Raw genomic sequence first — 230,686 nt, 5'->3', positions numbered from 1 at the left:
TAATGCTTTAATTAACTCATTACTTTCAATTCCTATTGATTTAAGTTTAACACTGTTTGGCAAAAAACCATTTTCTGTATCAATCTCATCATTTTTAAAACCAGCTTTAATTTTAGAACTTACTTCGATTTGTAGTCCAACAATTTTGTTTTTGTATAATCCTTTCACAATATATATGTGTGAATTATCTGTTTTTTTATCTTCGATTATTTTAAGAAAAATGTCGGCCCAACCTTCTTCGATGTCTAACCTTGAAGTGATTTCTTCAAGTTCATAATTATTAGTATTATTTTCGTTGTTGTTTTTGCAACCAAAAAAGAATGAAAAAAGACTCATAAAAATTATTATTGATAATTGTTTTGTCATGTTTTATATATTGTATTCTCTGCGGTTTCCAAGAGTTGATACTAACTTGTAAATAGTCGCATGTTTCGATTGTAAATTCTTACAAGTATTTATAATTGCTTTTAATTAATTGTAAATATAAATAAAAAGCATAAAAATAATCCAAAAGAAATAACATTTGGATTATTAATCACTTCTTACTTAAACATTACTACAAACGACCTTCATACAAAGTATTTATATAAAGAAATCAATAATTTCCATTATATAAGATTCATCTTTTTCGGGTTCATTGTTGCTGACAACATATTTTAATTTTTCTTTCAGTTTTGGTTTATTTAGATATTTACTAAATGATTTAAAATCTTTAACTAAGATTATTAGCCTGATAGAACTAGTAGACGTTTTTATTTCTAATTCTCCACGATGAACAATTTTAGTAACATAAATACCAAATTTTTTAACTCTTATTTGAACTTTGAATGCAGTTAAGTTTAATTCTTCAATTTCATCTAATCTCAAACCGAAACATTTTATTTTTTGATTCAAGTTTATTCTTAAAAGTAAGCCATTTTTCAGCAATTCTAAATTAATAAATATGAAATCGTTTCCTTTTGAAGTAATAGAATTTTCAATTTCTGAAATTCCATTTTTATAGATAAGTTTTGTTGAGCCAGTTCCATTAATTTTTAGACTTTCAGTAAAACTATATTTACCACCATAATATTCTAAATCATTTGAGAATAGTTCGTTGTTATTGGTTAGGTTTAGTTTTTTCATATTGTGCAAATTGTTAGACTATTTGTGGTAGTTGCAAAAATTTATAACAAAAAATACAAGTACAAAACTTCTTTTAGAATTTTCGGAGAAAATTCCTAACACAAGCCAAGCCTAGCAATTGCTACAAATGGCTGTTTTGTATAGTTTTTTTGTTTTTTTTATGAGCTAAATTAATTTCTTTATAAAGTTCTTCAACATCACAATTTAATATTGCACTCGATATTATTATACTTTTCTTATAATTCCAATTACTCATAAAAAGAAGATACTTTCTAAACATGTCAATTTTCCTGTCTTTAAAAACAGGTTCATTTAAAAATATTTCAATGCTATATTTCTTAATTCTTTGGGTTTTTGAAATGTTATTCCATTCAATTTTTCCAAATGATTCATATTTAGAATTATCAATCAAATATTCATCAGTAATTCGTATGGCATATTTTCTTGGTAAGATTTTTAATGATGAGAATATTAAAGATGAAAAAAGAATAATTCCCATAATTCCGAGAATTTGATTTGTTTCTTTTCTCGTAAAAATATTTCTAATAAATTTTTCGGGTTCCAACAAGAAATAAAATGAAAAAATAAGCATTAAAAGCAAAAAAACGATGCCTAATAAAATTCTTTCTTTATTAAATTTATATTCTTTAATCATAAAATTTTATTTCTTTAATCTTTTTCTCAAAATTACGCACAACGTTCCCATGCTTGACATCAGTTGCGAGCTTCGGAAACAATTATCTTCTTTCAAATATAAAAATTCTTGCGAAACGTAAACGTGAATTTTATACAAATTTCGCAATTGTGCCAAACGTGTTTTAGCTGTTGTTTGTTTTTTCTAATTGTAAAATTTCATTTATGTGTTTTTTTGTAGCAAATCTATTAATAATACATTGTCTATATTCAGACATTAGTAAAAAACAAACTTTATTATTTTGAGTGTCAATTACATTACATTCTTTAGGTATTTTAAATTCTGTACTTATATCTGGATTTATATTTTGTGTTTTTTCGTTAATTTTTAAAAATCTATTTTCAATTTCTTGGTTTTTCAAAGGAAATGTTAAGTATTCCCATCCTTCCATTTCTGCGATATATTTATATTTATTAAGTTCAAAATCAAAAATAATCATATTAATTCCACCATTGGAATGTAAATTACCTAAAATAATACCTCCATTAAATGCATCAAATATTAAACCTAATTTATTTAAATATTCAAAGTCATTATGAGAAAAATAAATATTAAATCCATTTTCAGAAAATATAAACTCACCTATAGAATGTTCTTTTATAAATTCATAAAGAAGAATTTTTCCGTCCATATTAAGTCTTATATAAAAGGTGGTGTTACTAATGGTAAAGTACCGAGATTTCTAAATAACAGCTAACTTGTTAATAGTCGCTTGTAATTAATTGTAAATATAAATAAAAAGCATAAAAAAAATCCAAAAGAATTAACTTTTGGATTTTTAATCACTTCGTACTTAAAACTTCGTACTTCGTACTTTAAAACTATTCTTTACTCAAATTTTTCATTTCTTTTTCAATCATGTCATAAAACTGATCGATTTTTGGTAAAATGATAATTTTTGTTCTTCTATTTTTTTGTCTGTTTGCAGGTGAATCATTATCTACTAATGGTACATAAAAACTTCTACCAGCAGGAATTAACTGTTTTGGATCAACTCCTAAGTCATTTTGTAACACTCTAACAATTGATGTTGAACGTTTTACTGATAAATCCCAGTTGTCTAATAAAACACTTGATTTAAATGGAACGTTGTCTGTGTGACCTTCAACCATACATTCAAAGTCTGGTTTACTATTAATTACTTTAGCAACTTTAGCTAAAACATCTTTTGCACCTGAACTTACTTCATAACTTCCTGATTTGAATAATAAGTTATCAGCAATTGAAATGAAAACAACTCCTTTTTCTACGTTAATTTTAATGTCTGGATCGTTGATTCCAACTTCTCTTTTTAAACTAGTTACTAAAGCTAAAGTAACACTATCTTTCTTAGTTAGAGCATCTTGCAAACGGTTGATTTTTAAGTCTTTTTCTTTTAAACTTTCTAAAGACTTTTCAAGATTTGTAGCTCCTTTTGAAGTCAAAACTGTTAATTCTTTTGAACTGTTAATCAAATCTGTATTGTTTTTCTTTAAATACTCAATTTGATCAGCAAAAGCTTTTTTCTCTGTCAAACAGTTGTTCAACTTAATTGTTGCCGAATTTAATAAATCTTGCGTTTCTTTGTTTTTAGCTTCAAGTGCAGCTATTTTTTTCTTCGTTCCACAAGAAGTCATTGTGAAACCAATTACTAATAGGGATAAAATTACTTTCTTCATAATGTTTAATTTTTTAACAAATGTATATAGAATTTGATAAATTTTGTAACAAAATAAGATAAAATATTGTTAAAATAATTCTAAGAAAACCTTGTGTTTACTTATAAAATAAGAAAAAACTATTGATTTAATTTTGAAGTAATTGGTTTTCAAATTTGTTTTTCTTTTTTTAAAAAACATTCCAAATTTTATGTAAAAATGAAAGTGAGCTTTTCCAACAGCTAAAAAATGCTTGAATTTGCCTTGAAGTAAAAATTTAAATGCAGCAATTCCATCTAAAATCATTCTAAAAAATAATATTTGTATTAACTTTTTGGAAGGTAGATTTTTTACCAGCATAAAAAGTGAATTTCTAAAATTCAAATATGTTTTATGGGGATTGGCAACATCTAATGTAGCACCACCAACATGATAAACCACTGATTTTGAAGTATATTTAGTTTTGTAACCTAAATTAAAAGCTCTCCAGCATAAATCAATTTCTTCTTGATGGGCAAAGAAATCAATATCAAATCCTTTTAATTCATGGAAAACTTCTTTGCGAATGAAAAAACAAGCACCAGTTGCCCAAAATATTTCGGTTTCATCTTCAAATTGACTTTTGTCTTCTTCAATAGTTTCAAATATTCGACCTCTACAAAATGGATAACCATATTTATCAATGAATCCACCAGCAGCACCAGCATATTCAAAATGTGTTTTCTTTTTATAATCTAATAATTTGGGTTGGATTATAGCAGTTTCTATATCTTTTTCAAATAGTGAAATAATAGGTTGTAACCAATTTGCCGTCACTTCAATATCTGAGTTTATTAAAGCATAATAAGGTTCTTCTACAAATTGAAGTGCTTCATTATAACCTTGAGCAAAACCATAATTTTCTTTGTTTTGAATAATTTTCACAGAAGGGAATTCACTTTTCAAAACTTCAATAGAGGTATCAGTAGAAGCATTATCAGCCACATATATTGTTGCGTTTTCAGAATACTGAATAACTGAAGGTAAAAATTGTTGTAACAATTTTTCTCCATTCCAATTTAATATGACAACAGCTATTTTCAAAGTTAGAATTTTGAATTTAGAATTTTGAAAGTTGGAAGTTCTTTTAAAAATGAATATTGTTCTTTCTCAAAATCCATTTCGCAAAAGTAATGATTTAGGCCATTACTTACCATTAAATAATTAGCATTTAAAATCATATTGTAACGAGCAATTTGGTCAAAAGTCTTTTGGTCAATGGTAATTTCAGGAGCTTTGCATTCAATTAATAAAAAAATAGAACCATCTTTATTAAAAACTACAATATCATAACGTTTATTCATTCCATTTACTTTCACAACTTTCTCAACGTTTATATAAGATTTTGGATAATTTTTTTCCTCAATCAAAAAACGAACAACATGTTGACGAACCCATTCTTCTGGAGTTAAAAGAATAAATTTTTTTCTGATTTCATCAAAAATAGACACTTTATTTTCACTATTTTTGAATCGGAAAGTATAATTTGGAAAATTTAATGGTTGCAAAATTTGTAGTTGATAGTTTATTGTTAATAGTTTATGGCAAAAATAGATAAATTTGAAGATATAGAAATTTGGAATAAATCTAGAGAAATTTGTTCAGACATTGAATATTTATTTGAAAATACAAATTTAGGAAAAAGATTCTCCATGAAAGACCAAATGGATAGAAGTTCTGGTTCTATTATGGATAATATTGCAGAAGGTTTTGAAAGAAATGGAAATAGAGAGTTTATTAATTTTTTAAGTTATTCAAAAGGTTCTTGTGGCGAATTAAAATCACAATTATACAGAGCATTGGATAAAAAACTAATTTCTCAAATTCAATTTGATGAAGTTTCTGTAAAAATTGAATTAGTCAAAAATAAAATAGGAGCTTTTATGAAATATTTGAATAATTCAGAAATTAAAGGTTTAAAGTTTGGTAACAATAAACAATAAACTAAAAACAATTAACAACAGATATGGACGAAGTCATTCAAATTACAAAAGATATAAAATCAGGAAATATAAAGCCTATTTACTTTTTCATGGGTGAAGAGCCTTATTATATCGATAAGTTAACCGAATTTATTGAAGAAAATGTATTGCAAGAACACGAACGCGATTTTAATCAAAGTGTTATTTATGGAAGAGATGCAACGATTGAAGATATAGTTTCCAGTGCAAAACGTTTTCCAATGATGGCTGATAGACAAGTAATAATTGTCAAAGAGGCACAAGAATTATCTAGACATATTGATAAGCTAGAAAGTTATTTAGAAAATCCACAACAAACAACAGTTTTAGTTTTTGCTTATAAATACAAAACATTAGATAAACGTAAAAAAGTAACCAAATTATTAGCAAAAGCAGGAATTGTTTATGAAAGTAAAAAGCTATACGAAAATCAAGTTGGAACTTGGATTTCTAAAGTTTTAAAAGGACAAGGTTATGCCATTGAACCTAAAGCAACTTTGATGTTAGTGGAATTTTTGGGTACAGATTTATCAAAAATCAGCAATGAATTAGATAAACTAAAAATTGTTTTACCAAAAGGACATACTATTTCAGCAAAAGATATTGAAGACAATATCGGAATTAGTAAAGACTACAATAATTTTGAGTTGCGAAAAGCTATTGGAGAAAAAGATCAATTGAAAGCCTATAAAATAATTGATTATTTTGCTCAAAACCCAAAGGATAATCCGATTGTAGTTACTACAAGTTTGGTCTTTAGTTTCTTTTCTCAATTGTTACAATATCACGGAACTAAAGATAAAAATCCAAATAATTTGGCAAAAGTATTGAAGGTAAACCCTTATTTTTTAAAGGATTATGATGTAGCTTTTAGAAATTATCCAATGAAAAAAGTAAGTCAAATAGTTGCAACTTTAAGAGATATTGATGTAAAAAGCAAAGGTGTTGGAGCCAATGCTTTACCACAAAGTGATTTGCTGAAGGAAATGCTGATACATATTTTTAGGTAATGGGTTCTAGGTAATTAGGAAATAGGAAAAAAGAGAATAGATTTGTTATTTGCTTTTGAATTTGACCTTGACATTGCTATTGATTTAGAACTTGCAATTGAACTTGAAAATGGTATCTTTGTTATTATAGATTAAAATATAAAATATAAAAATGGGAATGAATAAAAACACCGTATTGGCTTGGGCTACCTTCATAATGATTTTAATGGGAATTATAATTATTGGTCTAGGAATATACAGATATGATGATGTAGCTGGTTGGGGATTTGCAGCCGTAGGAATAGGTTTTTTCGCAATCGCTTGGGTTTTCAATGCACTAAAAGGAAGAGTATAATTAACTCATTGCCGTTCGGCTTTAGCCAACGGAAAACAAAACAATTCAACAAATAAACAGTTTAACAATTCAACAAATATATAATGTCAGACGATAAGAAAGTAATATTTTCAATGTCTAAAGTAAACAAGATTTACTCTAGTACTAACAAACAAGTTTTAAAAGATATTTATTTAAGTTTCTTCTATGGAGCGAAAATTGGTATTTTAGGTTTAAATGGTTCAGGAAAATCTTCTTTATTAAAGATTATTGCTGGTTTAGATAAAAATTTTCAAGGTGATTTGGTTTTTGCACCAGGTTACAAAGTGGGTTATTTAGAGCAAGAACCACAATTAGACGAAACAAAAACAGTTATTGAAATCGTTCGTGAAGGAGCAGCAGAAATCTATGGTTTATTAGACGAATTCAATAAAATTAATGACGATTTTGGTTTGCCTGAAGTCTATGAAGATGCAGATAAAATGCAAAAACTAATGGACAGACAAGCTGATTTACAAGATAAAATTGATGCAGCTGGAGCTTGGGAAATTGATAACAAATTAGAAGTTGCGATGGATGCTCTTCGAACTCCAGAAGGTGATACTCCAATTAGTGTACTTTCTGGTGGAGAAAGAAGACGTGTAGCTTTATGTCGCTTATTATTACAACAACCTGATGTTTTATTATTGGATGAGCCTACCAATCACTTGGATGCTGAATCTGTACTTTGGTTAGAACAACATTTACAACAATATCCAGGAACTGTTATTGCTGTAACGCACGATAGGTATTTCTTAGATAATGTTGCTGGTTGGATTTTAGAGCTAGATAGAGGAGAAGGTATTCCTTGGAAAGGAAATTATTCTTCTTGGTTAGACCAAAAAACAAAACGTATGGAGCAAGAAGAAAAATCAGCTTCAAAACGTAGAAAAACATTAGAACGTGAGTTGGATTGGGTTCGTCAAGGAGCCAAAGGAAGACAAACTAAACAAAAAGCACGTTTACAGAATTATGATAAGTTATTAAATGAAGATCAAAAAGCCTTAGACGAAAAATTAGAAATTTATATTCCAAATGGTCCAAGATTAGGAACAAATGTTATTGAAGCTAAAAATGTGGCTAAAGCTTTTGGAGATAAATTACTATATGACAATCTAAACTTCACTCTTCCTCAAGCTGGAATTGTTGGAATTATTGGTCCAAATGGAGCTGGTAAATCAACAATTTTCAGAATGATTATGAAAGAACAACAACCAGATGCAGGTTCTTTTGAAATTGGAGATACTGTAAAAATAGCTTATGTAGATCAATCACACTCCAATATTGACCCAGAAAAATCAATTTGGGAAAACTTCTGTGATGGTCAAGAATTGGTTATGATGGGTGGAAGACAAGTTAATTCAAGAGCTTATTTATCTCGTTTTAACTTTGGTGGAAGCGAACAAAACAAAAAAGTATCAACACTTTCTGGTGGAGAACGAAATAGGTTGCATTTGGCAATGACATTGAAAGAAGAAGGAAACGTTTTACTTTTAGATGAGCCAACCAATGATTTAGATATCAATACATTAAGAGCATTGGAAGAAGGTTTAGAAAACTTTGCAGGTTGTGCGGTGATTATTTCGCATGACAGATGGTTTTTGGATAGAGTTTGTACTCATATCTTAGCTTTTGAAGGAGATTCAGAAGTATATTATTTTGAAGGAAGTTTCTCTGAATACGAAGAAAATAAACGTAAAAGATTAGGTAAAGAAGTAACACCAACCCGAATCAAATACAAAAAATTAATTAGATAACTTTAACTTATTTTATTAAGAATTAGACACATATTAACCCTTTTTCTATTAATTACTTCCTTTTCTGTCTGCTCACAATCGAGTTTGTCAAAAAAGGAGGTGCTAGCTATGTTAAATCAATCGGGAGACTACTTTAATGATTTAGAAAATGAAAAATCGTTGAGTGTTGCAAAAACCGCTTTGGGTTATTCTGTTGAATTAAATGATGATGAATTAATTGCCAAATCTTATAACCTTATAGGATTAAATTTTGATGAATATTCAAATACAAAAAAAGCGATTGAATATTATGAAAAAGGATTAAATCATGCCAATTTAACAGAGAATGATTCGGTTAAACAATGGCTTTATAATAATTTAGGAAATGTATATGCTTATAGTTTAGTCGATATAACAAAAAGTATAATCTATTATAAAAAAGCACTAAATTTTGCCATTAAAATAAAGGATGAAGTTGAAATAAATTACATCAAACAAAATATTGCAAGTGCTTATTTTGCAGAAAATAAATACAACATAGGTAAGATTTATTTGGATGAAATTTCAAATTATGTTTTAACAAAAGGTCAAGTTGAAGCACGAATGACTTACTATTCTCTTCTTGGAGAATATTATAATAATTTAGAAAATGACATCCTTACTGAGAAGTATTATACAAAAGCGCTAGAGATTTCTAAAAAGAATCAAAGTGAACTTATTGAAAGTAATATTGCTGATTTATATCTAAAAGTTTCTTCTTTTTATGCTAAAAAACAAGATTATACAAAAGCATACTTTTATTTAAATGAAAGTGAAATACTCAAAGAAAAAATATACAGCGAAGATAAAATTGCTACTATAAAAGACACTGAATCTTCCATTGAATTAGATGAGTATAAAAGACAAATTGATAAAATAGAAGAAGAAAATAAAGTTTATATTAAAAGTTTAAGCATCAATAAAACAATTAATATTTTATTATTTACACTCTATATAATTATTGGAATTTTATTTGTTTTGTTATTCAGAAATCAAAAAATAAGAAAAGATTTAAATACCACGCTTGAAATTCAAAACTCAGAACTTGAAATCGCAAAACTTGAAGCTGAAGAAAATGCAAATCTAAAAAGTCAATTTGTATCAACTGTTACTCATGAAATTCGAACACCTTTGTACGGTATTATTGGATTAATTGATTTATTAGTTGAAGAGAATAAAGAATTCAAAAATAACCAGAAAATAAAATCATTAAATTTTTCGGCAAATTACTTGCTCATGCTGATTAATGATGTTTTGCAGACAAATAAATTAGAAAGTAAGAACGTAATTTTAGATTCTAATAAATTTTCTGTAACACAAGTTTTTAGAAAAATTATTAATTCGTTACAGTATTTAGCGAAACAAAATCAAAACAAAATTGAGTTCAGGATTGATGATAATTTTCCTAAATATGTTTATGGTGATAAGACAAAATTTGTTCAGATAATTATGAACTTAATTACCAATGCTTTAAAATTCACCAATAAAGGTTTGATAAAGGTAGAAGTTAAAGTAATAAATGCTACAGATAAATCAGTTGATATTCAGGTAAATGTTTGTGATAACGGAATTGGAATTAATGAAAATGAGCAAAAACTAATATTTAATAAGTTCATACAATTAAACCGAAAACAAACCGATTATCAAGGTACAGGTTTAGGGTTGTATATAGTAAAAAGTTTAGTTGATATCTTAAATGGTACTATTACTTTAGAAAGTAAAGAGAATAAAGGAACCACCATTCATTTAAATTTAACTTTTAGTTTAATAAATGAAGGACTTCCAAAGATTTCTAAAACAACCATGAAAAAAATTAAAAACTCAGTTAGAGTTCTTGTTGTGGAAGACAATAAGATAAATCAAATGGTGACGAAAAGAATCTTAGACAAAAATAATTTCATAACTAAAGTAGTAGAAAATGGATTTGATGCAATTAAAAATATTGAAGAAGATAAGTTTGATATTATTTTGATGGATATTAATATGCCCGAAATTAATGGTTTTGAAACAGCAATTAGAATAAGAAATATAAAACCTAAAATACCGATAATAGCATTAACAGCAACAGATGCCAACGAAATTAAAAATAAAATTACTCAATCAGAAATGGATGAAGTAATTGTAAAACCATTTGATGAAAAAGACTTGGTTGAAATGATTTATAAACTTTTGAAGAAATATAAAAAGAAGAAGAAAGCCTAATTTAATTAATATTAAAACCTATGAAAAATACTTTTTTGATTTTTGCTTTGTTTTTAATTTTATCATCTTGCCAAGATGATTCTAAATTAGAAACCATAACTGTCAATAATAAATATACGTTAGATGTGTTTTCAAATATGTCTAAAACTAAAGAATTAAATGATGAAGCTTCTTTACAATATCAAAATATATTCAAAGAATTGTATGTGATAGTAATCGATGAAAGTGCCGAACAATTTGAAAATGTAATTATTGACAATGGTCTTCAAGAATTATATCAACCAGATTTAGATGGTTACACAAGTTTGATTGTTGATGGATTTGAATCTGAAGAAGGAGTTGGAGATATTTCAGAAGCAAAAGATACTATAATTAATGGATTAGAAGCAAAAGTATTTGACCTCGAAGGAAAGGTTGAAGAATATGATGTATATTATAAATTAGCTTTTCTAAAATCTCAAAAATCCTATTATCAAATTATGACTTGGACATTATTGGATAAAAAAGAAGATTTTGAAGAAAAAATGGATAAAATGATATATTCTTTTAAAGAAATTAGGAATAAAACAGTTGCAAAATAAAATAAAAAAGAAGCTAAACTTAGCTTCTTTTTTATTAATTAGTTAATACCATCGTTTCTTATTCTTCTTCGAAGCTTCAGATTTTCTGGAATTTGTATTTTTGTTTTTATTTCTTAAATCAGGTTTTTTATCTGGATTTTCAGATACAGCATTTACATCTAAAACATAAGGATGATCTTCAACAACCTTAATTTTTAATCGAATTAATTTCTCAATATCTTTTAAATATACTTTTTCATCTTTATCACAAAATGAAATAGCTAATCCACTTTTTCCAGCTCTACCAGTTCTACCAATTCTATGAACATAAGTTTCAGAAATATTTGGAATATCAAAGTTAATCACAAAAGATAAATCATCGATATCAATTCCTCTTGCTGCAATATCTGTAGCCACTAAAACAGTAATATTTTGATCTTTAAAATCATTTAAAGCTCTTTGCCTTGCATTTTGAGATTTGTTTCCATGAATTGCAGCAGCTTTTACACCATTTTTATCCAAAGCTTTTACCACATTATCTGCTCCATGTTTAGTTCTTGTGAAAACTAAGATATTTTTTAAATCATCATTTCTAATTAAATGATATAGTAATTTTCGTTTATCACCTTTGTCTACAAAATATACTTTTTGAGAAACTTTTTCTGCTGTACTCGAAATGGGATCTACAGAAATATATTTTGGACTAGTTAAAAATTTATCAGCTAATTCTCTAATAGCAACAGGCATAGTTGCAGAGAATAATAAGGTTTGACGATTATCTGGAGTTAGTTTAACAATTTTCTTTACATCGTTGATAAAACCCATATCAAGCATTTGATCAGCTTCATCTAAAACCAAGTGATGCAAATGATTTAAATCAATATAACCTTGTTTATTTAAGTCTAAAAGTCTACCTGGAGTAGCAATTAAAACATCAACTCCTTTTCGCAATTGATCTACTTGTGATACTTGACTAACACCTCCAAAAATCACTAAAGACCTAATATTGGTATATTTTCCATAAGCATCAAAATTTTCTTGAATTTGGATAGCTAATTCACGTGTTGGTGTAACTACAAGTGTTCTTATATGTTTTACTTTTTTATTTGAACCAACAATTCTATGAATTAAATTGATGATTGGAATGGCAAAAGCACCTGTTTTCCCTGTTCCTGTTTGAGCACAAGCTACTAGGTCTAAACCTTCTAAAACTGCTGGAATAGCTTGTTCTTGAATAGGAGTAGGGTTTTCATAACCTATCTCTTGAACTGCTTGTTGTATGTTGGGAATTAAATTTAATTCTTTAAAAGTCATTTGTATTATTTTCGACAAAGGTAATCATTATAAAATAAGAAATTCTAAAAAGGAAAATTCCAAATTCCAAAATTATTTTTTTATCCGAAAATCTATTGTCTGAAAATCTAAAAATCTTTTTAAAGAGTCTTACTTTTCATAAAATCTGTAATCAAATAAGCTATTAATTTACCAGTAAGATGATTGTTGTTGGAATGATCTAAATCTGGAGCACCTTCACATATATGTAAATAAGAAGCATTTTTGTGTTTTCCAAAGTGATGAACAAATTGTCGTGCTTTGTCAACTCCAAAACCTGAATTGGTCATAGCACTAGAATAAACTCCTGGTATTGCATCTAAATCCAATTCAATGCCAAAAGGTTCATTTTTAATATAATCTAAAGCTACATTTAATTCAGTATCAAAATCTTTTTCTTTTCGCACCTCAATTTCTTCATATGTATTGTAGTTAATAGTCTCAGGAATTGATTTTATGGTATTAAAAACACTTTTTGAAACAAAACCTTCATGAAGCCCAAAAACAAAGTATTTTTTCAAAAAATGTTCTTCAAAAGCATACGTAAAACCATTTCCAGAATGTCTTCCTTCCATAATACGAAAGTCTGTATGAGCATCAAAATTTACAGCATTAACCATTTTTCCTTTGCCTAATGCTAAACCTTTTATGTTTCCATAAGCATTGTTATGTCCACCACCAATAATAATAGGGATTTTTCCAAGTTTAACAATAGCACAAACTAAATGAGAAACTTCCTTATCAATTTGTTCAACAAGCTTAAAAAGTTCTTTTCTATCTTCTTTATCATTTGCCATTAATAAAGAAGCTTTTTTCATTTGTTTCTCAACATCCAAATGACCTAAAAGTATAATTTTACTTCCTTTACAAAATTTATTATGTTGAATATTTGCAAGACTTTTAATAGCACTAAAATAAGCTGAAGCTGTACCAACTCTACCAAAGTTAGCTTTTACACCAACATCTTCGGGAATTCCAAAAAGTACAAAAGGAGCATCAGATTTTGATATAAAATCTAATGCAGGTGTATCGTTGGGAATCGTTATAATTCGTTCACCAAATTTAACCTCACCACTTCGGTGGTTTGTAATTGCTGCTAAATCTGAAACACTAAACTGTATAAAGTTATCCATGAATGAAAAAAATATGAATTCAAAAATACTATAATCTTATATATTTTCGTTATTAAATCTAAAGAATGTACATTTGTACTTTAAAAAATTATTATTAAAAATGGAAAGTAATCAAAACAATTCAAAATTAAAGGCCATAATTCTTATTCTATCTCTCTTATTATTAGGTAGTATGGCTTACATGTTTAAAATGAGCGCTGACTCAAAAAAAGAAATTGAAGTAAGTGAAGGAAAGTATGATAAAATACTTTCAGAAAAAGAATTAGTCTTAAATGATTTAGAGGAAATGAAAGCAATGTATGATAAAGAAATTGCAAGTAATACATCTTTAAAAGAAGAATTAGAAGCAGAAAGATCTAAAGTTGAAGCTTTAATGGTTAGAGTAAAAAACGGAGAATCTGCAGCTCATTATAAAAATGATTACATTCGTTTAAAAAGAGAAATGGATAGTTTAGTGGCCGAAAACACCAAACTGAAAGAAGAAAATTTATTGTTAAGTAAAAATTTAGATAGTACAAATGTGGTTTTAGAAGAGTCTAGAACATACAATGATACTTTACTTAGTCAAAACGATAAGCTATATAAAACAGTTGAAAAAGGACAAAAATTAGTAATTGTAAATTTAAAAACAATTGCAGTTAAAGAAAGAAGTTCTGGAAAACAGATTGAAACTGAAAAAGCGAGTAGAGCTGATAAACTAAAAATTAGTTTCACAATCGCTGAAAATTCTTTAGCAAAATCAGGTGAAAGAGAATATTATGTACAAGTTATTGATGCAGCTAACAATGTTTTAGGTGATAAAAAATCAGTTATGTTTAATGAAAAACTATTGACTTATAGTTTTATTTCAAAAGTAAAATATGATAATAATACTGTAGATGTATATGAAGAGTTATCAGGTAAAGACTTTGAAAAAGGAACATATTACATCAATATTTTTAACAAAGGAGATTTAGTTGCAAATTCAACTTTTGAGTTGAGATAAATAAAAGACATAAATTAAAAAAAGCATCATTTTTAAATGATGCTTTTTTTTATGATATAAATTCTCCTTCAATCATTACTTTATCAATCAAATTACTTGTAAACTCATAAGGTAATTGATAAAACGAGGTTAAAGGTTTTGTAATAATTATGTTTGCTTTTTTACCTTTTGTTATGCTTCCATGAGTTTTAGAAATTCCCATAGCATAAGCTCCATTTATTGTAGCAGCATTCACTGCTTCTTCTGGAGTCATTTTCATTTTTATACAAGCAGCAGCAACTACAAAATTCATATTTCCTGATGGAGTTGTACCAGGATTAAAATCTGTTGCAACAGCAAAAGGCAAACCAGCATCAATCATTTTCCGAGCTGGAGTATAAGGAATTGTAATAAAATAAGAACAACTTGGTAAAGCTACAGGTATAGTTTTACTATTTTTGAGTACAGCAATATCTTCATCAGTTACAACTTCTAAATGATCAACAGATAATGCATTATTTTCTACACAAGCTTTAATTCCATCAATGGCAGTAAATTGATTGACATGTATTTTGGCTTGCAAACCATATTTCTTTCCAGCTTCCATTATTTTTATAGTTTCTTCAACAGAAAAATAACCAGTTTCTAAAAAAGCATCAATATAATCAGCTAAATTTTCTTCAGCAATTTTGGGAAGCATTTCATTAATAATCAAATCAATATAACCAGCATGATTTTCTTTAAATTCCTTAGGAAAAGCATGTGCTCCTAAAAAGGTAGCTTTTATTTCAATTGGATAGTTTTCTTTTAACTTTTTAATCACTCGAAGCATTTTCAATTCTCCTTCAACTGTTAAACCATAACCAGATTTAATTTCAACTGCTCCAGTTCCTTGTTGCATAACTTCTTCTAAACGAAGTTTTGATTGCTCATAAATTTCATTTTCTGAAGTTTCGTTTAGTTTTTTAGCAGAATTTAAAATTCCACCACCACGATTAGCAATTTCTTCATAAGAAAGACCATTTATTCTATCCACAAATTCTTGAACACGATTTCCTGCATAAACAATATGTGTATGACTATCTACCCAAGTTGGTAAAACAATTTTTCCAGTTGCATCAATGATTTTTGCATCACTAATTGTTGGACAATCATCCATCTTTCCAAATTCAGCTATGACATTATTTTCAATCAATAAAAAAGCGTCATTTATTAGTGGTAAAACATTCATTTCTTTTCCAGACACCATTTCTATTGAGTTTTCTCTAACTTGAAGCAATTCTTTGATGTTAATAAGTAGTGTTTTCATTGTTTGTAATAATTTTTGTAAAAGTAAACTTGATTTTTAAAAAGTCCTATCTTTGATAGAGTAAATTTTACTATTTTGAGAAAAATTAAATACAAAAAAGGCAGAAAAGTTCAACCAAGTCAAATTGAATATACTGGAATTTATACAGATAAAGAAACAGAATTGCAATTATTTGTTTATGATGAAAAAGATGTGGTTGAATTTCAAGAAGTTTCTGTAGAAAACTTTTTTAAAACCAAAAGTAATACCCAAAATAATTGGCTGAATATTCATGGTTTGACCAATGTAGATTTAATTAAGAATTTGACTGAAGGTCTAAATTTAAATAGTTTAATAGTTTCAGATATTGTAAATATTTCAAGAGGAACAAGTTTAGACGAACTAGATGATACTTTGTTTTTTAGCATAAAATCTATTTTGCCTAGTGAAAATAATGAAACAATAACCATTGAACAAATTAGTTTTCTATTACAAGAGGGTTTGATTGTGTCTTTTCAAGAAAAAAGAGGAGATTTTTTTACACATATTAGAGAAAGACTAAGAACAAATACAGGAATTGTTAGAAAAAAGAAAGTTGATTATTTATTATACCTTTTGTTAGATGCAATAATTGAAAATTTTTACATCACTATTGATTCTAAAGAAGATAAAATTGAAGAATTACTAGCTTCTTCAAAAACTTCAGATAGTCCAATGATTATGCAAGATATTGAAAAAGCTAGAGAAGTATTTCAAATGTTGAAACGAGCTTTAATCCCATTGAAAGACGCTTTGTTTACCATAAAAACCATTAAAGATGATGACGAACTAGATTGTATTGAACCTTCAAATTTTGTTTTTTTTGGAAGATTACATCAAAAAACATTAGAACTTTTAGAGCAAATTGAATATGATATGAATTCCTTAGAAAGTGCAAGCAACTTTTTTTACACAGCACAAGGACATAGAATGAATGAAGTTATGAAAATATTGACTGTGATTTCGTCTATTTTTATGCCATTGACATTTATTGCCGGAATTTATGGGATGAATTTTGACAATTTACCAGAATTACATTGGAAATACAGCTATTTTTTTGTTTTAGGTTTAATGTTTTTAATTGTTTTGTCGATGATTTATTATTTTAAGAAGAAAAAGTGGTTCTAAGTTTAATATTTATTGAAAAGTAATTTTTAAAACCCAAATAAAGAATTAATTTTGCCAAATGCAACACAACGTACTTATTTTAGATTTCGGTTCACAATATACACAGCTTATAGCTAGGCGTGTTCGTGAACTTAATATATTTTGCGAAATATATCCTTACAACAATCCACCAAAGGATTTGTCAACTTTTAAAGCCGTAATTTTATCAGGAAGTCCATATTCTGTTAGAGCAGAAGATGCACCACATCCAGATTTGTCAGAAATTAGAGGTAAATTGCCACTTTTAGCAGTTTGCTATGGTGCACAATACTTAGCTCATTTTTCGGGTGGAGAAGTAGCTCCTTCTAATATTAGAGAATATGGAAGAGCAAATTTATCTTACATTAAAGAAGATGAACCATTTTTCAAAAATGTAGGTAAAGATAGTCAAGTTTGGATGAGTCATTCAGACACTATTAAATCATTGCCAGCAAATGCAGTTAAGATTGCAAGCACCAAAGATGTTGAAAATGCAGCGTACAAAATAGAAGGTGAAACTACTTATGCTATTCAATATCATCCTGAGGTTTATCACTCAACTGATGGTAAACAAATGCTGGAGAATTTTTTAGTAACTATTGCTGAAGTTCCTCAAAATTTTACACCAAATGCTTTCGTTGAAGAAATAGTAAGTGAACTACAAGAAAAAATCAAAGATGACAAAGTAGTTTTAGGACTTTCTGGTGGAGTTGATTCAACTGTAGCAGCAGTTTTATTACATAAAGCTATCGGGAAAAACTTATATTGTATATTTGTTAACAACGGCTTATTGCGTAAGAATGAGTTCGATAGCGTTTTAGACCAGTATAAAGATATGGGCTTGAATGTAAAAGGAGTTGATGCTTCGGCACGCTTTTTGAAAGCTCTAGCTAATGTTGAAGATCCTGAAGCAAAAAGAAAAGCTATTGGTAATGCTTTTATCGAAGTTTTTGACGATGAAGCTCACCAGTTGACAGATGTAGTTTGGTTAGCTCAAGGAACTATTTATCCAGATGTTATTGAATCGATATCTGTTAACGGTCCTTCTGCAACAATTAAATCACATCACAATGTTGGAGGTTTACCTGATTTTATGAAATTAAAAATTGTTGAACCTTTACGAATGTTGTTTAAAGATGAAGTAAGAAGAGTTGGAAAAACATTAGGTATTGATCCAGAATTGTTAGGTAGACATCCATTTCCTGGTCCTGGTTTAGCGATTAGAATTTTAGGTGATATTACCAAAGAAAAAGTGGATATTTTACAAGAAGTTGACGCTATTTTTATCAATGGTTTAAAAGAACATGGTTTGTATGATAAAGTATGGCAAGCTGGTGCAATTTTATTACCAGTAAACAGTGTTGGAGTAATGGGAGATGAACGAACCTATGAAAAAGTTGTAGCATTAAGAGCAGTAGAATCTACTGATGGAATGACTGCAGACTGGGTTCATTTGCCATATGAGTTTTTAATGAAAATCTCAAATGAGATAATAAATAAAGTTAAAGGTGTGAATAGAGTTGTTTATGATATCAGCTCAAAACCACCAGCAACTATTGAGTGGGAATAATTTAATTTTGTTCTCTCTTTTCAAATAATTGAAGTATAATCCTAATCTTAAATTATGAATTTTAAAGTTTACAAAAACAAGAACACAAAATTGAAATTAATAAGCAAAAAATTAGTTTTAATTTTAGTTTTGTTACTGTCGTTTCAAAATGCATTTTGTCAAGATGAAGAAATTGAAATTATTTCACACAAAGTTGCTTTAGGTGAAACGATGCTAACCATTTCAAAGAAGTATTTAGTTTCTCCTACTGAAATTTATAGATTGAATAAAAAAGCAATTGATGGTATAAGTGAAGGAATGATTTTATATATTCCGCAACCTGTAAAAAGTCAAGAAATAATTGCTGAAAGAAAAGAGAAAAGAGAAAAAGAAAAATTAGCTCTTCTTGAACGTAAAAAAGAAAGAGAAGAGAGAGAACAAAAGGAATTAGAAGAAGTTAAACAAGCTGAAGCAAAAAATACAGAAGTTTTAGTTGTGGATGATAAAAACCCTGAATACGGTAGAAGAGAAGCTATTTCAAAATTAAATATTTCTGATAAAAAGCATTTTATTGATCATGAAGTTGCTTCTGGAGAAACTTTAAATAGTTTATCAAAAAGATATGGTGTTTCTGTAGAAGAAATTGAAGCAGAAAACCAAAAAGTACTAAAAAAAGGTCTTCAAGCTGGTACAACTTTAAAAATGCCTGTAGCTAAAAATTTATTTATCAATAATGAGCCTGATGAAGTTGTTTCAACAATTTCTAGTGAAAACAAAAATTCTGAAAAAACAGAAATAACGCATAAAGTTACTTCTGGGGAAACACTTTATAGTATCTCAAGAAAATATGATGTTACCCTTGATGAAATAAAAAATGAAAATGTAAGTGTTCTAAAGAATGGGTTACAAACTGGAGAATTTTTAAAAATAAAAACTAGCAAAGCAGTAACAATTAATGAATACAATAATGACAATGAAGTTGTTACTGATAATGCAAGTTTAAATGAGTTTTCAGTTATAAAACACCATGTTGAACCAAAAGAAACATTGTATAGTATTTCAAGAAAGTATAATGTTAGTGTAGAAGAGATTAAACAACAAAATGAAGCTGTTTTGTCAAAAGGACTTCAATCAGGTCAAGATATACTTATTAAAGTAAAAAAATAATTTCTAAGAGTTAATTTCAATTATATGAATCAGATCAAAAAGATAGTACTCTTATTAGTATTAGTTTCTTTTAATTCTTTTGCTCAGCCCAATAAGGATTATATTAAACATACTGTTTTAGCGGGTGAAACTGTAACACAAATTGCTAAAAAGTATAAAATAAGTCCTTATGATATTTACAAATTAAATCCAGAAGCAAAAAACGGAATTAATGAAAATCAAGTTTTATTGATTAGTCAAAAAAACTATGATGTAAAAAAAGTTTCTGAAAAAGAAAGAAAAGATGATTCAAATGATCTTGAAACCTACATTGTTCAGCCAAAAGACACAAAATATAGCTTAGCCAAAAGATTCAAAATAACTATTGATGATTTAGATAATTGGAACAAAGTTATTGTAAGAGATGGTTTGCAAGAAGGACAAGTTATTATTGTAAAAAAACCTTTAGATCCAAGCCTTATTCTTCCTTCAACGGTTAAAGATTCAATATTAGATACTGGAAAATATATCATTCAACCTGAAGATACTAAATACGGAATTGCTAAAAAATTCGGACTTACTATTGAAGAATTAGAAGAACTTAATCCTGAGATAACCGATGGTTTTCCTGTAGGAATGGCTATTGCAGTCACCAAAAAAGGAAAACGTGCCATTTCAAAAGATAAATCAGAGTATCAACAATATACCATTAAACCTAAAGAAACACTTTATGGAGTTTCTAAAAAGTTTAATGTATCTCAAATGGAAATATTAAAATTAAATCCTGTATTAAGTGAAGGATTTAAAGAAGGATTGGTTATCAATATTCCAAACAACAATTTAACTGATATTGAAGCATCTGATAAAACTAAATTAATCGCTCAGAAAAGTAATGTGGAGAAAACGTTAGTTTTATTATTACCTTTTAATATTTCTTTGATTGAAAATGATACAGTTAGAAGTAAATCTGAATTTTTAAATTCAAAACATGGAAGATTAACTACAATTGCATTAGATTATTATGCAGGTGCTTTGATAGCAATTGATTCTGCTAAATCAATGGGATATAGTAATTTAAAAGTTAAAGTATTGGATTTTGAATCAACTAAAACTTCAAATAATTTAAATTCAATTCTTCAAAGAAATGATTTTTCAAAAGTAAACGCTGTTGTTGGTCCATTTATTAATTCACAAGTAGAACAAACAGCAATTGCTTTAGAAAAATATAATATTCCAGTTATATCTCCATTGTCTTCTTCAAACGGAAAGCCTTATGCTAATATCTATTATGCAATGCCTCCAGAAGAGTTAAAGCGTGAAATGCTATTTAATCACTTCAAGAAAAACAATGGTAATGTGATAGCTATTTTTAGCAACAAAAAAGCTGAAAATAAAGAAACTTTATTAGCACAATTTCCAGATTTGAAAATAGTTGAAAATACCGAAAAAGGAGGAGTAACATCACAAGGTATTGTTTCATTATTAGATCCAAATAGAAAAAATTACGTGATTTTAGATGCTGAAAAAACAGGTATGATTTTAAATGCTACTTCAATTTTAGGAAATTTAAAATCAAAATATGATATACAATTAGTAGTTTTTGAATTGTATGAAACATTAGATTTTGAAGAAATTCCAATGAAACGATATACAGATTTAAAAATGATGTATCCATCTGTAACACGAACAAATAAAAGTGGTTATTACGAATCATTTCAAGAAAAATTTAAAAAAGTAAATAATATTAATCCAAATCAATATGCAACTAGAGGTTTTGATTTAACATTAGACACAATTTTAAGAATGTATCAAGAAGAGGGTTTTGTAAATTCAACAGAAAATTTAATTTCTGAGCAACTAGAAAGTAAATTTAATTACCAAAAAATTGAAGCTGGAAATTATAACACAGGAATTTACTTAATGCAATATACGGATGATTTAACGATAGAAGAAGCAAAATAATGCCAACATCAAAAGTAACTTATTTAGGAGATTTAAGAACATCTTCAATTCATATAAACTCAGGTTCAGAAATAATTTCAGATGCTCCATTAGACAATAACGGAAAAGGGGAAGCTTTTTCTCCAACAGATACTGTGGCTAATGGCTTAGCAACTTGCATGTTTACCGTTATGGGAATAAAAGCTCGAGATATGGAAGTTGATTTGTCTAATTCTACTGCAGAAGTGACAAAAATAATGGCAGCTGATCCAAGAAGAATTTCAGAAATTCATATTATTTTCAACTTAAATGTATCTGTTGACGAAAAAACAAAAACTATTTTAGAAAGAACAGCTAATACTTGTCCAGTTCATTATAGTTTACATCCAGATATCAAAAGAGAAATTACTTTTAATTGGAAGTAATTTGACAAATCAAGAACAATTAGTCAAGCTCGCTCACGCAAAAATGCCATTTGGCAAATATGAAGGTAAATATTTAATCGATTTGCCAGAATATTATGTGGTTTGGTATCATAACAAAGGTTTTCCAAAAGGTCAATTGGGAGAGCAACTAAAACTTGTCTATGAACTTAAGCTAAACGGTTTGGAAGAACTGATTAGAAATATTCGAAAAAAATTCCCAAAAAGATAATAAATTGTTAATATATAGTGTTAATAAGTTTATTATAGTAAATATAAATTAAAATATTGTTTTATTATTTTTGAATAATTAACATTTTAACAGATTAAATTATGCAAAAAGCAGAACAAGATTACAATATTTTAGATTGGTTCAAAAAAGTAGTTTTAAATAATTATGCTAATTTCGAGGGAAGGGCAAGAAGAAAAGAATACTGGAGCTATCTCTTGGTGTATTTTTTAATTTTTTTACCTATTTACGTTTTAACTATCGGTTCAATAGTATCTGAAAGTGCAGTTTTTGGTTCTTTAGGAGGAATATTAATGGTAATATTTGCATTAGGTATGTTTATACCAAATCTTGCAGTTTCGGTTAGAAGGCTGCATGATGTAAATAAAAGTGGGTGGACTTTATTATTAGGTTTAATACCATTTGTTAGTTTATATCTTTTGTATTTATATTTTTCTGAAGGTACAAATGGACCAAATGACTATGGGAATGATCCAAAACGTTCTACTCATGAAATTAATGAAATAGGAGCTTCACAAGAATAAAAAATATATTTTTAACATAAAAAGCCATTTGTATTTTCAAATGGCTTTTTTGTTTTTAATTGAACTAAAATTTCTGATTTCTAATTTCAAAAATCTAATTATATAAACTATCTTTGCACGTTTTAAACAACAACACAACAAACAACAACTACAAAATGAATCAAACAAAATATATCTTTGTTACTGGTGGTGTGACTTCTTCTTTGGGAAAAGGAATTATCGCTGCATCTTTGGCAAAATTATTACAAGCAAGAGGTTATAGGGCAACCATTCAAAAGTTCGACCCATATATCAATGTTGATCCAGGAACTTTAAATCCGTATGAGCATGGAGAATGTTATGTAACTGATGATGGTGCTGAAACAGATTTAGATTTAGGTCACTACGAGCGTTTCTTAAATGTTCCAACTTCTCAAGCTAATAATGTTACAACTGGAAGAGTTTATCTTTCTGTTATTGAAAAAGAACGTAGAGGTGAATTTCTTGGGAAAACAGTTCAAGTTGTTCCTCATATTACCAACGAAATTAAAGAACGTATGCAATTGCTTGGTAAATCAGGTGATTTTGACATCGTAATTACAGAAATTGGTGGAACGGTTGGTGATATTGAATCATTACCATATATTGAATCAGTTAGGCAATTATTATGGGAATTAGGTGAAGAAAATGCAATTTGTATTCATTTAACTTTAGTACCTTATTTAGCTGCTGCTGGTGAATTAAAAACAAAACCAACTCAACACTCTGTTAAAACTTTAATGGAAAGTGGAATTAAAGCTGATATTTTAGTTTGTAGAACAGAACATGAATTATCTGATGAATTACGTCAAAAACTAGCTTTATTCTGTAATGTAAAGAAAGAAGCAGTTATTCAATCTATTGATGCTTCAACAATTTATGATGTTCCAAACTTAATGTTAGAAGAAGGATTAGATACTGTTACGCTTAAAAAATTAGGATTACCAGAAAAAAATACCCCAGATTTAAAAAATTGGAACGAATTTTTGCAAAAACATAAAAACCCTAAACATGAAATCAACATTGGTTTAGTTGGTAAATATGTTGAATTGCAAGATTCTTACAAGTCTATTTTAGAAGCTTTTATTCATGCTGGTGCAACAAATGAAACAAAAGTAAATGTCATTTCTGTTCATTCAGAATATTTAGATGCCAAAACGGCAGAAAAACAATTAAAAGGTTTAGATGGCATATTAGTTGCTCCAGGTTTTGGTAATCGTGGTATTGAAGGTAAAATTGATACAGTTCGTTATGCAAGAGAAAATAAAATTCCATTTTTAGGTATCTGTTTAGGAATGCAAATGGCTGTTATTGAGTTTGCACGAAATGTTTTAGGTTATGCCGATGCTAATTCTTCTGAAATGAATGAAAACACAGAACATCCTGTGATTAACTTAATGGAAGAACAAAAAAACATTGAAAACAAAGGAGGAACAATGCGTTTGGGTGCTTGGAAATGTTCAATTAAAGAAGGAACATTAGCACATAAAATCTATGGTTCTTCTGAAATTTCAGAACGCCACCGTCACAGATATGAATACAACGGAAAATATTTAAACGAATTGCAAAATGCAGGTCTAATAGCTTCAGGAATTAATCCAGATACAAATTTGGTAGAGATTGTTGAAATTAAAGATCATCCATTTTTTGTAGGAGTTCAATATCATCCAGAATATAAAAGTACAGTTGCAAATCCTCATCCATTATTTGTGAGTTTTGTAAATGCAATTGTTAAGAATAAAACGAACAGACTTAAAAGTCAAACAGTTTAACTAAATTAATTTCTTTTAAGTTAAAACTTACAGGAACAAAAACAAAAGATGGAAGAAAAAAAATTAGATTTAAATTCAATTATTGGATTTGTATTAATTTCAGGAATTTTAATGTGGATGCTTTATTCAAATTCTCCAACACCTGAAGAACAAGAAGCTAAAGCAAAAAAAGAACAAGTAGAAAAACAAAAAGAAGCAGCAAAAACAGAGTCAACTAAAGAGGTTACTCCTGTTGTAACGAATGATTCTCTACAAAACGAACAAGCTAAAGCTAAATTAGGTTCATTTGCTTATTCTTCATCACTTCCATCTGCAAAAGAAGATGTTACAACTATTGAAAATGAAGTTCTTGTTTTAAAAATTGCAAACAAAGGAGGTTATATTGTTGATGCAACAGTTAAAGGTATTGAACAATTTGAGAGAGATTCTAAAAAAGAAGTTCAAATTATCAAAGAAAACAATGCTGATTTAAACATAACTTTAAACACCAAAGACAATCGTGTTTTAAATACCAAAGAAATGTTTTTTGAACCAACTTTATCAAAAGAAGGGGAAAATCAAGTTCTTTTAATGCGATTAAAAGCAGGTGAAAATCAATTTTTAGAATATCGTTATGTGTTGAAGCCTAACGATTATATGTTAGATTTTGGAATTAAAACACAAGGCTTAACGGATGTAATTAACACTTCAAAATCGTTAGATTTAGAATGGCAATTAAAAGCTTTCAGAAACGAAAAAAGTATTTCTTATGAAAATCGTTATACTGAAATGGTTTATGAATATGAAGATGGAAAAGATGATTATTTGAGTGCAGCAAAAGATGATGATGATATTGTTAAAGACGTAACTTACATTGCCTTCAAACAACATTTCTTTACTTCAATTTTATTGACTGATACACCTTTTAAATCTGCAGAATTAAAATCTGAAAATTTAGTTCACGATGAAGAAATCGATACTGTTTACACAAAAAACTTTATTGCAAAAGTTCCTTTAGATTTTAAAAATGGTGAACTTAATTATGCCATGAATTGGTATTATGGTCCAGCTAAATATAAAATTCTTAACGATTATGAAAGAAATTTAGACGAAATCATGCCATTAGGTTGGGGAATTTTCGGATGGATTAACCGTTATGTCTTTATTCCAGTTTTTGGTTTCATCAGTGGATTTATGCCTTATGGTTTTGCTATTATATTCTTTACAATTTTAGTAAGATTAGCAATGTCACCAGTCACATACAAGTCATATCTTTCTCAAGCAAAAATGAAAGTATTGCGTCCAGAAATCAATGAATTAAACGCAAAATACAAAGACAATGCAATGAAGAAGCAACAAGAAACCATGAAGTTGTATTCTAAAGCAGGAGTGAACCCTATGGCAGGATGTTTACCAGCTGTAATGCAAATTCCAGTTTTCTATGCCTTGTTTCAGTTTTTTCCATCTATGTTTGATTTGAGACAAAAAAGTTTCCTTTGGGCAGATGATTTGTCTTCTTATGATAGCATTTATCATTTACCATTTAGAATTCCATTTTATGGAGATCACGTAAGTTTGTTTCCTATTTTAGCTTCTATTGCTATTTTCTTTTACATGAGAATGACAACTGGTGATCAACAAATGAGTGCTCCTACACAAGAAGGTATGCCAGATATGGGAAAAATCATGAAAATTATGATTTATATTTCTCCATTGATGATGTTAATTTTCTTTAATAATTATGCTTCTGGATTATCATTATACTATTTCATATCTAATTTAATTACAATCGGAATTATGTTAGTGATTAAGAAATATATAGTGAATGACGAAAAGATCCATGCAAAAATTCAAGAGAATAAAACAAAAGAAAAGAAAGAAAGCAAATTCCAGAAAAAAATGAGAGAAATGATGGAACAAGCTGAAGAAGCTAAAGCTCAAAAGAAAAAATAAAAACAAAAGTATTTAATAATAAAAAAGCCATTCAATTTCGAATGGCTTTTTCGTTCATAGCAATATGTAAATTAAAGAGTAGGTAATAAAACGTTGTCTATTACATGAATTACTCCGTTAGAACATTGTACATCAACTGCAACAATATTAGTATTTCTCATTTGCTCATCTGTAATTACAGTTCCAGCAATTGTAAAGGTTCCCGTTTCTAAAGTTGTTATAGGAGTTGTAGGGATTCCTGTTGATAAAACATTAGCACCTGCTACAACATGATAAGTCAATACTGAATTAACTTGTGCAGAAGTTAAACTAGCTAGAGTTCCTGGATTTTGTGTTTCAAAAGTTGTAAAAGCACCATTTGTAGGAGCAAAAACTGTAAAAGGAGAACTCGTTGTTCCATCTAAAGTAGTTACTAAACCTTGACCATCTAAAAGACCTACCAAAGTTGTAAAATTAGAATTGGCTGAAGCATGAGTTACAACAGTAGGTAAACCAATAACAGAACTCACCTTGTGAATTACTCCATTAGATGCAATAATGTCAGCTTGAGTTACGTTAGATACTCCATTAAGACTTACTCCATTGGCAGTATTGATGTACATACTTAAGGTATTTGTTGAAGATGCAGCACCTTTACCTAATGTTTTAACATAGCCTGTTGTTAAGTTTGTTGAGAGATTTGTTCCAGTTAAAACATGGTTAAGAAGAATTTCTTTTAAAGCAGGAGTAGGAACAGCATCCAAGTTTGCATAACCATTTGCGGACAAAAATGCTGAAAATGCTGCATTGTCTGGTGCAAAAACTGTGTATGAACCATCTTGGCTTAATGTTTGTACTAAATCTGCTTTAGTTAAAGCAGCTACTAGAGAAGAAAACTCTGGAGTTCGTGAAGCAATTCCAGCTATACTGTTGTCTTGTGGAACTGGAACTGAATTGTCATCATCGTTAGAACACGAAAACATCATCACACTAGTAGTGATGATTAAAGTTAATTTGATTAATTTTGCAATGTTTTTCATAGTGATTAAATTTTTTGTTTAATCAAATCTATAAAAGATTAAACATTATTGAAAATTAAATTGACTAAATTTTCATTAAAATGCTGATTTTTAACTTTATATAAATAATTGTTTAAACAATAGCACTTAAATCGACAAAAAAGAAGAACATAATAAAACAAATGTTAAAATATGAAAAAAATACTAGTATTACTTACTCTATTAATTAGTTTTTTTAACTATTCTCAGGATAAGATAAATCAATTAGACGATAAAGGTGAACGTCATGGTTTATGGAAAGGAATCTATGAAGAATCAAAAAGACCTAGATATGAAGGTGTATTTGAACATGGAAAAGAGACAGGTGTTTTTAAATATTTTGATGATACAAAAGCTGGAAAAGTAATAGCTACCAGAGATTTTTCGAGAGGAAACGGTTACTGCTATGTAACTATGTTTGACAGAAAAGACAATATTGTTAGTGAAGGTTTATTAATAAACAAAGAATATGAAGGTGAGTGGAAAATTTACCACAAAGAATCTAAAGTTGTAATGACTTCTGAAAACTATAAAAAGGGAAAACTTAATGGTGTTAAAAAAATCTTTTATGATGATGGTTCTGTTGCTGAAATCTTAAATTATGTTGATGGTAAAAGAGAAGGCAATTATAAAAGATATGGAGTTAATGAAAAAATCCTCGAAGATTTAAATTATAAAGGAAATGAACTTCATGGTTTAGCTACATTTTATGATGGTTTAGGGAATATTATTTTGCAAGGTCAATACACAAACGGTGTAAAATCTGGAATTTGGAAAACATATGAAAACGGAAAAGTTGTAAAAGAGGAAACAGCACGAAAATTTAGTTCTAAAAATTTTGAATACACTATCAATGCAAAAGGAGAAAAAGTGCCTGGTGAAATGAAAGATAGGGAAGTTAAAGACACAAAAAATAATAAAAAAGCAAAGAAATAATAGAATGAAAAGAGTCGTAGTAGGACTTTCTGGTGGAGTTGATTCAAGTGTTGCTGCTTATTTGTTGCAAAAACAAGGCTATGAAGTGATTGGTCTTTTTATGAAAAATTGGCATGATGACACGGTTACCATTTCAAATGAATGTCCATGGTTAGAAGATAGTAATGATGCTCTTTTGGTAGCTGAAAAATTAGGAATTCCATTTCAAACGGTAGATTTATCAGAAGAATACAAAGAAAAAATTGTGGATTATATGTTCCATGAATACGAGCAAGGAAGAACTCCAAATCCAGATGTACTTTGTAATAGAGAAATTAAATTTGATGTATTCATGAAAATTGCTTTGTCTCTTGGTGCAGATTATGTGGCAACAGGTCATTATTGCAGAAAATCTAGTATTGAAAAAGATGGTAAAGAAATATTTCAATTATTAGCAGGAAAAGACGACAACAAAGATCAATCGTATTTTTTATGTCAATTGTCACAAGATCAATTGGCAAAAGCTTTATTTCCAATAGGTGAGTTAACAAAGCCTCAAGTAAGAGAAATTGCCGCTGAAATGGATTTAATTACTGCTGATAAAAAGGATTCACAAGGATTATGTTTTATTGGAAAAGTTCGTTTACCCGAATTTTTACAGCAAAAATTACAACCAAAAGAAGGTATAATCGTAGAAGTTGATGCCAATGATGAAGTATTTACTGACAATACTTCAGAGTTTGTCAACGATGAAGATGCTTTTGCTTATCAATCTAAAAAGTTAGATTTTTCAAAGGCACAAGTTAAAGTTGTAGGAAAGCATCAAGGAGCTCATTATTTTACTAATGGACAACGAAAAGGTTTAAATGTTGGTGGTACAAAAGAACCCTTATTCATCATTCAAACAGATGTTGATAAAAATATAATTTACACTGGTCAAGGAACAAATCACCCAGGTTTGTATAAAAAAGCCTTATTTGTTAAATCTTCAGAGGTACATTGGATACGAGAAGATTTACGTTTACAACCAAATGAAGAAAGACAAGTAATGGCTAGAATTCGTTATCGTCAACCTTTAGAAAAAGCAACTTTACACCAATTTGAATCTGGAATGTATGTTACTTTTGAAAACCCTCAATCAGCAATTACTGAAGGACAATTTGTGGCTTGGTATGATGGAGAAGAATTGTTAGGTAGTGGTGTAATTTCTTAAAAACAATAAATGGATTTTCTTTACATAATTGCTGGTTTAATATTATTGGTCGTTGGTGGAAATTGGTTATTAAAATCTGCAGTTGGACTTTCTTTTCGATTAAATATTTCAAAAATTATTGTTGGATTAACAGTAGTTTCTTTTGCAACATCTTTACCAGAACTTATCGTAAGTGTTCAAGCAGCTTTGGACGGTTATCCTGATATAGCTGTTGGAAATGTTATTGGTTCAAATATTGGTAATATTGGTTTAGTTTTAGGAGTTGTACTTTTGATAAATGCCATACAAGTTGATAAAAGTTTTTTTGCTACAGATTGGCCAACAAAAATGATTGCTTCAGCTTTGTTATTTGTTTTTTTAATTTTAGATGGAAAGTTGAGTAGGACAGAAGGCTTTATTTTTATAGCTTTTTTAATCTTATTTCTAATTTATCTAATCAAACAAAACAAAAAAGTGGTGATTGATATTGATGAAATTAAAGAAGAAGGAATGCCTTATTTACATATTTTCGGATTATTAATTTTGGGAGGATTTGCGCTTTGGTTAGGTTCAGAATTATTGGTAAAAGGAGCAGTAAATTTAGCAGATAGTTTAGGAGTCAGTAAAAGAGTTATTGCTGTAACTGTTGTTTCAATTGGGACAAGTATTCCAGAATTAGCTTCTTCTGTAATTGCAAGTATTAAAAAAGAAAATGATATTTCAATAGGAAATATTATTGGTTCAAACATATTTAACATCTTAAGTGTATTAGGAATCACAGCTGTTATTAGTCCAATAAAAAATATAGATTTACATATTATTGATCAAGATATTTATTGGATGTTAGGTTTTGGATTAATCTTAATGCCTTTGGTTTTATTGCCAAAACGAGGGAGTTTAAGTTTTAAAGAAGGAATACTTCTACTAGTAGCATATGCAACATTCATTTATTTTACAATTGTATAAAAGCTTCCTTAAGAATTTTATATATTTGATGTAAAATAAAAAAAAATGAAAAAGCTACTACTATTACTTGTTTTATTTGTTTCATTTAACTCAATTGCACAAGAAGATGCTTGGGTTTATTTTACAAATAAGCCAAATGCTTCAACTTTTTTGGCAAATCCATTAACTATGCTTTCTCAAAGAGCATTAGATAGAAGAACTGCTCAAAACATTTCTTTAGATATTACAGATGTTCCTGTACATCAACCTTATATTGATCAAGTTTCAACTTCAACAGGAATAACAGTTATGGCTCAATCAAAATGGTTAAATTCAGTTCATGTTAGGGGAACACAAGCAGATATTCAAGCTTTAACGAGTTTATCTTTCGTAGATTCAATTGATTTTGCCAATAGTGCTTTGAATACAAGACAAGTTCAGCCTAAAGATTTTAAAATCAAAAAAGTAAATAAAGAACTTGAAGAACTTGTTACCTATAATTATGGTGGGTCTGATAATCAAGTTCAAATGTTAAATGGTCATTTATTACACCAACAAGATTATACAGGTCAAGGTAAAATTATATCGGTTTTAGATTCAGGTTTTATTGGAGTTGATACTGCAGCACCTTTTCAAAATTTAATTACTAATAATCAGATTCTTGGAGGATATAATTTTCCAGATAGAAACACTAATTATTTTTCACGTCACAATCATGGAACTTCAGTTTTATCATGTATGGGTGGATTTGTTGATGGTCAATTAATTGGAACAGCACCAAACGCACAATATTATTTATTTATAACTGAAGATGTAAACTCAGAAAACCCAGTTGAGGAATCATATTGGGTTGAAGCAGCTGAAGTTGCAGATTCATTAGGTGTAGATGTTATAAATAGTTCTTTAGGTTATTTTGAATATGATAATCCAGCCTATAGTTATTCGTATAGTGATATGAATGGAACTACAGCATTTGCTTCAAGAGGAGCTGATATAGCTTTTACAAAAGGAATGATGGTAGTTATAAGTGCAGGAAATTCAGGTAATAGTTCAAATCCTCATATTGGTGTTCCTGCAGAAGCTACAAATGTTTTAGCAATTGGAGCCGTTGATAGTAATGAAAATTATGCAAGTTTTAGCTCAATTGGACCTTCATTTGATGGAAGAGTCAAGCCAGATGTTTGTGCAAAAGGACAACAAACAACTGTGAGTACAACTTCAGGAAGCATTGTAACAGGTAGTGGAACTTCTTATGCAAGTCCAGTTTTGGCTGGTATGGTAGCGACATTTTGGTCTGCTGTTCCAAGTTTAACTAATGTTCAGGTAAGGCAGTTTATAAAAGAATCAGCTGATTTGTTTGCTAATCCAACAGTTCAAAAAGGCTATGGTGTTCCTGATTTTCAATTGGCTTTAACAAATGCTTTAAATGCTACTGATTTTACTATTGAAAGCCCAATTTTATACCCAAACCCAGCTACAAGTCAAATTATTTTAGCTAGTGAAATTAAAAACGGGAGTTTTTTACTTTTCAATAATTTAGGTCAATTGGTCAAAGAAGAAATAATTACTAAAAAAGTTCAAAATTTTAATGTTGAGAATTTACAATCAGGAATATATTATTACCAAATAACTTCTCCAACTACAAATTTAAAAGGTAAAATTATCAAACAATAATTAATGAATAGAATTACAAGTCTTTTTGGAATTAAATACCCAATTATACAAGGAGGAATGATTTGGAACAGCGGTTACAAATTGGCAAGTGCAGTTAGTAATGCTGGTGGTTTAGGTCTAATTGGAGCTGGTTCAATGTACCCTGAAGTGTTGAGAGAACATATTCAAAAATGTCAAAAAGCAACTAATAAACCTTTTGGTGTTAATGTTCCAATGCTATATCCAGACATTGAAGCAATAATGAAAATCATTGTAGAAGAAGGAGTAAAGATTGTTTTTACTTCTGCAGGAAATCCTAAAACTTGGACACAACATTTAAAAGATAATGACATAAAAGTTGTTCATGTTGTAAGTAGTGCTAAATTTGCCATGAAAGCACAAGATGCTGGAGTTGATGCTGTGGTAGCTGAAGGTTTTGAAGCTGGAGGACACAATGGAAGAGACGAAACTACAACCTTAACTTTAATTCCTATTGTAAGAGAAAAAATAGATATTCCATTAATTGCAGCTGGTGGAATTGCTACTGGAAAAGGGATGATGGCAGCAATGATTCTTGGAGCTGATGGTGTTCAAATGGGAACACGTTTTGTAGCTTCATTAGAATCTAGTGCTCACATAGATTTTAAAACAACAGTAGTCAATGCAAATGAAGGTGATACTCATTTAACTTTAAAAGAATTAGCACCAGTTCGATTGGTGAAGAATAAGTTTTATAATGATGTTCAAGAGTTATATACTAAATGTCCTTCTAAAGAAGATTTAGAAGCTCTATTAGGCAAACGCAGAGCAAAAAGAGGTATGTTTGAAGGAGATTTAGTCGAGGGGGAATTAGAAATCGGACAAATTTCAGGTTTAATACATGATATACTACCCGTTGAAACTATAATTAATAACGTGATGAATGAATTTCATCAAGCACAAAAAGAAACACAACAATTTCAATTTTAATACAAATGAGCAAAAAGTTCGCATTAGTTTTATTCGTTTTATGTGTAGGTTTTACATCCTATAGCCAACAATTCTTGTTTAAAGCAACTAGCTTTTCAGTCACTGAAAAAAATGCTAAAGGGAAATGGTCAGATTGGACAAAACCTGTAAAATCTGAATTAATCATAAAAATTGATGGTGTAAGTCATAGAGTAGTGGTATATTCTGAAGAAATCCAATTATTCAATATTATCAAATACAATGAGGTTAAAAAGACAGAAACAGATATAGTTTCTTCTTATAATTGTGTGGATAATAATGGAATTGAATGTGTAGTTTCTGTTTTTACAAGAAAAAATCAAAATAACAGAAAGCAATTATACATAACCTATGAAGATTTTATTATTGAATATAATATAGAATTTGACAAGCAATGATAACTTTTTTTAACTTATTTGTATTTTTTTATTATCTATATAATACGATAAAACTAATAAAAAGATTAGAAATATGTTTTTAATCGAACTTTATTAATATTTAATCTTTTTTTGTTGATAACTTTTGGTCAAGTGAATTTATTATCGTTACATTGCGATTTATAATTCAAACTTAATCAAAATGGGACTAACTAAACGTATTGGTTTTAAGGAAGATATAAATAATATAGCAGAGGTTTTTAAAGCTTTAGGACATCCAGCTCGAATTCAAATTATGAATATTTTATTGAGTAAGGAATCTTGTTCTTGTGGCAATATTGTTGAGATTCTACCTTTAGCACAATCTACAGTATCCAATCATTTATTAGAGTTAAAGAAAGCAAATTTAGTTAATATCACATTTTCAGGTAAAAGTTCAATCTATTCAGTAGAAAAGGATAAATTGAATGTTTTAAATCAGTTTATAAGTGATTACATTGATAACCTAGGTCCTGAAACATTTACCAAAAAGAAGACTACTCATAAATCTAAGACAATTTCAATTTCAGAGAAAATGGAAGATATTAAACCAGCAATTTCTAAAAAGAAGAAGTCAAGCACTAACTTAAAACAGTATAATTACGAATTTACTCATAAGAAGTAATTAAATAAAAAATCCTATTGTAAAATAGGATTTTTTATTTAAAATAGATTTGGCGATACTATTTTAAGATTTTCATCACATTCAAATCATATCTAATCCTTATTTTTGTAGTTCAAAATCTTTTAAATGAAAAAAATATTTATTGTATTTACTATACTATCATCATTGTTTTCAAGTGCTCAGGAAAAACCAAAATTAGTGGTAGGAATTGTAGTTGACCAAATGAAAATGGAGTATTTATATAGGTTCTCAAGCGATTTTTCTGAAAATGGTTTTAAACGTTTGATGAAGGATGGTTATACTTTTCATAACACGCATTATAATTATATGCCAACTTACACAGCTCCTGGACATGCATCTATTTACACAGGAACAACTCCAACAACTCACGGAATTGTAGGAAATGATTGGTTCAATAAAGCCACAGGAAAAGATATGTATTGTGCAGATGATGAATCAGTGTCAACAGTTGGAAATGGAACTGTTAGTGAAGGAAAAATGTCTCCAAAAAATCTGCAAAGCACTACTATTACTGACGAATTAAAATTAGCAACTAATTTCAAAGGAAAAGTAATTGGCATGAGTTTGAAGGATAGAGGTGCTATTTTACCAGCTGGTCATTTTGCAGATTGGGCTTTTTGGTATAGTTCAACGGGTGCTTTTATTTCAAGTACTTTTTATGGTGAAAATTTGCCAAATTGGGTAACTGACTTCAATAATGAAAAGAATTACGAAAAATACCTTAATAAAGGTTGGGAATTATCTAGACCTAAAGAAGTTTACAATGAAAGTCTAACCGATAATAATCCATACGAAGGAAAATTATACAAGAAAACACCTTTTTTTCCATATAACTTGAAAGATATGTATGATAATAATGATGCTGGTGTTTTGCGTTCAACTCCATATGGGAATAACTTATTAGCTGATTTTGCCAAAATTTCCATTGAAAAAGAACAATTAGGAAAAGATGAAATCACTGATTTTTTAACAGTAAGTTTTTCTTCAACAGATTATATTGGTCATATTTTAGGTCCACGTTCCATAGAATTACAAGATACTTATTTACGTTTGGATGAAACTATAGCTGATTTTCTAAATTATTTAGATAAAACAGTTGGTAGAGGAAATTATTTAGTTTTCTTAACAGCTGATCATGCTGGTGCTGAAAATGTTACTTACATGAAAGATAATAAATACGATATAAATAACATTAATTATCAATCAATTAAAAATGATTTAGTAGAGTTTTCTAAAGTTACTTATGGAGAAAACCTATTATTAGATTATTCAAACTTCAATGTTTTCTTAAACAAGGAATTAATTAAGAAAAAAGGATTAGAAATTTCAAAAGTAAAAGAAGAATTTACTACTTATTTATACAAACAAAAATTTGTAAAAAAAGTCTATTCTGAAGAGCAAATTCTAACAGCTTCAGGAAATGATTTTTACTTAAATTTTATTGCAAATGGTTATGATCCAAGTCAAAATGGTGAGTTAGTAATTACTTTAAAACCAGGTTACGTAGAATATTCTACCACAGGAACAACTCACGGAAGTCCTTATACATATGATACTCATGTTCCATTACTTTTTTATGGCTGGCATATCAAAAAAGGAGAATCATTTGATAGAAAAGAAATTACTCAAATTGCTCCAACAATATCACAATTGTTAAAAATTACTTTTCCTAATGGAACAAAAGCTGAACTATTGCAAGAAGTTTTAGAAAAGTAATAATATTAAAATAAAAAAATCACCTATTCGAGGTGATTTTTTAATTAGTGCGATTTATAAAATAATTAATTTAATTCTTTAAAACTTTAATGATTTTAGTTTCGTTTTGAGAAGTTATTTTAACTAAGTATATACCATTATTAAAACCAGAAAAATCTAAATTTACATCTTTCGAATCATAACTTTTAGTTATCATTTGTTGTCCTAAAACAGTATAAACTTCAATTTGTGAATTTCCTTCCAAATTTGACACTGTAAAAACACCTTTTACTGGATTAGGAAAGTAACTTAATTTTGAGAAAACAGTAGTTTCGTTATTCAAAGTAGTCACAGCAGTGACAGCTAAAAGGGGACTTTCACATCCATTTAAAGTTTGAGAAACATAATAAGTTGTTCCATCGACAAGAACAGTATTTGTTGGAATTTGAGTTGTTCCAGTAGCATCTGAATACCATGTTAAAGCTGTCCCTGTTACAGTTAAATCAGCTATAGTTTGACCTAATGTAAAGAGTTGTTGTGCATCTCCAGTTGGTTGATTGGTTGTGTTGACAGTTACTACTGTTTCTTGTCTTGTAGAAACGCAATTTACAACAGGTGTATAGTTCCAATTATAAAAGAAATAATAAACACCTGGATTAGAAGTTAGAGAATTGTTAATGGTTCCTTGAGTAACACTACCAACAGTTCCAATTGCAAATGGAAAAGAATTTGATCCAAGATCACGAATCATAGATGGACTACTAACAGCTAAAAGACGATATCCATTTCCTACCGGAATTGTATAATTTAAAGGAACAGTAAATTGTACTGGATTAGAACCTGTTCCACCAGCTGGTGTACTAATTGTCCATGTCTGTAACACAGTTTGATTGCTGTCTTTTAAATCAATAACTAAAGTTCCTGGTGAACTCGAAGATAAAAAAACATCTACTGAATTTAATATAAAACTTTGAGAAGCATTAAAAACTAAACCCCAAGGAGCAGTTCCTGCGTTAACAGTTGTTCCTGAGGTAGTAGTTTTTGTTAATTTACCTCCTCCAGAAGTAGTTGTTCCAAGAATTTGTTTTCTTGATTCAGCCCAAAAGGAAGTAGTTGTATTTAATGATGTTGTTTGGTAAGGATTTCCTGTATAAAGTAAGGTGCCATTTGTTGCTGCATCATACCAATATACGTCATCACCATCGTGAGTTGCTGTTAATGTAGTGTTTGTTCCACCACAAATTGTTGTTGTTCCAGATACATTTGTTATTGAAGTTGTGCAGGTTTGTGCAAACGACAAAGAATTAATAAAAAGAACAAATAATAAAGCATTGATTTTTAAGTAATTGTTTTTCATATTTTATGCATTTTAGTTTTTATAATACTAAATTACATAAAATATGAATACAAAAATAAAATAGTTAACTCACTGTTTCTTCGTAATTTAATTTACTTGTTTCTAGGTCGATAACGATTTGATTTTTTAATAAATCTTCAAAATTTTCACGCTCACGTATTAAGTGACCTTTTCCGTTAAACCACAAAACTTCAGCAGGTTTGAATCTTGAATTATAGTTGGAAGCCATTGAATAACAATAAGCACCAGCGTTTCTAAAACAAAGAATATCTCCTTCAGTTATTTCAGGAATTCTTCTGTTATTGGCAAATGTATCAGTTTCGCAAATATAACCTACAACAGAGTAGAAGCGTTCTTTTCCTTTTGGATTAGAAATATTATCAATATGATGTTGAGAACCATATAACATTGGACGAATCAAATGATTAAAACCTGAATCGATTCCAGCAAAAACAGTTGAAGTTGTTTGCTTTACCACGTTTACTTTTGCTAAAAATACACCAGCTTCACTAACTAAAAATTTTCCTGGCTCAAATGCTAATGTTAATTCACGGCCATATTCTTTTTCGAAAGCTAAAAATCTTTTAGTTAATTTTTTTCCAAATTCTTCCACATCAGTTTCAATATCATCAGCTTTGTAAGGTACTTTAAAACCACTTCCAAAATCAATAAAATCAAGTTCTTTGAAATGTTTAGCAGTGTCAAATAAAATTTCTGCTGCATATAAAAACACACCAACATCTAAGATATCTGAACCAGTATGCATGTGGATTCCGTTGATATGCATTTTTGTGTTTTCCACAATTCGCAATAAATGAGGTAGTTGATGAATAGAAATTCCGAATTTACTATCAATATGTCCTACAGAGATATTTGCATTTCCACCAGCCATAACGTGAGGATTTATACGAATACAAACTGGAGTCTTTGGATGTTTTGTTCCAAATTGCTCTAAAATTGAAAGGTTATCAATATTAATTTGAACTCCTAAAGTAGCTACTTTTTCAATCTCTTCCATTGAAACTCCATTTGGAGTGTATATGATTTGAGAAGGTTCAAAACCAGCATGAAGACCTAATTTTACTTCTTGTATAGAAACAGTATCTAAACATGAACCTAAACTCTTTAAATATTTTAAAATAGAAATATTGGATAAAGCTTTTACAGCATAATGTACTCTAAAGCGTTCAACTTTATTAAAAGCATTTGTTAATCTTTTGTATTGTGATTCTATTTTTGAAGCATCATAAACATATAAAGGGCTGTCAAATTCATTTACTAACTGAAGTAATTCTTGTGTTTTCATTTTTTTCAATTTTATATTGGCAAATGTATAAGTAAAATTATTATAAATTTATTTTTTAACCAAAAATAACAAAAAACAACATTTTGTTATATTAATATAATAAATAATGCTTTTTTGTTATGAAAATAATCTTCAATTAAAGAATATATACTCTTAATAAAAAAAAAGAAAATAGTTAGCGAGTTACAGAATAGTTTGTTATTTTTGTGGCACTTTTTAAACAAGATAAACGCATCACAATTATGAATTTACACGAATATCAAGGTAAAGAAATATTAGCGAGTCACGGTGTTCGCATCCAAAGAGGTTACATAGCTAACAATCCTGAAGAAGCAGTAGCTAAAGCTAAACAATTAACAGCAGAAACAGGTACAGGATGGCACGTAATTAAAGCTCAAATCCATGCTGGAGGAAGAGGAAAAGGTGGAGGAGTTAAATTAGCTAAAAATTTAGATCAAGTTGCTGAATTAGCAGGTCAAATTATTGGTATGGATTTAATTACACCACAAACACCACCAACAGGGAAAAGAGTACATAAAGTTTTAGTAGCTGAAGATGTATATTATCCTGGTGAAAGTGAAACATCTGAATTTTATATGTCAGTTCTTTTAAATAGAGGAACGGGAAGAAATATGATTATGTATTCTACTGAAGGTGGAATGGATATTGAAGAAGTGGCAGAACACACACCACATTTAATTTTTACAGAAGAAATTGATCCTGCTGTAGGATTACAAGCTTTCCAAGCAAGAAGAATTGCTTTCAACTTAGGTTTAAGTGGAAATGCATTCAAAGAAATGACAAAATTTGTTGCTTCATTATACAATGCTTATGTTGGTTCTGATGCTTCTATGTTTGAAATCAATCCAGTATTGAAAACTTCAGACAACAAAATCATGGCAGTTGATGCTAAAGTAAATATTGATGATAATGCATTATACAGACAAGCAAAAATTGCTGAAATGCGTGACATTAGAGAAGAAAACCCTATTGAAGTTGAAGCAAAAGAAGTTGGGTTAAACTATGTTGACCTTGACGGAACAGTTGGATGTATGGTAAACGGAGCTGGATTAGCAATGGCTACTATGGATTTAATTAAATATGCAGGTTTTGAACCAGCTAACTTCTTAGACGTTGGTGGAACAGCAGATGCAAAACGTGTGGAAACTGCTTTTAGAATTATCTTAAAAGATCCAAACGTAAAAGCAATTTTAATCAACATCTTTGGTGGAATTGTTCGTTGCGATAGAGTAGCACAAGGAGTTGTAGATGCTTACAAAAACATGGGTGACGCTATTAAAGTGCCAATCATTGTAAGATTACAAGGAACAAATGCTGAAATTGCAAAAGAATTAATTGATAATTCTGGAATGCCAATTTTATCAGCAGTTCAATTTCAGGAAGCAGCTGACCAAGTAAAGAAAGCACTTTCTTAAGTAGAAATAAAAGTTTTATATATAGAAAATCCCAAGTTTAGGCTTGGGATTTTTTTTTGTTTTGATATAAATCAATGTTTATAAAAAATAGAGTCATGGAATTTAATAAATATGAACAAATAATAAATCAATCCTAATAAATTATAGATAAAAAATGTTTTTTTGGATTTTCTTTTAGAAAATAAAAAGATAAAAACTGGTACTAAAAACAAATGAATTGACAATAAAAGAATAAGTGTTAATAAACCATAACCCATTGGTTCAAAAGAATCTTTGAAAATATTAAAAGTGATTGGTATGAAAATAAAAACATTACAAATAATAATTACAGTTGAAAAAAAATAATTTAAAATCAATAACTTGTTTTTCATTTACAATCCTTCAATAATACATATTTCAGTATTTGGTTTAATTTTTTGATTCAAGGGATGCATATAAATGATTTTTCCTGTTACGAAGCTTTCTAATTCCATGACAACTTTATCATTTTCTATTTCACAAATAACGTCTCCATATTCGATAATTTCATCTGTTTTTTTTAACCAATTTGTTATTATTACGTCTTTATTTTTGCCTAAATCAGGTGCAGTTATAGAAAATTTTTCACCTCTGTTTAGTGTTTTTTCATAATTGGTATTTTTTGAATTACTACTCATTTCTACATTGCTTTTAAAATATGGATTTTTTTTGAGTTCATTAGTTAGTTCTTGTTTCCTTTTACTAAATAGTATATCAAATATTTTTTTTAACATTCACTTTGTTTTAATAAGTAAATATATAAAATTTCAAATTGGTTTCAAGCTAAAAACAATTTTGTATATTGAATTATATAATTTTATCTTCGCATCCGCGTTATAAACGTTGACTCAACATTTGCTATGTTAAAGAATTGCCTTATTATGTGTTTTATTTTCCTTTCGACCTTATCTTTTGGTCAAATTGGAGGTAAATATGTATACCAATTTTTAAATCTAGCACAATCTCCAAGACAAGCTGCTTTAGGTGGAAAAACCGTTACAGTGGTTGATTATGATGTAAACCAAGCTTTTTATAATCCAGCGACAATTAATCCAGAAATGGATAATCGTTTGTCTGCTAATTATGGAAACTATTTTGGGGAAGTTACTTACGGAACAGCTGCTTATGCTTATACCTATGACAGACATGTGCAAACTTTTCATGCTGGTGTAAATTATATCAATTACGGAAACTTTGAAGGAAGAGACGAATTAGGGAACATCACAGGTGAGTTTACAGGAAGTGAAATTGCTCTTTCTTTTGGATATGCTCAAAATATTCCTTGGACTGATTTTTATGTGGGTGCTAATGTCAAAATGATATCATCTAGTTTGGAAAGTTATAGTTCATTTGGTGTTGCAGCTGATTTAGGAGTTTTGTATATAGATGAACCTAACGATATTAATTATGGTTTAGCCATTCGAAACGTGGGTTACCAAATCAAACCTTATGCTGATACTAATGAAAAATTACCTTTAGCTATAGATTTTGGAGTTTCTCAATTGATGGAAAATGTACCTATTCGTTGGCATTTTACACTAGAAAATTTACAACAATGGCAAATTGCTTTTTCAAATCCAAATAGGGCAGAAGGTTCCTTAGATGGTTCAGTTCAAGAAGAAAAAGTTTCATTTTTCAATAATGCTTTGCGTCACGTAATAGCAGGAGCAGAGCTGTTTCCAGATAAAGGATTTAGTATTCGTTTAGGGTATAACTTTAGAAGAGCTGAAGAATTGCGAATTGTAGATCAAAGAAATTTTTCTGGAATTTCAGCAGGTTTTGGAATTCGTTTTGGAAAAGTTCGATTTGACTATTCGTATTCAAGATATACTGTTGCAGCAAATACCAGTTTATTTGGAATGATGATTAATTTGCAATAAGTTAACAGTTAACAGTTAACAGTTAATGGTTGTTGGTTGAATAAATATTCTCTATTTTTGAAAATCATTCCAACAATAAACTATTAACAATAAACCACAAACATAAAAGAGTTTGAAAAAAATTACAATTGCCATAGACGGATTTTCGTCCACCGGAAAAAGTACGTTAGCGAAACAATTGGCTAAACATTTAGGTTATGTATATGTAGACACTGGTGCAATGTATCGTGCAGTAACTTTTTATGCGATGCAGAATGGTTACGTTTCCGAAGAGCATTTGAATAAAGAAGCACTTATAAACGATTTACCAAATATAAATTTACAATTTCAGTTTAATGACAATTTAGGGTTTGCTGAAATGTATGTCAATGGTAAAAATGTTGAAAAAGAAATCAGAACGCTTGATGTTTCGCGTTGTGTGAGTCAAGTGGCTGAGATTTCTGAAGTGCGAAGTAAATTAGTAGCTTCTCAACAAGAAATGGGCAAAAATAAAGCCATTGTAATGGACGGAAGAGACATAGGAACCGTAGTTTTTCCTGAGGCTGAATTAAAAATTTTCATGAACTCAAGTGCACAAACACGTGCAGAAAGACGTTTCAACGAATTAATAGAAAAAGGACAACACGTTACTTACGAAGAAGTCTTACAAAACGTACAAGAACGCGATTATATCGACACACACCGAGAAGATTCTCCTTTGGTAAAAGCTGATGATGCTATTGAAATTGACAATTCTGCTATGAGCAAACAAGAACAATTTGATTTGGTGATGGATTTGGTGGGTGAGAGGGTTTGAATTTTTTTAATATTAAATAAATTTTAAAATAGAACCCTATATTAACTGAGTTATTTAATATTTAGATTCCTTTTTTACAAATTTTTTTGTTTCTTCGTTTAGAATGTAAATTTCAGGTTTACAATATATACAATCATTATAATAGTAATTTTCTTCTTCCGGTGGATTAATAATTAGCATTCTACTATCTTTTCTGAATTCTGAACCAACTGATGATTCTGGTGCGTCATAAATTTTACCATTCCTTCTGTCAATAAGTACATTCATTTGACAAGGACTACCACAGCCCCATTTCGCAAAAGTATAATGACCTGCAAAAAGCGATTCGGGATTGTCGTAATCATTTCTAATGGCAGTTCTAAATTTTTTCCCTAATTCATGAGAGTTTAAATCCAATTTTGCTTTAACATTTTCAATCTCTACTTTAAAATCTTGAAAAGATATATAAGGCTCAAATTTCAATAAAACTTTAGTAATTTGATTTTTTTGAATAGAAGTGTCCCCATAGATTTTTATGTTTCCTTCGGATAATATAAGATCAGAAAAAATATTATCTTTTTTTGCTTTAGAATTAGATTTTATTGAATCAATTTCATTTTTTGGTTCACTCATTTTTTTATTTTTATCAGTACAAGATAAAATCAGTTGTAATAATATCAAAATGAAAAATATGTTTTTCATAATCACTTAGCTTTTTAATATTCTTAATTTTATAAATAAAATTAATAGTTTAAGAATTTTTAATTATTTATTTGCAATTAATGGTAAATAGATAAATTTATGACAAAAGATTACAAGACAAAACTCCTTGTTGAATTTTCGGAGAAAATTCAGAACACTAAGCCGAGCCTAGCAAGTTCTACAAACGGTGGTTAATAGCAGGCTTTATTTAATTTTATTAATAAAGTATATATCTTTTATTAGAAAACTTAATGAGTCTTTGTATTTATTTGCAATACTATCTTGACCGAAAATTTTATAATATTCATTTGTTTTTGAATATCTAAAACCTTTATTTTTATAATTAAAACCTATTAATTCAGCATAGTTTGATTCTATCTCTTCAGGATTCAATTCATTCATTAAATTTATAAAAACCTTATACTTAATAAATAAAAAATTTGGAAATCTTGAAAATTCTATGGGAATTTCTTTATAAACTTCGTAGGCTTCAATATTATATCCTTCTTTATATAGTTTTATACATTTTTCTAGTTTATTGTTTGCAAAATTAAAACTTGGTTCATTTGTTTTAAAAATAGCATAATTTATGTAGTTACTCCTCATGTCAAGACTAGTTGTATAAGAGTAAAAATTATCTATCTTAATTATCTCATTTTTATTTATTAAAACTATTTCTGTTACTTCAACATTGTTTTTTAATTCTGTACAGATTATAAAATGAAATTTGTCTTTGGATTTAAAATGATTAGTGATTTCGATTTTTCCATTTAAATTCTTAGAAAGATTCTTAAAATATTCTGCACATTTTTTTTCGTAATTAAATTTAGAATTAAAAATTTTTCTATCTACTTTGTTTGTATAACCCAATGAGTCAGAAATTTTATCTATTTCTTTAATAACATCTGTAACATTAAATAAATTATCGTAATTCTGATTTTTATTTTCTTTTACTTTAGAAATTAATTTTTTGGTAAATTCTAAATAATCTTTTTCTGTAACTTCATTTTTAGAACAAGAAATTAATAATAAAATGATAAATGTGTTTATGACGTATTTCATTGTGCTTAATGTTAACTTGTATATATGCCTTTCACCGTGCAAACATTTACAATTATATATAATCGTTTTGTAATTGATTGTAAATATAAAAATTTAAAACATTTCTTAACTCATTAATTTTCCCTACAAACCTATTGCTATTTCAGAAATAATTATTAATTTTGCAAACCTTTTGGTAGAGATGAGTTTCCATTGGGTATCAATAATTTACAAAAATCACTTCTGTTGTTTTTAACTACATAAGAAACTCAATAAAAACACAGAATACAAATTTTATTATCAGCATGTCTGAAACAACAAAAACACAAGAACAGTTTTTAGCAGATTTTAACTGGCATAACTATGCAGAAGGTATAGATGTCGTTGACGAAAAAAACTTACAAGAATTCGAAGATTTAGTAACTAAAACATTCATCGACACTAAAGATGATGAAGTAGTTGAAGGTACTGTAGTTAGAATCACTGATAGAGACGCTATCGTTGATATCAATGCTAAATCAGAAGGTGTTATTTCATTAAACGAATTTCGTTACAACCCAAACTTAAAAGTTGGGGACAAAGTAGAAGTATTAATTGACATCCGTGAGGACAAAACAGGTCAGTTAGTATTATCACACAGAAAAGCAAGAACTATCAAAGCTTGGGATAGAGTTATCGCAGCTAATGAAACTGGAGAAATCGTTAACGGTTTTGTTAAATGTAGAACTAAAGGTGGTATGATTGTAGATGTTTTCGGAATTGAAGCATTCTTACCAGGATCTCAAATTGATGTGAAGCCAATCCGTGACTACGATCAATATGTAAACAAAACTATGGAATTTAAAGTTGTGAAAATTAATCACGAATTTAAAAACGTAGTAGTATCTCACAAAGCTCTTATTGAAGCTGATATTGAGATTCAGAAAAAAGAAATCATCGGTCAATTAGAAAAAGGACAAGTATTAGAAGGTGTTGTTAAAAACATTACTTCTTATGGTGTGTTCATTGACTTAGGTGGAGTTGATGGTTTAATTCACATTACTGACTTATCTTGGTCTAGAATCAATCACCCAAGTGAAGTATTAGAATTAGATCAAAAATTAAACGTTGTAATCCTTGATTTCGATGATGAGAAAACAAGAATTCAATTAGGTTTAAAACAATTAAACGCTCATCCTTGGGATGCTTTAGGTGCTGACTTAGCTGTTGGAGATAAAGTAAAAGGTAAAGTAGTTGTTATTGCTGATTATGGTGCATTTGTTGAAGTAGCTGAAGGAGTTGAAGGACTTATTCACGTTTCTGAAATGTCTTGGTCAACACACTTACGTTCAGCACAAGATTTCATGAAAATCGGTGATGAAGTAGAAGCAGTTGTTTTAACTTTAGATAGAGATGACCGTAAAATGTCATTAGGTATCAAACAAATGACTCAAGATCCATGGACAGATATTACATCTAAATTCCCAGTTGGTTCAACACACACAGGTATCGTAAGAAACTTTACAAACTTTGGTGTATTTGTTGAATTAGAAGAAGGAATTGACGGTTTAGTTTATATTTCTGACTTATCTTGGACTAAGAAAATCAAACATCCATCAGAATTTGTAAATGTTGGTGATAACTTAGAAGTAGTAGTATTAGAATTAGATGTTGAAGGACGTAAATTATCTTTAGGTCACAAACAAACTACTGCTAATCCATGGGATAAATATGAAGATGCTTTCGCTGTAGGAACTATCCACAATGGTGAAATTTCAGAAATCGTTGACAAAGGTGCAACTGTTGAATTTGGTGATGATATCGTTGCTTTTATTCCAACAAGACACTTAGAAAAAGAAGACGGTAAAAAATTGAAAAAAGGAGAAACTGCTGATTTCAAAGTTATCGAATTCAATAAAGAATTTAAAAGAGTAGTTGCTTCACATACTGCAATTTTCCGTGAGGAAGAAGAAAAGAATGTAAAAGCTGCTGTTGAAACTAATTCTTCAAACAACAATTCTGAAAAATCTACATTAGGAGATATCGATGCATTAGCTGATTTAAAAGCTGCAATGGAGAAAAAAGAGAAAAAATAATTTTTCTTTTTCTTACTATATCAAAAGCCCTAATTTTTTAGGGCTTTTGTTTTTTTAAATGTATTTTTGCAAAAAAAATAAACAATGAGTTTACGTTATAGAATGGCATTTTACCTGTTTGGCTTAATGGTCGGAATTATATTTGTATATTTCTTTATGACCAAAAAAGCTGAAGCTAGTGGTGTAACATTTTGTTATTTACCAAATTGTCGAGTTTTAAAAGATATTCGTTCAAAACCTCTTAAAATTGATGATGAAGCTAACAAGAAATTTGACGAAAAATGGGTTACTTTAGAGGATATAAAAATGAGTTTAGAACATGGTGATGTAGATTTTTCTAAAAGTAACAAACCTTTTGAAAATGGGAAGTTATATGTCATTGAAGGAAAAACTGCTGCAAATCAAGATATTATAATTGAGATGGTTAATTATAATGATAAAGTAGTTTTAAAAGATATTCAAAAAGAATAAATTTTATTAAAAAACACTTGTAAATAGCAAATTCTAGTGTATATTTGCACTCGCAATGCAGAACAAGTATTGCAAAATTGAAATAGGGCGATTAGCTCAGCTGGTTCAGAGCACCTCGTTTACACCGAGGGGGTCGGGGGTTCGAACCCCTCATCGCCCACACATTTAAAAACAAATGGTCACAAAAGCCGATAAATCTTAAGATTTATCGGCTTTTTGCTTTGGGATATATACCAAATTATTCATTCAATCTTAATGCGAAAGGGACAAAATCGAGACCCTAAAAATTTCTACAATTTTGGGTCTCGCTAAATGCTCTTAAGCACTGTAAACACTGTACTAACAACCAGTTTAATACTGGTTCAAAAAGTGTACATCTTGTTTGCTAAAAGTTTAAAAATTAAATTGAATACTAATTAAAAGGTCACCACCATGAAAGCAAAAATCACTGTGCACATTTATGCAAAAACTTCAAAAGTTAACAAAAACGGTCAATTGCCAATTTATTTCAGGCTAACTGTAAACGGAGAACGTTTTGAATTCAGCACCAAAAAATTCATTGAAAAATCTAAATGGTCCTCGGAACAATCAAAAATGAAGGGCAACTCAGATGAAGCTAGGTCATTAAATAATTATCTAGATTTAATCAAATCAAAGGTTTTTGACATTCAGATGGAATTACTTCACAAGAACGAAGAACTATCAATAGAAAATTTTAAATCAAGACTGACCGGAACACATGAACGTGAGCGAATGATCATTCCAATTTATCAAAGCCATAATGATAAAATTAAAGATTTGATTGGAAACGGTTATGCTTATGGAACTCTAGAACGATTTAAAATTTCTTTAAAGCATCTTCAAGAGTTTATCCTTTGGAAATACAACGTGAGTGATATAAGCATCAATAAAATTGACTATGCTTTTGTAACGGAATTCGAATTCTATTTGAGAAGCATAAAAAAATGTAATAACAATACAGCTGTTAAATATGTTAGAAACTTCAGAAAAATAATCAAGATATGTCTTGATAATGATGGTTGGATAAAGACCCAACTACTCGATATGAAGGCAAAATGAAAGAAGTAGAAAGAGACTTTTTAACCGAAGAGGAATTATTGAAAATCTATAATAAGAAAATTTCATCTGAAAGACTACAATTAGTTAGAGATATTTTCATTTTCTCATGCTACACAGGTTTAGCCTACGTTGATGTGAAAGGATTGAAAAAAGACCATATTGGTATCGGAATAGACGGCGAAAAATGGATTTTCAAAAACCGTCAAAAAACAGAAACAAAATCTAAAATTCCAATTCTTCCAATAGCTGAAGAAATTATTGAAAAATACAGCAATCACCCAAAGTGTTTGAATGAAAATAGTATTCTGCCAATTCTAACAAACCAAAAAATGAATGCCTATTTAAAGGAAATTGGAGATTTATGCGATATTCCAAAAGAGATAACCTTTCACATGGCCAGACATACGTTTGCTACTTCTGTTACATTGACTAATGGTGTTCCTATTGAAACCGTTAGCAAAATGCTAGGCCATAAAAATCTCCATACTACCCAACACTACGCAAAAGTATTAGATAGAAAAGTTAGTGAGGATATGAAGGTTTTGAAGGATAAATTTTCAATATATAATAATTCATCAAATAAGAAATCAAGTTAGAACTTGGTTTCTTATAAATGATTGTCAATTTTGGTTAAAGTATATTATAATTTTGGTAATACTTTTCTATGCATTAAATTATTCACTTTAAGTCCTCAGATTGATTATGTTATTGGTATTTTTATATTCTTAAATAAAATAATAAACAACCTAGTCATCAATTAAAAGAATGCCTAAATTCAATAGGACTAACCCCACTTTTACTTTTAAATAATCGGCTAAAGCTTTGAGGATGCTCAAATCCTAATTGATAGGCAATTTCAGCAACAGATAAATTTGTTGTAGATAATATTTCTTTTGCTTTTTCAACGAGTCTGTTGTGAATATGTTGTTGAGCGTTTTGTCCGGTAAGACTTCGTAACATATCACTCAAATAACTAGGCGAAATATTGAGGTTGTCAGCTAGCCATTGTACTGTTGGAATTCCTTCTATTACTGATTTATCCTCATTAAAGTAATCATCTAAAATTTCTTCCAACTTTATTAATACATCATTATTTACCGACTTTCGGGTTATAAATTGACGCTTGTAAAAGCGATTACAGTAATTCAATAGTAATTCAACTTGAGCCACCATCACATCTTGACTAAAATCATCTATCCTACTATTTAATTCATCATCAATACTATTGAAAAGAGCTAAAATTGTTTCCTTTTCCTTATCGGATAAGTGTAGTGCTTCATTGGCAGTATAAGAGAAAAAACCATATTCCTTAATTTTCTTTGCTAAAGGATATGACAAAAGAAAATCGGGATGAATTAACAGTAAACTACCACTTGTATGATGATTACTTGGACTCTCAAAAATTTGATTAGGTGAGGTAAATACAAGACCACCTTCTCCAAAGTCATAATATTTTTGTCCGTATTTTGCCTGACCGCAAATTCCTGTTTTATATGAAATCTTGTAAAAATTCATAACCATTGATTTTGGAAAATCATTTGGTAGTTTTTGAAGTTGTTGAATATCAACAAAACTAATCATCGGGTGTAAGGGCTTTTCAAGCCCAAACACTAGATGAAAGTCTGTTAATGACTCAAATTTATAAAGCGAATTTTCTTCTTTTTTCATTTCCCAAATTTACAAAATTTACTTCTTTTTTACCATGGACATTCTCCTGTTTCTGGATTGTGTTCTTCACTGATAAACTTACCTGTTGGACCATCATCACCAATCATTGCATATTTTGAGATACGAGTACCTGCCTCTTGTACAGTTCCAGTTCCTCTATGTCCATTGAAATCAGTCGCTACAAATCCAGGACAAACAGCATTTACTTTAAATGGAGTATCTCGCAATTCATAAGCCAAATTGATGGTGTACATATTCAAAGCAGCTTTTGATGCAGGATAAACTGCTGCTTTGTGAGTATAGTATTTCCAAGAAGGATCGCAATGTAATGTAAGTGAGCAGCCACTTGAAGATACATTTACAATTCTGGGCTGTTCCGATTTTTTCAATAAATCAATAAATGCTTGAGTTACTCTTGCTACACCATATACATTAGTATCAAATACTTGTTTGAATTGGTCAATGCTAGCTTCTAATGCTGCTTGTGGCCAACCTCCATTAATACCTGCATTATTGATAAGTACATCTAAAACTTCCGTCTTTTTGCCAATTTCAATTCTAGCTAATTTTACTGATTCGTCATTAGTAACATCTAGTTGAATGACTTCAACATGTGTTAGACCTTCTGCTTTCAGTTTTTCCACTGCTTTCAGCCCATTTTCTAAATTACGACTTCCTAAATAAACGTAATAGCCATTTTGCAATAGTTGCCTTGTTGTTTCGTAGCCAATACTTTTGTTGGCACCTGTTATTAATACTTTCTTCATCTGTACTGTTTTAATTATTATATGCCAAAGCAAACTCTTTAGCAAACTCTGTGAATTTTACTTTTCCAAAAATGGGTTTGTTGCGATAAAAGTCTTCAAATAGTGAACCATTTCGTTGACTTGCCTGCATCTCTACCATACCTTTGGCTATTGTTGGATTTACACCCATAGATAACATTCCTTCAAGCATTTCTTCGTCTGAAATTTGAATCCATTTTAAATTAGGATTACCAATAGCTTTACCTAAAATTTTTACTAATTCATTTGGTGATACTTCATCACTAGCTATATAACGAACATTTCTTCCCTCAAAAGGTAATTCCATTTCCTCTGCAATGACTTCAGCAATATCTAACGGTGATACCCATGGTTCTTTTTTGTCTCCACCATAATTAGAAATAATGGCTCCTTTTTCTTTTATCGACTGCATCGATCGATACAAATTCGTATAGAAGCCTGTTGGACGCATAAACTTAATGGCAACCTCATCTGGTAATTCTTTCAGAATATTCTCTACATCATGATGAGCTGAAAGCGACCCATAGCCAGTAGCACTATGAGCACCCACACTACTTAAATGCACAATTTTTTTTACACCCGAAGCTATTATCGCTTTTTTATAATTGTTGCCAATAAGATGAAATCCTGCTAAGAAGTCAACGTTTTTGTCAAAAATATTGCCAATACCTTCCCAAGCTTCCATTAGGTAAACGATATCTGCACCGCTGAAAGTTTTAGTTAAAAAATCGATATCTTTCATAGAACCAATAGCCGCTTTTGCACCTAAAGCTTCTATATTTTTTTGTCTGTCTGCTTTACTTGAAATTACGGTCACCTTATGACCTTTTTGCACCAAAATTGGAGTAAGTGATTTTCCTATGTTCCCTAAAGAACCTGTAAGTACTATGTTCATAATTCTGTTTTTATTTGTTGAAGCAAAGTTCAGCTAGAAGTTAAAAACAGATGTAACTGAATTGGGGAAATAGATAACTGAAATGAAGATTCATTCCGTTAGCTCAAGATAGAAAAATAAAAGCCTTTGTTTTTATTCAAAGGCTTTCGATTCAAGAAATACGATTAGTCAATCACTATGCTTTCAATACCTTTTTGCAAGGCAGTATCTTGTATCAAAGGCACATGAAGTCCTTCTGCCCTAAACACAGTAACATCAGTCATTCCTAAAAAGCCTAAAAAAGATTGCAAATAAGGTGCTACAAAATCATGGGCTTTTCCCTGTTCATCGGTATATACACCTCCAGAACTCATAGCTACATACACCTTTTTACCCAATACAAAACCAGTAGGAAAACCTTCTTCTGTATAACCAAACGTAATTCCACGACGTGTAATGTGATCAATCCAAGATTTTAATGAACTGTGAATTGTACGATTTATAAGTGGTGCACCAATTACAATAATATCAGCATCTAATAGCTGTTTCACTAACTTATCAGACAAGGCAAGCTTTTGTTTTATTTCATCTGTTTGATGTTCAGCATGTGTAAACATCGCATTTAACGTTTCCGGAGATAAGTGAGGTATATTGCTTTCCACCAAATCCAATTGTTCTACTGTACTATTAGGATATTTTTCTTGAATTTTATCAACAATAGCATTTCCTAACTTTCTACTGTATGATTGTTCACCCATGATACTAGAGTTGAGTTGCAATATGCGTTTTGAAGTCATTTTTACATTTTTAAAATTACTAGACAAAAGTAAATACTAGAACTATACAATTGTTAGTAGTTACCCAAAGGAAAGCGGTTACTTTTAGGAAAGTTATTACCTTTGTCTACATGAAAATTACAGAAGAAAAAACACTTCCTACCAAAGAAGAATGCTCAGGGTCACTCAAAAATGTTTTTGATGCTATGTTTGTTTTAAATGGTAAATGGAAATTGCCAATAGTACTTTGCTTGATGCATTCGTCTAAGCGGTTTAATGAACTTCAGAAGGAAATCAAAGGGATATCTCCAAAAGTATTAGCTAATGAATTGAAGGATTTAGAATTAAATTTTCTCATTAAACGAAACGTATATCCAACCACTCCAGTAAGTATTATTTATGAAGCAACCGAGTACAGTCATTCACTAAAAAATGTTTTGACTGAATTAAGTGCTTGGGGCGAAAATCACAGAAATAAAGTAAAAGGAAAAATTATGTAGGCATTTTTGAATTGGCATTTTGTTTAAACCCACCGGCCCATTCTGACATGTGATCCAAAACAGGTTTTAAAGTCAATCCTTCTTCCGTTAAACTATATTCAACAGTAATGGGAACCGTATTAAAAGTCTGACGGTTTACAATGCCAAGAGCTTCTAAATCTTTTAATTCCTTGATTAGCATTTTGGGAGAAATTCCCAATACGTCTCTTTCTAATTCTTTAAATCGTTTTTTGCCAAAATACAGACTTGTGAGTATATAAAGTTTCCACTTTCCACCCAAAACTTGCAATGCAAACTGCAAATCAGATAAATCAAACACACAATCTTCATTATTTTCCATTTATTTTTCGCTTTTATGGTACGTTAATAAAAACACTAACCTTTTGTTAACTAATATACTTAGTTGTAACTACTTGCAAAAGTATAGTATTGCAATTACATTTGCAATTCAAATTAAAAAAAAATCTAAAATGGCTAAAAGAATTCTAATCATTAATGGTCATCCAAATAAAGACACTTTAAACTTTGGACTTGCAGCTGCGTATAAAAAAGGAGCTTTAGAAAGTAATGCGGAAGTAGAAGAATTAATAATTCATGAATTAAAGTTTAATCCTAACCTAGAATTTGGTTATTTAAAAAGAACCGAATTGGAGCCAGATTTATTAAATGCATGGGAAAAAATCAAATGGGCAGACCATTTGGTTTGGGTTCATCCTGTTTGGTGGGCAGGAATGCCTGCAATTCTAAAAGGTTTTATAGATCGTCTTTTTTTACCTGGCATGGCATTTAAACCTAGAGAAAATTCTGTTTGGTGGGATAAGTTGCTTAAAGGTAAAACGGCTCGTATCATCACAACGCTTGACGCTCCAACTTGGTATTATTGGCTTGTATTAGGGAAACCAAGTATCAATCAACTTAAAAAAGCAACTTTAGAATATTGTGGAATCAAACCAGTGAAAGTTACTTATTTTGATTCTGTAAAAAAATCGACTCCTGAATTAAGAAAAAAGTGGTTAGACAAAGTGGAAGCATTAGGGCGAAAAAACAAATAAAGCAGAATAAAAATAAAAGTATATGAAACAGAGTAATAATACAGTACTAATTACTGGTGGTGGCACAGGAATTGGCTTGGCTATGGCAACTACTTTTTTAAAAGAAGGTAATGAAGTTATTATTTGTGGAAGAACAAAGACAACACTTGATGAAGCAAAAAAACAGTTTCCCAGACTGAAAACTATTGTAGCAGACATTGCTACTACAGAAGGACGAGAAAATTTAAAATCTGAGATTGCCAATCGTTTCCCTAAACTGAATATCTTAGTCAATAATGCAGGAATTTATAGTATTACCGACATTTTTGATACAAATTACATTCCTACTTTAGAAAAAGAATTAACAACAAATTTGGTTGCACCTATAGCTTTAATTCAGCAATTAATGCCAATTTTAGAAAAGAATAGCAATGCAACTATTGTAAACGTAACTACAGGATATGTGTTTATTCCATCCGCACAATCATCGTCCTATAGTGCGAGTAAAAGTGGTTTGAGAGCCATTACACAAGGGCTACGATTCAATCTTCGTCATACACCCATTCGTGTAGTGGAAGTTATACCACCTGCTGTGGATACTCAAATGAATAAAGGAAAAGAAATATCTTTGATGAGTACTGAGCTTTTTGCCAAAAAGGTGTTTGAAGGATTGGTAAAAAATCAGGACGAAATTGTAATTGGAGTCTCAAAACTAGGTAAACTTTTATCTCGATTAGCACCTAAATTTGGATTCAATAAAATGAATACAGATGAAGAAAAGCAAAACAAATACTCTAAACTTTAATAAACAATTCAAATAAACAAAATGAAAAGACAATTCATACTTTTTCTGAATGCAATAGGAGAAGCTGTAATTGTAATTTCTATAGTTAATGCTATAAGTCTTGTAATTGAGTTACTTAAAACAAATGAAATTATTTATGATTTTACTTTTAAAAGTGGGTATCTAGCAATAAATCAAAAAACTATAGGAATACATTTAGCTTCCAATTTAATAGCGTTAGCGATTTTGAGTGTTTATATCTTTTTTAATGAAAAAATAAAAATGAACTATTATAAATATTCCTAATATAGAAACTATTGATTTGGTTAAAATCAATAATGAATGCTACCTAAATACTTATTAATAAAAATGCTCATTTAGAAATGAGCATTTTTTAATTTATCAATATGCTATAAAATTTACATCACTTTGAATTCAAAAATAACCCTTCTGCTTTCAAATCTAAATGAACAGATTAGCTTCATCGATTTAGAAATTGATGACACAATTCATAAATGCGAAAAAGCAATTGAAATAATTCTCATTTCTAATAATACTTTAAAAAAAATTATAACCAAAAATAATTTTAAATCAGAACAAGAAGAAATTCTTTTTTTCAAAGAAATCAAACCCCAGTTCACTTCAAAGCTTATTTATTATAACATGATATATAAGATTGAAATGAAAAAGCCAAATGGCGGTCATCGCATACTTAAAAAATATTATAACAATGAATTAATAAAACTAAAAGCCTTTTTTGACAACGAGTTAGAATTTTACAAGTATTATCGTTCAGGCAGTATATACCTTGATTATAAGTATTTTTTAAGAGGAAAATTTGATATAAAAATGTCTTTAGATAGTTATTATTTTGAAACAGACAGAAATTTTTCCACTTCACATGATTTCAAAGTAGCTAAAATATTGGCAAATGACCTAATTCAATTGTATTTAGAAAACCAGTTATTAATAATAGATAATAAAGATACTTCCGAAAAATCACAACACAAACCGAACATAAAAATGACATGGACAGGTTCAAAAGTAGCACTCATTGAGTTAATGTATGCGTTACATTCAGAAGGTGTTTTCAATAATGGAGCATCAGATTTAAAAGATATTGCAGAATATTTCGAGCATATTTTTGAAATAGATTTAGGGCAATACCGTCGAGCATTCCTTGAAATTAGAGCACGTAAAAGCGAAAGAACAAAATTCATTACTGCTTTAAATGATACGCTAACCAAAAGAATGGACAATTCAGATGAGGTCATTTAACTAAAAATCGTTCACAACATGAACCCCGTTGTGAAAGAAAATAAATCAAACTCCACAAATTTGTACCATAACAATCTAAAACATACGTTATGGCAATTGAAACCGACAGGTTCGCGAACTCCGCTAACAACAATAGAATGTATCGTGAGCAAATTATCACACGCGAAGACTTAAACGAATTCAGAAGTCTTCTTTTGAATGATATAAAAGAAATCATTCAATCCAAACCACAACAAACAAAACAGTGGCTAAAATCCAATGAAGTCCGTAAACTGTTAAACATCTCACCAGGTACTTTACAAAACCTCCGCATCAACGGAACTCTAACCTATACCAAAGTTGGAGGCATCATGTATTATGACAATTCTGATATTGATAAGTTATTAAATGGAAACAAGGTAAATGCTTTGCCTACGCTTTTCAAATAGTAAGCTAATTGTCAGTTCGAGTGTTTTTCTAAAATGCGACAGCTTTTTAGAAAAATGTATCGAGAACCTTGTAAACCATAATTTTCAAATCTTAATTCAACATGAACTATATCAAACACCTTACCGGTTTCTTCGAAAAAGTAGCCATTGATAAAACGCTAAATCCAACACACGTTAGTTTATATATTGCTTTATTTCAATTTTGGAACTGCAACCGCTTTAAAAATCCAATAAGTATCAATCGAGATGAGGTAATGCGAATAAGCAAAATCAGTTCCAAAGCAACCTATCACAAATGCCTGAAGAACTTGCATAGTTTGGGTTATATCAACTACGAACCATCATACAATCCATTCAAAGGAAGCCACGTCATTTTATTCAACTTTTCAGAAGATTTAAAACCAGCACCAAAATCCGAAAGAAAACCAAAAATGAACCACTTATTAAACCTGTTTCAGAACAAGCTTTAAACAAGTCTTGTACTAGTAGTGAGACAGGCACTGAACAAGCAGTAGTACCTTCTATAAACTATATAAACAATACAAACATTTTAAACGAAAAAAACGTTTCAAACTTGGAAAATCACACAAAAAATTTTGAAGAAAGAAATAAATAATTCTTCAGATAAGATTGTCACATCGAGCGAAGTCGAGATGCTAGAGAAAGAAAAAAAGTTGCGCGAAAAAAGAAAAAGAAGAATTTATTGTCAATTCGAGCGCAGTCGAGAAGCCAACAATCGGAGAAGTTAAAACCTATTTCCAAGAAAACAACTTTCCAGAACAAGAAGCTCAAAAATTTTACAATTACTTTAAAAGTGTCGGTTGGTTAGTCGGTGGCAAAATCCCAATGGTCGATTGGCAAGCAGCAGCACAAAATTGGATATTAAACAGCATTAATTTTAAAGACAACACCACTAATTCACCACCTAATCGTGCAAAACACCTCAACACAGCAACCGACAAAGACTATTCAGAACCGCTATAGCATTCTTGTCATGCTGAACTTGTTTCAGCATCTCATCCTTCGCGAACCTAGCTTTGTCACACTGAGCCTGTCGAATTGCTTTATGCCTTTGCAGTTAATATTCACACAATCTTGTCATCCTGACGAAGGAAGGAACTCACAAAAGACTAAACTATTCCCTTATCCCTTATCCCTTAAAGTCAAACTATGCAAAACGAAATAAAATCCAACTACAGCTACACCGAAGTAATCAATTGGCTCGAAGCTAAAGGCATTGAACTATACGGCAATCATTTCAAAATTCAAGAAACAGATTACCTAATCGTTTACAAACTCATTGCCTACTTCCTTAGAGACGAACCAACATGCTTTCAATACAATATCAACCTCAACAAAGGATTACTACTCTCTGGACCAATAGGCTGCGGAAAAACATCACTAATGAACCTAATGAAATACCTAACAGCAACCGAACACAAATTCTATGTAAAACCATGTCGTGACATCAGCTTTGAATTCATCCAAGACGGCTACCAAATAATCCACAAATACAGCAATGGGAAACTCTACCAATCAGAACCAAGAACCTATTGCTTTGACGATTTAGGAACAGAAAACAATCTAAAGTACTTCGGTAACGAATGCAATGTAATGGCAGAAATTCTATTAAGCCGATACGATCTATTCATTTCAAAAAAACTTCAAACCCACATAACCACAAACCTATCAGCCACAGAAATAGAAAAACATTACGGCAATCGAGTTCGCTCAAGACTAAGAGAATTATGCAATTTAATAGCATTCGACAATGTCGCTAAAGACAAACGTAAATAAATTGCATAATCACGAACACAAAAAAAAACAATAAAAAAGCGTGAGTAAATGGTCAATTTAATTGCATATGATAAATCAACACCCGATAAACGATAATAACATTATACCGTCAGTTCGAGTGTTTTTTGTGCAATGAAATGGAACAAAAAATGTATCGAGAACCTTTCAAATAAACGAATAGCCAAATGAACACAATAACCAACTTCTGGAACCACTTCCAACAAAACAACTTCGTCTTCCTTCTTCTAACAGAAGTTCCAAAAGAAGAACTAAAAACCCATTTCGACAAATTAATCGAAATACTCCATCAATACAACAAAAACCTGGACATCATCATCAAAAACAAAACAAACAGGGCAGAATTAATCATCACCTCAAACGGAAACCCTTACCTATTCAAAGAAGTAGAATTACTAGTCCATCATGCACCAGTTGTAGAGCGTTGGAAAATAACCGCATTCCTTCAACCCGAAACCAACCTTACCAAATACGAAAACGGAACTGACAAACCACTAGAATATTACGGCATCACTTTACGAATAAGTGAAATGTATTTCATCCCATTAGAGAACCCAAACAAACCAACCGATCTAGGAATAAAAGTGTTGCTCAAAAACTACATCGTCCACAAAGACAACCCAAGACTTCGAGAAGCAGTCTACGTTCACATTGAGCATCTAATCGGTGAAAAATCCTTTGCTAATGATATTGCTTTTATTGAGATTGGACAATTAGAAGGAGATAATGAAAACCAAATTGAATTGTATGATTTAAAATCCTATATCGACATCGTAATAAAAAGTTAATTTTTGGCAATAAACCCAATTTACTGCCAAAGCTTAACTAATATTCTATTTGCAAAACGCTACACATTATGTAATAAATCGCAAATGAGATATAAAAATGATATTTCGTAGTAAAATAATCAGGTTTATCCTGACAATGCTACTATAAAGAATAAATTTAAAACAAATGATACAACCTATAATTATATTTTGTATCATTGTAGTCAGGTTAATCCTGACAATAAGACTATGAAGCATAAATACATCTCAACACAGTCAAACGAACTTTTATCATACTTCAATGATAAAGGAAAAGTGTGTTTTGATTCTAAAACAGCTTTAAAAGCGTTTCCTAATGCCAAAGAAAGTACCGTTAGAGAATTATTAAGCGACATGACAAAAAGAGGCTTACTAATGCGAATAAAAGACGGTGTGTATTACATTATTCCTTACGAAGAAGATCCTGAAAACTTCATGCCCGATTGGCATATATTGGTAAAGTATTTAGTAAAAGATGCCAAGCATTACATAGGGTATTCTTGAGTTTTGTAAAAGGTAATATCTCCGATAGTACCTTTCAATTTAATTATGCCTTTCTGTCTAGCCATAACTTCAAAATTTAATTCAACATTTGGTTTGCTTTCACAAACCTCTCACGACTCCATCATTCTAAATTTTGTTGCAACAGTTTCAAATGATCATAACAAAGATTACAACACATTTTGCCAAAGAAAAAACTGGTAGTGTACCATATGTCCAAAATCGACACAAGTGTCCGGAATGAGCACAAAAACACACTCAAACAGTTTAAAAAATTATGATTAAATTGCAGAAGATTTTCTGCAAGTCAGAAGCTAGTCAAAGCCTAATCAAAGGCATGGATAAAGTATGAAAGCGATACCGAAAAGAATATGCATCTATCCAAAAGACATTGAACGAATAACAGGCAAGAGTTACAGACAAAGCACCAGGATATTAAAAGCAATCAAGAAAAGTAACAACAAACTTGATAATGAATTAGTAACTATTGAAGAGTTCTGTCGATACACAGGTTTGAAAATTGAACAAGTAGAACCGCTTATTTTTGGATAAGATTTAGAAATAATAAACTAGAATAACTATTCTTAAAAAACTCTCGAATAAAATTAAAACTAGTTCATTTTTTGGTTTAGATTAATTTGCTAAATACCTCATTATTTACTAGCTTTACACTATTAAGATTTAGTGATAATTGTATTCCAAAAAAGGAGCATTATCGAGACCAAGTAGTTTTTAAAGTTTATATTTTGTTATATAGCAATGTATTGCGGAAAAGGTTTTGAACCCTCATCGCCCACAAAATAAAAAAGCAACTCAAAAACGAGTTGCTTTTTTTATATCTTTATTTTCAGTTTTATATTTCTATTATTCTACACAATGTAAATAGTCAACAAAATAATTTGAAGGTGAAGTTTTAGTTTTCAATAATTCTGAATCTAAATTGCTTTTTAAAACAATATCCTTTGATTCTCCAACAAATTTTATTCGCATTAATGAAATTGGTGACTTTTTAAGTTCTTCGTAGTTATCTTTTAGAAACAAAAAGTAATTAGTTATTACCTTAATGTTGCTTTTTGTTTCGGTATCAAAGCTAAACGAACTACAGTTCTCTTGATTTGAATTGATTAAAGAAATTATTTTTCCATTTTCTAATTGAAAAATAACCTTAGAATTTTTATCAAAACATAAAACTGGTATAAAATCAGTGCTTTTTTGAATTTGCTGCAAGCCTAACATTGGAACTCCATCTGAGTTTAAAAGCGAAAAGAAAATCATTTCTTTACTGTTTCCAAAGACTTTTTCATGAATTAAAATATCTGCTGTTTTTTTAATGTAGGTTGAATCTGTTTTTTCTTCAAAATCTAGTAAACAATCTTTTTTTTGCGCAAATGATAAAGTAATAGTAAATAAAAACAGAGTTAATATGTAATTCTTCATGGTTATAATTTTGTACAAATAAGTACAATTTTTTCGTTATTGATATTTGTGGTAAAGAAAGCAAATATAGTACCACCATCTTTAATTTTAAACTTTTTTTTGATTTCTTCCACACTCAATGGAAAATTTCGTGTAGTACAATTCATTTTTTGATTTTGAAAAGGCTTCATGAATTCTTTTTGAAATGGAACTACTTCATTAATTTGAAAACTTCTACCTTGAAAATCTACTATTTTATCTGAAGTAAATAAATGTGAATGTTGTTGTAATTTATCTATTGAATAAAATTCAGAGACAGCATCCATATTTCCTGATTTCATAATAGAACTGTTGGGTTCGTACAAATATTTTTTAGGCAAAGAATAAGTAGTCAAATATTCTTTTCTGTAAATTGTTTCGTGATGGTTTATAGTTTCATTTTCAATATTTACTGAAGAAATAAAAATATCTTTTGTATATCCTTTTTCTATTTCCCAAAGCAACTCTTTGATTTCATTTTTCACAGCTACAATATGGATTTTTTTAACGAATTGTAATTCATTTAAACCAGAAGTTAAATCTAAAATAGGAGCTGTTTTGATCAGTATGTTATTTGAAAACTTAAAATAGTCATTTAATAACTCAGGAACATTTGGCAAACAATCTTTTAATAAAAAAACCTTTCCTTTTGCATCACTTCTTCTTGATGGATCAATATAAATCCAATCAAATTTAGTGTTTAGTTGCTTTAAAATAGTAAAACTATCACCGTGTAAGCAATTGATGTTATTTTGGTATAAAACACTAAAGTTATGCGAAACAATGCTAGATAATTCTTCGTTCATCTCACAATGATAGACTTCTTTGAAATTTTGAGCAAAAAAATAGTCATCAATTCCAAAACCACCCGTCAAATCAATTAATTTTTCTCCTTTTAATAATGAAGCTTTGTATTTTGCTGTTATTTCAGAGGAAGTTTGTTCTATTGAAATTTTGGCAGGATAAATAATGTTTTTAGTTGAAAACCAAGTGGGTAATTTGTCTTTAGCTTTCTTTTTAGCAATAATTTGATTCATCAATTCTGGATAATCAATCGATGGAAAAGGATTCTTTTTTAAAGCTAATTCCATATGATTTACATCCAAATTCTTTTGAATAAAATCTTGAACTTTATCATTTAATAGGGTATTGAATTCCAAAGTTTATTGAGTTTTAGTAAGAAGTTTTACAAAAGTATTGTTTGGAAAAAACTCTTTAGCAATTACTTTTAAAACAGTGTACAATGGAACCGCTATAATCATTCCTGTTATTCCAAAAAGATATCCTGCAATTAATATGACTAAAAATATTTGCAAAGGATGAGAATCTGTACTTTTTGAAAAAATAATAGGTTGACTGAAATTATTGTCAATAAATTGGACTAAGAAAAACCCAATAACTACATAAATGGTTGTAGGAATAATTTCGGTTGAAAAATCTCCTTGAATATTGCTAATCATTGTTAATAATGCTGCTAAAACGGTACTGATTATTGGTCCAACATAGGGTATGATATTTAAAATAGCACATAAAAGGGCAATTATCAAAGCATTATCTACTCCAAAAATCAATAAAACGATTAGATATAATATAAAAACAATCAACAATTGAAGCATTAAACCAATAAAATAACGCGATAATAAATCGTTACTTTGTCTAACAGAATGTACTATTTTATCTTTATTTGCATTAGGTAAAAGACTTTTAAAACTTCTAAAATAATAGGTTTTATCTTTTAATAAAAAGAAAGTGATGAATATTACAGAAACCAATCCAACACTAAAATTTCCTAAGGTATTTATGATTCCATTTACAAGGTTTGGAACAAAATTAAAATCAATTTTCTTTATCATCGATTCGCTGTCTAATGTTTTAGAAAGATCGATATTGTACCTTGAAAAATAGTCTGTCAATTGATTTATAACAGTTGTATAATTCTGTTTTAAAGAATCAATATCTAATAAAGATAATTTATCAACTTGATTAATAAGTAATGGAACAAATAATAAAATAAAACCAATTAATAATAAAATGAAGAAAAGTAGAGTAGTGACCACAGCAAAAGTATTATTGAATTTTAACTTTCTCTTTAAGAACTTAACAATTGGACTTGCAATAAGTACTAAAATGATAGAAACTATCAAATAGACTATAACAGTTGAAATTTGATGAAGTATAAAAAGACTTAATGCAATGAGAACTAAAATTCCAATAGCTCTCAAAATACCGTTTGCCAATGTTTTTGCAGTCATGATGCTAAAATATAAAAAAAACTCGTTAGTTATAACGAGTTTTTAAATTAAATTATTTTTTAGAATATTATGGTTGAGCAAATGAATTTCTTGCACCACCAGATGAAAATAAAGCCAACATTCTGCTTTTTTGTCCATTTGAAAACATATACATACAAGAATCGTTAGTGTAGTCCATATAATTCATAGTCATTTCAATTGGACTTCCTGAACAAGTAGAGTAATGAGGGAAAGATGGACACCCATAATTTGCAGTGTTGTGCGTAGGAGTATCGCTTACCAAATCACTTCCACAAGAAGCATCTCCCCAAATATGACGTAAATTTAACCAATGTCCTATTTCGTGAGTTGCTGTTCTTCCTAAGTTGAAAGGAGCAGAAGCAGAACCCGTTGTTCCCATTGCATTATTATCAATTACAACACCGTCAGTAGCTGATGGTCCTCCAGGAAATTGTGCATATCCTAAAATTCCACCGCTTAAATTACAAACCCATAAGTTTAATTTTGTAGTTGGACTAGTTGGATTAATCCCTCCTTTATTTGACTTCTTCATTGAATCATCAGTCCTCCAAGAAGATTTTTTTGTACTTTTTCTAACAACTGCATCCAAAACAAATGATATGTCAATATCTGCTTTTACACCTGAAAAAACAGAAGGAACACTATTATATTCAATATTTGTTGCATTAAAGTCAGCATTTAATACATCAATTTGAGATTGAATTTGGGCTAGTGAAATATTCTCAGCAGAAGTTTTATAAAGAACATTTACAACTACTGGAATTACAATTTTTCCATTCACTAGTTTACCTTCCTGAATAGCTTTTTCAGTAAAAGATTCTATTTCACTCATTCTTTGAGCTAATTTTGGATTTTCACTTAACTTCTCTAAAAGTACATCATGTGATGCACAACCTCTGTGAGCGATTTCTGAAGTAGCTGATACGCTTTCAGTAGTTTCATTTTCTCCACAAGAAAACAAAAGCATCAAAACAGATGTCGATAGAATTAATTTTTTCATAAATAGAATAATTTTGGTTTGTTAAAGTGTTACAATTTTAATTAAAAATATAACACAATTTCAAACAAATGTTAAATTATTTGAAAATAACTCAAAATATGCGGTTAAACCGTAAAAAATTCTAAATCAAAAAATTAATTTTTAAAAACGTAGTTTATAATGTTAGCTCCCATTTTTAAAGCCTTTTCTCTAACACTATCAGGGTCATTATGTACTTCTTTGTCTTCCCATCCATCTCCTAAATCACACTCAAAAGTATAAAGTAAAACTAATTTGTTTTCAATAAAAATTCCTAATGCTTGTGGTCTTCCATTTTCATGTTCGTGAATTTTGGGCAATCCATTTGGAAATAAATTTGGTCCTTGAAAAATTTCATGATTGGAAGGAATTTCTTTTAAGTCATTAGTAGGAAATATTTTTTTAATTTCTTTTCTAATGTATTCATCCATTCCATAGTTGTCATCTATATGTAAAAAACCACCAGAAGTTAAGTAATTTCTAAGATTTTCAACATCATTAGGACTAAAAACAACATTTCCGTGTCCAGTCATGTGAATAAATGGATAAGAGAATATTTCTACACTTCCTACTTCAACAGTTGCTACTTTTGGACTAATTTTAGTATTAATGGTTTGATTGCAATATTTTACCAAATTGGGCAAAGAAGTAGGGTTTGCATACCAATCACCACCACCAGCATATTTTGCTAATGCTATTTCTTGTGAAAAACCCAAATTCCAAAAAAATAAAATTCCAAAAAAAACTAATTTCTTCATACTATTCATTTATCAAAGCTACTGTATGACAAGCAACAACTCCAGCTGTTTCTGTTCGTAACCTAGTGTTTCCCAAAGATACAGGAATAAAATTATTTTTCAAGGCTAATGCAATTTCTTTCGGAGAAAAGTCTCCTTCAGGTCCAATTAAAATCAAAATATCTTGGTTGGCTTGAAAACTATCTTTGAATAAATATTTCTTATCTTCTTCGCAATGAGCAATAAATTTTAAACAATTTGACTCATTTTTAAGAAAATCTGAAAAAGCAATGGGTTGATTTATTTTTGGTAAATAAAACTGATTAGATTGTTTCATGGCTGCTTGAATGATTTTTTCTGCTCGGTCAGTTTTAAAAATTTTTCTTTCGGAATGATCACAAATTATAGGTGTAATTTCATCAATACCAATTTCGGTTGCTTTCTCCAAAAACCATTCTAATCTATCATTCATTTTAGTTGGAGCAATAGCTATATGTAAGTGATATTTTTTTGAATCAAAAGAGTCGATTTTTACAATCTTAACTTCGCATTTTTTTTCTGATTCCAAAGTAATTTCAGAATGAAATAAATTTCCTTTTCCATTAGTAATGAATATAATATCACCACCTTTCTTTCTTAACACTTTAACAATATGTTTACTTTCTTCTTTATCAAATTGAAAGAAAGTATCAGTAGATTTAATATCTGGATTATAGAATAATTGCATGGTGAAAATTTAAAATTCAATTCGAGCTTTAGAAACAATTGAAGCGTCACTAAAATTGTTTTCTAAATAGTTATAATAGCCCACAATTCCTATCATGGCTGCGTTATCAGTTGTGTATTCAAATTTTGGGATATAAGTTTTCCAACCGTATTTTGATTCAGCCTCTTTCAATGTTTTTCTGATTCCAGAATTCGCTGAAACTCCACCACCAATAGTAATTTGTTTGATTCCAGTTTCTGAAACAGCCATTTTGAGCTTATCCATTAATATGTTAATAATAGTTTGTTGGATTGAGGCACAAATATCAGCTTTATTTTCTTCAATGAAATTAGGATTTTCAGCTACATTTTTTTGAATGAAATATAAAATTTGTGTTTTTAAACCACTAAAACTAAAATTCAAACCATCAACTTTTGGTTTGGTAAATTGATAAGCTTTTGGATTACCTTCTTTGGCAAATTTATCGATTAATGGTCCACCAGGATAGGGAAAGCCCAATACTTTTGCACTTTTATCAAAAGCTTCTCCAACAGCATCATCAGTAGTTTCTCCAATTATTTCCATGTCAAAAAAACTAGTAACCTTTACAATTTGTGTATGTCCACCGCTAATTGTTAAAGCAATAAAAGGAAAAGTTGGTTTATCATAACCTTCTTCATCAATAAAATGTGCTAAAATGTGCGCTTTCATATGATTAACAGCAATCAAAGGAATTTGTAAAGCAGAACTCATTGATTTTGCAAAAGAACCACCAACTAATAATGAACCCATTAAACCTGGACCTTGTGTAAAAGCTATACAGTTTAAGTCTTCTTTTGAAATTCCGGCTTTTTTTAAAGCAACATCAACAACAGGTACAATATTTTGCTGATGTGCTCTAGAAGCTAATTCCGGAACAACACCACCAAATTCTTCATGAATAGGCTGACCAGCTACAACATTTGATAAAACTTTATCGTTAATAAGTATAGCAGCTGATGTATCATCACAAGAACTTTCAATAGCTAATGTATATATTGATTTTTTTGTCATAAAAGAGGCATGAAATTTGTTAATTAGTAAGAATATCTTTCAAAAATAGTTATTTTTGTTTCAGAAAGAATAGTGTTGGTTTCAAAGCACAAATTTAAAACATTTTTTTCGTATCAAAACATTTAAAAAAATAGTACTTCGTTCCCTGTTGGGTTTGCTAATTTTGTTGCTCGTTTCGGGTGTGCTTTTGTCATTGCCATTTGTGCAAACAAAAATAGGTCAACATGTTACGAATACTTTAAATGAAGATTTTGGTACAAATTTATCTATTGAAAAAATAGCAATTAGTCCTTTTGGAAATGTAAAACTTAAAAACATTGTAGCAAAGGACAAAAAAAACAATAATCTTTTTCAGATTGATAAACTTCAGACTTCAATTTTAGAAGTTGGAAAATTAATAAATAATGGACATCCATACTTAAAAAACCTCATAGCTGATGGATTACATTTTAATATAATCACATACAAAGGAGATAAAGAAACTAATCTAGATGAGTTTGTGGCCTCCTTTGACGATGGAAATCCAAGTTCTGGAAAATTTAGAATGTTTGTGAATAACATGAAAATAAGTAATAGTTTATTTTCATACACAGATTATAATTTAGAAAATCCTAAAGTTTTATATTTCACAGATTTGAATGGTGAATTAAATCAGTTTGCAATTAAAGGAAGTGATGTTACTACGGCTATAAAAACATTATCTTTAAAAGACCATAGAGGTTTAATTGTTGAGAATTTGTCTTCTAATTTTACCTATACAAAACAAAATATAATCTTAGATTCTTTAGCTTTACAATCTGCAAATTCTAACTTTGAAGGAAATGTAAAACTATTGTACAATAGAGAAGACTTTAAAGATTTTAACAATAAGGTAGTTTTTGATGTTCAAATAGATAAAGCAACTATTTCAACTAATGATTTAAATTACTTTTATGATGAATTTGGAGCAAATAACACCTTTTATGTAGATACTTATTTAAAAGGAACACTAAATAATTTTACAACTAAAAATTTAAGCCTAATTGATAAATATGGTTCAGAAATTAAAGGTAATGTTACGTTCAAAAACTTGTTATCAAAAGGGATAAATGATTTTGAAATTTCTGGTGATTTTAACCGAATTTATTCAAGGTATGATGATTTAAAAATTTTGATGCCAAGAGTTTTAGGAGAAAGATTACCTTCTTCCTTAGATTATTTAGGAAGTTTTGATATCAATGGAACAGTTGATTTGACTTTTAATGATATTGATGCAGATGTAACTATGCTTTCTGAATTAGGTTATTTAAAATCTAAACTATACATCAATAGCCTTGATAATATTGACAAAGCTGAATACAATGGAAATATCATTTTAAAACGATTTGATGTTGGTACTTTAATTGGTGAAAAAAGTATCGGAAAAACTACACTTAATCTTGATGTAGATGGAAAAGGATTTACCAAAAAGTATTTAGATACAAAAGTAGCTGGTTTTGTAGAATCATTAAATTACGATGGCTATGCTTATCAAAATATTGAAGTAGATGGAAAGCTAAAAATGCCTTATTTTCAAGGGTACTTCAATAGTAATGACAAAAATCTAAAAATGGATTTTGATGGACTTGTTGATTTAAGTTCTAAGTCAAAAAGCTATAATTTTAAAGCCAATATTGATTATGCCAATTTAAAAGCATTGAAACTTTATACAAAAGATAGTATTTCAGTTATTAAAGGATTGGTAGATATAAATGCCACAGGAAATTCTATTGATGAAATATATGGAACAGTAAATCTGAAAAATTTATATTACCAAAATAACAAAGATTTCTACTTTTTTGATGATTTTAAATTAGAATCGAGTTTTGATGAAAAGAATGAAAGAACTATAATTGTTGAATCTCCAGATATTGTTAGTGGAAAAGTTGTAGGAAAATTTAAATTTGACCAATTACAAAAACTTCTTGAAAATGCTGTAGGAAGTTTATATGCTAATTATTCTCCGAATAAGTTGTTGCCTAATCAATACATGACTTTTGATATTACTATTTATAATAAAGTTGTGGGTGCAATCTTGCCAAATGTTGAAGTAGGAGAAAATACAAGAGTAAAAGGACGAATTGTTTCAGACGAAGAATTATTTACACTTGATTTTAAATCTCCTTCAATTGCTATTGATAAAAACAAATTTAGTGGCATTACCATTGATATTGATAATAAAAACCCTTTATACAATGCTTATATTTCATTAGACAGCTTGCATACTAATTTTTATGATATATCAGAGTTTAATTTAATCAACATTACTCAAAATGATACATTGTTCTTTAGAACAGAGTTTAAAGGTGGAAAAAATAAGGAAGACAAATACGATTTGAACTTGTATCATACCATAAATCCTGAAAAAAATTCGGTTATTGGGTTTAAAAATTCTGAAGTGAATTTTAAGAACAGTCTTTGGTATATCAATGAAGATGAAGATTCAGCCAATAAAATTGTTTTTGATAAAAAGCTTGAAAATTTTGATTTCGAAAAATTATTGTTTTCAAACAAAGATGAATCTTTCTCTTTTGAAGGAGTTATAAAAGGAAAAGATTACAAAGATTTAAACCTCAAGTTTAACAATGTTGATTTAAATAAAGTCACACCAGCTTTGAACAATCTTACGTTTGCAGGAAGAATGAACGGGATGATTGATTTTAAACAAGACAAAGATATTTATAAACCAGTTTCAGATGTTAGAATTGATAGTTTAGAAGTCAATGATTTTGATGTAGGTGATTTGAAACTTCAAGTTACCAGCGATGAATATTTTAGAAAATTCAATGTAAATTCTTCGATTGTTAGGGATGGTTTTGAAAGTTTTTATACTAGAGGAAATATTGAAATCATAAACAAAGAAGCCATTTTATCTTTAGATACAAAATTTGAAGATTTTGACATCAAACCACTTGGACCCTTGTTGAGTTCAGTGTTTTCAGACATGAGAGGTTTAGCAACCGGAAGAGCTAATATTGTTGGAAAAGCCAATGACCCTGAAATTGACGGAATCATCTATTTAGATAATGCAGGAATGAATGTACCTTATTTAAACGTAGATTTTAATTTAGAAGACAGATCAAGAATTGATGTAACAGAAAGTCAGTTTTTATTCAGAAGTTTTGAAATTACAGACACAAAATACAATACAAAAGGAGTTATTTCTGGAAATATTAAACATAAGAAACTAGACAATTGGGTTTTAGATTTAAATTTATCTTCGAGAAATATTTTAGCATTAGATACTAAAGAAACAGAAGATGAATACTACTACGGAACAGCATTTTTAAATGGAAATGCCTCTATAAACGGACCAGTTGAAGCATTAAAAATAAATGTTTCAGGAAAATCAGAAAGAGGTACAACGATAAAAATCCCTGTAAAAGACACCGAAAATTATGGAGATGTTTCTTATATAAATATTATAAAAGTTGGAGAAGAAAAAATCATTAAAGAAAACATTCAGGATTTAGGAGGATTAGATTTAGTATTAGATTTTGATATTACACCTGATGCTGAAATTGAAGTAATTTTAAATAAAGAAACTGGTCATGCTATGAAAGGCAGAGGAGCTGGTGGAATGTATTTGCATATCAACACAAAAGGAACTTTTGAAATGTATGGTGACTACACTATATATGAAGGAGAATATAATTTTAAATACGGTGGAATTATTTCTAAAAAATTAGCAGTTAAAAAATACGGAACAATTGTTTGGGAAGGTGATCCAATGGCAGCAACTTTAAACTTAGAAGCAGTTTATAATACACAAACAAATCCTTCAGTACTTTTAGAATCTTCTTCTATTTCAAATAGAAAAGTAGATACTGATGTTATCATCAAAATCACAGGAAACCTTGAAAATCCAGAAACTGAATTCTCCTTGGAATATCCAAATGTAAGTTCTGTTTACAAATCTGAAATTTTATATAAATTATCGGATAAAGATACACGTCAACAACAAGCACTTTCTGTTTTAGCTGGAGGAACTTATTTTGCACAAGGAGCTGTTGCTAGTGATTATTACTCCAATGCTTTGAGTGAAACAGCTAGTAGTTTATTAGAAGATATTATTTCCAATGAAGATGATAAAATTAAAGTAGGTTTAGGATATACAACAGGTTCTAGAATTAATAATATTTCCGACCAAGTAGGTGTTAACTTAAGTACTCAAATCAACGATAAGATTTCTATAAATGGAAAAGTTGGTGTACCTGTTGGAGGAATTAGTCAATCTGGAGTTGTAGGTAATGTGGAGTTGCAATATCAATTAAATGAGGACAATACGTTGCGTGCAAGAGCTTTCAATAAAGAAAACGATATTAGTTATATTGGACAAGGAATTGGATATACACAAGGAATTGGTTTATCTTACAATGTAGATTTTGATAACATTTCAGAATTATGGAGAAAAGTTTTTGCTCCAAAAACATTAAAAAAGAATGATGAGAAGAATCCTTATGATGAAATTCCACCTGATTCAGATTTAGATCCTCAATATATTAATATTACTACTCAAGATAAAAATAAAAAGAAGACACAGGAAAACGAAGAAAACGTTCCTGAAATTGAATAATTCTCATTATTCGCTATTTATTTTTAAAATTCCCTATTTATTTCAATCGTTTTAGTAAAAAAACTTAAAAAACTTATCAACGAAAACGTTTGAAAATTTGAGTATTTGTTATATTTTTTCTAAAAAGATTGAATAAAAATTATAAATCATCTAATTTTACGATAAAATATAAAAAATATGTCATTGAATATTAAAAAAATAGGAGTACTAACATCTGGAGGAGATTCACCAGGAATGAATGCAGCTATTCGTTCAGTTGTGCGTACATGTGCTTTTCATAATATAGAATGTATTGGAATTTATAGAGGATATCAAGGAATGATTGAAGGTGACTTCAAAGAAATGGGACCTCGTTCTGTAAATAATATTGTCAATAAAGGAGGAACAATACTTAAGTCTGCACGTTCTGTTGAATTTAGAACGGCTGAAGGAAGAAAAAAAGCCTATGAAAAACTAACACAAGCAGGAATTGATGCTTTTGTGGTTATTGGTGGTGATGGTTCTTTTACTGGAGCCGAAATTTTTAATAAAGAATATAAATTTCCTGTAATGGGAATTCCTGGAACTATAGATAATGATATCTATGGAACAACACATACATTAGGATATGATACTGCATTAAACACAGTTGTAGAAGTAATTGATAAAATTAGAGATACAGCAAGTTCTCACAACCGATTATTCTTTGTTGAAGTGATGGGTCGTGATGCGGGTCATATTGCTTTAAATGCAGGAATTGGAGCAGGAGCAGAGGAAATTCTTATTCCTGAAGAAGATTTAGGTTTAGAACGTTTGTTGGAATCCTTACGCAAAAGTAAAGCTTCTGGAAAATCATCTAGTATTGTTGTCGTTTCTGAAGGTGATAAAATAGGAAAAAGTGTTTTTGAATTAAAAGATTATGTTGAAGAACATATGCCAGAATATGATGTAAGAGTATCTGTTTTAGGTCATATGCAACGTGGTGGTTCACCTTCTTGTTTTGACCGAGTATTAGCTTCAAGATTAGGAGTTAAAGCTGTTGAATCAATTTTAGAGGGTAAATCAAATTATATGGTTGGAATTATAAATGACAAAATAGCTCTAACACCACTAGAACAAGCTATAAAAGGAGAAACAGAAATAGATTTAGAATTATTACGCGTGTCAGATATTATGACAACTTAAAATATTAATAAAATAAAATAACATAAAAAAAATGTCAAAAGTAAAATTAGGAATAAACGGTTTTGGTAGAATAGGAAGAATTGTCTTCAGAGAAACATTCAATAGAGATAATGTAGAAGTAGTAGCAATCAATGATTTATTAGATGTAGATCATTTAGCTTACTTGTTAAAATACGATTCAGTTCACGGTCGTTTTGCTGGAAAAGTAGAAGTAAAAGACGGAAAATTATACGTAAACGATAAATACATCAGAGTTACAGCAGAAAGAGATCCTAAATTAATTAAATGGGATGATGCAACTGTTGATGTAGATGTAGTGGCAGAATGTACAGGTATTTTCACAACTTTAGAATCTGCTCATTATCACATTGATGGTGGTGCTAAAAAAGTAGTTATTTCTGCTCCTTCAGCTGATGCTCCTATGTTTGTAATGGGGGTAAATCATGAAACTGCTAAAGCTTCTGATATTATTGTTTCAAATGCTTCTTGTACAACAAACTGTTTGGCTCCATTGGCTAAAGTTTTAAATGATAATTTCGGAATTGTGGAAGCATTGATGACAACTGTTCATGCTACAACATCAACGCAAATGACTGCTGATGGACCATCTAAAAAAGATTGGAGAGGTGGAAGAGCAGCAAGTGTAAACATTATTCCTTCTTCAACTGGAGCTGCAAAAGCTGTTGGAAAAGTTATTCCTGAATTAAATGGAAAATTGACTGGAATGGCTTTCCGTGTACCAACTATCGATGTTTCTGTGGTTGATATGACCGTTAAATTAGCCAAAGAAACTACCTATGAAGAAATCATGAAAGTAATCAAAGAAACTTCTGAAACTAGTATGAAAGGAATTCTTGGTTATACTGAAGATGATGTAGTTTCACAGGATTTTATTTCAGATAAGAGAACTTCAATTGTTGATGCTAAAGCTGGAATTGGATTAAATTCTACGTTCTTTAAAATTGTGTCTTGGTATGATAATGAATATGGTTATTCAAGTAAATTGATTGACTTAGCCGTTCATGTAGCAAAATTATAATATATTTGGGTTGAATTTATAGTCTAAATTCATATATCTAAATTCTAACTTCAAATTATGAAATTACTAGTTGATAGCGGTTCAACAAAAGCCGATTGGATGGCCATTGATGATAACGGTAAAGTTTTATTTACTACACAATCATTAGGTTTAAATCCAGAAGTTTTAACCAAAGAAGAAATTATTCAACGATTAGAGGATAAATTCGATATTTCTCACAATAAAAAAAGTGCTACTGAATTGTTTTTTTATGGAGCAGGTTGTGGAACAGATAGAATGAAAAACTTTTTAAGAGAAATTTTTCAAGAATATTTTACTAATGCAAAAATTACGGTAGAAGAAGACACTTATGCTGCAGTTTATGCTACTACACCAAAAAATGAAAAAGCGATAGTTTGTATTTTAGGTACAGGTTCCAATTGTAGTTTTTATGATGGTACTATTCTTCATCAAAAAGTACAATCATTAGGTTATATTGCCATGGATGATGGTTCAGGTAATCGTTTTGGACGTCATTTGATAAGAGGATATTATTTTAATAAAATGCCAGCATCATTAGCTAATGACTTTGAAAAAGAGTTCAATGTTGATCCTGATTTTATCAAAAACAAATTATATAAAGAACCTAACCCAAATGCTTATTTGGCTACGTTTGCCAAATTTTTGATAAAGAACAAAGACCACGAGTTTTGTAAAAAAATCATCAAAAAGGAATTAAAATCGTTTGTTAAAAATTACGTCATGCAATTTGAAGAACACAAAAATGTTCCTGTAAATTTTGTAGGTTCTATTGCTTTTTATTTAAAAGACGAACTGAAAGTAGTTTTAGAAAAATATGGTTACAAGATGGGAAATGCACTGAGAAGACCAGCTGATGGTTTAATTGAGTTTCACACAAACTAAATAATAAGAATCCTGATGTTTTTGTCAGGATTTTTTATTTTTACACAAATATATTCAGCATGTAAAGATGCTACAGTAAATTCAACATAAAATGGAAATAGCAATAATTGCTCACGATGGAAAAAAAGCCGATATGGTTCAATTCATCAATAAAAATAAAGACATTTTAATTAAAGAAAACATAAAACTAATTGCAACTGGAACGACAGGAGGAAAAGTAGCTTCTGTGGGTTTAAAAGTAAAGAAAATGCTTTCTGGACCATTAGGAGGTGATGCCCAAATTGCCGCTAGAGTAGCAGAAGGTAAAACAAAAATGGTTTTATTTTTTAAAGATCCCAACTCAAGTCATCCACACGAACCGGATATTTCTATGTTGATTCGTATTTGTGATGTGCATAATGTTCCTTTAGCTACTAATGAAGCCTCTGCACAAATGTTGTTGAATGCTTTGACTATGGATTAGGGAACAAGTATTTCAATATTTTTTAATTTAGTTTTCTAAATTACTTTTTGTTGGTTCAATATTTCTAAATGAACTTGCGATATTTCTAAATGCAGGAGGTATATTTCTAAATGTAGGAGGTATATTTCTAAATGCAGGAGCTCTATTTCTAAATGCAGGAGGTATATTTCTAAATGCAGGAGGTATATTTCTAAATGAACATGCAATATTTCTAAATGCGGGAGCTTTATTTCTTTTTTACATTTACTTTTATTTAAGACTGAATACAAAAAATATTTTTAAAATTTCAACTCATAAAGATTTTATGGAAGGAATAACTAAGACTAAACCGTTGTGTAAAACTGTTTTTGGCTATAGTTTTTTATTTAAAATAATAATTTTCAATTAAGAGTCCAACAACAAGCAATGCAAAAGGTATCAATATTTGCCACCAAAATTTTGAGAGAAATCCGAGAAATTTATTTTCTCCATTTTTTTCAAAATTTTTGGTTATGCTTTCGTCATTATTTTTATTAGATGAATTATCGATTTCTATCTTGGAATTTATTATTGAACCATTGAAAATATTGTTAATTTGAGATTGATTTTGCTGTAATTCTTTTTCTTTTTTCAAACTATAATATTTTTTAAATCCACCACTTTGAATAAAACGGTCAGTTAAATAATTGCATTCAATTTTTGCATAACTTTTTCCACGATCTACAACATTTCCTATTGAAAATTCGTTTAATGAAAATTCTACAATTTTGTCATATAAAAAATTAAATTGATGTAATGAAACTTCAAACTTTTCTGCTAAGAAATAATTTTCGTAACCATAGCCTTTATTACTATTTAGAAATATTAAAATTTCATCTAACTTATATATTTCTTTATTATTTAATTCAGTCATCTTTTTGAAGTTAAAATTATTTCACAACGTTCCCAGGCTTTGCGAGGTTGCGGACTAAAGAAGCCGAAACTTTCGGTTAAACACTGAACTTAAAGATACAAAACAAACTTTAAATTCAGTCCAAAACCCGCAATCTTGCAAAACCTGTGTTGTAGGCTGTTTTTTTATTCCCACCAATATTCGTATTTCCAATTTCTTACACCGTTATGATGTGAACAAGTTCCAGAACCAGTCGAATATGAGGAAGTTCCATCTCTGCAAGTTGCACCAATTCTTTTACGAGAACCACAAGTGTATAAAGAAAGTAGAACAATAACAATTAAAATGAAACAGCCAGAATTCGATTTATTTTCCTTTTCATTCATAAAATCTTATTCTTCGTAAAACTTTTTTACTTCATTTACTGGAACACCGAAGCTAAAACTTTGGCTATTTGTGATTTTTGCAAAATTAACTCCAACTAAATTTCCCCATTTGTCAACAATCGGACTTCCACTTGAACCTTCTAATGTTGGAATTGTATATAAAATTCTTTCACCATCATTTTCTTGACTGATTTTTCCGCTTGTAAATTGTGATTTAATTCCTTGTTTTGTGTTTGCCAAAGAAAAACCACGATTAAAACCAATCATGAAAACGTCTTCGTTTATTTTGATTGGATTTTTTATGTTTCGTTCTTTATTTTTTTCTGGGTTTTCTTTTAAGTTCGGATTATTGTCCTCAAAATTAAAAATGAATTTTGGTTTAGTATTGAATGATTTGTTTTTGGTTTGAATAAGAGCTAAATCAATTTTTTCGTTTTCTGAAGTTTTTATAACTACACATTCTTGCAAATCATCAAATTCAGTTACGTGGGTGTCATTATATGCAATACCCAATTTGTGAATTATTAATTTGGAAGTTGCGTTTGATAAATCAATGTCTTCAATTCTTTCATATAAGTCAACCAAAAAGTTTTTTTTATCTACAACAAAGGCGTAACGGTTTTCAAATTTCTGCTTTTCGTAATAATCCATCTGGTCAGAATATTGATAATAAGTTGATTTTATCTGGTCAATTGTATCGTTATACATTCTAACTTCATACAAAATACTTGATTTTGCTTTTTCGTAAAAATTAACTAATTCTATTTTATAATTTTCATCTTTATTATTTACAACGTGATTATTTGTAATAATTTCTCCATTTTCAGAAATAACAAATCCTGTTCCTGTAGAAAAGGATAAATTATTAAGAACTTCTTCCTTTGAAAAAAAGAGTTTTTTTTCTGAATTAGGAGAATAGTAATAAGTAGAATTACCTGAATAAACTTCGTAATAATATTGGCTTGCAATTAGAACTACACTACTTTTATATTTTTCAAATATTTTTTCAGGTGTTTCAGGTTCAATGTCTTTTTTATTACAAGAAAAAAACATTAATATAAACAAAAAAGAAGTTATTATTCTCATAAAATTATTTATTTAGGTTGAATAATTACACCGTCAAGTAACATTAATGCATTGATTTCTTTACAATATTTGTTGTAAGTATCACGTGAAATATCTTTATAATAGTAATTATAAGTATCATAATTATCAATCTTTTTGTAATCACAATAATACCAACTACTTATATTTAATTGCTTAAGCATTGGAGTATCAGCTTCAACCATATTAAAATATTGATTTAATTCTTGTTGGTTTAAACCTGATAAACCTTTAATTGGTTTAAATTGAATTATTGAATAAACTTTCTTTAAGTCATAAGTCGAGAACTCGCTATTTTGTGCGAAAGAAAATGAACAAAGAAATAAAGTAAATAAAAGCATGACGTTTTTCATAATAAAGAGCTATTTGTTACTGAATGTAATTGTTGTATTATCTCTAAAAACCAAACTAAAAGCTGAAGTGTAATTATCAGGTGTGATGCCTAAACGTAAGATACCTCCATTATCAAGAACAAAAAAATAAGTCCCCGAACCATCTGAATAGTTCACTCTATAATTTCTTTCAACAAAATATACATGTTTTGAAGTATAATAGAGGATTATTCTTCCTTTACCATTTTCATCTAGATCAAAAATTACTGAAGTATTGTGATAATTTTGAAATTCCCATCTATTTATATCTAAATCAACTTTGTATACCGAAGTATATTTTAATGTTTGGTAATAATTTTTCAAACCATTATCTTGAGAATAAATACTGGCTGTTGTCAGAAAAATAAATAAAATTATTATTTTTTTCATTTTGTTAATAGTTTTAAAAATATTATCGTATTAAATATTTGTTTAGTATTATAATTCTGCAAATTTTGGAAAAATAAATTTAATTTATTTACGGAAAACCTCATTTATAGTTTTTTTTGTCAAATTGTGACTAACTTGTTTATAGTCGCATTTTTATGAGTACTAATAAATAGTTATAATCGTTTGTAAGTAATTGTAAATATATAAAAAATCCCATCAGATAATTCTGATAGGATTAAATATTTTATAGAAAAGCTACTTATTTTTTCTTTGGTTTTCCGTTGTTAAATTTAACTTTCTCAACTACTTGTACCTTTTTTGGTTTTGCATCTCTAGATTTTGAGTTAGAAGCTGGTTTCTTTTTAGCATCCGTTTTTGGTTTGTCGTCAAATTTCTTTTTTGGAAACTCTTTTGCAAATGGTTTTTTGGCCACAGGTTTCTTTGCTGCTGGTTTTTCTCCAGTGGATAAATCTATTTTAGAATTGGCTATTTTAGTTAATTCTTCGCTAGCGTTTTTAGGATTTTCTTTTGTACCACGAAGTTTAATTACCAAACCATTCAAAAAATTACGTAGCAATTGATCACCACATTCCATATAACTAGGATGGTCTTCTTTTCTGAAAATATTTCCCAATTCACCTTTTGAAACTCTAAAATCTACTAATTCTAAAATCTCCACTATTTGGTCGTCTCTTAATTGTAAGGCAACACGTAGTTTTTTAAATATATCGTTGTTTGTCATATGTATGTTTGTTGTTAATGGTTTGTTGTTTATAGTTTTTGTACAATGAACCATAAACTATAAACACTTAACAGTTAGAAAAGCCAAAGATACGCTTTTGCAAATTCCTTTGCCCATAAATTTTCATTATGTTTTCCGTCTTTGACTACTTTCATTTTTGTAAGGTGTAAGCAATCGCAACGTTTTTCTCTAATTAGGTTTTCCATTTTTTCCATTTCGGCAACCAAATTTTCGCTTTCGCTATCACCACACATAAAGTAAATTTTGGTGTTGATTTTTTTAGTGTTTTCCATCAATGTATAAATTTCGTCTGAAAACCAAAAAGAAGGTGAGAAGCAACCTACTTTTCCAAATACTTTTGGATATTTTAATCCTGCATAAAAAGAAACTAATCCACCCAACGAACTTCCCATGATGGCTGTGTTGCTTTTATTGGATTTTGTTCGATAGGTTTTATCTACATAAGGTTTTAAATTTGAAACTATAAAATCTAAATATACATCGGCTTTTCCACCACCAAATTTTTCGTTTTTGTAAGGAGTAAGTTCTTCTAATCGTTTGTTATTTCCATGTTCAATACCAATTACAATGACATTTGCTTTTAAACTGTCTAGCGTTTCGTCAACGTGCCATTCTCCAGCGTAAGATGTTTTGGCATCAAACAAATTTTGGGCATCGTGCATATAAATAACGGGATATTTTTTGCTGGAAGTTTCATAACCAAAAGGTAGATAGACATAAATTTTTTTAATGGTATCTAATTGTGGTGCTTTGATTTCAAATGTGGTATAGCGATTTTGCGCTGAAATTTGGGTTAAACCCCAAAAAAATGTTAAAATAAATAGAACGCTGTTTTTCATTTTTTGTTTATATTTGAATTTGAAATCTTTAATAAAAGTAGCATTTTGATGGAAACTTACCAAGAGAAAATTAGTTTATTGCAAGAAATGATTGCCTTTGCATTGGTTGATGGACAATTACACGATAGAGAATATGACTTCATAGAAATGATCGCACAGGAGCTAGAAATTGATAAGGAAACGATGCTTAAATTATATGACAAAAAACCCACAAAAGTCATTATTAAAGATGAGTTTAGCCGAATTTGTCAGTTTTATAAATTAGCTTTATTAATGCACGTCGATGGTGTTTTACATGAAAATGAACACAAAAAAATCAACGAAATTGGTATCAACATGGGTTTAAATCCATATGCCATGAAACGTGTTCTGCATTTAATGAAAGAATCTCCCACAAGAATGATTGATGGAGATGTTTTGATAGCTGCTTTTCATGAGCAGTACAACTAAAAAAGGCCTAAAAAAATCTTTAGACCTCTTAAAAAAAACTAACTCAAATTTATTAATTTACTTTAAATCTTTTAAGGATTATCTTTTCTCCATTTGACAAACAATGTGGCTACTGGTGAACTTAAACTACCAGGAACGCCATCATTGACACAATATAAACTTAAATAATCACCTGAATTAAAATCTATATTCACATTATTATTGTTGTAAGTTATTCCTGTTAAGGTAAATGTATGAATAACATCTACAGTTGATATTTGAGTAAAATTTCTCCTTATTTCAATGTTTTTATTGGATGCATTACTATTGTAAAATTGCTGAAAAGTAATGGCTACAATGGTTCCATCATAGGGTAATTTTATTCCAACATTGATACTGTTTGTTGTTGTTATGTAGCCGTAACTGTAGGAAGAATTTCCGGTTTGGAAATAATTTGTAAATGTCAACGGAATAGTCTCTAAACTCAACCATTTATTTTTTGCAACACTATATAAGAATAACATACTATCAATAACAGCCATTTGACCATCTGAAGTTCCAGTTGGTGTTGTACTTCTCGATTCAATTTCAAAAGGAGGCATTGTTTCGGTGTCTGATGTTGCAATTTCAAGAGTTGCAGTAGGAGAGGTTGTGCTAATACCAACTTGAGCCAAAACACATATTGGGAAAAACACAAATAAAAATTTAATTTTTTTCATTTTGTTTAGTTTTTGGAATTATGACTCTTATTAAAAACTACATTTAAATGTTATTCTTCAATATTGAAATAATCACAAGTTTCTTCGTAGTTCATTTTAGTAAGTCCTGAAGTATTTAATCTATTTGCTAAAACACCGTTAGGAATAATGATATATCTAAATTTTGCACCCAAAGCTGGATCAATTTGTTGGCTAGTTAGATTTCCAGATAATGCTTTTGCTGTAATGTTTATATCTGAAGAAGAAATAGAACTACTCCCAAAACCAAAGGTGAATTGGGCTCCTCTAAAATCTAAAACAGGTAATTGATAAACGTTTCCGTCTCCATATCCAGTGAAATAAACTAATACTGTGTGGGTATTTTTGATTGATGAAGCAGAAGGCATACCCATAGGAAAATCGATTCCCATGTATTTGAGACTTGCAGATGTTCCTGAAAAATTTGCAGGAATCCAACTTGAATAAATCACATTTGCTGTTCCTGCTGGTCCTTGAGGCCCTTGAGGTCCTTGTGAACCATCTACACCATTTGTTCCATCAATTCCATTGATGCCGTTAACTCCATCCTTTCCATCTTCAGCAGAGCATGAAGTTAGAATAGCTACCAATCCAATTAATACTGTTTTTAAAATTGTAGTTTTCATATGTTAATTATTTATTGTTTAATTTTAATTAATAGTTCTAAGTTCATATTGTATATTTGAGGTGAGTACAGTTTCACCAGTATCTACATTTTTAAGAAGAGTTCCTGAAATAGAATTATTATCATTTACAGTTGATGTTGAAGTAAAATGATTTGAGGAATAAGCAGTCATGTTTGTAATGTCTTTATTTGCAAAAAAATAAGAATAATAAAAAGTGATTTCCGAGCTATTTATCATGCTTGCAAATAAAAGAGGTAAACTGTTTTTAAAACCGTTATAGATTCCTTTGTTATTACTATAAGTAAGTGCTAATTGAATGCCAACAAGATTAAATTCAACTAAGTTTCCGTTTGTATCAAATATAAAGTATTCAGTGCCAGATGAACTGTCTTGTATGACGTATTTTCTATTTGCAGAATCGTAAATAAAATCAATTGTTGACGATGTGATACTATTTGAAAGTTGGATTTGTGTTAAAATGGTATCTGTATAATTGCAGTTGAAAGTAAGTTCACTACTAGTTGAACCAGTTGTTTTTTTACTTACAACTTTTTCGATTAGGTCATTTGAATTATAGGTTAAATCAAATTCATAAGTTTGAGCGTCGTTTATATAACTTATTTTTGAAATCCTATTTTTGTTGTCATATTCTATATCGGTAGAGCCATTTACATTTGGATTAGCAGGAACCGAGGTCATTATTTTTGTTGGGAAATATTCTTGAATGACAGGGTTTTCGTCATCTTTGCTACAAGACAAAACAAGTATTGAGAATAGTAATAGAATGACATTTTTTAAATTTTTCATAATCTTTGTCTTTAAGTTGTTGTTATTTTAAAGTGTAATTGAAATTTTTAGCATAAGTGCCATCCTCATCATCTGTTATGGTCACTTTTGTTGGATTACCGTAGTTATCGTATTCGTAGGCATACGAGGTATTATTTTCAAAACCAGAAACATAGGAAGCTTCCACAAGAGTAACATTGTTATTACTAATGTATGCTAGTGTGTATGCTGCTATATGACCAATTGATAAAGTTTCCAAAAAATCACATTGAAATGAAGGTGAAATATAAAAATTTCCAAAACCTAAGCTATTTGTAACAGTTTTAAGTGGATTAGGTTTATCATCATAAGTATAATTTTCTATTCCTAAGTTTACATATGTTACTCCATCATTGCTTGTACTAGTCACAATAACACCTATATTATTTTCAGAATTATAACTAATCTCATATTTAAAATAAGCACTAGATGTGGCATTAGTAACATGACTTATAATCTTTGAAACTCTATTAGCGGAATCATAAGTTAGGTTTTTAGTTTCATTTATTATACCACCAAAATAACTTGTATTTTGAATGATTAATCTACCAGGAGTATCATATTGAAGCTGAGTTACTCCATTACCTGAACCATCATTAATTTCAATAATTTGGTTTAAAGTATTGTATGTCAAAGTTGAATTGCCCACTTTAATAATATTGCCATTGCTACTTTTTGTAATTTCATTATTAACTTTTATAAACGTGCTACTAGAAGGATCTTGTGATTCAAAAGATACTAATTCGTTATTTGAATTATAATTTAAATTTAATTCTTCAGAAGAAAATGAGTAACTGTAGCTTGTAAAGTAAGGTGTTGAATTATCATCATCTTTGCTACACGATATAGTTGCAATGATGGATAAAAAGATTATTATTTTTATTGCATTTTTCATGTTATTTTTTTTTAAAAGTAGTTTTACTGATTAATTTATTTTTATTGATAATATTTAATTCATAATCTCCTTCTTCTAAATGATTTACATTGATGTATACTTTTTTGGAAGGGAGTTTATCAATATTTGCCTCATATTTTGTTGCTTTTTTAGGCATTGATGATTAGTTAAAGATTTATTTGATGATGTTAAATTCAACTCTTCGATTCTGTTTTTTACCTTCTTCTTTAGTATTATCAGCAATTGGACTATTTTCTCCTTTTCCGTTTGTTGTAATTTTGTTTTTATCAATTCCAAAATTTGTAACCAAGTAATTTTTCACACTTTCAGCTCTTTGTTCCGATAATTTTTGATTATCCATTTCTTTTCCATCACTATCAGTGTGTCCTGTGATACTTACTTTTATAGTAGGATTTTCTTGAAGTGCTTTTCCTAATTCGTTTAAAACAGCAGTACTAGAGTTTTTAATGATAGATTTATTGGTATCAAATAGAATTTCATTGGTAGTAAAAGTTCCTGTTTCAATTAATGTATGACGAGTATCAGCTCCAGCTTCAGCTAATTTTAAATTAGAGATGTAGTATTTATCTTTTTTGTCATTATAACCATGAATAAAAAAAACAATAGTATTGTAATTTGCATCTTGAAAAGCATTAGGTAAATCCCAAACTTTTTCACCATTTACATACATTCTAAGTCTATTTTTTTGTCTCCAAAATTGAATTTTTGCTGTGTTTTGATTGTTGGTATAACTATTAAGTTCAACATTATTATTCATTATTGAAGAACCATTATCAATAACAAAAAACCCTGTTCCTCCCACTTTTTCTGTTCCTGCTAATTGAGGATGAAGCGATACAATTACACCATCTTTACCGCTTTGAAATTCTTTCCATTGGGTGTAATCATTTTTCTTTTTGGTTTCAATAAATCCAATTTTTAATGCAGTAGAGTAGAAGGAGAAATCTTCTGAAGAATACAAATCAAATTCAAAAGTGAAATTATCGGCTAGTTTTTTGATAGTATTTGGAGTATAATTTCCATTGTCATTTAATTTTAACCAACGCGTATTTTCTCCATCAAAAGTCACGACTTCACCGCTACTATTTGTGGACCAATTGACTGGAAAATCTCCAATAGCATCTTGAGAGAAATTCTCTGTAGCGATTATTTTTGTTCCAGCAATAAAATCGTTAGCTGATTTAGCCGATTTAGTTTTTTTATCTTTTTTAGAAGAAGAAGAAGAAGTAGAATTTCCTTCTGTTTTAGATTTTTTTTCTGGATTTAAAACCTTATCAACGGCTTTATCAGTTGTTTTTTCTGATTTTTGCTCTACTTTTCTTTCAACACTTCTTTTTGCTGCTTCTTCCGCTTTTTTACTTAATTTTTTCAAAAATTGAGCATTTGCATTGAAAGAAAAAAGGAATAATATAGATACAATTATTGTTTTCATGGCTAATTAAATAAAGTGTTTATGGTAGTTCCACTAAGTAAAAAAATATCATTACTTTGATTAGTATCATCATTATCTGTTGAACCATCAATAAATAAATCTGGATCATAAACTATTCTTAATTCATAACTTTGTGGAAATTCATCTGCTGTATTCCATTGTCTAGTAATATTAAAAGTCAGTTCTTCATCTTTAGGAACGGAAGTAAAATCTAAATGCTCAACAATAAAATCTGCAGCACCAGGAGTTTTTACCACTAAATTTACAACTTGTTGATTTGCAGAAGATGTAAATGATGAATTCCCAACATTTTTTACATGTGCAATAATTTTAATTGTACCTGATGTAGCCGAACTTTGCGATACCATTTCATAAGTAATATCTGCTTTTAAATCGATAACTTTTGTTGGTGAATCATCTTTATCACATGAGATTAATGATAAAAAGATTAGTGTTAATAATTTGTGTAAATTTTTCATAATTGAGTTTTTAATAGTTATTAATAATTTTTTTATGAACCAGCATAAATTGCCTTAAAAGAACCTTCAGTGATGTTAATTTGAGGTAAAGCACAATCATCTGAATTTCCACCAGTGTATGAAAATGTTCCAGAAATTTCACCAATTGTGGTGTTTTCAATTGCAGTAATGTTTAGCGTTCCAGTTGAACCACAAATTCCCGATTGATATACTACAACATCATTTTCATAAGTTAATGTAATAGTATTACCCGTTGCTGTTGGTATTGTATAAGTTCCAACACCATTATCAATTGGATTTGTAATTTTCAATTGAAATTTATGAATACCTTGTACACAAGCAATGGTAATTATATTTCCAGATTTTGAAGCTCCAAATTCAGGAACAACAGCATTGAAAGGCACACCATTTATTTTAGCTTTAAAAAAGTATCCTTCTGGAACTGGAGTTGAAGAGCTATCATCATCTTTACTACATGATATTGTTAGAGAGATAATAAAAATGATAGCTAGAATTTTTCTAAAATGTTTCATAATATTTTAATTTATGGAACTGTTATTTTAAATGTACCATCGGTTACTGTTTTCGTAGATGGACTTGCACAAGATTCTGACATTGAGCTACCCATAAAACTGAAAGTTCCTTGAACAGTTTTTCCATTAATAGCAGTTATTGTTAAGGTTCCATTTGAAACGGAACAAAATCCAGTAGTGAAATTTTCACCAGTTAGCCTGTAGTTCAACCTTCCTTGTGTAGTAACATTTGCTGTACTGAAGTTATAAGTGTCAACGGCAACATCTCCAATAATATAAAAGTCCATTCCTGTACTACTTGAGTTTCTGCTGTCTAAATCAAAACCGTTTTCGTCTAAACTGCCGTGAAGAGCGGTTCCAGTTACTTCATAAGGCACACCATCAATTTTGGCTCTAATAAAATTATCATTAACAGCAGGAGTTGAAGAATTACCATCATCTTTGTTACATGAGAAGACAAAAAGTGTAATAAATAAAATTGCAATTGTTTTTAAAATTGTTTTCATAAGATTTTGTTTTTGAGTTGTTTAATAATTTTGATTTTGCATTTTTAGTTGAAAATCCTAGGACTAATTTATTCCAATAAAAAAAAGAAGGTTGCTACATATGTAACAACCTTTAAGAGAAATGTAACATGCTTGTTACACCTAATAAAATAAGGGTTTTTATTCTGAAGAATGTTTTTTATGATATTCTGAAGGAGATAATTCAAAGACTTCTTTAAAGCATTTTGCAAAATATGAAATGTCGTTAAATCCAACCGCGTAACCAACTTCTGAAATACCTATTGATTCTTTCTTCAAAAGTTCTGCAGCCATTTTAATTCTTTCATTTCGTATAAATTCTGTTGCAGAAACTCCGAATAAAGATTTTAATTTGCGATGCAATTGCATTCTACTCACATTAGCTTGATTGGCAAACTCTTCAGCTGTAAAGTCAGAATTTGTAATGTTTTGGTCCAAAATAGTTTGAAGTTTGTGGATGAATTTTTCATCATAGGAGTCAACAACTATTTCTGTAGGTTTTAAAACCAACTCTTGACTATAACGATTGTGAAGTTTTTTTCGTTCAGTAATTAGTTGATTAACTGTTTCAATGACTATTTCATTATTGAATGGTTTTGTCAAGAAAGCATCTGCTGTGCTTTTTAGTCCTTCCAAATGTGCTTCTTCTGACGTTTTTGCTGTCAATAAAACAACTGGAATAAATGAGGTTAATTCATTAGATTTAATTGCTTTAGCAAATGAAAAGCCATCTAATTTTGGCATCATTACATCAGAAATAATGCAATCAGGAATTTCTTTGAGAGCAATTTTTAATGCTTTTTCTCCATCTTCAGCTTCAATGGTTTTAAACTTTTCATTAAAAATAGATTTTAAAATAGATCTTATTTCAGCATTGTCATCCACTATTAATAATATAGGTAATTCACTATCATTTTCTATACTATTTATGATTGGTTTTTCATTTTCACTTGAAATTATTATTGCATTTACAGGTGTTTTTGCTAATGGAATTGTAATCTCAAACTGTAAAACACCATGTTCAATTTTGGTTTGAATTGTACCTTCATATAAATCAACTAATTCTTTGACTAACGCTAATCCAATACCAACACCTTTTGCATTTTCGTTTTTTTGATAAAAACGTTCAAATAATTTTGATAAATCCTCTTTTTTAAGGGTAGTTCCTGAATTAGAAACAATTAGCTTTAAATTTTCATTTTCAAAGTTGGATGAAAATACAATATTTTCATTTTCAGCAGTGTATTTAAAGGCATTAGATACTAAATTAGTCACAATTTTTTCAATAACATCTTTATCAAAATTATGATTTTCGGATTTTTTTTCAATGGAAGTTTTAAAATTAATGTTAGCGTTTTTTGCTTGAAAATCAAAAGGTTCAATAATTGAGTGTAAAAAGGAAGCAATGTTTCCACTTTTTAAGATAAGCTGTAGTTTTCCGCTATCAATTTTGGAAAGTTCTAATAATTGATCTACTAATTCTAACATTCTGTTTGAATTTTTGTCAATCAATTGAAGTTGTTTCATTTCATTATCACTCTTCACTGTAGTTTGCAAAATTTGAACAGGACTTTTAATTAAAGTAAGAGGTGTTCTGAATTCATGAGAAATATTGGCAAAAAATTTCGATTTTAAATCGTTTAATTCTTTTAATTTTTGAGCTGTTTTTATTTTGTTTCTAAATACAAAAAAGAGTGATAATCCTAAAATTAAAAATAGAATGGCTAAACCTATGTAGATATATTTTTGCTTTTGAGCTAGTTTATTTTCCGCAGAAAGAAGCTTGATTTCTTGCTCTTTTTTTTCATTTTGATACTTGGTTTCAATTTCTGTAAAAGCTTCTCTATTTTGAATACTATTTAAACTGTCATTGTAGATAACATATTCATCTAATAACTTATATGCTTTATCATTTTCTCCAATTTTTTTGTAAGCTAGTGATAATTCATATAAACTACTGCTGTATGGACCTATATCAATATTTTTTTCTTTTTTGAAAAATTCTATGGCTTTTTCATATTCAATAATAGCTTTTGAGAATTGTTTTTTTTGTACAAAATAGCCTGCTAATGCCCAATGTGCTCTTGCAATTCCGTTTATGTTATTAACATTTGAATTTAATTGTATGTTTTCATTATAATATTTTTCGGCAAGACTATTTTTATTCCAATAACGATAGAGTGTAGCATAAGCCCAATTTATTTGGCACAGTTCTTTTATGTTATTTGTTTTTTTAAAATAGGAATGTGCTTCATCATAGTATTCAAGAGCTTTTTCATATTCTTTATTATTTACATGTACTGAACCAATATAGGAACCAATTATGTATTGTTCTTCTTTTAAATTGTTTTTTTCTGCAATAGAATAAGCCTTTTTAAAATATGCATTTGCACTTTCAAAAGGATCTTTATTTTGGTCTTGATATCCTCTTAAAAAAAGCAACCCAGTGTTTTGTAACGCTTTTACAAGTGATTTGTTTTCAATATTATTTTTTGAAGCTATTTTTTCAATAGTTTGATACGTTTCTATAGCTTTAACATCTTCAAATTTTGAAAAATAAATATTTCCTAAGGTTAATTTTGCCTCTAATGACAACTCTATATTATTAGATGCAATTGCTAAACTATCTGCTTTTTTTGCAAAAGTAAAAGAGTTGTTTTTTTTTCCTTGTTTGTATAAAGCATTAGATAAAGCAATATATGATTTTACTAATTGCAATTTATCAGAAGATTTATTTGCAATAGTTTCGCTTTTTAAAGCATAAAAATAAGCACTGTCAGCTTGAAGATTTTTTAAAAACTGTTCCGAAGTTTTTAACGCTTTGTCAAACTCAACCTGATTTGATTGTGAAAAGCAACAGTTAAAAACAATTAAAATTAAAAAGACTATTTTTTTCATTTCAAAAAGTATAACTAATGTAAAGTTATACAATTTTAAAACATAAATACTTATATTTTAATGATATATGTAACAATAAAATGTTACATACTTTTTTTAAAAAGACTCTTTATTATTCTTGATAAAATCAATGATTAAAGTCACAATATCTTCTTCTTGTTCGTCGTCAAAAAACAATTCGTCTAAATCTTCCCAACCAGAAAATGCTTTGTCGTCCATTTTAGCTAATTGTTTGCTTCTTTCGTCAATATCGTCTTTGTAATCACCTTTTGGGAATAAACCTAATGCTTTTTCAATTAATAAAGCTGTTTTTGGTGCTTTTATGGTTTTATAAGCTTCTTTAATTTCTAAAGCAAAGTTTCCAGCATCGTTACTAAAAAAGTAATTGAAACCTCCTTCATTCATAGCTGCTTCAAACACATCTATATACACAAAAGTTCGTTCACAATCGTTTAGTAAAGTAAAATCATCCGATTCGTTTTTCTTGTTCCAAATGTTGGTTCCAACGGCTTCGATGATTTCGATTTCGTCCGTTAATTGTAATATTTCGTTTATGTTTTTCATTTTGTGATTTTTAAATCAATTTTTGTTTTTCTGTCATTCTGAACTTGATTCAGAATCTAATTTTACTTTTTCATGTTATTAAGTGAGAAGCTGAATCAAGTTCAGCTTGACAAAGGTTTAATTTGTTATTCTACCCAAGAAGATAAAATTTCTTTAAATTTCCATTTGTTATTTTTCTTTTCAAAAAGCACAGTTTCTCCTCCAAAACCTCTTTGAAATCTTATATATGCTAAATTTTGTTGTTTATTAAATAAAGGTTTGCTTATAGTAAGCAAATCATATTTTGGCTCAAAATTATATTTCTTATTTTCAATATTTATCAATTTTTGAATTGAATCATATTTTAAATTATTGTCAAAATATTTTTATTATCAAACATTTTATAACCATATTTTGATAACTTATTCAAATTTAACTCTTTGTTTTGCTGGAATTGGTTAAAAACATATAAAGTATCTTCAGTTCTTAAATGAAATGAAATATAATCTACTAGAGAATAAAACTCTTTAGTTGGATCATCAAAAGTTCCATTTAAAAATCTATCAGGCAACATTATTGAATAATTTGAAACTAATTGAACTTTAGAATCAAAATAACTTGATTCTGTTGTATCAGATAATATTTCATTTAGAAAATCAAGTTTAAATTCATTTGATATTTGCTTTACTTCAACCAATTCTTTTTTATCCTTTTTACAAGAAGAAAGCATTAATAATAAAGTTAAAAGAAAAGCATATTTCATTTCTTGTTGGTTTTTTAGCAAAAGTAAAGCAATATTCATTTTAAAAATAATTAGAATGAAATTAAAATCCAGAAACAGACATATACGACTGAAAATTAGACAGTTAAAATTTAGTTAAAACGGTCATTTTTGCATAAAAAATGGTTGTAAAAATGTCAAATTGACCTGATTTTTACAATGGTATTTAATTTGAATAGATTGAATCAAATAATAAAAAAATGTTTAATCTAATAAATTTTAATAGTATGAACTTAGTTAAAAAAAATCCAAGCAATTTATTTCCTGCTATTATGGAAGAATTTTTTAAACCTGATTATTTTGGTGGAGTTCAAACCTTTTCATCGAACGTTCCATCCGTAAATATCAAAGAAACAGATACACAATTTCAAATTGAATTGGCTGCTCCAGGTTTGAAAAAAGAAAATTTCAATATTGAATTAGATAACGAAACATTGTCTATTTCAAGCGAAATTAAAACCGAAAAGGAAGAAAACAATGAAAAAGAACTTTACACCAGAAAAGAGTTCAGTTATAGTTCTTTCAAACGTTCTTTTACGTTGCCTAAAACGGTAAATGCAGAGAATATTGAAGCCAATTATGAAAATGGTGTTTTGGTATTAACTTTACCAAAAAGAGAAGAAGCCTTACCAAAACCAAAAAGATTGATTGAAATTAATTAATTTGATTGAAGTGAATTGTTTGAAAACGCAACTATTTTAGGTTGCGTTTTTTTATATTTTATCTTGCAAAGCTTTAATCTCATCTCTTAATCTTGCTGCAACCATAAAATCCAAATCTTTAGCTGCTTTTTCCATTTCTTTTCGTTTTTCACGGATTTTCTTTTCTATTTCTGGTTTAGATAAGTATTGACTTTCAGGTTCAGCTGCTTTATATTCAATGTTTTCATAATATTGAGAAGAAACTGAATTTTTATTTAAAGCATTTCCTAAACTTTTATTTAAAGCTTTTGGTTGTAAATTATGTTTGGTATTGTAAGCCATTTGTTTTTCTCTACGATAGGTAGTTTCGTCAATGGTTTTTTGCATGCTATTGGTAATTTTATCAGCATACATAATGGCTTTTCCGTTTACATTTCGAGCAGCACGACCAACGGTTTGCGTTAAGGAACGATGACTTCTCAAAAAGCCTTCTTTGTCAGCATCTAAAATGGCAACCAAAGAAACTTCTGGTAAATCTAATCCTTCACGTAATAAATTCACACCGATTAAAACATCAAATAAACCTTTTCGTAAATCTTGCATGATTTCCACACGTTCCAAAGTATCCACATCTGAATGAATATAACGGCAACGAATCGCAACTTTTGTTAAGTATTTGGTCAATTCTTCAGCCATTCTTTTGGTTAAAGTGGTGACTAAAACTCGTTCGTCTTTTTCACAACGCAATTGAATTTCCTCAATTAAATCATCAATTTGATTCAGACTTGGTCGAATTTCTATGATTGGATCTAATAATCCTGTGGGACGAATAATTTGTTCCACATAAATTCCTTCACTCTTGGCCAATTCATAATCGGCTGGTGTTGCAGAAACATAAATGACTTGGTTTTGTAAACTTTCAAATTCTTCAAATTTTAAAGGTCGATTGTCCATAGCTGCTGGTAACCTGAAGCCATATTCCACTAAGTTTTCTTTTCGACTTCTATCACCACCATACATAGCATGCACTTGCGAAATGGTTACGTGACTTTCATCCACAATCATTAAAAAATCATCTGGAAAATAGTCTAATAAACAGAAAGGTCTTGTTCCAGGTAATCTTCCGTCTAAATATCTCGAGTAATTTTCAATTCCAGAACAATAGCCTAATTCACGAATCATTTCTAAGTCGAAATTGGTTCGTTCTTCTAATCGTTTGGCTTCTAAATGTTTTCCAATTTCTTTGAAATAATCTACTTGTTTGGTCAAATCTTGTTGGATTTCCCAAATAGCTCCATTTAAAACATCAGGTGAAGTCACAAACATATTCGCTGGATAGATGTTTAGTTTATCGTATTTTTCAATTACTTTAGAATCTCTGGCATCAAAAGCTTCAATTTCTTCTATTTCGTCACCAAAAAAGTGAATTCTAAAAGGATCATCTGCATAACTTGGAAAAATTTCAACGGTATCACCTTTTATTCGGAAAGTTCCTGGTGTAAATTCAGCTTCAGTTCTAGAATATAAACTTTGAACTAATTGATGTAATAATTTGGTTCTTGAAATAACTTGGTCTTTTTCTACAGCAACAATATTTTTTTGAAACTCAACAGGATTTCCGATACCATACAAACATGAAACAGAAGAGATTACAATAATATCTCTACGACCAGAAAGTAGGGCAGAAGTAGTACTTAAACGTAATTTTTCAAGCTCTTCATTGATAGATAAATCTTTTTCAATATAAGTTCCAGTTACAGGAATAAAGGCTTCTGGTTGATAATAATCATAGTAAGAAACAAAGTATTGCACCGAATTTTCAGGAAAAAACTGTTTGAATTCAGAATATAATTGAGCAGCCAATGTTTTGTTGTGAGCCAAAACCAAAGTTGGTTTTTGAACTTCTTGCACCACATTGGCAACAGTAAACGTTTTTCCAGAACCTGTAACACCTAATAAAGTTTGGTATTTTTCACCATCAACAATTCCTTTTGAAAGTTTTTCAATGGCTTGAGGTTGATCTCCAGTAGGTTTATAATCAGAAACGACTTTAAATTTCATGTAATTGAATTGCAATTTTATAAATGTAAAGTTACAAAGTAATATTAAGATTTTCCAATTGTAGAATAAATTATATATTTGTTTTGATTTCTAGATCTATAAGTTAGATTTGAGTCAGTTATTATGAAGAAAAAGATATTTTATTTTTTGGTTTTTTTATTTACCAACCATTTTATTTTTGGACAAGTATTTGTTCAACAATATGCAAATGTTGCTAATCAGGTTTCACAATCAAATATTACAGCGAACTTAACTGAATTTCAAAATTTAGGTGTAAAGAGACGAGGAACACAACCACTTGAAAACACTTACAATTGGTTAAGAAATAAGTATTTAGGTTTTGGATATACTACATCTCAATTACAGGAAGACACTTATACTAACGCTTCTTTTACTTGTAAAAATCTTATTGTTACTAAAGTTGGAACAGTTTATCCCAATACTTATGTCATTATTTGTGGTCATTATGATTCTATTATTGGAACAGGTACGAATGACAATGGAAGCGGAACTTCAGCTATTTTAGAAGTGGCTCGTTTACTCCAAAATGTCTCTACTGAATATTCTATAAAATTCATTCATTTTAGTGGTGAAGAAGATGGATTAATTGGTAGTCAACACTATGTAAATAACGTTGTAAATGGCACAACACCTAAAATGGATATTAAATTGGTTTTTAATTTAGATCAAGTTGGTGGAGTTGCTGGTGCTGTTAATAACACAATTACTTGTGAAAGGGATTTAAGTGCTCCAACGACCAATAATGCAGCTTCAAACACAATTACAAACGAACTGATTACTTGTGTTGGATTATATTCTCCGTTAAACACTAATTTATCAAATGCTTATGGTTCTGATTATGTTCCTTTTGAAAATAATAATGAAGTAATTACAGGTTTTTATGAAACTAATGAATCCACACATCCACATTCTGCAACAGATTTATTGGTAAACATGGACCCAATTTATAATTATAATGTTGCAAAAGCAGCTACTGGAGCAATGTTACATTTTGCAGTGGCTTCAACAACATTAAGTCAGTCTTCTTTTGATAATGATTTTAAAATTAGTTTTTTTCCAAATCCAACTAAAGAGTTTTTGAGTATTAATTTTGGTAAAAATCCAGAAGAAAAGTACACTTTACAATTGATTGATACTAATGGAAAAATTGTTCAAACAGAAAACATCAACAATCCAAAGCAATTAGAAACTATCAATGTGAGTAATTTATCAAAAGGTATTTATTTAGCTAACTTAATTTCTGAAAAAAGTAGTGATAGAACTAAAATTGTTATTGATTAATCCCAACATTCCATCAAAAGTAAATCACCAGATTGGTGTGTGATTTTTACAATTCCGTCTTCAGTTACATGATTGCTGCTTCCTGTTTTGTAGCCAATAGTTAAAGATAAATTGTCTAAAGGGTAAAATAGGTTGGTGGAATCAATTCCTTTTACTTCTCCAATTGGGATTAAAGATATTACACTGTTTTTTGGATACCATTTTTCAAATTTTGAAGGTAATAAAAATATTTTTGAATGATCATCTAAAATAACAATTTTCAATAAATCTCTGTATCGAACAATATTTGTAATGTTTGTAATCGTATGATCAGCTCTTTTTCCGGTTGCCCAAATGACATTTACGGCTGGAATATTTCGTTCAATTAAGTAATCAAAAGCTTTCTCTAAATCGGTTTTATCTTGGTTTGGAGTATGAACAATTTCAATTGGATATTGACTTTCTTTATAAAAATTAGCATCAAAACCTCTATCAAAATCACCTAATAAAACATCAACTTTAATTCCCAATTCTAAAACACGTTCAATAGCAGAATCCAAAACGATTACCAAAGGTGACCATTCTAAAAGTTGACCCAATAATTCTTCACTACAAGCAGCACCATTAGCAATAATTAGAGCTGGTTCTTGATCGTCGCGAACTATATGATGTGAAGACATTTGGTTTTGATTTGAAAATTATTGGATAACGTAAGTTTTAGTATCAATTTCAGACAGACTAAAATAACCAAAAGCAAAGTTATCAGGATTTGTTTGATTTACAAAATTTCCTCTAACAGTAGCTGGTGGTGTACTAAAAGGGCTTCCTCCATTTCCACCCGAAATTCCTAATAAAACATTCAGGTAATTGTAATATCTTTCCGAAATTCCATGTAAGGTAAAAGTCAAAACATCAGTAGGTTTCATGTCTTCATTCGTATACAAACCAAACATTTGATTGCCTTGAAAAAACTCATCGTTTATAACATCATATTCAGGTAATAAACTAAAACTAGAATCAAATTGAACCAAATAAAAATCATTAGTTGTTCCATTATCTTGAAAAAAGAATTTCACTTCAATTTCATCTCCTAAAAAACCTCCTTCATCATTTTGTTCTACTGTGTCTATTGTAGGAGAAGCAATTAAACTTTCTGTAGCAGTGTAGGTTTCTCCATTGGCAATTACAGTTAAAAAATAAGTTTCTCCAATAACTGGATTAAAATTTCCGCAAACATATTCTCCTGTTCCAGGATTTTCAATAAAAGTATACGTATTTGATGAATCTGTAATGAAGACAGTAGCACCAGAAACCTTTGGAATTACATTGGAGTAATAATCAGTTGTTGTACTTAATTTAATTTTTTGTTCGTTTCCATTAGTTCCTTTTTTCCAAAGCATAGAAGCTTCAATCACTAATTTAGGATTTGAAGTATCCAAATCAACATCTACAACGTCTTCACAGCTAATTAAACTTAAAGCCATGACAATAAGTAAGATAATAAATGTTGTTATTTTATATATAAATTTGACCATGATTTAAAATTTAAAATTATACGTTACACTAGGAACAATTCCAAAAATTGACAGTCTAACAGCTTCATTGTTACCTGAATCTTGATTTTGTCTAAAGTTTATGGAAGCAGCATTTTTTCTACTGTAAAGATTATATATTCCAAAAACCCATTCTCCTTTGACTTTTTTTCCTGCGTTATTTCTTGGAGTCATTGTGGCTGAAATATCCAAACGATGATATGTTGGTAAATTGTTACTGTTTCTATCGCTAAAACTTGGAACAGTTATGCCTAAATATTGATATTGACCATTTGGATAAGTTACTGGTTGTCCTGTTTGTAAACTAAAAATACTGCCAAAACTCCATTTGTCATTCAACTCATACATTCCTGTCACAGATAAATTATGGGTTTTATCCCAACCAGTTTTATACCAATTACCATTATTTATTCCGATTTCATCAGCAGTTCTTCCTGGAGTTTGTTGTTCTGAACGTGATAAAGTATAAGAAATCCAACCACTTAATTTTCCTTCGTTCTTTTTAGCTAAAATTTCTAAACCATAAGCTCTCGATTTTCCTGCTAAAACTACTTGTTCAATAGCATTATTTGCAATTAAATCGGCTCCATCAATATAATCTAAACGGTTTTTAATGTCTTTATAAAATGATTCAATTTCTAAAGTATATTTTCCATTGGCAAAATTTCTAAAATAACCAATCGCATACTGATCTAAAATCTGAGGTTTTAAAAAGTCATCACTTGGAGCCCAAACATCTAATGGAGTAGGAGATTGTGTATTTGAAATTAAATGCAAATATTGAGTCATTCTATTATAACTCATTTTAATAGATTGCTTATAATCGATAGAATACGATAACGCTAATCTAGGCTCAAGGTTATCAAAACTAGCTATAGTTTCATTTGAACCATATTTTTTGGTTCCAATTGGAGTTGCTTTTTCATAAATTTTTAAATCCGAATCATAATTTACGGCTTGATTGTTCTCATAAACATTGATTTCCTGACTCCCCAAACGATAAAACATACTGTATCTCAAACCATAATTTATGGATAATTTTTCAGAAATTGTTTGTTCAGCATCTAGATAAATGGCTGGTTCAAAAGCATATTTTTTATCTAATTGGTCAGGATTAATTCCAGATTCTGAATCAGTTGGTTCAATTTTTCCTGGATTGAAATCATAATAAACGGTGTTGATTCCATAAGTTAATTTTGTTTTATCGGTTAAATAATGTTTGAAATCATATTTAAAATTGTAGTTTTTAATGCCACTGTCCCAATTAAAACCAATAAAATCCAAAGTTAAACCATAATAATAATCACTATAAATTAAAGAAGCATTTGAAAACAATTTATCATTAAATAAATGATTCCATCTAAAGTTTAAAACACTATTTCCATAAGTATTTACAAAGCTTTCATTTAGGCTAAAAACATCTCTTCCAAAATAACCAGAAAGATATAAATTGTTGTTTTCGTTTACTTTATAACTTAATTTGGTATTCAAATCATAAAAATAAGCAGAATTTTGATTGTCTGTTAATTTTAAAAACAAGTGAGCATACGAACTTCTACCTCCAATTAAGAATGAACCTTTGTCTTTAACGATTGGACCTTCAGCAAGAATTCGACTCGAAATTAAACCAATTCCACCATTTACATGAAATTCTTTGCTGTTTCCTTCTTTCTGATAAATATCTAAAACGGAAGCCACTCTTCCTCCAAAACGTGCTGGAATTCCACCTTTGTATAGTTTTAAGTCTTTAATAGCATCAGCGTTAAAAACAGAGAAAAAACCAAATAAATGCGATGAATTATAAATAGTCGCTTCATCTAAAAGAATCAAATTTTGATCAACAGCTCCACCACGAACATTAAAACCAGATTGTCCTTCACCAGCATTAGTCACACCAGGAAGCGTTAAAATAGATTTTAGAATATCAACTTCACCTAAAACTACAGGTAGTTTTTTTATAGTGCTAACAGCTAATTTGTTAACACTCATTTCTGGACTTTTGATATTAATTTTATTTGGATTATCAACTAAGACAACTTCTTGTAAAACTTCTTCACTTTCAACAATTGAGAAGTTGTTTTTAATATTTTGAGTCAAATCAATAGTAGTTTTGATTTCTTTGAAGCCTAAATAACTAATTCGAACTGTATAGGTTCCTTCAGGAAGTGTTATGGAATAGAAACCATATTCATTTGTAGATGTTCCAGTTTTTAACTCTTCTATAATTACTGAAACACCAATTAAAGTTTCATTTGATTTTTCATCAGAAATGACTCCACTTAAAGTAAATTTATCTTGCGAATAGGAAAATATACTAAATAATAAAAGAAATAAAGAAACAACTCGTCTTAATAACATGGCATAAATTTTGAGTTACAAATTTGATAATATTATTCTAAATTATTCTTTATCAAATGTTAATTTGTGGTTAATTGCCAAAATAATTTTTATTTTTACGAAAACAAAAAACAATATGCGAATTGTACTTTCAATAGCTACTCTATTTCTAATCTCATTTTCCGCTTTGGCACAAAAAGAAGTCCAAAAGAAATCAGGAGAATTGAAGTTGGAAAATTATAAATTACCTACTTTTGATGAAACTCCAAAAGTTGAAGAACCTCAAGCAACTCTAGGATATAAAAGCATATTGTCAAAAAAAGAAGATAATTATCTTAAAAAATTCACTTTTAAAAAAGAGGATAAAGTACAGCCAATAATGGTTCAAAAAGATAAAGGATATGATTTTGATGAAGACAGGAAAAGTGCATTAAATGATAGACTAAAAGAGGCAACAACAGGTAATCAAACCACACAGTATTTAGGAGAATATACAGTAGAAACCAATTTAATCAAAGTAATGTGCCGTGATCATCAAGAACCAGATGGTGATGTTGTTTCTATTTTAGTTAATGATGAAGTTGTGGTACAAAGTGTATATTTAGAATCAGGTTATAAAACATTCTTTTTAACTTTAAAAGAAGGTACAAATCATATTGATTTTAAAGCACTTAATCAAGGAACTTCTGGGCCAAATACAGCTGCTTTTGTAGTATTTGATGAATTTGGTAAACAAATCACATCTAGTCAATGGAATCTAAATACTGGTGTGAAAGCAAGTTTAATTATTATGAATAAAGCTAAAGAAACTCCTGAAGAAAAAGCATCAAACTCGAAAGAAGAAACTACTAAAGAAGAATAAATACATTTAATAGTTAAAATAATATTTTAAAAAAGTGAGTAAATAAAAAGCTATGAAGCAAAAAATTATAATATTATTTTTTCTAATATCATTCAATATTTTTGCTCAAAAAGAGAGTAAAATAGATTATATTTCCTTTAAGTATAATATTTCAAATGTGCTTTTCTCTGAAGTAGAAGTTTCAATTATAGAAAATGGTTCATTAGGCAATAAAACTTTTAATTTAGAGGCAAAATACTATGAAGGTATAAAAAAGAGAAAAAAGAAAAAGACAATAAGTAAAGAAGATTTTAATAGCATAATTGAAGCTGTTTGTAAGATAAATAATTCTGATTTAATTGAAAATTTTTCAAATGGTTTTGATGGTTCAACAACAGAACTTGAATTTGGTACTGTTTTTTATAATTCCATAAATTTTAAATTATGGAGTGTTAGTAAAAGACAAAACAATACTAAGCTCAAAGATTTTATTGAAGCAGTACAATTAATTTTAAAAGTTACTGAAATAGAAATAGAAGATTACAATTAATACTATTGCTAACAATTGTTTTCTATAATGGCTTAGATTTGTTTTTCCTTTAAAAAATATCTAAAATCAATAAAATTTCTATACTCTCTTAGTCTGTGACTAATTAAATCCAATAGTATATAAACAAAAAACGTCCTAATTTCTTAGGACGTTTTTATTTATATATGAAATTTATTTTATTTCAATTTTGCTAAAATACCGTTTAATGTTGCACTTGGTCTCATAGCTTTATCAGTTAATTCAAAATTTGGATGATAGTAACCACCAATCTCTTGTGGTTTACCTTGAGCAGCAATTAACTCTTCATTAATTTTAGCTTCATTAGCCGTTAAATCAGCAGCTATAGGAGTGAAGATGGCTTTCAATTCAGCATCTTTATCTTGATTGGCTAAAGCTTGAGCCCAATATAAAGCTAAATAAAAGTGCGAACCTCTATTATCAATACTTCCAATTTTTCTAGCTGGAGATTTGTCATTTTGTAAGAATAATTCTGTAGCTTCATCTAAAGTTTCAGATAAAACTAAAGCTTTTGGATTGTTGAATGTTAAACCTAAATGTTCATATGAAACACCTAAAGCTAAAAATTCACCTAATGAATCCCAACGTAAATAACCTTCTTCAATAAATTGTTCAATATGTTTTGGAGCAGAACCACCAGCACCAGTTTCAAATAAACCACCACCATTCATTAAAGGAACGATTGATAACATTTTGGCTGATGTTCCAACTTCTAAAATTGGGAATAAATCCGTTAAATAATCTCGTAAAACATTTCCTGTAACAGAAACTGTATCTAAACCTTTAACAATTCTTTCTAATGAAAATTTAGTAGCATCAACCGGATTCATGATATGAATATCTAATCCTGTAGTATCGTGATCTTTTAAGTATAAGTTTACTTTTTCAATAATTTGTCTGTCGTGAGCTCTTTTATCATCTAACCAAAAAACAGTCGCTACACCAGTTGCTCTTGCACGACTTACAGCTAACTTAACCCAGTCTTGAATTGGAGCGTCTTTTACTTGACACATTCTAAAAATATCACCCGTTTCAACTTCTTGTTCCATGATAATATTTCCGTTTGCATCTTTTACCTTTACAGTACCATTTGCAGCCATTTGAAACGTTTTATCATGTGAACCATATTCTTCTGCTTTTTGAGCCATTAATCCAACATTTGGAACACTTCCCATAGTTTTTGGATCTAAAGCACCGTTTTCTCTACAAAAATCGATAGTAGCTTGATAAATTCCAGCATAACATCTGTCTGGAATAATAGCTTTAGTATCTTGAGATTTTCCAGCTGCATTCCACATTTGTCCCGAATTACGAATCATTGCAGGCATTGAAGCATCAATAATTACATCAGAAGGAACGTGTAAGTTTGTAATTCCTTTATCAGAATTTACCATGGCTAAAGCTGGTCCGTTTTCAATAGCAGCATTTAAAGCAGCTTCAACTTCAGCTTCTTTTGCGTGACCAGCAATTTTAGCATACACATCACCTAAACCGTTTTTAGTATCAACACCTAATTCAGCAAATAAATCAGCATATTTAGCAAAAACATCCTTAAAGAAAACTTCCACGAAAGCTCCAAAAATTAAAGGATCGGAAACTTTCATCATCGTAGCTTTTAAGTGTACCGAAAATAAAACCCCTTTTGCTTTTGCATCAGCTACTTGTTCAGCGATAAATTTCTTTAAAACTTTCATATTGATTACTGATGAATCAATGATTTCACCAGCTTTTAATGGAGAACTTGCTTTTAATGTTTTTGTTACACCATCTGTACTTTCAAATTCGATTGAAAAACTTCCTTCTTCATTGATAGTAACAGATTTTTCAGAACCATAAAAATCACCATTTTCCATATGAGAGACGTGAGATTTTGAATCAGATGACCAAGCACCCATTGAATGAGGATGTGCTTTGGCATAATTTTTAACAGCTTTTGGTGCACGTCTATCAGAGTTTCCTTCACGTAAAACTGGGTTTACAGCAGAACCTAAAACTTTTGCATATTTGGCTTTAATATTTTTTTCTTCTTCTGTATTTGCTTCACCAGGATAATTTGGAATAGCAAAACCTTGTGATTGTAATTCAGCAATTGCTTCTTTTAATTGAGGAACAGAAGCTGAAATATTTGGTAACTTTATGATGTTAGCTTCTGGTTGAGTAGCTAATTGACCTAATTCTGATAAAGCATCAGCAATTTTTTGGTCGTCTTTTAAATATTCTGGGAAATTAGATAAAATTCTTCCTGCTAAAGAGATATCTCTTGTTTCTAAATCAATATTTGCAGGTTTTGAGAAAGCTTGTACAATTGGCAAAAAAGAATGTGTTGCCAACATAGGAGCTTCATCAGTAATAGTATAAATAATTTTAGATTTGTTAGACATGAAAAATGTTGTTTTAGTTATAAAATTTTAAGAAACTTAGTAATAATGTGAATGATTCAATTATTTTTAAGCCAGGCAAATATAAGAAATTTGAAACTATTTTGCCTGAGATTAATCCGAAATCGTTTGAATTACCAAATTCGTATTATAACTTATTTAAAATATGAATTTGATAAAATTAGTAATTGATTTTTGTCAAAAAAAAAGTCCCAACAGATGTTGAGACTTTATTATGAGAAAGTTGGATACTAGTTTTTGTATCTTCTTTCTTTGATTTTTGCTTTCTTACCAGTAAGTTCTCTGAAGTAGAAAATTCTAGCTCTACGAACTTTACCTCTTTGGTTCACTTCAACTTTTTGTAAAGCTGGCATGTTGATAGGGAAGATACGCTCAACACCTACAGAACCTGACATTTTACGGATTGTGAAAGTTTCAGTTGCACCAGCACCTCTTCTTTGGATTACAACTCCTTTGAAGAACTGAGTTCTAGTTTTTTCACCCTCTTTAATTTCATAGTACACAGTGATAGTATCACCAGCACCAAATGCAGGGAAATCTTTTTTTGTAACAAATTCGTTTTGTACGAAATCAACTAAATTTGACATAATAATATAAATAACATATTCAATCTAAGCAACATACACGTGTCTCGTCAGAGGTTGGTTAAATGTGGGTGCAAAATTAGTAAAAAAGTTGATAGTTACAAGTGAAAAGTAAAAGTTTTTTCTGTTTTGGTTATAAGTTTAAAGGGTTAATAGTTTAAAAGGTAATTATAACTACAACTATTAACTTCAAACTATTAATTCATAACTCATTACTCTAACAAATCCGGTCGTCTATTCTTAGTATGTTCCAAAGCTTTTTCTTCTCTCCATTCTTCAATTTTGGCAAAATTTCCACTCAATAAAATATCTGGTACTTTCATGCCTTTATATTCAGCAGGTCTAGTATAAATAGGAGGTGAGAGTAAGTTATCTTGAAAACTATCCGTCAAAGCTGAAGTTTCATCAGATAAAACTCCTGGAATTAATCGAATAATTGCATCACAAAAAACTATTGCTCCAATTTCTCCACCTGAAAGCACATAATCTCCAATTGAAATTTCTTTGGTAATATGCAAATCACGGACTCTTTGATCAACTCCTTTATAATGACCACATAAAATAATAATGTTTTCATACATAGACATCGAATTAGCCATTTTCTGATTCAAAGTTGAACCATCTGGAGTCATATAGATGATTTCGTCATAATTTCTTTGCGATTTTAAATCTAAAATACAATCATCAATAGGTTGCACATTCATTACCATTCCTGCTCCACCACCATATTGGTAATCATCTACACTTTTTTGTTTATTGGTTGTGTAGTCTCTTAAATTATGAAAATGAACTTCTACCAATTCTTTTTCAATGGCTCTTTTCATGATAGAACCTTCAAAAGGACTTTTTAGTAAATCTGGTAAAACGGTTATAATGTCGATGCGCATAAGATATGATTGCAAAAAATTAAGACCACAAAGTTACAAAGTTTTAAATCAGTAACTAATTTTAAAACAGGAATTGCTCTTGAATGGATTTACTTTTATATTGCTACCAGACTATACATCATAGGAATTTTATTTTCCAAATGTTTTATTCTGAATTTATTAGGTTCAAATTCAATCGTTTCATTAAAGCAGTTGTAATTTGAATAGTCATATTCTTCAAAATATTCAATTTGTAAACCATTATTTAAAAGTGATTGGAAAACTTCTGAAAGTGAATGATTCCAACTAATATATTTATTTGAAATAGCAGCATTTTTATCTGCATAAGTTCCTGTGTTTTCCTCTTGAATTGATTTTTCGTTGTGATAATGGTATTGAATTTTGGTGAAATCATCATCAAACATCCAAACTACTGGATGAAATTCTACAAAAACCAATTTACCATTGGGTTTCAAAAAATGAGAAATTACTTTTGCCCATTTATCTAAATTGGGTAACCAACCAATTGTTCCATAACTTGTGTAAACTATATCAAATTTTTCGTCTAAATGATTAGGTGTTTCATAAACATCACAACAAATAAATTTGGCATCTAAGCCTAATTCTTTGTTTAATTCTTGAGCTTTTTCAATGGCTTTGTCAGATAAATCAATTCCAGTACAATTAGCTCCAAGTCTTGCTAATGAAAGCGTGTCTTGTCCAAAATGACATTGCAAATGCAAAATACTTTTTCCTTTGATGTCTCCTAAAAGGCTTAAATCAATTTCAGGAACCGAGTTTTTACCTTTTAAAAAATCGGGAACATTATAAAATTCAGAAGCTACATGAACATCAACTTGTTTATTCCATGCTTTTTTATTTACACTCTGATAATCATCAATATTCATATAGTTTTTAGTTTAATTTTGAACAATTTACTTCAAAAAAATAAATTGACAAAAAAATTATGGATTTGTAGACCAAAGTGAGGCTCCTTTTAACATGGCTCTTCTTGGTAATTTTAAACCAGCTACGATTAATTCAGCAAAATCTTCAGGCTGTAAAACAGAATCTTCAGAGTCTTTGTTTGCGATTCCTAATTCAATTGACATATCAGATGCAATTGTACTTGGTGTTAAGGTGCAAACTCTGATGTTGTTTTTGCGAACTTCTTTCATTAAAGATTCTGACATACCAATGACAGCAAATTTTGAAGCAGAATAAGCAGAAGTATTTGCATTTCCTGTTAATCCAGCCGTTGAAGAAACATTAATGATATCACCTTTATTTTTGTCTATTAAAAACGGAAGTACTTCTTTTGTAACATAATACATTCCCATGACATTTGTTTGAATGATTTCTGACCATTTATCAACTTGCATCTCATTAAAAGAGCCAAAAGCAGCAACACCAGCATTGTTCACTAAGATATCAACACTTCCAAAGTTGGAGATAATTTGCTTAATTCCTTTTTGAACTTCTTCATAATTACCAATATTAAAAACAGAGTAAGTAGCATTTACACCTAATGCTTTTAATTCTGCAACCGTTTCTTGTAAACTTTTTTCACTTCTTCCAGTAATGGCAACATCAATACCTTCTTTTGCAAAAGCTAATGCAGTTGCTTTTCCAAGTCCTCTATTTCCTCCAGTTATTATTGCTTTTCTACCTTTTAAATTTTCCATTTCACTTTGTTTTTTATTTGAAAGTAAAATTAAGAAATTAATGAGTCTTAGACTTGTTACAAACCTTAAATTAATTATAAATTTAAGTTCTTATATTTTAGAGTTTTGTTATGATTTTGAAGTTTTTTATGTCTAATAAAATCACTAATTTTGCACTCTAAATTTAAATTAAAAAACATGCAAGACGGAATTTACGCAAAATTTAATACACCTAAAGGTAGCATTTTAGTAAAATTAACTCATGATAAAACACCAGGAACAGTTGGTAACTTTGTAGGATTAGCTGAAGGTCAGTTAGAAAACACTGCAAAACCAATGGGAACTCCATATTACAATGGATTAAAATTTCACCGTGTAATTCCTGATTTTATGATTCAAGGTGGATGTCCACTAGGAACTGGAACTGGTGATGCAGGTTACAAATTTGACGATGAGTTTCATCCAGAATTAAAACATGATAGACCAGGAGTTTTATCTATGGCAAATGCTGGACCAGGAACAAATGGTTCACAGTTTTTTATTACACATATTCCAACTGAATGGTTAGATAACAAACATACTGTTTTTGGACATGTGGTTGAAGGACAAGATGTTGTTGATGCTGTTGCTCAAGAAGATTTAATTGAATCTATCGAGATTATTAGAGTGGGAGATGAAGCTAAAAATTGGAATGCAATTGAAGCTTTTAGAACATTTGAAGGTTCTCGTGAAAAAAGAATAGCGGAACAAAAAAGATTAGCTGAAGAAGCTTTAGAAAAATTAGCCGCTGGTTTTGATAAAACGGAAAGTGGTTTACGTTACAAAATGATTCAAAAAGGAAGTGGTAAACAAGCTGAAAAAGGAAAAAATGTTTCTGTTCATTACCAAGGGTCGTTAGAAAACGGACAAGTTTTTGATTCATCATACAAAAGAAAACAACCAATTGATTTTCAATTAGGAGTTGGGCAAGTTATTTCTGGTTGGGATGAAGGTATTGCCTTATTACAAGTTGGAGACAAAGCTCGTTTTGTAATTCCATCACATTTAGGTTATGGTTCAAGAGGAGCTGGAGGAGTTATTCCACCAGACGCAACTTTAATTTTTGATGTTGAATTAATGGATGTTAAGTAGTTTTAAGCTAACTGTTAGCCGTTTACACTGAAATGACTAACTGACAAATAATAAGAATCCCAATGATTAATTTTATTGGGATTTTTTTATATTTTTACTTTTTTAAAACCAATACAAATGAAATTAAAATCTATATTATTTGCATCAATGACAATTGTCATATTTTCTTGTTCTCCTAAAGTAATTCCAACTACACAAAACATTGAAAAAGAAGTAAAATCTGAAGTTGTTTTAACTCAAAATCAAATTGAAGGTAAAGCTATCTTTGAAGCTAATTGTGCTAAATGTCATAAATTATATGAGCCTTCTTCTCGTACTCCTGAAAAATGGGCTTCTGTATTAAAATGGATGCAACCTAAAGCAAGAATTTCTGATGTAGAGAGAGAAAAAATATATGATTATGTAACAAATGGTATGTAATTTGAGTTTGCAAAAAAAATATATCCAATGAAACATCTATTTTCTATACTCTTTTTTCTATTTTCTTTTTTCTCATTCAGTCAAATACAACATTGTGGTTTTGATTTTACTTCTTATTTAGTGGTTGATGTTCATGAAAATGGTAAAACTATAAATCTAGACAACATTAAAATTTCGCTAATTGATAAAGAAGGTAAAGAAGTCATAAACACTAACAATACATTGAGTTGGAAAGATGGAAATAAACCCATGATTTTCTCCAAAAACTATTTGATTAGTAAGCAAGGAGAAAAGGAACGTTGGTTTTTTCCATATGCAAAAGACAATTATTTATTATCTGTTACAAATACATTTCCTGCTGAGCAATACAGTATTAAAGTAGAAGATTTAAACAATAGGTTCAAAACTCAAATTATTGAATTAAACAGTTTTAATCTTTATATCTTATGCTCAAGTGAAAACGAAAAACAAGCTCGTAAATTTGGACCAAGAAGTAATAGTCCTATTGAGGTTGTGATGGAGTAGTGTTATTGATATTTCATTTTAATAGTATTCAATATCCAAAACATCTCTTAATCTATTAATACTATGTTTGTACATTTTTGAAAAGAATATAGTTATAAAAATGAATCTAATAATAAATAATTGTCCAATTGCTACCAAAATATAGAAAATGATATCTTTTGGATTTGTTATAGTTTGAAAAATAATTGCAACAATTGGTAGTATGAATAAGATACTAAATAAAACTTTAAACGCTTTATTAACTTCTAGATTTACAAAACCATTTTTATTTTCAATTTTTCCAGACATTACACACAATGCACCTTTTCCAATTTCAGAGGAAATTATTTTAAAAGTATTATTTTTTATGATTCCGCGAAAAGATTTATCAGTATAACTTGAGATAAAATTTTTAGAATATTCTGTTCTTCGCTTTAATCTTTCTAATGTATCTTCTTGATTATCAATTAACCTAAATTTTATTTCTTTAGTTGGGAATATTTTCATCAATTAATAATTATAATTTGTCAATAAATTTACTTCCACTTAATATTACAACCCATACTTGGTTTTTGAACTTCGTTTAAATGTCTATTATAGACTATACTATCAATAGCATTTCTTAAATCACTACCACTAACAGGAATTCCATTTCCAGGTCTTGAATCATCTAATTGTCCTCTGTAAATTAGTTTGTCAAGATTGTCAAATAAGAAAAAATCTGGAGTACAAGCTGCATCATAAGCTTTTGCAACTTCTTGAAATTCATCAAACAAATAAGGAAAATCTACTTTATTTTTTAAAGCAAAATCAGCCATTTTATCAGGAGCATCTTGAGGATATTTTATAATATCATTACTTGATATGGCTACAATTCCGATTCCTTGAACTCTATAATCATTGGCTATCATTACAACTTCATCAATTACATGCAAAACAAAAGGACAATGGTTACACATAAAGATAACTAAAGTTCCTAATTTACCTTTGCAATCGTCGAAGTTGAACTTTGTATTGAAATTAGAAGCTGGTAATAAAAAATCAGGTGCTTTTGTTCCTAACGAAAGCATGTTTGATGGAGTTAATGACATTTTTAGTTTTGGATTTGTGGTTGATTGTTAACTGTTATACGGAAAGTTTTACAAAAGGTTACAAGATTTTATTATTTTTGAATTCATTTATAACATAGAGTCTTTATTGAAAAGATTCTGAAACGAGATACTAATAAAATGCAAAACGAATTAACTTGGGCAGAATTTGAAAAAGTAGAAATGCGAATTGGAACAATACTAGAAGTGAATGATTTTCCAGAAGCAAGAAATCCGGCTTATCAAATTCATATTGATTTTGGGAATGCAATAGGAGTGAAGAAGACTTCAGCACAAATCACTAAAAAATATACAAAAGAAGAGTTAATAGGAAAGCAAATTGTTGCAGTCATAAACTTTCCTAAAAAACAAATTGGAAATTTTATGAGTGAATGCCTTTTGTTGGGTTCAATAGGTGAAGCTAAAGAAGTAGTTTTATTATCTTCTGACAAACCTGTTGAAAATGGACTTAGAGTGGGTTAAAAAAGAGCATAGAAAATAGACAACAGAACAAAGACTTTATTAAATCTTTTATTCACAATATCTATTTTCTATGCTCTATTTTCTATATTCTAAAAAAATTATTCTTGCATACTGTGATAAACATTCATCACGTCATCATCTTCCTCAATTTTTTCTAATAATTTCTCAACATCAGCTACTTCTTCTGGAGAAAGTTCTTTAGTTACTTGAGGAATTCTCTCAAATCCAGAAGATAAAATTTCTAAACCTCTTGATTCTAATTCTTTTTGAATAGCACCAAAACTTTCAAATGGAGCATACATTACAATTCCGTCTTCGTCTTCAAAAATTTCTTCTACACCAAAATCAATCATTTCTAATTCCATTTCCTCTACATCAATTCCTTCAGCAGGAATTCTAAAATTACAAGTGTGATCGAACATAAATTCCACTGAACCTTGTGTGCCAAAGGTTCCGTTGCATTTGTTAAAATAACTTCTAATATTGGCTACAGTTCTATTGTTATTATCAGTTGCCGTTTCAATAAGAATAGCAATTCCATGAGGAGCATAACCTTCAAATAAAACTTCTTTGAAATTGGCTGTGTCTTTATCGGATGCTTTTTTGATAGCGCGTTCCACGTTATCTTTAGGCATATTTGCCGATTTAGCATTTTGAATAACAGCACGTAAACGAGAATTGGTTTCCGGATTTGGACCACCTTCTTTAACGGCCATTACAATATCTTTTCCTATACGTGTAAACGTTTTAGCCATTGCAGACCAACGTTTCATTTTTCGTGCTTTTCTAAATTCGAATGCTCTTCCCATTTCTATATTGTTTTAAACGTAGCAAAAATAATTTTTTTAGATTCAATATCAAAATTTGTTAAACAATAAAGCTTATATTTGTATTATTCACTCATCACATAAAATAAAATTTAAATTACTACTTAAATTATTTAAGGAAAATAATTGATGGTAAAGTAACTGGAATAATTATGGAATAAAATTTAGAGAAATAAATATAATAAATGAATATTACAAAAAATTTTTATAGAATAATAAATTGGTTTTTTGACAGACCTAAATTTTTTGGCTCTATTGTTTTTACTACTTTAAGTTTTTTATTTATTTATATTGCTTTTCAGAATTATAAAATAAGCAAAGAAGATAAAAAAACTGAAATGACTAACACATTAAATGTCATTTCTAAAAATATTGAACAATTACTCAAAAATTCTTATACTACAACTCTTACTTTAGCACTTACCATTAATGATGAAGGAATACCTCAGGATTTTGATTTAATAGCTAAACAATTACTGGAATCTAACAACAGTATATCTGCAGTTGAATTGGTGCCAAATGGAGTAATAAAATACATATATCCATTAGAAGAAAATAAAGCAGCTTTAAATTTAGACATTTTAAATGCAGAATTGTTTAAAAAAGAGGCTTTAAAGTCAATAAAAACAAAAAAAATATATTTCGCAGGACCATTTGAATTAACCCAAGGAGGACAAGGTATTGTAGGCAGGCTTCCAATATTTGTTAAAAATAAGTTTTGGGGGTTTTCTGCCGTTGTAATTAGTTTAGATAAACTATTAAAAACATCTGGAATACAATCTATAAAAAAAGAAAATTTTTATTTTCAATTATCAAAAGTAAATCCAAATACTGGTAAAGAAGTTTTTTATTTACCAGAGTCTATAAAACCAAAAAAAAATAATTATGTGAAAAGATATATTCCAGATGGTGATTGGAATTTATACATAATTGATAAAGATTCAAATGCTTTATTGAAATTGTTTCTAATTAAAATTTTAATAGCAATATTAGTAGCATTCACTATAGGTTATTTTATGTTCATGTTGCTTGAAAAACCAAAAGAATTAAAATATTTAATTCAAAGCCAAGCAAAAAAATTAATAAAAACAGAATTAAAATTTAAAGCTATTTTTGATCAAGCAGCTATTGGCATTGTAAATGTGGATGCTGAAACAAAAAAAATTATAGATGTAAATGAAAGATTTTGTAATTTATTAGGATACACAGTTGATGAAATGAGAGAAATGAATTTTCAAGAGATTACTCATACTGATGATATAGAAAGAAGTCTAAAAAACGTTGAAAGTATTAAAAAAGGAATAACTGATGAATATACATTTGAAAAAAGATATCTTTCAAAAGAAGGCAAGATTATTTGGGCAAATTTGACGATTACTCGCTTTGAAAAGAATGATAATTCAGAAGCAACTACACTTATAGCCTTAATTCAAGATATAACTGAACTTAAGAAAAATAAAGGATTAATTATTAATTCTCAACAAAGAATAGAATCATTAATAAATACAATTGACGGAATTGTATGGGAATGTGATGCTAGAACTTTTGAATTCAGTTTTATTAGTAAAAAAGTAGAAAATATTTTGGGTTATACTGCTGAAGAGTGGCTTTCAAGCAAAACATTTTGGCAAGATCATATCTATATTGAAGACAGAGAAAAAACTCTAAATTACTGCCTTGATAAAACCTCTTATAACTTAAACCACGATTTTGAATATAGAATGGTTGCAAAAGACGGAAGGCTCGTTTGGCTTAGTGATATTGTAAATGTTGTTTCTGATAACAATAAACCTGTTAGTTTAAGAGGAATTATGATTGATGTCACTAAAAAAAAGGAAATAGAAAAGAATTTAAACCATTCCTTTGACTTACTTTCTCAACAAAATGAACGTTTATTGAATTTTTCATATATAGTTTCTCATAATTTAAGATCACATACAAGTAATATAAGTTCTTTGATTGAATTAATTGAGACTGCTGAAAAAGAAGATGAAAAAAAGCAGTTGTTAGACTTATTAAAATCTGTATCTAATTCTCTTAACGAAACAATGACAAATTTAAATGAAGTAGTTAATATTCAAACAAATATTTCATTAACTATAGAAAAAGTAAACTTGTACAATTATGTGTCAGCAACATTAAAATTATTATCCAATCAAATTGAATTACATGATGTATTGGTCGATAATCAAATTAGTAATGACGAAGAAATAAATTATAATCCAGCCTATCTTGAGAGTATTCTTTTCAACATTATCTCAAACGCTATACGTTATTGTCATAAAGAAAGAAAATCAATTATTACTTTAAGATGCTATCGTGAAAAAGAATTTAAAATTATTGAAATTGCTGATAATGGAATAGGAATTGATTTGAAGAAATATGAAAATAAAATTTTTGGTATGTATAAAACCTTCAGTGGTTTAGCAGATTCCAGAGGAATTGGATTGTTTATTACCAAGAATCAGGTTGATGCTATGGGTGGTAATATCATTGTGGAAAGCGAACCAAATGTAGGAACTACGTTTAAAATTTTTGTCTTATGAAAAAAAACTCAGTATGGATCATAGACGATGACATGATTTTCAAAATTATTGCTCAAAAAATAATTCAAAAATCAGAGAATTTAGAAACATTATCTACTTTTTCAAATGGGCAAGAAGCTTTAGCTGCTCTTGAAAGTGCTGTGACAAATAATGAAAAACTACCAGATATCATACTCTTAGACATTGAAATGCCCTTAATGGATGGATGGGAATTTATTTGTCAAATAAAACCATTTGCATCAATTTTAAAAGAAAAAAAGATTAGAATTTATATACTCAGTTCATCCATTGCTATTGAAGATAAACTAAAAGCACAAAGTAATTCTAATATTTCGGGTTATTTGACAAAACCAATAACTTTAGAAGATTTAGTAAAAATAATTTCATAAAAAAAACAGTTGTAAATTAGTAAACAACTGTTTTTTTTTAGGATTAATTTTAATAAAGTAAACTTCTATTTCTTATAAAAAGGCATTTTCACCACCTTAGCTTTAATATCTTTATTTCTAATTCTAATATAAATTTCAGAATCTGGAGTTGAAAATGGTACAGTTACATAACCCATTCCAATAGCAATTCCTAATGAAGGAGCTTGTGTTCCAGAAGTTACAATTCCAATGTTGTTTCCATCAGCGTCCACAATTTCGTAATCGTGACGAGGAATTCCTCTTTCCACCATTTCAAAACCAACTAATTTACGTGAAACACCAGCTTCTTTTTGAGCTTTTAAGTTTTCTGAATTCGTGAATTCTTTTGTGAATTTCGTAATCCAACCTAAACCAGCTTCTAAAGGAGAAGTAGTATCGTTAATATCATTTCCGTACAAACAGAATCCCATTTCCAAACGTAACGTATCTCTTGCAGCTAAACCAATTGGTTTTATTCCAAAATCAGCACCAGCTTCAAAAACTTTATTCCAAATTTGTTCTACTTCACTGTTTTTACAATAAATTTCAAATCCACCTGAACCAGTATAACCTGTTGCAGAAATAATTACATGTTCAATTCCAGCAAAATCTGCTACTTCAAAATGATAATATTTAATTTGAGATAAATCAACCGAAGTCAATGATTGCATTGCCTCAACAGCTTTTGGTCCTTGAATAGCTAACAAAGAATAATCTTCCGATAAATCTTTCATATCAACACCTAAATCATTGTGAGATTTTATCCAATTCCAATCTTTTTCAATGTTTGAAGCATTTACCACCAATAAATATTGCTCTTCTTTGATTTTATAAATGATTAAATCATCCACAATTCCACCTTCACTATTTGGCAAGCAAGAATATTGTGCTTTACCAACTTCAAGTGTAGAAGCATCATTAGAAGATACTTTCTGAATCAAAGCCAATGCATTTTCACCAGTTAACAAAAACTCACCCATGTGCGAAACGTCAAAAACACCAACAGCTGTTCTAACTGTTTCATGTTCTGCATTAACTCCTTCATATTGCACAGGCATATTGTAACCTGCAAACGGAACCATTTTTGCTCCAAGACTTTCGTGAATGTGTGATAAAGCTGTATTTTTCATTTTTTGAAATTATATTTTTAAAGGTGCTAATTTATTGAAAATTCTACTATTTTATACTTTAAATATTAGATAAATTATCAAAAAATCATTTTTTGTTAATATTGTTAATAAACCTTGCATTTTAACAATTGTTTGCTGAATTTTGTAAACCTTAAAATTTAACAATGGAAACTACCTATTATATAAGTTCAGATTTATTATCTATTGATGCAATTCAAACTATTTTATTAGAAGATAAAAAGTTAGCCTTGTCAGAAGAAGCTATTGTAAACATTGAGAAATGTAGAAAATATTTAGATGATAAAATGAAATCTCATGAAGAACCAATTTACGGAATTAACACTGGATTTGGTTCGTTGTGTAATGTGATAATTTCCAATGAAAATTTAACGAAACTTCAAGAAAATTTAATAAAATCACATGCTTGTGGAACAGGAGAAGAAGTGCCAAGTGAGATTGTGAAAATTATGTTATTATTGAAAATTCAATCGTTAAGTTATGGACATTCAGGTGTTCAATTGGCTACGGTTGAACGTTTGATTGAGTTTTACAACAATGATATTTTACCAGTTATTTACACACAAGGTTCGCTAGGTGCAAGTGGAGATTTAGCACCTTTAGCTCATTTATCGTTACCATTGCTTGGAGAAGGAGAAGTTTATTATGATGGTTTTAGACAACCTTCAAGTAAAGTTCTTGAAAAAATGAATTGGCAACCTATAGAAATGCAATCTAAAGAAGGATTAGCTTTATTGAATGGAACCCAATTTATGAGTGCTTATGGAGTTTATATTTTATTAAAATCGTGTAAGTTATCTTATTTAGCTGATTTAATTGGAGCTGTTTCTTTAGAAGGATTTGACGGAAGAATTGAACCTTTTAATGATTTAATTCATTTGGTAAGACCCCATAAAGGCCAAATTCAAACTGCAAGAAGGTTAACTGAGTTTTTGGAAGACAGTGAAATTATAGCTCAACCTAAGAAACATGTTCAAGATCCATATTCTTTCAGATGTATGCCACAAGTTCATGGAGCTAGTAAAGATACTATTGATTATGTAAAGAAAGTTTTTAGAACAGAAATCAATTCGGTTACAGACAATCCAAATATTTTTGTGGGTGAAGATGAAATTATTTCTGGTGGAAATTTCCACGGACAACCTTTGGCTTTAGCTTTTGACTTTTTAGGAATTGCTTTGTCAGAATTGGGAAGTATTTCGGAAAGAAGAACGTATCAATTAATTTCAGGTTTACGCGAATTACCAGCTTTTTTAGTAGATAATCCAGGTTTGAATTCAGGATTTATGATTCCACAATATACAGCTGCAAGTATTGCAAGTCAGAACAAACAATTAGCAACACCAGCAAGTATTGATAGTATTGTTTCGAGTAACGGACAAGAAGATCATGTTTCAATGGGAGCTAATGCAGCTACAAAAACATTGCGAATTGTAGATAATTTAGAACGTATTTTAGCTATTGAATTATTGAATGCTTCTCAAGCGTTAGAATTCAGAAGACCATTAAAATCAAGTGAATTTATTGAAATGTTTATCAAATCATACAGAGATGAAGTTTCTTTTGTAAAAGAAGACCGAATCTTACATTATGACATTGAAAAAACAATTGCTTTTTTACAAAGTTTTCAGATAGAGTTGGAGGATTAGGAATTTTGTTTAAATTTATCTTAATATTTCAATGTTTTTAATAGTTGCTTAAATTTATATATTAAGATTGCAAGTACTAAATTCTTCTTGGAATTTTTTAGTAGAAGATTTTGAATGCAAACCATGAATATTAATAAATGAGAATGTTTTTTTAATCCATTTTTTTAAAATTTTTTATTTAAAATTTCAATAATGTTTTTTTCATTTCCTTTACTAATGTAGAAAATTGCTAATTTTACACGTTCATTAATTTCTTCATTAGAAAGAATTTTACTTTTATTTAATTCAAAAATAAATTCCGCTATATCTCCATCAATATAAGGTCCATCTGCACTTGTTTTTTTTATTTTGTTAGATAAAACAATCAAATTATTACCTGCACTATCTTTTATGAATTTAATGTTATTCCAATTTTTGTAAAAATCTTTTTCGTAATCTGTCATAAAGTATTTGTAATTATTTGTTATTTAAATATCTGCAAAATTTTGTAAATAGTGGAAAATCTTCAAAGATTAATGTTCTTAATATTTTTCTAACCCAAAAACAAACTCAAAATCCCAAGAATAGCAGGAAGCCCTTGTACAAAAAATATTTTTTTAGAAACCGAATAAGCTCCATAAATAGCTGCTACAAGCACACAGTTTAAGAAGAATAGTGCAATATTTCTTGACCAAAATTCATCTGAAATAAAGAACGTCCAAATTAAACCAGCAGCTAAAAAACCATTGTATAATCCTTGATTTGCTGCCATTGCTTTTGTGGGTTTGAATAAGTCTTTTGGAAAATTGGTAAAAACTTTTGGTGCTTTTGTGGTCCAAGCAAACATTTCTAAATACAAAAAATAAAGATGCATAAAAGCTACAAAACCTATGATAATTTGTGATAAAATATTCATCTTTTCTGTTTTTATTGGTTAAAATTATCTTCAATTCTTTTATCAGGAACAAGCCAAATAAAAGCTACAATTATATAAAGAATTCCAGAAATTAAAGGAATATATAAAGCGAACGCAATTGCAATTATATAGAGTAAATTTGATAATTTTCCTTTGTTGTCTTTTCCAACAGAATTGTAAAGAAGTGAATCTTTACCTTCAAATTTAATGATACACTTTTGAAGAATAAAGTAAGCAATTGCACAGCCTAAAAGGACAATTCCGTATAAAAACATTGGAAAATGAGCAAATTCGCTTTCACCAAGCCAAGCTGTTGCAAATGGAATTAATGATAACCAAAACAGTAAATGCATGTTTGCCCAAAGAATTTTTCCATTTACTTTTTCAACTGTGTGCATCAAATGATGGTGATTATTCCAATAAATAGCAATATAAATGAAACTCAAAATGTAACCTAAAACTTTAGGAAGTAGAGGTTTTAAGTCGTTAAAAGTATGACCTTCTGGCACACTAAACTCTAAGACCATAATGGTAATAATTATGGCTAAAACTCCATCACTAAAAGCTTCGAGTCTGTTTTTTTTCATAAAATATTTTAATTTATGACTTCAACAATTGTTGATATTTTTGATTGTGGATAATCTTTCATATGCATTTCTAGTTCTAAAAAATCACCACTAATATCTTTTATTTTTACAATCAAATCAACATTAGACTTTAAAAAAGCTGCTGTTTTTTCAGAGCTTTTCAATGTATAAGTACAATCATCAATCCAAATAACTTCAAAATCAAGAACAGTATCTTCTCCTAGTTTGCGTTCTGTTTGAAGATTACCTTTTCTTTCAATGATATATGTAACTCCCAATTCATCATCTTGAAGTTTAAATTTACCATTTTTATAGTTTTTGCAATTTTGCGAATAACTCAAAGACGAAAATCCTAAAGTAACAACAAACAATAATACTATTTTTTTCATCTTTAAAATTATTTCCATTTAAAATTTTTCTCAATCGCTTTTATCATTTCACCAGCAATGTCCTTATTTGTTGCTCCTTCGATACCTTCTAAACCAGGAGAGGAATTTACTTCAAGTAATAAAGGACCTTTTGAAGAACGAATAATATCAACACCAGCCACTTTTAAATCCATCGCTTTTGCAGCTTTTATAGCAATTTTCTTTTCTTCAGCTGTAACTTTAACTACAGAAGCAGAACCACCCATGTGAATATTAGCTCTAAATTCACCAGGAGCAGCTTCTCTTTGCATAGCAGCAACTACTTTTCCATCAACCACAAAAAGACGTAAATCCTTTCCGTTAGCTTCTTTAATAAATTCTTGAACTAAAATATTAGCATTCAAACTTTTGAAAGCGTTAATAACTGATTCAGCAGCTTTTTTTGTTTCAGCCAATACAACACCTTTTCCTTGAGTTCCTTCTAATAATTTAACAATTAAGGGAGAACCACCAACCATTTTAATTAAATCATCTGTATCTAAAGGAGAATTAGCAAATCCAGTAGTTGGAATGTCAACACCATTATTTAAAAGCAATTGTAATGAAAATAACTTATCACGAGATTGTGTAATAGCTGCAGCATTATTTAAAGCAAATACTTTTAAAGCTTCAAATTGACGTGTTAAAGCACAACCATAATAAGTCATACTTGGACGAATTCTTGGAATTACGGCATCAAAATCATTTAGAATTTTTCCACCACGATAATGAATTTCAGGTGTATCTGCATCCAATTTCATATAGCAATATTTCAGATTTAAAAAATGCATTTCATGTCCACGCATTTCTCCAGCTTCTAAAATTCGTTTATTACTATATAATTCTGGGTTACTAGCCAAAAGTCCAATTCTTAATCCTTTTTTTTCTGAAGATTCAGAATAATAGTATTCTTTTAGTTTTTCATTAGTTGGCTGGCCCAAAACAAATTTTTGCTCAGGATCAACCATAACTCTTCCAGACATAGCTTCTCTACCTAAAAGCATTCTGTATCCCATTGAATCACGATTGGTTAACGTAACTTCAATTTCCCAAGTTTTTCCACCTAAAGAAACATTAGTGCGAATTACATATCTTTTTTCACGGAATCCACTTGAACTTTTAACAATTCTTTGGTCAACTAATTGAGCATCACAATGAATAAGTGCTTTTGCATTGTTTTGAATAGGATTAATGTCAAATTTCACCCATTCTTGATGATCTTTGGTATAAGTTTTTATGTTTATAGCATGTAGTGCTGAAGTTTTGGCTCCTGAGTCAACTCTTGCTTTTATGGTTGGAATTCCAATTGTTGGCAAAGAACACCATTCTTCGCTACCTACAATGACTTTTTGTTGCATTTTGTATTGTGTTAATTTTAATCTAAAGTACTATTTTTTTTGATAAATCAAAGAGAAAAAAAAACCTACTTTTCAGCAGGTTTTTCAGATTTTTTGATTGTTACAGTAAGTTCTTGCTTATCTTCATCTAAATCCATGAAAATTTCATCTCCTTCATGTATTTTTGATGTTATAATCTCTTCTGCTAAAGCATCTTCAACATATTTTTGAATAGCTCTTTTTAGTGGTCTAGCTCCAAATTGTTTATCAAAACCTTTGTCTGCGATATAATCTTTAGCTTTTTCTGATAAATTTAAAGTATATCCTAAACCTTTAATTCTTAAATACAACTTATCCATTTCGATATCAATAATCTTATCAATATCTTCTTTTTCTAGCGAATTGAAGACAACTACATCATCAATTCTATTTAAAAATTCTGGTGCAAATGCTTTCTTAAGAGCGTTTTCAATAATTCCTTTCGAATTTTCATCTGCTTGAGCTGTTTTTGAAGCTGTTCCAAATCCAACACCTTGTCCAAAATCCTTTAATTGACGAGCACCAACATTAGATGTCATAATGATTATAGTGTTTCTAAAATCAATTTTTCGTCCTAAACTGTCTGTTAAATGACCATCATCTAAAACTTGAAGCATCATATTGAAAACATCTGGATGAGCTTTTTCGATTTCATCTAAAAGAACCACACAATAAGGTTTTCTTCTAACTTTTTCAGTTAGTTGTCCACCTTCTTCATAACCAACATATCCTGGAGGAGCACCTACTAATCTAGAGATAGCAAACTTCTCCATATATTCACTCATATCAATACGAACGAGGGCATCTTCAGAATCAAATAACTCTTTTGCTAATACTTTGGCTAACTGTGTTTTACCAACTCCTGTTTGACCTAAAAATATGAATGATCCAATTGGTTTATTTGGGTCTTTTAAACCAGCTCTATTTCTTTGAATTGACTTAGCAATTTTAGAAACCGCTTCATTTTGACCAATCACTTTTCCTTGAATCAATTCAGGTAAATGAGCTAATTTATTACTCTCAGTTTGTGCAATTCTATTCACTGGAATTCCAGTCATCATTGAAACTACATCAGCTACATTATCTTCTGAAACTTCAATTCTATTATTTTTAGCATCTTCTTCCCATTTTTCTTGAGCGATTGCTAATTCTTTTTCAATACGTTTTTCATCATCGCGAAGTTTAGCAGCTTCTTCATATTTCTGTTTTTTAACAACAGAATTTTTCAATTCTCTGACTTCTTCCAATTGACGTTCTAAATCTAAAATTTGTTTTGGTACATCAATATTGGTAATATGAACTCTAGAACCAGCTTCATCTAAAGCATCGATAGCTTTATCTGGAAGGAATCTGTCAGTCATATAGCGATTCGTTAATTTTACACAAGCTTCAATAGCTTCATCTGTGTATGTTACGCTATGATGATCTTCATATTTACCTTTAATATTATGTAAGATTGTAATCGTTTCATCTACAGAAGTAGGTTCAATGATTACTTTTTGAAAACGTCTTTCAAGAGCTCCATCTTTTTCAATATATTGACGGTATTCATCAAGAGTTGTTGCACCAACACATTGAATTTCTCCACGAGCTAAAGCAGGTTTAAACATATTAGAAGCATCTAACGAACCAGTAGCTCCACCAGCACCAACAATAGTATGAATTTCATCAATGAATAGAATGATGTCATCATTTTTTTCTAATTCATTCATGACAGCTTTCATACGTTCTTCAAACTGTCCACGGTATTTTGTTCCAGCCACTAAACTAGCTAAATCAAGAGTAACAACACGTTTGTTAAATAAAACACGAGATACTTTTTTCTTGATAATCATTAGAGCTAAACCTTCTGCAATAGCAGATTTTCCAACTCCAGGTTCACCAATCAGTAAAGGGTTGTTTTTCTTTCTACGGCTTAAAATTTGAGAAACTCTTTCAATTTCTTTTTCACGACCTACAACAGGGTCTAATTTACCTTCTTCAGCCATTTCGGTTAAATCTCTACCAAAATTATCTAAGACAGGAGTTTTTGATTTTTTTGTTGTTTTACTACCTGAAGAAGGGTTGTTAAAAGCACTATCTTTAATTCCATCATCTTGTCCAGAATCATCATTATATGATTCAGCTTTTGGTAGGTTTTCTATAAAATCTTCTTCGTTATTTATCATAGCAATATAATTTTCTTTAACGGTTTCGTAATCGATTTTTAATTTTTTCATCAACTTGGTAGTTGGATCATTTTCATTACGTAATATACACAACAATAAATGTGCCGTACTTACGGCTGAACTATTGTACAGCTTGGCTTCAAGGAAAGTAGTTTTAATTGCACGTTCGGCTTGTCTGGTTAGATGAAGATTTTTTTTATCATTATTTTGAATACCTGTCGAATTGGCAGGACTCAATAGTTCTACTTTTTTACGTAAGTGACTAAAGTCAATTGCTAAGCTATTTAAAATGGTCATTGCTTTTCCACTGCCATCTCTAAGAATACCCAATATTAAGTGTTCTGTGCCAATGAAGTCATGACCTAAACGCAAAGCTTCTTCTTTACTGTAAGTAATTACATCTTTAACTCTTGGGGAAAAATTATCGTCCATTATATTAATTTAATCAAGTAAATATACAAATAATATAGAATACTAAAAACTAGTATACTATTATTTTAAGGCTAATTGACAAAAAATATCTCAATAATAAAAGTTAAAATGAATGGAGTTATCATCAAAAAATGATTACTTTTTGTTAATAAATCTTTTATATTTATTTAAAAAAAGGATGGTAAAAAAATATAAAAGCAGTAAATTGGCACGTTTAAGTAATAACAATAATTTTAATATAAAATACCTATGTCTGAAGGAGAAAAGTTAATTCCTATTAACATTGAAGATGAAATGAAATCAGCTTACATTGATTATTCAATGTCAGTTATAGTATCTAGAGCTCTTCCTGATGTTAGAGATGGTTTAAAGCCTGTACATCGAAGAGTATTATATGGAATGTATGAATTAGGAGTTCTTTCTAATAGAGCTCACAAGAAATCAGCTAGAATTGTTGGAGAAGTATTAGGAAAGTATCACCCACATGGAGATACATCGGTTTATGATGCAATGGTTCGTATGGCTCAAGAATGGAGTTTGAGATATATGATGGTTGACGGACAAGGTAACTTTGGATCAGTAGATGGAGATAGTCCAGCAGCAATGCGTTATACTGAAGCACGTATGCGAAAAATATCTGAAGATATGTTGGCTGATTTAGACAAAGAAACTGTTGACTTTCAGTTAAATTTCGACGATACGTTGGAAGAGCCAACTGTTATGCCAACAAAAATTCCAACCTTATTAATTAATGGTGCTTCTGGAATTGCTGTAGGTATGGCTACAAACATGGCTCCTCATAACTTGACTGAAGTAATTGATGGAACATTGGCATACATTGATAATCCAGAAATTGAAATAGACGAACTAATCAATTATATAAAAGCTCCAGATTTTCCAACAGGTGGAACTATTTATGGTTACGAAGGAGTAAGAGAGGCATTTAAAACTGGTCGTGGACGTATTGTAATGCGTGCTAAAGCTACTTTTGAAGAATCTAACAACAAAGAAGCTATTGTTGTTACAGAAATCCCATATCAGGTTAATAAAGCTGATATGATTAAAAAAACGGCAGATTTAGTAAATGATAAAAAAATTGAAGGTATTTCAAATATTCGTGATGAATCGGATAGAAACGGAATGCGTATTGTTTATGAACTAAAACGTGATGCTGTTCCTAATGTAGTTTTAAACACATTATATAAGTATACTCAACTACAATCTTCTTTTAGTGTAAATAACATTGCACTTGTTAATGGTAGACCTCAAATGTTGAACCTAAAAGATTTAATTCATTATTTTGTTGAGCATAGACATGATGTAGTTGTTAGAAGAACACAATATGAATTACGTAAAGCAGAAGAAAGAGCTCACATTCTTGAAGGTTTAATTATTGCTTCTGATAATATAGATGAAGTAATCAAAATTATTAGAGCATCGAAAGATGGTGAAGAAGCAAGAGAGAAATTAATTGAAAGGTTTAATTTATCTGAAATTCAAGCTCGTGCCATTGTTGAAATGCGTTTGAGACAATTAACAGGTCTTGAGCAAGATAAATTACGTGCAGAATATGAAGAAATTATGAAGTTAATTGCTTATTTAAAAGAGTTATTAGCTAGTAAAGAAATGAGATCGCAAGTAATTAAAGATGAATTAGCTGAAGTTAAAGATAAATACGGAGACGAAAGACGTTCAGTAATTGAATATGCTGGTGGTGATGTAAGCATTGAAGATTTAATTGCAGATGAGCAAGTTGTTGTTACAATTTCTCATGCAGGTTATATCAAACGAACTTCATTATCAGAATATAAAACACAAAATAGAGGTGGAGTTGGACAAAAAAGTGCAGCCACAAGAGATGAAGATTTCTTAGAACATTTATTCGTCGCTACAAATCACCAATATTTAATGTTCTTTACTCAAAAAGGAAAATGTTTCTGGATGAGAGTTTTTGAAATACCAGAAGGAACAAAAGCTAGTAAAGGTAGAGCACTTCAAAACCTTATCAATATCGAAAATGATGATAAAGTAAAAGCTTTTATTTGCACACAAGACCTTAAAGATGAAGAATATATCAACAGTCATTATGTAATTATGGCTACGAAGCAAGGTCAGGTAAAGAAAACTTCTTTAGAAAAGTATTCTCGTCCAAGAGTTAATGGAGTTGCCGCAATTACAATTAAAGAAGATGACGAATTATTAGAAGCAAAATTAACTACAGGAAATAGCCAAGTTTTATTAGCTGTTCGTTCAGGTAAAATTGTTCGTTTTGAAGAAGAAAAAACTAGACCAATGGGTAGAACTGCTTCTGGAGTAAGAGGAATTACTCTAAAAGATGAAACAGACGAGTTAATTGGAATGGTTTCTGTAGATGTAAATGATGTAAATGATACACAATTGTTAGTTGTAACAGAGAATGGTTATGGAAAACGTACCAAACTTGAAGAAGATGGTGAAGCTATCTATAGAATAACAAACAGAGGAGGAAAAGGAGTTAAAGCTTTAAATGTTACTGAAAAAACAGGTGCTTTAGTTTCTATCAATATCGTTTCTGATGCAGATGACTTAATGATTATCAATAAATCTGGATTAACCATTAGAATGAATGTTTCTGATTTAAGAACTATGGGTAGAGCTACTCAAGGAGTTCGATTAATCAATATTAAAGGAAAAGATTCAATTGCAGCAGTTACAAAAGTTCTTCGAGAAGAAGAAGAAGTTATAATTGAAGGAGATATTGTTGAAGGAGAAATAACAAACAATACTGAAAATAATACAGATACTGATTTATCTGAAGAATCGGAAACTGAAGAATAAATTGCAAAGCCCAATTAGTTTTGGGCTTTTTTAAATATTTTATATGAAAAAAATAATTTTTATTGTAACACTTTTTTTTAGTTTTGCTATTTTAGCACAAACAGATGAGTTAAAAACCTTAGACAGAACTTATAATTTAAGTTCAGCACCTTCTCAAAAAGATATTGACAAAGTAAAAGTTGCTTTAGCCTCTTTGGATGGGATGTTGAGTAACTTAAGCCCTGAGCAAAAGAATAAATATAATTTTTACAAAGGAATTCAACCTCTAATGGAAGTTTTTGTAATTGCTATTAATAACCCTACTGATAAAACTGCCATTATAAACTCATTGGCTTATAATAAGCTAATTATAACTGCTGAATATTTTAATAAGGTTTTAGATTTCGAAAAGAATATTGTAAAAAAAGAACATACTAGTGATATAGTTAAAGATATAGTTCCTCTTATAAAACCTTTAGTTTTACAAAAAGCCTATACTTTAAATTCAAGTTCAAAATTTAAAGATGCATCTGATTATTTTTATTTAGCATATTTATTAGATAAAAACGATGGCTCAAACTTAGAAAATGCGGCAATTTTAAGTGTTCAATCAGAAGATTACAAAAAAGCCGAAAAACTTTATGAGGAATTTTTAAATAGCGATTATTTAACTAATGGAATAGTTTATTATGCAGTCAGTAAAGCAAATGAAAAAGAGGAAACTTTTCCAAGTTCTAAAGCAAGATTAAATGCTATAAATATTGGAACTCATGAAAAACCTAGAGATGAAAAAGTAATTTTAAAAAAACCAAGTATATATAAGATGTATGCTACTTTAGTTGAGAATAATGGAAATGTTGAAAAAGCAAAAAAAATATATAATGAGGCTAAAGAATTTAACAATGATGATTTAGAGCTTTTAACTAATGAAGCCAATTTATATTATAATTCAAATGATTTGGTAACATATTCTAAACTCATAAAAGAATTAGTAGAAAAAGATCCAAACAATGCAACTTTGCAATTTAAAATAGGTTATTTATCTATTGCAGAAGATGGTAAATTAGTTGAGGAAATTAATAAGAATTTGGATAATAGAACAAAATATGATGAATTAGTTTTAAAGAGAAAAAATTCTTTCATTAGAGCTTTGCCTTATTTTGAGAAGGCATATAATTTAGAGCCTACTAATGCAGATTATAAAAATGCATTAAAATCTACATATAATGTTTTGGATATGAAAGAAAAAGCAGATAAATTATAAAAAATAGAAATCCCGTTGAAAAACGGGATTTTTTTATATTATTTTTTTAATAACTCTTAATTTGTGAGTATGTCTACCAGTATCAACATTGTAAATACCCAAATGGTCTAATCTATCAATTCTTACTTTACCAGAAGCATGAATAATATAATTGTTTTCCATCATGATTCCAACGTGAATAATATGTCCTTCTTCATTATCAAAAAAAGCTAAATCACCTGGTTCACTTTCTTCAATAAAGCTTAAAGGGTCACCTTGGTTTGCTTGTTCAGAAGCATCTCTCAATAATTGGTAACCATTCAGTTTATAAACCATTTGTGTAAAACCAGAACAATCAATGCCAAAAGGGGATTTTCCACCCCATAAATAAGGAGCATTCAAATACATAAATGCTGTTTTAATTAATTCTGATTTATCTTTTATTCCACAAACTTTTAGACCATCAAATGAAAATTTAGAATCATTTATATCATCATTGTCTAAAAAGGACAGACTACTTCCCAATGGAATTGGTATCAATTGATTGTTAGGAGTAGAGATGTATTCAATCAAATCTGCACTTAATACGTTAGAAATTGTATTTAATATATCAAAATGCTCTTCAGATATAGTTTGAAATTGTTTATTATTAATCCATCCTTTGTAACCATCGTAAGCTAATTCAATATAAATCCATTTAGGTTTTTGCTCAATAATTCTAAAATGTTCACCAAATAAAAGCTGTGAAACCTGTTCACTTTTATCTGAAGGTTCAAATCGCAAAGGAACAATGGCAAGGTTACAAATTCCAAACATTTAAATAATGCAATTAGTAAAATTATGAGTTAGAACAAAATTATAATTCATAACTCATAATTCATAATTAAATTTAAGCTCTTTCAATCACAATCGCTGATGCACCACCTCCACCATTACAAATAGCAGCTGCTCCAACTTTTGCATTGTTTTGTAATAAAACATTAATTAAAGTTACAATAATTCTAGCACCTGAACATCCAAGAGGGTGACCTAATGAAACTGCACCACCATTAACATTTACTTTATCTTCATTTAACCCTAAAATTTTAGCATTAGCTAATCCTACAACTGCAAATGCTTCATTGAATTCAAAATAATCTACATCACTAATCGAAATTCCAGCTTTGTCTAACGCTTTTGGTAAAGCTTTAGCAGGAGCAGTTGTAAACCATTTTGGTTCTTGAGCTGCATCTGCATATGATTTTATGTAAGCTAAAGGAGTTAATCCTAAAGAATTTGCTTTTTCTTCACTCATTAAAACTAAAGCAGCAGCACCATCATTGATTGTTGAAGCATTAGCAGCTGTAACTGTACCATTTTTCGTAAATACTGGATTCAAAGCAGGGATTTTATCAAGCTTAACATTTGTATACTCTTCGTCTTTTGATACAATTAAGGCATCTCCACGACGTTGTGGTACTTCAACAGGTACAATTTCAGAATCAAATTTTCCAGCTTCCCAAGCTTTTGCTGAACGTTCATAAGATTGTATTGCAAAATTATCTTGTTCTTCTCTTGAAATTTTATATTCTGTTGCACACAAATCAGCACAAGTTCCCATTGCTTGATTATCATAAGCATCCACTAAACCATCTCTTTGCATTCCATCAACAAGTGAAGTAGGGCCAAATTTTACCCCATTTCTCATGTGAACATAGTGAGGAATCAAACTCATATTTTCCATTCCACCTGCAACAACAACTTCTGCATCACCAGCCATAATAGCTTGAGCACCTTGCATAACAGCTTTCATTCCACTAGCACAAACTTTATTGATTGTTGTACAAGGGACATTATTTGATAAACCTGCAGCTAATGCAGCTTGTCTAGCTGGTGCCTGACCATTTCCAGCCTGAACAACATTACCCATTATAACTTCATCTACAAGATTAACATCTAAATTGATTTTATTTAAAGCTCCTTTTATAGCAGTTGCACCTAACTGTGTAGCTGGAACAGTTGATAAAGCACCCATAAAACTTCCAATTGGAGTTCTTACTGCTGAAACGATAACTACTTTTGTACTCATAATATTTATTTTTTGCGAATTTAATAAATTTATACTTATTTTTTCTAAAATTAGAATTAAAATCATTGAAAAATAAGTAATGTTTGTGGAATAATTTATTTTTCTATTTTTTTTATAATTTCTATATACTTGATTTTTAATTAATTTTAATTTATTTTCATATTTAACTCAAAAAAAAGCAAAAAAATGTTGCAAGAATAAGATGTAAAACCTACATTTGCAACCGCTAAAAAGATAAGTTCTTTGCAGAAATAAAAAGATTGGAGAGTTGCCTGAGTGGCCGAAAGGACTTGTTTGCTAAACAAGCGTATGGGAAACTGTACCAAGGGTTCGAATCCCTTACTCTCCGCTTATTTTTTTTCGGGGTGTAGCGTAGCCCGGTCATCGCGCCTGCTTTGGGAGCAGGAGGTCGCAGGTTCGAATCCTGCCACCCCGACAAAATAAAGTTATTTTAATGACTTTGAACAGTAAATATTGGTTGCGTAGCTCAGCTGGATAGAGCAACTCACTTCTAATGAGTAGGTCCCAGGTTCGAATCCTGGCGCGATCACAAAAAAAGCCATGCAATTGCAAGGCTTTTTTGTTTTAGATATATTTTAAATCGATAAAATTCTAAAAAACAATCAAATTGATATCTCTGTATTCTATAGAAAACCAATCCGCTATTGATTTGTTGGTTAATAAACCATGATAGAAATAAACTCCATTTTTCAAACCCCTATTGCATCTAATAGCGCTTTCTAAACCACCATCTTCTGCAATTTGAAGTAAGAAAGGAGTAATAATGTTACTTATTGACAATGAAGCTGTTTTAGAATATCTTGAAGGAATATTTGGAACACAATAATGAATTACATTGTTTTTAATGAAAGTTGGTTTTTCATGTGTTGTAACTTCAGAAGTTTCAAAGCTTCCTCCAGAATCAATGCTTACATCTACAATAACAGCACCTTTTTTCATGTGTTCAACCATTGTTTCCGTTACAACAATAGGAGTCCTATTTTTACCTCTCATTGCACCAATAGCAACATCACATCTTCTTAAAGCTTTTACCAATGCTTTTTCTTGAATTGTAGAAGTAAATATTCTTTGGTTTAATAAATTTTGAAGTCGTCTTAATTTGGTAATAGAATTATCAAAAACTTTTACACTTGCACCAAGTCCTAAAGCAGTTCTTGCAGCAAATTCGGCAACTGTTCCCGCTCCAAGAATAACAATTTCTGTTGGAGGAACTCCTGTAATATTTCCAAATAATAATCCTTTACCTATGTTTTCATTAATCATTAATTCAGCTGCAATTAAAACAGAAGCAGTTCCTGCAATTTCAGATAAAGACTTTACAGCTGGATAAGAGCCATCTTCATCTTTTATGAATTCATAAGCTAAAGCTGTAATTCTTTTGTGTGCTAATGCTTCAAAATATGCTTTTTTCTGTGTTTTTAATTGAATGGCTGAAAGTACAATAGTCTGAGGGTTAATTAAGTCAATTTCATCAATTGTAGGTGGTTCAACCTTAAGAATCATTGGACAACTGAAAACTTTTTTAGTGTCTTTTGTAACTTCAGCTCCAGCATTACTGTATTCTATATCTGTGAAACTAGAACTTTCTCCAGCTCCAGATTCTATCATTACCCTGTGTCCTTGATGTACCAATGAACTAACTGCATCTGGTGTAAGGCAAATTCTTCTTTCTTGATAAGATATTTCTTTAGGAACACCAATAAATAATTCGCTTTTATGACGAGCTACTTCAAGTTTTTCTTCTTGAGGCATTAGTTGCATTTTAGAAAAAGGGGAAAAGGATGCCATAGTTTTTAGTTAAGTTGTGCCAAGTTACTTATTTTTTTCAATATTTAAAACAATGCTATTAAAATAAAAAAGTACTTTAATTAATTAAAATAAGTTGACGTTTTCCATTTTCAACTTCTTTAATAATGATTCTTGCATGATCCATTGGAATTAAATTTGGAGTCTTTTCGGGCCATTCTATAAAACACCAGTTTCCTGAGTAGAAGTATTCATCTAAGCCCATATCGTAGCCTTCAATTTCGTTATTTAAACGGTATAAATCAAAATGATAAATAGGTTCTAATTCGGAAGTTCGATATTCGTTAACGATTGAAAACGTTGGACTACTGCTATTATCAGAAACATTTAATTCTTTAACTAAAGCTTTAATTAAAGTTGTTTTTCCAACACCCATTGTCGCATCAAAAGTAATTACCTTCTTTAAACCAGGAAAGGCAAGAATTTTTTTTGCAACTTCATGTATTTCGTCTAATGAAAAAGTAATTTCCATTTAAAGATTTGTATAATTTGTTAAAACTAATTTCTTGGTTCAAAAACTAAGAAAGGAATAATCATTTCTTCTAAAGAAATTCCACCATGTTGATAAGTATTTCTATAATAACTTACATAGTGGTTGAAATTATTCACGTAAGCTAAAAATAAGTCATTCTTTGCAAAAATAAACGAACTACTCATATTTATTGCTGGTAAACCTACTTTTTTAGGATCTTTTATGGCATAAACATCTCTATCTTCATAGGTTAAACTTCTTCCTGTTTTATAACGTAAGTTTAAACTAGTGTTTTTATCACCAATTACTTTTGAAGGATTTTTACAGTTAATTGTTCCATGATCAGTTGTTAAAATCAACTTGAAACCTAATTGTTGTGCTTGTTGAATCATTTCTAACAATGGAGAATTTTTAAACCAACTCAAAGTTAAAGAACGATAAGCTTTATCATTAGATGCTAATTCTTTCACAACATCCATTTCGGTTTTAGAGTGAGAAAGCATATCTACAAAATTGTAAACAATAGTGGTTAAATCATTATCTTTTAATCCTTTAAAATTTTCAGCTAACTTTTTACCGTCTTTAAAATTAGTGATTTTATAATATTCTTGTTTGATATTTAAACCCAAACGCTTTAATTGTTCGGTTAAAAACTCTCCTTCATAAAGGTTTTTTCCACCATCATCCACATCATTTTTCCAATACTGAGGAAATTTCTTTTCCATATCTAACGGAGTCAAACCACTAAAAATAGCATTTCGAGCATATTGAGTTGCTGTTGGTAAAATAGAGTAGTAGCTTACTTCTTTTTCCAGTTTGTAATGATTATTTACAATACTTTCAAATGCTTTCCATTGGTCATAACGCAAATTATCAATTACAATAAAAAGAACTGGCTTTTCTTTTTTTCTAAGTTCTGGAGCTACTAATTCTCCAAATATTTCATGTGATAAAAATGGTTTGTCTTTGGTATTAGTAAACCAATCTTCGTAATTACGTTCAATAAATTTACCAAATTGCGTATTTGCTTCTAGTTTTTGACTTTCTAAAATCTCAATCATACTTTGAGATTCAATATTTTCTAGTTCCAATTCCCAAAAAATTAATCTTTTGTACATCTCAACCCAATCTTCAAAAGAATTTACCATAGCCATATCCATTGCTATTTTACGAAATTCTTTTTGGTAGTCTAAAGTAGTTTTATCTGAAACCAGTCTTGAATGATCTAAGTTCTTTTTTAAACTTAACAAAATTTGATTTGGGTTTACTGGTTTTATTAGGTAATCAGCTATTTTTGAACCGATAGCTTCTTCCATGATGTATTCTTCCTCACTTTTTGTAATCATTATTACAGGAACTGAAGATTTCTTTTCTTTCATTTCTGAAAGTGTTTCTAAACCACTCAAACCAGGCATGTTTTCATCTAAAAAAACGATATCAAAATTTGTTTCTTCAAATAAATCTATAGCATCTTGTCCGTTGTTACAAGTTGTAACGTCGTAATTTTTCTTTTCTAGGAATAATATATGAGGTTTTAATAAATCTATTTCGTCATCAACCCAAAGAATTTTTATCTTATTCATATTATGTGGAATGTTTATCTGTTCTTACTTATTAATAAAGAATGCAAGTTAGTACTAATACAACGTTGAATGTATTAAAATTTGTATAAAATTTTATAGAATTTCCAGTAAAAATAAATCTTTTACAATAACCTCAAAAATCCTTACTTTTACCAAAAATATTTTTTGTGAGCCAAATCAATAAACTCAAGATTTTTAACGATCCAATTTATGGTTTTATCACCATTCCTAATACGTTAATTTACGATTTAATTCAACATCCTTATTTTCAGCGATTGCGAAGAATATCGCAAATGGGTTTAACTTATTTAGTTTATCCAGGAGCACATCATACTCGTTTTCATCACGCTTTAGGATGTATGCATTTAATGCAAAAAGCCATTCAAACCCTTCGTTTTAAAGCTGTTGAAATTTCTGAAGATGAAGAAAATGCTTTGTTAATTGCCATTTTGTTACATGATATTGGTCATGGCCCTTTTAGTCATGCCATGGAACAAAGTATTGTTGATGAAGTTCATCACGAACAATTGTCTTTGTTGTTTATGGAGCAATTGAATAAGGAATTTGACGGAAAATTAATATTAGCTATTCAAATTTTTAAAGAGCAATATCATAGAAAATTCATGCTACAATTGGTTTCGAGTCAGTTGGATATGGATCGAATGGATTATTTGCGAAGAGATAGTTTTTACAGTGGTGTTGCAGAAGGAAACATTAATAGCGAACGTTTGATTCAAATGATGAATGTTCAAGATGATGTATTAGTTATTGAAGAGAAAGGAATTTATTCGGTTGAAAAATTCTTAATGGCAAGACGATTGATGTATTGGCAAGCCTATTTGCATAAAACAAGTGTGGTTTCTGAAATTATCTTGATGAATATTTTAAAAAGAGCCAAAGAATTAACTCAAAACGGAATTGTTTTAAACTGTAGTGAACCTTTGCAATTCTTTTTAAATCATAAAATTTCTTTTGAAAACTTTGATGCAAAAATTCTTCAGACCTTTTCTTATTTAGACGATTTTGATGTCATGAGTGCTATTAAGAATTGGCAATTTCATGATGATTTTGTATTGAGTTCACTTTCAAAAATGATTATCAATAGGGATTTATTAAAAATTCAAATGATGGACGATAAACCAAACAAAGAGAGTTTGTTATCTTATAAAAATAAATTTATTTCAATTCATAAAACAACAGCTTTGGAAACCGAATATTTTGTTTTTAAAGGAAAAATAAAGAACCAAGCTTACAACAAAGAAAGTGAACCTATTCGTATCCTAAAAAAGGATGGAACCATAGAAGATGTAGCACAAGCTTCTGATCAATTAAGTCTTAAAGCATTATCAAAACCAGTTACAAAATATTTTATTTGTTATCCAAAAGAATTGATAGTTGCATAGCTATTTGATTTAATTTTATATTTTTGTGAGATTGAAATATAATTAAGGATCTTTCAACTATAATGTAAAAAAGAAAATTCCGTCAGGATTGACGGTAACTTAAAAATTTTAAATGAAGTTTACAGCAGAACAAATTGCAGGTATATTAAATGGTGAAGTAGTAGGTAATCCTAATGCTGAAGTCTATAAATTAGCAAAAATTGAGGAAGGATCAGAAGGATCGCTTACTTTTTTAGCAAATAAAAAATACAGCAATTATATATATTCAACTTTAGCTACTATAACAATTGTAAATCATGATTTTGTAGCTGAACAAGAAATAACTACTACATTAATTAGAGTAGAAGATGCTTACAAATCATTTTCAACTCTTTTAGAATACTACAATCAAGTAAAATTGATGAAATCAGGTATTGAGCAACCTTCAATGATTTCAGAGAATGTAACTTATGGTGAAGGTCTATATTTAGGTAGCTTCTGTTATATTGGAAAGAATGTAACTATAGGAAAGAATGCCAAAATTTATCCTAATACTTTCATTGGTGATAATGTTGTTATTGGTGATGATTGTATTTTTTTTGCTGGAGTTAGAGTTTATTCTGAAACTGAAATAGGAAATAATTGCACTTTCCATTCAGGAAGTATTATTGGTTCTGATGGTTTTGGATTTGCACCTCTTGAGGATGGGACTTATTCCAAGATTCCTCAAATTGGTAATGTAATTATTGAAGATAATGTTGAAGTAGGAGCAAACACAACTATAGATAGAGCAACATTAGGTTCTACTATTATTAGAAAAGGAGTTAAATTAGACAATCATATTCAGGTAGCTCATAATGTAGAAATCGATGAAAACACCGTAATTGCTGCTCAAACCGGAATTGCAGGTTCAACCAAAATTGGTAAAAACTGTATGATTGGTGGACAAGTTGGTATAGCTGGACATTTAGTTATAGGAAATGGTGTGAAAATTCAAGCACAAGCTGGAATTGGAAAAAGTATTGGTGATAATGAAGTTGTGCAAGGTTCACCTGCTTTTAACTATGGTGATTTTGCAAAATCATATGTGCATTTCAAAAATTTGCCGAATATTGTCAATGAATTAGAAGAATTAAAAAAGAAATAACAAGTTTAAATTAGATATTTTATGGTTAAACAGACAACCATTGCAGGAGAAATTACCCTAAAAGGTGTTGGACTTCATACAGGACAAGAAGTAACAATGACATTTAAACCTGCACCAGTAAATAATGGTTTTACATTTATTAGAGTTGATTTAGAAGGTGAGCCAATGATAGAGGCTGATGCTAATTATGTAATGAATACACAACGTGGTACAAATCTTGAAAAAAGAGGAGTTTTTATTCAGACATCTGAGCACGTTTTAGCTGCATTTGTTGGCTGTGATGTTGATAATGTTATCATTGAACTAAATGCTTCTGAACCACCAATAATGGATGGATCATCAAAATATTTTGTGGAAGCTATTGAAAAAGTAGGTGTTGTTGAGCAAGATGCTGATCGAAAAGTGTATGTTGTTAAAGAAGTTATTTCATATACAGATGAGGCAACAGGAAGTGAAATCACTGTGATTCCTCATGATACTTATTGTGTAACCGCAATGGTGGATTTTGGTACTAAAGTTTTAGGAACTCAAAATGCTACGATGAAAAATATTTCTGAATTCAAAACAGAAATTTCAGATAGTAGAACTTTTAGTTTTTTACATGAATTAGAAGCTTTACTAAATAATGGCTTAATTAAAGGTGGTGATTTAAACAATGCTATTGTTTATGTAGATAAGGAAATTTCTGATGACACAATGAGTAACCTTAAAAAAGCCTTTGGAAAAGATAAAATATCAGTTAAACCAAATGGAATTTTAGATAATTTAGAATTGCATCATCCTAATGAAGCTGCTCGTCATAAATTATTAGATGTTGTTGGAGATTTAGCTTTAGTAGGATGTAGAATTCAAGGAAAAGTTATTGCCAATAAACCAGGACATTTCGTAAATACACAATTTGCTAAAAAACTTTCTAAAATAATTAAGATAGAAGAAAGAAACCAAGTTCCAGTGTATGATTTGCATAAAGAGCCTCTGATGGATATTCATCAAATTATGGCTATGTTGCCTCATAGACCACCATTCTTATTGGTAGATAGAATATTAGAAATGTCAGATTCTCATGTAGTTGGATTGAAAAATGTGACTATGAATGAGCCTTTCTTTGTAGGTCATTTTCCAGATGCACCAGTTATGCCAGGAGTTTTAATAGTAGAAGCAATGGCACAATCAGGTGGAATTTTAGTCTTAAGTACGGTTCCAGATCCTGAAAATTATCTAACATTCTTTATGAAAATAGATAATGTAAAATTCAAACAAAAAGTATTACCAGGTGATACCTTAATTTTTAAATGTGATTTAATTACACCTATTAGACGTGGAATTTGTCACATGCAAGCCAATGCCTATGCTAATGGTAAACTAGTAGCTCAAGCAGAATTAATGGCTCAAATAGCAAAAAAACAATAAAAGATGAATCAACCATTAGCCTATGTACATCCAGGAGCAAAAATAGCTCGAAATGTAGTAATCGATCCCTTTACAACCATTCATAATAATGTAATTATTGGAGAAGGAACTTGGATTGGTTCAAATGTAACTATTATGGAAGGAGCTCGAATTGGAAAAAATTGTAATATTTTTCCAGGTGCAGTAATTTCAGCCGTTCCTCAAGATTTAAAATTTGGAGGAGAAGATTCTTTGGCTATTATTGGAGACAATACAACCGTTAGAGAATGTGTAACTATCAATAGAGGAACAATAGCTTCGGGTCAGACTAAAATTGGAAACAATTGTCTTATCATGGCAACTGCTCATATTGCTCACGATTGTCATATTGGTGATAATGCAATTATTGTAAATGGAGTAGCTTTAGCTGGACATGTAACCATTGGAAATTATGCAATAATTGGTGGTTTAGCAGCTATTCATCAGTTTATTTCAATAGGAGAACATGCAATGGTTTCTGGTGGATCTTTAGTGAGGAAAGATGTTCCTCCTTTTACAAAAGCTGCAAAAGAACCATTATCTTACGTAGGAATAAACTCTGTAGGATTAAGAAGAAGAGGATTTACAACTGAAAAAATTAGAGAAATTCAAGATATTTATAGAATTCTCTACCAAAAGAATTACAATACATCTCAAGCAGTTGCAATTATTGAAGCTGAAATGGAAGCAACTCCAGAAAGAGATGAAATTATTCAATTCATCAGAAGTTCATCAAGAGGTATAATGAAAGGATATACAGGAGTTTAAACCCTGAACAAACAAAAATTAAAAACCAAAACAAACAAATATAATGGCAAGTACATCAGATATTAGAAACGGATTATGTATCAAATATAATCATGATATTTATAAAATTATCGAATTTTTACACGTTAAACCAGGAAAAGGACCAGCGTTTGTAAGAACAAAATTAAAATCAGTAAGTAATGGAAAAGTATTAGATAATACATTTTCTGCAGGTCATAAAATAGATGTAGTTCGTGTAGAAACTCACACTTACCAATTTTTATATGCAGAAGGAAATACATTTCATTTTATGAATGTAGATAACTACGAACAAATTACTTTACAAAGAGACGTATTAGATGCTCCAGATTTATTGAAAGAAGGAACAAATGTAATGCTGCAAATCAACACTGAAACTGATTTACCTTTATCAGTAGATATGCCAGCTTCAGTTATTCTTGAAGTAACTTATACTGAACCAGGTGTTAAAGGAAATACTGCAACTAATGCTACAAAACCTGCAACTGTTGAAACTGGTGCTTCAGTAAATGTGCCTTTATTTATTAATGAAGGTGATAAAATTAAAATTGACACAGCTTCTGGTAACTACATGGAGCGTATAAAAGAGTAATTTATTTTCTATATGAAATTTCCAAAAACATATACTTTAAGCGAAATTGCTACTATTATTAATACGGAATTCGTAGGTGATGCAAATTTTCCTATTCAAGGAATGAATGAAATTCATGTTGTTGAACCTGGAGATATTGTTTTTGTGGATCATCCAAAATATTATGATAAAGCTTTACAATCTGCAGCAACTATTGTTTTAATTAACAAAAAAGTAGACTGTCCTGAAGGTAAAGCTTTATTAATTTCTGATGACCCTTTTCGGGATTTCAATACATTAACAAAACACTTTAAACCTTTTCAACCAATTAATATTCCAATTTCAGACAGTTCTACAGTTGGAGAAAATACTTACATTCAACCTAACTGTTTCATTGGAAATCATGTGTCAATTGGTAAAAATTGTATTATTCACTCTAATGTTTCTATTTATGATAATACTGTTATTGGAGATAATGTAATTATTCATGCAGGAACAATCATAGGAGCTGATGCATTTTATTATAAAAAACGTGCAGAAGGCTTTGATCAATTACTTTCTGGTGGAAGAGTTGTTATTAAAGATAATGTTGGAATAGGAGCCTTGTGTACAATTGACAAAGGTGTTACAGGTGATACAACAATTGGTGAAGGAACAAAAATTGATAATCAAGTGCATGTTGGTCATGATACGGTTATTGGTAAAAAATGTTTAATTGCAGCTCAAACCGGAATTGCAGGTTGTGTTATTGTTGAAGATGAAGTAACGCTTTGGGGACAAGTTGGAACTACTAGTGGAATCACCATTGGCTCAAAAGCTGTTGTAATGGGACAAACTGGTATCACAAAATCAATTGAAGGATCTAAAGTTTATTTTGGTACTCCAATTGAAGAATCTAGAGAAAAACTAAAGCAGTTAGCAAATATTAAAAGAATACCTGAAATTTTAAAAAAGATTCAAAATGACTAATGTTGAAATTATAAAGGATTTTTATACAACTGATAATTTTAGAAATTTAGATTATGTTGATAAATTAGTTGACGACTCTATTTCTCTTGAATGGAATAGTTCAGTGGGTCAATTTACATATAATAAATCTGATATATTGAAGCTTACTAAAGAGTTATTTGAGAATTATTCTTATTCAAAAATAGACTTATTAACCGTTTTTGGTGAAGGTGATTCTGTTGCAGCACGATATAATTATTATGCATCAACAATTGAAAATCCTTCTGAAGTCATTTTAATAACAAAAATTATAGTGATTTGGGAATTTAAAAATGGAAAAATCATTAAAGGGTATCAATCTTCAGTTCTTGGATAAGATAGATACATATAAAATCAATAAAAAAGCAGAAGTAATTATAAAGTTAACTTCTGCTTTTTGGTTTATAACCAAAATAGCTAGTTATAAATTATGGATTTCTAATCGTATTTTTCCACTTTCTCCAGCATTTGATTTTTTGGAGAACATCCCAAATTTTATTCATTTATCTTTATTTATTTTATTTCTTACAGGAATAACTTTAGTGTTTATTTTTCCCAATAAAAAAATACTCTTTGTTGGAATACTTTTAATGGAAATTTTTACCTGTTTACTTGATCAAAATCGCTGGCAACCATATGAATATCAATTTATATTGACTTTTGTTTTCTTTTTGTTTTACCATAAAAATAAGAAGCAATTTTTAAATTATTTTGCTTTCTTACTTCTTGTAATTTACTTAAATAGTGGATTGCATAAACTAAATGGTAGTTTTTTATATACTGTTTGGGAAAACATGATTTTACATCGGTTCTTCGGATTTGAACATGAATTAATTAAAAATAGTGGACTACATTACTTCGGTTTGTTACTTGGACTAATTGAAGTACTTGCTGCTTTAGGTTTATTTTTTAAGCAAACTCAAAAAATTTCCGCAATAGCTTTAATTGGAATGCATCTTTTTATTATTGCAATGATTTCACCATTTGGATTAAACTATAATTCTATTGTATGGCCATGGAATATTTTGATGATTTTGTTTTTGTATGTAGTTTTTATTTCAAATTATCCAATAAAAATATCATTTAAAAAAATAATTGAAGGTTATAATTTTGTTTTATTTGTTTTGATAGGCATAATGCCGTTTTTCTGTTTTTTAGGAATTTGGGATAATTTTCTCTCATTTAACTTATATTCAGGAGGGACAAAATATTTAGAGATATGTGTTGAAAATCCTAAAGAATTAAAAAAGATTGAAGTCTATAAATTTAAAAAAGGGAAATTCTGTGATGATAAAGTAGCAATATCTGTACATGATTGGTCTTTAAAAGAATTAAACATAACAGTTTATCCAGAACGAAGAATTCTAATAGATGTTATCAAAAAATGGAAGAAACAAAACCCAAATTGCAAAGCAACCTTCTATATTTATAGTTATCCTTATAAAAAAGAAAATATAGAAACTTTTCAGTAGTAAAATATTTTTTAAAAACTTTATTAATCAATCAAAAAATATTACTTTTGCTACACTTTTAATAAAATAAATTAAAAATAACAACATGAGTGTTTTAGTAAACAAAGATTCAAAAATAATAGTTCAAGGATTTACAGGTAGTGAAGGAACTTTTCACGCTACTCAAATGATTGAATATGGTACAAATGTAGTAGGTGGTGTAACTCCAGGAAAAGGTGGTTCAACACATTTAGATAGACCTGTTTTTAATACTGTGCAAGATGCAGTTGAACAAGCTGGAGCTGATACTTCTATATTATTCGTACCACCAGCTTTTGCTGCTGATGCAATTATGGAAGCTGCTGATGCTGGAATTAAAGTAATTATTTGTATTACTGAAGGAATTCCTGTTGCTGATATGATTAAAGCTTATGATTATATTCAAGATAGAGATTGCCGTTTAGTTGGACCTAACTGTCCAGGTGTAATCACTCCAGGTGAAGCTAAAGTTGGAATTATGCCAGGTTTCGTATTCAAAAAAGGAAATGTAGGTATTGTTTCTAAATCTGGAACTTTGACATATGAAGCTGCTGACCAAGTTGTAAAACAAGGTATGGGAATCACAACTGCTATCGGAATTGGTGGTGACCCAATTATTGGAACAACTACAAAAGAAGCAGTTGAATTATTAATAAACGATCCAGAAACTGAATGCGTAGTTATGATTGGTGAAATTGGAGGTCAATTAGAAGCTGATGCTGCTAAATGGTACAAAGAAAGTGGAAGTAAAAAACCTATCGTAGGATTTATTGCTGGTGAAACTGCTCCTGCTGGAAGAACAATGGGTCATGCTGGTGCAATCGTTGGAGGTTCTGATGATACTGCAGAAGCTAAGAAAAGAATCATGAGAGAAAACGGAATTCACGTTGTTGATTCACCTGCTGAAATCGGTAAAAAAGTGAAAGAAGTAATGGGATAATTGATTCCAAACTAATTATAAAAAAGCTCCATGTTCGTTTTGAATTTGGAGCTTTTTCTTTATAAATTATCTACTCAAATTATTATTTAATTGCATTATTCTATTTTTAAAACATTAAAATAATAGTATATTTGAACTTTATATTTTAAACACAAGTAATATGAAATTATTAGACGGAAAAGTTGCTATTATAACAGGAGCAAGTCGTGGAATTGGAAGTGGAATTGCTAAAGTATTTGCTGAACAAGGTGCAAACGTAGCTTTTACATACAGTTCATCTGCAGAATCTGCATTAGCTTTAGAAAACGAATTAAATGCTTTAGGAGTTAAAGCAAAAGGATATAAATCAAATGCTGCTGATTTTAATGAAGCTCAAAAGTTGGTTGATGATGTAATGGCTGAATTTGGAAATCTTGATATCTTGATTAACAACGCTGGAATCACAAAAGACAACTTATTAATGAGAATGTCTGAAGAAGATTTTGATAAAGTAATCGAAATCAACTTGAAGTCTGTTTTTAATATGACAAAAGCAGTTCAAAAAATCATGCTTAAAAACCGTAAAGGTTCTATCGTAAACATGAGTAGTGTAGTAGGAGTGAAAGGTAATGCTGGACAAGCAAATTATGCTGCTTCAAAAGCTGGTATGATTGGTTTTACAAAATCTATAGCTTTAGAATTAGGTTCAAGAAATATTCGTTGCAACGCAATCGCACCAGGTTTCATTGAAACTGAAATGACTGCAAAATTAAACGAAGATGTAGTAAAAGGTTGGAGAGAAGCTATTCCATTAAAAAGAGGAGGAACACCTGAAGATATTGCAAACGTTTGTGTATTTTTATCATCTGATATGAGTGCTTACGTAACCGGACAAGTTATTAATGTTGATGGAGGAATGTTAACTTAACAGTTTGTAGTTAATAGTTTATGGTTTATAGTTAACCGTAAACAATAAACAATAAACCATAAACACAAAAATGACCAAAATCACAATCTTCCTTCTAATTCTATCAGTAGTAATCGCTGGATTATTGTCGTTTTATCAATACCTATATAAAGTCAAGAACAAGTCAACTTTGAATTTGTTTTTGACTTTTTTACGTTTTGTGTCTTATTTTACGGTGTTTTTGCTGTTGATTAATCCAATTATCTCTCGAAAAACGTTGGAAACTTCAAAAACTCCTTTGCCTATATTTTTTGATAATTCACAATCTATCAATGAATTAGGAGCTTCTGAAAATATTTCAAAGGTTTTTAAAGCTTTAAGCGAAAATAGCAAGTTGAAAGATAAATTTGAACTGCAAACGTATTTGTTTGATGATGAAATTTATCAAGATAAAGCCTTAGATTTTAAAGGGAAACAATCTAAAATTGATCAAATAGCTAAAGACATAAAACAACTATACAAAGCACCAATTTTTCCTGTGATTTTGGTTACGGATGGAAATCAAACCCAAGGAAGTGATTATATTTATTCTTTTCAGTCGAATGCTAATGTATTCCCAGTAATTGTTGGTGATACAACAGAAGTGGAAGATTTAAAAATCAATCAAGTAAACGTGAATAAATACGCGTTTTTAAAGAATAAATTTCCAGTTGAAGTATTTGTACAATATAATGGTCAAAAGTCAATTAGTGCTAATGTTTCTATATCTGAAAATGGAAGTGTGTTTTTTAAAGAAACCGTTTCACTTTCAGCCAGTCAAAAGGTGAAAACAGTAACAGCTTTGTTGAATGCAAATTCTATTGGAACAAAAAAATACACAGTTACTATTTCAAGTAGTTTAACTGAAAAAAATAAAACCAATAACACCAAATATTTTGCCGTTGAAGTTTTAGACCAAAGAAAAGAAATTGCGTTAATTTCTTCTGTAAATCATCCAGATTTAGGAGCTATTAAAAGAAGTATAGAAGCTAATCAACAGCGTAAAGTAACCATTCTTAAACCAAAGGAAGTTAATGATTTAACTAAATTCAATGTCTGTATATTTTATCAACCAACTTCTGAATTTTCGACCGTAATTAGTCAAGCTAAAAAGTTAGGATTAAATGCGTTTTTCATTACAGGAAAGTCAACTGATTTTAATGTAATGAATCAATCGCAAACCGATTTAACCTTTAAAATGGCTAATCAAAAAGAGAATTATGTAGCTTCATACAATGAACAATTTAACTTATTTGCTCAAGACAATATTGGTTTCGATTATTTTCCACCTTTAGAAAATGGATTTGGTTCTATCAAAGCGAATAGTAATGTTTCTGTTTTGCTAGGTTCAAAAATCAATCGCATTGAGGTTGAAAATCCAATGTTGTGTTTTTCTGAAAATGGTGCGAATAGAAATGCTTATTTGTTGGGAGAAAACATTTGGAAATGGAGAATCGAAAGTCACGTTAAAACGAAAGAATTTACGCAATTTGATACCTTTATGGACAAAATTGTACAATTCTTGACGACAAATAGTGCTAAAAAATCATTAGTTGTAAATCATGAATCGTTTTATAATTCAGGTGAACCAATCGAAATTACGGCTCAATTTTTCAATAAGAATTACGAATTTGATGAAAATGCCAAATTAGCTATCAATCTACAAAATAAGACTAAAAATACTTCTAAAACTTACGATTTCTTAAAAGGAAATAACGAATACAAAGTAAGTTTAGACAATTTAGAAGCTGGAAATTATAGTTTCACTGTTACCGAAAAGAACAGCAACACTAAATATTCAGGTTCATTTGAAATTTTAGATTTTGAAATCGAAAAACAATTTGTAAACGCTGATAAAAATCGTTTAGAACAATTGGCTCAAAACACCAATGGAAAAGCTTTTTATCCAACAAATATTGATGCTTTAGTTGATAATTTATTAGCAAACGATAATTACAAATCCATTCAAAAAGAAATCGTTAAAAAATCTCCTTTGATTGATTGGGTTTGGTTGTTGATTTTATTAGCTATTGCTTTGGCTACGGAATGGTTTGTTAGGAAGTATAATGGGTTGTTGTAGATTCTTAATTTATAATATTTTTAATCTAATTTTTAATTTAGAAAAGCTTTCTGTAAGATAATTTATAAAAAAAGGGTCGCAAAAATTTTACTTTTCACAACCCAGACTTACAATTAAAATTATATTAACAAACAATCATCTTATTAGAAAAGATTTGTAAAAACTCCATTCATTCTTTGAAACAAACCTTTGTGTTTGATCAATGTATCACTAAAGGCTGCATTTAAAACACCTAAAATCAAACCCGAAGTCACACTTGTGGAAATTGATTTTATAAATAATTCAATTAAACTTATGGAATTTGAAAAATCGATTTCAAAAACACTGTAAACCAAAAGGCCTAAATAAATACTTAATGTTGTAGAACAAAATGTAGTTTTAAAAATTTCTATTTTACTTTTCATTTTATTTGCAATTAGGAGCTATTACAAATTTAGAAGATTCATAAAATAAATTTTACGGTTTTTAGTTAAAAATGTTACGGTTTTATTTATTCTTTTAATATTTTTTGTGCATCAACATATCAGAAGCTGTTTGATAAAAAGCCGTAGATTCTTTAATTAAATCTTGTCGTTTTGAGGTCATTAGTGTTTCTTCATAGAAAATTCTATAATCTTCTTGAAGTTTGGAATTATCTAATTGTTTTAAAGCAAATTGTTTTGATTTTTTTACTGGAGAAATAATCGTTAGAACATTATCTTTTATATATCCTAAATCTTGATATGTAGCAATAAAAGCTCTAGGTTGGTAAACGTCTTTTAAAACATCTTGTCCATAAAATTTACTTTCATAATCAAAATTTAACAATCCAAAAAGTGTTGGCATTAAATCGATTTGTGACATTAATTTTTTATTATTTTCGGGTTTAATAAATCCTGGTCCATAAATCATAGCAGGAATTCTGTATTTATCCATAGGTAATTCCGTTTTTCCAGAACTTGAAGCACAATGATCTGCTACAATTACAAAAACGGTATTTTTAAACCAAGGTTCTTTTGCAGCTTTGTTGAAAAACTGACGTAAAGCATAATCGGTATATTTCACACCACCATTACGCGATTTTATAGTTGGAGAAATATCAATTTTTCCATCAGGATAGGTAAAAGGTCTGTGGTTACTTACGGTCATCCAATGATTAAAAAATGGTTTTCCCGTTTTAGCTTCTTCATTCATGGTTTTTATCGCTTTGTTTGCCATATCTCCATCACAAACACCCCAAATATTTGCAAAGGTGATTTCGTTTTCAGAAAATGAGCTTTTATCTACAATGTCATAACCATTTCCGCTAAAAAAATCTTGCATATTGTCAAAAAAAGCATCACCACCATATAAATATTTAGTTTGATAGCCTTTTTTCTGAAAAATACTAGCTGTACTAAATTTGTTTTTGTTGTCTTCACGTTTTACCACACTTTCACCAGGAGTTGGAGGAATACACAAAGTCATAGCTTCTAAACCACGAACGGTTCTGTTTCCTGTGGCATATAAATTAGAAAAATTTAAACTTTGTAAGGCTAAAGAATCTAAAAAAGGTGTTATATTTTGTTCATTGCCATACATTTTCATGAATTCTGCACTTAAACTTTCTATGGTAATTAAAACCACATTCATTTTTCTTTCAGTTGAATCAGACTGAATAGTTCTTAGAGTAGAATTAGATTGAATTGTAGGAATTTGTTTTTTCAATAATGCATAAGCTTCTTCATTTGGTATAGTTTCATAAAACTTAAAGAAATCTAATTCACTATGCATAAAAGCACCATAAAATTTGTAAATTCCATTGGCTTGTAATTCATTGGTAAAAACATTGGGTGAATTTTCTTGCTTAGCCAAAACTGGAATTAATTTTAAGGACACAAACAACAACAAACCATAAATTCCTATTATTTTTAATTTATCAATAAAAGTTGGAATATTTTCTAAATATATTTTAGATTTTTTTACAATAATATAAGTTGAAACTAAAGCAACTAATCCAACAGCTGTGAATAATGGAACAACAGGATAAGATTCCATTATATTTCCAATGACTGTATTGGTGTATACTAAATAATCTACAGCAATGAAGTTATATCGAACTCCAAATTCATTCCAAAAGAAGAATTCGCTAACTGCATTTTGAATTAGGATTAATACAAAAATGAAAATAGTTACGGAGAAAACAGCTAATCTTATTGTTCTTCTCTGTTTAGGAAGCAATAATAAAAGACCTATTAATACTGTTTTTATTCCAATAAATACAATTCCTATAGTAGGTAGAACACCACCATATTCATTTAAAATTGTCTTTCCTGATAAAATATAGATTAGCAAAGCCAAATAAATTCCAAATAGAACATAACCCCAAGGTTTATTGAATTTAGAATCCGAAAGAAAAATGAGATATATCCATAAAAAAACACTTGCCACAATAAAAACAAGTAAATCAGATATTAATCCTAACGTAAAAATTTTAACTAGTGCTAAAACTCCAAATTTTGTTTGGGTTATAGGATGAAAGAGAAGTACAATTCTTAAAATAAATCCAAGTAATAAATAAAATAAACCAAGGTTTTTAAAGGGTGCAAAATATTTTGAATAATTCATAGAACATTAATAAATATAGTGATTCAAAGGTATTTTAGCTTGTTAATTATTAAATTAAGATTGGCTTAATATTTGCTTAATCTTAAATAAGTAAAACCTTAAGATTAGCTTAAAATAATTCTAATCTTATACGATTAAAGTTTTAATTTCGTTATTTTGAATAAAAATTGATATCATGAATAAAGTATTATTAATCATTTGTTTTTTAACAACTTCGCTAATTTCTGCTCAAGACTGGAAAACCAATTTTGAAAAAGCTAAAGAAGAAGCTACTTCAGAATCTAAAAATATTATTTTAGTGTTTTCAGGTTCAGATTGGTGTGCACCTTGTATTAAGCTAGACAGAACAATTTGGCAATCTGATGAATTTAAAAATGAAGCTCCTGAAAATTGGGTTTTATTAAAAGCTGATTTTCCAAAAAAGAAAGCTAATGCATTATCAGAAGCTCAAACAAAAGCCAATCAAGAATTAGCTGAGATTTATAATCCAGAAGGTAGTTTTCCTAAAGTTATTGTACTGAACCATGAAGGTAAAGTTTTAGGAATAATGGGTTATGAAAAGATTGACGCTAAAGAGTATATTGCAAAATTAAAATCCTTTAAAGAATAGTGAAGTTTTTCTTTGTTAGCATATTGTCACTTTTTTCTTATATAAGTTTTGGTCAAATTACTTACAAGAAAAAGGCATCTCTTTTGGGAAGTCCTTTTGATATTACAGTGGTTGCAAAAGATAGTATAGAAGGTAACATTTATACAGAAGATGCAATTGCTGAAGTAAAAAGAATTGAAAATTTAATTTCAGATTGGATTCCTACATCACAAATTTCTATGGTTAACATAAATGCAGGAATTCAACCTGTAAAAGTTGATTTAGAAGTTTATAGTTTAGTGGAAAGAGCTATTAGAATTTCAAAATTAACAGATGGAGCTTTTGATATTTCATATGCTTCAATGGATAAAATTTGGAAATTTGATGGCAGTATGAAAAAAATGCCTACTGCTGAAGAAATAAAAAAATCAGTAGCAAAAGTAGGATATAAAAATATTATTTTAAATGCAAAGGACACGACTATTTTCTTGAAAAATAAGGGAATGAAGTTGGGTTTAGGTGGAATAGGACAAGGTTATATTGCTGATAAAATCAAAGAATTATTACAATCTAAAGGATGTGTAGCTGGAATTGTAAATGTTTCTGGAGACATAAGTACATGGGGAAAACAGATTGATGGAAAACTTTGGACAATAGGAATTATAAACCCAATGAATAAGAACAAAGTATTTGCTACTTTTCCATTAGAAGATACAGCTGTAGAAACTTCAGGAAGTTATGAAAAATTTGTTACATTTGATGGAAAAAGATACTCTCATATTATTGATCCACGAACAGGTTATCCAGCAAGTGGAATTGTAAGTATATCTGTTTTTGCTAAACAAACAGAATTAGCAGATGCTTTGGCAACAGGTATTTTTGTTATGGGAGTTGAAGTTGGTCTCGATTTTGTCAATCAAATTAACGGTATTGATTGTATAATTGTAGATGATAAAGGAGTAATTCATGCTTCAAAAAATATTGATTTAAAAAAATACGAATAGATGAAAAAAATAATCATTGTTGCAGTCGTTTTGATAAGCTTACAATCTTGTAAAGCAGTAAAAGAATATGACATGCAGAACATTAACGATACAAGCATGAAACTATCTGCTCAAACTTCTGAACGATATGAAACAGCTTTTCAAGTATATAGAGAAGCTGCTGCTGGTGCTAATGGTGGAAAAACAGGTGGTGGTTGTGGTTGTAACTAATTAATTATGAGAAAGCTATTAATTTTATTTGCACTTTGCAATATTTCCATATCATTTGCTCAAGAAAATGATAGTATTGTTTATAAAAAACGTGTTTTAGAAAGCACTGAAGTTGACTTTTTATTGAGTTATTATAAACAAGATGGAGTGCATTCAGCAGTTTCTGGTGGAATGGGTTCAGAAGATTTAACAGATGTGGCTTCAAACATTGTGGTTTCCTTACCCATGAATGAAGATGATATTCTGACTTTTGATGCTGGAATTTCTGCTTATACTTCAGCATCTTCAAGTAATATCAATCCATACGATAAAACGAATACAAATCCCTGGCAAGCTTCTTCTGGAGCTTCTCAATCTGATGCGCTGACATCTTTAGTCGCAAATTATAGTCATTCAAGTGATGATAGAAATTTTGTTTGGAATGCTGATGTTTCATTCTCTAATGAATATGATTATACTTCCATTGGTTTTGGAGGTGGAATTGCTAAACTTTTCAATAATAAAAACACTGAACTTTCATTAAAAGCCAATGTATATTTAGATCAATGGAGACCCATTTACCCAAAAGAGCTAATTGACTTTGCAGACAATAGATTCTTTTATAATGTAATTGATGAAAACGGAACTTCAACAAATTCTTACAATCCATCAATGTTTTCAACTATCGATAAAGTAAACCGTAATTCGTATTCAGCTTCATTTGGTTTTTCTCAAGTAGCGACAAAAAATATGCAATTCTCTTTGTTTTTTGATGTAATTCAACAACAAGGATTGCTTTCAACACCTTATCATAGAGTTCATTTTGCAGATAAAGCAGATTATTATGTAGGTCAAGCCCAATATATTCCGGTTTATGAAACAACACAAAATCAAGGGGTTTACAAATTAGCAGATGACATTGAACGTTTACCAGATTCCAGAACAAAAATTCCTATTGGAGCACGTTTGAATTATTATTTAAATGAACGTGTAACTATTCGAACGTATTATAGGTATTATTGGGACAATTGGGACATAACATCTCACACAGCAAGTATCGAATTACCTATAAAAATATCTGATAAGTTCACGGTTTTTCCAATGTATCGATATTACACCCAGCAGCAATCTAAATATTTTGCAGCTTTTGAAAAACATCTTTCAACGGAAGAATTTTATACTTCTGATTATGACTTGTCGACCTTCAATGCCAATCAATATGGTTTTGGTGTAAACTATGTAGATATTTTTACAAATTTTCAAATTTGGAAATTTGGCTTAAAAAATATCGATTTCAGATTTAATCATTATGCCAGAAGTGATGGTTTAAATGCAAATATTGGAAGTATTGGTTTCAAATTTGTAATGTAAACTTAATTTATCATTAAGATTTTATATTTACTTCATAAACAATTTGATTCGTTGTAATTTTAAACCATAATAAATTCAATATGAAAATTTTAATTATTGAGGATGAAATTGGAATTGCCAATTTTCTAAAACAAGGTTTAGAAGAAGAAGGTTATGATGTTTTAACCGCTTCTAACGGACAATTTGGTTTAGATTTAGCACTTACGGTACCTGTTGATTTAATTCTTTTAGATTGGATGTTGCCAAAAATTTCGGGTATTGAAGTTTGTAAAACCATCAGAAAAACTAATATTGATGTTCCAATTCTATTTCTAACAGCAAGAGATACTGTTCTAGAAACTATAGAAGGCTTACAAGCTGGTGCAAATGATTATATAAAAAAACCCTTTAGTTTTGAAGAATTATTAGAAAGAATAAAGGTATATTTCCGAAAAAATAATGCTCTCGATATACTTACTTTAGGTAGCATTCAAATAAATTTATTAAAATACCAAGTCCTTGTTGATAATAAAGAAATTTCCTTGACACAAAGAGAGTTTGAGTTACTGACTTATTTAATTAAAAATAAAGGAAAAGTTTGTACAAGAAACCAAATCATTGAAGACGTTTGGAACATTAATTTTGAATATGACACAAGTGTTATTGATGTTTTTATGAATGCAATTCGAAAAAAATTAAATCTTAATAAAGAAAATGATTTAATTAAAACCATTCGAGGTGTTGGATACATAGCTAATGATTTAAACTAATTTATCATGCCATCATTTTCATACAGAAATAGAATAGCTCTTTATTATATAGTAACTACAGGGTTATTGATATCTGTTGTGTTTACGGTTATCTATATAAGTGTCAAAGAATCTGTTTATAGACATATTGAAAATGATATTGCAGTTGAAAAAATAAAAATTTTTGATGAAATTGCTATATCAAATGACGGTTTTAAATTGATTGATTTACATGAGTGGAAAGAAAAAGAGCATAACACTTTAGATGTAAATCCTATATTTATTCAGTTTGCTGATGCAGAAGGAAAAATGTTTGATAAATCACCTAATTTAAAAAAATCTCAGCTTATTTTTCACAAATCAGAAGAAAAGTTACCCACTTATTTTGATTCAAAATTAGATAAAATTGCCATTAGACAAACTCAAATAGAGATCAACTTTAAAGATAAAACAGTAGGTTATATCATTATTGCTATGCCTTTAGAAGATGCAAATCTTGTTTTACGAAATTTGCGTTTTACACTATTAATAGCTTTTCCATTGGTTTTAGGAATATTATTTTTAGTTGCAAGATTCATTGTGGGAAGGAGCATAAAACCGGTTAAAACAATCATCCAAACTTCTAATAAAATAACAAAAGATAATTTGAATATGCGTATAGCACTTCCTGAAAATAAAGATGAGCTATATGAGTTATCAGATACTATAAATAAACTTTTAAACCGAATTGAAAATGATATTGAAAGAGAAAAACAATTTACTTCAGATGCTTCTCATGAACTAAGAACACCTTTAGCTATTATTAAAGGAACACTTGAAGTTCTTATTCGTAAACCTCGAGAAAAACAAGAATATGAAGAAAAAATTAATTTCTGTATTAATGAAGTAAACCGTGTTAATAAAATTGTAGATGAATTATTACTTTTAGCTAGATTTGAAAATGAAAAACAAAATATTAAATCAGAAAATTTATTGCTAAATGCTTTGTTGTTAGATACTTCAGCAAGGTTTTCAGAGAAAACAAATAAGAAAAATTGTCAAATTACGCATCAATTTTATGATGATTACTATATAAATTCTGATTATAATTTAGTCTCAACTATTATTAGCAACCTTTTCTCAAATGCCTTGAAGTATTCCAATGATAATTCAAAAATTCATTTAAAACTTTTTAAAGAAAACAATCACATCATTTGCACTATTAAAGATGAAGGAGTAGGAATTTCTGAAGATGATAAACATAAAATTTTTAATGCTTTCTACAGATCTAAAAGTATGGAACATCCTGATGTTAAAGGAACTGGATTAGGATTATCTATCGTTAAAAGATTATGTGATTTATTACAAATTGAAATTGATATAAATAGTAATATCGGAGTTGGAACTGAAGTTAAATTAAGTTTTCCTATAGAAAATCCTAAGTAGAACTTAAGTTTTCATATTCATATAATATGTAAATTTGTAGTGTATCCATTTAAAGGTACTAATTTTATATTATGAACAGAATAGTTGCCCTTTTTCTAATAAATGTATTTATGTGTGCCAACACATCGATAGGGCAATTATTGAAGGTACCTAACTTAATAGAACATTATAAAGAACACAAGGATGATTTAACAAATTATTCTAGTTCATTTACTCAATTTTTAAAATTTCATTATTCTAAAAATACTGAGAATAATGAAAAAGAGCATCAAGATTTACCTTTTAAAACCTTCGATAATACTGTAAATCATCTTTTTACTTTGACTACATTGAATTTCCAACTTTTATATAAAAAAGCAACTTTTAAAGTAAAGAAATCTTTTTTCTATAAAAATTCATTCAAGTCAAATTTATTTACTTCTTTTTGGCTTCCACCTAAATTGGTCTAACATAATATTGAGTAGAACATAGATAATTTCTACATTAACATCTGTATTTATTTGTAAATCAAGTAAGTACTATTTCTTAATTTTCAATTTAATAAAAATGTTAGAAAAAATAATAGCTTTCAGTCTAAAAAATAAATTCATAATTATTTTATTTACACTCGGAATTTTAGGTTTTGGAATATATTCATTAACCCAAATTTCAATTGGAGCAGTACCTGATGTTACTAATAATCAAGTGCAAGTGATCACAACTTCACAAAACCTTTCTACACAAGATATTGAACAATATATCACTTATCCAGTAGAATTAGAAATGGCTAATTTGCCAGGTGTGGAAGAAATACGTTCGGTTTCAAAATTTGGTTTATCCGTTGTAACTATTGTCTTTAATGATGAAATAGGAACGTATTTACCTCGACAATTAATTGCTGAAAAAATAAAATCAGCTTCTGAAAAAATTCCTGCTGGTTTTGGAACTCCACAAATGGGACCAATCACAACGGGTTTAGGTGAAATTTATCAATACACATTAGAAGTACAATCAGAATATAAAGACGAATATTCTGTGACTGATTTAAGAACTTTACAAGATTGGGTTGTTAAACGTCAATTATCTGGCATAAAAGGTGTTGTGGAAATAAATACTTGGGGTGGATATCTAAAACAATATGAAATAGCTGTTGTTCCTTCTGCGTTAAAGTCCATGAACATTGCAATAAGTGATGTTTTGACAGCTTTAGAAAAAAACAACAGTATCGCTGGTGGTGCTTACATCGAAAAAACCAATCAAAGTTATTTCATTCGTGGTGAAGGGAAAGTAAAATCTATTGAAGATATTAATAACATTGTAATTAAAACTTCAAATGGAAATCCAATTTTAATTAAGAATGTTGCCAATGTAAAATATGGTGCAGCCAATCGTTTTGGAGCAATAACTGGAAACGGAGAAGGTGAAAAAGTATTAGGACAAGTCATGATGCTAAAAGGAGGAAACTCAAAACAAGTCATTGATGATGTCAAAGCAAGAGTTTTAGAAATAGAAAAAACATTACCAAAAGGAGTTTACATCAACGGATTTTTAGAAAGAAGTGAATTAGTAGGAAAAACGACTTTTACAGTAGCAGAGAACCTTATTTTAGGTTGTTTGATTGTGATTTTTGTAGTGGTTTTGTTATTAGGAAATTGGCGTTCCGGTTTAGTAGTAGCTTCAGTTATTCCGTTGTGTTTATTATTTGCCATTTCGTTCATGAATATTTTCGGAATTGATGCCAATTTAATGAGTTTAGGTGCTATTGATTTTGGAATAATAATCGATGGAGCCGTCATTATTGTCGAGTTTATTGCCTTCCAAATCGCTCATAAATCCAAGCATTTAGTTGGATTGTCAAAAGAAGATAGACAGATTCAAATTGATGAAATCACATATAAAAGTGCTTCAAAAATGATGAATTCAGCTGTTTTTGGTCAATTAATTATCTTAATTGTATTCATTCCTATTTTATCGCTTTCTGGTGTAGAAGGAAAGATGTTTAAACCAATGGCAATGACTTTTAGTTTTGCATTGGTTGGAGCTATGTTATTTTGTTTTACTTATGTTCCAGTAATTTCATCTTTATTTTTAAAACCTAAAGAAGAAAACCCAAATTCACTTTCCAATAGATTGATTAACAAATTGAATTCTTGGTATTTACCTTCTATAAATTGGGCTTTGAATAACACTAAAAAAGTTTTATATGGAGCAGTTGGGTTATTAGTTACAGCAATTTTATTGTTTACAACTATGGGTGGAGAATTTATTCCAACTTTAGATGAAGGTGATTTTGTGATTCAACCGGTTTTAAAAACAGGAACGTCTTTATCCAAGACTATTGAAACTACAACTAAAATAGAACAAATTATTCTGAAAAACTTTCCTGAAGTAGAACAAGTAGTCAGTAGGATAGGAGCAGCCGAAGTACCAACCGATCCAATGAGTATGGAAGAAAGTGACGTAATTGTCAAGTTGAAACCAAAATCAGAATGGGTTTCAGCGGATACCAAAGATGGATTAGCTGATAAAATCAAAGAAGCCATAGAAAAAAAGATTCCAAATATGGAAATCGAATTCACACAACCTATTGAGATGCGTTTTAACGAATTAATTTCTGGAACACGTTCAGATGTTGCTGTAAAAGTTTTTGGAGACGATTTAGAGATTTTGGCAAAAAAAGCGGATGAAATTGCTAAAGCGATTAAAAACGTAGAAGGAGCTTCTGATATTATTATCGAAAAAACAGAAGGTTTACCTCAAATGGCTGTCAACTATAACCGTTCCAAAATAGCACAATACGGAATGAACATTGCCGATTTAAATGATGTTTTATCACTAGCTTTCTCAGGAAAAATAGTGGGAACTGTCTTCGAAGGTGAAAAACGTTTTGATATGGTCATTCGTTCGGATAAAAACAATCGTACAGATATTCAAGATATTCAAAATTTATATGTTTCTACTCCAAATGGAAATCAAATTCCAATGCAAGAATTAGCTGAAATTGAATATACAACTGGACCAGCAAAAATTTCAAGAGATAATACCAACAGAAGAATTGTAGTTGGAATTAACGTTAGAAATAGAGATTTACAAAGTGTAGTAGATGATATTCAGAAAATTGTGAATACAAAAATTAAATTACCAACAGGTTATAGAGTAACTTATGGTGGACAATTTGAAAATTTACAAAGCGCAAAAGACCGATTGATGATTGCTGTTCCAATTGCTTTAGCTTTGATTTTTATCTTGTTATACTTTGCATTTGGTTCGATTAAAGAAGCTTTGATGGTGTATTCAGCAATTCCATTATCTGCTGTTGGAGGAATTTTATTCTTATGGATTCGTGATTTACCTTTTAGTATTTCAGCTGGTGTAGGATTTATTGCTCTTTTCGGAATTGCCGTTTTAAATGGAATTGTATTAATCGAACATTTTAAAGAACTAAAACACCAAGGTATGAAAGATATCAATGAATTAATTTTAAAAGGAACAACTGATAGATTAAGACCTGTTTTATTAACAGCAAGTGCAGCTGCATTAGGGTTTTTACCAATGGCAATTTCTTCATCAGCTGGAGCAGAAGTACAAAGACCATTAGCAACCGTTGTAATTGGTGGATTATTTACCGCAACATTATTAACGATGTTAGTTTTACCAATTCTTTATAAAATTTTAGATGTCAAAGAATTTAAAAAACCAAAATTTAAAAAACATCAAACAGGTACTTATGTTATTGCTTTTTTCTTTCTTACAAGTTTTGGATTTTCACAAAATAATACTGCTGAACTAGATAGTTTAATTTCAAAAGGTATTGCAAACAATAAAAACATTAAAGCGTTACAATTACAAGTAGACAAAGCCGAAACTTCTATTAAGTCAGCCTATTCTTTTGATAAAACAATGGTTTATTACAGTTATGATCAAAATAATTTAGCTATAAATAACGAACCTTTAAAAGTGTTTGGAATTCAACAAACATTTGCTTTTCCAACCGTTTATGGAGCTCATAAAAAAGTTTTGACAGCTGAATTTGAAAAAGAAAAATCAAGTTTAGCACTTCAAAAAAATCAGTTGGCCAATGAAATTTCTGTAAAATACAACCAAATTGTTTATGTGCAGCACAAGCAAAAATTGTATCAGTATTTGGATAGTTTATACCAAAATTTCTCAAAAGCAAGTGATAGAAGATTTGAATTAGGAGAAAGTAATTACCTAGAAAAAATTACAGCTCAAGCCAAATTCCGTCAAATAAATACCCAATTAATTCAGTTAGAAAAAGAAAAGACTGGATTATATGAAATGTTGCAAGTTTTGGTTCAATCAGAAGAAAAAATTAACATAAGTACAAGTGAATTAGAACTAAAGAATATTATAAGTACTACTAGTAATAAAGACCTTTATGATACATATTATCAGAATATTATAGAAATTTATAAAAACCAAATTAGTTTTCAAAAACAACAAGCTTTACCGGACATTCACTTGCAATATTTTCAAGGAAAGAATACAGGATTATCATCATCGTTATATGGTTTTCAAGTTGGAATTGGTATTCCTTTATTCTACAATAGCTCAAAAAATAAAGTAGCAAAATTAGAATTACAAAGTTGGGAAACTCAAAAAGAAAATGAAATGCTTAAAATCGAAGCTTATTTAAAACAAAAAAATTTGGAGTTAGATCAATATAAAGAAAGCATTAATTATTATGATCAATATGGTAAAAAGCTTTCAGAAGAAATTCTAAAAGTTGCTAATATGAGTTATAAACATGGAGAAATTGACTTTTTTGAATACATTCTAAGTCTAGATAATGCTACTTCAATCCAAATTGATTATTTAGATGCTTTATTACAATACAATTTAACCCAATTACAATTACAACACATAACAATACAATAAGATGAAAAATTTTTTCTATATGATAGTATTTTCTGTTGCCATAATTTCATGCAAAAACAATGAAAATAAGCAACTTGAACTAGTAGATGATGGTTTGATTACGATTTCAAACGAACAGTTTCAATCTTCAAAATTAGAAATTGGAACACCAAAAGAGCAAGATTTCAATGTTGGTATAAAAGCCACAGGAAAAATAGATGTTCCACCTGAAAACAGAGCCAAAATTACTTCTTTTTTAGGAGGTTATGTTAAAACAACACATTTATTAATTGGTGATAAAGTAAAAAAAGGACAAGCTTTAGTTACGCTTGAAAACACTGAATTTATTGATATTCAGAAAGATTATTTAGAAGTAGCTGAACAAATTAGTTATTTAAAATCGGAATACGATAGACAAAAAACCTTGTATGATGAAAAAATCACTTCTCAAAAAAACTATCTAAAAGCTGAAAGTGAATATAAAAGAACTAATGGCATGTACCAAAGTTTAAAGAAAAAACTACAATTGTTGAATATTTCTCCAGAACAAGTACGAAAAGGCAATTTAACATCAACCATTACTATTTATGCTCCGATTGCTGGTGATGTAACCGTTATGAGTGCAAATGTTGGCATGTTTATGGCTGCTTCTGATGTGATTTTAGAAATTGTGGATACCAATCATTTGCATGTAGAATTAGCCGTTTTTGAGAAAGACATTTTAAAAGTAAAAACGGGTCAAAAAATTGAGTTTACTGTGCCACAAGCTTCAAAAGAAATATTTAAAGCAGAAGTAGTTTTAGTAGGAAAATCAATAGAAGGCAATGACAGAACCATTATGATTCATGGTCATTTAGACAATACTATTAAACAAAGATTATTAACAGGTATGTTTGTGGAAGCAACCATTTTAACTGATTCTAAAAAAGGGCTAGCTATACCAAAGGATGCTTTAATCACAGAAAATGAGAAAAATTATGTACTTTTATTGATATCAAATGAAAATAAAACTTATTCCTTTGAAAAAACAGGTGTAAAAACAGGTGAACTGTCAGCTGATTTTATTGAAATTGAAACTAATAATAAAATAAACCAAAACTCAAAAATTTTAGTAAAAGGAGTTTTTGACATCTATTAATTATGGAAAATGAATTAGAAAACTACTTACACAACCATTATATTCACAAAAGTAATTGGTTAAGAGCTGCTGTTTTAGGTGCAAATGACGGAATTTTATCAACTTCAAGTATTGCAATAGGTGTTGCAGCTGCTAGTGAATTTAGAGAACCAGTAATTTTAGCAACTTTAGCAGGATTAGTAGCTGGTGCTTTGTCAATGGCTGCTGGTGAATACGTTTCGGTAAGTTCTCAAACCGATGTCGAAAAAGCTGATATAGAACGTGAAAAGATAGAATTGGAAGAAATGCCAGAATTGGAATTGCAACGTTTAGCCGAGATTTATGAAGAGAGAGGTTTGAAAAAAGAAACAGCTTTGCAAGTAGCAAAAGAATTAACTGGGCACGATGCATTAGGAGCTCACGTAAGAGACGAATTAGGAATTAATGAAATCAATCAAGCTAATCCTTTGCAAGCAGCGTTAGCTTCAGGGGCTTCGTTTGTTGTAGGTGGAGCTTTACCTTTTTTAGTGACTTTATTTTTACCAATTGAAAGCATGGAATATTGGCTTTATGGATTAGCAATCTTGTTTTTAGCTTTTCTCGGGGCTTTAGCAGCAAAAACAGGTGGTTCAAACGTAACAAAAGCAGTATTGAGAGTTACCTTTTGGGGAACAATTGCTATGGTTTTAACTGCTTTAGTTGGACATGTTTTTGGAGTACAATTAGCTTAAACAAAACATAAATTTTCATAAAAATTTGTTTATTCAAAAATTAAGTTGTTAGATTTGCACTGTTAAAAAACAGAAATTATGTTTATAATTCAATTACATCACCATCATCATATCTACGCTCAAGCGAAGTAATGATGCTATGTAATTAATCCATATAAATCAGAAACCCGTTTGAGTACATCAAACGGGTTTTTTATTGCTAAGCAATTTTTTTAAACTCCTTTGGTGTACTTTTTAAAAACTAAAATAAAAATGAACACGTTAAAAATTGCTATTCAAAAATCAGGTCGACTTCACGATGAAAGTATCCAAATCTTAAAAGATTGTGGTATTTCAGTTTATAATGGAAATGACCAACTGAAAGTTACCGCTTCCAATTTTCCTTTAGAAGTTTATTATTTAAGAAACTCTGATATTCCTCAATATTTAATTGATGGAGTTGTTGATATTGCCATTGTTGGAGATAATCTTCTAGTCGAGAAAGGACAAAATATTCAAATTGCTGAAAAATTAGGATTCTCTAAATGTAAAGTTTCTGTAGCCGTTCCAAAAATTTTTGATTACAATACTATTCAAGATTTAAATGGATTGCGAATTGCAACGTCTTATCCCAAAACAGTTTTAGATTTTTTCAATTCAAAAGGAATTACAGTTGATATTCACCAAATATCAGGTTCGGTTGAAATTGCTCCAAATATTGGTTTATCAGATGCAATCGTGGATATTGTTTCAAGTGGAAGTACATTATTTAAAAATGGTTTAAAAGAAGTAGAAGTTATTTTACAAAGTGAAGCAGTTTTAGCCGTTTCTCCACAAATTTCTGAAGAAGCTAAAGCTTTATTGAATAAACTTCAATTCAGAATACAATCTGTTTTACGATCAAGAAAATCAAAATACATATTAATGAACGTTCCAAATCATAAAATAAATAATATTAGTAATATTCTTCCTGTTTTAAAAAGTCCAACAGTTATGCCTTTAGCTGAAAAAGGTTGGAGTAGTGTACACTCAGTAATTGAAGAGGATACTTTTTGGGAAGTAATTGACCAATTAAAAGAAGCTGGAGCTGAAGGAATATTAATTTGTCCAATCGAAAAAATGGTTTTATAAAAAAGAGAATAGAAGAAAGAACAAAGAGAAAAGGCTAAAATATGAAAAAAATATACAATCCAGAACCTAAAACATGGTCAGAAATTTTAAAAAGACCAACACAATCATTTGAAGATACACAAGAAATTGTAAAACAAGTTTTTAATGAAGTTAAGAGAAAAGGTGATAGAGCTGTTTCAAAATATACTTCCTATTTTGATGGAATTATTTTAAACACAATGGAAGTCTCAGAAGCTGAAATTGATTATGCAGCAACTCTATTATCAGACGAACTAAAAGAAGCTATTAAACTAGCAAAAGCTAATGTTGAAAAATTTCACCTAGCTCAAATTACAGAAAAAGTAAAGGTTGAAACTGTTGAAGGAGTTTTATGTTGGCAAGAAAAAAGAGCTATTCAAAAAGTAGGGCTTTATATTCCTGGTGGTTCTGCTCCTTTGTTTTCAACGGTTTTAATGTTGGCAATTCCAGCTAAAATTGCAGGCTGCAAAGAAGTTATTTTGTGTACACCACCAGATAGAAATGCCACTATTGACCCAGCAATTTTATATGCAGCTTCACTTTGTGGTATAACTAAAATTTATAAAGTTGGTGGCATTCAAGCTATTGCTGCCATGACTTTTGGAACAAAAACAATTGATAAAGTTTATAAAATTTTTGGACCTGGAAATCAATTTGTAACAACAGCAAAACAATATGCATCACAAAATGGTGTTGCAATTGATATGCCAGCTGGACCAAGTGAACTATTAGTTTACGCTGATGAAACCGCAATTCCTTCGTTTGTGGCTTCTGATTTATTGAGTCAAGCGGAACATGGAAAAGATAGTCAAGTCGTTTTAGTAACCACTTCAGAAGAACTGCTAGAAGCTGTTGAGAAAGAAATATATCTTCAAATTGAACAATTGCCAAGAAAAGAGATTGCAAAAGTTGCTATTGAAAATTCTAAATTAATTTTAATGCAAACAGAAAAGAAAGCTTTAAAATTAATCAATGAATATGGACCTGAACATTTCATTATTTGTGCTAAAAATGAAGATTATTTTATAGAGAATGTTGAAAATGCAGGATCTATTTTTATCGGAAATTATACTCCAGAAAGTGCTGGTGATTATGCTTCTGGAACCAATCACACGTTGCCAACAAATGGCTTCTCAAAAAGTTATAATGGTGTCAATTTAGATAGTTTTCTAAAAGCGATGACTTTCCAAAAGATTTCAAAAAAAGGAATCCAAAATATTGGAAAAGCTATAGAATTAATGGCTGAAGCCGAAGGATTAGAAGCTCACAAAAATGCCGTTTCAATTAGACTAAAGACTTTAAAAAATGAATAATTTCGATATCAATAAATTAACAAGGACAAATGTTTTAAAAATGAAACCTTATGCATCTGCGAGAGATGAATTCAAGGATTTTAAACATGAAATGATTTATTTGGATGCTAACGAAAATCCTTTTGATAATGGTTTAAATCGTTATCCTGATCCACAACAACTAGAATTAAAAGAGCTTATTGCTGAAAAGAGAAATGTAAAAGTTGAAAATATATTAATCGGAAACGGAAGTGATGAAGTTTTAGATTTGTTATTTAGAGCTTTTTGTGAGCCAAATAAAGACAACGTAATCACTTTACCACCAACTTATGGAATGTATGAAGTTTTGGCTAATTTAAACGCTGTTGAAAATAGAGCAGTGTTGCTAAATGATGATTTTCAACCTGATGCTGAAGCTATTCTCAACAAAACAGATAAAAACACGAAAATTTTATTCTTATGTTCTCCAAATAACCCAACTGGTAACTCTTTTTCAGACAAAATTGTATTTGACTTGTTGAGTAATTTTAATGGTTTGATTTTGATTGATGAAGCCTATATTGATTTTTCTGAGAAAGACAGTTGGTTGTTATTGCTAAAAGATTATCCCAATTTAGTAATTTGCCAAACACTATCTAAAGCTTACGCTATGGCTGGAGTTCGAATAGGTTTATTGTATGCTTCTGCTAAAATAATTTCAATTCTGAATAAAATAAAACCACCTTATAACATCAATGTGCTTTCACAAGAAAAAGCCATTAAAAAAATCCAACAAAGTACTTTAGAATTTCAAGTAAAAAAGATAATAACTGAGAGAGAGCGGTTGGCAAAAGAGCTTAAAAAGATTACTTTTATTGAAAAAGTGATTCCTTCTGATGCAAATTTTATATTGATTCAAGTGGATAATGCAAACTTACGTTACGAACAATTTATTAAAAACGGAATTGTAGTCAGAAGCAGAAGTAATCAACCTTTGTGCGATAATTGTTTGCGAATTACTGTTGGAACAAAACAAGAAAATGAAAAAGTAATTCAACTTTTAAAAACGGTACAATATGCGTAAAAAAGTATTATTCATCGATAGAGATGGAACCATAATCAAAGAAACGCAAAACGAACAAATTGATGCGTTTGATAAAATGATTTTCTATCCAAAATGTATTCCTTTTTTGAGTAAAATTGCCAAAGAATTGGATTACGAATTGGTTATGATAACAAATCAAGACGGTTTAGGAACTGATAAATTTCCAGAAGATACGTTTTGGCCAGTGCACAATTTTATAATGAAAACCTATGAAAATGAAGGAGTTGCTTTTGATAAAGTATTTATTGATAAATCATTTCCAAGTGAAAACAAGAACACCAGAAAACCAGGAACAGGATTATTAACAGATTATTTTTCTGAGGAGTATGATTTAGAAAATTCATTTGTAATTGGTGATAGATTAACTGATGTAGAATTAGCAAAGAATTTAGGTTCAAAAGCAATATTTATAAACGATAACACCAATTTAGGAACTACCGAAATCTCTGTAAAACAAGAAGAATTACAACCAATAATCGCTTTAGAAACAAATGATTGGGAAAAGATTTATAAATTTCTAAAGTTGGAAAATCGAACGGCTTCAATTCAAAGAAAAACTAATGAAACTGATATTTCAATCACTTTAAATTTGGATGGAACTGGAAAAAGCAATATTTCAACTGGAATTGCCTTTTTCGATCACATGTTAGACCAAATTGCTCGTCATGGACAAATGGATTTAGATATTCAAGTAAAAGGTGATTTAGAAATTGACGAACACCACACTATTGAAGATACAGCAATTGCTTTAGGTCAAGTTTTTGCAAAAGCTTTAGGAACGAAATTAGGAATTGAAAGATATGGTTTTTGTTTACCAATGGATGATTGTTTAGCACATGTAGCGATTGATTTTGGAGGAAGAAATTGGTTAGTTTGGAAAGCAGATTTCAAACGTGAGATGGTTGGAAAAATGCCAACCGAAATGTTTTATCACTTTTTTAAATCGTTTACTGATGGTGCAAAAGCTAACTTAAATATAAAAGCTGAAGGCACAAACGAACACCACAAAATTGAAGCGATTTTTAAAGCTTTCGCAAAAGCTATAAAAGTAGCTGTTAAACGTGATGTAGAAAAAATGATTTTACCATCAACAAAAGGAATGTTATAATGAATATTGTAATAATTGATTACGGTGCTGGAAACATTCAAAGCATTCAATTTGCTCTTGAAAGACTAGGTTTTAATGGTATTTTGAGTAGTGATTGGAACGAAATTCAAAAAGCAGATAAAGTCATTTTTCCTGGTGTTGGTGAAGCGAGTAGTGCGATGAAAAAACTCAAAGAAAGAGGATTAGATATACTAATTCCAACATTAAAACAACCGGTTTTAGGGATTTGTTTAGGAATGCAGTTGTTGTGCAAATCAACTGAAGAAGGTAATACAAAAGGACTTGGAATTTTTGAAGTTGATATTATAAAATTTTCAAATAAAGTAAAAGTTCCTCAAATGGGTTGGAATACAATTTACAATTTAAAATCAACTCTATTTCAAGATATTAAAGAGAATAAATTCATGTATTTAGTGCACAGTTTTTATGTTCCATTGAATGAGAATACTATTGCCACAACCAATTATGAAAAAGAATATAGTACAGCTCTGCATCAAGACAATTTCTTTGGAGTCCAATTTCACCCTGAAAAAAGTGGAAAGTTCGGAGAACAAGTTTTAATGAACTTTCTAAACTTATAATAACTAAAGCGAAGGACACAGATTTGAGAAATAAGAGAAACTATTAAAATATAATAAATAATAAGATTATATAAATTTCTCAAATTTTAAAAATCTGTGTTCCAAAAAAAATAAATATAAAAATGAGAATAATCCCAGCTATAGACATCATAGAAGGTAAATGTGTTCGACTTTCCAAAGGAGATTATAACACTAAAAAAATATATAACGAAAATCCGTTAGAAGTTGCCAAATCCTTTGAAGCACATGGAATTGAGTATTTACATTTAGTTGATTTAGATGGAGCGAAATCGAGTAGAATAATCAATCACAATGTATTAGAACAAATTGCTTTAAAAACCAATTTGAAAATCGATTTTGGTGGTGGTTTAAAAACGAATGAAGATTTAAAAATAGCTTTTGAAAGTGGAGCCAATCAAATAACTGGAGGAAGTATTGCAGTTAAAAATCCAACGTTGTTCAAAGAATGGATTAATCAATATGGAACAGACAAAATAATGCTTGGAGCTGATGCTAATAATAGAAAAATTGCCGTTTCAGGTTGGCTAGAAGAGAGTAAAGAAGAAGTAATTCCTTTTATTAAAAGTTATCAAATAGAAGGAATTTCGTATGTAATTTGTACAGATATTGCTAAAGACGGAATGCTTGAAGGACCAAGTTTTGATTTATATAAAGAGATTATAATTGAATGTGAAAACATTAAATTAATTGCATCAGGAGGAATTTCAACTTTTGATGAATTACCAAAATTAGCCGAATTAGGTTGCGAAGGAACCATCATAGGAAAAGCCATTTATGAAGGAAGAATCACTTTAAAACAATTAGAAAAACATATAAGTAACTAGTAAAAAATAATTAGTAATTAGTAATTAGCCTCTTTTGAAAGCTAATCACTAGTTACTAATTACTGATAACTAAAAAAAAATGCTAACAAAAAGAATAATTCCGTGCTTAGACATCAAAAATGGAAGAATAGTTAAAGGTGTCAATTTTGTGGACTTAAAAGATGCTGGTGATCCTGTTGAATTTGCTAAAAAATATTCAAAAGAAGGAGCTGATGAATTAGTTTTCCTAGATATTTCAGCTACTGAAGAAAGAAGAAAAACATTAGTTGATTTGGTTAGAAATGTCGCAAAAGCTATCAATATTCCGTTTACCGTTGGTGGTGGCATATCATCGGTTGCTGATGTAGATGTTTTATTACGCAATGGTGCTGACAAAATATCCATTAATTCATCAGCTATTAAAAATCCTGATTTAATTAACGCAATTGCTTCAAAATATGGTAGTCAATGTGTAGTAGTTGCTATTGATGCTAAAAAAATCAATGGAGAATGGATAGTGCATTTAGTAGGAGGAAAGTTACCAACGGAATTAAACCTATTTGATTGGGCTGTTGAAGTAGAAAAAAGAGGAGCTGGAGAAATTTTATTTACATCCATGAATAACGATGGAACTAAAAAAGGATTTGCCAATGAAGCCTTAGCACAATTATCTGAAATAGTAAATATTCCCATCATTGCTTCTGGTGGAGCTGGAACTATGCAACATTTCGCAGACACATTTATGCTTGGAAAAGTTGATGCTGCCTTAGCAGCCAGTGTTTTTCACTTTCAAGAAATTGAAATACCTGAATTAAAAAGATATTTAAATGAAAAGAAAATTCCAATTAGAATTTAAAAATAAAATAATGAAAATAGATTTTACAAAAAATACGGATGGTTTAACTCCTACCATAATTCAAGACAATGAGACTAAAAATGTTTTGATGATGGGTTATATGAATCAAGAAGCATTAGACAAAACTTTAGAAACCAATAAAGTGACTTTTTTTAGTCGTTCTAAAAACAGATTATGGACAAAAGGTGAGGAGAGTGGCAATTTTTTAAACTTGATTTCAATAAAAAAAGATTGTGATGATGATACATTGTTAATTCAAGTAAATCCAGTTGGACCAACATGTCATACTGGTTCAGATACTTGTTGGCAAGAAACCAATAATCAAGAATATGGATTCATTTCAAAATTAGAAAAAACTATAAAGGATAGAAAAGAAAATGCTAATCCAGATTCAAGTTATATAGCTTCATTATTTGCAAAAGGATTTAACAAAATTGCTCAAAAAGTTGGAGAAGAAGCCGTTGAAGTTGTTATTGAGGCCAAAGATTCTAATGATGATTTATTTCTTTCAGAAAGTGCAGATTTATTGTTTCACTACTTAATTTTATTACAAGCTAAAGGTTTTCAATTAAATGATGTTATTTCGGTTTTAAAACAAAGAAAAAAATAATATTTTGTAAATTTACTTGCTTAACCTAATAAGCTCAATATGAAATTTCACACTAGAAAATGGGTAAAACCCGAAGACTTAAACGCTAACGGCTCTTTATTTGGAGGAAAATTGCTTTCATGGATAGATGAAGAAGCGGCTTTATATACGATTATTCAATTTGAAAATAACAAGGTAGTTACCAAATACATGAGTGAAATCAACTTTATGAGTTCTGCCAAACAAGGTGATATTGTTGAAATTGGTATGGAAGTAGTAAAATTTGGAAATTCATCTCTTGTCTTAAAGTGTGAAGTTCGCAATAAAATGACTCATGAAACAATTATTACTATTGATAACATAACTATGGTTAATTTAGGACAAGACGGAAAGCCTAAACCTCACGGAAAAACAGAAGTAGAATATGTTGTAAACCGACTAAAAGATAGATAAAATTTTAAATCTTAACTATTTTTGTAGTTTTACCATTAACATTTAAAAGATAAGTTCCGCTACTTAGGTTTCCTGCATCTATTGTTTTATTAGTAATTGGAGCATTTAAAACTTGATTTCCGTTTAAATCATAGATTTTAGCATTACTGACTTCTAATTCACTTTTGATAGTAAATATTCCATTAGAAGGATTTGGGTAAACTGAAACTAACTCAGCATTTGGTTTCGTGAAAGAATCATCAGCTAAAGTTACACTGTTTAAAGAATTCAAAGCTACTTTAGATATTTTTCCAGATACTGTTTGAATAAAATATAAATAATCGTTTACAATTGTTATCCCATTTGGCCAAGAGCTTGGAGGTAATTGAATATTACTTTCAAGTTGAAAACCAGGATTTGAATAATAAGAAATTGTATTTCCAGAACTTTCACAAATAAATAAATTATCATTGTTTAAAACTATTCCAGAAGCATAATTTAAACCACTTAAAATTGAAGTTACATTATTGAATCCACAATTGTATTTATATAAAGCATTTGCTGTATTAGATGTAAAATATAGTTCGTTGTTATGTATAGCAAAAAAATTAGGTTTATAACCCGTTAAGATATCCGTTTGCACATTAGTTGAAAGATCTATTTTAGAAATTTTCTCAGCTACATATTGACCAATATATAAATCATTGTTTATTTGTGCCATTGGTCCAGCAATCGTTGCTAAAACGATAGGTTGAACATTAGGAGAATTTAAATCAATTTTATAAGTTTTATAAGGACTTTCAACACCTACAAATAAAATATTATTTTTGGTATAAATAAAATTGGGGTTTTCATTAAATTGATATACTATTTCTACAGTTGGAGTAGAAGATGTATAATCAAATTTGTAAACTTTTTTGTGACTATAAGCAGTAAAATAAATGTAATTATCTTTGTGAACAAGATTTGTGATTCCAGCAGAATTAAAATTTGTAATAACATCTACAACTTGACAAAAAGAGAATTTTGTTAAGAATAAAAACACTAATAGAAATAATTTGTTGTTCATAAGTAGGTTGCTTTTTAATTTGGAACAAAATCCGATTAAAGGTTTGTTTTAATCGATAAAAAGTAAATGTAATTCATTTTTAAACAAAAAGTTAAAAAAAAACACTGTTAATAAAAAAAATGCGGTAAAACCGTAAAAAATAAAATCATTACATTATGAAAACACTATCAAAAGGGATTTTAGACTATTTAATTGATTTAAAACAAAATAATAATAGAGAGTGGTTTACAGTGAGTAAAACTAGATTTGAAAAAGAGCAAAAAGAAATTAAATCATTTTTTAGTAGCATAAAAAATGAACTAAGTGAAATTGATAATATTGAAAAAATGCAAATCTTTAGAATATATAGAGATGTACGTTTTTCAAAAGATAAAACTCCTTATAAAACTCATTTTAGTGCTGGTTTTACTAGACAAAAGCCGCAACTTAGAGGAGGTTATTATTTGCATATAGAAGATAATGCTTCATTTGTTGGTGGTGGTTTTTGGGAACCTAATAAAGAAGATTTATTACGAATAAGAAAGGAAATAGCAATAGATTCTTCAGAATTAAGAGAAATAATTAATCAAAATGATTTTAAACATTATTTCGGATCATTACAAGGTGAAGAATTAAAAACAGCTCCAAGAGATTTTGACAAAAATCATCCTGATATTGATTTAATTAGAAAAAAACAATTTTTAGTAACACGTAAGTTTACAAATAAAGAAGTACTTTCTCCAAATTTTGAAAATGAAGTTATTGCCACATTTAAAGCAATGCGACCATTTTTTGATTACATGAGTGATGTTTTATCTACAGATTTAAACGGCATTTCGCTCTACTGATTCATATAATTGAATTTGACTTTTAATGCGTTCTATTAATAAATTCATCATTCGCTTGTTTAAGTTTGATGAATTGAGAATGTATTCTTTGTATTCAGTAACAGTAAACATACCAATCACAATTCCTTTTAATGAATTCCTGAATTTAATATCTCTTTGAATAGTATTTTCAATGTAATGCATTTTTTTTTCAGGTGATAGTGTAAAAAACACACCTTTTTGTTTGATGGCATAATTTTTAAAAACTTCAATAAACAAATCATTTTGAAATTTTAGAATTGGTCTTAGTGTTTCATTTTGAAATTTTTCTTCAGGAGAGGAGTCTTTGGTAATTATACCAATTGCTGTTCCTTTGTGTGCTAAAAGTAATTCATCACGAGTTTCCATGTTTTTCTTTTAAAGATAAAAAAAAATAACCTCTAATTTCTTAGAGGTTATTTAAGTTATTAAAAACTAATTGTTTATAATTATTTTAATTTGAAAGTAACTTTTCTTACAAGCGAATAGTTAGCAGAACCTTCTCCTAAACTATCCTCTCCTTGAGGAACGATATTTAATCTTGAACCAGCAATTCCAGCTTTTTCTACGATAGACTTAACTCTTTCAGCTCTTTTTCTAGATAATTCTTTGTTATAATCACTAGAACCTCTAGTATCTGCTGAACCAATAATGTCTACTGTTGCACTTGGATTATCTTTAAGATAGTTAATTACAAAGTATAAATCATTTGTAGAAGATGATTTTGGATCAAATGAATCTGTATCAAAGAAAATATTAATATAACCTTGGTTGATTAATTCATAAGGAGATTTTCCACTTCTTCCACTAGCACCATTTGTACCGTTTGCAGTAGCAACAGCTTCTTTAGTTTTCGTTTCAACATATCTTTCTAATTCATCTGGAACACCATTGTTGTTTAAATCAATAGCTCTTCCTTTAGAATCGACAGCAACTCCATTAGTAGTGTTGTTCTCAACATCTAAATAATCTGGAACACCATCTCTATCAGTATCATTCATCATAGTTTCCATTTCACCGATTCTTTCTTCAAGCTCAGCTTGTTTTTCATCTTGCATTTCATAAGCCCAGTCAGCATGAGTCTCGTTACTACCTAAATAGATTGATAAACCTAAAGTAGCATTATATAATGTTCCGTTGAAACCTCTATCATCTGGTACATTTCCAAAACCAGAAGTTCCATCAAATGTATAGTGTTGTCTAATATTATTAATCATAGTAAAGTCAGCATTTAAAGCTACTTTCTCAGTTAATTTGTATTGACCAGTTAGACCTAACAAAACATTAGTCATATTGTCTTCACCGTCAAATCCATCTGATGTCATGAATGAATAACCAAGACCACCGTGCATTTGGATATTAAAACTTTGAGTAAATTCCTCAAAATTTAAAGCTCTTCCAAGATTTAAAACTCCTTGTAAATTAGCTCTATAGTATTGTGATTTAAATTCTGGTACATCACTAGGATTTTCAAAGCTGTCATAACCGAAATCTACTTTCATACCAAATTTAGAGTTGAACATATATCTTGCACCTAAATCAACATGATAAAAAGAAAAATCTTCTACATAATAACCTGGCATAAAAGGGGTAGTTGGTCTAGATAAACCACCATTTACATCAATCGACCATTTGTTGTAAGCATTTGACTGCATTCCACCATTAACTTCTTCTTCTTGAGCTATTGCACTAGTAAATATGAATAGCGACAATAATAGTAATACTTTTTTCATGAATTTATTTATTGTTTGTGTAACCCTGCAAAAGTATTAAAATTATTATTAACAATTGGCCTTTTTTTACAAAAAAAACCTAATTTGTCTTATTTAGCGATAGGAAATAACTTAATAATAACTTAATCTTTTTTTTATTTTAACCCTTTTTTATAAAGTTATATTCCAAGATTTCTAAATCAAAGTAATTAACAGAAGATACTGTATAATCAATGATATCAGCCATTATGTGTTCATAATTTTCCCATACCTTATCTTTAGAAAAGCAATAAATCTCAAATGGAATTCCCAACTCAGAAGGTTGAAGATAACGAACCATCAATAACATTTCTTGATTAATACCTGGATGATTTTGTATATATTGATGAATAAATTTTCTGAATAGTCCCAAGTTTGTTAGGTTTCTACCATTTAAGATTACTGATTTATCAATTGAATGGTTATTATTATATTTTTTAATATCAGATTGTCTATGATCAATATAAGATTTTAATAATGCTAATTTTTCAAACTTTGGCAATTCTTCATCATTTATAAACCTTACAGAACTTGGTTTTATTAATAAACTTCGTTTAAAACGTCTTCCATCAGAATTTTGCATTCCTCTCCAGTTTCTAAAACTATCAGATATTAAACTATACGTTGGAATAGTAGTTGTTGTATTGTCAAAGTTTCTAACTTTAACGGTTGCTAAGTTGATTTCAATTACATCTCCATCTGCTCCGAATTTTTCCATTGTAATCCAATCACCAATACGAACCATATCATTAACCGAAACTTGAATACTTGCCACAAAACCAAGTATAGTATCTTTAAAAATCAAAAAGATTAAAGCAGAAATTGCTCCAAAAGTTGTCAATAAAGTTTTGAAATTGGTATCAAACATTATTAATACAAAAGAAGTAATTCCAAAAATCCAAAGCACAATCATAATTACTTGAATGTAACTATCTATTGGCTTGTCACTGTATCTTGGTTTGTGTTTTAGATAATCTTTCAAAGAGTTAAAAACACTTCGAACAATCCATAAGAATAAAACTATGATATATATCTTAATTCCTTTTGAAAAAAACTCTTCCCAATACACAAAATCTTTAAGAATTATTGGAACAGTTTTATAAACATAATATAAAGGTATAAGATGAGCTATGTATTTTGCAGTTTTATTAGCAACTAAAAAATCATCAAATGTTGACTTTGTTCTTGTTGCAATAATAGCTAAAGCAATAATCAATATTTTTTTGAAAATATAATCTAACAATAGAGCTATTGTAATAAGTATAGCAATATTAATAAATAAACTTACATATAACGACATAGTATCGTCAACATGAAAGTTTTTTAGTAATTCATAAGACCAATTATATATTTTCATGTCTCAAGTATTTTTTTTCAATGTAAAATGTTCCAAAAGGAATTAATGAAGCAATACAAATGATTAAAAATGTAGAGAAAGACCAATTAAGTTTAAATTTTAAAAGAATAGCTAAAGCAATATAGCCTATGAACAATAAACCATGCACCATTCCTAATGGATACAAGATAGATTTATAAAGTTCTAAGTTAATATTTTTAGTAATAAACATGTTAGCAAATAAGAAAAGGTATGAAAATCCTTCTAAGACAGCAACTATTTTAAAGGTTTTTATCATGATAAAGCAGAATAAATTACATATCCATATATTACAAATCTAAATACACGGAATAAGGCAAATAAGAAAAAATGTTTACGAGAAAAGTTAATCATTCCTGCAGCCAAACAAGCCATTGCAAAAGGTAATGGTAACAAGGCTCCCACAATAATTAAAAAACCACCCCATTTTTGCATGTTGATGATGTGTTTAGTCATTTTCCCATACATGTATCTATTTACAGAAGGAATTGCAGCTAATGTTCTTCCTAAAAAGTAAGCAATAACACCACCCGTATAAGATAAAACAGCTAATATAGAAAGATAGAGTAGTGGTGATTCTGTGTTTTTTGTCCAAGCAATAAAGATGTCTGGTGGAATTAATCCTAATATACTTTCAGAAATTAAAAAGATAGAAAATAAGAAAAAATCACTAAAATTTTTAGTAGCATAAACCATAGCATCATTCAAATTGATGACTTTTTCATTAACATAAAAAAGAACAGCAACTAATAAAACGGTTGGAATAATTGCTTTTTTTAATCCTTGTAAGATAAACGAATAAAACCCAGTATACTTATAATACTGATGAAGTAATTTAAAACGTGATTTTTTAGTATTTGACATTTTTAATTTATTATTATTTTATCTTAATGCAAAATTAGACAGAATATTATTGATTTTACGTTAAGATATGTATAAAAAAATCGGTAATTAAACCGATTTATATTATGTAAAATAGAAAGAGTTTAATTTACATAGCTATAAAAGCTTTGTTGTATTCTCTTAAATCCAATAAATTGTTTTTCTTTGAACAATCAACTAATAACGATAAAAAGTAACTAAAACTCTCTAAGTTATTTTCAGAAGAATAAACAGAAGCTTCAGTTTCAGATTCTTCATCAATTGGTTCATCGTTTGGAATTTCAATCAAAAAAGCATTATTTTCTTCAAGATGTTCGTAAGACAAACGTAATGCTTTTGTTAAAACAGGATTATTTAAATCCATAGTAATTTCTCTAACTTTTTTTAAATCTTCAATAATTGAAGAAAAATCATATTTGTTAGAAGAAATTTCCTTTTGAATTTTTTCAATAAGTTGTGTGGCTTGTTTATTTTGCATGATATAATTTTGTGCGGTAAAATTACTATATAAGTCAATTATACACAAGGTTTTTTTTATGTATTTTAAATATTTATAATTGACTTATAATATATATTATGTAAAATAGAATATTTCAATACATCTTTGTTTCTAACTAAAAGAATCGTAAATTCGTTATAGTAATTCTTATTGTATGAACAACTCTATCGCTCAACGTATTGCTGATTTTTTAAAACACTATGAACCGTTTTTATATTTAGATTCTGAAGCCATTTATTTAATTGCCACACAAGTCAAAGTTTTATATTTAGAAAAAAATCAAATTTTATTTCAAATTAATGATAAAACCCATGATTCTTTTTATGTAGTTAATACTGGTGAAATTGGTTTAAATATAACTTCAGACTCTGACGATGTTTTAATTGATAAATGTGATGATGGTGATATAATTGGTTTACGACCATTTTTTGCAAAGGATAATTATTTAATGACTGCAAAAGCTCGTGAAGAATCTATTTTATATGCTATTCCAATTGAAGTTTTCAAACCTTATGTGTCACAAAATCAAGAGGTTTTGAATTTTTTATTGGAAAGTTTTGCTTCAAATACAAGAAATCCTCATAATACAGAAAACAAAGGTAAATTAATTTCTGAAAATGTAATATATGATGACCAATCTACTGAAATTCAATATTATCAGCCTATAAAATACACTAAAAAGCCAATTACTTCAAAGGCTAATCATATAATTAAGGATATTGCCCAAAAAATGGTTGATCATAAAATTGGAAGTATTATTGTAGAAAAAAGCAATATTCCTATTGGAATTATTACGGACAAAGATTTACGTTCAAAAATAGCTACAGGTTTATTTCCTATTGAGGTTGAAGCCAAACAAATTATGTCTTCTCCAGTTATCACAGTTGCAGAAAATTTATCCATTGCTGAAGCTCAAATTATGATGTTAAAATATAATGTTGGTCATCTTTGCGTTACAGTTGACGGCACATTTCATTCTGAAATTAAAGGTATTATTTCAGAGCATGACATAGTTGTGGCTCAAGCCAATAATCCTGGAGTATTAATTAAACAATGTAAAAGAGCTACAAATTCAAAAGATTTGAGAATTATAAGAGAAAAATTAACCGATTTAATTCAGCAATCTTTAGACAAAAACATACCTATCAATCATTTATGTTCGATAACTGGAGAAATCAATACCGCTATTTCAAAAAGGGCCATTGAATTGGCTATAGAAAAAATAGGAACTCCTCCTCCAACCCGTTTTTCATGGATGGCAATGGGAAGCCAAGGTCGAAAAGAACAATTGTTAATGACTGATCAAGATAATTTTTTACTATTTGAAGATGTTCCTGATAAAGATTATGATAAGGTAAAGTCTTATTTCCTTCAATTGGCTGAACGAGTAACTAAAACTTTGAATAAGATTGGTTATGAATATTGTCCTGCAAATATGATGGCCAGCAATCCACAATGGTGCAAATCATTAACTGATTGGAAAAAACAATTTAATTTATGGATAAATGCTCCTGGTGATAACGGAATTTTAATGTGTTCTATTTTTTTTGATTATGATTTAGTTTATGGAGACGAATTTTTAGTGGAAAAATTAACTCAAAACATATTTGATAATACTCATAAAAACGAATTGTTTTATGCATATCTTGGTACAGATGCAATTAAAAGTCCACCACCATTGGGATTTTTTAAACAATTTATTGTAGAAAATGATGGAGAGAACAAAGATTCATTTGATATAAAAGCTAGAGCTCTAATGCCAATGATTGATGCTGGTAGATTATTAGCTCTCAATAAAGAACTTAGAAATGTAAATAACACCTATTTGCGTTTTAAGAAATTAGCTGAAATAGAACCTCAAAATGAAGATTTATATTTGGCTTGTGCAGATGCTTTTCTGGCAATTTTAACCTTTAGAACTAAAGAGGGATTGCAAAATGGTAATTCAGGTAGGTATTTGAACTTGAAAGAGTTATCAAAATTAGATAAAGTAAAACTTAAAAATACTTTTAGTCCTATTCAAGGTATTCAAGAATTGATTAAAACACGATTTCAATTAACCTATTTTACATAAACATGAGTTGGAATTGGTTTAAAAAAGCATTACAAGAAAAACCCAAATTTTGGGAAACGTATTTGTCTCATTTTGTAGGTAAAGAACGAAGCAAACGTTATGTAATATTTGATTGTGAATCAACAGGTTTACATGTTAAGAAAGACAGAATATTATCAATAGGAGCTGTTGCTATTTTGGATGATAAAATTGAAGTAAATGATTATTTTGAAGTTTTTGTTGTTCAAGAGTTATTTAAACCAGAATCTGTCCCTATTCATGGTATAATGAGAAATGGTAATGAAGATAAAATTGTTGAAGCTGAAGCAATTATTAGGTTTTTAGATTATATTAAAGATGCAACTCTGGTTGGACATCATGTAAATTTTGATATCGAATTAATCAATGAAGCATTGGGAAGATTACATTTGGGTAAATTAAAAAATGAATTTATGGATACAGATGCTATGTACCAGAAATTGAAGCATTTACATTTTGAAGAGCACCGAAGTTTAGATGAATTATGTGATATTTATAAAATCAGAAAAAGTGATAGACATACCGCTTCTGGTGATTCATTTATAACAGCACTCCTTTTTTTGAAATTGAAGAAGAAATTGGAGATTTAAAGTATTCCAACAATTTCATTGATTCTACCATGATGACTAACAGAAATTGGTTTGTTTGAATTTAATTCAATTGGTAGTCCATTTTTATTTTTACTATAATCTGAAGTTTTGATGTATTGAATTCTATTAAAATCTGATTTATCCAAAACCACTACAGTTTTAATAAAATCATTTTCAACAATAGTTTTTCCATAAAATAAAGTCCCAAATAATTGAACAACTGATTCTTTTTGGTCATTTATTTCAATAATTTCAATTTTTATAGGATAAAAACCTTCATTATAATTAATTCGTTGATAGGCTTTATAAACACTTTCTTTTATACTCCAAAGCATCCAAACCATTTCGTCTTGATTTGGAGCTTTTTGAATTAAATCTTGTTCAAATGTTGTGAATAGTTTATTTAGAAAGCCTTTTCGTTTCCAATTGCTTTCTTTTCTACCTACTACTAAATCTACAACATCATTTCCTATCATTTTTCAGCTAATTTGGTTTGAATGATTATAATTGTATGCTCTAAATCGAGCATTTTCTCCATAGATTCATTGTCAATTTCTATGTCAAAAGCTTCTTCAACATCTAACACAATGTCAACTAAATTAGCAGAATTGATGTTTAAATCTTTAATGAAATGGGTTTGTTCATTTATATTTTCAAAAGCATCATCATCTTTAACAAATGGTTTCACGATTGGCTTTAATTTTTCTATTATTTCTTCTTTATTCATTTTATATGTCTTACTACTTAATACTCAAATCTTAATACTCTATTGATACTTTTTAAAGATAACACAACCATTTACATCACCAAAACCAAAACTTGCTTTAGCTACAATATTTAGTTCTTTGTGCAACAATTTTTGTGGAATTTTATCTTCCGAAATTAATGCTTTTATTTCATCATTCAAATCTTCAGAGTTTATATTTGGAAAAATAAAACTATTGTAAATTTGAAGCACCGTTGCGACCGACTCAACACTTCCTGCACCAGATAAACAATGTCCAACCATTGATTTTAATGAATTTATATACGGAAAATCGTTTCCTTTTCGACCTAAAGCTTCACACCAATTTTGAATTTCTAAACTATCTTTTGAAGTTGCTGTCAAATGACCGTTTATCGTATCAATTTCATTTGGATTTACATTGGCATCTTTCAAAGCATCTGTAATACATTTTTGAACAGCAATTGAATTGGGAGCTGTCATAGTTCCTTCACCTCTTTGTCCTCCTGAATTGATATTTCCTCCTAATATTTCAGCATAAATTCGAGCTCCACGAGCTAAAGCGGTTTCTAACTCTTCAATAACAAAAGCTCCTGCTCCACTACTTGGTACAAAACCTGAAGCAGTTGCACTCATTGGCCTTGAGCCTTTTTCTGGTGATTCATTATGTTTGAAAGTACAGACTTTCATGGCATCAAATCCACCCCAAATGTAGGGGCCAGAATCACTTGTGCTTCCTACTAACATTCGTTTGGCTTTTCCTTGTTGGATTCGTTCAAAACCTAATAAAATACTTTCTGTTCCTGTTGTGCATGCTGAAGAATTGGTTGTAACTTGATTGCCTAAACCTAATTTTCCACCTAAGTAAGCTGAAATTCCGCTGTTCATGGTTTGTGCGACAGCTGTACTTCCGAGTCTTCTGGTTTGAAAATCATCAATTTTATAAATAGATTCTCTGAATTTTTCAATACCAGATGTTCCTGTTCCGAAGATTGTTCCGCTTTCCCAATCAGGATTTTCATTGTTTTCGATGGATAAACCTGCATCTTTCCAAGCATCCACTCCTGCAATTACACCATATAATATTCCGGTTGAATTGAAATTTCGCAATTCAAGTTCTGAAAAGTATTCTCGTTTTAAGTCTTCTGAAATTTTTGGAGCTCCTGAAATTTGACAAGAAAATTTTAAACGTTCTAATTCAGCATCAAATTCTATCCCAGAAATTCCGTTTTTTATGGCATTTGTGAACGTCTCCAATCCTACTCCATTTGGTGCAACAATTCCTAATCCTGTTATAACGACTCTTCTTTTCAAACTATATATTTTCTTTTAAACTTTTAACCTTATCTATAAAATCATTCCTGCTAAAGTTCCAGAACAAACTTCTTCTTTCTTATCATTTAGCATTTTGACTTTACATTTTAGTTTTCCAAAACGATAGTATATTTTTTCTGAAATAACAGTTACTTTTTCATTTGGATAAACGGGTTTTAGAAATTCAACTTCTGATGACGTGAAACCTATGTTTTTTATATCTTTTTTTTCATTTAGATAAATTCCCAAGCAAACTAGTCCTATTTGAGCCATGGTTTCCGTTAAAATAACTCCAGGTGTAACTGGATTTTCTTTGAAATGGCCTTTATAGAAATCTAAATTTTCATCAAAAGTAAACGTACCTTCTACTCTATTCTCATCAATAGAAATAATATCATCTACAAACAAAAAAGGTTGTGTGTAAGGTAATTTTGATATGATTTCTTGTTTTGTCATATAATCGCAAATTCGCAAATTATTTTATTCTTTCTTAAAATTCTAATAACACTCTTTGTGCTGTGAAACCTGGTCCAAAACTCAACATTACCCCTTTTTCACCAGCTTTGGGTTGGTTGTTCATGATTCGTTCTAGTACATAAATTACTGTTGCACTAGACATATTTCCATATAAACGAAGTACTTCTTTGGTATCATCAATATTCTTTCCTAAATCCGAAAATAATCCTTCCACTAAGTTAACGATTTTTTTTCCACCTGGATGAAAAATCAAATGTTCGATATCTTTTATTGCTAAATTATTTCGTTCTAAAAAAGGGTGCAGAATTGCAGGAAAATGTTCTTCAATGGTATCTGGCACTTCTATGTCTAAAATCATTTTTAAACCTTTGTTGGTTAAATCAAAACCCATCATGTGTTCCTTATCGTAGAAATGATACATGGATTCGTCAACGATTGTTGGTCCAACTTCATCTTCATGCGATGACATTAAAACACAAGCAGCACCATCACCAAAAATAGCAGCACTAACAATATTTGCCATCGAATAATCATCTAATTGAAAAGTTGCTGTTGGACTTTCTACAGTAATTACAACAGCCCTTTTGTTTGGATTCGCTTTCAGAAAGTTTTTGGCATAAATAATTCCGGAAACACCACCAACACATCCCATTTCTGTAACGGGCAAACGAACTATATCTTGACGTAAATTCAATTTATTGATTAAATAAGCATCTAATGAAGGAATCATAATTCCAGTACAACTTACTGTAATGATAAAATCGATTGTTTCGGGTTGCCAATGGGCTTTATCCAATGCTTTTTTCAATACTTTTTCTCCTAAAACAATCATTTCTCGTGCATAAATTGCATTTCTTTGTTCGAAAGAATGTAAAGAAAAAACTTCTTCTGGATCCATTATAGAATAACGTTTATCTACATTGGCTCCTTCAAATATCTTCTTGACTTTTCGTTTAAAGCGATCGTCTTGATTGGCTAACCAAATATCTAAAAAAGGAATGATATCCTTTGTTTCTCTTGAGAATTCAGGTAATTGAGTGGCAACATTTATTATTTTGACTGACATAATTTAGATTTTCAGATTTTCAGATTTTGGATTTTGGATGTTGGAATTTATTTCTTAATTATCCATTGGTAGCGAAAAGCCCATTTCCAATTTATGGTATATTTTTTTAATTTATTTCGTTCGGAGAATTCAATTAATTCTTGTTTTTTGAAACCTCTTAAAATAGATACTAATCCATCTTCTTTGGACATTTTGTTTAATCTGAAAACCCAACAAATTACTTGAAATGCTCTATAAGCAACTATATTTCTGTGTAAATCATTGATTACAATTCCTATTCTTGCTTGTTTGTTAAAAAGTAGAATTAAATAATCAATTTGGTTGTTTTTAAAATGATGTAACGTTAGGGTGCACAAAACTATATCATAATTCATTTGAGCAAAAACTTTACTAAATATATCTTCGCATTTATAACTAATATTTGGATATTCTTTTGAAAGTTTTATAGCATAATCAATCGTAAAAGCATTAGCATCTATTCCTATTAAATTGAATTTTAGATTATTTTTATTTCCATATTCAGCTAAGGTTCTCAACATATCTCCATTACCACAACCAACATCTACAATTGTAATTGCTTCTTCTGAATTAATCAATTTTTTAACTCCTTCTAAAGTCAAATGGTTTCCACCTAAAAACTGATTTATTGTAGCAATTTTGTCCAAAGCATCACGCAATTCTTCACCTTCTAGTGAAAAATCATCCATGATTTCTTCTTCTTCTGTTCTGTATTTGGTATTTATTGCCATTATAAAGGATTGCCGTGTGTTTTTTTTATGATAATTGGTAACAAGAAAGGAAATGCTATCAAAATCGACATTGTTATTTTAGAAAGATACGAATTCAATAAGAGTTTGGATAAAAATTTTCCAAAATTGAGTCTTTTTTGGAATGTTTTGTTCCAAATTTGTTGATATTTTGATTCTAATGTTGCTCTCGAAATTTTTTCTTGAAGATAATCAGTTACTAAATCACAACTTATTTTTGAACTGTGAATTGCCATTGCCATTCCATTTCCACACAAAGGATGAATTAAACCTGCTGCATCACCAATCATGAGCATATGATTTTCTATTTTAGGTTTGTCTTCAAAAGATATTTGACTAATTGTTAATGGCTTTTTAAAAATAATTTGACTTTCCTTAAAAATTGATTCTAGATTTTTGTTTTTATACAGTACATTTTCTTGAAAATCTTTTATGTCTTTATATTTTTTGAAGGACTTATATTTCACCAAATAGCAAATATTTATTACATCATTTTCTACTTTAGAAACTCCACAATAACCACCTTTAAAGTTATGTAACCCAACTAAGTCATTTGGAAATTTGCCTGAATAATGAGCTTTAACAGCTAACCATGGAGATTTTTGTTGAATGAACTTGCGGTGCAGTTGCATATCTAGATTAGAACGTTTTCCAAAAGCACCTAAAACTATTTTTGATTCATAAATTGTATTTGATTGTGTAAAAATGGTAAATATTTCATTGGAAAAACCAACCTTAGTAACAACTTCTTTTATAACCTTTCCTCCTAACTCTAAAAATTTATTATACAAAAAGTTATCTAAAACATAACGACTTATGCCAAAGCCACCTAAAGATAGGTCTGATTCAATTGTTTTTCCGGAATAAGTAGATAATTGTGTTTTATTGATTATTGTGGGCTGAAGTGATTCAATTTTTAAACCTAAATCTGATAGATAAGGTAAAACTTCATTCGAAATAAATTCACCACAAACTTTGTGTTTTGGATAGTCATTTTTCTCAAACAGAACTACTTTGAAATTTCGTTTTAATAAATCAATACCTCCTGTTAGACCAGCTAAACCACCACCAATTATTGAAATTTCATTGTTTGCTTTCATTTATCTAATGTACTATTTCTTTTAATGAAATAGGCTAATTATTATTAACTTTAACTATTGTTAAACATCAAACTTAATGACTTATTTTTAATTAATTTTTATTACATGGAAATTATATAAATAGTTTTTATAATTCAATAAGTTAGCCTACTAAATTGTAAATAAATTTATAAGAAATTTAAAAACCATGACTTTAGAAATAATTATTGTATTTAGTATACTTCTACTATCGGTAGTATTATTTGCCTTTGAAGTATTTCCTATTGACAAAATTGCCTTTTTTATAATGGTAAGTTTATTGGTTTTTGGTTTATTAAAACCTGAGGAAGCAATCAGTGGGTTTTCTAGTCCAGCTACTATTTCAATATTATGTTTAATGATTTTAGCTATAGGATTAGAGGATAATGGAGTTATTTCGTGGTTATCTAGTGGTCTTCAGAAGTTGAAAATACTTCCCTTGTTGTTAATCATCCCATTGTTTATGTTTATCACTGGAACAGTTTCAAGTTTTATAAGTACCACTGCTGTTGTTATTGTTTTTATAAAAATCATCACAGATCTTGCTAGAAAATATAAAATTCCCAAAGGGAAATTACTTTTGCCAATTTCGTTTGCTGGAATTTTAGGAGGAAGTTGCACGTTGATGGGAACTTCAACAAATCTTATTATCAATTCAGTTGTAAAGAAACATGGTATTGAAGGTTTTACTTTTTTTGAATTCAGTAAATATGGTTTACTTTTCTTAGTTATTGGAATTGTGGTTGTGACTTTACTATCCTTTTTACTTCCATCAGGAAACAATGAAGAATATGATGTTTTGGATATAAATAATCGATATTTAACTACTGTTCAGATTAAAGAAGACTCAGAATTAATTGATAAAATTTTAGAAGAAACCTATCTTTTTAAGAAAGATAAAATTAAGATTTTAAAACTAATTAGAGGTTATAAAAGCACAAAACTACCAGGAAAATACATTAAAATTAAAGCAAATGATGTATTTGTGATTAGTGGTGATGCTAAGTCTATTTTTAATTTAAAAAATTCAGATAATTATCTTGTAAACTATACATTAGAAGACGAACAAAAAGAAGAAACCGAGGAAGAAAATACAGAGGAAAATGAATTGAATTATACTAAAATAATTGATTTGGTTGTTCTTCCCGGTTCACCTTTAATTAATAAAAGATTTTCTGACATTAAAAGTTATATGATTAATGGTGCAAAGCCTCTAGGATTTAGAAATAGAACAAAACTGCCTAATTTTTATGAACGAATCATGCAAAAAAATATGGATGATTTAACTATTAACTTGGGAGATCATGTTTTGGTAGAAATACCTGAGAAAAGATACTTTGAATTTAGTTCATCTGAATACATGACTGTGAATAGAGATTATGATTTCACACTAAAAAGCTCAAAAACAAAGCGAAATATTACTTTTATAATTCTACTTGTAGTAATTGGTTTAGCTTCTACCAGTATACTTCCTATTTTAAGTAGTGCTTTGGTTGGATGTGCTTTACTCTTAGTTTTTAATTGTATTCGTTTAGGAGACATTTACAAAAAAGTAAATTGGGAAATTATCTTTTTACTAGCTGGAATGATTCCAATTGGGATAGCGATGGCAAACAGTGGAGCTGATAAATATCTGACTAAACATTTATTGGATTTGTGTTTAGACCAAAAGCCCTATTTTATTATTGGAATTCTATTTTTAACGACTATGATAATCAGCGGTTTTATATCTAATAATGCTACAGCTATTATTATTACTCCAATTGCAATTGCTTTAGCACAAGGAATGGATTTACCCGTAAAACCTTTTATTTTAGCTGTTTTATTTGCTGCTAATTTTAGTTTCTTTACTCCAATGGGTTATCAAACTAATACTATTATTTATGGCTTAAATGTATATAAATTCAAGCACTTTTTTATCGTTGGAGGTATACTGTCAATCATTTTGTGGATTGTAGCTACGTTTGTATTATCGAGTATGTTGTAAAAAAAGGAAGCTTACAGCTTCCCTTCTTTAATTTCTTCAACACATTCTGGATTAAGAAGTGTAGAGGTATCTCCAAAATTACTAAAATCTCCTTCGGCTATTTTGCGTAAAATTCTACGCATAATTTTACCAGAACGCGTTTTAGGTAAACCTGTAACAAATTGGATTTTATCTAATTTTGCAATTGGTCCTATTTGATTTGAAATCATTTCATTAATTTCTTTACGTAAATTGTCATGATTACGGCTTTCCCCTGATTCTTTTAGAATGACATAACCATAAAGAGCATTTCCTTTCACATCATGAGGGAAACCCACAATAGCACTTTCAGCTATAGCTGGATGTTCATTTACAGCATCTTCAATTGGAGCTGTTCCTAAATTATGTCCAGAAACAATAATTACATCATCTACTCTACCTGTGATTCTATAATATCCTACTTCATCTCGCAACGCACCATCACCAGTAAAATATTTACCTGGAAAGGCTGTAAAATAAGTTTCTTTATAACGTTGATGATCACCCCAAATCGTTCTAGCCATACTTGGCCAAGGAAATTTAATACACAAACTTCCTGTTACTTGGTTTCCTTCTATTTCATTTCGTAATTCATCCATTAAAACAGGTTGAATTCCTGGTAAAGGCAATGAAGCGTAAGTTGGTTTTGTTGGTGTAACGAAAGGAATTGGAGAAATCATAATTCCACCTGTTTCAGTTTGCCACCAAGTATCTACTAATGGACATCGTTTGCCACCTACATGATCGTTGTACCAGTGCCAAGCTTCTTCATTGATAGGTTCACCAACAGAACCAATTACTTTCAATGATTTTAAAGGAAAACGTTGTACAAAATCAAGACTTTCTTTTGCTAAGGCACGAATAGCTGTTGGTGCTGTGTAGAATTGATTAACTTTATGTTTTTCAATAACTTCCCAAAAACGACTAAAATCTGGATAAGATGGAACTCCTTCAAAAATAACAGTTGTTGCACCATTTAAAAGAGGTCCATATAAGATATATGAATGTCCTGTAATCCAACCTATATCTGCTGTACACCAATACACATCTTCTTCTTCATAGTTGAAAACATTTTTGAATGTATAAGCTGTGTAAACCATATAACCAGCAGTAGTATGAACCATTCCTTTAGGTTTTCCTGTTGAACCAGAAGTATAAAGAATAAATAACGGATCTTCAGCATCCATAATAGCTGCTACATGATTTGCAATAGCTTCATCTAATAAAGGTTGTAACCATTTATCACGTCCTTCTTTCATGTTCACATCAGAGTTGGTACGTTTAGCTACTAATACAGTTTCAACAGAAGGACAATTTTTTAATGATTCATCTACAATTCCTTTTAAATCAATTGTTTTGTTTCCTCTAAAACCACCGTCAGAAGTGATTACCATTTTGCATTCACTATCGTTGATACGAGCTGCAACAGCTGAAGCAGAAAAACCAGCAAAAACTACCGAATGAATTGCTCCTATTCTTGCACAAGCTAAAACAGAAACTGCTAATTCTGGAATCATTGGTAAATAAATACAAACTCTATCTCCTTTTTTAATGCCTTGCTCTTGCAAAACATTAGCCATTTTAGCAACACGAGCATATAAATCGTTATAGGTTATATGTTGTGCTTCTTCTTTTGAATCATTAGGCTCAAAAATAATAGCTGTTTTATCACCTCTTTTATTTAAGTGCCTATCAATACAGTTTTTAGTAATATTTAGTTTTGCATTTAAAAACCATTTAAAACTAGCTTCTTCCATATCAAACTCAAAGGTTTTATCCCATTTTTGATACCAAGTAAATTCATCATCAGCAATTTTATCCCAGAATTTTCTAGGTTCTCTTACTGACTTTTTATACATTTTAAAATAGTTTTCTAAATCTTTGATTTTATAGTAACTCATATTTTTAGTGTTCAGTTTTCAGTGGTTAGTATTCAGTAATAATAAATGTAAATATATGAAATCCGATTAAGGCTTGAAATTATTTCTTGCTAATTTAATATAGATTTATTTAAATGATCCAATTTTATATTTTTGAAAATCTTCTTTAACTTCATCAATAATTGCTACATCATCAATGGTTGAAGGAATTTGGAAGTTTTCTCCATCTACAATACTTCTCAATAATTTGCGAAGAATTTTTCCCGAACGAGTTTTTGGTAATCTTTGTATAATGATGACATTTCGTAAACTAGCTACTGCTCCAATTTGTGCTCTAACTAATTGAACTACTTCATGCTCTAATTGAAAATGCTCTATGGCTTCTCCTGATTTTGTAACTACCAATGCTAATGGTATTTGACCTTTTAATTCATCATTTATACCAATCACAGCACATTCTGCAACAGCATGATGAGAAGCTACAATTTCTTCCATTTCTGCCGTTGACAATCGATGTCCAGCTACATTAATAACATCATCTACTCTACCAGTGATAAATATATAATCATCTTCATCTTTATAACCACCATCACCTGAAAAATAATACCCTGGAAATTTATTCAAATATCCTGATTTAAATCGTTCATTATCATTCCATAAATCCAATAATGTTCCTGGTGGTAAAGGTAATTTGATAACCACATAACCTTCTTCATTTGGACTTAACTCATCTCCATTTTCATTAAAAATTCGGATGTCGTAACCTGAAACAGCTTTTCCTGCTGAACCTGGTTTTATGGGTAAATATTCAACTCCCATCATATTGGAAATCATTGGCCAACCTGATTCTGTTTGCCACCAATGATCTATAGCTGGAATTGGAATATGTTGTTGGTACCATTCTAGTGTAGCTATATCACAACGTTCACCTGCTAAAAATTGTGTTTTTAAGCTACTTAAATCATGTTTTTTAATAAATTCTCCATTAGGATCTTCTTTCTTTATGGCACGAATGGCTGTTGGAGCTGTAAACATTACGTTTACTTTATGTTCTGCAATAACTCTCCAAAAAGTGGAAGCATCAGGAGTTTTTATGGGTTTGCCTTCAAAAATAATAGTTGTATTTCTATTTATAAGTGGTCCATAAACAATAAAACTGTGACCAACTACCCAACCTACATCTGAAGCTGCCCAAAATACTTCTCCTTCATTTACACCATATATATATTGCATTGAAAATTTAAGTGCAGTAGCATAACCACCTGTATCTCTGACAATTCCTTTTGGTTTCCCAGTAGTTCCAGAAGTGTATAAAATATACAATGGATGTGTTGATTTCAAAGAAACACAATCCGTTTCTTCTGAGCCATAAACTAAAGCATCATAATCAACATCATATTTTTTAAAAGGAACTCTTGCTCCTAATTTTCTATTGAAAACGACTACTTTTTTGGGTTTATGTTCCGCTAAAGCAATTGCTTCATCAACCATTGGTTTATAGGCAATTACTCTATCAATTTCAATTCCAGATGAAGCCGTAATAATTGCTTTGGGTTTGCAATCATCAATTCGTATAGCCAATTCGTGTGGAGCAAAACCTCCAAAAACTACTGAATGAGTGACTCCAATTCGAGCACAAGCTAACATAGCAAAAGCGGCTTGAGGAATCATTGGCATATAAATAATAGCTGTATTTCCTGTTTTTAATCCTAATGAAAGTAAACCTCCAGCAAGCTTTGATACTTCTGATTTCACTTCATTATATGTATATTTCTTTACAGTTTGCGTAACAGGTGAATCAAAAATCATGGCAATTTGATCTCCAAAACCATCTTCAATGTGTTTATCTATAGCTAAATAACATATATTCAATTCTCCATCTGCAAACCATAATGGATAATCGTTGTAATCTTTAGATAAAATAGTCGTTGGATTTTCAAACCATTTTAGTTGTTGGGCTTGTTCTGACCAAAATTCTTTAGGAAATTGAATACTTTTGGAATAAAAATCTTTATAATTCATTTACTAATACCTGTTTGAAGTTGTGTTAATTAAGTATAGTAAATATAAAGAAAATCAGAATTCCATTTTTAAAAATGTTGCTAAATAAATATAGTTAATGGCTTATTGTTAATGGTTATTGCTTTACAACTTACTCAACCAATTTAAACACCTTATCCACAACATTTTTAATAGAAAATGGTTTGGTTAAGTAAGCATCTGCACCCAGTGCTAATCCTTTCTCTATATCCGAAGCTTTGTTTTTGGCAGATAAAAATATAACCTTTGTGTGTTTTAAATTTTTGTCTTTTTTAATTTGCTCTAATGTAGCATAACCATCAACCATTGGCATCATAATATCCAAAATAATTACATCTGGAAAAATGGTTTTTATTATATCCAATGCTTCTTGACCATCACGAGCAATAAATACTTCATAATTGCTTTTTTTGAAAGTATATTCCAAAGTCATTACAATGTTTGGTTCGTCGTCAACAATTAAAATCTTCTTCATAAATCTATAGTTTCATAATTTTTTAAAGGCAAAGTAAAAGCAATACAAGCTCCTTTTGCACTTGGTTCTACCCAAATTTTACCTTGATGATGTTCGATAATTTGTTTGCAAATAGCTAAACCTAAACCACTTCCAACAGGTTTTTTAATATTCTGATTGGTGGATTGGTAAAATTTATCAAAAATTGCTTCAACATCTGATGGGTTTATTCCTTTTCCGTTATCTGTTACGGTTGTTTTTACAAAGGTATTTTCAATTTTGCAATTTATGGTAATGTTTCCGTTTTTTTCTGGACAAAATTTAATAGCATTAGATAATAAATTGGTAATAACCTGAATAATACGATCTTCATCATAAAAACAAAATACAGCATTGCTTGAGTTAAAAATTACATCAATATTTTTATTTTTGATTAGATGTTGCAACGGTTCAATTGAATTTTTTATGGTTTCAATTAAGTCATTATTACTGGGATTTATGGTTTGTTTTCCTGTTTCAAACTTTTCCAAATCCAGAATTTTATCGATTAAACGATTCAATCTATCGGATTCGGAAATAATATTTTGTAGAAATTGTTTCTTCAAGTCTTCTGGAATTTCATCATCATCGTGCAAAATTTCACTGGCTGCTCTAATCGCTGTGATTGGTGTTCTCAATTCATGAGTAACAGTATCTAAAAACTCATCTTTTTGTTTGTCTTTTATCACTAAATTTTCATTAGCATTTTTAAGTTGTGATGAAATCTTTTTCAATTCATTAGAAGTTTCAATCAACTTTTTATTAATGATGATATTTTCTTTGGATTCTTCTAAGATTTTTAAAACTTCAGGCAAAGTGACTTTTTCTTCTTTGACCACACTTGAAATCAAAATTCTTGCTGAGGCAGTACCAATGTGACCGGTTAAAAGATTTTCGGCAAATTTAACCAAACGAGCATCGGCAAGTTCTTGATTGGAATCTACATTATATTTTGTATTGAAAATATGCATGGCTCGTTTTGTTCTGTCTTCTCCTAAAAATCGAATTAAGACTTTCTTAATATCACTGGTGTAAGCCGTTCCTTTCCAAACAAAAGCATTTTCGTGATTTGCACTGTATTTTTCAATATCTACATACATTTCGGCATAATTTCGTTCTCTATAATTTCCTTTAAAACTTACAGAAACCGCAAAATAAACCATTGTATTGAACAGCAAACTCCAAAATAACGCATGAGGAACAGGTTGCAAATAATCCAATCCAAACAATTGAAAAGGTTTTAAAATTTGAATATGAAACAACCCTTCTGAAATAAATGGTGAATTGTCTGAATAAATGCCAATAGCATAAGGAATTAATAAGGTGTACATGCATATTGAAAACCCAATAATTATAGACCAAATGGCACCTAAACACGAACCTCTTCTCCAAAAAACTGCTCCAAAAAAAGCAGGTGCTAATTGAGCAATAATAACAAACGAAATTAACCCTATAGAAACTAAGTTATAATCTAAAGCAAAAAATCTATAGATAAAATAGGATGAAATAATTATTGAAAAGATACCTATTTTTCTAATGTTTACAATCTTTTTGTTGTTGACCAATTGTTCTTCATTTCTTAATTTTCCTAAGAATGTATAAGGAATTAATATGTTATTACTCAACATTGTAGATAAACTAATACTTGAAACTACAATCATTGATATGGCTGCTGAAAATCCTCCCAAAAAAACAATAATGGTTAATAAATCATTATTAAAAAATTGAGGAATGAGTAATGAATAAGTATCGGCATTGACATTTTGTCCTTTAAACAAAATATTGCCACCCCAAGCAATGGGATAAACAAACAAATTGAAAATCAATAAATACAAAGGAAACAACCAAATAGCTGTTTTAATGTGACGTTCTCTATTGTTTTCCACAACCGAAATGTGAAATTGTCTAGGCAATAAAAAAATAGCAAACAAGGAAACCATGCACATAAAGAACCAGTTGATGCCTTGTGTTAAACCACCAATTTTATTTTTTTCTTCAAAACCAGTCAGTTGTGAAGCTTGATGATAAATGTCTTCAAAGCCGTCAAAAACAAAAAAGGTTACATAAACTCCAATGATTATAAAGAATACAAGTTTTAAAATACTTTCCATGGCTACTGCCATAACAATTCCTTTTCTTTTTTCTGAAGCATCTACATAGCGCGTTCCATAATAGGATGAAAATAAAGCTAATGCAACAGCAACATACGTTGTGGTATCATTAAAAATTAAGGATGACGAAGAAGTTTTGGTTACAATGTGAAAAGTCTCAGCAATAGCTTTTAATTGCAAAGCAACATAAGGCAAAATCCCAAACAAACATACAAGTGTAACAATGGCTCCTAAAAACCTACTGTTGCCGTATCTAAGTGAAATAAAATCAGCAATACTTGAGACATTATTTACCCTTGAAATTCTAATGATTTTTCTTAAAATTATTATCCAAGCCGGAATAATTATGATGGGACCAATATAAATAGCAATATAACTTAATCCTGAATTAGCTGCTACTCCAATACTACCATAGTAAGTCCAAGCTGTACAATAAACCGCTAAGGATAAGGAATATATATAGGAATTGTTGGTCCATTTTATATTTCCTTTTTTTTCTGCCCAATGTGCAATAAAAAACAAGAAGATTAAATAGCCTAATAAAATGATAATTAGTACTATACTATTCATAATATCGATTTACAACTAATAAAGAAACTAAGATAGAAAAGAGCCAAAGGGAGAATATATAAATATAAATAATTGGAAAACCTAACAATGCATTTGTACTATCAAAAAGAAGTAAAATAGGTAAGTTAAATGCAATTAGCAACCCAATACTTAATACTAATAATTTTTGTTGATGTCTTTTTTTCATACGAATTTACTATAAAGTAAATATATTGATTTTTTTTAAATGTTGTATGAAAGTAAATGTATAAAAAAACAAATCTCTGCCTTTAAAAAAGCAGAGAAATGTAACTTAGTTTATGACCAATTAAACTAAAATGAAATCTTAATGTCCTGTTGCTTCACCTGCACCAGAAGGAATTCTAATATGTTCCACAATATCTTGAACATCTTGCGGAGGAGCTGGTGTAAAGGCATTTACTGCAAATGCAACAATGAAGTTTACAATCATAGCTACCGTTCCAAATCCTTCAGGAGAAATACCAAACCACCAACTGGCTTTTAAACCATCAACAGCTTCTTTTCCACCATCAAAAATTCCGAATTTGAATTTTAACATATAGAAAAGCATTAACAATAAACCTACTACCATTCCGGCTATTGCCCCTTCTTTATTCATTCGTTTGTGGAAAATTCCTAAAATAATCGCAGGAAAGAATGATGCTGCAGCTAAACCAAAAGCCAATGCAACCACAGCAGCAACAAATCCTGGAGGATTAATTCCAAAATAACCTGCTACAACTACAGCTACAGCAGCAGCACCACGTGCAGCCCAAAGTTCTCCTTTTTCAGAAATATTTGGATTGATCATTTTTTTGATTAAATCATGAGAAACTGAAGATGAAATTACCAATAATAAACCAGCAGCAGTTGATAATGCCGCAGCCAATGCACCAGCAGCAACCAATGCAATTACCCAGTTTGGCAATTGTGCAATTTCTGGATTAGCCAATACCATGATGTCGTTATCAATTGTTAATTCACTTCCTTTTAACCCTTTTGCTTCTTGAGCTGCTAAGAATTCTTCATTTTTTGATTTATCGTTATAATATTGAATTTTTCCGTCACCGTTTTTATCTTCAAATTTTAATAATCCTGTTTTTTCCCAATTGGTAAACCATTTTGGCATAGTTGCATATTCTTTGTTACTAACAGTTTCAATTAAATTAGTTTTTGCAAAAACAGATACCGCAGGAGCAGTTGTGTATAAAATAGCAATTAACAATAAAGCCCAACCCGCAGATTTACGAGCATCTCTAACTTTTTTAACAGTAAAGAAACGAACAATTACGTGAGGTAAACCTGCTGTTCCAACCATTAATGCTAAAGTTATTGCAAATACATCTATCATTGATTTTGAACCATTGGTATATTCTGCAAATCCTAATTCTGTAGAAAGACCGTTCAATTTATCCAATAAATAAACATTTCCATCACCAGTAACCGTTCCACCCATTCCTAATTGTGGAATTGGATTACCCGTCATTTGTATTGAGATAAAAATAGCGGGTACCATGAAAGCAAAGATTAACACACAATATTGTGCTACTTGTGTATAAGTAATACCTTTCATTCCTCCAAGAACAGCATAAAAAAGTACAATTACCATTCCTATAACCACTCCTGTTTCAATTTCCACTTCTAAGAATCTAGAAAAAACAACTCCTACTCCACGCATTTGTCCAGCTACATAAGTAAATGAAACAACTAACGCACAGATTACAGCTACAGTTCTAGCCGTGTTAGAATAGTATCTTTCCCCAATAAAATCAGGTACTGTAAATTTTCCAAATTTTCTTAAATAAGGTGCTAATAATAATGCCAAAAGCACATATCCACCTGTCCAACCCATTAAGTAAACAGCTCCATCATATCCTGCAAAAGATATAATTCCAGCCATTGAGATAAATGAAGCTGCTGACATCCAATCGGCAGCAGTTGCCATTCCATTAGCTAAAGGAGAAACTCCTCCACCAGCAACATAAAATTCTTTTGTTGATCCAGCACGAGACCAGATAGCAATTCCTATGTATAGAGAAAATGTAATCCCTACAATGATGTAGGTCCAAGTAAGTACATCCATGATATTTTTTTTGTTTTAGTTAATTAATTAATCGTCAAATCCGTATTTTTTATCCAATCTGTTCATCAATCGAACATAGACAAAAATTAAAATCACAAAGACGTAGATTGAACCTTGTTGTGCAAACCAAAATCCTAATGGAAATCCACCAACTTTGATTTCGTTTAATGTATCTTTGAATAAGATTCCAGCTCCATAAGAAACCGCAAACCAAATACTCAATAATATTAGAAGATACTTTAGATTTTCCTTCCAATAAGCCGTAGCATGTTTTTGTTTATCGCTCATAATAGTTATTTAATTAAAGATTTTTTATAGATAAATCATTGCTTGTAGTGTCACAGTATTGACAGCTTTGTTTGTAGCATATTTAAGGGATTGATATTCTAATGTCAATTTAGAATTATGTCCACTGAAATATAAGTTTGTTCCAATACCTAATTGATTTGCATTATCATTTAATGCATCAATTTTTCTAGCATCATACGATAAATAAGGTTGGAATTTTGTGGTTTTTTGGGAAGGAATTACATACCCAAGATGTCCATGAAGTAATGAACCTGTTTCATAGGTTGTTCCTAAAGTAAAGTCTTTACCATAATCATTATTTTGATATAATGCATAAGCGGTTAAAGCACCTCCATTTGAGCCTACTGGAGCATCATAAAAAACGTCTGCAGCTAATATTTTTACATCTTGTCCACTCAAATTTCCTGACGCATCAGCTACTACAGAACCACTCGGATGCACAAAGAATCCAGCTCCAACATTAAATACTTTTTTACTTCCAAGATAAGTTCCTACTTTGTATGGTAAAAAGTTACTTTCACTATCTTTAAAAGCATATTCAAAATATCCAGCAAAGTTTTTTCCTGCATCTCTAGAACCTAATAATCTTCTCCCTGTATAGGTAGCAGCACCACCATTTACAGGAACAGCAGTTGCTTGTAAATTATTTGTCATAGCCTCATTTATAGAAATTCTATATTGAAATTTATCAATAGTTCCTTTAGCATAAAAACCAATATGTCTAGCAAATTGATCTGATAAACCTAAAGTTGCCCATGATTGACGTTGATTATCTAAAGTCATTATGTTTAATGTACTTTGATTGTTTAAACGAGAAATACCATTCCAATAATGTAAACCTCCACCAACAGCATGATTTTTTCCAACACTATATTGTGCCCATACATCATGAAAAAATAATTGAGAAGATTCTCCTTTTCCAGTTGGAGATAAATTATTAGCGTTTAAACTATTTAATCCAAAATGAGTAAGGATTAAAAAATCTTTGTTAATTTGAGCATACATTAAAACACGAGCTCTTCGCAAATTGAAGTTTAATTTACTATCAGTAGATGGCACATCATCATTGTATTGTGCTTGTACTTGTGCCCACGAAATGATTCTGAAGTATTTTGAACCATCTTCATTTATATTAACTTTTAATCCTCCTCCATAATCTGGAGAACCTTGTGAAAACCCAAAATAAGATAGGGATAACACGAATAGAAACATTACTTTTTTCATAATTAAAATTTGGTTAGTTGTTAATTTTGTTCGACCAAATTCTAAAATTTTGTTAATGAAAAAAATTATGATATATATATATGTAAAGAAGTATAGCTAATCCTTAAATCGTTCCCATTTAATTAGCATAAACTTGTCTCCTAGCTCGGTTATAATCATTCCAGCACCTGATAATAATTCTTTATCTTTCAAATATTCAATTAACTCATTATGCTTAAATATTTTATAAGTTGGATGATAATTAGGATGTGGAGGTTTCTTTATTTTGAACTCCTTTACCCAATTACTAATCGAAACATGAGAAACCCCAATGATTCGTTCAATTTCCCTATAACTCAGGCCTTCTAAATACAATTGCAAAGCCTTTGTTACGTAGTAATCATCAATCTTTTTACCTAACTTATTTACGGTGAAATAATAAGTACAAGATTTGCATAAATAACGTTGTCTTTCTTTAATTATTCCACTCTTTACAATGCCTGTATTCTGACATTTTGGACAAGCAACAATTTCCATGTATAAAAAATTTGCATAAATATATTAATTTTGCAAATATAATTTATCAAATACAGAAAAAATTTAGGATGTTTTTATTGACTATAAAAAAATAACTCATAAAAATTAGCAATTTAATAGAAATTAGTAAATATTTATAAATGAGTGCATTTTATGTTAGATATGTTTTTTTTGAAAAAATATAATCCAATATCATTCCATAACTCCTAATATTTTATTTAATTTGTAGAAACAACTACAACTAAAATGCAATTCAATACCCAAGAAACAGACGAAAAACTGTTATACAAACTCCTTACAGGAACCATAATTCCTAGACCAATTGGCTGGATTTCAACAATTGACAAAAACGGAATTAACAACCTTGCTCCTTTCTCTTATTTTAACATGGTTTCAAGTGATCCTCCTTGTGTGATGTTTTCTACAAGAAGAGATAATAATAAAAACAAAGACACTTTAAATAATGTTTTAGAGAACAAAGAATTTGTTGTGAATTTAGTCACGCATGAAATCGTAGAAAAAATGAATGCAACTTCTGCTGCTGTAACTTCAGATGTAGATGAATTTGAATTAGCCAACCTTACTCCTATTGATTCAATAATGGTTAAACCCAAAAGAGTTAAAGAAAGTTTAGTTCATTTTGAATGCGAAAAAATACATCATTATTTCATTGACAATGAAGCAAATGGAGGTGCATGTGTAGTAATCGGAAAAATCAAACTTATCCATATAGATGATTCAATACTATTGGAAAACAATTATATAAATTTAGACAAATACAAACCTGTTGCCCGTTTAGCAGGTTCAAATTATGGTACATTGGGAGAAATTTTCTCCATAAAAAGAGCCTAGAATGACAACAAAACAATTAGAAATTAAAGTAGCTATGCAGATTCAAAAACCTATTCATGAGGTTTTTGAAGCAATTGTAAATCCTGAAAAAATGGTCAATTATTTTATTTCAGAAAGCAATGGCATTATGCAAGAAGGAAAAGAATTAATTTGGAAATTTCCAGAATTTGATTTCGATTGTCCTGTTCGTGTTGGCAAAATAGAAAAGGATAAATTTATTTCCTATTATTGGATGATAGATGATATTGAACTTTTGGTAGAAATGACTTTGACAGAGAAAGAAAACAATTCTACGCTAGTTTCAATTACAGAAAAAAGTATGGAAAACAATGAAAAAGGATTAAAATGGTTATCAGGAAATTCTTTTGGATGGTCAAATTTTCTTTCTTGTTTAAAAGCTTATGTAGAATACGGCATTAATTTAAGAAAAGGTGCTTTTGATTTCATGAGACCAGAGAATCAATGTTCTTAAAAGAAGAAAATAGAATATAGAACATAGAAAAAAAAGATTTTTTTAATTTCTTAAATTTCTCAAATCTGTGTTCCAAAAAAACAAAAAATACTGAAATAAATTCAGCATAAAAATGAAAATAACAGTAATTGGTGGTGGTCCAGGAGGACTATATTTTTCGATATTAACCAAAAAAGCAATGCCTGATTGCCAAATCGATGTGTACGAACGCAATCGTCCGGATGATAGTTTTGGGTTTGGAGTGGTTTTTTCTGATGAGACTTTAGGGGAATTCTTGAAAAAAGACATGAAATCTTATGAATTAATTCGAAGTAAATTCGCTTATTGGGATGATATTATTATAGCTCGTGACGGACAAGAAGTTAGTATTGCTGGAAACGGATTTTGTGGTTGTTCTCGTAAAACACTATTGCAATTGTTACACCAACGTTGCCAAGAAGAAGGTGTAAATCTTCATTTTGAAGCCAATGTGGACGATTTAAGTCAATTTGCTGATTCAGATGTAATCGTAGCTTGTGATGGAATTTCAAGTCAAATAAGAACACAATTTGAAAGTGATTTCGGTACAAATGTCGAGTTGAAGAAAAACAAATTCGTTTGGATGGGTTCTACAAAACCATTAGACGCTTTTACCTATTTTTTCAAAGAAACCCAACACGGAACGTTTGCAGCTCATACCTACCAATACGAAGAAGGCATGAGTACTTGGATTTTTGAATGTGCTCCAGAAACTTGGGAGAAATACGGATTTGATACTTATAATGAAGAAGATACCGTTCAAAAACTACAAGATTTATTCAAAACTGAATTAGACGGTCATCCATTAATTACCAATAAATCACATTGGAGGCAATTTCCACATGTAACTAATGAAAACTGGTTTAAAGACAACATCGTTTTATTAGGAGATTCGAAAGCCACAGCACACTACTCTATTGGCTCTGGAACGAAATTAGCTATGGAATCAGCAATTGCTTTATCAGAAGCTCTTGTTGAAAATCCAAATAACATTCAAAAAGCATTTGAAAACTACGATAAATCAAGAAGAAACATTGTAGAAATGATTCAATATGCTGCCAATGTTTCTCTCGATTGGTTTGAAAATATGGACCGACACATGCAACATCCATTTTACCAATTTGCCTTTGGATGCATGACTCGTTCTAAAAAAGTAACCTACGAAAACTTACAAATACGCGACAAATCATTTACTGATAAAGTTCTTGAAGAATTCAATTCTTCCCAACAACCGACAACCAACAACCAACAACAAATAGCCGCTGCTTTTTCAAAATTCAAATTAAAAAATTTAGAACTACATAACCGAATTGTAATGAGTTCAATGGGACAATATTCGGCAGAAAATGGATTGGTTAACGATTGGCATTTTCAACATTATACTTCTTGTGCCATTGGTGGTTTAGGATTGATTTTAACCGAAATGACGGCTGTTTCAGAAAACGGACGTATTACTTTAGGTTGTGCTGGAATATATAATGAAAATCAAATAGTTGAATGGAAACGAATTAATGATTTCATTCATAAAAATACGCAAACAAAAATCGGAATTCAATTAGGTCATTCGGGTCGAAAAGGTGCCACAAAAAGACCTTGGGAAACTGATGATTTAAAAGATAAATGGGAATTACTTTCTGCTTCTCCTATTCCATTCAATGAAAACTTTCCAAATCCAAAAGAAATGACTTTGGAAGATATGGATTTGGTTTGCAGACAATTTGTTCAAGCTACAAAAAACGCTGAAGAAGCAAAATTTGACATGATTGAACTACAAGCTCATCACGGATTTTTATTAGCTTCTTTCCTTTCTCCTTTGACTAATATTAGAACAGATGAATTTGGAGGAAGTATCGAAAACCGCTTAAAATTTCCTATGCGAGTTTTCAATGCAATGCGAAATGTTTTCCCAAAAGAAAAACCAATGTCTGTTAGAATTTCAGCAACTGATTGGGCTGAAAACGGAATTTCAGAAGATGATGTTATAACTATTGCAACGGCTTTCAAAAATGCTGGAGCTGATATTATTAATGTTTCTACTGGAAATACAGTTGCACATCAAAAACCACAAACTGGTAGAATGTGGCAAACTCCTTTTTCAGATACTATCAGAAATTCGGTTCATGTTCCAACAATTACAGCTGGTTACATTCAAGACATTGACCAAATAAACACTATAATTCTAAACGGAAGAGCTGATTTAGTGGCTTTAGGAAGACCTTTACTATTAGACCCTTATTTTGTTAGAAATGCTCAAGCTTACGAAAAATTCCAAGCAGAAGATATTCCTAATCAATACAAAATGGGAATTTCTCACTTATATCCTTTAAAAGCTTCCGAAAGAAAACAAGCTGAAGGAATGAAAAAAGCATTGAAACCAAAAAGCAATAAGAAATAATTACGAATTAGGAATTACGAATTATGAGACACCACGAAGACAATTTCGCTCACAATAACCTACCAAATATCACTTTGCAACCTGACTATTTGTGTGATTTACCTCAATTTCAACATCCAGAAATGCTAAATTGTGTAGAACGTTTGTTGGATAATCACATCAAAAACGGCAATGGTGATACCTTTTGTATTCGTACTTTTGAAGAAACATGGACTTACAACGATTTATTTGAAAAAGCCAATCAAATTGCTCATGTTTTGATAGATGACTTAGGTTTAGTTTCTGGAAATAGAGTTTTATTGCGTTCTGCTAACAATCCAATGATGGTGGCTTGTTGGTTTGCTGTCATAAAAGCAGGTGGTATTGTTGTAGCCACTATGCCTTTACTTCGAGCTAAAGAATTAACAACCATTATTGATTGTGCCGAAATTTCGATTGCAATATGTGATGCTGATTTAGCCGATGAAATGAATCAAGTTGAATCTAACTTTTTAAAAGCTAAAAGTTTTTACAGAAATGGCGATTTAGAACAATTAATGGCATCTAAACCTAAAACGTTTGATAATTACCATTCCAAAGTAGATAGTGTTTGCTTAATTGGTTTTACTTCTGGAACTACAGGTTTACCCAAAATGACTGCTCATTATCACAAAGATGTTTTGAATATTTGTGAAGCCTTTCCAGTTTATTCTTTACAACCAACTAAAGATGATATTTTTATAGGAAGTCCACCATTAGGATTTACATTTGGTTTAGGTGGTTTGGTTTTATTTCCCATGTATTTTGGTGCTTCCACTTTCTTAATCGAAAAACCAAGTCCAGATTTACTTTTGAAAGCTATTGAAGAATATAAAATTACCATTTGTTTCACAGCACCAACTGCTTGGAGAGTTTTAACCACAAAACTGAATGAATTTAATGTTTCAAGTTTACGAAAATGTGTTTCAGCCGGAGAAACTTTACCGCTACAAGTTTGGCAAGACTGGTATAATGCAACAGGTTTAAAAATTATAGATGGCATTGGAGCGACAGAAATGTTACATATTTTCATTTCATCCAACGAAGAAAACATGGTTCCAGGTGCAACAGGTTTACCTATTTTAGGATATGAAGCTAAAATCATAGATGAAAAAGGAAATGAACTTCCTCCAAATCAACCAGGAAAATTAGCCGTAAGAGGAATTACAGGTTGTAAATACCTAAATAGAGAAGAAAAACAAAAAGAATACGTTCAAAACGGTTGGAATATTACTGGTGATATATTTAAAAAAGATGAGAAGGGTTACTTTTGGTTTGTAGCTCGTGGAGATGATATGATTATTTCTTCAGGTTATAATATTGCAGCCATTGAAGTAGAATCCGTACTTTTAACTCATCAGGATATTTTAGAATGTGCAGTTGTAGGTTTACCTGATTCAGAAAGAGGTATGTTGGTTTGTGCGCATATTGTGTTGAAAGAAAAAGATAAAGCTTCCGATGAATTAACAAAATCTATTCAACAGTGGTTCAAAGAAGTAGCTGCACCTTACAAATATCCAAGAGTAATAAATTATTTAGATACTTTACCCAAAACAGAAACAGGTAAAATTCAACGATTTAAATTGAAATAACATAAAATTTGTCATTCTGAACTTGTTTCAGAATCTAAAAAAATAAAAATGAGAAAAACCTTTTTAGTAGTTAGTTTCACATTTCTATCACTAACAGCCATATTAACTTATGTGAATTGGAAGTTTAGTTTCCTATTACTCATATTAATTCCATTAATCATCATGGGATTATACGATATGTATTTCTCAGATAGAACCATTAGAAGAAACTTTCCATTATTAGGTCGAATGCGTTATATTTTATCAGCCATTGGACCAGAAATGCGTCAGTATTTCATTGAAACAGATACTGATGGAAAACCTTTTAATCGTTTGCAAAGAAATATTGTCTATCATAGAAGTAAAAAAGAAGTTGATTCTATGCCTTTTGGAACGCAATTAGACGTGTATAATGATGGTTATGAATGGATTAATCATAGTATTCGTTCCATTCCGTTTGCTGAAGCAAAACATGATCCTAGAGTACGAATTGGTTCTTCGCAATGCACAAAACCTTATGAGGCTAGCCTTTTTAACATAAGTGCTATGAGTTATGGCTCTTTAAGTAAAAATGCTATTCTAGCGTTAAATAATGGTGCAAAACAAGGAGGTTTTTATCACAATACGGGTGAAGGTGGTTTATCTCCTTATCATCTACAAGGTGGTGATGTAGTTTGGAATATTGGAACAGGTTATTTCAGTTGTCGAAATTTTGATGGCACTTTCAATGTAGATGAATTTGAAAAAAGAGCCATTTTAGACAACGTAAAAATGATTGAAATCAAATTCTCACAAGGAGCAAAACCTGGACATGGTGGAATTTTACCCAAAGAAAAAGTAACCGATGAAATTGCAGCTATTCGTTTAGTCAATAAAGGACACGATATCATTTCACCACCATCACATTCTGCTTTTAGTACACCTTTAGAATTAATGGATTTCATTAAATTATTAAGACAAAAGTCTGGTGGAAAACCTATTGGAATGAAAATTTGCATTGGAAACAAATCAGAATTCATTGCGATTTGTAAAGCCATGGTTCAAACAGAAACCTATTTTGATTTCGTGACTGTTGATGGTGGTGAAGGTGGAACGGGTGCTGCTCCACAAGAATATTCAGATCATGTTGGTATGCCTTTAAGAGATGCTGTAGCTTTTGTCCATGATGCTTTGAATGGTTTTGGTATAAAAAATCAAATCAAAATTATAGCTTCTGGAAAAGTAATTACTGGTTTTGATATTATTAGAAACCTTTCATTGGGAGCTGATTTATGCAATTCTGCTAGAGGAATGATGTTTGCGTTAGGTTGTATTCAAGCTTTAGAATGTCACGCTAATACTTGTCCAACTGGAGTTGCCACACAAAATCCATCTTTGATGAAAGGATTAGTTCCAGAAGACAAAAGCATTCGTGTGACACGTTTTCAAAGCGAAACCGTAAAAAGTGCAGTAGATTTAATGGCTTCTGCAGGAATTATGCATCCAGATTTAGTGACTAGAGATGTGATAACCACAAGAATAGACAGAAACAAAGTCGAAACCTTTGCTCAAATTTTCCCAGATTTAGTAACTGGTTGTTTGTTAAAAGAAGAAACGGTTCCTCAAGAATTTTTGTATTTTTGGAAAAGAGCCAGTGTAGAGAAGTTTTAGAAGCTAATCCAGCTATCCACTATATCTTTTTTATCTCGTTTTTGAACGAGACAAAAAAGGATACCGTTCCTATCTGGGCTAGACCATTAATAAAGAGAAGTAATAATTTTAAAAATCCGTGCTAATCAGTGTAATCTGTGGCAAAAAAATAAAAGAATGAATCAAATATTCACAAAACAAGAAAAAATCAAATTCAAGCATATTGATTACGCTGGAATTGTCTTTTATCCAAGATTTCTAGAAATGCTAAACGATTTAGTAGAGGATTGGTTTGAAGAAGCCTTAGAGAGACCCTTTTCAAAAATGCACGAAACCAATGGAATTCCAACAGTTGATTTAAAAGTACAATTCAAAAAAGCAGCTCGATTAGGAGAAATACTAACAAAAAAACTTTGGGTAAAAAACCTTGGAGGAGCTTCTATTCTATGTGGTTTCAAATTTGAAGATGAAGAAGGAAAAACCTGTCTTGAAGGAGAAGTAACTTTAGTAAATGTAGCATTCAACGAAAACAGGAATGATATAAAAGCTGAACCTTTTTCAGAGGAAATGAAGAATAAAATAAAACAATACGAATTATAGAACAGGGAACACAGATTTAAGAAATTTTAAAATTTATATAATTTCTCCAATCTGTGTTCCAAAAACAATATATATGGACTTTAAAAAAATCAAAGCAGCAACCGTACAAACTTCACCCGTTTTTCTAAATGTAGAAAAAACTATTGAAAAAGCTATTGGTTTCATTAAAGAAGCTAGTCAAAATGGAGCGTCATTAATTGCCTTCCCAGAAGTATTTGTAGCAGGTTATCCTTATTGGAATTGGATAATGACACCCGTTCAAGGCAGTAAATGGTATGAAAAACTATACAAATGTTCGGTAAAAACAGATGATGCTTCTATGCAACCTTTATTTGAAGCTGCAAAAGAATATAATATACATATCGTTATTGGTATTAACGAACGTGGCAATTCGTATGGAGAAATTTACAACACCAACTTAATTATTGACAACAACGGAAAGCTAATTGGAAAACATAGAAAACTAGTTCCAACTTGGGCTGAAAAACTTACTTGGTCTTCGGGTGATGGTTCTTCGCTAAAAGTCTATGATACAGAAGTTGGGCCATTAGGAACATTAGCTTGTGGAGAAAACACCAATACTTTAGCTCGTTTTACATTACTTTCACAAGGAGAATTGGTTCATATTGCTAATTATATTTCGCTTCCTGTTGCACCACCAGATTACAATATGGCTGAAGCAATTAAAATTAGAGCAGCAGCACATTCTTTTGAAGGAAAATTATTCACAATCGTTTCTTGTTCAACCATTTCTCAAGAAATTATGGATGCTTTACGCGAAGATGTTCCAAATGTAGATGAAGTATTAACGCGTAAAAATTCAGCTTTTTCAGGATTTATTGGTCCAAATGGTGCTACAATCGGAGAACCTTTAATCGATGATGAAGGAATTGTCTATGCTGAAATTGATTTAGAAAAATGCATCCAACCCAAACAAATGCACGATATTTTGGGACATTACAACAGATTCGATATCTTTGATTTAAGAGTAAATATTGCTCCAACAAGAAAGATTAAGTTTATCGATAATTATGAAGAATTTAATAAAAAATAAGAAATAACAAATCTAACCCTACTAGGGTTTTAAACCCTAGTAGGGTTATTTTAAATAAATTAAAGTAAATGTCTCAAATAAAAGAACCAATAGAACAAGGATCTTATTACCACATCTACAATCGTGGCAATAACCGTTGTGATGTGTTTTTTGATTCAGATAGTTACTATTATTTTTTGAAACTTTATGATAAATATATAACACCTGTAGCGGATACCTTGGCTTGGTGCTTACTTAAGAATCACTTTCATATATTGGTTTACATCAAATTTAATCATGAAATAAACCAAGATAAATTAGAATTTTCTACAGTTGAAAAGCCAAAAGTAATTTCAGCTTCGAAACAGTTTTCCCACTTATTTAATGCCTATACACAAGGAATAAATAAAAAATTCAACAGAACCGGAAGTCTATTTGAGTCAAGATTCGAGAGAAAAAAAATAACTTCAGATGCCTATTTACAAAAAGTTATTTTTTACATACATAATAATCCAGTTCATCATGGATTTACAAAAAACATAAATCTATATCCTTGGTCTTCTTACGAAACAATAATTTCAGATAAACCCACAAAATTAAAAAGAGAAGACGTGATTGAGTTTTATCAGAATAAAGAAAATTTTATAGAATACCATAATTCAGAACAAAATTTACAAGAAATAAATAACTTTATAATTGAATAAATTTAACCCTTCTAGGGTTTGGAACCCTAGAAGGGTTGTTTTAATAAGAACAAACCATGAACGAAAACCATTCAGACGATCAATACGGAAGAGCTAGAGTTCAAGACTCTGATGAACTTAAAGCGTATTACAAAGAATTAGAAACATTAGGTGCTGGTGCCTTATGGACTGTTGCCAATGATATTGAACCTTGGGAACCAAAATCAAATTCAGTTCCTATGTTATGGAAATATGATGACTTACGCGATTTAGTTTTAAAATCATCCGAATTAGTCACACCAGAACAAGCAGGAAGACGAGTAGTTTATTTGGTAAACGACAAAAGAAAAGACGTTGCAGCTGCTGTAGGTTGGTTGTATTCTGGAATCCAAGTTACTCGTCCAGGGGAATTTACATCTGCTCACAGACACAAAGCTTCTGCCCTACGCTTCATTATGGAAGGTGAAGGTGGATATACTGTGGTTGATGGTAATAAAATTACATTTGAAGTTAACGATTTTGTAATAACACCAAACTCAACTTGGCACGAACATGGTGTTGATGCCAACGGGAAAACCTGTATTTGGCAAGATGGTTTAGATATTCCTTTAGTAAATGCTTTAGAAGCTAATGATTATGCCGTTTATGATGGCAAACAGCCATTAGATTTTCCTTTAAATCATTCTCCAATCAATTACGGAACAGCTGGAATCATTCCTGCAGATAAAGTTTGGGATAAACCCTATTCTCCTTTGTTCAAATTTTCTTGGTCTAAAGTCTATCCAGCATTAGTTGAAGCTTCAAAATCAAATGAAATTAATCCATTTGATGGTGTCTTTATGCATTATTCAAATCCTCTGACTGGTGGACATGTGATGCAAACTATGGGTGCTTCTATGCAATTATTACCAGCAGGTTTTAAAGGAAAAGCGCACAAACACACAGGTTCTTTTGTGTACCAATGTGCCAAAGGAAAAGGTTACACCATAATTGATGGAAAACGCTACGATTGGAAAGAACGTGATATTTTCTGTGTTCCATCTTGGGCTTGGCACGAACACAATAACTTATCAGAAACGGAAGATGCTTGTCTTTTCAATTTTAATGATTTGCCTGTAATTGAAAAATTAGGATTATATCAAGGAAAAGAAATGACAGAAAATAACGGACATCAATAAGAAAGAAAATAGAGGAAAGATAAAAGAGAAAAGACCTTTACCCTTTGAAACTAATAACTTAAAACTGTTAACTTATAACAGTAAACTCAAATAAAATGAAACTACTTACTTACAAAACAAATAGCACAGAACCAAGACTAGGATTCATCCACAATAACCTAGTTATCGATATGGAAGACTTTGGAAACATTTGCAATTTTCCATTACCAGATGATATGTTGGATTTAATTGATTTAGGCTATGAAATTATTGAAGAAATCAACGGTTTAATTGAAGATACTCGTGAAGTTGACTTTGAAGAAATCTCTTATAAGATAGAAGAAGTTACTTTCTTAGCACCTATTCCAAAACCTAGAAAAAACATTATCGGAATTGGTTTAAATTATACGGAACACGTTGCCGAAAGCGCTCGTACGTTAGACACTTCAAACGAGTTGCCACAACAACCAGTTATCTTCTCAAAACCACCTACTACGGTTACTGCAACTAATACTGAAATTCTTCTAAATAGAAAGCTTACTAATCAATTGGACTGGGAAGTTGAATTAGCTGTAATTATCTCAAAAAAAGGAAAATACGTGCCTAAATCTGAAGCAATGGATTATGTATTTGGTTACACAGTAATTAACGATATTTCAGCAAGAGATTGTCGTCGTTCAGGACAATGGATTGTTTCTAAAGGACAAGATACATTTGCACCAATGGGACCCATTTTAGTTACCAAAGACGAAATCAAAAACCCTCATAATTTGAATTTGTCATTAACCGTAAATGGCATTGAAAAACAAAATTCAAATACACAATTTATGTTATTCAATATCAATGATCTGATTGAAGATTTGAGTACCGTTTTCACCATAGAAGCAGGAGACATCATCGCAACAGGAACACCAGCAGGAGTTGGAGCAGGAAGAAGTCCTCAAGAATGGTTAAAAGATGGTGATGTAGTGAAATGCACTGTGGAAGGAATTGGTTCAATCGAAAATACAGTAAAAGAAATATAGAAACATGATTTTATACGTTTGTCATCCCGAGCGCAGTCGAGGGAGTTATTGCTAAATAATTATGAAATTTTATTATGTATACATATTAAGATGTAATGACAATTCACTTTACACAGGTATAACAAATAATCTTGAAAGAAGATTAAACGAACATAATGATGGTAGATTACCTAATGCATATACTTTTAAGAGAAGACCAGTCATATTAGAATTTTACCAAGAATTTATGGAAGCTGAGCAAGCGATATATTTTGAAAAGAAATTAAAAAAATGGTCTAAATCAAAGAAAGAAGCCTTAATAAAAGGTGATTTTGATTTATTACAAACATTAGCTGAGTGTAGAAATGCGACTCATCATAAATATAAACCATAAGCCCTTCGACTGCGCTCAGGGAGACAAAACAAAAATTAAACAAAATGAAGAAATACAGAATAGGCCAAATAGTTCCATCCTCAAACGTAACGATGGAAACCGAAATACCAGCAATCTTCCGTTCAAGAGAAACTATACTTCCTGAACGCTTTACCTTTCATAGTAGTAGAATGCGAATGAAAAAAGTAACGAAAGAAGAACTCGAAGCAATGGATGCCATGAGTTTAAAATGTGCTCAAGAATTGTCAGATGCTCATGTAGATGTCATGGGTTATGCTTGTTTAGTTGCAATTATGAGCATGGGAAGAGGCTATCATTGCGTTTCAGAAGTGAATTTACACCAAGAAACGGTGGCTAATGACTTCCCTACTCCAATTGTGACTTCAGCTGGTGCTTTGATTAATGGTTTAAAAGTTTTAGGAGCAAAACAAATTTCAATTATTACACCTTACATGAGACCTTTGACTGATATGGTAGTAGATTATATCGAAAATCAAGGTATAAAAGTAAAACAAAGTATTGCTTTGGAAATTCCAGATAATTTGGAAGTTGCAGCTCAAGATCCTATGAATTTATTGGAAATCTACAAACAATTAGATTTGACTGATGTGGATGTTTTGGTAGCTTCAGCTTGTGTGCAAATGCCTTCTTTGGAAGCTATTGACTTAATTCAAGCTGAATGTGGTATTCCTGTGACTTCAGCAGCAGTTTGTACCACTTATGAAATGATGAAGAAAATCGGAATTGAAGCAAAATCAGCTATTGGTGGTGAATTGTTAAATGGGAAGTATTAATTAAAATGAGATTAAAGAAAATAGATAATAGAATATAGAGTACTAACTTAAATAAAACCTATGAAAAACCTAATCGCATTCTTCGCTGCATTATTTACTGCAAAAAAAGCCAAACTAGGTTGTTTTGGAACTGTAATACTTTTCATAGTTGTTTATTATGTAGTAAAGAATATACTATAATTATTAACAAGCATTTAAGACCTAAATTCCATAGAATTTCGTAAATTTAACCAATCACTATATGTGATTTAAAACTGTTTAATTTACAAATTTTATGGAATTTATTGATTATTACAAAGTCTTAGGCATTACAAAAAATGCAACTAGTGATGAAATTAAAAAAGCCTACCGAAAACTAGCTCGAAAACTCCATCCAGACATTAATCCAAATGATAAAGAAGCTCAAGCTAAGTTTCAACAACTCAATGAGGCAAATGAAGTTTTGAGTAATCCCGAAAAAAGAAAGAAGTACGATAAGTATGGAAAAGATTGGGAAAATGGAGAAGAATACGAAAAATACAAACAACAGCAACAGCAACAACAACGTCAATATTCAAATGGCAGCCAACAGCAATCTTATACAGGTAGTCATTTCGAAGGAGAAGATTTCTCAGATTTCTTTTCTTCCATGTTCGGAAATCAAGGAACTGGTAGCAGAAGAAGTCAACCTAAATATCGCGGACAAGATATTCAAGCCCAACTTCAATTGAATATTAGAGAAGCTTATTCAACACATAAAAAGGAATTTTCGGTAAACGGAAAAAGCATTAGAATCACTATTCCTGCTGGTATTGAAGACCAACAAACTATTAAAATTAACGGTTATGGTGGACCAGGTGCTAATAATGGACCAAATGGTGATTTGTATATTACTTTTTCTATAGTAAATACTACAGCTTTCAAGCGTGTTGGAAATGACTTATATCTAACACACGATTTAGATTTATATACAGCTGTTTTAGGTGGTGATGTAACTATTGCTGATTTTAACAATACCAAATTAAAACTGAAAGTAGCTGCTGGAACTCAAAATGCAACAAAAGTACGTTTGAAAGGAAAAGGTTTCCCTGTTTACAAAAAAGAGGGCACATTTGGAGATTTGTATGTGACTTTCAATATTGTTATTCCAACCAACTTAACTGAAAAAGAAACCGAACTATTTAATGAATTAGCTAAAGTAGCTCAAAAATAAACAAATATGGAAACGCAAGAATTAATAATAGTAGACGTATTTTGTCAAGAATATCAAATAGAAATCAACTTTATTCAAGACTTGGAAGCTTTTGGATTAATTCAAATTATTGTACAAGAAGAACAAAAATATTTGGACAGAAACCAATTAGCAACCCTTGAAAAAATTATACGTCTTCACAACGAATTAAACGTCAATAAAGAAGGAATTGACATTATTTTAAACCTACAAGAAAAAGAAAATCAACTTCTTAATGAAATCAACTACCTAAAGAATCGATTGCGATTGTATGAATAAAATTAAAAAGCATACTTATAAATAATTCCAGCAGTAAACGAACGTGTTAAACCATCTGGTCTTTCATCTCTCACAGCAAAAGGTGTTGCTAACGACAATTCAATACTTCTATTTTGTGAAATAGCATAGCTTGTTATCAAGTTTCCATTCAATGTCAGTCCATCCGAATTTTCAATTGTAGTTCTATTGCCAAAAATATTCTCATAACTATCTTCTCCTAAATGATAAATGAATAATAAATTAGGTTTGAAAGTGAATTTTTTAGTAGTATTGATGATGTAAGTAGTTCTAAACAAAACATCAGGTTTTCTCTCAAATAGATTGGTGGAGTTAAAATCATTTGAAGCGGAATATTCATCAAAATATGAATTCTTATTGTTATTGAATACAGGAATTTGAACAGCAGTATTAAAAAACCATTTTTTATACTTCAAACCTACACCAGCAATTAAATCAAAAGTTCCTAAACTCGCTTGGTAATCTAAAGGCAAAGAAATATCATTGATCTTTGCATTGGAAGTAGTAAACGGAAATTTAAAACCCAAAAGCGTACTCCAAGTTTTATCGTTTTTTTCTTTAAAAGTATAATTACTGGTTAAGAATGCATCTCCAAACTGACCTCTTGTTCCAAAATCTCCATTTGCTTGCGAATAAGTTACTTTTGCACTCATAGAAAACGATTCCGAAAAGTTTCTTGTATAAGTCACATAAGGAGAAATGTAAAAAATAGATGCTTCTCCTCCACCGATTATACCTCCAAAATCAAGTTGGTTTTTAGTAGTATTTAGTTCATCTGTAAACGTATTTCCTACGGAGCAAAAACCAGCATCACTACAACCTTGTGCTTGTATTGAAAAACTTCCTAAAACCAAGAATACAAATAATATATTTTTCATAAATTGATTAATTTAAATTAGCAATAGCGAACAAATGATTGTATTGTTGGCAATGAATCAATACATATTTATAAAGTTCCAAATCAACTTCAGAAGGAATACTATAGTTGGTTGCCGATGTCAAGTTTCCTAAATTCACAAACATATCTGGATTTGCAGTTGTGGAAAGATATACTTTCAGATCGGGTCCATCTGAAATCGTGAAGTTTTCTAATGAAACATATCGTGTTGTTCCTTGTTGAAATACCTTAGCTTGTCCAGTAACATTTATACCAGAAGTAGGTGCAAATGTTCCAGCATATAGTTCAATTAATTCAATATTAGGATCAATAATTACTTGCTCTTGTGTTTCTTGCTTAGTAAACTCTCCCTCTTCTTCACAAGAAAAAAGAAATAAAGCAATTAATAAATAAAATATTTTCTTAATCATAGCATTTGTGTTTAAGTTAGGATTCAAAAATACTTTTTACTAATGAAAAACTTTGTAAGCCAACTAACACTATTGTTGATTTTATAAAAAAATGATAATTTTTTCTAAAAGTAGAGTATTATTCTTAAATTTATAACTCGCAAGTAGTAACATAATTAAAATTAGAAATGAGTCATAAAATAAAAATCCAAACTAAAGTTAATGCTCCAATTGAAAAAGTGTGGGCTTTTTGGACAGACACTAAATATATAATGAAATGGAATACTCCATCACCTGATTGGCATACTACAAAAGCAACGAATGATTTACAAGTTGGTGGAAAATTTTGTTCCACAATGGCTGCTAAAGATGGTAGTATGAGTTTTGATTTTTGTGGAATTTATGATGATATTATTCCATTACAAAAAATAGCTTACACCCTTGAAGATAATCGTAAAGTTGAAATCGTTTTTGAAGAAATTGATAATGAAGTTCAAATAACGGAAGTTTTTGAAGCCGAAAATCAAAATTCATTGGAAATGCAACAACAAGGTTGGCAAGCAATTTTAGATAACTTTAAGAGTTGTGTAGAGAAGAATTAGCTTATAAATTGTAAATTAGCAAGACTAATTAAAAAGAAAAAAAATGAGCTTATTAGAAGATTTAAAGTGGCGTTATGCTACTAAAAAAATGAATGGAAAGAATGTTGCACAAGAAAAAATAGATTATATACTGGAAGCGGCTCGCTTAGCTCCTTCTTCTTCGGGTTTACAGCCTTTCCAAATTTTTGTAATTTCAAATCAAGAAGTAAAAGAAAAAATAAGAACAGTTGCTTCCAACCAAAGTCAAATTACGGATGCTTCACATGTATTGGTTTTTGCTGCTTGGGATTGCTATACTTTAGAACGTATCGAAAAAATGTTTAACTATACAATGAAAGAAAGAGGTTTGCCAATGGACACTATGGATGACTATAAAAAGAACCTTTGGAGCATGTATGAACCTTTAGGAAAAGAATGGCATTTTAATCATGCTGCTAAACAATCTTATATTTCATTAGGAATGGCTTTAGCTGCTGCTGCAGAATTAAAAGTAGATGCAACACCAATGGAAGGTTTTGAACCACTAAAAGTAGATGAAATATTAGGTTTAAGAGAATTAGGCTTAAAAAGTACAGTTATCATGACTTTAGGTTACAGAGATGCTGAAAACGATTGGTTAGTTGATATGAAAAAAGTAAGAACTCCTGAAGATGAATTTTTTACTAGAATTGATTAAGTTTCTTTAAAAGCTACTTTTATAAATTATAAAAACTTTACTTGTTTCGATGAGTAAAGTTTTTTTGTTTAAAGTATTAACCTTAAACTTATCAACTTGTAAAGGACTTACTAGTTATTTCATTCACCGCAGATTTGCAAATTATTTATCCAATACTGTCATCTAATACAAAAAACCTCGAAATATTAATCTCGAGGTTCAGCTTATTTCACGAAAATTTCTTTCAATTGACCGATGATGTTACCACTACCAGAAATGGTGATTTCACCAATTCTATCTGCAATTTTTTCTACGTATTCCATCTCTTTCAATTTCCACAACATTTCGTTTTCTTCCATCAATTTGGCTGTGTTCAACAAACTTCTTGTAGAAGCTGTTTCTTCTCTTCTCATGATGCTGTTAGCTTGTGCTTTCTTTTCTGCTACCAAAACTTGATTCATGATTTCTTTCATATCTCCTGGTAAAATAACATCTCTGATACCTACCGCAAATACTTGCAAACCTAAATCAGCAATTTTAGTTGTAGTTTCTTCCAAAATTACTTCAGCAATGGTGTCTTTTTTACTCAACAACTCATCCAAAGTATAAACACTCACAAAAGCTCTTAAAGCTAATTGCATCGTTACATACAACTGTTTTTCAAAGTCTTTATTGTTCACCAAAGCTTTCACTACATCCGTAACCGTGTAACTTGCAAAGAAGTTAATTCTCAAAGTAGCTTTGTCTTTAGTCAATAATTCTTGACCTGAGATTTCCATTTGTTGTTTTCTGATATCTACATTTTTAATTTCTACCGAAATAGTATTGTTCCAAAAATAATACGTACCAGATGCTAACTCTTTTACAAAAGCACCATTTACAAACAACAAACCTTTTTCAAAATTCGCTACATGAAACTTTCTAATGTAAACTCTCACTTTTGGGTTTTCTAACATATTAATGGCAATTTGTTCTGTGATATGCACTTTACTGGTGTCTGCTTTGATGAATGTATGATCCATATAACCTTTCCAAAACGCATATCTTCCAGTTGTCAAAACCTCTTTGAAAATACCATTAACAAAGTATAAAGCAATTTCATTATCGGCAATTTCAACAATATCCAACAAAGAAGCTAATGTTTCATTTTGCAATAAAATATTCAATTCTACTGGTGCTACAAAAGACGATTTCATTTCATAAATCATGACTTCTTTGTTACCCCAAATCCAAAATTTACCTTCTTCTAAAACAGCAATTAATTTTCTGTTTTCAAATACCAAACCTACTTGGTAGGCTTTGATTGTAATTCTTTTAATCATTATTTCTAGTTATTATTACTGCATTTAACAGCCTAATTTATAATTCGTTTTAAATAAAAAAGCCTACTTGTCTTCATCCTCCTTCAAGGACGGATAAAAGCCAGTTTAGCAAAGCGTTGCAAGCGTTTGATGTTATTTTTTGTACAAAACCTAAGTTCAGTACAAGCAAACCCCAAAGGCAAGTAACGGTTTAAAAAACGGAGACAATTGTCAGGTCTTGTCGTGAGTGCAACATTTGAACACTGGTTAAGTTGTTGCAGACAAAGACAAATAGTCTTTTTCCATGGTACATTCAATTTATAGAGCGAACGCTACTCTTCTAACAGATTTTGAGCCTGTTGGTGACTGCCACTGTCAAACACACTAACGAAATGTGTGTAGGATTCGAACCTACGTATCCATTCTATTGTTCTTACCAGACTGAACTAACATACCCGAAGTATGTACGGGAATCGAACCCGTGACCCATAGAGTAAATGGTGAATTATTTTTTGGAAAACAACCCAAAACCTTCAAATCAAGTTGAATAGTAAAACATCATTCGCATCAGCGAAACGAATACTACAATAGTGCTATACAGAAACACCCAACAAGACTTGTTTGATATTATTTGTTACGCAAAGAACTTTAATTTTTTCTCTGAACAAAGATTCAAAAAGCAGTACGCAACTATTTTGCGTAGAACAAAAGTTTATTTTTTTTCCATTCGCAATTGATGCTCTTTATCACGCTGATCTATGGCACCAAAAGGACTTCCTTTAAAATAACCAATGTTTTCAAATCCGTTTTCTTCAGTAATTAAAGATTCTTTTTTGGTAACGGCTCCAGTATATTTGGAACCATAATTTCCGGTTAATTTATTTGTGGCAGGGTCAAGATCTCCCCATTTTGGAGCTTTCCCGTTATAAATAGGTTCTACAAAATAGGTGATTCCAGTGATTCTTGACTTCATAACAAATCTACCTGTTTCATCAGTGTTTGTAAGGAATCTTTTTAAAATGTCTGGTTTCATAATTTACAATTTTAAATTCAACTTAATTCATGTAAACTCATCCTATTGCTAATCCTTGTAACGGAAAAAACTAGTTTAAGTAAGGCTAATTTACATTTTTTTTATTTGTGGAACAGATTCGAATCGAACGAATACCTCTAGTTCTTCAGACTAACGTGCAACACCTTGTACACCACTGTTCCTTTTGTCTGGGAAGCAGGACTCGAACCTGCAACCTCTCGCATCCAAAGCGAGTAAACAACCAATCGTTATCTTCCCAGTAGTAACTCAAATTCATTTTTCTGAGAGACAGTCAAAAAAAATCCTTTGAGTTTGGTCCTTTCTAGACCATAAGTGATTCTGTCAGGATTCGAACCTGAGACCCATCGCTTAAAAGACGATTGCTCTAACCAGCTGAGCTACAAAATCTTATTTTATTTTTTCGACACTTCTTTAACTCTAAACATTGTCGCAAACGTCACTTCGAGTGTTTTATACTTTGAAAACGCTAGTTTTTAAAGTGTAAAATGTATCGAGAAGCTTTTACTTCATTTTCTCCAACAATGGTTCTCGATACTTTTTTTGAAGTTCAGACTACTGCTTAACCTCCAAAGCATACTATTTCAAAAAACACTCGAACTGACGGTATAATTGAATATCATCTTTTATCCTAAATCGTCTCGCTAACGTCACTTCGAGTGTTTTATACTTTGAAAACGCTAGTTTTTAAAGTATAAAATGTATCGAGAAGCTTTTACTTCATTTTCTCCAACAATGGTTCTCGATACTTTTTTTGAAGTTCAGACTACTGCTTAACCTCCAAAGCATACTACTTCAAAAAACACTCAAACTGACGGTATAAAAGCAAAAAAAAACACCTCGTTAAAGGTGCTTCAAATACTTACAATCGGATACTTCTATCCTACTGCCTATACTTATACACCTGCATTCCTCCAAACCCAAAACAAAAACTAGGTTGTGCGAAATCATTTGTAAGTAATGAAACTAACTTCATCTTATTATCATTCTTAATTTGTATATATAGTGTTCTCATTTTTATAATTGATAATTCGTAATTGATAATTCGTAATTGTCTAATTTTCTTCGGCAAAGATAAAGTCAAAAAAACACAACTTCCAAATATTTTTCAAAATTATTTTATTGATAATCAGTTACTTAACTTTGTTTTTGGACATAAAAAATCCTGTCCGTTTTTCAACAGATACTTTTAAAAGTGCAAATGACTGTCTCTCATTTGGTTAGTTCTCAAGTCTTATTTTCTTTTATTTTTATTTATCATTAAACATTTTTTCTATTTTTTTATCTTTTACTGTCATGCTGAACTTGATTCAGCATCTTTTTTCTATTTTCTATGCTCTTTTTTCTATTTTCTTTCTCTGTTAAACAAAAAAAACGTCCTCTTTGCAAAGGACGTTTTGTATTTATACTGGTATTTATTTAGAAAATCAATTCATTTCTTTACAAAAACACATACAACGTCCATAGCAATCCAAAGGAAAATCTTTTCCTGAACGGAATGCTTTAGTGATTATAAATAAGCTATTATGTTGTTTTTGTGTTTTCATTTCAAGGGCAAATGTAAGAATTATTTTTAGAATTAGAATTTTATAAGCAATTAGTCATAATCTTATCATCCCGACAAAGGAGGGAACTCACAAGTAGCCCCACAAACATGGCAACTGTAAACCATAAACTTTCAACCATAAACCATAAACTCAAAAATATCAAACAAAACCCCTATCTTTGTAAACTATTTGATTTTTACAAGATGACAACTATTTCCATAAACGAATTCTACAAAGAAATATTTAAAGACAAATGCCCTTTGACTGAACTGTTCTTTAATGAACAAAGCAATGAAGATATCGGACATTTCAATGTTTTTAATATTGCTGAAATGAATAGCACTTGTAAAGGCAAGCTCGTGATGCCTTACAACCGCAGAACCTATTATAAAATAAGTTTGATTAACGGACATAATATTGTGGATTATGCGGATAAACAAATAGAAATCAAACAAAAAGCAATATTGTTTGCTTCACCGCGAATTCCTTATCGTTACACACCGCAAAACGAAAACCAATCGGGTTATTTTTGTGTGTTTACGGCTGATTTTATGGACATTTCTAAAACAGCTTTGAACATTGATACCTTACCTATTTTTAGCAATCAGAGTGATTTTGTGTATCAAATAAGTGATGAACAATATGAGACTATTGAACATATCTTTCTGAAAATCAATGATGAAATTCAATCGGATTATGCTTTTAAGTATGATTTGTTGCGAAATTATGTTATGGAATTAATTCATACTGGGCAAAAACTAAAGCCTATTGAAGGCCAAAAAGAGAACCACAATGCTTCTTCACGAATTTCATCGCTCTTTATAGAACTATTGGAACGACAGTTTCCTATTGAATCCATCAACCAAGAGTTGCAATTGCGAACTGCTAAGGAATATGCTGAAAATCTGCGAATTCATGTCAATCATTTGAACAAAGTTTTGAAAGAAGTTACTGGAAAAACCACTACTGAGATCATTAAACATCGCATTACACAAGAAGCTAAAATTCTTTTAAAACAAACCGATTGGAACATTTCTGAAATTGCCATTTGTCTTGGTTTTGATGAAGTAGCTCATTTTTCCAACTTCTTTAAAAAACAAGTGAATAGTTCACCTTTACAATTTAGAGAAAACTAATTATTTGATTTTTGCAAACATCACTTTGATTCTTGCAACAGCTCTTTGCCCAAATTCCACCAATTTTGTACTGTAATTAAATCACAAATAAAATGACAAACACAGTAAACAAAATTGCCTTAGTAACAGGTGGAAGTCGTGGTCTTGGAAAAGACATGGCTTTGCAATTAGCTAAAAAAGGATTTGATGTAATCCTTACGTACCAAACCAAAAGCGATGCGGCTCAAGAAGTAGTAAACCAAATTAATACGAGTGGTCAAAAGGCATTTGCTTTGCCACTAGATGTTGCCAATGCCAATTCATTTTCGGAATTTGCCACTACCTTACAACAAACAATCCAAAACGAGTTTCATGGAGAAACCCTTGCTGCTTTGGTAAATAATGCAGGTGTAGGTGTTCATGCTTCGTTTGCTGAAACAACGATGGAACAATTTGACAGTATGGTAAATATTCATTTAAAAGGAGCTTTCTTTTTAACCCAAAAACTATTGCCGTTGTTGCAAGATGGAGCAAGTATTGTAAACATTTCGTCTGGATTGACACGTTTTAGTTTCAACGGTTATGCAGCTTATGCAGTTATGAAAACAGGTATTGAAGCCTTGAGTCGTTACCAAGCGTTAGAATTAGGACCAAGAAAAATTAGAGTAAACACCGTAGCACCAGGAGCCATTGAAACTGATTTTGGTGGTGGAGCTGTGCGTGACAACCAAGATTTGAACAACATGATTGCATCTAACACTGCTTTAGGAAGAGTTGGGTTACCTGATGATATTGGCTCTGTAGTAGCGTTTTTGTGTAGTGAAGATGCTAAATGGATTAACGCACAACGTTTGGAAGTTGCTGGAGGGTTTAATATTTAGACAACTTTTATTTATAAAAAAACCACGAGTTAGGCTTGTGGTTTTTTTTTATGCAAACAATTATTGTTTTTTTGAGAACAAATATTGGAAAAAGTTTAAATCATTATTAATATTACTACATAAAAGCTTCAATTGTACTTTTAAGCTCGTCTAAAAATATTGGTTTTGATAAAATTTTTATATTATCTAAACCTCTTTTTTTTAATTCTTTCTCTACCATATTTCCAGTTAGCACAACAATGTTTCTATTCCCAAATTTTATAATTTCTTCAATAACTCCATAACCATCTTTTTCACTTGTTGGTGATAAATCTATATCAACAAATATTAAATCATAATTTACAGAATCCTTATAATCACCAAAATTTTGTGATTTGTCAATGTAATTTATTTTTAACTCTTTATTGAAATCAAGTTCATTTACATCTGAAAAAGCATCTTTGACCTTTGGAATTTCATTTTCAAATACTAATATTCTCATTTTTTTGTATTTTGATTTTAATTTCATGATTAAATGTGAAATTTGATTTATCCACAAAAATCTTATTTTCTATATTCTTTCTTCTTAAAAGTCTTCTTATAAAGTTTAATCCATGAGTCTTTCTACTATAAATTTCATCATTATCTCTTAAATTATATAAAGTTATTATATCATCTAATTCTTGCTTATGTCTTTCATAATCAAGTATTTTATTAGAAAATAATATTTTTAAATCACCCTCTATAATTGATAATTCTACATTTTTTTTATTTGATTCACCATATTTATTAATATTTTCTATTATATCTGTAAATACAAAATCAAACATCATCTGATTAATTAATATTTTAATATTAGTTAAATCATTTACATTGATTAATACTCCATCAATACTATTAAAGTGAAAAAACCAATTTTTCCTTAAATCATCTATAAATGTTTTTAATGAAATTATACTATCTTTCTCATTTAAGATATTATCAACACCTTTAATTAATACTTCTGCTTTTTTTATTATAGCCTTAATTTCTGTATTATTATTATTTTCTAGAAGTCTTTTTTCTATATATTCTTTTTTCTCAGCTGATAAATCATTTTGCTTAAAATACCGATCCATTAAATCAATAGTAGAAGTAATTGGTGAGAGCTTGTTTTTAACAAAATGCAAAGCATTTTGTGCATCAAACACATATGCTATTTTTTGCTTAATTATTTTTAAATTAGAATTATTTAGTTCAATTAAAGAATTACTGATAAAATAAATTCTAGCTATATATTCAAAAATTGGTCTGAAATTTGAAATTATAGATTCATTAAATACACTTTCTCTTTTTAAACAAATAAGAAAGTAATAATCCTTTTCTAATACTTTATGGTTAATCCAATAACTATACTTATAATTAACATCATCAATTATAACGTTATCTTTCGTTATAATTTTTTTTCTTTTATTAATATCTTTTGAAATAATTCTAGCTAAATCATATGAACTTTCGATTTCATTATTTTTTACAAATTTTGAACCTTTAATTAAAACAAATTTTCCATTATGATTAATAAATAAAAAAAGTTCTTCTATTTGATTCACATATTTAACTCTCGAAACATTAATTTTATTTATAACGTTTCTTAAGATTTTATGGCTATTATTTTCATTTACGCTTTCAATAAATAAATCACCTACTAAATGAACAATATCTTCATTAATACTTGAAAAAACATTTCTAATACTAAGTATAAAAGTAAATAAATAAAAAATAATAGGAATTACATGGTGTGTTAAATTAAATTTAAAATTATCAATAAAAAAAATACTTATATGAATTAAAAAAATAAAGAATGGAAAATTTCCATTCTTATTTGAATGGCTTTGTATATTTGACAATAATAATATAAACGGTAAAAAATTTAAAATTTGATTTAAATCTTTTTTATACAAAAACACACATAAAATAGTTAAATCAAGAAATAGTCTAACTTTACCTTTATATTTAGAGTTTGAATATTTTAAGTTTAAAAATAACACACACACATATATTAACAAACTAATAAAATAAGTTTTTTTATCAAAAAAATTAGTATTAAAAATTTGTATGGATAATAATGTAATTACTAATATTAATCTTAAAATAAGAGAATTAAATCTTCTTAAATCGTAATCTATATCTTTTATCGTCATATTATTTCAGCTTTATTTTATTAAAAATTTCTTTCACAATATAATTACCTAAGATTAAAATCAAAAAAGATTTTTGAAAAACCAATAGTAAAACTCCATAAAAATTCAAAGGAATAACTTCCATTTTACTATCTAAATCAAAAATATAAGTTAGTAAGTTTCCAAAATTATTTAACCAGTTTATCTCAGTAATATTAACTTTTTTTACATCTAAAATAGCTAAACATTCAAATTTGGATTCGCAAAAAAATAAAGTTGAAATAAAAAGATATAATGTTAAAAATAAAAGTAGAACTAATATGTTGTATGAAATAATTTTAAGAAGTAGTTTAACAGAGTTTATTAATAGGTTATTTTTAAGTTTTATGTTTTCCCAGTAATATTTGATTTCTATTTTATTAAGTAACTCCATTACACTTTTTGCCTCTTCTTCGTTACCGTTTTTAACTAAAGCTTTAACTAAATGGCTAATTAGTTCTTTTTTTTCAGATGCACTGTAAGGATTTATAATTTTTTCTAATTTTATATTTGATAACTTATTATAATTAAATCCTCTCAAATGGAATATTTCTGAATAGAGTTCAAATATTAGTTTTAGATCTTTAAATGCATCAAAATTAATATAATTTGGTACTTTTCTAATATTATATTGGTATTTAGTAAATAATTTTTGAAATAAAACTTCTTTCTTTTCAATTTCATTTCTTAATTCATTGTCCTGCATAATTAAATTTTATCTTTTATTTTAATAACATCAAAATTACTTATTACTAAAGATTATATAAATCAAATTTAACAAAAAAACACTTCCAAAAAGCAGGAAAAACACCTTTTTTGTAATTAGTATTTTTTGGGGTAAATAGGGGTTTTGTTCTGCCTTTGTTCGGAGTTTGTTCGCAAAAACCTCTTTTTGGCAAACCGCTTGCGAACGAAGTACGAACCAATTACGAACGAAACCCCTATAAAATAAGGTCAAACCCATCAAAGTACTACACTAAGTATCAAAACCAGTCAATACCCGTCAAAAGCCGTCAAAAAGGGTAGATTTTTACTATAAAGAAGGGTTTTGCTCGAGGCTTGTTGGAAAAAGTATGCAAAAGAAAACTACTAAATACCGAACAAGTCCAGAACAAAACCCAAATAAAGTATTACTAATTGCTAATTACAGTTTGTAGTATTGTATTTAATCTTCTCTACTTCCATCATCAGCCATTCTCACCATTTTTGGAGTAAATTGAGCCACTACATCCACTAAATCTGTTTGAGCAGCCATCACTTGGTGAATGTCTTTGTAAGCCATAGGAGCTTCATCTAAACCAGCACCAATTAAGGTAACATTATGGTCTTTTAAAATGCTTTTCATCTCATTTTTAGTGATGTTTTTAGTAGCTTGTGTTCTACTCATTTGTCTTCCTGCACCATGAGAAGCTGAGTTGATGGCTTGCTCCTCTCCTTTTCCTCTTACCAAAAATCCTGGTGCTGTCATACTACCAGGGATAATTCCCATCACTCCTTTTCCGGCTGGTGTAGCTCCTTTTCTATGCACAATCACTTCTTCACCATTGTAGATTTCTTTCCAAGCAAAGTTGTGATGGTTTTCTATTTTGGCTAAAATCGTTGCTCCCAAAGCTTTTTCCATTTTATCGTGAATCACTTCATGACAAGCCGAAGCATAATCACCCGCTAAGTTCATGGCAATCCAATAGTCTTGTCCCAATTCACTTTCCAAATCCAAATACGCTAAGTTTCTAGCTATTTCAGGTAATTTGCAAGTCTCTTTAGCCATTTTAGTATAATGTCCAGCCACAGTAGCTCCAAATCCTCTAGAACCCGAGTGCGTTAACAAAGCCACATATTTTCCTTTTGGAATGTTTAAGACTTTATCATCTTGCGTAAATTCAAGGATACCAAATTCCACAAAGTGATTACCACCACCAGACGAACCCAATTGTGACCAAGCCTTGTCTTTCAAATTCTTAATGAAGGAATGATCCGTAAATTCTTTTCGTTCCAAAACAGCATGATCCGATTTGTATTGTCCTTGAAAACCATGACCCGCTCCAAATTTAGAATGTGCAATTAATTCACGTTTGAATTTATCTTCATTTTCATAGTAAAACAATTCAGGAATATCATAAACCGATAAAGCCATTCTACAACCAATATCCACACCTACACCATAAGGAATGATAGCGTTTTTAGTAGCCAAAACACCACCAATCGGCAATCCATATCCTTGATGAGCATCAGGCATTAAAGCACCAGCCACCGTAACAGGCAATTGCATAGCTACATCCATTTGTTTTTTGGCTCCTTCTTCAATATGACTTTCTCCATACAAGGCATAAGCAGCTGGATTTTGGTTTAATGCTATAAAGTCTTCTGGCTTTTCATTGGCTTTCTCGATAATCGCTTGTGCTAAAGTGCCAAATAAAGCATCCTCTACATAAGCTTCTGGAGTTGCTAAAACTTTGGTATAGTTTTCTAGCATTTGCTCTTTGGTTAAACCTGTACGTTTTCTGTTGCATTTTAAAGCTATTCCGATTAAGCTACCTTCTGCATATCCTAAGTTTTTTAAATCGTTTCCGTTGATTGGTGTATTCATAATTGTAAATTTAATAATTTTTTATTTCGCAAGCCTGATGCATTTCCCCGACACATCAGGCATTCCCTTTGTTTGATGAGGCAAAGGTTTTAAGCTAGTACGCAATTATTTTGCGTAGTAAAAAAAGAATTGTATTTTTGGGTTGTTATAGTTGTAAATACTATTGTAATATCATTTAATATGAGGGTTCTCGATACATTTTTATAAAATTGCTAATCGCATTTTATAAAAACACTCGAACTGACGTAAAAGGATGATCATTAATTTTTATAACAAACTCGTAATAAAACCGTCACTTCGAGTGATTTGGTGTAGCAAAAACCTATTTTTTGGTTTGCTAAATTATATTGAGAAGTGGTCAACTGAAAAGGAACAACCGTCACTTCGAGTGATTTTATGAATTAAAAACGACAGTATTTGATTTATAAAATAGTATCGAGAAGTCGTGATACAATAAAGAAAAAACATGGAATTATATCAATCTTTTATAGATTTACTGCAACGTATTGGCTTTAATTCAACAGAAAGTCAAGTCCGTTGGCAAGAATTAGAAAAAGCTTACACCTCAAAATCAAGGCATTACCATAACTTGAGGCATTTAGAGGAAATGATTACATTATACGAATTGCATCATTCAGACTTACAATTTCCTGATGAAGTTTTATATGCTATCTTTTATCATGATTATGTTTATAAAGTCACCAAAAAAGACAATGAACTAAAAAGTGCCGAATATGCTATTGCTATTCTACCAGAACAAACCTCACTAAACAAAACATTGATTTTTGATATGATTTGTGCTACCCAATTGCATCAACATCAAACTAATGAAGATATAAATTGGCTGATAGATTTTGATTTAAAAATACTAGCTAAAGATTGGAACGACTATGAAATCTATACCCAACAAATAAGAAAAGAATATAAAATATAACCTAATTTGCTATATAATCCAGGTAGAAAGAAAGCTTTAGAGCATTTCTTAGCCAATGAATTCATCTACCAAACGGAAGCCTTTAGAAAACAATACGAAACCCAAGCCAGAACAAACATTCAAAAAGAAATAAAAATCCTCTAAAAGAACTTATCCCACTTACTACTCACTACTCAAAAATGGCCCAAAACAAAAACGCATTAATCCGTTACAAAACCATAGACAAATGTTTGCAAAACAAGTACAGACAATGGACCTTAGATGATTTAATTGAAGCTTGTTCTGAAGCTTTGTTTGAATACGAAGGCAAAGAAAATAAAGTCAGTAAACGAACCATTCAGTTAGACATACAATTGATGCGTAGTGAAAAATTGGGTTACAATGCTCCTATTGAAGTTTATGATAAGAAATATTACCACTATGCAGAGGAAGATTTTACCATAACTGATATTCCCTTAACGGAAACCGACATGAACGTTTTAACAGAAACCGTTTCTATGTTGAAACAGTTTAAAGATTTTTCTTTGTTCAACGATGTTTCTGATATTTTACAACGTTTGGAAGACAAGATTTATGCTGAGAAATCAAACAACAAACCCATAATACATTTGGATAAAAACGAAAGTTTAAAAGGATTGCATTTCTTGGATGAGCTGTATCAGTCAATTGTCAAAAAAGTAGTTTTGAAGTTGGAATACCAATCTTTTAAAGCCAAGGAATCGAGTAGTTTTTCATTCCATCCTTTTGCTTTGAAAGAGTTTAATAACCGTTGGTTTATCATTGGAAAACAGAGTAGCAACAAGCCTATTGTAAATTTAGCCTTAGATAGAATAATTTCCATTGATTATGATTTTAACCAAACCTATATCGAAGAAGATTTTGATGTGGAGGAATATTACAAATATGTCGTTGGTGTAACTGTTAATCAAGGCATACAAGCTAAAGTTATTCAACTGTGGGTTGATCCAAAAAATGCTCCTTATGTCCTTACAAAACCTTTGCACAGCACCCAACGTTTAATCCAACAAAATGAAGATGGTTCTGTTGTGATTAGTTTATTCTTAAAGGATAATTTTGAGTTTGAACGCTTATTGTTGGGATTTGGAGCCAGTTTAAAAGTCCTAAAACCTGAAAAATTAAGAAATAGAATTAAGCATATATTAGAAGAAGGAGTTCGTTTGTATCAAGAGGATGAAGAAAAACTTTAAACTCCAATTAATTCATTGATAAAAGCACTTACTTGCTCTAAAACAACTTCAGGATTTTCTTTATGAGGTGTGTGTCCAATTTCTGGAATAATAATTTTTTTTGTTGCACCACTCACCTTTTCTATGATACTTTCCACTTGTTGTAAAGAACCATATTCATCTTTTTCTCCTTGAATAACTAAAGTTGGACATTGAATCATGGGTAAAAAGTGTTCAATATTCCAAGAACGAAATTCTTCAGTAGTCCAAGTATTTGCCCAAGCCCAAAACATAGCCTCTGTGTTGGAACCGTGGTATTTTTCTAATTTGGATTTTAAATCCGTAGTTTTGTAGCCTTCTATAGCTTCTTTGATGCCATTCACCGTAATATCTTCAACAAATACATGAGCACCTTCTGTTATAATAGCTTTTATTTTATCTGGATATTTGGCTGCTGTTAACAAGGCAATGGAACCACCATCACTATGTCCAAAAAGAATGGGTTGTTCGATATTCCAATAATCTAATAATTGATTGAGGATATCAGCTTCTAGTTCTAAATAATGATTGTCTCGTTTGGTATAAGAAAACCCACAAGACTTGCCATAACCTTGTCGGTCATAAACAAGCACATTGCATTGAGTCAATGCTCCTACTCTTTCCGGAAAATCTCTCCAAAAATCAATACAACCTAAAGAATCGTGTAAGAATATAATTGTAGGTCTATTGGGAAAATCAGTTGTTCTTTTAACTGCTATTTCGGAAAGAGTAAGACTTTGATTTGGCATATTAGTTTAAGATGTAGAACTATTCTTTTAAAGCTTTTGTAAAAGCATCTAAACCACCAACAATAGGTAAGCTTAAAGTAGTTCCGTCTAAATCAATAGTTAATTCTGTTCCTGGTTTTGGATGTAACGTAAATTCATTATCACTGGAGAAAATCATTAAACCAATTTGTTGTCCTTTCTTAATGATTTGGTCATCAGGCATCAAGTCAAAAGAAACTTCATAGAATTTTCCTTTTTGTAAAGGTTCTCCTTTTCGAATAGAACTGTGATTTTGTGGATCGGCCCAACCTCTTGTAATGATGTTATCGGTTATTTTTGTCCCTTTTCCGTCATTCCAAGGTAAAGATACTAACCAAACCGATAAATTAGCTGCTGGTTTACTACTAGACAATTTAACCGTTACTCTAGGTACTCCAGAAATATGAAGATCATTTTGCAAGGTTGGAGTAACATACAATAAACGATGTTCAGAACTTTCCGCTTTTGCCAATTCATCACCTTTGATAGTATAATCATCAACTAATGTTTCTTTTCCTTCTTTCTTAGATTTTATTGGTAGTAGTTTACCTGTTTTTAAACCATCTTTAGTCAAGTAAAAAGGTACTGATTTAGCTTCTGGATTTGGGAAATCTACATAAGCTGTTGGTTCCCCTATTTTGTCGTTTTCACGGACAATAAAGGCTTTATTTTTCTCTTTTTCAATACCGTTATCTATACCAAACAAATAATGTGTAAACCATTTGTTCATCATGCTAAGCGGTGGTTGTCCTCCATGACCATATTGATGATAGTAAATTGCGGTTTCTAAGCCCATTTCTTTGGCTTTTTTATAGATTCTATAACTATGCTCAGGCATCACGTTCCAATCGTTAAAACCGTGAGACATTAATAAAGCTGCTTTCATAGTCTCCATGTGATTCAAATAATCACGTCCAGCCCAAAAATCATTGTAATCACCTGTTGCTCTATCCATTCCGTTTTTCATTTCTGTATCGCGAATGGTCTTATTACTATACGCTCTTTTTGATTCATCACCACTGTGGATAAAATCATATAAAACATCAACATCTTCACCCAAGTAGCCACCAGGAGAACGTACTAATCCGTTAGAACGGTAATAATGATAATAAGAAGTATTAGGAGCTACAGGAATAATTACTTCTAAGCCTTCTACTCCTGTTGTAGCAGCTGCTAAAGGAATTGTTCCGTTATAAGAAGTTCCTGTCATTCCAACTTTACCTGTTGTCCAATAGGCTTTTACTTCTTCATTTCCATCTGGACTTGTATACCCTTTAGCACGACCGTTTAACCAATCAATCACTGCTTTTGGAGCTAAAGATTCGTTTTCACCTCCAACTGTTGGAGAACCTTGAGATAAACCTGTACCAGGAGAACAAGAATGCACAACAATAAAACCTCTAGGAACCCAAGTAGCAGTTTGAGATTTAGAAATGATAGGTCGTTTTCCAGTTCTAACTACTTCAGCATGCACACGTTCTTTAGCTGTTTCTCCTAATTCATGATTCACATCCCAAAAACCACCTTCAACATCGGGTGCTACTCCTGAATAATAAGGACTTGATTCGTAGATTACAGGTAATTTCAACCCTTCAGATTCTGTTTGTAATGGTCTTGTGACGTCCACATACATTCTGTCTAATTTTCCATCTCCATCAGTGTCAAATGTAGTTTCTACCCAAAGATCTTCTCTTATCCATTTGTCTGCATCTTTAAATTCAGGTACAATTTGAGCTTCCCCATTTTCAAAAACAGGTACTGCTTTGTCTTTGGCAATAGTTTGAGCATTCCCTTCAAACAATGGAATAAGTAGAAACGATAAAAGGAAACTAGATTGGATTAGTTTTTTCATGATTACTTTTGGTATTAATTCTTTTATATTTTTTTGTTCTTTTTAGATTTTACTTATAAGATAAGTCGTTTAAAATGCAAATTTGTTACTAAAGTGTTTTAAAAACTTAAAAGCTACTCTTTAAGCTAAATAGTTCAGCAAGCTCAATAGCACAACCCCAAGCAACTGTAAACCCAGCTCCACCGTGACCGTAATTATGAAAAACATTTTTAAATTCGCTGTCAAATTCAAAACGAACGTGACTTCTTCGTGGTCGTAAACCTACTATTTCTTCTAAAATTTCAGGAGAACTATCACTTAAACCAATAGCTTTTATTCTGTTTAAAATCAAAGTAGTATCAGATGCTTCTATGTTTGTATTCCAATCGTTTTCGTAATCAGTACCACCAATGACACAATCTGTACTTCTGTTGATGATATAACTTAGTGCATTCTTTTGGGTAGATTCAGCAAAAGAGGAAACATTCATTTTTTTACAGCGTAATATTTGACCTCTCATGGGATGCAAATCAGTATCGTTACACAATGCTTTTGCTCCTAATCCAGTACAGTTAACAACCAATGTATTCAAAGAAGCAAGTTCGTGTAAACTCGTTATTTCTTTTTGTTGAAAAACACCTCCATTTCTTGTGAATTTCTCAAACAAATAGGGCAAATACAAAAGAGGTTCGGCTAAAGGCACAATTGAAATGTAAGCTTTATTAATTCCAGAAGGTAATTCAGAAGGCAAAGCTTTTCGAACAGTACCTTCTGGCAATCTAGTTGTCCATTCGGTATTACTTGTATTCGTGTATGCTGTTAAAAATGGTATAAAACTCACTCCGTTGGTATTGATAAGATCTAGTTTGTAACGTTCATAAGACAAAGTTGCCCAATGATTTGTTTTCTCAATCGGCTGAATTTCAAAAGGAAACCATATAGCTCCTACTTTGCTAGATAGTGTTTTTTCAAAACGTTCTTTTGCAATCAAAGTCACATTAAAACCGTTTTCTTGAAGAGCTATCGCAGTAGTCAACCCAATAATTCCTGAACCTACAACTGTTACCGATTTCATAAATTAAAAAACATTATTTTTTTATAGCCTTAAATGTACCATTAGGTTGAACCATTACTAAATTTAAAACTCCATCAATAGTTTCAAATATTCCTTTATAACCTGTTAAACCCTTAATCACAAATTCATTTTCTTTCACGGGAAGTAAGGTATATTCAGGTTGACCAGGAACAAATAGCATTAAATTTTCATCTTTTAAAAACACTTTTACATTAATACCAGACAAAGTGTAAACTCCTACATAAGTATCGAGTTTTTCTTTTGGAACAGCAACGTTAGCAGGACTTCTTTCAAAAATAATAGGCTCTAGAGTTGGTTCTAATTTTAAGGATACACTGGCAATATCACCAATATCGTTCGTTTGAAAATTAAATAAAATAGCTAAACTAGATTCTGATTCCACAGTGGTATTCTTCTTTTCATAAGGCTTGAAAATATCATAATACGAATGCTTTAAGAAAGCTTTCTTTCTGGTGAAATTTGCCCATAAAGAATCATTTTCAACTTCAATAGAAAAAGTTCCGTATCCTGGATTAGTATAGGTTCCAGTATATTCTATTAAATCGTGTGAAGGTTTGGTATTGGCTACTGTTTTTTCTTCTTCCTTTTTCTTTTTTACTTGTTCTTTTACTGCATTTATCTTTTCTGTATAATAGGCTACCCAATCCGTTTTTTTTAAGCCCAAAATTTCATCAGTAATTATATTTCTCACCAAAGTGGGCAAAGCAGAACCATCTTGATTAGAAAGCACAACAATACCTATTTTATCGGTTGGAAAAAAACTAACATTAGCCGAAAAACCATCAATATTTCCACCATGTTCTAATCGATAATGTCCTTTGTAAGATGAAGTAAACCAAGCAAATCCATAACTGTTTAAATGTTGATCTGGAAACTGCTTATCACCTATTCCACTTCCTACTAACATTAATGGATTAATTGCTTTTTCAATATATTTTTGAGGTAACACTTGAGTGCCGTTAAACTTTCCTTGATTTAGCCATATTTTTAGCCAATTAGCCATTTCTATCACACTACTATTTATACTTCCTGCAGGACTCATAGCTGCAATGTTGTAATAAGGAGTTTCTGTATTGGTTTCAAAATGTTCTAAAGCGTATCCTTTTGAAACATTTGTACTCTTAGCTAATTCAACTATATTCAAATTGGAGCGAGACATTTCAAGAGGTTTAAAAAAACGTTCTCTGATGTTATCTTCCCAACTTTTATCGGTTAATTTTTCAGTAATTTTTCCTAAAGTCAAATACATAAAATTATTATAGTACCATTGTTCTCTTATTCCTGCAAATGGTTTTTGGTACTTAATTCGTGCCATTAAACTATCCTTACTTTCTGTAGGAAACAAATACCAAGAAAAATCATGACGAGGCAAACCTGTACGATGACTTATCATATCTAAAATCGTAATTTTAGTATCCAATTCATCATTATAAAAAGCTAATTCTGGAACATATTTTTTGGGACTATCAGAAAAAGATAACCCATTCTCCTCTTCCATTATTCCTAATAGACCAACTGTAAATGCTTTTGATGTAGAACCAATTGGATACAACGTATTTTCATCTGCTTTTAGCTTTTTTTCCAAATCACTATATCCAAAACCTTTTGCGTATACAACTTTATCATTTTTAACAATTGCTACTGAAAAACCTACTGTTTTGGTTATGTCTTGTATGTCTTTTAATCGCTTTTCAAGTTGCTTTTCATCAATTTTAGTTTGAGCAACTAATGAAATACTGAAAAATAATAAAAACAAGGAAAATAGTTTTGTTTGCATTGTATCTTAAATTAAAGTTTTGTGGAAATCAAATATAAGATTTATCAGTTCTAATTCCTATTTATTTTTGAAGCAGAATTACCAATAGTAAATGAAGAAGATATTTTTTTGATATTTCTATAAAAGTAAAAATCCTTTCAAATTTATTTAGAATTTGAAAGGATTTTATATGATTAGGTTATTAACTAATTACTCTTTTCTAAAAAAAGCTTTTAACTCTTTTAGGTCATAATATTTAGGATCTTCAGTCATCCAATTAGTAGCTGTTTTTTTAGAATCATCCACAGACAACCATCTTTCACCACATTTTTCAATTATATAGTCTGAACTTTTTTCTCCCTTATGTGTTGGTCCTTCCGAATTTAAGTTAATCTTACTAAAAGCAATTACATAATTTTTCCCTTCTTCGAATTTAGTTAATAATGGTCTGCAAATATTAACATCTCCACCCCAAATTGTAAGCTTTCTTCTTTTCTCTTCTCCTTTATAAATATCTACCACTTCAACTTCCATTGAAATTGGAACTTGTTCTCCATAAATATTTTTATAGGTTAAATATTTTTTTACTTTCACTAAAGCCACAAATTCAGTTGTTGGAGCAACAGTTTTAAATTCTTCAAGACTATTACAATCGCAAGCAAATGAAAATTGTCCAATGGTTAAACAAATCAGGGTTAAAATTATTGAAATATTCTTCATAATAATAGGTTTATTTTGGTGTAGGTTGTGTTTAAATTAATTAATTGTCTATTTACTTGACAAACAAAAATAGATTAAAATTTTAAATATACCAACTCAGTTTTTATAAAATCACAAAGAATCTAAAAAACTAAAGATTTTTAAAATTAAGATAGTTTGTTTACTCCAAGTCATTTTTTCTCAATTATTTAATTTGTTTGAGTACTAACTGACCAATAATTTCCGGCAAAATCATAAAAAGAACCTCTTGTATCAGGGTCACCATCTTTGTTTATTGGTTCCTCAATCTTTTTGCAACCATTCTCGATTGCTAAATTATAAGTTTTCAAAACATTTGGAACATATACATGTAGCATAGTTGTATTTGCTGGGTAATTATCTGTGCTATTACTAATCATCAAAACGCTATCGTCTAGTGCAAGTTCAATGTGAGCGATTGTTCCGTTTTCGTGATCAAATTTCCTTAATTCAGTTGCATCAAATATAACTTTGAGTAAGTCAACTAATTTTTGAGCATTATCAACTATTAAGTACGGTGAGAGAGAATTATAATTCTTTGGTTTATACATTTTCATTTTATATTTTCTTTAATTTATTTACAGTCTGACTGAATTATTTTTCCATTGTATTCAATATTTTTTTACTTTATCTAACTGTTACTAAATAAATTCCATTAGAAGTTCTGTTTTCTTATCTTGGACTATGGTATTTTATTTTTATAATGTCTTATTGCTAAAACGGACACAATTATAAACGGAATAGTTGAAATTATTACTTTGAAATTTAAACTCAGTAAACCAATAATAAACATAAAACCCAAAAGTAATCCTAATCCTGCAATACTAATGAATGACAATGTTTTATTTGGAGTCTTTTGAAATAATGTAATTAGTAAAAGTATTTGGCCTACAAGAGGTAGTATTGTAAATGGATGAAGAACAGAAAGTGGATTGGTAAATAATTTTAAAAAAATTTCTGCTTCTGCTTTAAATAGAAAAATATGATTATTGCCACTCCACTCTAAATACCCTAAAAGAGATGTGATAATTAAAAGGAAGTTTAAAATTTTGCTTTTCATTTTGCTAGTGATTTTAAGCTTACTGATACCGTTTGACGAATTGCAGAAATTGAGTAAATTTAGCATTTAATTTTACACTTTGAATGAATTTATTTCTTAAATCTATGTCTAAATTTTTTAAGTTGATTATTTCTTTTTACTAAACTTTTGAATTTTATTCTACTCCTTTTTTATTTTGTAATGGAGTTCAATCATTCCGTTTTTATAGGCAATAGAGTCTATAAGATGCAAGTTTAGTTCTTGTGCTATGTTGTCAAAAAAAAGCAAACCTTCACCTAAAATTATAGGCAAAATACTTACTCTTATTTCGTCTGCCAATTTTTGCTGAATTAATGATTTAGTGAATTCTGCACCACCAGCAACCCATACATTTTTATAATTTGGCTTTAACCTATTATTTATAAGTGACTTTAAATTACCTGAATAAAATTCAATATTAGGTTTATTAGAGGTTAATTGTCTATTAGTGAGAACAATTGTTGGCTTATCGCCATAAGCCCATCCATAGGATTTTGAAAGCTCCAAAGCATGTT

At 29.8% G+C, this 230,686-nt stretch carries 228 protein-coding genes and 8 tRNA genes (2 of these 236 cut by a window edge); 120 read left to right on the top strand and 116 right to left on the bottom strand.

What is annotated here, in order from left to right:
• From ACFO3U_RS09950 to ACFO3U_RS09920, 7 genes are all read right to left on the bottom strand, one after another.
• Positions 1-366 carry the 5' portion of a hypothetical protein gene (locus ACFO3U_RS09950; RefSeq protein ID WP_379741439.1) on the bottom strand. 258 nt of this gene lie to the left of the window's left edge, so the window shows 366 of its 624 coding nt (coding positions 1-366); its start codon is at positions 364-366; the stop codon falls past the left edge of the window.
• 216 nt (positions 367-582) lie between these two features.
• Complete coding sequence (locus ACFO3U_RS09945; protein ID WP_379741436.1) at positions 583-1,125, bottom strand: hypothetical protein; 543 nt, start codon at positions 1,123-1,125, stop codon at positions 583-585.
• 121 nt (positions 1,126-1,246) lie between these two features.
• A complete protein-coding gene (locus ACFO3U_RS09940) occupies positions 1,247-1,780 on the bottom strand; it encodes an STM3941 family protein (protein WP_379741434.1) in 534 nt (177 codons plus the stop codon).
• Between the two features lie 163 nt (positions 1,781-1,943).
• Positions 1,944-2,450, bottom strand: coding sequence for a hypothetical protein (locus tag ACFO3U_RS09935; RefSeq protein ID WP_379741430.1), 507 nt, complete (start codon positions 2,448-2,450; stop codon positions 1,944-1,946).
• Positions 2,451-2,640: 190 nt separating this feature from the next.
• A complete protein-coding gene (locus tag ACFO3U_RS09930) occupies positions 2,641-3,477 on the bottom strand; it encodes an OmpA/MotB family protein (RefSeq protein WP_379741427.1) in 837 nt (278 codons plus the stop codon).
• A gap of 69 nt (positions 3,478-3,546) precedes the next feature.
• Complete coding sequence (locus ACFO3U_RS09925; protein WP_379741424.1) at positions 3,547-4,539, bottom strand: glycosyltransferase family 2 protein; 993 nt, start codon at positions 4,537-4,539, stop codon at positions 3,547-3,549.
• A 2-nt stretch (positions 4,540-4,541) separates the two neighbouring features.
• A complete protein-coding gene (locus tag ACFO3U_RS09920; RefSeq protein ID WP_379741421.1) occupies positions 4,542-5,003 on the bottom strand; it encodes a type I restriction enzyme HsdR N-terminal domain-containing protein in 462 nt (153 codons plus the stop codon).
• Positions 5,004-5,036: 33 nt separating this feature from the next.
• Here ACFO3U_RS09920 and ACFO3U_RS09915 point away from each other — a divergent pair, with 33 nt between their 5' ends.
• The 6 genes from ACFO3U_RS09915 (at position 5,037) to ACFO3U_RS09890 (ending at position 11,376) form a co-directional block, all read left to right on the top strand.
• Entirely contained in the window at positions 5,037-5,438 is a 402-nt protein-coding gene (locus tag ACFO3U_RS09915) for a four helix bundle protein (RefSeq protein WP_379741418.1), read from the top strand.
• Between the two features lie 23 nt (positions 5,439-5,461).
• Positions 5,462-6,466, top strand: a complete 1,005-nt coding sequence (gene holA / locus ACFO3U_RS09910) for a DNA polymerase III subunit delta (protein WP_379741414.1) — start codon at positions 5,462-5,464, stop codon at positions 6,464-6,466.
• 151 nt (positions 6,467-6,617) lie between these two features.
• Positions 6,618-6,800, top strand: a complete 183-nt coding sequence (locus tag ACFO3U_RS09905; protein ID WP_338375610.1) for a CAL67264 family membrane protein — start codon at positions 6,618-6,620, stop codon at positions 6,798-6,800.
• Positions 6,801-6,883: 83 nt separating this feature from the next.
• Positions 6,884-8,575 (top strand): energy-dependent translational throttle protein EttA, encoded by a 1,692-nt coding sequence (ettA, locus tag ACFO3U_RS09900; RefSeq protein ID WP_379741411.1) that lies wholly within the window; start codon positions 6,884-6,886, stop codon positions 8,573-8,575.
• Between the two features lie 108 nt (positions 8,576-8,683).
• Positions 8,684-10,795: a response regulator gene (locus ACFO3U_RS09895; protein ID WP_379741408.1), complete on the top strand. Its 2,112-nt coding sequence runs from the start codon at positions 8,684-8,686 to the stop codon at positions 10,793-10,795.
• A 20-nt stretch (positions 10,796-10,815) separates the two neighbouring features.
• On the top strand, positions 10,816-11,376 hold the full coding sequence (locus ACFO3U_RS09890) for a hypothetical protein (RefSeq protein ID WP_379741405.1): 561 nt from the start codon (positions 10,816-10,818) through the stop codon (positions 11,374-11,376).
• Positions 11,377-11,418: 42 nt separating this feature from the next.
• Here ACFO3U_RS09890 and ACFO3U_RS09885 read toward each other — a convergent pair whose 3' ends face one another.
• On the bottom strand, positions 11,419-12,669 hold the full coding sequence (locus ACFO3U_RS09885) for a DEAD/DEAH box helicase (RefSeq protein WP_379741403.1): 1,251 nt from the start codon (positions 12,667-12,669) through the stop codon (positions 11,419-11,421).
• 119 nt (positions 12,670-12,788) lie between these two features.
• Positions 12,789-13,820, bottom strand: a complete 1,032-nt coding sequence (locus ACFO3U_RS09880; RefSeq protein WP_379741400.1) for a formimidoylglutamase — start codon at positions 13,818-13,820, stop codon at positions 12,789-12,791.
• Between the two features lie 100 nt (positions 13,821-13,920).
• Between ACFO3U_RS09880 and ACFO3U_RS09875 the strand changes: the two genes are divergently transcribed.
• Complete coding sequence (locus ACFO3U_RS09875) at positions 13,921-14,805, top strand: hypothetical protein (RefSeq protein ID WP_379741397.1); 885 nt, start codon at positions 13,921-13,923, stop codon at positions 14,803-14,805.
• A gap of 49 nt (positions 14,806-14,854) precedes the next feature.
• Here the strand turns inward: ACFO3U_RS09875 and hutI are convergent, their stop codons facing one another.
• On the bottom strand, positions 14,855-16,093 hold the full coding sequence (hutI, locus tag ACFO3U_RS09870; protein ID WP_379741394.1) for an imidazolonepropionase: 1,239 nt from the start codon (positions 16,091-16,093) through the stop codon (positions 14,855-14,857).
• A 75-nt stretch (positions 16,094-16,168) separates the two neighbouring features.
• Here hutI and corA point away from each other — a divergent pair, with 75 nt between their 5' ends.
• The 9 genes from corA (at position 16,169) to yidC (ending at position 26,811) form a co-directional block, all read left to right on the top strand.
• On the top strand, positions 16,169-17,239 hold the full coding sequence (gene corA, locus ACFO3U_RS09865) for a magnesium/cobalt transporter CorA (RefSeq protein ID WP_379741391.1): 1,071 nt from the start codon (positions 16,169-16,171) through the stop codon (positions 17,237-17,239).
• A 58-nt stretch (positions 17,240-17,297) separates the two neighbouring features.
• Complete coding sequence (gene guaA, locus ACFO3U_RS09860) at positions 17,298-18,827, top strand: glutamine-hydrolyzing GMP synthase (protein ID WP_379741388.1); 1,530 nt, start codon at positions 17,298-17,300, stop codon at positions 18,825-18,827.
• Positions 18,828-18,881: 54 nt separating this feature from the next.
• The gene (locus ACFO3U_RS09855; protein WP_379741385.1) at positions 18,882-19,973 is read left to right on the top strand and encodes a LysM peptidoglycan-binding domain-containing protein; all 1,092 of its coding nucleotides are present in this window, start codon (positions 18,882-18,884) and stop codon (positions 19,971-19,973) included.
• Positions 19,974-19,997: 24 nt separating this feature from the next.
• Positions 19,998-21,914, top strand: a complete 1,917-nt coding sequence (locus ACFO3U_RS09850) for a LysM peptidoglycan-binding domain-containing protein (protein WP_379741382.1) — start codon at positions 19,998-20,000, stop codon at positions 21,912-21,914.
• A complete protein-coding gene (locus ACFO3U_RS09845) occupies positions 21,914-22,318 on the top strand; it encodes an OsmC family protein (protein ID WP_379741379.1) in 405 nt (134 codons plus the stop codon). Before ACFO3U_RS09850 ends, ACFO3U_RS09845 begins: the two co-directional genes overlap by 1 nt.
• 1 nt (position 22,319) lies before the next feature.
• Positions 22,320-22,547, top strand: coding sequence for a DUF3820 family protein (locus ACFO3U_RS09840; protein WP_379741376.1), 228 nt, complete (start codon positions 22,320-22,322; stop codon positions 22,545-22,547).
• 101 nt (positions 22,548-22,648) lie between these two features.
• Positions 22,649-23,089: a DUF805 domain-containing protein gene (locus ACFO3U_RS09835; RefSeq protein ID WP_379741373.1), complete on the top strand. Its 441-nt coding sequence runs from the start codon at positions 22,649-22,651 to the stop codon at positions 23,087-23,089.
• A 155-nt stretch (positions 23,090-23,244) separates the two neighbouring features.
• Entirely contained in the window at positions 23,245-24,879 is a 1,635-nt protein-coding gene (locus tag ACFO3U_RS09830) for a CTP synthase (protein ID WP_379741370.1), read from the top strand.
• 48 nt (positions 24,880-24,927) lie between these two features.
• Positions 24,928-26,811, top strand: coding sequence for a membrane protein insertase YidC (gene yidC / locus ACFO3U_RS09825; RefSeq protein WP_379741367.1), 1,884 nt, complete (start codon positions 24,928-24,930; stop codon positions 26,809-26,811).
• Between the two features lie 71 nt (positions 26,812-26,882).
• Here the strand turns inward: yidC and ACFO3U_RS09820 are convergent, their stop codons facing one another.
• Positions 26,883-27,830, bottom strand: a complete 948-nt coding sequence (locus ACFO3U_RS09820) for a fasciclin domain-containing protein (RefSeq protein ID WP_379741365.1) — start codon at positions 27,828-27,830, stop codon at positions 26,883-26,885.
• Between the two features lie 171 nt (positions 27,831-28,001).
• Between ACFO3U_RS09820 and ACFO3U_RS09815 the strand changes: the two genes are divergently transcribed.
• The 8 genes from ACFO3U_RS09815 (at position 28,002) to pafA (ending at position 36,318) form a co-directional block, all read left to right on the top strand.
• A complete protein-coding gene (locus tag ACFO3U_RS09815; RefSeq protein ID WP_379741362.1) occupies positions 28,002-28,784 on the top strand; it encodes a toxin-antitoxin system YwqK family antitoxin in 783 nt (260 codons plus the stop codon).
• Between the two features lie 4 nt (positions 28,785-28,788).
• Complete coding sequence (gene mnmA / locus ACFO3U_RS09810; protein ID WP_379741359.1) at positions 28,789-29,976, top strand: tRNA 2-thiouridine(34) synthase MnmA; 1,188 nt, start codon at positions 28,789-28,791, stop codon at positions 29,974-29,976.
• 9 nt (positions 29,977-29,985) lie between these two features.
• Entirely contained in the window at positions 29,986-30,921 is a 936-nt protein-coding gene (locus ACFO3U_RS09805; RefSeq protein WP_379741356.1) for a calcium/sodium antiporter, read from the top strand.
• 45 nt (positions 30,922-30,966) lie between these two features.
• Complete coding sequence (locus tag ACFO3U_RS09800; protein WP_379741354.1) at positions 30,967-32,574, top strand: S8 family serine peptidase; 1,608 nt, start codon at positions 30,967-30,969, stop codon at positions 32,572-32,574.
• Positions 32,575-32,577: 3 nt separating this feature from the next.
• Positions 32,578-33,522 (top strand): NAD(P)H-dependent flavin oxidoreductase, encoded by a 945-nt coding sequence (locus tag ACFO3U_RS09795; protein ID WP_379741351.1) that lies wholly within the window; start codon positions 32,578-32,580, stop codon positions 33,520-33,522.
• A 5-nt stretch (positions 33,523-33,527) separates the two neighbouring features.
• Entirely contained in the window at positions 33,528-33,938 is a 411-nt protein-coding gene (locus tag ACFO3U_RS09790; protein WP_379741348.1) for a hypothetical protein, read from the top strand.
• A 181-nt stretch (positions 33,939-34,119) separates the two neighbouring features.
• Entirely contained in the window at positions 34,120-34,581 is a 462-nt protein-coding gene (locus ACFO3U_RS09785) for an ArsR/SmtB family transcription factor (RefSeq protein WP_379741345.1), read from the top strand.
• A gap of 126 nt (positions 34,582-34,707) precedes the next feature.
• A complete protein-coding gene (gene pafA / locus ACFO3U_RS09780) occupies positions 34,708-36,318 on the top strand; it encodes an alkaline phosphatase PafA (RefSeq protein WP_379741342.1) in 1,611 nt (536 codons plus the stop codon).
• 70 nt (positions 36,319-36,388) lie between these two features.
• On the opposite strand, the gene ACFO3U_RS09775 is transcribed toward pafA, so the two are convergent.
• Both ACFO3U_RS09775 and lysA read right to left on the bottom strand, forming a co-directional pair.
• Positions 36,389-37,654 carry an Ig-like domain-containing protein gene (locus ACFO3U_RS09775; RefSeq protein WP_379741339.1) on the bottom strand — a complete coding sequence of 422 codons (1,266 nt, stop codon included), beginning with the start codon at positions 37,652-37,654 and terminating at the stop codon, positions 36,389-36,391.
• 64 nt (positions 37,655-37,718) lie between these two features.
• Positions 37,719-38,960, bottom strand: a complete 1,242-nt coding sequence (lysA, locus tag ACFO3U_RS09770) for a diaminopimelate decarboxylase (RefSeq protein ID WP_379741336.1) — start codon at positions 38,958-38,960, stop codon at positions 37,719-37,721.
• A 242-nt stretch (positions 38,961-39,202) separates the two neighbouring features.
• Here lysA and sucC point away from each other — a divergent pair, with 242 nt between their 5' ends.
• Positions 39,203-40,396, top strand: coding sequence for an ADP-forming succinate--CoA ligase subunit beta (gene sucC / locus ACFO3U_RS09765; RefSeq protein ID WP_379741333.1), 1,194 nt, complete (start codon positions 39,203-39,205; stop codon positions 40,394-40,396).
• A gap of 371 nt (positions 40,397-40,767) precedes the next feature.
• On the opposite strand, the gene ACFO3U_RS09760 is transcribed toward sucC, so the two are convergent.
• Positions 40,768-41,052, bottom strand: coding sequence for a biotin/lipoyl-containing protein (locus ACFO3U_RS09760; protein ID WP_379741330.1), 285 nt, complete (start codon positions 41,050-41,052; stop codon positions 40,768-40,770).
• Positions 41,053-41,274: 222 nt separating this feature from the next.
• Between ACFO3U_RS09760 and porQ the strand changes: the two genes are divergently transcribed.
• Together porQ and cmk are read left to right on the top strand one after the other, a co-directional pair.
• Positions 41,275-42,294 (top strand): type IX secretion system protein PorQ, encoded by a 1,020-nt coding sequence (porQ, locus tag ACFO3U_RS09755; protein ID WP_379741327.1) that lies wholly within the window; start codon positions 41,275-41,277, stop codon positions 42,292-42,294.
• A 112-nt stretch (positions 42,295-42,406) separates the two neighbouring features.
• Positions 42,407-43,090, top strand: coding sequence for a (d)CMP kinase (cmk, locus tag ACFO3U_RS09750; RefSeq protein WP_379741324.1), 684 nt, complete (start codon positions 42,407-42,409; stop codon positions 43,088-43,090).
• Positions 43,091-43,144: 54 nt separating this feature from the next.
• Here the strand turns inward: cmk and ACFO3U_RS09745 are convergent, their stop codons facing one another.
• A complete protein-coding gene (locus ACFO3U_RS09745) occupies positions 43,145-43,771 on the bottom strand; it encodes a hypothetical protein (RefSeq protein ID WP_379741321.1) in 627 nt (208 codons plus the stop codon).
• Positions 43,772-43,975: 204 nt separating this feature from the next.
• Positions 43,976-44,833, bottom strand: coding sequence for a hypothetical protein (locus ACFO3U_RS09740; RefSeq protein ID WP_379741318.1), 858 nt, complete (start codon positions 44,831-44,833; stop codon positions 43,976-43,978).
• 284 nt (positions 44,834-45,117) lie between these two features.
• Here ACFO3U_RS09740 and rpsA point away from each other — a divergent pair, with 284 nt between their 5' ends.
• From rpsA to ACFO3U_RS09715, 5 genes are all read left to right on the top strand, one after another.
• A complete protein-coding gene (gene rpsA / locus ACFO3U_RS09735) occupies positions 45,118-46,887 on the top strand; it encodes a 30S ribosomal protein S1 (RefSeq protein WP_379741315.1) in 1,770 nt (589 codons plus the stop codon).
• Between the two features lie 84 nt (positions 46,888-46,971).
• On the top strand, positions 46,972-47,358 hold the full coding sequence (locus tag ACFO3U_RS09730; protein ID WP_379741312.1) for a DUF4258 domain-containing protein: 387 nt from the start codon (positions 46,972-46,974) through the stop codon (positions 47,356-47,358).
• Positions 47,359-47,443: 85 nt separating this feature from the next.
• Positions 47,444-47,518: transfer RNA gene (locus ACFO3U_RS09725), tRNA-Val, on the top strand.
• A gap of 272 nt (positions 47,519-47,790) precedes the next feature.
• On the top strand, positions 47,791-48,438 hold the full coding sequence (locus ACFO3U_RS09720; RefSeq protein ID WP_379741309.1) for a phage integrase SAM-like domain and Arm DNA-binding domain-containing protein: 648 nt from the start codon (positions 47,791-47,793) through the stop codon (positions 48,436-48,438).
• Positions 48,435-49,034 carry a site-specific integrase gene (locus ACFO3U_RS09715; protein ID WP_379741306.1) on the top strand — a complete coding sequence of 200 codons (600 nt, stop codon included), beginning with the start codon at positions 48,435-48,437 and terminating at the stop codon, positions 49,032-49,034. Before ACFO3U_RS09720 ends, ACFO3U_RS09715 begins: the two co-directional genes overlap by 4 nt.
• A 157-nt stretch (positions 49,035-49,191) precedes the next feature.
• Here the strand turns inward: ACFO3U_RS09715 and ACFO3U_RS09710 are convergent, their stop codons facing one another.
• The 4 genes from ACFO3U_RS09710 to ACFO3U_RS09695 form a co-directional block, all read right to left on the bottom strand.
• Positions 49,192-50,106, bottom strand: coding sequence for a helix-turn-helix domain-containing protein (locus ACFO3U_RS09710; RefSeq protein ID WP_379741303.1), 915 nt, complete (start codon positions 50,104-50,106; stop codon positions 49,192-49,194).
• A gap of 29 nt (positions 50,107-50,135) precedes the next feature.
• Positions 50,136-50,873 (bottom strand): SDR family oxidoreductase, encoded by a 738-nt coding sequence (locus tag ACFO3U_RS09705; RefSeq protein ID WP_379741300.1) that lies wholly within the window; start codon positions 50,871-50,873, stop codon positions 50,136-50,138.
• A 10-nt stretch (positions 50,874-50,883) separates the two neighbouring features.
• A complete protein-coding gene (locus ACFO3U_RS09700) occupies positions 50,884-51,786 on the bottom strand; it encodes an NmrA family NAD(P)-binding protein (RefSeq protein ID WP_379741297.1) in 903 nt (300 codons plus the stop codon).
• Between the two features lie 164 nt (positions 51,787-51,950).
• Complete coding sequence (locus ACFO3U_RS09695; protein WP_379741294.1) at positions 51,951-52,562, bottom strand: FMN-dependent NADH-azoreductase; 612 nt, start codon at positions 52,560-52,562, stop codon at positions 51,951-51,953.
• Positions 52,563-52,672: 110 nt separating this feature from the next.
• On the opposite strand from ACFO3U_RS09695, the gene ACFO3U_RS09690 reads away from it, so the two are divergent.
• Positions 52,673-53,041, top strand: coding sequence for a winged helix-turn-helix transcriptional regulator (locus tag ACFO3U_RS09690; protein WP_379741291.1), 369 nt, complete (start codon positions 52,673-52,675; stop codon positions 53,039-53,041).
• Here ACFO3U_RS09690 and ACFO3U_RS09685 read toward each other — a convergent pair.
• Positions 53,034-53,381 carry a winged helix-turn-helix transcriptional regulator gene (locus tag ACFO3U_RS09685; RefSeq protein WP_379741288.1) on the bottom strand — a complete coding sequence of 116 codons (348 nt, stop codon included), beginning with the start codon at positions 53,379-53,381 and terminating at the stop codon, positions 53,034-53,036. The two genes, ACFO3U_RS09690 and ACFO3U_RS09685, sit on opposite strands and share 8 nt — an antisense overlap.
• Before the next feature lie 130 nt (positions 53,382-53,511).
• Here ACFO3U_RS09685 and ACFO3U_RS09680 point away from each other — a divergent pair, with 130 nt between their 5' ends.
• From ACFO3U_RS09680 to ACFO3U_RS09635, 10 genes are all read left to right on the top strand, one after another.
• Complete coding sequence (locus tag ACFO3U_RS09680; protein ID WP_379741285.1) at positions 53,512-54,093, top strand: NAD(P)H-dependent oxidoreductase; 582 nt, start codon at positions 53,512-53,514, stop codon at positions 54,091-54,093.
• A gap of 22 nt (positions 54,094-54,115) precedes the next feature.
• Positions 54,116-54,877, top strand: a complete 762-nt coding sequence (locus tag ACFO3U_RS09675) for an SDR family NAD(P)-dependent oxidoreductase (protein ID WP_379741282.1) — start codon at positions 54,116-54,118, stop codon at positions 54,875-54,877.
• A 21-nt stretch (positions 54,878-54,898) separates the two neighbouring features.
• Positions 54,899-55,162, top strand: a complete 264-nt coding sequence (locus ACFO3U_RS09670; RefSeq protein ID WP_379741279.1) for a hypothetical protein — start codon at positions 54,899-54,901, stop codon at positions 55,160-55,162.
• 123 nt (positions 55,163-55,285) lie between these two features.
• Positions 55,286-56,134, top strand: a complete 849-nt coding sequence (locus tag ACFO3U_RS09665) for an RteC domain-containing protein (protein ID WP_379741276.1) — start codon at positions 55,286-55,288, stop codon at positions 56,132-56,134.
• Positions 56,135-56,223: 89 nt separating this feature from the next.
• Positions 56,224-56,562: a helix-turn-helix domain-containing protein gene (locus ACFO3U_RS09660; protein ID WP_379741273.1), complete on the top strand. Its 339-nt coding sequence runs from the start codon at positions 56,224-56,226 to the stop codon at positions 56,560-56,562.
• Between the two features lie 101 nt (positions 56,563-56,663).
• Positions 56,664-57,032 carry a hypothetical protein gene (locus ACFO3U_RS09655; protein ID WP_379741270.1) on the top strand — a complete coding sequence of 123 codons (369 nt, stop codon included), beginning with the start codon at positions 56,664-56,666 and terminating at the stop codon, positions 57,030-57,032.
• A 376-nt stretch (positions 57,033-57,408) separates the two neighbouring features.
• Entirely contained in the window at positions 57,409-57,546 is a 138-nt protein-coding gene (locus ACFO3U_RS09650) for a hypothetical protein (protein WP_379741267.1), read from the top strand.
• Positions 57,547-57,975: 429 nt separating this feature from the next.
• Positions 57,976-58,359: a P-loop NTPase family protein gene (locus ACFO3U_RS09645; RefSeq protein WP_379741263.1), complete on the top strand. Its 384-nt coding sequence runs from the start codon at positions 57,976-57,978 to the stop codon at positions 58,357-58,359.
• A 185-nt stretch (positions 58,360-58,544) separates the two neighbouring features.
• The gene (locus tag ACFO3U_RS09640; RefSeq protein ID WP_379741260.1) at positions 58,545-59,165 is read left to right on the top strand and encodes a hypothetical protein; all 621 of its coding nucleotides are present in this window, start codon (positions 58,545-58,547) and stop codon (positions 59,163-59,165) included.
• A gap of 228 nt (positions 59,166-59,393) precedes the next feature.
• The gene (locus ACFO3U_RS09635; protein ID WP_379741257.1) at positions 59,394-59,687 is read left to right on the top strand and encodes a hypothetical protein; all 294 of its coding nucleotides are present in this window, start codon (positions 59,394-59,396) and stop codon (positions 59,685-59,687) included.
• Between the two features lie 861 nt (positions 59,688-60,548).
• On the opposite strand, the gene ACFO3U_RS09630 is transcribed toward ACFO3U_RS09635, so the two are convergent.
• The 7 genes from ACFO3U_RS09630 to tsaD form a co-directional block, all read right to left on the bottom strand.
• On the bottom strand, positions 60,549-61,121 hold the full coding sequence (locus ACFO3U_RS09630) for a hypothetical protein (protein WP_379741254.1): 573 nt from the start codon (positions 61,119-61,121) through the stop codon (positions 60,549-60,551).
• Positions 61,122-61,123: 2 nt separating this feature from the next.
• Positions 61,124-62,299, bottom strand: coding sequence for a THUMP-like domain-containing protein (locus tag ACFO3U_RS09625; protein ID WP_379741250.1), 1,176 nt, complete (start codon positions 62,297-62,299; stop codon positions 61,124-61,126).
• 3 nt (positions 62,300-62,302) lie between these two features.
• The gene (locus ACFO3U_RS09620; protein ID WP_379741247.1) at positions 62,303-63,391 is read right to left on the bottom strand and encodes an AI-2E family transporter; all 1,089 of its coding nucleotides are present in this window, start codon (positions 63,389-63,391) and stop codon (positions 62,303-62,305) included.
• A gap of 67 nt (positions 63,392-63,458) precedes the next feature.
• Entirely contained in the window at positions 63,459-64,412 is a 954-nt protein-coding gene (locus ACFO3U_RS09615) for a zinc metalloprotease (protein ID WP_379741244.1), read from the bottom strand.
• Between the two features lie 134 nt (positions 64,413-64,546).
• Positions 64,547-65,188 carry a DUF4159 domain-containing protein gene (locus tag ACFO3U_RS09610; RefSeq protein ID WP_379741241.1) on the bottom strand — a complete coding sequence of 214 codons (642 nt, stop codon included), beginning with the start codon at positions 65,186-65,188 and terminating at the stop codon, positions 64,547-64,549.
• Position 65,189: 1 nt separating this feature from the next.
• Positions 65,190-65,894 carry a 16S rRNA (uracil(1498)-N(3))-methyltransferase gene (locus tag ACFO3U_RS09605; RefSeq protein ID WP_379741238.1) on the bottom strand — a complete coding sequence of 235 codons (705 nt, stop codon included), beginning with the start codon at positions 65,892-65,894 and terminating at the stop codon, positions 65,190-65,192.
• Between the two features lie 9 nt (positions 65,895-65,903).
• Positions 65,904-66,926, bottom strand: coding sequence for a tRNA (adenosine(37)-N6)-threonylcarbamoyltransferase complex transferase subunit TsaD (tsaD, locus tag ACFO3U_RS09600; RefSeq protein ID WP_379741235.1), 1,023 nt, complete (start codon positions 66,924-66,926; stop codon positions 65,904-65,906).
• 202 nt (positions 66,927-67,128) lie between these two features.
• Here tsaD and ACFO3U_RS09595 point away from each other — a divergent pair, with 202 nt between their 5' ends.
• The 5 genes from ACFO3U_RS09595 to ACFO3U_RS09575 all read left to right on the top strand — a co-directional run bounded on the left by ACFO3U_RS09595 (position 67,129) and on the right by ACFO3U_RS09575 (position 75,089).
• A complete protein-coding gene (locus ACFO3U_RS09595; RefSeq protein WP_379741232.1) occupies positions 67,129-71,520 on the top strand; it encodes a translocation/assembly module TamB domain-containing protein in 4,392 nt (1,463 codons plus the stop codon).
• Between the two features lie 177 nt (positions 71,521-71,697).
• Entirely contained in the window at positions 71,698-72,684 is a 987-nt protein-coding gene (gene pfkA / locus ACFO3U_RS09590) for a 6-phosphofructokinase (protein WP_379741229.1), read from the top strand.
• A gap of 31 nt (positions 72,685-72,715) precedes the next feature.
• Positions 72,716-73,723, top strand: coding sequence for a type I glyceraldehyde-3-phosphate dehydrogenase (gene gap, locus ACFO3U_RS09585; RefSeq protein ID WP_379741226.1), 1,008 nt, complete (start codon positions 72,716-72,718; stop codon positions 73,721-73,723).
• A gap of 57 nt (positions 73,724-73,780) precedes the next feature.
• A complete protein-coding gene (locus tag ACFO3U_RS09580) occupies positions 73,781-74,626 on the top strand; it encodes a BadF/BadG/BcrA/BcrD ATPase family protein (RefSeq protein ID WP_379741218.1) in 846 nt (281 codons plus the stop codon).
• A gap of 91 nt (positions 74,627-74,717) precedes the next feature.
• Positions 74,718-75,089, top strand: a complete 372-nt coding sequence (locus tag ACFO3U_RS09575; protein WP_379741215.1) for a methylglyoxal synthase — start codon at positions 74,718-74,720, stop codon at positions 75,087-75,089.
• Between the two features lie 361 nt (positions 75,090-75,450).
• Here the strand turns inward: ACFO3U_RS09575 and ACFO3U_RS09570 are convergent, their stop codons facing one another.
• The 7 genes from ACFO3U_RS09570 to ACFO3U_RS09540 form a co-directional block, all read right to left on the bottom strand.
• Positions 75,451-75,981 (bottom strand): hypothetical protein, encoded by a 531-nt coding sequence (locus ACFO3U_RS09570; protein ID WP_379741212.1) that lies wholly within the window; start codon positions 75,979-75,981, stop codon positions 75,451-75,453.
• 164 nt (positions 75,982-76,145) lie between these two features.
• Positions 76,146-76,346: a DUF3761 domain-containing protein gene (locus ACFO3U_RS09565; RefSeq protein ID WP_379741209.1), complete on the bottom strand. Its 201-nt coding sequence runs from the start codon at positions 76,344-76,346 to the stop codon at positions 76,146-76,148.
• 6 nt (positions 76,347-76,352) lie between these two features.
• Complete coding sequence (locus tag ACFO3U_RS09560; RefSeq protein ID WP_379741206.1) at positions 76,353-77,432, bottom strand: S1 family peptidase; 1,080 nt, start codon at positions 77,430-77,432, stop codon at positions 76,353-76,355.
• Between the two features lie 8 nt (positions 77,433-77,440).
• On the bottom strand, positions 77,441-77,803 hold the full coding sequence (locus ACFO3U_RS09555; protein WP_379741203.1) for a hypothetical protein: 363 nt from the start codon (positions 77,801-77,803) through the stop codon (positions 77,441-77,443).
• A 9-nt stretch (positions 77,804-77,812) separates the two neighbouring features.
• Positions 77,813-78,211: a hypothetical protein gene (locus ACFO3U_RS09550; RefSeq protein ID WP_379741200.1), complete on the bottom strand. Its 399-nt coding sequence runs from the start codon at positions 78,209-78,211 to the stop codon at positions 77,813-77,815.
• Positions 78,212-78,470: 259 nt separating this feature from the next.
• Positions 78,471-78,953 carry a DUF1456 family protein gene (locus tag ACFO3U_RS09545; RefSeq protein ID WP_379741197.1) on the bottom strand — a complete coding sequence of 161 codons (483 nt, stop codon included), beginning with the start codon at positions 78,951-78,953 and terminating at the stop codon, positions 78,471-78,473.
• A 74-nt stretch (positions 78,954-79,027) separates the two neighbouring features.
• Positions 79,028-79,813 (bottom strand): alpha/beta hydrolase, encoded by a 786-nt coding sequence (locus ACFO3U_RS09540; protein ID WP_379741194.1) that lies wholly within the window; start codon positions 79,811-79,813, stop codon positions 79,028-79,030.
• A gap of 48 nt (positions 79,814-79,861) precedes the next feature.
• On the opposite strand from ACFO3U_RS09540, the gene ACFO3U_RS09535 reads away from it, so the two are divergent.
• On the top strand, positions 79,862-80,263 hold the full coding sequence (locus ACFO3U_RS09535) for a TerB family tellurite resistance protein (RefSeq protein WP_379741191.1): 402 nt from the start codon (positions 79,862-79,864) through the stop codon (positions 80,261-80,263).
• 71 nt (positions 80,264-80,334) lie between these two features.
• Here ACFO3U_RS09535 and ACFO3U_RS09530 read toward each other — a convergent pair whose 3' ends face one another.
• The 13 genes from ACFO3U_RS09530 to ACFO3U_RS09470 all read right to left on the bottom strand — a co-directional run bounded on the left by ACFO3U_RS09530 (position 80,335) and on the right by ACFO3U_RS09470 (position 90,557).
• A complete protein-coding gene (locus ACFO3U_RS09530) occupies positions 80,335-80,961 on the bottom strand; it encodes a hypothetical protein (protein WP_379741188.1) in 627 nt (208 codons plus the stop codon).
• Positions 80,962-81,011: 50 nt separating this feature from the next.
• On the bottom strand, positions 81,012-81,605 hold the full coding sequence (locus ACFO3U_RS09525) for a hypothetical protein (protein WP_379741185.1): 594 nt from the start codon (positions 81,603-81,605) through the stop codon (positions 81,012-81,014).
• Between the two features lie 24 nt (positions 81,606-81,629).
• Complete coding sequence (locus ACFO3U_RS09520) at positions 81,630-82,412, bottom strand: hypothetical protein (RefSeq protein ID WP_379741182.1); 783 nt, start codon at positions 82,410-82,412, stop codon at positions 81,630-81,632.
• Positions 82,413-82,434: 22 nt separating this feature from the next.
• Positions 82,435-83,325: a hypothetical protein gene (locus ACFO3U_RS09515; RefSeq protein ID WP_379741179.1), complete on the bottom strand. Its 891-nt coding sequence runs from the start codon at positions 83,323-83,325 to the stop codon at positions 82,435-82,437.
• Between the two features lies 1 nt (position 83,326).
• On the bottom strand, positions 83,327-83,482 hold the full coding sequence (locus ACFO3U_RS09510) for a hypothetical protein (RefSeq protein WP_379741176.1): 156 nt from the start codon (positions 83,480-83,482) through the stop codon (positions 83,327-83,329).
• 18 nt (positions 83,483-83,500) lie between these two features.
• Positions 83,501-84,778: an OmpA family protein gene (locus ACFO3U_RS09505; protein ID WP_379741173.1), complete on the bottom strand. Its 1,278-nt coding sequence runs from the start codon at positions 84,776-84,778 to the stop codon at positions 83,501-83,503.
• Positions 84,779-84,780: 2 nt separating this feature from the next.
• Positions 84,781-85,257: a hypothetical protein gene (locus ACFO3U_RS09500; protein WP_379741170.1), complete on the bottom strand. Its 477-nt coding sequence runs from the start codon at positions 85,255-85,257 to the stop codon at positions 84,781-84,783.
• A gap of 32 nt (positions 85,258-85,289) precedes the next feature.
• Positions 85,290-85,790 (bottom strand): DUF6252 domain-containing protein, encoded by a 501-nt coding sequence (locus tag ACFO3U_RS09495; protein ID WP_379741167.1) that lies wholly within the window; start codon positions 85,788-85,790, stop codon positions 85,290-85,292.
• An 11-nt stretch (positions 85,791-85,801) separates the two neighbouring features.
• The gene (locus ACFO3U_RS09490) at positions 85,802-86,296 is read right to left on the bottom strand and encodes a hypothetical protein (RefSeq protein ID WP_379741164.1); all 495 of its coding nucleotides are present in this window, start codon (positions 86,294-86,296) and stop codon (positions 85,802-85,804) included.
• Between the two features lie 159 nt (positions 86,297-86,455).
• A complete protein-coding gene (locus ACFO3U_RS09485; protein WP_379741160.1) occupies positions 86,456-89,212 on the bottom strand; it encodes a response regulator in 2,757 nt (918 codons plus the stop codon).
• A gap of 96 nt (positions 89,213-89,308) precedes the next feature.
• Positions 89,309-89,776: a DMP19 family protein gene (locus ACFO3U_RS09480; protein WP_379741157.1), complete on the bottom strand. Its 468-nt coding sequence runs from the start codon at positions 89,774-89,776 to the stop codon at positions 89,309-89,311.
• A 125-nt stretch (positions 89,777-89,901) separates the two neighbouring features.
• Complete coding sequence (locus ACFO3U_RS09475; protein WP_379741154.1) at positions 89,902-90,099, bottom strand: hypothetical protein; 198 nt, start codon at positions 90,097-90,099, stop codon at positions 89,902-89,904.
• 20 nt (positions 90,100-90,119) lie between these two features.
• A complete protein-coding gene (locus ACFO3U_RS09470; RefSeq protein WP_379741150.1) occupies positions 90,120-90,557 on the bottom strand; it encodes a hypothetical protein in 438 nt (145 codons plus the stop codon).
• Positions 90,558-90,763: 206 nt separating this feature from the next.
• Here ACFO3U_RS09470 and ACFO3U_RS09465 point away from each other — a divergent pair, with 206 nt between their 5' ends.
• Complete coding sequence (locus ACFO3U_RS09465) at positions 90,764-91,198, top strand: Hsp20/alpha crystallin family protein (protein ID WP_379741147.1); 435 nt, start codon at positions 90,764-90,766, stop codon at positions 91,196-91,198.
• A gap of 51 nt (positions 91,199-91,249) precedes the next feature.
• Here the strand turns inward: ACFO3U_RS09465 and uvrB are convergent, their stop codons facing one another.
• Positions 91,250-93,238, bottom strand: coding sequence for an excinuclease ABC subunit UvrB (gene uvrB, locus ACFO3U_RS09460; protein ID WP_379741144.1), 1,989 nt, complete (start codon positions 93,236-93,238; stop codon positions 91,250-91,252).
• A gap of 123 nt (positions 93,239-93,361) precedes the next feature.
• On the opposite strand from uvrB, the gene ACFO3U_RS09455 reads away from it, so the two are divergent.
• The gene (locus ACFO3U_RS09455; protein ID WP_379741141.1) at positions 93,362-94,540 is read left to right on the top strand and encodes a M28 family peptidase; all 1,179 of its coding nucleotides are present in this window, start codon (positions 93,362-93,364) and stop codon (positions 94,538-94,540) included.
• Here the strand turns inward: ACFO3U_RS09455 and ACFO3U_RS09450 are convergent.
• The 3 genes from ACFO3U_RS09450 to ACFO3U_RS09440 are packed head-to-tail and all read right to left on the bottom strand — an operon-like array spanning position 94,537 to position 98,430.
• Positions 94,537-95,199 (bottom strand): thiamine diphosphokinase, encoded by a 663-nt coding sequence (locus ACFO3U_RS09450; RefSeq protein WP_379741138.1) that lies wholly within the window; start codon positions 95,197-95,199, stop codon positions 94,537-94,539. The two genes, ACFO3U_RS09455 and ACFO3U_RS09450, sit on opposite strands and share 4 nt — an antisense overlap.
• Positions 95,200-95,217: 18 nt before the next feature.
• Positions 95,218-96,054, bottom strand: coding sequence for a DUF4249 domain-containing protein (locus tag ACFO3U_RS09445; RefSeq protein ID WP_379741135.1), 837 nt, complete (start codon positions 96,052-96,054; stop codon positions 95,218-95,220).
• 3 nt (positions 96,055-96,057) lie between these two features.
• Entirely contained in the window at positions 96,058-98,430 is a 2,373-nt protein-coding gene (locus ACFO3U_RS09440; protein ID WP_379741132.1) for a TonB-dependent receptor, read from the bottom strand.
• Between the two features lie 115 nt (positions 98,431-98,545).
• On the opposite strand from ACFO3U_RS09440, the gene ACFO3U_RS09435 reads away from it, so the two are divergent.
• Positions 98,546-99,271, top strand: coding sequence for a hypothetical protein (locus ACFO3U_RS09435; protein WP_379741129.1), 726 nt, complete (start codon positions 98,546-98,548; stop codon positions 99,269-99,271).
• Between the two features lie 52 nt (positions 99,272-99,323).
• Positions 99,324-99,800: a hypothetical protein gene (locus tag ACFO3U_RS09430; RefSeq protein ID WP_379741126.1), complete on the top strand. Its 477-nt coding sequence runs from the start codon at positions 99,324-99,326 to the stop codon at positions 99,798-99,800.
• A gap of 176 nt (positions 99,801-99,976) precedes the next feature.
• On the opposite strand, the gene ACFO3U_RS09425 is transcribed toward ACFO3U_RS09430, so the two are convergent.
• The 5 genes from ACFO3U_RS09425 to ACFO3U_RS09405 all read right to left on the bottom strand — a co-directional run bounded on the left by ACFO3U_RS09425 (position 99,977) and on the right by ACFO3U_RS09405 (position 105,352).
• Positions 99,977-102,199, bottom strand: a complete 2,223-nt coding sequence (locus ACFO3U_RS09425) for an NADP-dependent isocitrate dehydrogenase (protein WP_379741123.1) — start codon at positions 102,197-102,199, stop codon at positions 99,977-99,979.
• 248 nt (positions 102,200-102,447) lie between these two features.
• Positions 102,448-102,804, bottom strand: a complete 357-nt coding sequence (rplS, locus tag ACFO3U_RS09420; RefSeq protein ID WP_379741121.1) for a 50S ribosomal protein L19 — start codon at positions 102,802-102,804, stop codon at positions 102,448-102,450.
• Positions 102,805-103,013: 209 nt separating this feature from the next.
• On the bottom strand, positions 103,014-103,688 hold the full coding sequence (trmD, locus tag ACFO3U_RS09415) for a tRNA (guanosine(37)-N1)-methyltransferase TrmD (protein WP_379741118.1): 675 nt from the start codon (positions 103,686-103,688) through the stop codon (positions 103,014-103,016).
• Between the two features lie 95 nt (positions 103,689-103,783).
• On the bottom strand, positions 103,784-104,575 hold the full coding sequence (locus ACFO3U_RS09410) for a class I SAM-dependent methyltransferase (RefSeq protein ID WP_379741115.1): 792 nt from the start codon (positions 104,573-104,575) through the stop codon (positions 103,784-103,786).
• A gap of 57 nt (positions 104,576-104,632) precedes the next feature.
• Positions 104,633-105,352, bottom strand: coding sequence for a 3-ketoacyl-ACP reductase (locus tag ACFO3U_RS09405; protein WP_379741112.1), 720 nt, complete (start codon positions 105,350-105,352; stop codon positions 104,633-104,635).
• Between the two features lie 177 nt (positions 105,353-105,529).
• On the opposite strand from ACFO3U_RS09405, the gene ACFO3U_RS09400 reads away from it, so the two are divergent.
• From ACFO3U_RS09400 to ACFO3U_RS09390, 3 genes are all read left to right on the top strand, one after another.
• Complete coding sequence (locus ACFO3U_RS09400; protein WP_379741109.1) at positions 105,530-106,462, top strand: peptidylprolyl isomerase; 933 nt, start codon at positions 105,530-105,532, stop codon at positions 106,460-106,462.
• Between the two features lie 117 nt (positions 106,463-106,579).
• The gene (locus tag ACFO3U_RS09395; RefSeq protein ID WP_379741106.1) at positions 106,580-106,882 is read left to right on the top strand and encodes a c-type cytochrome; all 303 of its coding nucleotides are present in this window, start codon (positions 106,580-106,582) and stop codon (positions 106,880-106,882) included.
• A 27-nt stretch (positions 106,883-106,909) separates the two neighbouring features.
• Entirely contained in the window at positions 106,910-107,407 is a 498-nt protein-coding gene (locus ACFO3U_RS09390; RefSeq protein WP_379741103.1) for a hypothetical protein, read from the top strand.
• Positions 107,408-107,425: 18 nt separating this feature from the next.
• Here the strand turns inward: ACFO3U_RS09390 and ACFO3U_RS09385 are convergent, their stop codons facing one another.
• Together ACFO3U_RS09385 and ACFO3U_RS09380 are read right to left on the bottom strand one after the other, a co-directional pair.
• On the bottom strand, positions 107,426-107,893 hold the full coding sequence (locus tag ACFO3U_RS09385; protein WP_379741100.1) for a hypothetical protein: 468 nt from the start codon (positions 107,891-107,893) through the stop codon (positions 107,426-107,428).
• A gap of 29 nt (positions 107,894-107,922) precedes the next feature.
• Positions 107,923-108,477: a thioredoxin family protein gene (locus ACFO3U_RS09380; protein ID WP_379741097.1), complete on the bottom strand. Its 555-nt coding sequence runs from the start codon at positions 108,475-108,477 to the stop codon at positions 107,923-107,925.
• A 138-nt stretch (positions 108,478-108,615) separates the two neighbouring features.
• Between ACFO3U_RS09380 and ACFO3U_RS09375 the strand changes: the two genes are divergently transcribed.
• A complete protein-coding gene (locus ACFO3U_RS09375; RefSeq protein WP_379741093.1) occupies positions 108,616-108,957 on the top strand; it encodes a tRNA-binding protein in 342 nt (113 codons plus the stop codon).
• Between the two features lie 98 nt (positions 108,958-109,055).
• Here ACFO3U_RS09375 and ACFO3U_RS09370 read toward each other — a convergent pair whose 3' ends face one another.
• Positions 109,056-109,766 (bottom strand): YebC/PmpR family DNA-binding transcriptional regulator, encoded by a 711-nt coding sequence (locus ACFO3U_RS09370; RefSeq protein WP_379741090.1) that lies wholly within the window; start codon positions 109,764-109,766, stop codon positions 109,056-109,058.
• 203 nt (positions 109,767-109,969) lie between these two features.
• Here ACFO3U_RS09370 and ACFO3U_RS09365 point away from each other — a divergent pair, with 203 nt between their 5' ends.
• Entirely contained in the window at positions 109,970-112,330 is a 2,361-nt protein-coding gene (locus ACFO3U_RS09365) for a sensor histidine kinase (RefSeq protein WP_379741087.1), read from the top strand.
• Positions 112,327-112,719, top strand: coding sequence for a response regulator (locus ACFO3U_RS09360; protein WP_379741084.1), 393 nt, complete (start codon positions 112,327-112,329; stop codon positions 112,717-112,719). The genes ACFO3U_RS09365 and ACFO3U_RS09360 overlap by 4 nt, the downstream gene beginning before the upstream one ends.
• A gap of 65 nt (positions 112,720-112,784) precedes the next feature.
• Here ACFO3U_RS09360 and gcvT read toward each other — a convergent pair whose 3' ends face one another.
• Positions 112,785-113,867, bottom strand: a complete 1,083-nt coding sequence (gene gcvT, locus ACFO3U_RS09355) for a glycine cleavage system aminomethyltransferase GcvT (protein ID WP_379741081.1) — start codon at positions 113,865-113,867, stop codon at positions 112,785-112,787.
• A 164-nt stretch (positions 113,868-114,031) separates the two neighbouring features.
• Between gcvT and hutH the strand changes: the two genes are divergently transcribed.
• A complete protein-coding gene (gene hutH, locus ACFO3U_RS09350) occupies positions 114,032-115,534 on the top strand; it encodes a histidine ammonia-lyase (RefSeq protein ID WP_379741078.1) in 1,503 nt (500 codons plus the stop codon).
• 164 nt (positions 115,535-115,698) lie between these two features.
• On the opposite strand, the gene ACFO3U_RS09345 is transcribed toward hutH, so the two are convergent.
• The 6 genes from ACFO3U_RS09345 to ACFO3U_RS09320 form a co-directional block, all read right to left on the bottom strand.
• A complete protein-coding gene (locus ACFO3U_RS09345; RefSeq protein WP_379741075.1) occupies positions 115,699-115,977 on the bottom strand; it encodes a hypothetical protein in 279 nt (92 codons plus the stop codon).
• An 89-nt stretch (positions 115,978-116,066) separates the two neighbouring features.
• Positions 116,067-116,429 carry a DUF1304 domain-containing protein gene (locus ACFO3U_RS09340; protein WP_379741071.1) on the bottom strand — a complete coding sequence of 121 codons (363 nt, stop codon included), beginning with the start codon at positions 116,427-116,429 and terminating at the stop codon, positions 116,067-116,069.
• Positions 116,430-116,440: 11 nt separating this feature from the next.
• Positions 116,441-117,016: a TMEM175 family protein gene (locus tag ACFO3U_RS09335; protein ID WP_379741068.1), complete on the bottom strand. Its 576-nt coding sequence runs from the start codon at positions 117,014-117,016 to the stop codon at positions 116,441-116,443.
• Positions 117,017-117,024: 8 nt separating this feature from the next.
• Positions 117,025-117,405 (bottom strand): hypothetical protein, encoded by a 381-nt coding sequence (locus ACFO3U_RS09330; RefSeq protein ID WP_379741065.1) that lies wholly within the window; start codon positions 117,403-117,405, stop codon positions 117,025-117,027.
• A gap of 8 nt (positions 117,406-117,413) precedes the next feature.
• Positions 117,414-118,781 carry a 30S ribosomal protein S6--L-glutamate ligase gene (rimK, locus tag ACFO3U_RS09325; RefSeq protein ID WP_379741062.1) on the bottom strand — a complete coding sequence of 456 codons (1,368 nt, stop codon included), beginning with the start codon at positions 118,779-118,781 and terminating at the stop codon, positions 117,414-117,416.
• A gap of 65 nt (positions 118,782-118,846) precedes the next feature.
• Complete coding sequence (locus ACFO3U_RS09320) at positions 118,847-121,399, bottom strand: ATP-dependent Clp protease ATP-binding subunit (protein WP_379741059.1); 2,553 nt, start codon at positions 121,397-121,399, stop codon at positions 118,847-118,849.
• A 249-nt stretch (positions 121,400-121,648) separates the two neighbouring features.
• Between ACFO3U_RS09320 and gyrA the strand changes: the two genes are divergently transcribed.
• Both gyrA and ACFO3U_RS09310 read left to right on the top strand, forming a co-directional pair.
• Positions 121,649-124,216 carry a DNA gyrase subunit A gene (gyrA, locus tag ACFO3U_RS09315; protein ID WP_379741056.1) on the top strand — a complete coding sequence of 856 codons (2,568 nt, stop codon included), beginning with the start codon at positions 121,649-121,651 and terminating at the stop codon, positions 124,214-124,216.
• 43 nt (positions 124,217-124,259) lie between these two features.
• Positions 124,260-125,459, top strand: coding sequence for a tetratricopeptide repeat protein (locus ACFO3U_RS09310; protein ID WP_379741053.1), 1,200 nt, complete (start codon positions 124,260-124,262; stop codon positions 125,457-125,459).
• Positions 125,460-125,492: 33 nt separating this feature from the next.
• Here the strand turns inward: ACFO3U_RS09310 and ACFO3U_RS09305 are convergent, their stop codons facing one another.
• Both ACFO3U_RS09305 and ACFO3U_RS09300 read right to left on the bottom strand, forming a co-directional pair.
• Complete coding sequence (locus ACFO3U_RS09305; RefSeq protein WP_379741050.1) at positions 125,493-126,254, bottom strand: C40 family peptidase; 762 nt, start codon at positions 126,252-126,254, stop codon at positions 125,493-125,495.
• A gap of 73 nt (positions 126,255-126,327) precedes the next feature.
• Entirely contained in the window at positions 126,328-127,506 is a 1,179-nt protein-coding gene (locus ACFO3U_RS09300) for an acetyl-CoA C-acyltransferase (protein ID WP_379741047.1), read from the bottom strand.
• Positions 127,507-127,768: 262 nt separating this feature from the next.
• Between ACFO3U_RS09300 and ACFO3U_RS09295 the strand changes: the two genes are divergently transcribed.
• The 3 genes from ACFO3U_RS09295 (at position 127,769) to ACFO3U_RS09285 (ending at position 128,056) form a co-directional block, all read left to right on the top strand.
• A tRNA-Ser gene (locus ACFO3U_RS09295) sits at positions 127,769-127,855 on the top strand.
• A gap of 12 nt (positions 127,856-127,867) precedes the next feature.
• Positions 127,868-127,942 (top strand) — tRNA-Pro (locus tag ACFO3U_RS09290).
• Positions 127,943-127,982: 40 nt separating this feature from the next.
• Positions 127,983-128,056: transfer RNA gene (locus ACFO3U_RS09285), tRNA-Arg, on the top strand.
• A 62-nt stretch (positions 128,057-128,118) separates the two neighbouring features.
• Here the strand turns inward: ACFO3U_RS09285 and ACFO3U_RS09280 are convergent.
• The 3 genes from ACFO3U_RS09280 to porX form a co-directional block, all read right to left on the bottom strand.
• Positions 128,119-129,315, bottom strand: a complete 1,197-nt coding sequence (locus ACFO3U_RS09280; protein WP_379741044.1) for an alanine dehydrogenase — start codon at positions 129,313-129,315, stop codon at positions 128,119-128,121.
• Between the two features lie 76 nt (positions 129,316-129,391).
• Positions 129,392-129,805 carry a tRNA (adenosine(37)-N6)-threonylcarbamoyltransferase complex ATPase subunit type 1 TsaE gene (tsaE, locus tag ACFO3U_RS09275; protein WP_379741041.1) on the bottom strand — a complete coding sequence of 138 codons (414 nt, stop codon included), beginning with the start codon at positions 129,803-129,805 and terminating at the stop codon, positions 129,392-129,394.
• A 26-nt stretch (positions 129,806-129,831) separates the two neighbouring features.
• Positions 129,832-131,388, bottom strand: coding sequence for a T9SS response regulator signal transducer PorX (gene porX / locus ACFO3U_RS09270; protein ID WP_379741038.1), 1,557 nt, complete (start codon positions 131,386-131,388; stop codon positions 129,832-129,834).
• 167 nt (positions 131,389-131,555) lie between these two features.
• Between porX and ACFO3U_RS09265 the strand changes: the two genes are divergently transcribed.
• The 11 genes from ACFO3U_RS09265 (at position 131,556) to ACFO3U_RS09215 (ending at position 143,124) form a co-directional block, all read left to right on the top strand.
• Complete coding sequence (locus ACFO3U_RS09265; RefSeq protein ID WP_379741035.1) at positions 131,556-132,791, top strand: HD domain-containing protein; 1,236 nt, start codon at positions 131,556-131,558, stop codon at positions 132,789-132,791.
• 112 nt (positions 132,792-132,903) lie between these two features.
• A complete protein-coding gene (gene lpxD, locus ACFO3U_RS09260) occupies positions 132,904-133,917 on the top strand; it encodes a UDP-3-O-(3-hydroxymyristoyl)glucosamine N-acyltransferase (protein WP_379741032.1) in 1,014 nt (337 codons plus the stop codon).
• 21 nt (positions 133,918-133,938) lie between these two features.
• Entirely contained in the window at positions 133,939-135,327 is a 1,389-nt protein-coding gene (locus ACFO3U_RS09255; RefSeq protein WP_379741028.1) for a bifunctional UDP-3-O-[3-hydroxymyristoyl] N-acetylglucosamine deacetylase/3-hydroxyacyl-ACP dehydratase, read from the top strand.
• A 3-nt stretch (positions 135,328-135,330) separates the two neighbouring features.
• On the top strand, positions 135,331-136,113 hold the full coding sequence (gene lpxA, locus ACFO3U_RS09250; protein WP_379741025.1) for an acyl-ACP--UDP-N-acetylglucosamine O-acyltransferase: 783 nt from the start codon (positions 135,331-135,333) through the stop codon (positions 136,111-136,113).
• Between the two features lie 43 nt (positions 136,114-136,156).
• Entirely contained in the window at positions 136,157-136,723 is a 567-nt protein-coding gene (efp, locus tag ACFO3U_RS09245; protein ID WP_379741022.1) for an elongation factor P, read from the top strand.
• A gap of 12 nt (positions 136,724-136,735) precedes the next feature.
• Positions 136,736-137,671, top strand: coding sequence for a UDP-3-O-(3-hydroxymyristoyl)glucosamine N-acyltransferase (locus tag ACFO3U_RS09240; RefSeq protein ID WP_379741019.1), 936 nt, complete (start codon positions 136,736-136,738; stop codon positions 137,669-137,671).
• Positions 137,664-138,026, top strand: coding sequence for a nuclear transport factor 2 family protein (locus ACFO3U_RS09235; RefSeq protein ID WP_379741016.1), 363 nt, complete (start codon positions 137,664-137,666; stop codon positions 138,024-138,026). The genes ACFO3U_RS09240 and ACFO3U_RS09235 overlap by 8 nt, the downstream gene beginning before the upstream one ends.
• Positions 137,983-139,161: a hypothetical protein gene (locus ACFO3U_RS09230; protein ID WP_379741013.1), complete on the top strand. Its 1,179-nt coding sequence runs from the start codon at positions 137,983-137,985 to the stop codon at positions 139,159-139,161. The genes ACFO3U_RS09235 and ACFO3U_RS09230 overlap by 44 nt, the downstream gene beginning before the upstream one ends.
• A gap of 85 nt (positions 139,162-139,246) precedes the next feature.
• Positions 139,247-140,119 (top strand): succinate--CoA ligase subunit alpha, encoded by an 873-nt coding sequence (gene sucD / locus ACFO3U_RS09225; protein ID WP_379741010.1) that lies wholly within the window; start codon positions 139,247-139,249, stop codon positions 140,117-140,119.
• Between the two features lie 160 nt (positions 140,120-140,279).
• Entirely contained in the window at positions 140,280-141,026 is a 747-nt protein-coding gene (fabG, locus tag ACFO3U_RS09220) for a 3-oxoacyl-[acyl-carrier-protein] reductase (protein ID WP_379741007.1), read from the top strand.
• Positions 141,027-141,096: 70 nt separating this feature from the next.
• Positions 141,097-143,124, top strand: a complete 2,028-nt coding sequence (locus tag ACFO3U_RS09215) for a hypothetical protein (RefSeq protein ID WP_379741004.1) — start codon at positions 141,097-141,099, stop codon at positions 143,122-143,124.
• 143 nt (positions 143,125-143,267) lie between these two features.
• Here the strand turns inward: ACFO3U_RS09215 and ACFO3U_RS09210 are convergent, their stop codons facing one another.
• Positions 143,268-143,528, bottom strand: a complete 261-nt coding sequence (locus ACFO3U_RS09210; RefSeq protein WP_379741001.1) for a hypothetical protein — start codon at positions 143,526-143,528, stop codon at positions 143,268-143,270.
• 94 nt (positions 143,529-143,622) lie between these two features.
• Complete coding sequence (locus ACFO3U_RS09205) at positions 143,623-145,710, bottom strand: LTA synthase family protein (RefSeq protein WP_379740998.1); 2,088 nt, start codon at positions 145,708-145,710, stop codon at positions 143,623-143,625.
• Positions 145,711-145,885: 175 nt separating this feature from the next.
• On the opposite strand from ACFO3U_RS09205, the gene ACFO3U_RS09200 reads away from it, so the two are divergent.
• The 19 genes from ACFO3U_RS09200 to ACFO3U_RS09110 all read left to right on the top strand — a co-directional run bounded on the left by ACFO3U_RS09200 (position 145,886) and on the right by ACFO3U_RS09110 (position 165,636).
• A complete protein-coding gene (locus ACFO3U_RS09200; RefSeq protein WP_379740995.1) occupies positions 145,886-146,320 on the top strand; it encodes a thioredoxin family protein in 435 nt (144 codons plus the stop codon).
• Positions 146,320-147,303, top strand: coding sequence for an FAD:protein FMN transferase (locus ACFO3U_RS09195; protein WP_379740992.1), 984 nt, complete (start codon positions 146,320-146,322; stop codon positions 147,301-147,303). Before ACFO3U_RS09200 ends, ACFO3U_RS09195 begins: the two co-directional genes overlap by 1 nt.
• A complete protein-coding gene (locus ACFO3U_RS09190; RefSeq protein ID WP_379740989.1) occupies positions 147,304-147,513 on the top strand; it encodes a DUF4266 domain-containing protein in 210 nt (69 codons plus the stop codon).
• A 6-nt stretch (positions 147,514-147,519) separates the two neighbouring features.
• Positions 147,520-148,863: a DUF3570 domain-containing protein gene (locus ACFO3U_RS09185; RefSeq protein ID WP_379740986.1), complete on the top strand. Its 1,344-nt coding sequence runs from the start codon at positions 147,520-147,522 to the stop codon at positions 148,861-148,863.
• Between the two features lie 80 nt (positions 148,864-148,943).
• Positions 148,944-149,612 carry a response regulator transcription factor gene (locus tag ACFO3U_RS09180; RefSeq protein WP_379740983.1) on the top strand — a complete coding sequence of 223 codons (669 nt, stop codon included), beginning with the start codon at positions 148,944-148,946 and terminating at the stop codon, positions 149,610-149,612.
• A gap of 6 nt (positions 149,613-149,618) precedes the next feature.
• Positions 149,619-151,016, top strand: a complete 1,398-nt coding sequence (locus tag ACFO3U_RS09175; RefSeq protein WP_379740979.1) for a sensor histidine kinase — start codon at positions 149,619-149,621, stop codon at positions 151,014-151,016.
• Positions 151,017-151,087: 71 nt separating this feature from the next.
• Entirely contained in the window at positions 151,088-151,465 is a 378-nt protein-coding gene (locus ACFO3U_RS09170; RefSeq protein WP_379740976.1) for a hypothetical protein, read from the top strand.
• 97 nt (positions 151,466-151,562) lie between these two features.
• Complete coding sequence (locus ACFO3U_RS09165) at positions 151,563-155,894, top strand: CusA/CzcA family heavy metal efflux RND transporter (protein ID WP_379740973.1); 4,332 nt, start codon at positions 151,563-151,565, stop codon at positions 155,892-155,894.
• A gap of 19 nt (positions 155,895-155,913) precedes the next feature.
• Positions 155,914-157,011 (top strand): efflux RND transporter periplasmic adaptor subunit, encoded by a 1,098-nt coding sequence (locus ACFO3U_RS09160; RefSeq protein ID WP_379740970.1) that lies wholly within the window; start codon positions 155,914-155,916, stop codon positions 157,009-157,011.
• 2 nt (positions 157,012-157,013) lie between these two features.
• Entirely contained in the window at positions 157,014-157,721 is a 708-nt protein-coding gene (locus ACFO3U_RS09155; protein WP_379740967.1) for a VIT1/CCC1 transporter family protein, read from the top strand.
• A 252-nt stretch (positions 157,722-157,973) separates the two neighbouring features.
• On the top strand, positions 157,974-158,831 hold the full coding sequence (hisG, locus tag ACFO3U_RS09150) for an ATP phosphoribosyltransferase (RefSeq protein WP_379740964.1): 858 nt from the start codon (positions 157,974-157,976) through the stop codon (positions 158,829-158,831).
• A gap of 41 nt (positions 158,832-158,872) precedes the next feature.
• Positions 158,873-160,162 (top strand): histidinol dehydrogenase, encoded by a 1,290-nt coding sequence (gene hisD, locus ACFO3U_RS09145; RefSeq protein ID WP_379740960.1) that lies wholly within the window; start codon positions 158,873-158,875, stop codon positions 160,160-160,162.
• Positions 160,155-161,204: a histidinol-phosphate transaminase gene (gene hisC, locus ACFO3U_RS09140; RefSeq protein ID WP_379740957.1), complete on the top strand. Its 1,050-nt coding sequence runs from the start codon at positions 160,155-160,157 to the stop codon at positions 161,202-161,204. The genes hisD and hisC overlap by 8 nt, the downstream gene beginning before the upstream one ends.
• On the top strand, positions 161,197-162,333 hold the full coding sequence (gene hisB, locus ACFO3U_RS09135) for a bifunctional histidinol-phosphatase/imidazoleglycerol-phosphate dehydratase HisB (RefSeq protein WP_379740954.1): 1,137 nt from the start codon (positions 161,197-161,199) through the stop codon (positions 162,331-162,333). The genes hisC and hisB overlap by 8 nt, the downstream gene beginning before the upstream one ends.
• The gene (hisH, locus tag ACFO3U_RS09130; protein ID WP_379740951.1) at positions 162,333-162,914 is read left to right on the top strand and encodes an imidazole glycerol phosphate synthase subunit HisH; all 582 of its coding nucleotides are present in this window, start codon (positions 162,333-162,335) and stop codon (positions 162,912-162,914) included. The genes hisB and hisH overlap by 1 nt, the downstream gene beginning before the upstream one ends.
• A 122-nt stretch (positions 162,915-163,036) precedes the next feature.
• Positions 163,037-163,759 (top strand): 1-(5-phosphoribosyl)-5-[(5-phosphoribosylamino)methylideneamino]imidazole-4-carboxamide isomerase, encoded by a 723-nt coding sequence (hisA, locus tag ACFO3U_RS09125; protein WP_379740948.1) that lies wholly within the window; start codon positions 163,037-163,039, stop codon positions 163,757-163,759.
• A 79-nt stretch (positions 163,760-163,838) separates the two neighbouring features.
• Entirely contained in the window at positions 163,839-164,594 is a 756-nt protein-coding gene (gene hisF, locus ACFO3U_RS09120) for an imidazole glycerol phosphate synthase subunit HisF (RefSeq protein ID WP_379740945.1), read from the top strand.
• A gap of 10 nt (positions 164,595-164,604) precedes the next feature.
• Complete coding sequence (gene hisIE, locus ACFO3U_RS09115; protein WP_379742073.1) at positions 164,605-165,204, top strand: bifunctional phosphoribosyl-AMP cyclohydrolase/phosphoribosyl-ATP diphosphatase HisIE; 600 nt, start codon at positions 164,605-164,607, stop codon at positions 165,202-165,204.
• Between the two features lie 39 nt (positions 165,205-165,243).
• On the top strand, positions 165,244-165,636 hold the full coding sequence (locus ACFO3U_RS09110) for an acyl-CoA thioesterase (protein WP_379740942.1): 393 nt from the start codon (positions 165,244-165,246) through the stop codon (positions 165,634-165,636).
• Between the two features lie 4 nt (positions 165,637-165,640).
• Here ACFO3U_RS09110 and ACFO3U_RS09105 read toward each other — a convergent pair whose 3' ends face one another.
• Entirely contained in the window at positions 165,641-166,684 is a 1,044-nt protein-coding gene (locus ACFO3U_RS09105) for a T9SS type A sorting domain-containing protein (RefSeq protein ID WP_379740939.1), read from the bottom strand.
• Positions 166,685-166,839: 155 nt separating this feature from the next.
• On the opposite strand from ACFO3U_RS09105, the gene ACFO3U_RS09100 reads away from it, so the two are divergent.
• The gene (locus ACFO3U_RS09100) at positions 166,840-167,511 is read left to right on the top strand and encodes a DUF2461 domain-containing protein (RefSeq protein WP_379740936.1); all 672 of its coding nucleotides are present in this window, start codon (positions 166,840-166,842) and stop codon (positions 167,509-167,511) included.
• On the opposite strand, the gene ACFO3U_RS09095 is transcribed toward ACFO3U_RS09100, so the two are convergent.
• The 6 genes from ACFO3U_RS09095 to ACFO3U_RS09070 form a co-directional block, all read right to left on the bottom strand.
• On the bottom strand, positions 167,488-167,898 hold the full coding sequence (locus tag ACFO3U_RS09095) for a glyoxalase (protein ID WP_379740933.1): 411 nt from the start codon (positions 167,896-167,898) through the stop codon (positions 167,488-167,490). The genes ACFO3U_RS09100 and ACFO3U_RS09095 overlap by 24 nt on opposite strands.
• Before the next feature lie 80 nt (positions 167,899-167,978).
• Entirely contained in the window at positions 167,979-169,262 is a 1,284-nt protein-coding gene (locus tag ACFO3U_RS09090) for an OmpA family protein (RefSeq protein ID WP_379740930.1), read from the bottom strand.
• A gap of 139 nt (positions 169,263-169,401) precedes the next feature.
• Positions 169,402-170,637: a mechanosensitive ion channel family protein gene (locus tag ACFO3U_RS09085; protein WP_379740927.1), complete on the bottom strand. Its 1,236-nt coding sequence runs from the start codon at positions 170,635-170,637 to the stop codon at positions 169,402-169,404.
• Positions 170,624-170,914, bottom strand: coding sequence for a DUF3817 domain-containing protein (locus tag ACFO3U_RS09080; protein ID WP_379740924.1), 291 nt, complete (start codon positions 170,912-170,914; stop codon positions 170,624-170,626). The genes ACFO3U_RS09085 and ACFO3U_RS09080 overlap by 14 nt, the downstream gene beginning before the upstream one ends.
• Positions 170,911-171,519, bottom strand: coding sequence for a YqaA family protein (locus ACFO3U_RS09075; protein ID WP_379740921.1), 609 nt, complete (start codon positions 171,517-171,519; stop codon positions 170,911-170,913). Before ACFO3U_RS09075 ends, ACFO3U_RS09080 begins: the two co-directional genes overlap by 4 nt.
• 127 nt (positions 171,520-171,646) lie before the next feature.
• Complete coding sequence (locus tag ACFO3U_RS09070) at positions 171,647-172,015, bottom strand: hypothetical protein (protein ID WP_379740919.1); 369 nt, start codon at positions 172,013-172,015, stop codon at positions 171,647-171,649.
• Between the two features lie 175 nt (positions 172,016-172,190).
• On the opposite strand from ACFO3U_RS09070, the gene ACFO3U_RS09065 reads away from it, so the two are divergent.
• Positions 172,191-174,110 carry a DUF294 nucleotidyltransferase-like domain-containing protein gene (locus ACFO3U_RS09065; RefSeq protein WP_379740916.1) on the top strand — a complete coding sequence of 640 codons (1,920 nt, stop codon included), beginning with the start codon at positions 172,191-172,193 and terminating at the stop codon, positions 174,108-174,110.
• A 2-nt stretch (positions 174,111-174,112) separates the two neighbouring features.
• Positions 174,113-174,718, top strand: a complete 606-nt coding sequence (locus ACFO3U_RS09060; protein ID WP_379740913.1) for a 3'-5' exonuclease — start codon at positions 174,113-174,115, stop codon at positions 174,716-174,718.
• On the opposite strand, the gene ACFO3U_RS09055 is transcribed toward ACFO3U_RS09060, so the two are convergent.
• The 7 genes from ACFO3U_RS09055 to ACFO3U_RS09025 are packed head-to-tail and all read right to left on the bottom strand — an operon-like array spanning position 174,715 to position 180,166.
• Complete coding sequence (locus tag ACFO3U_RS09055) at positions 174,715-175,194, bottom strand: 4'-phosphopantetheinyl transferase family protein (RefSeq protein ID WP_379740909.1); 480 nt, start codon at positions 175,192-175,194, stop codon at positions 174,715-174,717. The genes ACFO3U_RS09060 and ACFO3U_RS09055 overlap by 4 nt on opposite strands.
• Positions 175,191-175,445, bottom strand: a complete 255-nt coding sequence (locus ACFO3U_RS09050; protein ID WP_379740906.1) for an acyl carrier protein — start codon at positions 175,443-175,445, stop codon at positions 175,191-175,193. Before ACFO3U_RS09050 ends, ACFO3U_RS09055 begins: the two co-directional genes overlap by 4 nt.
• 39 nt (positions 175,446-175,484) lie before the next feature.
• On the bottom strand, positions 175,485-176,756 hold the full coding sequence (locus ACFO3U_RS09045; protein ID WP_379740903.1) for a beta-ketoacyl-[acyl-carrier-protein] synthase family protein: 1,272 nt from the start codon (positions 176,754-176,756) through the stop codon (positions 175,485-175,487).
• Positions 176,757-176,789: 33 nt separating this feature from the next.
• On the bottom strand, positions 176,790-177,212 hold the full coding sequence (locus ACFO3U_RS09040) for a 3-hydroxyacyl-ACP dehydratase FabZ family protein (protein ID WP_379740900.1): 423 nt from the start codon (positions 177,210-177,212) through the stop codon (positions 176,790-176,792).
• 34 nt (positions 177,213-177,246) lie between these two features.
• Positions 177,247-178,299, bottom strand: coding sequence for a type III polyketide synthase (locus tag ACFO3U_RS09035; RefSeq protein ID WP_379740897.1), 1,053 nt, complete (start codon positions 178,297-178,299; stop codon positions 177,247-177,249).
• A gap of 47 nt (positions 178,300-178,346) precedes the next feature.
• Positions 178,347-179,048 carry a methyltransferase domain-containing protein gene (locus tag ACFO3U_RS09030; RefSeq protein WP_379740894.1) on the bottom strand — a complete coding sequence of 234 codons (702 nt, stop codon included), beginning with the start codon at positions 179,046-179,048 and terminating at the stop codon, positions 178,347-178,349.
• Positions 179,048-180,166 carry an NAD(P)/FAD-dependent oxidoreductase gene (locus ACFO3U_RS09025; protein ID WP_379740891.1) on the bottom strand — a complete coding sequence of 373 codons (1,119 nt, stop codon included), beginning with the start codon at positions 180,164-180,166 and terminating at the stop codon, positions 179,048-179,050. Before ACFO3U_RS09025 ends, ACFO3U_RS09030 begins: the two co-directional genes overlap by 1 nt.
• A 187-nt stretch (positions 180,167-180,353) precedes the next feature.
• Between ACFO3U_RS09025 and ACFO3U_RS09020 the strand changes: the two genes are divergently transcribed.
• Positions 180,354-182,171, top strand: coding sequence for an SLC13 family permease (locus ACFO3U_RS09020; protein ID WP_379740888.1), 1,818 nt, complete (start codon positions 180,354-180,356; stop codon positions 182,169-182,171).
• Positions 182,172-182,182: 11 nt separating this feature from the next.
• Here the strand turns inward: ACFO3U_RS09020 and acs are convergent, their stop codons facing one another.
• The 8 genes from acs to ACFO3U_RS08980 form a co-directional block, all read right to left on the bottom strand.
• Positions 182,183-184,090, bottom strand: coding sequence for an acetate--CoA ligase (gene acs, locus ACFO3U_RS09015; RefSeq protein ID WP_379740885.1), 1,908 nt, complete (start codon positions 184,088-184,090; stop codon positions 182,183-182,185).
• Between the two features lie 105 nt (positions 184,091-184,195).
• Positions 184,196-186,091: an acetate--CoA ligase gene (locus tag ACFO3U_RS09010; RefSeq protein ID WP_379740882.1), complete on the bottom strand. Its 1,896-nt coding sequence runs from the start codon at positions 186,089-186,091 to the stop codon at positions 184,196-184,198.
• Positions 186,092-186,221: 130 nt separating this feature from the next.
• Positions 186,222-186,584, bottom strand: coding sequence for a response regulator transcription factor (locus tag ACFO3U_RS09005; RefSeq protein ID WP_379740879.1), 363 nt, complete (start codon positions 186,582-186,584; stop codon positions 186,222-186,224).
• Entirely contained in the window at positions 186,581-189,283 is a 2,703-nt protein-coding gene (locus tag ACFO3U_RS09000) for an ATP-binding protein (RefSeq protein ID WP_379740876.1), read from the bottom strand. The genes ACFO3U_RS09005 and ACFO3U_RS09000 overlap by 4 nt, the downstream gene beginning before the upstream one ends.
• A 325-nt stretch (positions 189,284-189,608) precedes the next feature.
• Positions 189,609-191,366, bottom strand: a complete 1,758-nt coding sequence (locus tag ACFO3U_RS08995) for a sodium:solute symporter family protein (RefSeq protein WP_379740873.1) — start codon at positions 191,364-191,366, stop codon at positions 189,609-189,611.
• A gap of 27 nt (positions 191,367-191,393) precedes the next feature.
• Positions 191,394-191,654: a DUF4212 domain-containing protein gene (locus tag ACFO3U_RS08990; RefSeq protein WP_379740870.1), complete on the bottom strand. Its 261-nt coding sequence runs from the start codon at positions 191,652-191,654 to the stop codon at positions 191,394-191,396.
• A 24-nt stretch (positions 191,655-191,678) separates the two neighbouring features.
• Positions 191,679-192,899 (bottom strand): hypothetical protein, encoded by a 1,221-nt coding sequence (locus ACFO3U_RS08985; protein WP_379740867.1) that lies wholly within the window; start codon positions 192,897-192,899, stop codon positions 191,679-191,681.
• Between the two features lie 96 nt (positions 192,900-192,995).
• The gene (locus tag ACFO3U_RS08980) at positions 192,996-193,415 is read right to left on the bottom strand and encodes an IS1/IS1595 family N-terminal zinc-binding domain-containing protein (RefSeq protein ID WP_379740864.1); all 420 of its coding nucleotides are present in this window, start codon (positions 193,413-193,415) and stop codon (positions 192,996-192,998) included.
• A 246-nt stretch (positions 193,416-193,661) separates the two neighbouring features.
• Here ACFO3U_RS08980 and ACFO3U_RS08975 point away from each other — a divergent pair, with 246 nt between their 5' ends.
• The 14 genes from ACFO3U_RS08975 to ACFO3U_RS08910 all read left to right on the top strand — a co-directional run bounded on the left by ACFO3U_RS08975 (position 193,662) and on the right by ACFO3U_RS08910 (position 207,524).
• Positions 193,662-194,267: a flavin reductase family protein gene (locus tag ACFO3U_RS08975; RefSeq protein WP_379740860.1), complete on the top strand. Its 606-nt coding sequence runs from the start codon at positions 193,662-193,664 to the stop codon at positions 194,265-194,267.
• A gap of 1 nt (position 194,268) precedes the next feature.
• Positions 194,269-194,739, top strand: a complete 471-nt coding sequence (locus ACFO3U_RS08970; protein WP_379740857.1) for an SRPBCC domain-containing protein — start codon at positions 194,269-194,271, stop codon at positions 194,737-194,739.
• Positions 194,740-194,851: 112 nt separating this feature from the next.
• Entirely contained in the window at positions 194,852-197,152 is a 2,301-nt protein-coding gene (locus tag ACFO3U_RS08965) for an oxidoreductase (protein ID WP_379740854.1), read from the top strand.
• A gap of 23 nt (positions 197,153-197,175) precedes the next feature.
• Positions 197,176-198,762, top strand: coding sequence for an AMP-binding protein (locus ACFO3U_RS08960; RefSeq protein ID WP_379740851.1), 1,587 nt, complete (start codon positions 197,176-197,178; stop codon positions 198,760-198,762).
• Between the two features lie 48 nt (positions 198,763-198,810).
• Entirely contained in the window at positions 198,811-200,391 is a 1,581-nt protein-coding gene (locus ACFO3U_RS08955; RefSeq protein ID WP_379740848.1) for an FMN-binding glutamate synthase family protein, read from the top strand.
• Positions 200,392-200,547: 156 nt separating this feature from the next.
• Positions 200,548-200,970, top strand: a complete 423-nt coding sequence (locus tag ACFO3U_RS08950; RefSeq protein ID WP_379740845.1) for an acyl-CoA thioesterase — start codon at positions 200,548-200,550, stop codon at positions 200,968-200,970.
• Between the two features lie 73 nt (positions 200,971-201,043).
• Positions 201,044-202,024 carry a carbon-nitrogen hydrolase family protein gene (locus ACFO3U_RS08945; protein ID WP_379740842.1) on the top strand — a complete coding sequence of 327 codons (981 nt, stop codon included), beginning with the start codon at positions 201,044-201,046 and terminating at the stop codon, positions 202,022-202,024.
• A gap of 68 nt (positions 202,025-202,092) precedes the next feature.
• The gene (locus tag ACFO3U_RS08940) at positions 202,093-202,707 is read left to right on the top strand and encodes a transposase (RefSeq protein WP_379740840.1); all 615 of its coding nucleotides are present in this window, start codon (positions 202,093-202,095) and stop codon (positions 202,705-202,707) included.
• Positions 202,708-202,763: 56 nt separating this feature from the next.
• On the top strand, positions 202,764-203,864 hold the full coding sequence (locus ACFO3U_RS08935) for a cupin domain-containing protein (RefSeq protein ID WP_379740837.1): 1,101 nt from the start codon (positions 202,764-202,766) through the stop codon (positions 203,862-203,864).
• Positions 203,865-203,959: 95 nt separating this feature from the next.
• A complete protein-coding gene (locus tag ACFO3U_RS08930) occupies positions 203,960-204,868 on the top strand; it encodes a fumarylacetoacetate hydrolase family protein (protein ID WP_379740834.1) in 909 nt (302 codons plus the stop codon).
• 61 nt (positions 204,869-204,929) lie between these two features.
• On the top strand, positions 204,930-205,241 hold the full coding sequence (locus ACFO3U_RS08925) for a GIY-YIG nuclease family protein (protein ID WP_379740831.1): 312 nt from the start codon (positions 204,930-204,932) through the stop codon (positions 205,239-205,241).
• A 44-nt stretch (positions 205,242-205,285) separates the two neighbouring features.
• Positions 205,286-206,035: a maleate cis-trans isomerase family protein gene (locus tag ACFO3U_RS08920; protein ID WP_379740828.1), complete on the top strand. Its 750-nt coding sequence runs from the start codon at positions 205,286-205,288 to the stop codon at positions 206,033-206,035.
• 274 nt (positions 206,036-206,309) lie between these two features.
• Positions 206,310-207,227, top strand: a complete 918-nt coding sequence (locus ACFO3U_RS08915; protein WP_379740825.1) for a DnaJ C-terminal domain-containing protein — start codon at positions 206,310-206,312, stop codon at positions 207,225-207,227.
• Positions 207,228-207,233: 6 nt separating this feature from the next.
• Positions 207,234-207,524, top strand: coding sequence for a chaperone modulator CbpM (locus tag ACFO3U_RS08910; protein ID WP_379740822.1), 291 nt, complete (start codon positions 207,234-207,236; stop codon positions 207,522-207,524).
• Between the two features lie 2 nt (positions 207,525-207,526).
• Here the strand turns inward: ACFO3U_RS08910 and ACFO3U_RS08905 are convergent, their stop codons facing one another.
• On the bottom strand, positions 207,527-208,420 hold the full coding sequence (locus tag ACFO3U_RS08905) for a hypothetical protein (RefSeq protein WP_379740819.1): 894 nt from the start codon (positions 208,418-208,420) through the stop codon (positions 207,527-207,529).
• Positions 208,421-208,427: 7 nt separating this feature from the next.
• Entirely contained in the window at positions 208,428-208,850 is a 423-nt protein-coding gene (locus tag ACFO3U_RS08900; protein WP_379740816.1) for a DM13 domain-containing protein, read from the bottom strand.
• 167 nt (positions 208,851-209,017) lie between these two features.
• On the opposite strand from ACFO3U_RS08900, the gene ACFO3U_RS08895 reads away from it, so the two are divergent.
• Both ACFO3U_RS08895 and ACFO3U_RS08890 read left to right on the top strand, forming a co-directional pair.
• Positions 209,018-209,431, top strand: a complete 414-nt coding sequence (locus tag ACFO3U_RS08895) for an SRPBCC family protein (protein WP_379740813.1) — start codon at positions 209,018-209,020, stop codon at positions 209,429-209,431.
• A 43-nt stretch (positions 209,432-209,474) separates the two neighbouring features.
• Positions 209,475-210,107, top strand: a complete 633-nt coding sequence (locus ACFO3U_RS08890) for an NAD(P)H-dependent oxidoreductase (protein ID WP_379740810.1) — start codon at positions 209,475-209,477, stop codon at positions 210,105-210,107.
• A gap of 203 nt (positions 210,108-210,310) precedes the next feature.
• Here the strand turns inward: ACFO3U_RS08890 and ACFO3U_RS08885 are convergent, their stop codons facing one another.
• From ACFO3U_RS08885 to ACFO3U_RS08860, 6 genes are all read right to left on the bottom strand, one after another.
• Positions 210,311-211,408, bottom strand: a complete 1,098-nt coding sequence (locus ACFO3U_RS08885) for a slipin family protein (RefSeq protein WP_379740807.1) — start codon at positions 211,406-211,408, stop codon at positions 210,311-210,313.
• A gap of 369 nt (positions 211,409-211,777) precedes the next feature.
• Positions 211,778-211,843, bottom strand: a tRNA-OTHER gene (locus ACFO3U_RS08880).
• A 256-nt stretch (positions 211,844-212,099) separates the two neighbouring features.
• The gene (locus ACFO3U_RS08875) at positions 212,100-212,420 is read right to left on the bottom strand and encodes a hypothetical protein (protein ID WP_379740804.1); all 321 of its coding nucleotides are present in this window, start codon (positions 212,418-212,420) and stop codon (positions 212,100-212,102) included.
• A gap of 108 nt (positions 212,421-212,528) precedes the next feature.
• A tRNA-Phe gene (locus tag ACFO3U_RS08870) sits at positions 212,529-212,602 on the bottom strand.
• Between the two features lie 5 nt (positions 212,603-212,607).
• Positions 212,608-212,680 (bottom strand) — tRNA-Pro (locus ACFO3U_RS08865).
• A gap of 74 nt (positions 212,681-212,754) precedes the next feature.
• Positions 212,755-212,828, bottom strand: a tRNA-Lys gene (locus ACFO3U_RS08860).
• A gap of 1,360 nt (positions 212,829-214,188) precedes the next feature.
• On the opposite strand from ACFO3U_RS08860, the gene ACFO3U_RS08855 reads away from it, so the two are divergent.
• Positions 214,189-215,121: a helix-turn-helix domain-containing protein gene (locus tag ACFO3U_RS08855; protein ID WP_379740801.1), complete on the top strand. Its 933-nt coding sequence runs from the start codon at positions 214,189-214,191 to the stop codon at positions 215,119-215,121.
• A 92-nt stretch (positions 215,122-215,213) separates the two neighbouring features.
• The gene (locus ACFO3U_RS08850) at positions 215,214-215,981 is read left to right on the top strand and encodes an SDR family NAD(P)-dependent oxidoreductase (protein ID WP_379740798.1); all 768 of its coding nucleotides are present in this window, start codon (positions 215,214-215,216) and stop codon (positions 215,979-215,981) included.
• Positions 215,982-216,096: 115 nt separating this feature from the next.
• Here ACFO3U_RS08850 and ACFO3U_RS08845 read toward each other — a convergent pair whose 3' ends face one another.
• The 4 genes from ACFO3U_RS08845 to ACFO3U_RS08830 all read right to left on the bottom strand — a co-directional run bounded on the left by ACFO3U_RS08845 (position 216,097) and on the right by ACFO3U_RS08830 (position 220,745).
• On the bottom strand, positions 216,097-216,462 hold the full coding sequence (locus tag ACFO3U_RS08845; RefSeq protein ID WP_379740795.1) for a hypothetical protein: 366 nt from the start codon (positions 216,460-216,462) through the stop codon (positions 216,097-216,099).
• Positions 216,443-218,140, bottom strand: coding sequence for a hypothetical protein (locus ACFO3U_RS08840; RefSeq protein WP_379740792.1), 1,698 nt, complete (start codon positions 218,138-218,140; stop codon positions 216,443-216,445). Before ACFO3U_RS08840 ends, ACFO3U_RS08845 begins: the two co-directional genes overlap by 20 nt.
• 1 nt (position 218,141) lies before the next feature.
• The gene (locus ACFO3U_RS08835; protein ID WP_379740790.1) at positions 218,142-218,864 is read right to left on the bottom strand and encodes a hypothetical protein; all 723 of its coding nucleotides are present in this window, start codon (positions 218,862-218,864) and stop codon (positions 218,142-218,144) included.
• 459 nt (positions 218,865-219,323) lie between these two features.
• Positions 219,324-220,745, bottom strand: coding sequence for an RtcB family protein (locus tag ACFO3U_RS08830; protein WP_379740787.1), 1,422 nt, complete (start codon positions 220,743-220,745; stop codon positions 219,324-219,326).
• A 466-nt stretch (positions 220,746-221,211) separates the two neighbouring features.
• Here ACFO3U_RS08830 and ACFO3U_RS08825 point away from each other — a divergent pair, with 466 nt between their 5' ends.
• The 3 genes from ACFO3U_RS08825 to ACFO3U_RS08815 are packed head-to-tail and all read left to right on the top strand — an operon-like array spanning position 221,212 to position 222,887.
• Positions 221,212-221,679, top strand: coding sequence for an HD domain-containing protein (locus ACFO3U_RS08825; protein WP_379740784.1), 468 nt, complete (start codon positions 221,212-221,214; stop codon positions 221,677-221,679).
• Between the two features lie 6 nt (positions 221,680-221,685).
• Entirely contained in the window at positions 221,686-221,823 is a 138-nt protein-coding gene (locus tag ACFO3U_RS08820; protein ID WP_379740781.1) for a hypothetical protein, read from the top strand.
• Positions 221,824-221,858: 35 nt separating this feature from the next.
• Positions 221,859-222,887, top strand: a complete 1,029-nt coding sequence (locus ACFO3U_RS08815; RefSeq protein WP_379740778.1) for a helix-turn-helix transcriptional regulator — start codon at positions 221,859-221,861, stop codon at positions 222,885-222,887.
• On the opposite strand, the gene ACFO3U_RS08810 is transcribed toward ACFO3U_RS08815, so the two are convergent.
• From ACFO3U_RS08810 to ACFO3U_RS08775, 8 genes are all read right to left on the bottom strand, one after another.
• The gene (locus ACFO3U_RS08810; protein ID WP_379740775.1) at positions 222,884-223,654 is read right to left on the bottom strand and encodes an alpha/beta fold hydrolase; all 771 of its coding nucleotides are present in this window, start codon (positions 223,652-223,654) and stop codon (positions 222,884-222,886) included. The genes ACFO3U_RS08815 and ACFO3U_RS08810 overlap by 4 nt on opposite strands.
• Positions 223,655-223,673: 19 nt before the next feature.
• The gene (locus ACFO3U_RS08805) at positions 223,674-225,524 is read right to left on the bottom strand and encodes a Xaa-Pro dipeptidyl-peptidase (protein WP_379740772.1); all 1,851 of its coding nucleotides are present in this window, start codon (positions 225,522-225,524) and stop codon (positions 223,674-223,676) included.
• 106 nt (positions 225,525-225,630) lie between these two features.
• Positions 225,631-226,578 (bottom strand): FAD-dependent oxidoreductase, encoded by a 948-nt coding sequence (locus tag ACFO3U_RS08800; RefSeq protein ID WP_379740769.1) that lies wholly within the window; start codon positions 226,576-226,578, stop codon positions 225,631-225,633.
• Positions 226,579-226,591: 13 nt separating this feature from the next.
• Positions 226,592-228,376: a serine hydrolase gene (locus tag ACFO3U_RS08795; RefSeq protein WP_379740766.1), complete on the bottom strand. Its 1,785-nt coding sequence runs from the start codon at positions 228,374-228,376 to the stop codon at positions 226,592-226,594.
• Between the two features lie 189 nt (positions 228,377-228,565).
• Positions 228,566-229,075 carry a hypothetical protein gene (locus ACFO3U_RS08790; RefSeq protein WP_379740763.1) on the bottom strand — a complete coding sequence of 170 codons (510 nt, stop codon included), beginning with the start codon at positions 229,073-229,075 and terminating at the stop codon, positions 228,566-228,568.
• Between the two features lie 188 nt (positions 229,076-229,263).
• Positions 229,264-229,650, bottom strand: a complete 387-nt coding sequence (locus ACFO3U_RS08785; RefSeq protein ID WP_379740760.1) for a VOC family protein — start codon at positions 229,648-229,650, stop codon at positions 229,264-229,266.
• Between the two features lie 125 nt (positions 229,651-229,775).
• Positions 229,776-230,153: a hypothetical protein gene (locus ACFO3U_RS08780; RefSeq protein ID WP_379740758.1), complete on the bottom strand. Its 378-nt coding sequence runs from the start codon at positions 230,151-230,153 to the stop codon at positions 229,776-229,778.
• Positions 230,154-230,312: 159 nt separating this feature from the next.
• Positions 230,313-230,686: the 3' portion of a dihydrofolate reductase family protein gene (locus tag ACFO3U_RS08775; RefSeq protein ID WP_379740755.1), read on the bottom strand. Its footprint extends 187 nt past the window's final position; only the last 374 of its 561 coding nucleotides appear in the window; its start codon lies off the right edge, out of view; its stop codon occupies positions 230,313-230,315.

The organism is Flavobacterium ponti (assembly GCF_042652765.1).
Classification (GTDB): domain Bacteria; phylum Bacteroidota; class Bacteroidia; order Flavobacteriales; family Flavobacteriaceae; genus Flavobacterium; species Flavobacterium ponti.
Note: the sequence above shows the minus strand (reverse complement) of the source record. Positions and strands in the feature narration are given on the sequence as shown.

Coding starts and splice junctions, on each gene's coding strand:
- porX (WP_379741038.1), bottom strand. CDS start 131,388: ATGAATAAGATAAAAATTCTTTGGGTTGATGACGAAATAGATTTATTA.
- ACFO3U_RS09450 (WP_379741138.1), bottom strand. CDS start 95,199: ATGTCTTCACATCATATAGTTCGCGACGATCAAGAACCAGCTCTAATT.
- ACFO3U_RS09670 (WP_379741279.1), top strand. CDS start 54,899: ATGAAAAGACAATTCATACTTTTTCTGAATGCAATAGGAGAAGCTGTA.
- ACFO3U_RS08840 (WP_379740792.1), bottom strand. CDS start 218,140: ATGACGATAAAAGATATAGATTACGATTTAAGAAGATTTAATTCTCTT.
- sucD (WP_379741010.1), top strand. CDS start 139,247: ATGAGTGTTTTAGTAAACAAAGATTCAAAAATAATAGTTCAAGGATTT.
- ACFO3U_RS08930 (WP_379740834.1), top strand. CDS start 203,960: ATGAAACTACTTACTTACAAAACAAATAGCACAGAACCAAGACTAGGA.
- ACFO3U_RS09635 (WP_379741257.1), top strand. CDS start 59,394: ATGAAGCATAAATACATCTCAACACAGTCAAACGAACTTTTATCATAC.
- tsaE (WP_379741041.1), bottom strand. CDS start 129,805: ATGGAAATTACTTTTTCATTAGACGAAATACATGAAGTTGCAAAAAAA.
- ACFO3U_RS09690 (WP_379741291.1), top strand. CDS start 52,673: ATGAAAATTACAGAAGAAAAAACACTTCCTACCAAAGAAGAATGCTCA.
- ACFO3U_RS09510 (WP_379741176.1), bottom strand. CDS start 83,482: ATGCCTAAAAAAGCAACAAAATATGAGGCAAATATTGATAAACTCCCT.
- ACFO3U_RS08925 (WP_379740831.1), top strand. CDS start 204,930: ATGAAATTTTATTATGTATACATATTAAGATGTAATGACAATTCACTT.
- ACFO3U_RS09240 (WP_379741019.1), top strand. CDS start 136,736: ATGAAATTTCCAAAAACATATACTTTAAGCGAAATTGCTACTATTATT.
- ACFO3U_RS09790 (WP_379741348.1), top strand. CDS start 33,528: ATGAGCAAAAAGTTCGCATTAGTTTTATTCGTTTTATGTGTAGGTTTT.
- ACFO3U_RS09615 (WP_379741244.1), bottom strand. CDS start 64,412: ATGAAAAAATTAATTCTATCGACATCTGTTTTGATGCTTTTGTTTTCT.
- ACFO3U_RS09500 (WP_379741170.1), bottom strand. CDS start 85,257: ATGAAAAATTTACACAAATTATTAACACTAATCTTTTTATCATTAATC.
- ACFO3U_RS08995 (WP_379740873.1), bottom strand. CDS start 191,366: ATGGATGTACTTACTTGGACCTACATCATTGTAGGGATTACATTTTCT.
- ACFO3U_RS09230 (WP_379741013.1), top strand. CDS start 137,983: ATGGAAAAATCATTAAAGGGTATCAATCTTCAGTTCTTGGATAAGATA.
- hisH (WP_379740951.1), top strand. CDS start 162,333: ATGAATATTGTAATAATTGATTACGGTGCTGGAAACATTCAAAGCATT.
- ACFO3U_RS09560 (WP_379741206.1), bottom strand. CDS start 77,432: ATGAGAATAATAACTTCTTTTTTGTTTATATTAATGTTTTTTTCTTGT.
- ACFO3U_RS08800 (WP_379740769.1), bottom strand. CDS start 226,578: ATGAAATCGGTAACAGTTGTAGGTTCAGGAATTATTGGGTTGACTACT.
- ACFO3U_RS09065 (WP_379740916.1), top strand. CDS start 172,191: ATGAACAACTCTATCGCTCAACGTATTGCTGATTTTTTAAAACACTAT.
- ACFO3U_RS08935 (WP_379740837.1), top strand. CDS start 202,764: ATGAACGAAAACCATTCAGACGATCAATACGGAAGAGCTAGAGTTCAA.
- ACFO3U_RS09215 (WP_379741004.1), top strand. CDS start 141,097: ATGACCAAAATCACAATCTTCCTTCTAATTCTATCAGTAGTAATCGCT.
- ACFO3U_RS09100 (WP_379740936.1), top strand. CDS start 166,840: ATGAAAACACTATCAAAAGGGATTTTAGACTATTTAATTGATTTAAAA.
- trmD (WP_379741118.1), bottom strand. CDS start 103,688: ATGCGCATCGACATTATAACCGTTTTACCAGATTTACTAAAAAGTCCT.
- ACFO3U_RS09545 (WP_379741197.1), bottom strand. CDS start 78,953: ATGACAAACAACGATATATTTAAAAAACTACGTGTTGCCTTACAATTA.
- ACFO3U_RS09055 (WP_379740909.1), bottom strand. CDS start 175,194: ATGATAGGAAATGATGTTGTAGATTTAGTAGTAGGTAGAAAAGAAAGC.
- ACFO3U_RS09495 (WP_379741167.1), bottom strand. CDS start 85,790: ATGAAACATTTTAGAAAAATTCTAGCTATCATTTTTATTATCTCTCTA.
- ACFO3U_RS09035 (WP_379740897.1), bottom strand. CDS start 178,299: ATGTCAGTCAAAATAATAAATGTTGCCACTCAATTACCTGAATTCTCA.
- ACFO3U_RS08815 (WP_379740778.1), top strand. CDS start 221,859: ATGGCCCAAAACAAAAACGCATTAATCCGTTACAAAACCATAGACAAA.
- ACFO3U_RS09605 (WP_379741238.1), bottom strand. CDS start 65,894: ATGCAATTATTCTATAATCCAGATATTAAATCTACTGATACTTTCTTT.
- ACFO3U_RS09685 (WP_379741288.1), bottom strand. CDS start 53,381: ATGGAAAATAATGAAGATTGTGTGTTTGATTTATCTGATTTGCAGTTT.
- ACFO3U_RS09895 (WP_379741408.1), top strand. CDS start 8,684: ATGTTAAATCAATCGGGAGACTACTTTAATGATTTAGAAAATGAAAAA.
- ACFO3U_RS09160 (WP_379740970.1), top strand. CDS start 155,914: ATGATAGTATTTTCTGTTGCCATAATTTCATGCAAAAACAATGAAAAT.
- ACFO3U_RS09440 (WP_379741132.1), bottom strand. CDS start 98,430: ATGTTATTAAGACGAGTTGTTTCTTTATTTCTTTTATTATTTAGTATA.
- ACFO3U_RS09695 (WP_379741294.1), bottom strand. CDS start 52,562: ATGACTTCAAAACGCATATTGCAACTCAACTCTAGTATCATGGGTGAA.
- ACFO3U_RS09740 (WP_379741318.1), bottom strand. CDS start 44,833: ATGAAATACGTCATAAACACATTTATCATTTTATTATTAATTTCTTGT.
- ACFO3U_RS09705 (WP_379741300.1), bottom strand. CDS start 50,873: ATGAAGAAAGTATTAATAACAGGTGCCAACAAAAGTATTGGCTACGAA.
- ACFO3U_RS09845 (WP_379741379.1), top strand. CDS start 21,914: ATGCCAACATCAAAAGTAACTTATTTAGGAGATTTAAGAACATCTTCA.
- ACFO3U_RS09030 (WP_379740894.1), bottom strand. CDS start 179,048: ATGGCAATAAATACCAAATACAGAACAGAAGAAGAAGAAATCATGGAT.
- ACFO3U_RS09300 (WP_379741047.1), bottom strand. CDS start 127,506: ATGAGTACAAAAGTAGTTATCGTTTCAGCAGTAAGAACTCCAATTGGA.
- ACFO3U_RS09570 (WP_379741212.1), bottom strand. CDS start 75,981: ATGACTGAATTAAATAATAAAGAAATATATAAGTTAGATGAAATTTTA.
- ACFO3U_RS09190 (WP_379740989.1), top strand. CDS start 147,304: ATGAAAAAAATAATCATTGTTGCAGTCGTTTTGATAAGCTTACAATCT.
- ACFO3U_RS09445 (WP_379741135.1), bottom strand. CDS start 96,054: ATGGTCAAATTTATATATAAAATAACAACATTTATTATCTTACTTATT.
- ACFO3U_RS08875 (WP_379740804.1), bottom strand. CDS start 212,420: ATGAAACCAGACATTTTAAAAAGATTCCTTACAAACACTGATGAAACA.
- ACFO3U_RS09175 (WP_379740979.1), top strand. CDS start 149,619: ATGCCATCATTTTCATACAGAAATAGAATAGCTCTTTATTATATAGTA.
- hisB (WP_379740954.1), top strand. CDS start 161,197: ATGCGTAAAAAAGTATTATTCATCGATAGAGATGGAACCATAATCAAA.
- ACFO3U_RS09110 (WP_379740942.1), top strand. CDS start 165,244: ATGAAATTTCACACTAGAAAATGGGTAAAACCCGAAGACTTAAACGCT.
- rpsA (WP_379741315.1), top strand. CDS start 45,118: ATGTCTGAAACAACAAAAACACAAGAACAGTTTTTAGCAGATTTTAAC.
- ACFO3U_RS09155 (WP_379740967.1), top strand. CDS start 157,014: ATGGAAAATGAATTAGAAAACTACTTACACAACCATTATATTCACAAA.
- ACFO3U_RS09005 (WP_379740879.1), bottom strand. CDS start 186,584: ATGAAGAAGATTTTAATTGTTGACGACGAACCAAACATTGTAATGACT.
- ACFO3U_RS09485 (WP_379741160.1), bottom strand. CDS start 89,212: ATGAAAAAAATAGTCTTTTTAATTTTAATTGTTTTTAACTGTTGCTTT.
- ACFO3U_RS09935 (WP_379741430.1), bottom strand. CDS start 2,450: ATGGACGGAAAAATTCTTCTTTATGAATTTATAAAAGAACATTCTATA.
- ACFO3U_RS09405 (WP_379741112.1), bottom strand. CDS start 105,352: ATGGAAAATTTAAAAGGTAGAAAAGCAATAATAACTGGAGGAAATAGA.
- lpxD (WP_379741032.1), top strand. CDS start 132,904: ATGAAGTTTACAGCAGAACAAATTGCAGGTATATTAAATGGTGAAGTA.
- ACFO3U_RS09575 (WP_379741215.1), top strand. CDS start 74,718: ATGGAAATAGCAATAATTGCTCACGATGGAAAAAAAGCCGATATGGTT.
- ACFO3U_RS08960 (WP_379740851.1), top strand. CDS start 197,176: ATGAGACACCACGAAGACAATTTCGCTCACAATAACCTACCAAATATC.
- ACFO3U_RS09580 (WP_379741218.1), top strand. CDS start 73,781: ATGAAATTACTAGTTGATAGCGGTTCAACAAAAGCCGATTGGATGGCC.
- ACFO3U_RS08805 (WP_379740772.1), bottom strand. CDS start 225,524: ATGAAAAAACTAATCCAATCTAGTTTCCTTTTATCGTTTCTACTTATT.
- ACFO3U_RS09535 (WP_379741191.1), top strand. CDS start 79,862: ATGGAAACTTACCAAGAGAAAATTAGTTTATTGCAAGAAATGATTGCC.
- ACFO3U_RS09645 (WP_379741263.1), top strand. CDS start 57,976: ATGAAATACCTAACAGCAACCGAACACAAATTCTATGTAAAACCATGT.
- ACFO3U_RS09255 (WP_379741028.1), top strand. CDS start 133,939: ATGGTTAAACAGACAACCATTGCAGGAGAAATTACCCTAAAAGGTGTT.
- ACFO3U_RS09715 (WP_379741306.1), top strand. CDS start 48,435: ATGAAAGAAGTAGAAAGAGACTTTTTAACCGAAGAGGAATTATTGAAA.
- ACFO3U_RS09335 (WP_379741068.1), bottom strand. CDS start 117,016: ATGAAAAAAAACAGACTCGAAGCTTTTAGTGATGGAGTTTTAGCCATA.
- ACFO3U_RS09345 (WP_379741075.1), bottom strand. CDS start 115,977: ATGACAGATTACGAAAAAGATTTTTACAAAAATTGGAATAACATTAAA.
- ACFO3U_RS09880 (WP_379741400.1), bottom strand. CDS start 13,820: ATGGATAACTTTATACAGTTTAGTGTTTCAGATTTAGCAGCAATTACA.
- ACFO3U_RS09930 (WP_379741427.1), bottom strand. CDS start 3,477: ATGAAGAAAGTAATTTTATCCCTATTAGTAATTGGTTTCACAATGACT.
- ACFO3U_RS09660 (WP_379741273.1), top strand. CDS start 56,224: ATGGCAATTGAAACCGACAGGTTCGCGAACTCCGCTAACAACAATAGA.
- hutI (WP_379741394.1), bottom strand. CDS start 16,093: ATGAAAACACTACTTATTAACATCAAAGAATTGCTTCAAGTTAGAGAA.
- ACFO3U_RS09380 (WP_379741097.1), bottom strand. CDS start 108,477: ATGTCATTAACTCCATCAAACATGCTTTCGTTAGGAACAAAAGCACCT.
- ACFO3U_RS08940 (WP_379740840.1), top strand. CDS start 202,093: ATGTCTCAAATAAAAGAACCAATAGAACAAGGATCTTATTACCACATC.
- ACFO3U_RS08810 (WP_379740775.1), bottom strand. CDS start 223,654: ATGCCAAATCAAAGTCTTACTCTTTCCGAAATAGCAGTTAAAAGAACA.
- ACFO3U_RS09375 (WP_379741093.1), top strand. CDS start 108,616: ATGCAAAACGAATTAACTTGGGCAGAATTTGAAAAAGTAGAAATGCGA.
- ACFO3U_RS08990 (WP_379740870.1), bottom strand. CDS start 191,654: ATGAGCGATAAACAAAAACATGCTACGGCTTATTGGAAGGAAAATCTA.
- ACFO3U_RS09795 (WP_379741351.1), top strand. CDS start 32,578: ATGAATAGAATTACAAGTCTTTTTGGAATTAAATACCCAATTATACAA.
- hutH (WP_379741078.1), top strand. CDS start 114,032: ATGGAAACTACCTATTATATAAGTTCAGATTTATTATCTATTGATGCA.
- ACFO3U_RS09040 (WP_379740900.1), bottom strand. CDS start 177,212: ATGACAAAACAAGAAATCATATCAAAATTACCTTACACACAACCTTTT.
- ACFO3U_RS09640 (WP_379741260.1), top strand. CDS start 58,545: ATGAACACAATAACCAACTTCTGGAACCACTTCCAACAAAACAACTTC.
- ACFO3U_RS09070 (WP_379740919.1), bottom strand. CDS start 172,015: ATGCAAAATAAACAAGCCACACAACTTATTGAAAAAATTCAAAAGGAA.
- ACFO3U_RS09875 (WP_379741397.1), top strand. CDS start 13,921: ATGGAAAGTAATCAAAACAATTCAAAATTAAAGGCCATAATTCTTATT.
- ACFO3U_RS08835 (WP_379740790.1), bottom strand. CDS start 218,864: ATGCAGGACAATGAATTAAGAAATGAAATTGAAAAGAAAGAAGTTTTA.
- ACFO3U_RS09550 (WP_379741200.1), bottom strand. CDS start 78,211: ATGAAAAAAATAATAATTTTATTTATTTTTCTGACAACAGCCAGTATT.
- ACFO3U_RS09700 (WP_379741297.1), bottom strand. CDS start 51,786: ATGAACATAGTACTTACAGGTTCTTTAGGGAACATAGGAAAATCACTT.
- ACFO3U_RS09630 (WP_379741254.1), bottom strand. CDS start 61,121: ATGAAGAATTACATATTAACTCTGTTTTTATTTACTATTACTTTATCA.
- ACFO3U_RS09830 (WP_379741370.1), top strand. CDS start 23,245: ATGAATCAAACAAAATATATCTTTGTTACTGGTGGTGTGACTTCTTCT.
- ACFO3U_RS09565 (WP_379741209.1), bottom strand. CDS start 76,346: ATGAATGAAAAGGAAAATAAATCGAATTCTGGCTGTTTCATTTTAATT.
- fabG (WP_379741007.1), top strand. CDS start 140,280: ATGAAATTATTAGACGGAAAAGTTGCTATTATAACAGGAGCAAGTCGT.
- ACFO3U_RS09430 (WP_379741126.1), top strand. CDS start 99,324: ATGAAGCAAAAAATTATAATATTATTTTTTCTAATATCATTCAATATT.
- ACFO3U_RS09400 (WP_379741109.1), top strand. CDS start 105,530: ATGCAAGACGGAATTTACGCAAAATTTAATACACCTAAAGGTAGCATT.
- ACFO3U_RS09435 (WP_379741129.1), top strand. CDS start 98,546: ATGCGAATTGTACTTTCAATAGCTACTCTATTTCTAATCTCATTTTCC.
- ACFO3U_RS09520 (WP_379741182.1), bottom strand. CDS start 82,412: ATGAAAAATTTAAAAAATGTCATTCTATTACTATTCTCAATACTTGTT.
- ACFO3U_RS09105 (WP_379740939.1), bottom strand. CDS start 166,684: ATGAACAACAAATTATTTCTATTAGTGTTTTTATTCTTAACAAAATTC.
- ACFO3U_RS09760 (WP_379741330.1), bottom strand. CDS start 41,052: ATGAGTAGTAATTCAAAAAATACCAATTATGAAAAAACACTAAACAGA.
- yidC (WP_379741367.1), top strand. CDS start 24,928: ATGGAAGAAAAAAAATTAGATTTAAATTCAATTATTGGATTTGTATTA.
- ACFO3U_RS08905 (WP_379740819.1), bottom strand. CDS start 208,420: ATGAAAAATATATTATTTGTATTCTTGGTTTTAGGAAGTTTTTCAATA.
- ACFO3U_RS09320 (WP_379741059.1), bottom strand. CDS start 121,399: ATGGACGATAATTTTTCCCCAAGAGTTAAAGATGTAATTACTTACAGT.
- ACFO3U_RS08895 (WP_379740813.1), top strand. CDS start 209,018: ATGAGTCATAAAATAAAAATCCAAACTAAAGTTAATGCTCCAATTGAA.
- ACFO3U_RS09530 (WP_379741188.1), bottom strand. CDS start 80,961: ATGAAAAAAATTAAATTTTTATTTGTGTTTTTCCCAATATGTGTTTTG.
- ACFO3U_RS09000 (WP_379740876.1), bottom strand. CDS start 189,283: ATGAATAGTATAGTACTAATTATCATTTTATTAGGCTATTTAATCTTC.
- ACFO3U_RS09310 (WP_379741053.1), top strand. CDS start 124,260: ATGAAAAAAATAATTTTTATTGTAACACTTTTTTTTAGTTTTGCTATT.
- ACFO3U_RS08965 (WP_379740854.1), top strand. CDS start 194,852: ATGAAAATAACAGTAATTGGTGGTGGTCCAGGAGGACTATATTTTTCG.
- ACFO3U_RS09370 (WP_379741090.1), bottom strand. CDS start 109,766: ATGGGAAGAGCATTCGAATTTAGAAAAGCACGAAAAATGAAACGTTGG.
- ACFO3U_RS09905 (WP_338375610.1), top strand. CDS start 6,618: ATGGGAATGAATAAAAACACCGTATTGGCTTGGGCTACCTTCATAATG.
- ACFO3U_RS09745 (WP_379741321.1), bottom strand. CDS start 43,771: ATGAAAAACATATTTTTCATTTTGATATTATTACAACTGATTTTATCT.
- ettA (WP_379741411.1), top strand. CDS start 6,884: ATGTCAGACGATAAGAAAGTAATATTTTCAATGTCTAAAGTAAACAAG.
- ACFO3U_RS08830 (WP_379740787.1), bottom strand. CDS start 220,745: ATGAATACACCAATCAACGGAAACGATTTAAAAAACTTAGGATATGCA.
- ACFO3U_RS09095 (WP_379740933.1), bottom strand. CDS start 167,898: ATGGAAACTCGTGATGAATTACTTTTAGCACACAAAGGAACAGCAATT.
- ACFO3U_RS09180 (WP_379740983.1), top strand. CDS start 148,944: ATGAAAATTTTAATTATTGAGGATGAAATTGGAATTGCCAATTTTCTA.
- ACFO3U_RS09455 (WP_379741141.1), top strand. CDS start 93,362: ATGAAGAAAAAGATATTTTATTTTTTGGTTTTTTTATTTACCAACCAT.
- uvrB (WP_379741144.1), bottom strand. CDS start 93,238: ATGAAATTTAAAGTCGTTTCTGATTATAAACCTACTGGAGATCAACCT.
- ACFO3U_RS09235 (WP_379741016.1), top strand. CDS start 137,664: ATGACTAATGTTGAAATTATAAAGGATTTTTATACAACTGATAATTTT.
- ACFO3U_RS08915 (WP_379740825.1), top strand. CDS start 206,310: ATGGAATTTATTGATTATTACAAAGTCTTAGGCATTACAAAAAATGCA.
- ACFO3U_RS08900 (WP_379740816.1), bottom strand. CDS start 208,850: ATGATTAAGAAAATATTTTATTTATTAATTGCTTTATTTCTTTTTTCT.
- pfkA (WP_379741229.1), top strand. CDS start 71,698: ATGTCATTGAATATTAAAAAAATAGGAGTACTAACATCTGGAGGAGAT.
- ACFO3U_RS09360 (WP_379741084.1), top strand. CDS start 112,327: ATGAAAAAAAACTCAGTATGGATCATAGACGATGACATGATTTTCAAA.
- tsaD (WP_379741235.1), bottom strand. CDS start 66,926: ATGACAAAAAAATCAATATATACATTAGCTATTGAAAGTTCTTGTGAT.
- ACFO3U_RS08950 (WP_379740845.1), top strand. CDS start 200,548: ATGAATCAAATATTCACAAAACAAGAAAAAATCAAATTCAAGCATATT.
- ACFO3U_RS09890 (WP_379741405.1), top strand. CDS start 10,816: ATGAAAAATACTTTTTTGATTTTTGCTTTGTTTTTAATTTTATCATCT.
- hisD (WP_379740960.1), top strand. CDS start 158,873: ATGAAAAAAATATACAATCCAGAACCTAAAACATGGTCAGAAATTTTA.
- ACFO3U_RS09080 (WP_379740924.1), bottom strand. CDS start 170,914: ATGATAAAAACCTTTAAAATAGTTGCTGTCTTAGAAGGATTTTCATAC.
- ACFO3U_RS09855 (WP_379741385.1), top strand. CDS start 18,882: ATGAATTTTAAAGTTTACAAAAACAAGAACACAAAATTGAAATTAATA.
- gyrA (WP_379741056.1), top strand. CDS start 121,649: ATGTCTGAAGGAGAAAAGTTAATTCCTATTAACATTGAAGATGAAATG.
- ACFO3U_RS08920 (WP_379740828.1), top strand. CDS start 205,286: ATGAAGAAATACAGAATAGGCCAAATAGTTCCATCCTCAAACGTAACG.
- ACFO3U_RS09060 (WP_379740913.1), top strand. CDS start 174,113: ATGAGTTGGAATTGGTTTAAAAAAGCATTACAAGAAAAACCCAAATTT.
- ACFO3U_RS08975 (WP_379740860.1), top strand. CDS start 193,662: ATGCAATTCAATACCCAAGAAACAGACGAAAAACTGTTATACAAACTC.
- ACFO3U_RS09330 (WP_379741065.1), bottom strand. CDS start 117,405: ATGAAAAAAATAGTATTATTGTTTGTTGTTACTTTAGGATTTTCGTCT.
- ACFO3U_RS09540 (WP_379741194.1), bottom strand. CDS start 79,813: ATGAAAAACAGCGTTCTATTTATTTTAACATTTTTTTGGGGTTTAACC.
- ACFO3U_RS09555 (WP_379741203.1), bottom strand. CDS start 77,803: ATGAAAAACGTCATGCTTTTATTTACTTTATTTCTTTGTTCATTTTCT.
- gap (WP_379741226.1), top strand. CDS start 72,716: ATGTCAAAAGTAAAATTAGGAATAAACGGTTTTGGTAGAATAGGAAGA.
- ACFO3U_RS09410 (WP_379741115.1), bottom strand. CDS start 104,575: ATGAATATTGATGATTATCAGAGTGTAAATAAAAAAGCATGGAATAAA.
- ACFO3U_RS09200 (WP_379740995.1), top strand. CDS start 145,886: ATGAATAAAGTATTATTAATCATTTGTTTTTTAACAACTTCGCTAATT.
- ACFO3U_RS09720 (WP_379741309.1), top strand. CDS start 47,791: ATGAAAGCAAAAATCACTGTGCACATTTATGCAAAAACTTCAAAAGTT.
- ACFO3U_RS09515 (WP_379741179.1), bottom strand. CDS start 83,325: ATGAAAAATGCAATAAAAATAATAATCTTTTTATCCATCATTGCAACT.
- lpxA (WP_379741025.1), top strand. CDS start 135,331: ATGAATCAACCATTAGCCTATGTACATCCAGGAGCAAAAATAGCTCGA.
- hisC (WP_379740957.1), top strand. CDS start 160,155: ATGAATAATTTCGATATCAATAAATTAACAAGGACAAATGTTTTAAAA.
- ACFO3U_RS08890 (WP_379740810.1), top strand. CDS start 209,475: ATGAGCTTATTAGAAGATTTAAAGTGGCGTTATGCTACTAAAAAAATG.
- ACFO3U_RS09085 (WP_379740927.1), bottom strand. CDS start 170,637: ATGAAAATATATAATTGGTCTTATGAATTACTAAAAAACTTTCATGTT.
- ACFO3U_RS08970 (WP_379740857.1), top strand. CDS start 194,269: ATGACAACAAAACAATTAGAAATTAAAGTAGCTATGCAGATTCAAAAA.
- ACFO3U_RS09885 (WP_379741403.1), bottom strand. CDS start 12,669: ATGACTTTTAAAGAATTAAATTTAATTCCCAACATACAACAAGCAGTT.
- holA (WP_379741414.1), top strand. CDS start 5,462: ATGGACGAAGTCATTCAAATTACAAAAGATATAAAATCAGGAAATATA.
- ACFO3U_RS09835 (WP_379741373.1), top strand. CDS start 22,649: ATGCAAAAAGCAGAACAAGATTACAATATTTTAGATTGGTTCAAAAAA.
- ACFO3U_RS09075 (WP_379740921.1), bottom strand. CDS start 171,519: ATGTCAAATACTAAAAAATCACGTTTTAAATTACTTCATCAGTATTAT.
- ACFO3U_RS09655 (WP_379741270.1), top strand. CDS start 56,664: ATGAACTATATCAAACACCTTACCGGTTTCTTCGAAAAAGTAGCCATT.
- ACFO3U_RS08850 (WP_379740798.1), top strand. CDS start 215,214: ATGACAAACACAGTAAACAAAATTGCCTTAGTAACAGGTGGAAGTCGT.
- ACFO3U_RS09620 (WP_379741247.1), bottom strand. CDS start 63,391: ATGACTGCAAAAACATTGGCAAACGGTATTTTGAGAGCTATTGGAATT.
- ACFO3U_RS09165 (WP_379740973.1), top strand. CDS start 151,563: ATGTTAGAAAAAATAATAGCTTTCAGTCTAAAAAATAAATTCATAATT.
- ACFO3U_RS09915 (WP_379741418.1), top strand. CDS start 5,037: ATGGCAAAAATAGATAAATTTGAAGATATAGAAATTTGGAATAAATCT.
- ACFO3U_RS08825 (WP_379740784.1), top strand. CDS start 221,212: ATGGAATTATATCAATCTTTTATAGATTTACTGCAACGTATTGGCTTT.
- ACFO3U_RS09785 (WP_379741345.1), top strand. CDS start 34,120: ATGGGACTAACTAAACGTATTGGTTTTAAGGAAGATATAAATAATATA.
- ACFO3U_RS09205 (WP_379740998.1), bottom strand. CDS start 145,710: ATGAATTATTCAAAATATTTTGCACCCTTTAAAAACCTTGGTTTATTT.
- ACFO3U_RS09390 (WP_379741103.1), top strand. CDS start 106,910: ATGAAACATCTATTTTCTATACTCTTTTTTCTATTTTCTTTTTTCTCA.
- rplS (WP_379741121.1), bottom strand. CDS start 102,804: ATGTCAAATTTAGTTGATTTCGTACAAAACGAATTTGTTACAAAAAAA.
- efp (WP_379741022.1), top strand. CDS start 136,157: ATGGCAAGTACATCAGATATTAGAAACGGATTATGTATCAAATATAAT.
- ACFO3U_RS09480 (WP_379741157.1), bottom strand. CDS start 89,776: ATGAAAAACATAAACGAAATATTACAATTAACGGACGAAATCGAAATC.
- ACFO3U_RS09305 (WP_379741050.1), bottom strand. CDS start 126,254: ATGTTTGGAATTTGTAACCTTGCCATTGTTCCTTTGCGATTTGAACCT.
- hisF (WP_379740945.1), top strand. CDS start 163,839: ATGCTAACAAAAAGAATAATTCCGTGCTTAGACATCAAAAATGGAAGA.
- ACFO3U_RS09210 (WP_379741001.1), bottom strand. CDS start 143,528: ATGAAAAGTAAAATAGAAATTTTTAAAACTACATTTTGTTCTACAACA.
- sucC (WP_379741333.1), top strand. CDS start 39,203: ATGAATTTACACGAATATCAAGGTAAAGAAATATTAGCGAGTCACGGT.
- ACFO3U_RS09395 (WP_379741106.1), top strand. CDS start 106,580: ATGAAATTAAAATCTATATTATTTGCATCAATGACAATTGTCATATTT.
- ACFO3U_RS09280 (WP_379741044.1), bottom strand. CDS start 129,315: ATGGCATCCTTTTCCCCTTTTTCTAAAATGCAACTAATGCCTCAAGAA.
- ACFO3U_RS08910 (WP_379740822.1), top strand. CDS start 207,234: ATGGAAACGCAAGAATTAATAATAGTAGACGTATTTTGTCAAGAATAT.
- mnmA (WP_379741359.1), top strand. CDS start 28,789: ATGAAAAGAGTCGTAGTAGGACTTTCTGGTGGAGTTGATTCAAGTGTT.
- ACFO3U_RS08790 (WP_379740763.1), bottom strand. CDS start 229,075: ATGAAGAATATTTCAATAATTTTAACCCTGATTTGTTTAACCATTGGA.
- hisIE (WP_379742073.1), top strand. CDS start 164,605: ATGAAAATAGATTTTACAAAAAATACGGATGGTTTAACTCCTACCATA.
- ACFO3U_RS09940 (WP_379741434.1), bottom strand. CDS start 1,780: ATGATTAAAGAATATAAATTTAATAAAGAAAGAATTTTATTAGGCATC.
- ACFO3U_RS08795 (WP_379740766.1), bottom strand. CDS start 228,376: ATGCAAACAAAACTATTTTCCTTGTTTTTATTATTTTTCAGTATTTCA.
- ACFO3U_RS08885 (WP_379740807.1), bottom strand. CDS start 211,408: ATGATTAAAAGAATTACAATCAAAGCCTACCAAGTAGGTTTGGTATTT.
- ACFO3U_RS09505 (WP_379741173.1), bottom strand. CDS start 84,778: ATGAAAACAATAATTGTATCTATATTATTCCTTTTTTCTTTCAATGCA.
- ACFO3U_RS09020 (WP_379740888.1), top strand. CDS start 180,354: ATGACTTTAGAAATAATTATTGTATTTAGTATACTTCTACTATCGGTA.
- ACFO3U_RS09470 (WP_379741150.1), bottom strand. CDS start 90,557: ATGAATATTGCTTTACTTTTGCTAAAAAACCAACAAGAAATGAAATAT.
- ACFO3U_RS09025 (WP_379740891.1), bottom strand. CDS start 180,166: ATGAAAGCAAACAATGAAATTTCAATAATTGGTGGTGGTTTAGCTGGT.
- ACFO3U_RS08955 (WP_379740848.1), top strand. CDS start 198,811: ATGAGAAAAACCTTTTTAGTAGTTAGTTTCACATTTCTATCACTAACA.
- rimK (WP_379741062.1), bottom strand. CDS start 118,781: ATGCAACAAAAAGTCATTGTAGGTAGCGAAGAATGGTGTTCTTTGCCA.
- ACFO3U_RS09680 (WP_379741285.1), top strand. CDS start 53,512: ATGGCTAAAAGAATTCTAATCATTAATGGTCATCCAAATAAAGACACT.
- ACFO3U_RS09525 (WP_379741185.1), bottom strand. CDS start 81,605: ATGAAAACTACAATTTTAAAAACAGTATTAATTGGATTGGTAGCTATT.
- gcvT (WP_379741081.1), bottom strand. CDS start 113,867: ATGAAAAATACAGCTTTATCACACATTCACGAAAGTCTTGGAGCAAAA.
- ACFO3U_RS09800 (WP_379741354.1), top strand. CDS start 30,967: ATGAAAAAGCTACTACTATTACTTGTTTTATTTGTTTCATTTAACTCA.
- ACFO3U_RS08780 (WP_379740758.1), bottom strand. CDS start 230,153: ATGAAAAGCAAAATTTTAAACTTCCTTTTAATTATCACATCTCTTTTA.
- hisA (WP_379740948.1), top strand. CDS start 163,037: ATGAGAATAATCCCAGCTATAGACATCATAGAAGGTAAATGTGTTCGA.
- ACFO3U_RS09610 (WP_379741241.1), bottom strand. CDS start 65,188: ATGAAGAAATTAGTTTTTTTTGGAATTTTATTTTTTTGGAATTTGGGT.
- ACFO3U_RS09490 (WP_379741164.1), bottom strand. CDS start 86,296: ATGAAAACAATTTTAAAAACAATTGCAATTTTATTTATTACACTTTTT.
- ACFO3U_RS09730 (WP_379741312.1), top strand. CDS start 46,972: ATGAGTTTACGTTATAGAATGGCATTTTACCTGTTTGGCTTAATGGTC.
- ACFO3U_RS09710 (WP_379741303.1), bottom strand. CDS start 50,106: ATGAAAAAAGAAGAAAATTCGCTTTATAAATTTGAGTCATTAACAGAC.
- ACFO3U_RS09650 (WP_379741267.1), top strand. CDS start 57,409: ATGGTCGATTGGCAAGCAGCAGCACAAAATTGGATATTAAACAGCATT.
- ACFO3U_RS09675 (WP_379741282.1), top strand. CDS start 54,116: ATGAAACAGAGTAATAATACAGTACTAATTACTGGTGGTGGCACAGGA.
- ACFO3U_RS09945 (WP_379741436.1), bottom strand. CDS start 1,125: ATGAAAAAACTAAACCTAACCAATAACAACGAACTATTCTCAAATGAT.
- lysA (WP_379741336.1), bottom strand. CDS start 38,960: ATGAAAACACAAGAATTACTTCAGTTAGTAAATGAATTTGACAGCCCT.
- guaA (WP_379741388.1), top strand. CDS start 17,298: ATGCAACACAACGTACTTATTTTAGATTTCGGTTCACAATATACACAG.
- ACFO3U_RS09805 (WP_379741356.1), top strand. CDS start 29,986: ATGGATTTTCTTTACATAATTGCTGGTTTAATATTATTGGTCGTTGGT.
- ACFO3U_RS09050 (WP_379740906.1), bottom strand. CDS start 175,445: ATGAATAAAGAAGAAATAATAGAAAAATTAAAGCCAATCGTGAAACCA.
- ACFO3U_RS09185 (WP_379740986.1), top strand. CDS start 147,520: ATGAGAAAGCTATTAATTTTATTTGCACTTTGCAATATTTCCATATCA.
- ACFO3U_RS09465 (WP_379741147.1), top strand. CDS start 90,764: ATGAACTTAGTTAAAAAAAATCCAAGCAATTTATTTCCTGCTATTATG.
- ACFO3U_RS09170 (WP_379740976.1), top strand. CDS start 151,088: ATGAACAGAATAGTTGCCCTTTTTCTAATAAATGTATTTATGTGTGCC.
- hisG (WP_379740964.1), top strand. CDS start 157,974: ATGAACACGTTAAAAATTGCTATTCAAAAATCAGGTCGACTTCACGAT.
- ACFO3U_RS08845 (WP_379740795.1), bottom strand. CDS start 216,462: ATGAGAATATTAGTATTTGAAAATGAAATTCCAAAGGTCAAAGATGCT.
- ACFO3U_RS09850 (WP_379741382.1), top strand. CDS start 19,998: ATGAATCAGATCAAAAAGATAGTACTCTTATTAGTATTAGTTTCTTTT.
- ACFO3U_RS08985 (WP_379740867.1), bottom strand. CDS start 192,899: ATGAAAAAAGTAATGTTTCTATTCGTGTTATCCCTATCTTATTTTGGG.
- ACFO3U_RS09385 (WP_379741100.1), bottom strand. CDS start 107,893: ATGAAAATATTCCCAACTAAAGAAATAAAATTTAGGTTAATTGATAAT.
- ACFO3U_RS08785 (WP_379740760.1), bottom strand. CDS start 229,650: ATGAAAATGTATAAACCAAAGAATTATAATTCTCTCTCACCGTACTTA.
- ACFO3U_RS08945 (WP_379740842.1), top strand. CDS start 201,044: ATGGACTTTAAAAAAATCAAAGCAGCAACCGTACAAACTTCACCCGTT.
- ACFO3U_RS09090 (WP_379740930.1), bottom strand. CDS start 169,262: ATGAAAAAAGTATTACTATTATTGTCGCTATTCATATTTACTAGTGCA.
- ACFO3U_RS09365 (WP_379741087.1), top strand. CDS start 109,970: ATGAATATTACAAAAAATTTTTATAGAATAATAAATTGGTTTTTTGAC.
- ACFO3U_RS09010 (WP_379740882.1), bottom strand. CDS start 186,091: ATGAATTATAAAGATTTTTATTCCAAAAGTATTCAATTTCCTAAAGAA.
- ACFO3U_RS09340 (WP_379741071.1), bottom strand. CDS start 116,429: ATGAATATTTTATCACAAATTATCATAGGTTTTGTAGCTTTTATGCAT.
- pafA (WP_379741342.1), top strand. CDS start 34,708: ATGAAAAAAATATTTATTGTATTTACTATACTATCATCATTGTTTTCA.
- ACFO3U_RS09815 (WP_379741362.1), top strand. CDS start 28,002: ATGAAAAAAATACTAGTATTACTTACTCTATTAATTAGTTTTTTTAAC.
- acs (WP_379740885.1), bottom strand. CDS start 184,090: ATGAGTTACTATAAAATCAAAGATTTAGAAAACTATTTTAAAATGTAT.
- ACFO3U_RS08855 (WP_379740801.1), top strand. CDS start 214,189: ATGACAACTATTTCCATAAACGAATTCTACAAAGAAATATTTAAAGAC.
- ACFO3U_RS09775 (WP_379741339.1), bottom strand. CDS start 37,654: ATGAAAAACAATTACTTAAAAATCAATGCTTTATTATTTGTTCTTTTT.
- porQ (WP_379741327.1), top strand. CDS start 41,275: ATGTTAAAGAATTGCCTTATTATGTGTTTTATTTTCCTTTCGACCTTA.
- ACFO3U_RS08980 (WP_379740864.1), bottom strand. CDS start 193,415: ATGGAAATTGTTGCTTGTCCAAAATGTCAGAATACAGGCATTGTAAAG.
- ACFO3U_RS09820 (WP_379741365.1), bottom strand. CDS start 27,830: ATGAAAAACATTGCAAAATTAATCAAATTAACTTTAATCATCACTACT.
- ACFO3U_RS09425 (WP_379741123.1), bottom strand. CDS start 102,199: ATGTCTAACAAATCTAAAATTATTTATACTATTACTGATGAAGCTCCT.